This window comes from Furfurilactobacillus sp. W61-4 (assembly GCF_057545565.1).
This window is the reverse complement of the sequence record NZ_BAAJNZ010000001.1, coordinates 1-230,686: the sequence shown is the minus strand read 5'-3', so window position 1 is coordinate 230,686 and position 230,686 is coordinate 1. Positions and strand designations below refer to the sequence as shown.

The following is a 230,686-nucleotide window of genomic DNA, read 5'->3' as shown; positions in this document are numbered from 1 at the left end:
TAGCCGAGCTGCCTGGTAAAATGTCCGCTGTTCCTTTTGGTCGTTGATACTTCATAAGCTTCCTCCATTTCATCCATCACTTGTAACAAGCACCAATCACTCAAGACCACTTAACGAGCGGCTGCTAAACGGATTTAGCAACAAAAAAAGCCCTTGATTCATATCAAGGGCGCTCAAAGCGCGGTACCACCTTTGTTTTTTCTCAGGGTAACGTCGCCTGTGACGGGATTTTCATCCACCTCAAAAGTGTCTTCATCGTCGTAGCAGCATAAGTTTTCACCAAGCACTTACTCTCTAGTCTTGCCACGACCACTAATTGTCTTTATCATCGGTTTTAGTGTTGTTTTCGTGTTTAAAACTTAATTTAGTTTTAGGCTTCTGTCAAGTCGCTCAGGCGAATTTGCTATAATTAAGTGTGATTTATTCGATTTTCATGAAAATAAGGAAAATACCTAAATGAAATTTCTTAAACAACGTTGGTTTCAAATTTCACTAACCCTTGCCGTCACGATTACAATTGGGCTGTTACTATTCTGGCTTACCCGTGAACAAACGGTCCGCGTTAGCGTTGACAATTTAAATGTCCGCTCTGGTCCGAGTCTAACCAGTCGAACCGTCCACAAAGCAAAATTGAATACCCGTCTCGTTAAACTTGGTGAAAAAAATCTCTGGTACCATGTCCGCTATGATGATCGCCATACCGGTTGGGTTGCCAGTTGGTTGGTCAATCGCCGGACCGATTTAAAACAGGCAACCAACTTATCAGAAGCGACCATCGTGATTGATCCAGGTCATGGTGGCAGTGACTCCGGCGCTTTACACAGTCCCTCAGACACTTCGCCAAAAGACAAGGAAAAAACATACACGCTAAAGGTTGCCAAGGCGGTGGCCAATGAGCTACGCCAGCGGGGCGCTCACGTGATTTTAACTCGTGATAGCGATAAGTATGTCGGCCTCGCACCACGACCGGCCTTAGCCAATGAAATTAAGGCAGACGCGTTCATCAGCATTCACTTTGATTCATCGCCAGAGACCAATCAATCATCTGGTTTAACCACCTATTATTATCATAAAAATCTCTCCATGGGACTGGCTAAAGCCTTAAACAGTCAGATGACCCACTATCCGATGCCAAACAAGGGCATCGAATTTGGTAACTTTCAGGTTATTCGAGATAATGAACGTCCGGCGGTGTTGTTAGAAATGGGCTACATCAATGACGCCCACGACTTTAAGGTTATCTCGGGTCTCACTTATCCGTATCGTGTTGCCCATTCAGTTACGGACGGCTTGTCTGATTATTTCGCTAAACAAGCCACACAATAAATTTAGCCGCTTGAACAGCTTGGGAACTAACTAAAGTGTAAAACCGCGTGGCCTATTTGTATAACCAAAGGCGACAAGGTGAAACAAGCTGGGGGGCAAGCGCACTAGCTGAGACGGCGAACTTGTATAACTGGACAAAAAAGGGCCATAAGTTGGTCAACGATTACGCCAAACGCGCAACTCTAACCAACTTATGGCCCTTTTTGACTGGTCGTCATGGCTTAACCATTGGACTAACGCTCGAAGATAATGGTCACCGGTCCGTCATTAACTAACGAGACCTGCATATCCGCACCAAACTCTCCCGTTTGAACGGGAACGGCTTGTGCTAAACGTTGATTAAACGTCTCCCACAGTGGTTTAGCCAGCTCTGGCCCGGCAGCGTTTGAAAATCCAGGGCGATTACCCTTGGCCGTATCCGCGTAAAGGGTGAATTGTGAAACTGACAAGATTTGTCCGTGAACATCTTGGACGCTCAGATTCATTTTGCCAGCCTCGTCACTAAAAATGCGGGTATTCAGAATCTTTTTTGCCAAGTAGTCAACTTGTGCTGAACTGTCTTGCGGACCAATACCAACTAGTAAGAGCAAGCCCTGTTCTATCTGCCCGACAACTTGTTGATCAATCGTTACTGAGGCCGCGGTCACGCGCTGTAAAACAACTCGCATAAAATTCCTCCCCGATGTGTTAGTGGGTAGCTCGTAAAACTTCATATACATCCGGAACATTCTTAATATTATCCATAATGTGATTTAAAACATCCAAATTACGCACACCCACGGTTGCTGAAATCACCACCATTTTATTGTGATCAACTTTACCGGTCACTGAGGACAAGAATTTGGTTGTGTTGTTGATCATTCGCAGCACGTCATTTAACATACCATTTCGATTGTAGCCACGAATCTCAATGTCGGCATTATAGTTGGTGCGGTTGGACGCCGGATTCTCCCATTCAACGCTGACAATGCGCTCACCATTCGCCTCTGCGCCACGAACATTTGGACAATCAGTCCGATGTACCGACACCCCACGCCCTTTGGTGATGTAACCGACAATGGGATCACCTGGGACCGGTGAACAACAATGGCTCAACCGCACGAGCAAGTTGTCCACGCCTTCGATAATCACCCCATCTGAAGCGGAACGTTTCGCCTCTTCTTTAGCACTAACCTCGCTAGTTTCATCACTCTTCTCACCATTTTCAGCAAGAATTTCGCGCTCCGTTTCTGCTTGCCGATCCGCCTCGCGCTGAGCACGTAAATCTGAAGTCAACCGATTAGCAACTCCTCGTGGCGTCGAGTCACCAAAACCAATGGCTGACAACAAATCATCCGCTGACCGATAGTTCATCCGTTCAGCGACTTTGGCCAGATTTTCGTCAGTCATGATTGCTTTAGGATCAAAATTCAAATCATGTAGCTGGTGGACCAACATATCTCGTCCAGCTTGAATATTTTCACCGCGGTCCATTTTGCGGAAATATTGTTTAATTTTATTTCGCGCCCGTCGCGTATGAACCAAATTGACCCAGTCGCGACTAGGACCACTAGAGTTTTGTGAGGTTAAGATATCAACGATGTCACCAGTTTTGATTTCAGAGTCCAATGGGACAATTTTGCCATTCACTTTGGCCCCAGTCGTATGATTACCGACTTGAGTATGGATAATATAAGCCATATCTAAAGGACCGGCCCCTTTAGGGAGCTCTAAAACATCGCCCTTAGGCGTAAATGCGTATACAGAATCTGTGAATAAATCCCCTTTGACGCCTTCCATAAAGTCATCAGCGTTAGTGGCATTATTCTGCAACTCAATGATCTGCTTAAACCAATTTAACCGATCACCATTCGTCGACTCCTGAACCTCATCAGTCTGACCTTCCTTATAGGCCCAGTGTGCAGCAACCCCATATTCAGCGACTCGGTGCATTTCTTCCGTCCGAATCTGCACCTCTAATGGTTTGCCCTCGGGTCCGATAACCGTCGTGTGCAAGGATTGATACATGTTAGCCTTGGGCATCGCAATATAGTCTTTAAACCGACCAGGCATTGGGGTCCAATGCGTGTGAATTGCACCCAGCACCGCGTAACAGTCGCGAATAGACTGAACGATCACCCGAATGGCTAATAGATCATAAATTTGGTCAAATTGTTTATGCTTGTCGACCATCTTGCGATAAACAGAATAGATATGCTTCGGTCGCCCATAAATTTGCGTATGAATATGCAAATCTAAAATGGCGTCCTTAATTTCGCCAATTGCCTCATTAATAATTTCGATTCGCTGGTTCCGTTTGGAATCCATGAGGTGGACAATCCGATAATACTGTTCGGGGTTTAGGTAGCGTAAACTGAGATCTTCTAGCTCCCACTTAATGGTACTAATCCCTAACCGGTCGGCTAATGGTGCATAAATTTCCAATGTTTCATTGGCAATCCGCCGTTGTTTGTCCGGACGTAAATGCTGCAACGTGCGCATATTGTGTAAGCGATCAGCTAATTTAACAATGATAACTCGAATATCGTGAGACATAGCCAACAATAATTTCCGATGATTTTCGGCCAGTTGTTCTTTGTTTGAACGGTACTTAATTTTCCCGATTTTCGTGACCCCATCCACGATTTCAGCCACATCATCGCCAAACCGGTCGCGTAAGTCATCTAACGTCGCAACGGTATCCTCAACCACATCATGCAAAAAGCCGGCCTCAATCGTCTCAGGATCCATTTTCAATTCGGCGAGAATCGCGGCGACCTGAATGGGATGCATAATGTATGGTTCGCCGGACTGACGTTTTTGCTCAGAATGAACTTGTTGTGCATAGTCATAAGCGGCACGAACTTGTGCAACATGGGCTTCATTCATGTAAGTCCCGACTTGTGTCAACACCTCGTCAGCTGTCCAAATATGTTCTTTTGACATCGTCTCACCCCAAATTTAGTTATTTAACCTCTTATTTTAACCGAAACTATAAATTACACAATGCTAAAGTCTTATTCCGAACCCCGAGCAGCCAGTCATCATTCTCAAGCCATCTGCAGATGCGACTCAAACCAGGTTTTCGCAACAAAACCAGTCAAAATAGCAGATCTTGATTTCTCCAAAAAGAAAAATCAGGATCTGCTGCATCAAACAACGTTTATTTTACCGTGCCACACAACGAGCCCACGCTCAGTGGTTAGCCATTAAATCTTCTAACGCCCGGCCGTCACGTTTTTTCTTATCAGAATCAGTGACCGTCATCCCACCTTGTTGGCCATACGCAAAGTAGCTCAAGCACAGATATCCAATCGCCAAATAGTAAGCATATTCGTGTGCATTAAGCTGAAACAAAAACGTCGCAACGGCAAAGATAAATGGGAAAACCAGCAGCAACGAGACTCGTCGCTTTTTTCGACCAATTTGCCAACCACTCGCTAGCGCGTAAAGTCCGTTTAAGCCTAACAATACCCACAGTACCTTGTGAAAAACGGACAGCGAAGTTAAATTAGCGAGATAGGGCAGAAGCGCCCCAAAAATAAGCCCTAGTCCCCAGTATTCCCAACCACTACTTTGCTTAAAACGGGTCATACTGTCGCCGCCTTTCATCAAATTCTAATTATGTCGCTTATTATACCTACTTTTACCGGCAGCGTCACGCACAATGACGGTATTTTATCATTTTTTAGCGTAATATTTTAACGTCCCATCATTTCGGTAACAAACGAAGCGACGCTTAATAAGTACAATGGCGCCGTTTCAGTTCGCAAGATTCGTGGGCCTAGGCCAACCGGACGATAGTTAACCGCCTGTAACGCGGTGACTTCATCTTGTGTTAACCCACCCTCTGGTCCAAAAACAACCGTTAAAGTTTGCCCTGCCGCCATGGTCGTCAGCACTTGGGCTAAACGTGTCTGTTCGCCGGCCTTCGCCGATTCTTCCCAAGCCACCAGGCCAATATCCGTTGGCAATTCATCAATCTGTGATAACTGGTCGAGATACCGGACTTCTGGCACCATTAAGCGATGCGCTTGTTGGGCAGCGTTCAGCGCAATTGTTTGTAGTCGCTGGCGTTTTTTAGCCACCTTATTGCGCCAATCGGCAATTGACCAAGTGGTTTTGACGAACACAATCTCGCTTGCGCCTAGTTCCGTCGCTTTCTGAGTAATGAAGTCAGCTTTGTCGCCCTTCGGTAATCCACAAACCAAACGAACATGGATCGGTAATTCAACTGTTTGTTCTAATTGACGTTCGATCGTCATGATGGCTCGATGATGATCGAGATCTAATGAACTAAGCTGAGCCAAAACTAATTGTTGCGTGGGAGTGACAAATTCAGCTTCTTGTCCAACCTGGGCCCGCATAACCTGGACAAAATGGTGATAGGTAGCGTCATCCAAAGCAAACTTTTCATCTTGACTAAAGTCACCTGACACAAAATAACGTTGCATCATTCATCCTCCGCCGGTTTACGCGCAATTATGCCGTACCATTCACCTTGTCGCAAGATCTGTTCGATTTTAAAGCCCGCATCTTGCAACTGTTTTTCAATGAGTGCATGTTTATCTTCAATAATGCCGCTCACCAGAAAATGTCCGCCAACAGCTAAGCGAGGCCACGCCTGTGGAATCAAAGGAACGATAATTTCTGCCAAAATGTTGGCGACAATGACATCGGCAGTTTGCGTCACTCCGGCCAGTAAGTTATTGACTGAAACCTCGACATCACGCGCCACCGGGTTGAGGGCCAAATTACTGATCGCCGCGTCAACCGCCACTTGATCCACGTCGTAGGCCAAGACCCGGTTAGCCCCCAGCAATTTGGCCCCAATCGACAACACTCCTGATCCGGTTCCCACGTCAAGAACGGTTTCCCCGCCACGTAACGTCATTTCTAAGGCAGTTAACATCAAGGCCGTTGTCGGATGAGTACCGGTTCCAAAGGCCATACCTGGATCAAGGGTAATCAATTTTTCATCCGCTTGTTGAGGGCGATACTTCTCCCAACTAGGTACGACCGTTAAATAACGGGTCACACGCACGGGATGGTAGTATCGTTTCCAAGCGGTAGCCCAATCCGCTTCGGCCACCGGTTTGAGGGTTACCGTTCCTGGATTGGCATTTAGGCCAAAATTAGCCAACTGACCGACCTGTTGTTTTATCTTTGGTAATAACGCTTCAATCTCGATGGTTTCCGGATAATAGGCGGTGACCAAGGCGCCCTTTGCTACGTGAGAAATCTGTTGTTTATCTAACAATTCACCTGGAAACTCCGGCTGCAAAGCCATGAAATCTGCAGCGTTATCAATACTGGTTCCACTGGCGCCTGCCTCCATTAAAATATTACTCACTGCTTCCACAGCTTCATTTGTCGTACTGACAGTGATTCCTGTCCACTTCATGACATCAATTCCCTTCATCTGCATTTAGAGTTGGTTCCCCATTGAAGGGCCCGGTCACAACGATTTTCCCAACCATCCGATTGGCTTCAACTAATTGGTGAGCGGCTCGTAGATTTTGCGCGTTAATGCCAGTCGTGATCGTTTTGGTCAATGTGGTTTTTAACACGTGCTGATCCATTAGATTAGCAACCCTTGTTAACCACTGACCCTGGCTGGCCAAATCAACGCGATAGTCACCTTTGGCAAACATATACTCCCAGTCAAAGCTGGCCGCTTTATTTTTAATTAATCCCATAGCTAACGGTTGCTGATTTTCGACAATCGAAGCAATATGACCAAATGGTTTGATCAATTGAGCGGCCGGTTCAAAATACGCATCTGTATTAAACAAAATCAAAATTGCATCAAAAAATTTAATCCCGGCAGCTTGAGCCTGGGGTTCCAAAGGCTCACGATGGTTAAAGACTCGAGTAGCCCCTAATTGCTTCACCCAGTCGATCGTCTCTGGTCGCGAGGCTGTTGCTGTCACCTCCACACCAGCCCATGTTGCTAATTGAATCGCCATTGATCCAACACCGCCTGCGCCATTAATGATTAATAATTTCTGGCCTTGATTTGCATTGGCTTGGGCGACGAAACCAATTTTTTCAAACAGCACCTCTGCGGCAGTCAATGAGGTCAACGGCAGCGCAGCAGCTTGCGCATCCGTTAAAGTTGTCGGGGCTGGTGCAACTAAGCGAGCATCAACAACCTGTTGTTCTGCATTAGCCCCATCTCGACCAGTCGTTCCCGCATAATAAACCCGATCGTTCACGGCGACATTCGTTACATTCGCACCCGCCTGCAAGACAATTCCGGTTGCGTCAAAGCCCAAGATCTTAGGAGCTGTTTCATCCGTTAGGCCTTGCCGCAATTTTGTGTCAACCGGATTTACCGAAACCGCCTTAACTTGGACTAAGACATCGTCAACCCCAATTTTTCCCACTGCTTTGGTGGCATCCACCATTGCTTTAGCGTCGTTAATCGTTGATGTTGCAAAGGATTCGATGATTTTCATGTTTTTGTCCTCACTTAATCGCATTTCCCGATAGCATGACCACTTGTTATTAGGTTTATCCCCATTGTGACAAAAGTTGCACAGAAATGCCATTTCAAACTGCTTATTGATGAGAAGAACTTTTGTTGGTCCCCCTTTATCCGTATGCTAGCTTGTCAGTGCTCAGAACCAGCTTAATGTCAGTCAAAAAAAAGACCAATCCCCAGTACGTGAGATTGATCTAATCAAATTGTCCTATTCTTGCACATTTTCATGCCGGCGAGCTGCTTCCCGACGAACTTGTTCATAGCGTTCACGTCCATCATCCGTCAAAATGTGTTCTGCAAGATAAACCAGCAGATCATCTTCACTCGTGAAAATTCGCGGGTTATGTTGACCATGCAGGCGTAAATCAAATTCATCGATTTTCAGCCGACCAGTCCAGCTGTGACTGTATTTCGTGATCAATCGATTGTTTAGTTTCTTCTTGCCAAAACGGAGGACGTATACATGTTGTGGCACCATCAACGGCCGAATGTACGTCTTCTCATATCGAAATTGGTTAGCCTTTAAAAACGCTTTGGTCCTTGCTAGCACACACTCACCTCCCATTATTTAGACGGTTTACACCGCCCTATTTTGCTTTATGACTTTCTTCTTCATCGGTCTGCAAGACCGCCATGAAAGCCTCCTGTGGGACATCAACTACCCCAACTGACTTCATCCGCTTCTTGCCGGCCTTTTGTTTCTCTAGCAACTTCATCCGCCGAGTTCGGTCACCACCATAGAGGTGTGCCGTCACGTCTTTACGATAGGCCTTAATGTCAGAGCGAGCAACAACTTTAGCACCGATGGCAGCTTGGACCGGAATTTCAAAGTTTTGTCGTGGGATAATGTTTTTAAGTCGACCAACAATTAGTCGACCACGGGTCGCTGCGAATTCCCGCGCCACAATAAAGCTCAACGCGTCAACCCGATCACCATTAAGTAAGATATCAATTTTCACCAGATCGCCGGCGCGATAGCCAGCCAACTCGTAGTCCAGTGATGCATATCCTCGGGTACTACTCTTTAAGCGATCAAAGAAATCAAAGATTATTTCAGATAATGGGATGTAGTATATCACGTTCACCCGATTATCATCAAGATAAACCATTGTATCAAACTCGCCACGCTTACGTTGACAGAGTTCCATGACAGCGCCGACATAATCATTAGGCACCATGATTGTTGCTTTAACATAGGGCTCATTAATCGTTTTGATGCTGGCTGGCTCTGGCATCTCCGAAGGATTCTCCACGATCACTTGTGTCCCATCAGTCAAATCAACATGATAGGTAACCGACGGTGCGGTCGTAATTAAATCTAGATTAAATTCACGCTCCAGTCGTTCTTGCACGACATCCATATGGAGCATACCTAAGAATCCACAACGAAAACCTGATCCTAATGCTTGTGACTTTTCAGGTTCGAACACCAATGCGGCGTCGTTGAGCTGCAACTTCTCCAAAGCTTCACGAAGGTCATTATATTTGGCATTGTCTGTCGGATATAAACCGGCAAATACCATCGGGTTCATCTTACGATAACCAGGCAATGCCTCAGCCGTCGGATGATCGGCATTAGTGACTGTGTCGCCGACACGCGTGTCGGCGATATCCTTGATGGCCGCGGTAATATACCCCACATCGCCAGCCATCAAAACGTCACGTTTGATTGGTTTGGGCGAGTTTACGCCAACTTCTGTCACTTCATACGTTGTGCCTGAATTCATTAAGCGAATGTGATCGCCAGGCTTAACCGTGCCTTCCATGATGCGTAAGCTTAACACAACCCCCCGATAGTCATCGTAAATCGAATCAAAAATGAGGGCTTTTAACGGTGCGTTAACATCCCCAACCGGTGCCGGAATCTGGGTCACAATTTGTTCCAGAATAGCTTCAATACCAATTCCACTTTTAGCACTGGCTAACACCGCATTAGACGCATCAATGCCAATGTCTGTTTCAATTTCTTGGCGAACCACTTCCGGTTGTGCTGATGGTAAATCAATTTTATTGATAACTGGTAAAATTTCCAGATTATTATCAATGGCGAGATAGGTGTTGGCTAAGGTTTGCGCCTCGACTCCCTGCGCCGCATCGACCACCAGCAAGGCTCCCTCACAGGCTGCTAATGAACGGGAAACTTCATAGGAGAAATCGACATGGCCAGGCGTGTCGATAAGATGAAAAATGTAAGTTTCACCATCTTTAGCATGATAGTGCAATTCGACTGCATTTAATTTGATGGTAATCCCGCGTTCACGTTCGAGCGGCATATCATCTAAAACCTGGTTTTGCATATCGCGTTTGGAGATCGTATCTGTTAATTCAAGGATCCGGTCAGCCAATGTCGACTTACCATGATCAATATGCGCGACGATAGAAAAATTTCGAATATGCCGTTGCCGTTCTTGCATTTCGGCAGGTGTCATGGCAAAACCTCCTTGATTATTGGGTCGCCAACGTAAGGTTATGCGACAAATTTAAATGACTCACGAAGCAAATCTCCGGTTTCGTCATCGGTGATATTTTTAATCATGTCACTTCAATACGTGAAACTCTAAACATTAATTATAACAGCACTCACCGACCCCGGCAAACATAATCTCCAGATCAACTCGGCACTAGAGACAAGACAACCCTCTTCCTGAGTTAGTCAAGAAAAGGGTTGTTGATTGTTTGTTTCAGGTGAAGTCACCGTTGATTCGAGTAACTTTAATGTCGGCCAAACAGGCCACCATGACCATTAGGCATTTCTTCACCACTAGCTTTTGCAAAGGCCTTTAAAGCATCTCGCTGAGCTTTGTTCAATCCCTTTGGTGTTTGAACGTTCACCGTGACGCGTTCATCACCGTTACCATTACCACGTAGGCGTGGAACACCTTTGCCCCGCAATCTAAAGGTCGTGCCAGTTTGGGTGCCAGCAGGAATCTTTAACTTAACATTACCGTGAACGGTTTTGACCTCAATTTCATCACCCAAGGCCGCTTGTGTAAATGACAATGGCTGATCGAAATAGATATCCGTGCCATCACGTTTGAAATCTTGGCTCGGTTGGACGGTAAAGACGATAAACAAATCACCGTAAGGACCACCATTTCGCCCAGCTTCACCTTGACCTTGTAACCGCATTTGCTGACCATCATCAACACCGGCCGGAACCTTTACTTCAATCTCGTGATTTTCCGTAACGTGACCGTCACCATGACAGGTAGGGCATTTTTCTTTAATTTCCTTGCCCGTTCCACCACAAACCTCACAAACCTGTTGCGAGCGCATCTGTCCTAACGGCGTATTGCGGACTGTCTCAACGTAACCCGTTCCGCCACAGTTGTGACAGGTAACCGGTGACGTTCCTGGCTTGGCACCACTACCACCACAAGTCTGACAAGTTGCCTCCCGGTCATACTTAATCGTCGTTTCTTTGCCAAAGATGGCTTCTTCGAACTTCAACTGCATGGAGTACTGTAAATCTTGACCTGGTTGCGGAGCCGTCGGATTACGCCGCGCGCTGCCGCCGCCAAACATTTGACTAAAAATATCGTCAAAGCCAAAACCTTGTCCACCGCCAAAGCCGTCAAAGCCTTGACCGCCACCAAACTGCTGTCCTGCGTCACCGTACTGATCATATTGTTGACGCTTTTGTTCGTCACCAATTTTTTCATAGGCATCAGCAACTTCTTTGAATTTGGCCTCCGCATCTGGTGCCTTATTCAAATCCGGATGGTACTTTTTTGATAATTTTCGGTAAGCCTTCTTGATCTCATCCTGAGATGCATCCCGACCTACGCCGAGCACATCGTACGGGTCTCTTCCTTGAGACATAAACGAACCCCCATACCTATTTGTTTCATCGTGTCATGTGCGTAAGTGTACCACACCATTTTCTTAAGTGCACAAAGAGTCAAAGAGGCCGCAGCGTCTTTGACTCTCTTGTAGTCGAGTTTACTTCTTGTCGTCAGGGTCAACTTCTTTGAAGTCGCCATCAACAGTATCACCATCAGCCGAGCCAGCACCACTATTATCACCGCTTGCGGCGGAACCAGCGGCTCCGTCAGCTGAACCTGCATTTTGTTGATACAACTTCACCGTTAAGTCTTGGACAATCTTATTTAAGTCGTCCTTCTTGGCTTTCATCTCTTCGACGTTGTTGTCAGCTTGAGCTTTCTTTAACGCATCACGCGCATCAGTTGCTTGCTTAACCTCTTCATCAGAAACTTTGCCCTTCAGTTCGTCTAAAGTCTTGTCAACTTGGAACAAGAGCTGATCCACTTCGTTCTTTAAGTCCGCTTCATCTTTGCGTGCCTTATCAGCATCCGCATTTTCTTCAGCTTCCTTCTTCATCCGATCAATTTCTTCATCGGATAAACCAGTATTACTCTTGATCGTGATCTTTTGTTCCTTGTTCGTACCAAGATCTTTGGCCGAAACGTTCACAATCCCGTTCTTATCGATATCAAATGTCACTTGAATCTGTGGAACGCCACGGGGCGCAGCTGGAATGTCAGTTAACTGGAAGTTGCCAAGCGTCTTGTTATCTGCTGCCATTGGGCGTTCACCTTGTAACACGTGAATGTCAACGGCTGGTTGATTGTCTGCAGCTGTCGAGAAGGTTTGACTCTTAGAAGTTGGAATCGTCGTGTTACGATCAATTAGCTTCGTAAAGACGCCACCCATTGTTTCGATCCCTAATGACAAAGGTGTGACATCAAGTAAGACGACATCTTTTACATCACCAGTGATAACCCCACCTTGGATCGCAGCACCCAAAGCCACCGCTTCATCTGGATTGATCGAGTGGTTTGGTTCTTTACCGGCAAGTTCCTTAACCGCTTCTTGAACTGCGGGAATCCGAGTGGAACCACCATTTAAGATCACCTCGTCAATATCATTCATTGACAGGTCAGCATCACGTAAAGCATTTTGAACCGGCGTCTTCGTCCGTTCGATTAAGTCGGCCGTCATTTGGTTAAATTGGGCCCGTGATAAGGTTTCTTCCAAGTGTAAAGGACCATTATCACCGCTGGAAATAAATGGCAGGCTGATTTGTGCCTCATTAACGCCGGACAAGTCTTTTTTGGCCTTTTCAGCGGCATCCTTCAGTCGTTGCATCGCCATGGTGTCACTAGACAAATCAATGCCATTTTCCTTCTTGAAATTATCAACTAGCCAGTCAATAATCTTTTGATCAAAATCATCTCCGCCAAGGTGAGTGTCCCCATTGGTAGATAAGACGTCAAAGACCCCATCACCTAGCTCCAAAATGGAAACATCAAACGTACCACCACCTAGGTCATAAACTAGGATTTTTTCGTCTTTATCCTTCTTGTCCAAACCATAGGCTAATGCTGACGCGGTTGGTTCGTTGATGATTCGTTCAACCGTTAAGCCAGCAATTTTACCAGCGTCTTTGGTTGCTTGACGTTGAGCATCGTTAAAGTAAGCAGGTACTGTGATGACTGCTTGTTCAACTTTTTCGCCCAAATAATCTTCAGCAAAGCCTTTGATATATTGCAAGATCATTGCTGAAATCTCTTGAGGGGTGTACTTCTTACCTTCGATATCGACGGTATAGTCCGCCTCACCCATGTGTCGCTTGATCGAACGAACAGTATTCGGGTTCGTGATTGCTTGACGTTTAGCGACTTCACCAACTTGAGTTTCACCATTTTTAAATGAAACAACGGATGGTGTCGTCCGGTTACCTTCAGGGTTCGTAATAATCTTTGGCTGACTACCTTCTAGCACTGCAACAGCTGAGTTAGTGGTCCCTAAGTCAATCCCGATAATTTTTGCCATGTTTTTAAACTTCCTTATATATTAATCTTATTGTGCCACAACGACCATTGCTGGGCGTAAGACACGATCTTTTAGCATATAGCCCTTCTGAAGCACTTTAACGACAGTTTCAGGCGTTTGGCCATCTTCGGCCGGCGTAGTTTGCACCGCCTGATGTTTGGTCGGATCAAATGGCTGGTTTATGGCTTCGATCTCAGTCACGTTATTTTGTTTCAGCGCAGCCTGCAAATGATCGTAAACCATCTGCACCCCATGTTGCAACTTTTTAGCGGCCTCGTCGTCAACCTCTGTCGCCAATGCTCGCTCCAAGTTGTCCAATTCTGGCACAACATCATGAGCTAACTGCTGCCCGTCGTATTTCAATAAGGCGGCTGTTTCTTTTTGCTGTCGCTGCTGAATATTAGCAATCTCAGCCTGCGCCCGCAAAAGTTGATCATTCTTTTCTTCTAACTGGGTTTGCAAGGATTCAACGACCTGTTGCGATTTCTTTTCATCGCTCACAGATTCAGCCTCAATTGGCTTCTTAATGTCTTTCGCACGCGGATCCTTGGCTTTTGCCGCAGTTGCTTCACTTTCAGCAACAGCTTCATTTTCCTGGGCATCCGTTTGCTGTGATGTTTCAGACAAATGTGCCACCTCCAATTCACTCAAAAATTTTAGTCTTCAATTTATGAATCTTGCTCACCGATCAAGCTCCCGATAATAATCAAGGAGTTTGGCAGCAAGCTCTTGGCGGAAAGCGCCAATTAAACCGATCATTCGTGAATATGGCATCCGTGTCGGACCCAAAACCGCAATCATGCCACGACCATGGGGACCCACATCATACGTTCCCGTCACCAAACTATAATCCTTCAACAGGTCATTGGTAATCTCGTCACCAATTTTGACCTGCACCTGATTGTCTGGTGGACTTAGAACACTAGCAATGTCAGTTGAGGTATCAAAAAGTTGATACATCGATTTCAATACTTGTGGGTCTTGATCTGCCGAGAAGTTCAACAGATTCAACCGTCCCCCAACAAAGAATCGCTCCGTGGCGGCTTGATCGAGGACGTGCCCTAAAATCTCCAAAAAACCGCTTGGCGTTTGCAGATACTGCCCGACCTGCGCCGGAATTTGCACCCGCAATTTCTCCATAATCTCCGGTAATTGTAAACCAACAAGCTGATCGTTGATTAACCGAACAACGGCTTCCAGTTGATCACTGGCAATATTACGAGGAATTGTAAATGTCTGGTTAGCAACATCCCCGTTGTCAAGAACCATAATCGCCATGACCTGTCGATTTCCCAAAGGCACTAAGCGAAATCCACTCAGACGAACATCCGCTTGTTCCGGTTTCAGAGTAAACGCCGTATAGGAAGTTAACTCTGATAACAGATTGGCCGACTCTTCAATAATCTCGTCGATCTTATTAAATGAACCGCCCAACTCACTTTGAATTAGCTGAATATCGGCACGTTCAACCGCGTCGTCACTGACTAAATGATCAACATAGTAACGATAACCTAATAATGATGGGACCCGGCCAGAAGAGGTATGTTCTTTTTGAACATACCCGGCTTCTTCTAGCGCGGCCATTTCATTACGAATGGTGGCCGAACTAACGTGGATCGGTAAATGAGCACTTAGGCCTTTCGATCCGACAGCCGACCCGGTTTCGGTATACTCACGGACAATAGCTTGTAAAATTAATTTTTGTCGATCAGTTAACGTCTTAATCACCTCTTTTAGCACTTGTGCCATTTGAGTGCTAAGAACAATTACTAATATAACAACTTGGTCAAACAAAGTCAAACATAAATTCGGATTCCCGACAGCATTTTTCAGGGCTTTCTAGCCTGCCTAATTTCAGCAACCGGCTCGGTCGATTACGTTCGGCTTGCACGTAAAAAGACACCATCTCAACCTTGAGACAATGTCCGTTGAAGCTAAGCTGCTCGCACATTCGCCAACACATTCTAATCCGACCAAACTCACTTAATAGATGACGGTTAGGAGTGACATTTGATTAAATCGTTAATTTAGGACCACCGACTTGATCGATGAAGCGCTGCGTGTTAATGACATCTTGATCTAGCTGTTCAACCAATGCCTCAGCACCGTCAAACTTAACCTGATCACGAAGGTACCCTCCCCACGCGATTGTCACTTCTTCGCCATAAATTTCCTCATTGAAATCGAGTAGATAAATCTCATCCGTAACCGGTCGATGCGCACCGAATGTTTCATTACGACCGATCGAAGCCATCCCGGCATGCCAATCGGTCCCTACTTTCAGCCAAACCGCATAAATGCCAATCCCGGGTAACCGCTGAACAGCGGACCCTTCAACATTGGCCGTTGGATAACCCAAGGTGCGGCCACGTGCTTCGCCATGAATAACAATCCCAGTTGTTTGATAAGTATAGCCAAGCAACTCATTGGCGTGGGCAACTTGGCCGGCATCAATTAATTCACGAATTCGCGTTGAACTGTCCTTGGCATGATCCATTGAGACTTGTCCCACCTCGACGACCTCAAAACGATCGCGGGCATACCCCGGTAGTTGCGCCATATTGGCCACCGCTTTGCGACCATAAGTGTGATCAAACCCAGCTACCACCGCTACCGCGTGTAACCCGACCATATACTGATCAACAAATGCTTGCGGTGTCAGTGAAGCAAGTTTAGAGGTAAAGCTGACGCCGTACACAATGTCGACGCCTAATTGCTTCAACAAGCTCAACTTGCGATCGAATGTCGATAGATACCGAAATGACTCCGTTGACGTCTGATACACAATGGACGGGTGATGGGTATAAGTCAACACGGCCAATTTTGCATGACGAGCGGTGGCAATTTCACGAGCGCGCTTGATGACCGTTTGATGGCCAAGATGCACACCATCAAAAAAGCCCATGGCTAAGACAACATTACCATCGGGAATCTGTTCTGCTTGATAGGGGTGGCGTAAATAGATGACTTCCACAATCTGACACCTTCATTAACAATATTTTTGAATTTCTGTTAAAGATGATTTGAAAACATTTTGAGCGGCTTAGCGTGACGCCGATCATCGCTGAGCTGATATAAGGCCTTGATACGCTGTTGATAGCGGACAGAAACAATGGACTGGTCACCGAGAATCGTTGGGGATAAAAAGCCACCATTCTGCACGATTTGCCATTGTTCATCACTTAATTCAACCACGGGATAGTGCGAAAGCGCAACATCAATTGGGAGCAAATATTGCTCAATGCTATGATCAGCTACCGCGTTTGCAACATCGGTCAATGTCAATGTCTGACTGAGTTCAAAGCCGCCACTTTTAAGCCGTGTTAGATCACTCATGACAGCAGCGACCCCCAGTTGTTCACCCAATTGGACCGCTAGTGTGCGGACATAAGTGCCTTTACCACAACCAATTTCAAAGGGAACCACCTGAACATGTGCTTGTTTATCAAAATGACTGTCCCCAGTTTGCTTAAAATAATCCACGTGAATGTGGCGCACGGGCCGTTCGACTGTTTCCCCAGCCCGGGCATACTCGTAAAGTTTACGCCCACGAACTTTGACCGCGGAATACATCGGTGGAACCTGCTCGATGTCGCCAATCAAGGCCTCCATGCCGGTAAGAATCTGAGCATCGGTAAATGGTTGCTTCAGTAGCGTTTGCTTCACCACCGCACCATCCAAATCCTCAGTTTCTGTCGCATACCCAAATGTAACTGTTCCGCGGTAAACCTTACCAGAATCCATTAAATAAGGGACAACCTTAGTTGCTGCCCCGACACAAATTGGTAAAACACCATCCACATTAGGATCTAATGTACCGGAATGACCAATTTTTTTTGTATGCAACAGTTTGCGAAGTTTAAATACGACATCATGGCTCGTCAGTCCCCGCGGTTTATTGATGGGCAAAATGCCTTCCATGAATGTAAACCTCACTTTATCAAGTTAAAAAATCTTCTGTTTAACAACCAAATAATTATAACCTAGTGCTATGTAAAAAGCGACTGCCTTCAATAGACAGTCGCTTTTCTCGAAAAGATTAATCTCGTTCTTGCCGACGAAGCCCATTGATTAGTTCATCAATGTGACTACCGTACTGAACCGAACGATCCTGCTCAAACGTAATTTCCGGCGTTTTATAAATACTCAGTCGATGACCAAGCTCGCCACGAATCAAACCGCTGGCTTTAGCTAATCCAGCCGCAGCCTTTTCGTTGTCGCTAGCTTTGTCAGACAAGATACTATAGTACAACGTCGCTTCTTGCAAATCACCAGTGACTGTAACTCCGGTGATCGTCACCCCAGCCACTCGTGGGTCGCGCACGCGCTTAAGCAAGATATCGGTCACTTCGCGTTGAATCTCTTGTTCCAGACGACCCACACGATAATGTTTATCGGCCATGTTTTCACCGCCTCATCTTACAATCTTTTTAGGATTAATGTCGTTTATTCAACGGGAACTTCTTTCATAACATAAGCTTCAATGACGTCACCAACTTTGATGTCATTGTACCCAGCAATTGTCAAACCAAGGTCAAAGCCAGCTTTAACTTCTTTAACTGAATCCTTGAAGCGCTGCAATGAACCCAACTTACCCTCGTAAATGACGACACCGTCACGAACTAGGCGAACGCCAGCATCGCGGCTGATGTAGCCTTCCGTAACCATCCCACCGACAACGGTTCCCACTTTAGAAACCTTGTAAAGTTCACGAACTTCAACTTGACCGGTGACTTGTTCTTCGTAGACCGGTTCAAGCATCCCTTTCATGGCGGACTCGATTTCATCGATGGCGTTGTAAATCACGTTGTGCAAGCGAATGTCGACACCATCGCTATCAGCTTGGGACTTTGCTTGCGCGGTTGGCCGAACGTTAAAACCAACAATAATCGCATTAGAAGCTTCCGCCAGGGTAACGTCGCTCTCATTAATCGCCCCAACAGCTTGGTGAATGATATTCACCCGGACACCATCAACTTGAATTTTCTGGAATGAATTAGCCAACGCCTCAACGGAACCTTGAACGTCCGCCTTAATAATGACGTCAACTTCCTTCATTTCGCCTTCCTTCATGGTATCGAATAAGTTATCCAATGTCACATGGTTGGCGTGAGAACGTTCCTCAACCTGTGCACGACTAGCACGCTCTTCACCAGCAGCCCGGGCCGATTTTTCATCTGCAAAGACGACAAATTTGTCCCCAGCCTCTGGGACATCGTTCATCCCAGTAATTTCCACTGGTGTCGCAGGTGTCGCCTCTTTAACTGCGCGACCGCGATCATTGTTCATGGTTCTAATTCGACCATAGGTGTTCCCAATAACGATTGGATCACCAATCTTCAGGGTTCCTTCTTGAACCAGCACTGTCGCCACTGGACCACGCCCCTTATCAAGACGAGCTTCAATAACGGAACCTAAAGCGCGCTGATCAGGGTCAGCCTTTAGTTCCATCAAGTCAGCTTGTAACAACACCATGTCGAGCAATTCATCTAAATTCTTGTCAAACTTAGCTGAAATTTCAACAAAAATTGTGTCGCCACCCCAATCTTCAGGAATGAGGTTATACTCGGCTAACTGTTCAATAACATGGTTCGGGTTTGCCCCTGGTTTATCAATCTTGTTAACTGCTACGATGATTGGCGTCTTCGCTGCTTGGGCATGGTGAATCGCCTCAATTGTTTGCGGCATCACACCATCATCAGCAGCCACCACCAAGATGGTAATATCTGTAATATCTGCACCACGAGCTCGCATTGCTGTGAAGGCCGCGTGTCCAGGTGTGTCAATAAAGGTAATCTTACGACCCTTTAATTCAACTTGGTAAGCCCCAATTTTTTGAGTGATCCCACCGGCTTCACCAGCCGTAATATGCGAGTTACGCAGTTGATCCAACAATGTTGTCTTCCCGTGGTCAACGTGACCCATAATTGTGACAACTGGAGGGCGTGAAACCAGTTTCGTTGGATCAGTTTGTGATTGTTCCTCAAAGAATTTATCAATATCGGCGATATCTTCTTGAGGTTTCTCTTCCGCACCAATCCCGTAATCTGCCGCTAAAATCTCAATCGTATCTTTATCTAGACTTTGGTTTTGGTTAACCATGACACCCAGCATAAATAACTTTTTAATGATTTCGGCTGGTTCACGATGCAAAATTTTACCCAAATCTTGCGCATTCATACCAACATCGTACATCAGGACTTCTGGTAATGGCCGCTCTTTCCGCGTTGAAACTGGCTTTGGCTGAGAAGTCTGACGAATCCGTTGATTCTTCTTGTTACGCTTCTGGTGTTTTTGACCATATTGCTGTTGGCCACCACGACCACCACGCCGGTTGTTGCTAAATCGATTACTTGGTGCATTATTGCCAAACCGATTATTCGAATTATTGGCTGAAGTATTGGACCGGCCATTCGTGTTCGTTGACCGTGAAGCGGTCGTTGTCGGACGCGATGACGTCGTTTGATTACTTCGATTCGTCGTCGACCGATTGCTATTTGTTGGTCGATTTTGATTCGAACTGCGGTTTTGGCTAGTATTACGATTTTGGTTCGTATTACGGCTTTGGCTTGTACCGCGATTTTGATTTGTTGATCGATTCTGACCGTTACGATCATTTGGTCGATGTTGACTACTCTGAGCCGAACGATTCTGACCATTATGCGACCGATCACTAGTCGACGTTGCCGGCCGGTGTTGACGCGAATCAGTCTGACTAGTCCCATTAGTTGCATGGTGCTGAGTCGTTTGCGACTTATTTTGATCTACCGTTACTGCACGACCGGTTTGTGATTGTGGTGCTTGCGAATGCGCCATCGTCGCTTGGCTGGCGGTTGCTGATTTAACTGTGGCCGTTGTCGAAGCTGCGGCTGCGGATTTGGCGGCTGTTACAACTGGTTGCGCCTGACTGGCTGCGGTTGATGCTTGTGATTTAGCTGGTTGACTAGTTGCACTAGCTGCTGATTGTTGCCGTTTGCTTGACCGATTGTTGGCCCGTGGGTTATCTAAATTCAATATACGTCCTTCACCATGCAAATTAGCCCCGTTACGACCAAAATTAGTCCGACGCCGATCTGGTTTCTTTTTATTATTAATCAAATGATGCACAATCTTACGCTTGCCAGACTGAGTTTCAGTCTGTTTTGTCGTTGCATCGCTATTCGTGGTTGAGGCAGGTTTAACTGCCCCACGAATCGTTTTTTCTTGTTCATCTGTTACCGTTGCCATGTGATTGTTAAACGACAGACCTTTGGTAGCAGCGGTGGTTAACAGATCCTTGCTTGAAACGTTAAGTTCCTTCGCGAGTTCATAGATTCGCTTATTGGCCATCCTTTCACGCTCCTCATTTAAATTTGTGCTAGCAATTCGCGCATTTTCTTCGCAAAGCCAGCGTCATCAACCCCAATTGCAACACGTTGTCGACCGGTTGCTTGACTCAATTGGACTTCCGTAAAAGCCAAACTTGTCGGGATCTCATAGTAACTTGCTTTATCGCTTAGCTTTTTGAGTGAACTAGCCCCCATGTCACTGGACAACCAAAGTAGGTCTAGCTGCTGAGCTTTAATGGCAGCTAAAACCATAGGTTCACCACTGACAAGTTTGCCAGCTCGCTGAGCCAAGCCCAGTAAATTCATCAATTGTTGAGTTGGCGTCATTTGGCTTCATCACCAAACAACAACCGGCGGGCCTGTTGATGATCAACATAGGCAATCAATTCTTCATAGAAATCATCCGGCACTGTAATGCCAAATGCTTTGTCTAGCGCATGCCCTTGTTGTGCCTTTTTGGCAACATCTACGTCAATACTAACATAGGCTCCGCGACCATTCTGCTTACCGGTTGGATCGATCGCTAACTCATTGGCCTTGTTTTTGACGACCCGGATCAAATTCTTTTTGGGCATCATCTCACCGGTAACAATGTCTTTGCGCATCGGAATCTTTCGTTGATGCATGTCATTACCCCCTTTTAAATCAGTTTAAACAACGTTAACTCTGATTTTAGTCGGTTCAGAAACTCGTTTAACAACGAGTCAATTAATCATTGATCTGTTCAGGTTGTTCAAAGTCAGGTCGATCGACTTCTTCGTCTGTGCCCGCCTCAACATATTCTTGATCAGTTGCGTCTTCGAATAGTGTTGCCGCTTCAGTCTCAGATTTGATATCAATCTTAAAGCCTGTCAGCTTAGCAGCGAGCCGAGCATTTTGACCACGTTTACCGATTGCCAACGATAATTGATAGTCAGGAACAACAACCGTGCAAGCCCGTTCGTTTTCAGAATCAAACACGACATCAACGACTTCCGCAGGATTAAGTGAATTAGCGACGTATTGCGCGTCATCAGCCATCCATTCCACAATGTCCATGTTCTCTCCAGAAAGCTCGTTTACGATAGCTTGGACCCGTTGTCCACGTGGTCCAACACAAGTTCCCACGGGGTCCAAATTAGGATCATTTGATTTCACCGCAACCTTTGCCCGATCCCCAGCTTCGCGAGCGATCGACATGATTTCAACGGTCCCATCATAAATTTCGGGAACCTCTTCTTCAAACAAGCGTTTCAATAGTTCTGGATGGGTTCGACTAACAAAGACTTGCGGTCCCTTCGCGTTATTTTCGACGCGAGCCACGTACACTTTAATCTTGTCATGCATCTTATAGGTTTCATTGGGCATCTGATCAGAATTAGCCATCACAGCTTCAACGGTATTTGAGCCACTTCCTAATGTAATGTACAGATAACGCGTATCCTGACGTTCAACTTCACCAGTCACAACCTCATCCATATATTGACTATACTCGTCATAGACAAGACTACGTTCAGCTTCGCGCACACGTTGCATAATGACTTGCTTAGCCGTTTGTGCCGCAATTCGGCCAAAGTTCTTAGGGGTTACTTCAAACTTAATTTCATCCCCAATTTCGTAAGCCCGGTTAATCGCTAAGGCATCTTGCAAACTAACCTGTTGCTGACTATCTTCGACGTCTTCCACAACTTTTTTGACGGCATAGACTTTGATGTCTCCTTTGCGCTCATCAAAATTCACTTCCACATTGCCGGCCTGATTGTAGTTACGCTTGTAAGCTGACACTAAGGCCGCCTCCAAGGCTTCGATCACAACCGTTTTTTTAATGCCCTTTTCTTGTTCGAGGGCATCCAAAGCCCCCACTAACTCTTTACTCATTTCGTCGTACTCCTTTAGCTACGATCACTAATTTTAATTACAGTTGGCTAAAATCAATGGCTAGTCGTGCACTGGCAATTGCCTTGCGGGAAATTGTCAACGTTTTAGCCACACCCTTAACCCGATAACGCAACGTTAACTCATCAGGCGTTAAGTCAGTTAAAGTTCCCTCAAAAACTTTTACCTTATCAATAGGTTGATAAAGCGAGATATGAATATACTGATTAACCGCACTTTCAAAGTCGGCTGCTTTTTTTAATGGCCGCTCCGCTCCTGGAGAAGACACTTCAAGATAATAGGCTTGTGGAATGGGATCGGGTTGGGCGGCATCTAGCTTCGCACTCAATTCATCATTGACAAGAACACAATCATCGATTGTAATTCCGCCGGGTTTGTCAATATAAACGCGCAGATACCAACTCTTACCCTCCTTGACAAATTCCACGTCCACGAGTTGAAATTGGTGCTCGTCAACGATTGGCGTCACCAGCGTCGTAACCGCTTCTGTCACGTTACTCAAATCCGTCACCTCCTTAATTTTGCCCTGAAAAAAGAGCGAGCCGAAATCGGCTCACTCTTAGATTAAGAGTCTTAAATTACAATCAATATCATACCATGACGAACGGCCAAAAGCAACCAATACAGCAGTAGGTAGCCCGTTTCGATGCCATTAGGTGCATTTTACAGGTAATAGTTTTACACTTACCTCAAGTTCAAACTTCTAATTAATTGTAGAAAGAAGCGTGATTACCGTGTTTAAACCGCACCATATTTCACTACTAACCGGCGATGCCAACGCGAACGCACACTTTTACATTCAAGTTCTTGGTCTACGTATCGTTAAGAACTCAGTGAATCAAGAAGCAACCCACATTCGCCACCTGTATTATGGTAACAACTTGGGCGAACCGGGCAGCGTGGTCACTTTTTTTGTACTCGACCAACTTGGACACCGTCAAGACGCTAATCATGGCCTAATTGGTATTCGTTTAGGCATTCCGGAATCTCAGATTGACTTTTGGTTAAACCGCTTCATGCAATTTGACATTCCTGTTTCACAAACACAGACGGGTTTACACCTTACCGATCCAGATGGTGTTCCCTTAGATTTGATTCCTGTTAAGCAGCAACTAACGACCAGACAAGTGGTACCAAACGATATTCCCGCCGATGCACAGATTACTGGCCTTTTAGGCACAACGATTGCGTATGTAGAGCCGGTGCTCACCGCGAATTTTTATCAACAATGGTTGGGATTACCACTCAATTCTTCAAAAACAGCGATTCCTTTATCCGGTGAACAGGCTGGCCTAATGTTTCAGGCAGCGACTGATCCGGCACATCGCTCACGTATGGGACGTGGTAGTGTCGACCATGTTGCCCTGCAAGTCCCCGATTTGAACACATTATTTGATTATTACCAGCGCGCGCTTAATCTAGGCGCGAATGTTGAACTATATCGAGATCGTGGTTGGTTCCAAAGTATTTATGTCCGCGACCCTTCGGATAATCGCATCGAGTTAGCCACCATTACACCAGGCTTCGCCCTCGAAGAACCTGCTGATGTCATGGGCCAACAGTTGTCCTTACCACCCCTTTTCGCGGATCAAACCCCAGCCATCGCCCAATGGTACGCACAACGTGGCATCAAATTTGATGAAGCAGCTCGCTTTGAGCATGGCGGTCAGACCGTGTCCAACTAAACGAAAGCCAATAGTTGATTACATCAGTTGATTACGTTGGAAATCACGCTGGTGTTTAAATATTTTTGAATAACAGCAAAAACTAAATTTCATTACCAATCTAAATCCCCCCAAAATAAACACGCGGAATATGAGTCATTTAACTCACATTCCGCGTGTTTATTTTTGTTATCAGGCCAAACGATTACTCCCAAAAAACAAACGGTTAGAATAAACTTAACTGATTTTCATCTGGCAAATCATCCAAAACATGGTTTTCCGTTAGATAATCAATAATCGTTCCGGACACTTTTCCGCGTTTACTCAAGTCTTCCTTGGACAAAAACGGTTTATCTTCACGGGCAGCCACAATTTGTTTGGCAACATTATCACCCAAACCTGGAATCGCATTAAACGGCGCGATTAAAGTGTCGCCATCAATTAGCCAATTTTGGGCATCAGATCGCTCAACATCAACCATTTTAAATGTGAAACCTCGTTCCAACATTTCATTGGCAAGTTCGAGGACAGTTAACAAATTCTTTTCTTTTGTTGATGCGTCATTTCCTTTGTCCATGATCGCTTTCATCGCAGTTTTAACCGCATCTTTTCCTCGTGACATCGCCACTAAGTCAAAATCATCTGCCCGGACTGAAAAGTAAGCTGCGTAATACAAGATCGGGAAATAAACTTTAAAATAAGCGACCCGCAATGCCATCAAAATGTAGGCCGAAGCGTGGGCACGTGGGAACATATACTTAATCTTGAGACATGAGTCAATATACCACTCTGGCACCTCGGCCTCTCGCATTGCAGCTTGCCATTCATCAGGAATGCCGCGTCCCTTACGAACATGTTCCATAATCTGGAACGCCATTTCGGAATCCATCCCATAGTTGATCAAGTCGGTCATGATGTTATCACGACACCCAATCACGTTGGCGATCGTCGCCGTCCCGTTTTTAATGAGTTCTTCGGCGTTACCTAACCAGACATCAGTCCCATGCGATAATCCGGAAATTTGCAATAACTGGGAGTAGTTTTGCGGATGCGTTTCTTCTAACATTCCTCGCACAAAGCGCGTGCCAAACTCGGGAATCCCCAGCGTACCTGTTTTACTGAAAATCTGTTCCTCAGTGACACCCAAAACATCAGTCCCGGAAAATAATTGCATCACACCAGGATCATCAGTCGGAATCGTCTTCGGATCAATGCCAGATAGGTCCTGCAGTGTCCGAATCATTGTCGGGTCATCATGTCCTAGAATATCAATTTTTAAAATGTTGTCATGAATGGAATGGAAGTCAAAATGGGTTGTTTTCCAAGCCGCACTCTGGTCATCGGCTGGAAATTGGATCGGAGTAAAGTCGTAAATATCCATATAATCAGGTACAACGATAATCCCTGCTGGATGTTGTCCGGTCGTCCGTTTAACACCAGTAGCACCATTGGCTAACCGATCAATTTCAGCCTGTCGATAATTAACTTCGTGTTCTCGTTCATACGCTTTTACATAACCGAATGCCGTCTTATCCGCCACTGTACCAATGGTCCCCGCACGATAAACATTATTCTCACCAAACAAAACCTTCGTGTAATTATGGGCAATTGGTTGATAGTCACCAGAGAAGTTTAAATCAATATCGGGAACTTTATTCCCCTTAAAGCCAAGGAACGTTTCAAAAGGAATATTTTGCCCATTTTTACTTAGTGCTGTCCCGCACTTTGGACAATCTTTATCTGGTAAATCATAACCGGAACTATATTCACCATGAGTGAAAAATTCACTGTACTTACACTCCGGATTAGGACACAAGTAATGCGGTGGCAGTGGATTCACCTCAGTAATCCCTGCAAAGGTCGCAACCACAGAAGACCCAACTGAACCACGCGAACCAACTAAATAACCATCCTTGTTAGATTTCGCCACCAGGCGTTGGGCGATCAGGTAGATCACGGAAAAACCGTTGCCAATAATTGATTTCAATTCACGATCCACGCGTTTCTGAACTAAATCTGGTAATGGATCCCCATATAGTTCATGAGCCGTATCCATCGTTCGAGACCGAATTTCATCTTCGGCACCCTCCATTCGTGGCGTGTACAGTTTATCTTTCAGCGGATGCACATCTTCGACCGAGTCGGCAATCGCATTTGGCGCCTCAACAACTAAGCGATGGGCTAGCTCATCTCCGAGAAAAGCAAACTCAGTCAACATTTCATTAGTCGAACGAAAATGCACATCGGGCAGTGAATGACGATTTAATGGGTTGGCACCACCTTGAGAACTAATCAAAATTTTGCGATAAACGGCGTCGTGAGGATCCAAATAATGGGTGTCACCAGTGGCAGCGATCGGCTTGTTCAATTCATCGGCGATATCAATCAAGGTGCGAATGATTTCCTCTAGCTTGGCATTATCATGAATTAATTCTGCCTCAATCAGTGGCTTGTAAACGGTTTTGGGCTGAACCTCAAGATAGTCATAATATTGGGCCCGTTTTAAGGCTTCGTCCTTACCTTTTTGCATGGCAGCTTCAAAGACTTCGCCAGCTGAACAGGCAGAGCCGACCAACAAGCCCTCTCGCAGGCGATTCAATTCACTTCTTGGCACGCGGGGCACCCGATAAAAGTATTTAACGTTGGACAATGAAACAAGTTCGAATAAATGTTTTAAGCCAACTTGGTTTTTCGCAATCACCGTTGCATGAAATGGACGCGCATGTTTGTAGGCATCATGATCGCTCATATGCTCATTGAGTTGATCATGAAAGGTAATGCCATAATTATCTTCGGCTTCCTTGAGAAAAATCATCGCTAAATGTCCAGTTGACTCTGCATCATAAATTGCCCGATGGTGGTGTTCCAGCGCGACATTAAACCGCTTCGCTAATGTGTTTAATCGGTAACCCTTCAAGTCAGGATACAAGAAACGGGCCAATGTTAAGGTATCAATGATCGGGTTGGTGATTTCAGGCATCTTGTGCCGGACATAGCCGGCGTTCATGAAGCCAACGTCGAAGGTGACATTATGCCCAACCAAAATCGCGTCGCCGTACCAGTCGCGAAACTCGGTAAAAACCTCGGCTTCAGATTTTGATCCGGCTACCATGTCATCGGTGATACTTGTTAGATTTGTCGTGGTATTTGATAGATGAAAGCCCGGGTTGATAAACTGTTCAAACTGCTCAACGACATTGCCATCCTTCATTTTAACGGCAGATAATTCAATCACTTTATCGTAGATCGCTGATAGTCCAGTAGTTTCCACGTCGAACACCACATATTCATGACCCTTCAAAACTTCATGAGCGTCGTTTATTCCAATTGGCTCCCCATCGTCGACTAAGTTAACTTCCACCCCATACAGCATCTTCAAGCCAGCTTTTTCAGCAGCATGGAAAGCATCAGGAAAGCCTTGAACGCCACTGTGATCTGTGATGGCAATCGCTTTATGGCCCCATTTTGCGGCCCGATTAACAAAATCGGCAATGTTATTGGTTGCATCCATCGTACTCATCTGAGTATGCAAATGTAGCTCAACGCGCTTGTCATCTGGTTCATTAGTATCTTCTGGCTCACTATGGGTAACGACCTGTAAATCATTGGCAATAATTGCTAAATCACGTGAAAAGTTGTCCTCTTGCACTGAACCACGTACTTTTACCCACGCCTTTTCTGGGATCGCCGCAAAATTGGCCTCGTCATCTTCGTTACGTGAAAACTTCTTCACGAGAAATGAAGAGGTGTAGTCCGTGATTTTTAACGTTAATAGTTGCCGACCGGATCTTAGCACCCGGATCTCTTTGGCAAACACGTAACCTTCAACAGTGACACTACGTTCTTCCTCAGTGATTTCATCCATTCGAGTGATGGTCTCATCTGGCTTAATCTTTCGTCCCATAGTAACCGGACCTGAGACAGCTGCCGGTGAACCATGGCTCGCTTTATTTTTCGCAATGGCCGCCGTGGCCCGGCTAACCAAGGCCTCATCTCGTTTGGCCTTTTCAACCTGAAAATCTGCCAATTGCTGTGCCGAAGCAGCTTCATCAACGATTGTCGCAAACGTCATTTTGGGAAAACCGAGTCGTAAATAAGTCTCCGTTAACTGTGATAACGTTTCCCCATTCAGAAAGTCTGCGATAACTTGGTTCGGCGCGGTTAGCCTGATTTGATGATCAGCCAAGGCAGGCTGTGGTCCTTCACTGAGTTGGCGCGCAAATGATTCGTTAAGTCCACTGTGGCTAACAGCCCACTGCCAGTATCGATCAACTGCCTCAATATCAATTTCCGTAGAATCCGTCTGAATTTCAAATGAGACCGCGGCAATTTCGTTAAAAGCTTGATTTAATTTTTGCGTGAACGTCATAAATGTTTCAAACGGTAACACTTGCGCAAAATGAAAGGCAAAGCTCCATAAACGCCGCTGTTCATGAACCACTAATTGGGTGATTTCACCATCAGTGAGTCCAGGTAACATTGTCTGATCAGCTAGATTAAGCTGTTCCAATAATTTTTTAAATAATTCTTGTTGATTCAACGCCACGAATGTGCGGCCTCCCCACTTCATAATTCACAGTGACTCTAAGCGTGACAAAGGGCATTGCCCCAGTCACTTGACTACGCAATCCCCTTGAATAAAATGCCCAACGTTTCAGTTAATTCTTCTTTTTTAACTTCAACGGTTTCACCCGTTTTACGTAACTTAACTTCAACAATCCCATCCACGGCCTTTTTCCCCACCGTGACACGCAACGGTAAGCCAATTAAATCAGAATCAGCAAATTTGACTCCAGCTCGTTCCGCCCGATCATCAACCAGCACTTTGTAACCAGCTTCAGTCAGCTGATCTTCCAATTCATTTGCCAGTAACCGTTGATCGTCATTTTTAATGTTGACGGGAATAACGTGAATATCAAATGGCGCAATGGCTTTCGGCCAGGCTAACCCTGAGTCATCCGCAGTTTGTTCAGCTACCGCTGATAATAATCGGCTAACCCCAATCCCATAGGACCCCATGATTACATCGGTCTGTCGACCGTTCTCATCTAGCACTTGAGCACCTAAGGCTTTGGAATAACGAGTCCCCAGCTTAAAGATATGGCCGATTTCAATACCACGGTTGAACTTCAACACCCCTTCACCATCCGGCGAAACATCCCCTTCTTGAACGAGGCGAATGTCGGCAAATTCATCGACAGTGAAGTCCCGATCCAGATTGGCGTTTAAATAGTGGAAGCCATTTTCATTGGCCCCGACCGGCATGTTCACTAAGTCTGCTACATCTTGATCAGCGACAACTTTAATTGCTTGATCAATCCCTATTGGTCCCAACGAGCCGAAGTCAGCGCCCAGGTACGTTTCCGCTTGTTGAACAGTCGCCATCACTAACTCAGTTGCCGATAGGACATTCTTTAACTTAGTCTCATTAACTTCGTGATCACCACGAATCAAGGCCACGACCGGCTCATCATCGGCCATGTAGAGCATCGTCTTTAATAGTTTGCTTGGTTCTAAGTTAAAGCGTTCAGCCACTTCCTCAATGGTCTTTTCGCCGGGCGTCGCTACCTTTTCTAAATCACGCAATCCTTCATGCGATTTTTTAGGAATATACAAACTGGTGGCTGTCTCTAAGTTAGCCGCGTAATCACTACTATCAGAGTATGCAATCGTGTCCTCACCCACGGCGGCAATCGCGTTAAATTCGCGGGACTCCTTACCACCCATGGCTCCAGAGTCAGCTAAAATCTCGCGATAATCCAAACCAACACGATCGAATACATTACGATAGGCGGTTTCCATTTGAGCAAAAACGTGGTCTAAACTGGCCTTGTCCGCGTGAAACGAATAGACGTCAAGCATCAAAAATTCCCGCCCGCGCAGTAAACCATAACGAGGCCGATCCTCATCTCGGTATTTTTGCTGAATTTGATACATCACCAGTGGCAGACGCTTATACGAGTTGACAGTCGCCGCAATGAAGTCCGTAAAGGTTTCCTCATGGGTTGGTCCCAAAATCAAATCACGATCATGACGATCCTTTAAGCGATACATGGTTTGACCATAAGTATCGTAACGACCAGATTGGCGCCATAAATCAGCCGGCAGTAAGGCGGGCGCCAGCATTTCTACCGCATCAATCTTCGTCATTTCCTCACGGATTATCTGTTCCACATTACGTAACACTTGATAAGCCAATGGCAGATAAGCATAAACGCCAGCAACGACCGGGCGGATATAACCAGCCCGTAACATCATCTGATGGCTCAAGGCCTCGGCGTCACTTGGTGTTTCCTTAAGTGTTGGAATTAAAATCTTGCTTTGCTTCATGAACAAATTCTCCTTAGTGATAGAAACGCTTCCGTCAGTTGAATGTTGGAAAAGTTTCGGTAAATTTAATGAACGAAATAGCGCATGATGTCATTCCAGGTAACCAAAATCATCAGAAACATGACTAGCCCAAATCCAATGATTGTCACAACGCCCTCGGTTCGTTGCGAAATCGGCTTGCGACGAATCGCCTCGATAAAGTTAAGCAGTAACTTACCCCCATCCAAAGCTGGAATGGGCAGTAAATTTACAATACCTAAGTTTAATGATAAAAAGCCCAACCAGTACAAAATTCCGCTCCACCCAGCCTGCGTGGCTGTTGCGGTATTAGCGTATATTGCAACCGGTCCGCCTAGATCATTGAGACTGAAGTGAGTCAATAAATGACCTAACGCACCAAATAGTAACGTGGTCGTTGACCAAAAGCCACCAAATAGTTTACCAAACAAACTTGTATCTAGCCCGCGCTTGATGCCGATTGTGCGCGTTTTTGTGCCATTCACTGTTTTAACTTGCGGTTGGATGGAAAGCTGCTTGTGACGACCGGCCTGATTAACGGTCAGCTTTATGGCACCTTTCTTATCGGCGGCAATCGCCGTTGTCACGGCCGCCCATGTCTGCGTTGATTTTCCATTAACAGCAAGGACCCGATCACCATTGCGAAGACCAGCACTAGCAGCCGGAGTATGCGCAATAACCCCAGAAATCTGATTACTATTACTAGCGACACCACCCATCGCAAAGCCCATAATGGCAAAGACCAACCACGCCAAAATAAAATTATTTAACGGTCCAGCAAAGTTCGTTAAAATTCGATGCCACAATGTGGCTGATTGAAATTGAACATCCCTTGGCGCGATGAGAACCTCAGTTCCATCATGTTCAATGATCGTCGCATCATGATCGACCTGATATCGTTTAACAACCCGCTCGTCACCATTTTCATAACCTTCAATGTATAAGTCATCAACTAGGTCGGCGTTAGTCACAATCACCGGAATACCGTTAAACAGAGTCCCTTGATCACTCGTATTAATTCGCGTAACTAGATTATCCTTGCCAACCAGCAAACTGACTGGTGTGCCTGGTTGTAACTCGTCATCCTCGTCTTCAGCAGCACCTGCCATGCGAACATAACCACCCAGCGGCAGTAACCGAATCGTATACAAAGTTCCATTACGTCGTGTCCAGAATAGTTTTGGCCCCATCCCGATAGAAAATTCTCTAACCAAGATGCCAGAACGTTTAGCAAAATAAAAATGGCCAAATTCGTGCACAACGACTAAAATCCCAAAAACAATGATAAACGCAATAATTGTTTTAACCACGGGCGGTGCCCCTTTCTCACAACGCTGTCAAGATTAGAATAGACCAACGAAATGCAACACCGGTAACACAAATAAGAGACTGTCGAATCGGTCTAAAATACCACCATGGCCAGGTAAGATCTTGCCAGAATCTTTAACGCCATAAAAGCGTTTCAGCGACGATTCCACTAAGTCTCCCATTTGACCACAAATGCTGAACAAAATCGTCAACAGGATCATTACCGGTAACGAATAAGTCTGTGGGAAGAACCAAACCCAAACTGTGCCAACGATGACAGCCACGACAGTACCACCAATAGAGCCTTCCCAAGTCTTGTTAGGTGAGATTTGGGGCGCCAACTTGTGCCGACCCAATTTACGTCCAATCATGTAGGCACCAGAGTCAGTGGTCCAAATTACAAACAAGATGTAGAAAAGCGTGCTTATCCCGGCGTGCCGCGCTTGGACAAAGTAGAAGAATCCACTGCCAATATACAGCATCGCTAATGTCAAAACGCCAGCATCATCAAATGAGAAATGATTCCTAGTGAATACCGTGTGCAGTAAAAGCATCATGACAAAAATATAGAACAAGAACTGACGATTTAGAAAATTTGGTAAAAAGTTCAACCAACGATCGGGGACTAAAATAACTGCCATCCCTAAAAAGCTGATCACGGCTTCCGCCGAGACAACCAGCTTTTTTTTCATGACCAAAATTTCTCCTAGAGCCACGGTCCCTAACACAAAGGCTGCTAATTCAATCAACCAGCCACCGTAGAGAATCACTGGAATAAAAATTAGTAGTGCTACAACTGCCGTAATCACACGAGTACGCATACAAAGACTAACTCCTTCAGAAATAAATTTTTAAACTAATAACGGGTTGGCTCAGACTCAACAATCATGCTTTTATTCATCATCGTTGGTAGATTTGCGCCCACCAAAACGGCGATCTCGCTGTTGAAAATGTTTAATCGCCAATTTCAAATCTGCCTCCGTAAAGTCAGGCCAAAATCGATCTGTGAAATCCAACTCACTATAAGCAATTTGCCACAGCAAGAAGTTGGAGATTCGCTCCTCACCGCTCGTTCGAATTAGCAAATCAGGATTATTGTATGGTGCAAGTGAGGCGGTCATTAAAGCGGCATCGACCGTTGTTGTATCAATATCTGTAAGGGACAATTGATTGGACTTGACCCGGGCAGCAATGGTTTGAACCGCTGAGACAATTTCTGCCTGTCCACCATAGTTCAATGCAAAGTTGAGGACCATGCCCGTTGACTGGGCAGTGTCCGCCATCGCTTGATCCACCGCTTGCCGTGTTTTATCCGGTAATTGATCCAGATAACCCATCACGTTAACGCGAACATTTTCCTTCACCAAGTCCGGAACAAAGGTATCAAAAAAATCAACCGGCAGCTGCATTAAGTAACTCACTTCACTGTCAGAACGTTTCCAATTTTCCGTCGAAAAAGCATACAAAGTCAGGACTTTAATCCCTAAGTGACTGGCAACCTTAGTAATTGTTTTTACTGTGTTCATTCCTGCCTTATGGCCTGCTGCACGCGGCAAATGGCGCTGCTGCGCCCAGCGACCGTTACCATCCATGATAATCGCAACATGGTTGGGTATTCGATCAGCATCAAGCTTCAATTCATCAGCGGTCGAAGCTGTTTTTTTTCGTCCAAACAAAATGGCATCCACCTTTCAATTACATTCATCAAGTTTACCAAAAAAATCGTGTATTGACACCTGCCCTGTTGGACATCTTAAAGGAATTAACAGCTCCCGCTGATGTTTCTATGATAACTGACAAAAAGTAGCGACCGGTCATCCCACTGCTCAACAATAACACATCGGCCAGCAAGCAAAACAATAAAGTAAGGACATGTAACTGACCACAATCATGCCGATAAAAAATGCGTTACTAACCAAGCTTTATTGCCGGCCGTAACGCATTATTTAAATAACTGCTTGTTGTTAAACAGTCATCAATTCTTTTTCTTTATCACTGGCAATTTGATCGACGTTCTTAATGGCCGCATCGGTAATTTTCTGTGCCCGCGTTTCTAAATCATGCAGCTGGTCATCAGTGAAGTCCCCGTTTTTGTGACCCTTTTTCAGTGAGTCCATCGCATCTCGTCGCACATTACGAACGGCTACTTTGGCCTCTTCTGCCTTGCCGTGAACTTGCTTGACGAGATCCTTACGCGATTCTTCAGTCAACTGTGGAATCACCAGCCGGATCGCGGTCCCGTCGTTAGCCGGATTGATCCCCAAGTCCGAGGTCAAAATCGCGTGTTCAATTGCATTTAAACTACTTTTGTCAAAGGGCGTAACCAGGAGCACACGTGCTTCCGGAATGGTAATTGACGCCATCTGATTGATGGGGGTTGGCGCGCCATAATAGTCAGCGGTAATGTCAGCTAACAGACTAGCATTAGCTCGCCCTGCCCGAATATTGCCTAACTCACGTTGTAATGCTTCGCCAGCTTTACCCATTCTTGCTTGCGCGTCTTTTAAAATTGGTTCTGTTTCTGCCATACTAATCTCCTTTAACCGTTGTTCCGATGTTTTCACCTTTTACAACCCGCAAAACATTGCCCGGTTCATTAAAGTTAAAGACAACTAAGGGAATATTGTTTTCCATCGACAACGAGGTTGCTGTGGTGTCCATGACATGTAACCCCTTGTTGATGATATCTAAGTGGCTGAGTGTTTCAAATTTGACAGCGGAGTCGTCCTCATTAGGATCAGCTGAATAAATGCCATCGGTCCCATTCTTAGCCATTAAAATGGCATCCGCATTGATTTCAGCGGCACGTAAGGCAGCTGTGGTATCCGTTGAGAAGTAAGGGGAACCCGTTCCACCAGCGAAAATAACCACCCGATCTTTTTCAAGATGACGGACTGCCTTGCGACGAATGTAAGGTTCAGCAATTTGTCGCATTTCAATCGATGTCTGCACTCGCGTTGGTACGCCAAGCCCTTCCAAGCTATCTTGCAGCGCTAAGGCGTTCATAATCGTGGCTAACATCCCAACGTAGTCTGCTTGGGCGCGTTCCATCCCCATCTCAGAGCCTGCTTCACCGCGCCAAATATTTCCGCCACCGACGACAACCGCAATTTGGACACCTAATTCATATACTTCCCGTAATTCTTCAGCTACTGTCTTAATTTTAGGCGGGTAAATGCCAAAACCTTGTTCGCCGGCTAAAGCCTCACCACTTAGTTTGAGCATGACTCGTTTATACTTCACATCAGCCATCAGACCAATATCCTCCTCGATTTACATCACCAAATCTTGCTTTACAAAAAAGGCGCACACTAGGCACGCCCCCGTTCAATTACTTGATTTGACCCATAACTTCGTCAACAAAGTCATCGCTCTTCTTTTCCATTCCTTCACCGACCTGGTAACGAATGAATGAGACAACCTTGGCATTCTTAGATGAGACATATTGATCAACGGTTTGATCACCATCTTTAACAAATGGTTGATCGTTCAATGAGATCTCAGCCAACCACTTGTTTAATCGACCATCGACCATCCGCTGCTTAATGTTATCAGGCTTGCCGGCAAGGTCGTCTTCTTTAGACAAGACGTCCTTTTCGTGAGCCAAACGATCAGCTGGGACATCAGTACGATCAACATATTCTGGGTTGATTGCGGCCACGTGCATCGCAACATCTTTAGCAGTTTCAGCGTCGCCGCCTTCCAAAACAACTAAAGAAGCGATCGAACCACCCATGTGGAGGTATGACCCAAAGACTTGATCATCAGTCTTAGTCACGACCGCAAAGCGACGCAAGCTAATCTTTTCGCCAGTGACTTGCGTTGCAGCAATGATAGCATCATTAAGGGTTTCTGTTTCGCTAGCCTTTAACTTCAAGGCAGCCTCCACGTCAGCCGGCTGTTCCAGCGCAATCTGATCACTAACCGTCTTTAGCAGGTCTTTAAACGTGTCGTTGGAGGCAACGAAATCCGTCTCCGAGTTTAATTCAACGATTGCTGCATTGTTGCCATGAACGGCAACTTCGGCCAAACCTTCAGCCGCAATCCGATCACTCTTCTTTTCGGCCTTGGCAATACCTTTTTCCCGCAGAAAATCGAGCGCTTTGGCTTCATCACCATCAGTGGCAACTAAGGCCTTCTTTGCGTCCATAATCCCGACGCCGGTCTTTTCGCGTAATGCTTTAACTTGAGCTGCTGTAACTGCCATATTAAATGGCCTCCTCGTTTATGTTTGATAAGTTTTAGAAAAAAGCCGCCTATCAATCTCAGGCCACAACGGTCTTAACTGATAGACAGCCTAAGGTTTACGCTTAGTTGTTTGCTTGTTGATTGTCGCCTTCAACGGCTTCAACGATGTCTTCCATCGAATCGCCACCCTTGGCAGCTTGTTGGTCATCGGCACCTTGGTCTTCACCTTGACGGCCTTCGATCACAGCATCTGCCATCTTTGATGAAATCAGACGAATCGCACGAATGGCATCGTCATTTGATGGGATGATGTAGTCGATGTCATCTGGATCTGTGTTCGTGTCAACCATGGCTACGATTGGAATATTTAACTTGTGGGCTTCTTGAACCGCGATTTGTTCCTTACGTGGGTCAACGATGAACATTACGTCAGGCACACCCGGCATATCTTCAATCCCACCCAAGAATTTCTCAAGCTTTTCGCGTTGCTTCGTTAACAGCGCAACTTCCTTCTTAGGCAAACGATCAAAGGTACCGTCTTCAGCCATCTTCTTTAGGTCTTTCAAGCGCTTGATCCGCGTTTGAATCGTGTTCCAGTTAGTCAGTGTTCCACCAAGCCAACGATGGTTAACGTAGTACATACCGGCACGAGTTGCTTCTTCTTCGATGGAATCTTGCGCTTGCTTTTTAGTACCAACAAACAAAATGTTGCCACCTTTAGCAGCTTCATCCTTCACGAAGTTGTAAGCAACGTCAGCCATCTTCACCGTCTTTTGTAAGTCGATGATGTAGATACCGTTACGTTCCGTGAAGATGTACGGCTTCATCTTAGGGTTCCAGCGACGGGTCTGGTGACCGAAGTGGACACCAGCTTCAAGCAATTGTTTCATTGAAATAACAGCCATGTGTTAAATCCTCCAAAAATGTTTTGTCCTCCCCAACGCTCATTTGACAACTTCACTTATCCCTAAGCAACGAAGCCGCCATCACGTTGAGTGTGAATTGGTTTTAAACCGTCAATCAGTATAGCAAACAACCGGCATGGTGACAAGCTAAACTACCGGCATGTTTGCATTAAATCTCCAAACATTAACTGACGCTGACACCATGCTCATGCAGAAACACGATTTTTTTGGCCCGTGATTGATGCTTAAAGGCATATTCCGCCTTTAAAGCACTCGATTTGTCAGGAAAGGCCTCCGCGTACAGTAACCGCAGCGGGTGTCGAAATTGAGGGCGGGTATACTTGGCTCCACGGCCGGCCTGGTGCGTGGCAAAACGTCGGCCGACATCGTCTGTAAATCCACCATATAACGACTGATCTGCGCATAAAATAACGTAAAAATAGTAAGGTTTAGCCATGTTGCGGTCGCCGCCCCTCCGGACCATACAGCAGTTGGGCAACATGCCCCACGTAGGCTCCCGTATCATCAGCCACAATTAAAGGCGGCAAGATTTTCAAGCCACCTGACCGGCCATCTTTAATCGCATCCACTAAAAACATATTTGCTGGACGATTAGGTTTAGGGTATACAAATTGCACCTGCTTGGGCACTAACCGATGGGCGGTTAAAGTCGTCATCATTTCTAAAAAACGGTCTGGACGAAATACAAAGTAGGCATGGCCCGTCATTTTAAGCAAATTGGCGGTGGTTTCAACAACCTGGGCCAAAGTCGTGGTGATTTCGTGACGAGCAATCGCTAAATGTGGATTAGGATTTTTCTGAGACAGTGGCTGGTCAGGAAAATATGGTGGGTTGCAGGTCACAACACTAGCAGAATCTGGTTTGATGACGTCTGTCGCCTGTGCTAAATCTAGTTGGTCAACGGTAATCTGTTCGGTTAACTGATTTAAGGCAACCGAACGCTGCGCCATCTCTGCTAATTCAGGTTGAATTTCAATCAGGTGAATCGCGCCAGCCGTCTTGTGACTAAAGAATAATCCGACCGCCCCATTACCGGCGCACAAATCCACGGTCAAACCGCGGCGCGTTCGATCAGGTTGTGCAAAATCAGCCAGTAGCACGGCATCTAACGAAAACGAAAACACCGCCGAGCTTTGAATAATCGAAATGTCGGCCCCGTATAGTCGATCAATGCGTTCACCACTTTTTAACTCCACCTGTTCCATCGACGTCTGAACTCCTTTTTGTGAATTTTGCTGGACTAATTTCATCCAAATGACGTGATCATTAATCTAACTTGCATTTAAACGCGCAAATGTTCATACTTCTATCAGATTATTACGGTCTATTGTCAAAAAAGCAAGCCAGTGTTAGGCTCCAGCGACAATGATGTCGCAAATCCGGCCCATGATCGCTTAGGTTTCAGTCAGTTGACTCATATTAATGGAGGAATGCTTGTGTTTTACTCATTCATGCGCGCCATTGTCCGCCTCATCCTATGGCTCATCAATGGTCGACCACATTATTTGCATAAAGATCGCCTACCAAAAGGAACTTATATTCTGGTCGGCCCCCATCGGACATGGTTTGATCCAATTTACTATGCGGTAGCCGCTGCCCCACGAAAATTTTCCTTTATGGCTAAAAAAGAACTCTTTAAGAATCCAATTATTCGTTTTATTTTAGTTCACGCCAATGCTTATCCGGTCGACCGTGATAACCCGGGCCCATCTGCAATTAAAACGCCGGTAAAATTATTGAAGGAGGGGCAACTCTCTACGATTATTTTTCCCTCTGGGACCCGCCACTCTAGCGAGATGAAAGGCGGGGCCATCGTCATTGCTAAATTGGCTGGGGTGCCTCTAATTCCCACCGTCTACCAAGGTCCGCTAACCTTTCGCGCCTTATTTTCCCGGCAAACCACCACAGTTAGCTTTGGTGATCCAATCATGATTGATCGCAAATTCAAATTAGATGAAGCTGGTCAGCAGCAGGTTGACGCAAAACTCCAAGCGGCGTTCGATGCTTTAGATCAGGAAATCGATCCCCATTTCCACTATGTTGACCCAAATCAAAAAGAGCAAGCGGCCTACCAAGCCAAAATTGCTGCGGAAACAAAATCGAAAACAAAAACGGTGACCAAACATCGCTAGAAATTGAATTCGAACCGTAAACAGGCCGTCCTGACAAAGGGACGACCTGTTTTTGTCTGATTTTATTGTCTGACAGTGCCGTCTGGTGATTCATGCAATAATGCCGCTCGATCATCACTATCAATTGTGGTTTGTAAACGATACATGTCATAGTATCGCCCCCGTTGGGCTAACAAAGTGTCATGATTGCCGTGCTCAACAATTCGTCCATGATCCAGCACCAAAATCTGGTCAGCATCGCGAATGGTCGACAGTCGATGCGCAATCGCGATTGTCGTTCGCCCAGTCCGTAGCTTAGCTAAGCCATCCTGAATCAAAGCTTCAGTCTCCGTATCAATATCGGCAGTCGCTTCATCCAAAATCAAAATTTTAGGATCATGAGCAACCGTTCTGGCGAATGAGATCAACTGTCGTTGTCCCCCAGAATAACTCGTCCCGCGCTCAATCACACGGGCATGATACTTTCCCGGGAGCCGATTGATAAACTCATCGGCTGAAACAAATCGGGCAGCCGCTTCAACTTGTTCATCACTAATTGAATCATCAAACATGCGAATATTTGAAGCAATATCGCCATAAAACATGAATGGATCCTGTAACACCAAGCCAAATTGCTGTCGCAACTCAGCTAAATCATACTCGCGAATATCGCGATCATCGATCAGGACTTCACCAGAATTGTATTCGTAAAATCGCATTAAGACATTAATGGTGGACGATTTTCCCGAGCCAGTGTGTCCCACCAAGGCTAACGTTTGCCCCGGTTCCACGGTAAACGAAACGTCATGTAAAACATCATGTTCGCCGTCATAACTAAAATTAACGTGGCGAAATTCGATCTTACCGTGCGTAACGTGAGCACCTGCAACAGGATGCTGTGTTGGCGCATATGTCTGGTCATCCATAATTTTCAACACCCGTGACCCAGCCACGATCCCGTCTTGAAAATCAGATAACGAATCCATCATATTCGCCATTGGATTATAAAAATTATTGAGGTATTGGATAAACGCGTAAATTGTTCCAGCCAAAACAAAGTGATGTAGTGCATTAATACCAAACATCCACAAGACGGCAACTTCGCCCAAAGCGAACAAAAGATCAATGATTGGCCCTAACAAGAGGGAATTAGTGCGAATCATCGCTTGGCGAGTCGCAAAATAGCGATCATTTGTTTGATCAAATTCGGTATTCATGCGGCGTTCCTGGCGAAACTCCTGAATCACGCTAATTCCCGTAATTGATTCGGCCAATTTAGCGTTCAATTCACTCAAGCGCTCTCTCATGCTTCGATAAACTCGACTACTGAAATGCTGGTAATACCAAATCGCCAAACCAAGGATCGGCAAAAATGCCAAAACGACCAAGGCAATACGTGCATTCGTGGTATACATCGCATAAAAAGACGTGACAACAGAAAATAAGGCCACAATCGCAGCAGCGAATAACGCCCAGAACGTTTGAAAAGACATCGTATCATTGGTCAGTCGCGATAAGATTGACCCGGCTGGCACTTGATCAAAATAGCGCATGCCTAAGCGATGCAACTTTCGAAAGAGCTGAACACGCACATTTTCTAACATGCGTTCCCCACCCATGGCATATAAAAATTCTTGGCCAAATTGAAAAATTGCTTTGATCAGCGTCCCTAAAAAATAAAAACCCGCAAAGAATAAAACGACACGTAATGCTGCGTTATTGACACGCAAATATTGGTTCATGTAGGTCTGCATTAGTTTCGGTAATAAAATGTTAATCAAACTGACCGCAAAGGCAAAAATGATGGCCCAGATAAAATCCCATTTATAAGGAGCCGCATACGGTAATAGCCGTTTGATGACCGTGCGCTGTTCTTTCAAAGACATGCTTCTAGACCACGCAGACCGATGATTTTGAGCCATTAATCGTTACCTCCTCCAATTGAATCAGCCAATTGTTGTTGATCATACATTCGTTTATACCACCCGTCATCGGCCATTAATGTGGTGTGATTTCCGCGTTCAATAATTTTCCCATCATCGACGACGATAATTTCATCCGCGTTAATTACCGAACTCAAGCGGTGCGCAGCAATGATTGTCGTTTTATCAGCCCGTTTCTCACCTAGACGCATTAAGATTTGTGCCTCTGTTTTAGCATCCACCGCCGACAATGCATCGTCCAAAATTAGCAACTCCGGGTTAATCACTAACGCCCGCGCGATGGCTAATCGCTGTTTTTGCCCACCAGATAGTGAAACACCTTCTTCACCGACCTGCGTTTGATAACCATCGGGCATGCCGATAACATCTTCATCAAACGCAGCAGTGTAGGCGGCGGCCCTGACCTCGTCGTCACTAATATCCGGATTAGCAAACGCGATATTTTCCCGAATCGACGTGGAGAACAGAAAATTATCTTGTGGCACATAGCCTAAGGCATGAATGTATGCATCCAATGTATAATTGCGAATATCGTGCCCACCAAAGTCAATATGGCCGTCATAATGATCAAATTGGCGCAAGAGAAGTTTTAATATCGATGTTTTCCAGGCACCCACTCGACCAACGATTCCTAGCGTGTGACCAGCCGACAATCGAAATCCAATATTTTGCAGACGCAAAGCCTCATCATTAGGATAACTAAACGCCTTAATCTGAACCTCCAGATCACCGTGAGCTGGCTGCGAAATACCGTGAGGGTTCTCGACGATTTCTGAACGTTCATGTAACAGGAAATTAACCCGATCGTAAGAGGCGTTGCCGCGCTCCATTGTGTTAAATAGTTGTCCAATCGCAAACATTGGCCATACCAGCATGCCTACATAAGCAATAAAAGTCACTAGTTGACCAACCGTGATCACTTGCGTCGTCACATAGCGACCGCCAAGAATAATTGTTGCGACATATGACAGACCAATAATCACGGTGATTAACGGATCGAATAGTGCATCTAACAAGTTAGTTCGCCGATTGATGGCAATCGTCTTAGTAACTTGTTGCTCAAAGTCAGCTTCATCTTCATGCTCCTGACCAAGCGTCTTGATCACTTTAATGCCTTCAATACTCTCCTGCGCTTTGTTGTTCAAATTCGAGAAGGCAGCCTGTGATTCGCCAAAAGCTAGATGAATCTTTGTTCCTAAGTAACGGGCGACCAATGCAATTAGCGGTAACGGCAAAACTGCAATGATCGTTAACCGCCAGTTGACTAGCGCCATCATGGCAATCAGCGTCGTCCCTCCGGTAATGATCGAATCGGCAAATTGTAAAATCCCCCCACCGGCAACCCGTTGGATAGCGGACAAATCATTGGTTGCATGCGCCATTAGATCACCGGTTCGGTATCGCTGATAAAAAGCAGTATCCATCACCATAAAGTGAGCATATAAGCGTTCCCGCAAGGTTTTTTCTAACTTGGCGGCGCCACCCCAAATCGATATTCGCCACAAATATCTCGCTGCATATGCTGCTATTGCAATAACTGTCATTAAGAGAAGATCACGGATGAGTCGTCCACTCGTCAAATGCTGCCGATTCATTAAATCAACTAAATCCCCGATAATTCGTGGCGGGATAATCCCTAGCACAGCCGTCATCAATAGACCGAACACACCCCAAAAATAGAGGCGTCGTTCTTGCTTAAAATACCACGCTAATTTTCTAAAAATTGACAAAGTGATCCCTACTTTCTTAACGACCAAGGTGAAATCAGTCTGGGCTAGGCGCAGACAGCGGGCTTGTGTAACTAGACAAAAAAACGGACAGAAATTAATCCGCCCGTTTAATCAATTACATTAACATTAGCTCTTACGTGATTGTGCCTGCATTGTTGCTAGCATCTGCTTCAGCTTCTTTTCAGAAGGCTTTTGCCCCATTTGTAGCATCATGCTGCGTAACATGTCTTCAGTAATCGGAGGATTGTTCTTCAGGTAGTTTTGCATATAACGGCGTGCAAAGAAAAAGCCGCCAATTACACCGGCGATCGCGGCAATAATCACGATCAAAATCCATAACCCAGTCGACATCAAGATACCCCCCTTTACAATAATGATTTACATCAAACTATATTACACAAGTAAGGACCGCTTGAAAACCCTTTACCTATAAAAAGATCCTAAATTAATCATCACGCAGTCCTTTATCTCGCTGAACTTTTTTAACCTTTTCTGGGGTCACCTCATTACCGTCATCGTCAAACACCTGTAACATTTCAACCTGTGACTTAAACGCTTTTCTGAAGTTGGCAAGAAATTCTTGCCGCAATTTCTTTTGTTCGGCTTTTTCAGCTTCAGATAATCCGTCACTTTTCTCTTTGTGAGCCAATTCATTTATCCGTGCGCGCAGTTTTTCTGCATCCATTGCTGGTCTCCTTTACTGGCGGATCGGAACATCCACCATCAATATTTAAATTTTATTATACGCTTGGTTTCCGCATTTCCCAAAAGATTCATCGCTGACCGAACATTTGTTTGACCCAACGTTTTTCATGTGCTAAATTTGATGTATCAGCAAGTGTTGAGAAGGTCAAACTTCCTACCCACCTTGGGTTTAATCAGCAACATCATGCTAGAACTTAATGTTCGTAAAAAATCCAATGAGGTATCAGAAATGTCAAAGAATGCAGAAAGTAAACAGATGGCGGTCCTTCGTTTCATCTACGACCGGGTCAGCGAGAAAGGTTATCCGCCGACTGTCCGTGAGATTGGCGAGGCTGTTGACCTATCCTCAACTTCGACGGTGCATGGTCATATTGACCGCTTACAAAAAAAAGGTCTGCTCGTCAAAGACCCAACTAAACCCAGAGCCATTGAACTAACCGATGACGGTTTAAGCGCATTAGGTGTCTCAACAACGCCTAATGAAATCCCCTTACTCGGTGTGGTCGCCGCTGGTGAACCAATTTTAGCAGTTCAAGAAGCGACGGACTTCTTCCCGATCCCGCCAGAATTATCTGACTACGATGGCGACCTTTTCATGTTAACGATTCGTGGAGATAGTATGATCAACATGGGCATTTTGACTGGCGATCGCGTGATCGTTCGTCGCCAGCAAAATGCGGATAATGGTGATATTGTCATTGCCATGACGGACGAAAACGAAGCCACTTGTAAACGTTTCTTCAAGGAATCGGATCATTACCGCTTGCAACCCGAAAATGACGAAATGGCGCCAATTATTCTAAACAATGTGACCATTTTAGGTAAAGTTGTTGGTTTATACCGAGATGCCATTTACTAGTCCGCTCCATTTATAAACAGAGCTAAACAAAAAATCCTTCCATTTAGTGGAGGGATTTTTGTTTACTCATCATTAAAAACATCGCTTAGTTATTGGATATCACCGGTGTAGGTCGTGTGTGGCAGATCATTAAAATCCAGGGTCTTAATGGTCAGCGCATCGGTGACGTAAGTTGTTGCACCTTGAATCAACATCAAATTGACTAATCCCGACTTTTCATGTAACAACACAACGGGCTTCCCTTGAGCCACTGCATAGCCGATTTCAAATGCTGTCCCACTATCAACCGAATCATCAATAAAATCTGCCACCGCGACAATCGCATCTGCAGCATTTAAGTGGTCTAAATCATGTTGATACGCCGTTGTTTGCCATGCCTCACTGCCAAATGTTAAATCTGGAAATTGTGATAAGCGTGGACTAAAGACGTCCCCAACGGTTTTATTATCCGCAAGCGCTTGTTCAACCCGCTTAACCCGATCGATTTGTGCTTCATCAAAAAATGGACTAGCTAAATAAATTGAATTCAATGTGTTGCCTCCTCAAATTAGTATCGCCATTATATCAAAAGACGAACATCTGTGTAAACTAAAACTCAATTGTTTTTAGTTTACCCTCATTTAAAAATAATTTGCACTGGTTAAACTAATTATCGTTCTAATTCAAGAACATTATGATTAACAACCGCTTCTTTTAAAAAACAATGATTTGGTTACCTAACCAGACACACTAATCCTAATTGTAAAAAGTTCACTTTTTACTTAAGAGTTAACATGGTAAAATAGCTTCAGCAAAAGTTACGGAAAGAGGATTTGGCATGATCTATTTAACAGTTTTTGGCGGCATTGCCCTAATTTTGGCGATTTTTTATTTACTCAATTCTATCCAGAGTTATCACACTTGGCGATTTGCCACTCTTTTAGTGGTTATTTTTGCCCTTGCCACCGGCTATGGTGCAATTCATTTACCGGCTCAACATCGCCAGGCACAACAACAGGCCAAGAAAGCAGCCGTTTCCCAGAAAAAAAACAGTTCGCAAACAAAGGCCGCTCAGCAATCCTCATTAACTAAGGCCGCCTCAACATTTAACCCTACTGGAACCGTCATTAACGGCGAAACGGAATCACAAAAGAGTGCGGCCCGTGCTAACGCTGAACAGCAGATGACCAAGCAACTTGGCACGGCTTTCGCCAATTTTGGGAAAGTAACTTTTGCGGCTGATAGTAAAACATATACCATCACGCCAACTAATGCTGATACGGTTAAGGCGTTAGAAGCACTTGAGGCGACGCCAAGCCAAGCTGAACAAGCACAATGGCCAACATTAACAGAAAATTTCAGAAAATCGTCAGCCAACGTCAGCAAATCACTTCAGGCCGATTACACGATTAACTTAGTTAGTCCGGACCAAGATGGTAAAGTTCTTTACAGCGCCAAAAATGGACAAACGGTCACTGATTTCACAAAATAAAAACGGCTAGTGTCAACTTCATCGCGTCAAAAAAGTGAGCTAATTCCTTACCAAACAGGAATTAGCTCACTTTTCTTCTTTGCTTAGCAACCGCTTAGCAGCGGCCTAAATTAAGGAGAGTACAGGAATTGAACCTGCGCGCCCGCTCAACACGGGTTCGACGGATTTCGAGTTGTAACCTGACGGTTTGAATGTCGCTGGATTATTGATTTAACAGCATTATTGGTGCGATTGAAACGGTTGAAATTGGCTGAACTTAGATGAAATGGTACTGAATTGGCACGCAAATATACTTGGTTGGTCGTCATTGGTTGGCGGCCTTTTGGAATCATTCAAGTGCAAGAAGCCCAAACTAGTAAACTAGAATTCCGGATTCGATACTACTTTACATAACGTGTTAAATATTCGATGACCCCCAGCTTGTCCCATTGAATTTGCGAACTATTGCTTGATAAAAATAATTTTCTAATTTCCCGACTGTCAACATTTCTCTCAGTTGCAACCCAAAGCTGACTCAGTGGGAGCCACCACTTTGATTGTGAAATCTTCTGCCAGTCAGTTACTCTCGCCACAAGAGCATCTTCAATTTTCCTGTTGGCGGATTTGCTATGAGGTTTCGTTAATACGGTTAACACAATTGGGCTCGGGTCGGTGCACTCTTTTAGGTACCGAGAAACAACTTTCATAGTCTCAGCGGATACACCAGCTTTTGAAAGAACATAGAAGTACCAAGCTTCCAAATCAGAATCAGCAAAGTTTTCTTTCACGTAGTCAAACTCTGAAAAGAGTCGTGCCCAACATTGATGTCGAATTTGAGGTTTTACAGAACTCAGAATTTCAAAAATAAGCTTATACGTCTGCATGCAAATAATTGGAAGCACATATGCAACCTTTATCAGAAATTCAAGAAATGAAAGTACTATTTGATCATTACTGAAGCATATCTGCCCTTGCTTCACTTTATTCTTAAAAAATGTGAGAACTGCTTTTAATGTTGGAACATCTGAAGTATCAATCATCTGCGCCATTAAATCATGAATGCGCTGATATTGGTCAAACCTAAAAGACGACTTTCTTCTGCCTCCGAGGATTGAGTTTATAGCTGGATAATTCTCGAAATGTGCTTGTTTCTGAATCTCAAAACCTTTGAATAATTTAACTTTAGTTTCATTGAACGATAGCTCGTGCGACCGGAATAGCTTAATCAGCATATTTTTAACAAGTTCTAGATCAGTAACAGTCCTCCCGAAGAACCGATAATCGTCAACATACCGCGTAAAGTTTACATCCAGATTTTTCCTACTTAGTTCAACAGCAATTTTCTGATCCAGAGAAAGTTGAAAAATTTCTGCAGACACCTTCGAGGAGATTGGCCCCTGAATCATTCCTTTTGTATGATTGTCGTTAATTTTTTGATTGAATTCATCCAGCCAATTTAGATATTTTTGCAAAGATCTCTCAGCATTTTGACTCGAAAAATGAAAACTAGCTACATCAATCTGTGCCAGTAAGTGCGTATAGATGTTTTCAAAGTATTTACTTAAGTCAATCTGTAAAACAAATGGATAAGTTGACTCGATTCTGTATTTATGAAGTTTACTTTCCTTAAAGAAGTTATTCGTCTGTTCGTATCCAATAAATCCAGCTGCTTCTGCAACTGCCTCAGAATCCTCATCGTCATCAAAGGGGTCATACAGCATAGCTGAGAAAATCCCATCACGTCCGATTATTGGAGACTCAGAATGACTTGTCCGTCCGTCAAGGCGATCCGCTTTTGAATATATTTGATTTAATGCATCATCAGCAATCAGCAAACTATTGTATGCGAACATGACTGCATGCTTAATATTTGGAATTGCCATTGGTCGCCAAGATTCATCGATTTTCAAAGTAAAAAATTTAATTGACTCTGCCGCCCAATTCCCTCCAAATATATATTTTGGCGGTTTGATTCCGGGATCAAGTCGCGAAATATACTTTGACGTGCTGTCCATCTTGAAAAGAGTCTTTTTAGGCTTCTGAGCAAGTTCTTCAATGAGCGCAGTTACTGACTCCTTTGTAATTACGTCGGTCAACAAAGGCGGCAATTGAGTAGCAAACATTCCATTAATAAGAATTTCTGCATCTTTAGATTCAGATTCACTGAGCATAAAATTATCCAGCATAGGTTTATCTCACTTAAGAAATTTTTTGGTCACTTTGAATCTAGATAGTCCGATATTAAAGACCAAAGTTGTAATCTGACTAGTTAAATGACATCGGATTGTTGATTTATCAATATTCCTGGCGCGATTGAAACGGTTTAAATCGACTAAATTTGAATGAAGTGGTATTGAATTGGCTCGCAAATATTACTTGGCTGGTCGTCACTTGTTGACAGCCCTTTTCATTATAAAATCGTCGACTGGAAATTTTAGCAGCTAATATAATAGAGGTTTTCTCTGCGATTTGAATAATTGATACTCCAGCAAGCACGCTTCAATGAAAGTGCTCTGAAAACTCAATCGGCATGTAATAAACAAAGTTATATGCTTGGTGTTTAGCGGTCGTCTTCGTTGTTCTCCACATTATAACGAGTGACTCGCCCAAGATACTGGCGATACTCCATCAGAGTCGGGGGAGCTTTTAACAAGTGATTAATTTCGATTCAAGTTCATGAAAATTCGCCTGACCTGTCGGCTTCAAGATCCGTGTGTCGTTGATAAGATTATCGGTGTTCATTGCTTTTTTTGCAAGGTCGTAATACTACTATGTTGTTTCAACAATCTGTGATTCTATCGGAACATTTTGCATTAGATTTAGTGGTTCCATTTCATCATGTCTCCTTAGGCTAAATTAATAAGTCGCCGATTACCTTAACAGATGCCTCAAATCTGACTTTATCGAGGCCATCCACAGAATAAGACTGTCGCCTGGCGCGAATACGATCCTGCTCTTTAGCATTCAGTTCACCCGTTTCACGAATTGTCTTTGTATCGATGATAAAATAGAATCGGCCATTGCCATCCGATTCGCCCAAAATTGCCCAGTCAGGATTGTAATTACCAAATGGTGTTGGAATCTTAAACCTGTTAGGCAACTTTAAAAAATAGCGAATACGTTTTTCCTGTGCTAATGCCTTTGCGAAATTCTCTTCCTCCTTCGATTGGACAGCTATCTGCTTATACAGTGTCTTACTTAGTGAATAGCAGGTTTGGGGCACTTGCCACAGAGTGTTTCCAGCTGCTTCCTACAGCTGGAAACTATCCTTACCACAGTTTTGCACTTTGAACGTAGACCAGTAATTTGTTCAGCAATTTGCGTTGATGCACCTGAATTTTGCTGATTGCACAACGCACGAACAGCGCGGAATTCTGCTTAAGACGGATCATAAATTCAGGATCAATCTTGACTGCTTGCAGAATGATTTTAATAATTGCCACGCGGGTCCGACCCACTCGATCAGCAATCTGATGGGTAACATCCATAATCGGCATATTATCCCACGTTGGATAGGTTGTGTTCGTTTCTACGACTTCATCATCAATTCGATTCGTTGCCAGTCTTAAGCGGGCACGAGTCTGAATGGCAGTCATTGGCGTAACCTGAATCTCACAAAGTGGATTATCGCCATCAACAATGTCGTCGATCAGTTCAGGTTCACTGAAACAAACATGATAGTTGACTTCATATGCAATCTGGTTCCAGAGATCAGTGAAATATTCATTATTCTTATCAGTTAACTCGACCGTACGTCGTTCTCTTCGATTAGACGGCGTTGGAGCGTCGAAATGAACACGTGTCTGCTTAATTAAGGCGTCGGTCGTCCCCCGCGTATCTAATTCAACATGGGCTGCATTCAACACGATTTCAGCTCGTTTAGCCGGTGTTGCAGTATTTTTCAGCTGTTTAAGCCTCAGGGTGCCATCAATTTCGACTACATCTGCCCGCTTCAACACTGATAAAAACTTTTGTGATTCAATCATCGTTACTGTGGTAGTTCTCTTAGCACGCTCAGAATCATCAAGGTCTGATTCTTGACGCTCTTCAATGCCGTTCTCACCAATTTGAGTTACTCGATCAGGCACCTCATTAATGATCATCCCGGCATTCACACGTCGCCCCATTGGTCGAACAAGAAACAGAGCACACGATCATCAAGGAACGACTGGGGCACGCCAGAATCGTTATAACGATTGACACTTATGGGCATCTTTTCCCAAACAAGCAACGCGAAACCGCCGACGCTCTCGACAAATTTTTCTAAAAGAAAGGTCTGATCACATGAAATTCCGGGCGCGTTTACCGCCTAAAACGGCAGCCTGATTTTTCGAGCTGGTACTGCACTGGTACTGGAATGCCGATTTCGACCCCAAACAAGTGTTTGAAAGCAACAAAAAGCCGCAACCTCGAAAGGCTGCGGAGCGCTGACATATCAACGTTTATTAAGGAGAGTACAGGAATTGAACCTGCGCGCCCGCTCAACACGGGTTCGACGGATTTCGAGTCCGTTGCATTACCACTCTGCCAACTCTCCAAAGCATGTCGCAAGTAATAGTATAACAATCACAGATTTGACTGTAAAGACATCAGCGGTTAAAGTTAATGAACGGTTTGAAAATAAATTTACCAAGCACTTCGAAAATAAATGAGGCAAGAATAATGAAAGTTGGTATCGATAAAATAGGGTTTTACACCCCACAATATTTTTTGGATATGACCGATCTGGCCCATGCTCGTGGCGATGATCCGGATAAGTATCATATCGGCATTGGACAATCACAAATGGCAGTCGTCCCGATTACCCAAGACGTGGTCACCATGGCAGCTAATGCAGCGGCTCAAATTCTGACCGAAGAGGATCGTTCGACCATCGATTTGATCTTATTCGCAACTGAATCAGGAATTGATAACTCCAAAGCTGCGGCAATTTACCTTCAGCATTTGCTTGGACTGACCGAACATACCCGAGCGATTGAGGTTAAAGAAGCCTGTTACTCGGCGACTGCTGCTTTACAGTTAGGCAAAGATTACTTACTAGCCCACCCAAAACGTCGCGTGCTTATCATAGCTGCTGACATAGCTCGCTATGGCCTGAAGACTTCCGGTGAGATCACTCAGGGTGCCGGTGCCGTGGCAATGGTGATGAGCCAAGACCCGACAATTTTGGCGTTAAGCGATGAGAGCACGTATTTAACCCGAGATGTGATGGACTTTTGGCGCCCGATCTATGCGACGGAGGCCCGTGTGGACGGCCATTACTCCGCTAATATTTATATCGACTTCTTCCAAGATATTTGGCATCAGTTCACAAAAACTTATCATCATCAATTGTCAGATTATCAGGCACTGTTATTCCATTTGCCATTTTCAAAAATGGGATTAAAAGCATTGCGCACGGTTTTGCCTGAAACAGACCCTGAGCATGCCGAACAATTAACCAGTCATTTCGAACAAGCCAGAGTTTGGAATCGCCGAGTTGGCAATTTATACACTGGCTCGCTTTATTTGAGTCTGCTATCGCTTTTAGCAAACGGGGATCTGGCTGCAGGCGCTTCACTAGGTTTATTCAGCTATGGATCGGGCGCAGAAGGAGAATTTTTCACGGGAACCCTGCAAGCTAATTATCAATCCGGATTCGACCAAGCCGCAATTGAGCAGTTGTTAGACAAGCGGCAGCAAGTAGATGTCCCAACCTATGAACAAATGTTTTTAACGCAATTGCCAACGAATGGTTCAACCCAGTTGAATGATACCAGCGAAGATCCCAGCCGATTTGTACTGGCAGGAATCAGAGAAGAACAACGACAATACCGTGAACAAAACTAGACTAAAAAACATTCACCGTTTTTACAAAACAGTGAATGTTTTTTCGACTAATAATCCATTAAAACTAATGTATCGTAATCTTTTAACTTGGCCAATCCGTTCAATTCCTTAAGCTGAAGTAAGAAAGCACAGCCAACAACGACACCGCCCAATTGTTCGACAAGCTTGATCGTTGCTTCAATTGTGCCACCAGTGGCTAAAATATCGTCAGTGACTAACACGCGTTGCCCCGGCTGAATTGCGTCATCATGCATGTATAATGAGGCGGTTCCATACTCTAAAGCGTAATCAGCTTTAATCGTTTTACGTGGTAACTTCCCTTTTTTACGTGCTGGGGCAAAACCGATGCCTAATTCGTAAGCTACCGGACAACCAACAATGAAGCCACGTGATTCGGGTCCGACCACCATATCTACATGCTTATCACGCGCATAACTGACGATCGTATCTGTCGCTTGATGATAGGCTTCTCCGTCCCCCATCAGTGGTGAAATATCGCGAAACATAATGCCCTTTTCTGGATAGTCTGGCACCGTCGCGATGTACTTGGTTAAATCTAAGGTCACGTTTTTCACTCCTTTAAATAGCCTGGTTCATTGCTTCCACCAACCAAGCTTTTAGTTGGGGGCCTTTTGAATACAATAATTTTTCTTCGGCGTCAATCCGTTGTAACCGCTGATGATAGGCCGCCATTTCTGACAACTTAGCAGGCTTGGGATCGCTGACACCGTTCATCACACCAGCTTCTATTTTAACAAATCCCGCCTCAAAAAACAGCTGAATCATGAAAATCAGCTTGTTCAAATCAATCTTTAAAAAATCGGCGAGAACGGCCATCTGCTGGCCCACATCGACATTTTGATGGGTTTTGATAAAATTGAACAACTTGCTATATTCGGCCCGACTCGGCATCCCACTCAAAAAAGCTGAATCCCGTTCATAGAAATAGGTCGTTAGTTCATCCACCCGCGTCGCCGCTAAAACTTGCTGCAGCACCGTTAAGGACGGTGGACAGTCTACAATGACCAAATCTTTAATGCTTGCTGGCAACTCATTCACACCAACCCGAAGCACCTGAGCATCATCGGACAAATAAGGCTGCAACTGATCGGCCAATTTTCCCTGGAAGAATAAATAAGTCGCCGGTCGGGCAAACAATGGCTTCGTCAGATTATTGGTCCGGGTCAACACAATGGCAACCCCTTCCACCTGAAGGTCTTTCACCATCAGTTGATAGGTGGTTCGCCCTTGCCAAGTATTGGCAGACAGTGTCCCAACAACGGCAACATTTTCCGGGTTAGCCGTAACCTGATCTATAGCATGCCCCAAACCGAAGGCAATCGCGGGCACCGACACCTGCTGATCATCAAATAACATGAATTTCAAATGGTTTTTAGCAGTGCCCATCGTTTTGATATTGTCGACATGGGTCGGCCGAATTTCAAAGATTGGCTGGGGATTATCCATACCGAAAGGTCCCAACTGTTGAACTTCCTGATAGGTCGATTCAGTTACTTCATTGACCGCGATCGTCGTCGTTACTGGCAAAGTCGCCTTTTGAGTGACATCAATAGCTTGACTTTCCCCGGCGTCGATCAATGTCTGTGTCAGTAAATCTAACTGCGCCTGTGCCACAGTTAGACCACAAGCCATGGCGTGTCCACCAAAAGCGACTAAATGGTCACGAATCGGATTCAACGCAGCAAACAGATCAAACCCCTCAATACTGCGCCCAGACCCTTTCAGCGTACCTTGATCAGGATTGTCACTTAACACTAATGTCGGTTTATGCGTGGCTTCGACGATTTTACTAGCAACGATTCCCAAAACGCCTTCATGCCAGCCTTGACCATGAATCACTAAAGCTGTCCGCGCTTGATTTTCAGCATTCTGGGCCTGCGTTAGCGCATCTGCGCTAATTGTTTTAACCAACTCTTGACGAGCCTCATTTTGCCGATTAACTTGTTGCGCTAACTCAGTGGCACGATCTTCGTCTAAAGTCGTTAAGAGTTCCACTGCTGGATTGGCATCCCCTAAACGGCCTAAGGCATTTAAGCGCGGGGCGATCCCAAAGCCCACATGTTCCTCATTGATGGCAGTTGCGTCAATCCCTGCCGCTTTCATTAAGGCAATTAACCCGGGACGTTGCGTTTGACTGATGACTTGCAGCCCGAATTTTACTAACGCATGATTCTCGTCAGTTAAAGGCACTAAATCAGCAATTTCACCAATGGCAACTAGATCCAAAGCATCACTTAACTCATCTGCTGAAGCTTCTAGCAAACTTTGGGCAACTTTAAAGGCCACGCCAACCCCAGATAGCCCTCCGAACGGATAGTGTCCTTGCGGATGACGTGGATGAATAATCGCATAGGCGTCCGGTAATTCGGCTGGTAATTCGTGATGATCCGTGACCACCACATCAACTTGCCGTTGTTTTGCCGCATCGATGGCAGCCTGCCCGGCAACCCCATTATCAACCGTCACAAATAACTGAGTCCCAGCATCAATAAGGCGATTAAACGCCTCAACATTTGGGCCATAACCATCTGTAAAGCGATTCGGAATGTAGTAATTTACTTCAGCACCTAATTGGGCCAGCGTTTCATACATTAACGCAGTACTCGTCAAGCCATCGGCATCATAGTCCCCATAAACAGTAATTTGTTCACCATTAGACACTGCCGCTTGAATTCGGGCCACACCTTTAGCCATATCAAACATCGTATTAGGATCATGAAGTTGCTCAATCGTTGGCGTTAGCCAGGCCTGTACCTGTTCAACGGTCGTTAACTGACGACTGATTAATAAGCGGGCTAAAAACGGTGTAATCTCTGCGTTTTTAGCTAACGTCGCCACCTGAGTTTCATCCGCCGGTGTGCTTTTCTTCCAATTAAACTTGGCTTCTAACAAAATTATTGTCCCCTTCGCCTAAAATCACATTCAATCTGAATTAATTCAACGTAACGGCAAGCAGCCAGACCATAAAAGGTCTGGCTGTTTGATTAGCCCAACAGCTTAGTGGGCCAAATGGTCGTCGGTTGACGATTTGGCATCTAGTTGTTGTTGAAGCGTTTCAATCGTTTGTTCACGTTGTTTAATCAATTGATTTAATTGGTCATTTTTTTGCGTTAATGCTTGGTTTTGCTGCTGTAATTGCATGTTTTCTTGGCTCGTCTTAGCTTCATTAGGTTCCCGGTCACGGTGACCACCCGCTGAAACCAATACCGTAATCAACGCGCCAAATAACAGTGAAACAATTAAGATTAAAATCATCGGCCATCTCACCGTTGTGACGCCAAAGTGAATTGGGACTGAATTACCATTCATCACGGCAAAGATCGCGATGACCAACACCAACAACAAGCCTAACACTAGTCGCCATTGATTCTTCATTCGGCTGGCTCCTGACTTGATTCACTTAAATGAATCCGGTTAGCTGGTCGTGGTTTGAACACTTGTGACATGATAAAATCGCCAATCCCAGGCATTAGATGATAGGCTACCGCCAGTGAACGGAAATAGCGTGGAATGACTAAACTCCGCACATGGTATCCAATCGCATCAATGATGCGTTGAGCAACTAATTGGGGCGTCACCGTAAAATTAGCGACGCGGGCTAAATAATCGCCCTGTTGATCAGCCACGTTAAAGAAGTTTGTGGCCACTGGTCCAGGATTCACCGTTGTGACTTGAATTCCAAACGGTTGTAGTTCTTGACGCATCACATCGCTATAGCCAGTCACCGCTGCTTTGGTTGCCGTATACACAGCTGAATTCGGGGTTGGAATTAGGGCCGCCACGGAAGCAATGTTTACAATCGCCCCATAATGTTTATCGATCATCTGACTCGCCAATCGACGCGTGATATAAATTAGCCCCAACACATTAACTGCGAACATCTTTTGGGTTAAAGCGGCATCGGTTTCCAAACCAGGTTCCATATCGCCAAACCCAGCAGCATTAATCACGACGTCAACAGATCCGACTTCATGCCCGATTAACGTTAAGGTCTCATCGATCGCATCTGCATCGCTTAAATCCAACGGATAGGCAAACGCCGGCCGGCCAGAATAAATCATGCACTGTTGGGCCACCTGCTTTAACTTTTGCTGATTACGCGCAATCAAGACGACGATGGCACCTCGTTGCGCAGCTTCAAAAGCCGTGGCCTGTCCAATTCCTGATGACGCACCCGTAATTAACACAATTCGATTCTTCAAATTACGTAATTCTTTTAGTTTGCTCGATAAATTCATCATTCTACTCACCTCGGCGGCGCCTACCAACTAAGTAGGCCACCTTATTTTTTAAAAGGAATGTCGATGATATCAAAATCCCGCACAACCTTACTCCGTTTGAATGTTCGCTGTGCTTCACGCTCTAACTCTTTGGCTCCTCGTCCATTATAACGCGCCGAGATATGATTCAACAGTAGCCGGCCGACATGTGCATCGCGAGCCACTTGAGCCGCCTGGTCACTTGTTGAGTGATAGTAATTATGCGCCATTTTAGTTTCATCTGCAGCAAAGGTGCTTTCGTGAACCAAAACATCGGCATCCACCGCTAATTCAATGGATCGGCGATTTTTTCGCGTATCGCCGAGAATGGTCACAATTCGGCCTTTCTGGGCCGGACCGATGAAATCTTGACCGTTGAGTACTCGTCCATCTGGTAGGGCGACTTTTTTCCCAGCCTTCAACTGGCCGTAAATTGGCCCAGATGGCACCTTTTCGGCACTTAATTTGTCCACCAATAATTCGCCGCGATGATCTTTTTCAACGACTCGATAACCAAAAGTCAAAATCTTATGATCCAATCGTTTACACGAAACCGTGAACGTGGCGTCATCAAAAATGATACCGTCGCCATTTAGCTCTACGAATTTCAGCGGATAAGTCAGGCCAGACTCTGATAACCGTAGACTTGTCTGGACGTACTCCTTGATGCCACGGGGACCGTAAATCGTGAGTGGTTCATTGCCACCTTGAAATGAGCGAGAACTCAATAACCCAGGCAGACCGAACAAGTGATCACCATGTAAATGAGTGATAAAAATTTTTTCAATCTTGCGGGGCTTAATTGTGGTATTTAGAATTTGATGCTGTGTGCCTTCTCCACAATCAAATAACCACAATGCATTACGTTCATCCAATAATTTCAACGCTAAACTGGAAACATTTCGCGCTTTCGCCGGCGAACCGGCGCCGGTTCCTAAAAATTCAATTTCCATATCTGTCCCGTTTCCTAAATTTAAAAATAACCCAACCACATGTCGATAATTGGTCATTTACCCTAGTTTTAAAAAAATTAATCTGCTCTCAATTTTACTGAACTTAACCCTAAAAAACAATGGAAGCGTACGGGCGACTTGTTCGCGGCAGTACGCGTTTATCACGTGCAGCACCACTTACTTACAGCCTGATACGCATTAGTTGTGCTATGATGACCATACTTATCAGGAGGTTTTCTATGCGTCTCGTTGATTTTTCCTTTGCGACAGCCGGCTATGATCTTAACCGACCACTGTTTATTTATGAAGCGACTAAACCTCAACCCGTTACCGCTATTGAGATTGATTCAGCGACCCATCGCTTACAATTACAAGTTGGGACGAATTACCCAATCACCTTGGATCAATTTAACACACGAACTCAAAAAATTCCCGGTCACTGGCGCATTGTGCTGCTGCCAACCAACCGAGAATTATTTGGCTATCGTCTAATCGATGAAAAATTAGTTTTCATGTAAGGCCCGTTTAATGTTGGTTGACGATTGTTTGGACCACTAGTTTGGTATAGGCGAGGCTGCCTGTTGGATTAGGATGCACATGATCTTCGCCAAACCAACTAGGTTGATTATGGCTAAGGCCATACCAATCCACCAAATAAACCTGTTTAGAACGATCCGCATTAAATTTAATGAGGTCATTGACCTGATTTTGCCAGTTTTTTGTTGGGACGACGGTATTAACCCAGAACACCCGTCGTTTAGGACCAATGGCTTTCAGCACATCGTCGACTTGACCTTGAGTCAACGGCGAATTTGTCCCTAAATTAATGAGGACGTTAGGCGCCAAGAGTTGCCGCTTTTTAAGATCAGCAATAACTGCCGGAGCCTGCCAGACTTGTCGACCAACCTTTGCATCCACATAAGCATGACCAAAGACCTGCTGCAAATTATCCGCATTATCTACTAACACGGAGTCACCGATCGCTGTCACAGAGGTCTGTTGAGCTGCTAACATCATCGCTGGGGTTAAACCAAACTTAGTGGCCGTTTGCTTTTGGGCAGGATTTAGTTGTTTGTCAGCTGCCGCGTCTGTTTGCCGTGATTGCTTCCGTGAAGCATTTAACGCGGCTTTTTCTTTGGCTACTTTACGATTACGCACATCAGCGCGCTTTCCGGCCGCGTCAATCTGTTTAGCTTGCGCGTTTTTGGCGCCGTTAACACGACTGGGAGCTTGCACGAAGCCGGCCAAAGTCAACAAAGTTAACACTAACATCACACCGATAGTCCCCAACTTAGCAGGCTGGTTAAGCCATTGCATCGGTTGTCGTATTTTCCGCTGCAGTTGCCGCCAATTGATCGACCAGCTTCGACCAGCTAACGGTTGTTCGATAAATCGATAAGATAATTCGGTCACGATTAAAATAAGTATTAGCTCAACTAATGAATTAAGCACTGGATGAGCCGCCACGTTCACAACGCGTCGTTCGTAAAAAACCATCACCGGAAATTGATATAGATAAATCCCATAACTCCGCTTGCCAATCCAGGTGAACACAGGGTTGGTCAACCATCGATTCCAACTAGCTCCCGGGTGAACAATCACCGCAATCATGAAGGTCGTCAGCACCGAAAACAAGGCCATGCCACCACGATAAGTGATGGCGTCGGTTCCTGAGATTAACCAATACATAAGGACCATGACCACTAGGCTAATTCCACCGATCCAATTCAACAGCCGCCGCCCGCCGACTTTAAGGTGGGGATTAAGTTGGCGTGACGGCCAAATCGTTGCCAATGCAGCCCCCAAGAATAAAGAAAAGGCCCGCGTATCTGAACCATAATAAACCCGGTTAACACTCGCATCGCCATGATACAACACAGCCATTAAAATCATTGACAAAACGGCCAATCCAGCCAATGTACTGGCGATTCTGGCGCGCTGTTTCAACCATTTAACGAGTCCCCAAATTACAAACGGCCAGATTAAGTAAAACTGTCCCTCAATGGATAATGTCCATAGATGCGTAAATGGCGATTCACCATTAAACCGATCAAAATACGATTGTCCGTGGCTAATTTCAAACCAATTATAGACATATAGCACATTTGTAATAATCGTGGCGCGCAAACCAGCCAGCAGCGGCCGCGCAAACACCGTAATATAAGCGCTAGTACTAATTAACATGGCAAATAACGCCGGTGACAGTCGTTTTAGTCGATGCCGATAAAATTGTCCAACCGAAAATGCATTTCCTTGATGGATCTGATCCAAAAAACTATCGGTCACTAAATAACCAGTCAGACCAAAAAAGATGGGTACCCCAAGGAACCCACCCGGTAAAAACGCAGGTAACAAATGATACGCAATGACACCCAGTACCGCAATGGTTCGAAAACCATCGATACCAGTGATATAGTGCCGCTGTTTTGGCACTGTTTTTACTGCCATGTGAAAACCCTCTAATTTCCTCACAAACTCATCTTACAGGTGGCGCGATTATTCAATAAAGTCAAACGTAAAGTCTAGGATACGAACCGTGTCGCCGTCCTTAGCCCCAGCTTCTCGCAAGGCATCATCAACCCCTAAGCCTCTTAATTGACGGGCAAAACGAATCATGCTTTGTTCATGTTGCGTATTCGTCATCTTAAATAAGCGTTCAAGTTTGTCACCACTGAGGACCCATGTGCCGTCTTCGACTTGGTCGACGGTGAAGGCGGGTGCTTCATCTGGATCAAATTGATATAAGACGCTATCCGTTGGTTCAGCCACTGCTGGCTTAAAGACTGGTGTTGCCGCCAACAAATTGGCAGTCGCCTTAATCAACGGTGTCAGTCCTTCGTGCGTCACTGAGGAGATGGCCAGCACCTGTGGCTTAGTTGATAAACTATCATCCGCAGCAATCGCGGCTTTGAACGCGTCAAAACGTGCTTGAGCACCCGGCAAATCCATCTTCGTAGCGACCACAATCTGCGGTCGCTCTAATAGATCAGCGTCGTACTCGCCTAACTCCTTATTGATCGCTCGAAAGGCGTCAATTGGTGACTGGCTCGTCGTTTCATCCATAAATTCATCGCCACCCATCGCGACTAGATGAAGTAAAACCCGAGTTCTTTCCACATGCCGTAAAAATTGGAATCCAAGTCCGACCCCGTCGCTTGCGCCTTCAATTAATCCCGGCAAATCAGCCATCACGAAGTCGCGACCGTCTTCTAAACGAACCATACCAATGTTGGGATCAATCGTCGTAAAATGATAGGCGGCAATTTTTGGCTTCGCATTCGTAATGACCGACATCAACGTGGATTTACCGACAGAAGGAAAACCAACCAGTCCCACGTCAGCTAACAATTGGAGTTCTAGGCCAATCCGCCGCTCTTGTCCGGGTTCACCATTTTCAGCGATTTCAGGAGCAGGATTTTTGGGGGTCGCAAATTTCATGTTGCCACGGCCACCACGCCCACCCTTGGCAATCACTAACTGTTCGCCAGGTTCCGTGAGATCACCTAATACTTCATCTGTATCTAAATCTCGAATAATGGTTCCACCAGGAACTTTAACAATTAAATCCGCTGCTGATCGACCCGTCATTCCTTTGGTCATCCCATTGCCGCCGTGTTTAGCCTTATAATGGCGGTTATACCGAAAGTCCATTAGCGTGCGCAGACCTTCGTCAACAACCATGATGACATTACCACCATGACCACCATCACCACCAAATGGTCCACCGTTGGCAACAAATTTTTCTCGACGAAAAGAAACAATTCCGTTACCGCCATTGCCACCTTTTACTTCAATTGTTGCTTGATCTACAAATGCCATTTTATTCTCCGTCTCTTGTTGTATCAATTCACGATCCCTGACCGTGCTTCATTCGTTCAATTCCGCTCTCACTATTGTACAGTGCGATTCACTGAAGGGCAAACGGAAACCGTGGGATTGGTGTGTTAAACGAAATAAAAATATCGTTAACTGTTATAAATAAAAACAGCGGGATATCAGTCAGTAAGCGCCACGCATTAAAGTCGGACTACGAATGATAAATCAACTGCCATCATTCGAGGTTCGCAAAGCGAAGTCACTCAACTGGTCTCCCACGTTTTAGCGTTTTAGGTTCGAGACTGAATTTAGATTTTGGGGTGCCCCAAATTCGATGGTGCTTAATGCTCGTTACTTATTCTGCTGACGATCAAGGTAACTTAACGACTGTTGCGCTTCGCCAGTGACCATTGCCCCAACGGCCACGTGAACCGTCTGGGCAACTGTTTCGGACAGTCCTAGTTCACGCAAATCACCGACGGAAGCATTGGCAATCTTTTTCAATGAACCATACTTTTTAAGCAACTTAGCACGTGTTTTAGGGCCAACGCCTTGAATTTCATCCAGCCGCGAACTTAATGAATTCTTGTTGTGCAACTGGCGGTGGAAAGTAATTGCAAAACGGTGGACCTCATCTTGAATTCGCTGCAATAAGTAAAAACCTTGTGACTTCGGATCCAGATTCAAATGTTCGTCTTGTTCGCCAAACATCAGATCCGCCGTTCGGTGATGATCATTTTTGACCATTCCGGCCACCGGAATGTCTAATCCCAGTTCGTTTTCCAACACATCTTTGGCCGCGTTCATCTGAATCGCGCCGCCATCCATCAAAATCAAATCCGGTAAGTCAGCATGCTCTTTTAATAGCCGTGAGTATCGCCGGCGAATGACCTCCATCGTGCTAGCCGTTTCATCCGCATGATCCACCGTCTTTAATTTGTACTTACGATATAACTTTTTATTCGGTACACCGTCTTCAAAAACGACCATCGCTGAGACTAAGTCAGCCCCCTGTTCATGAGAGTGGTCAAAGGCCTCAATCCGTTTGATTGGCGGCAGATTCATTGCATCAGCGATCTCCTGCATCGCGCCAGTCGTTTTATGCTCGTCTAACTCTAATAATCGAAATTTTTCTTCGAGAACTAAGCGCGCATTTTTGCCAGCCATTTCCATCAAATCGCGGCGCACCCCACGTTGCGGTACATTAACAGCGACATTTAGGACTTCTTCAATCGCCCGTCGACTATCCGCGTCAATTGAACTTGGCACCAGAATTTCCTTAGGCAAGATCGCATTTTTGCGATTATAGAACTGCATGATAAAGGTCTGCATTTCTTCCGGTGCCGTCGAAACAACTGGGAATAATCGCTTCTCACGTTTCATTAAGCGGGCTTGGCGAACGAAGAAGACTTGAATGGACAACCAACCCTTATCCAAATAAAAGTTGAAAATATCCCGCGGCGTCTGATCATTACTAATGATTTTTTGTTTCTCCACCGTAACGTCAATATAGTGCAATTGATCACGTAAATCAGCGGCCCGCTCGAACTCTAACTTTTCAGCTGCTTCGGTCATTTGCGTTTGCAGGTGCTTAATCACCCGCCCCGTATTGCCGTTTAAGAATGACTTAATCCGCTTAATTTGCTCATCATAAGCACTTTCCGGTACTTCTTGAAAACAAGCGCCGAGACATTGACCCATATGATAATACAAACACGGTCGTCCTTGGTACCCTGAACAACGACGCAACGGATAAACTTTCTGCAGAAAGTGCAGTGTTTCTTCAGCAGCATAAACATTCGGATAGGGACCAAAATAATAGCCACCATCTTTTTTGACATCGTTAGCAATCACCATTTTAGGATCACGTTCATGGGTGATTTTAATATACGGGTAACCAGTCCCCCGCTTCAATTTGATGTTGTAATAAGGCTGATGTTTCTGAATAAGTGTAATTTCCAGTAAAAACGCTTCTTTATCCGTTGAGGTGATAATTGTTTCAAAATCAACAATATGCGCCACTAACTGCGCTGTCTTACCTTCATGGGCACTTTTAAAATACGAACGAACCCGGTTCTTTAAATTTTTGGCCTTCCCAACATAAATAATTTTGCCGTTGATATCTTTCATCAAATAACAACCTGGCATGTCAGGTAACAAGGCTAGCTTATGTTCAATGTGTTCGGACGCCACACTTTCGCCTCCGTCTTCTGTAAAATCGTAAGTTCAGTATACCGCAAGAACATCCGTTCGAAAAAGTAAAATGGCTTATTGATAACTCAGCGTCGTACAAGCTGAGAACCACCTAGCACTAGATTAGGCTTAAATTAAACGATGATCATATGATTTCATTGTCAATTACCCGATCATGCATCCACCTGCTTGCACAAAAAAGTTCCAACGGTTAGCTTCTTTTAAGCGCACGTTGGAACTTTTTTAAAATGGTCAACTAGATTAAGTGAGCAGTGTAAAATTTGTTTTCTCAAACTTATTTAATCAGCTGCCCAGAAAGTTTCGGCTAACTGACGGTAGAAGTCACAACCAACTAAGTAATCATCCACCTCGACAAATTCGTTGACCTGATGATCCGTTGTACCGGCAGCCGGTCCGACGATAATAATCGGTAAATTCCCCACCTTAGTATATTCTGAAGCATCAATCGCGCCAGTGCCGGCCACCAAGTGACCACCGCGATGAAAATTGGTTTGGAGTAAATCGGCGGCCATTTTCGCCAGCTTAGTATCGGCCTGGCTTGGTAGTGGTGGCTCAGGATAGCTATAACTAAGCGTTAATTGAGCCCCTTGTGCATTCAACTGATCAACAATGTGAGCTAGTTGCTTCATCACAACGTCATTTGGATAGGCAGGAATCGTACGGATATTACCTGTTAGCCAAGCTTGCGCAGGCACTGAGTTAATTTGTTCGCCCCCGTGAATTTGACTCAACACGTGGGTTAATCCGCCTAGAACTGGGTCTTTTTGATCATTATGCGCCATCGTTTCACTCACCTGCTGGGCAAAAGCAATTAACGGTTCGATCGCGTTAACCCCTTGATCTGGCCGTGACGCATGCGCGCCTTTGCCAAGCGATTCAAGGCGATAATCAATCACACCCTTGTGCGTCACTTTAATGTCAAACCCACTCGGTTCACCAATCACTAATCCCGATAAGTCATCGGCAAAACCAGCTTTGGTAAGCTGGGCAGCACCATATTCGCCTGTTTCCTCGCCGACCGAAGCCAACAAACGAATTTGTCCTGGTAGTGATCTATGAGCGGCCAATAAATCCAGCATGGCGACCACTTGAGCTGCTAAACCCGCCTTCATATCGCTAGCACCACGCCCAAAAACTTTTCCATCGGCAACGGTTCCAGAAAACGGTGGATATTGCCAAGCCGCTGGATCACCTGCAGCTACAACATCCTCGTGCCCTGAAAAGCCAAGGATTGGACCATGGTTCCCTATTGTGATCACGAGATTGTCGCGGCCTGGCGCATAAGTGACCCGCTCAATTTGAGCGGGTTGATCTTTAAATAATTCAGTCAAATAATCAGCAACTTGCGCTTCATGATCATTGACCGAAGGAATTGCGATTAAATCAGTTAAAATTTTCAATGCCGCCGTTTGTTCCATAATATTATTTTCTCCTCCACGCGCCGATGTTAGGCTTCCAAAATCTTAGCCAGAAAATCTTTAGCACGCTCGGTTTGCGGGTGATCAAAGAAATCTGTTGGTGTCGCTGATTCTTGAATGTACCCATCGGCCATAAACCACACTTTATCGGCCACTGTCCGAGCAAAGCCCATTTCATGAGTGACGACCACCATTGTCATCCCTGCCTTGGCAAGATCCTGCATGACCTTTAAAACTTCGCCCACCATTTCAGGATCGAGCGCGGAAGTGGGTTCATCAAATAACATCACTTTTGGATTCATCGCCAGCGCTCTGGCAATGGCCACCCGTTGCTGCTGACCACCAGATAGACTTGCTGGAAACGCATCCGCTTTGTCATCTAGGCCAACTTGCTGTAATAATCGATGAGCATCAGCTGTCGCTGTCGTTTCGGCCACGCCTTTGACTTTCATCGGCGCTAATTTAATATTTTCCAACACGGTCTTATGAGGGAATAGATTGAAACTCTGGAACACCATCCCCATCTGTTCACGCATTTGATCCAAGTGTTTTTCATCTAGCTTGGTGAGATCGTCGCCTTCAAAGATCACAGCCCCAGAGGTGGGCTGATCTAACATGTTAAGGCATCGTAAAAAGGTACTTTTACCAGCTCCTGATGGACCGATTAAACAAATGACCTGACCGTTTTCAACGGCTTCATCAATGTCTTTTAACACTTCATTTTTACCAAACACTTTCTTCAAGTGTTGCACCGCTAATACGGGGGTCGTTTCTTGCTTGTTATTCATGAGACATTCTCCCTTCAAAGAACTTCATTACCCGGGACAAACCAAAGGTCATGATAAAGTACAAGATCATCGTAATGACTAATGGCATAACGCCCCGATACGTATCAGCCTGCACAATCCGGGACTGATAAATCAGGTCTTTGACCCCAATAATCGAAACAATCGAACTTTCTTTAATTAAAGAAACAAATTCATTGCCTAAAGCTGGCCAGATATTCTTCATCGCCTGTGGCAAAATGATGTACCGCATCGTCATTGACTGTGATAACCCTAACGAACGTGACGCTTCTGTTTGCCCAGTGGCAATGGAATTAATACCGGACCGAATCACCTCGGCCACGTAAGCTCCAGAGTTTAGGGAAACAGCGATAATCCCAGATAACAAAGCCGGAATATTCACCACCACGCCAAGGCCAAAGTAAATAAATAAAATTTGGACCATTAACGGCGTGCCCCGCACAAATTCGATATAACTAACTGAAATTGCATTGGCGAGTTTATTCTTGCTTAACCGCATTAGGGCTAACAGTGTTCCCAACAAGAAGCCTAACACAACGGAGACGGCAGAGATCATCAACGTGTAGCCGACACCAGCGACAAAGAAATCTTTATAAGCCCACATTGAGTTGGCATTTTGAGCTTTCTTCGATTTACCGGTTGCCAAATATTTTCCGGCATCCGGCAAATATTCCTTTTGAATGAGATGTTTTTGTTTAATTTCAGCGATTGATTTATTGGCTGAGTTAACCATCGACTGAGCGCCCTTGGGGAAAGCGATGGCAGAACCTTGTTCACCGTCGTCTTTAAAATGAGCATTAATAGCCACTAAACCATCCGTGTTCTTCGCATAGGCTTCAGCCGTTGGCGAATCTAACGCAATTGCATCAATCTTGTTCGTTTGCAGTGCTAACACTAAATCGGTGTCTTTATCCATGCCTTTTAACGTTGACTTAGTGGCCTGCTTTTTGACTAAGTTGTATTGAATGGACCCCGTTTGAGCGCCAATTGCTTTGCCAGCCAGCGATTTGTAGCTCTTGATTGATTTCAAATCCGCTTTCCGAATCACTAAATCTTCCCCAGATTTATAGTAAACGTTGGAAAAATCAACGCTTTTGGCCCGCTTGGGTGTCTTGCTCATCCCAGCAATCACCATATCAACTTTACCAGTCTGTAAGGCGACTAGCAGCGAGTCAAAATCCATTCGTTTGATGACTAACTTGACTCCCATGTCTTTGGCGACTTTCTTAGCGATGTCAATATCCATCCCCACCACTTTTGATTGCCCATTGACGTTTTTGGTGAATTCATAGGGGGGAAAATCTGGACTCGTCCCCACAACTAGTTCGCCTTTGGCTTTAACACTGGTTAAATACTTATCAGTTGCCGGTGTCGAGTCGGCCTTACTTGGTGCGGTGATACCCAGGGTTAATAATAAAGCCAGCACGAGTAAGCACCAATTCATGATCTTTTTCATCTATTGTTGTCCCCCATCGATTTGATAATGAAATCGAGTATAGGCTAATATGAAAAAATATGCAATATAAAATGTAAAAATAGTCTAAATATACATTTATCGCCGTATATTCAATCAAATATTCATTTTTACGGCTGTTTCTCATTTTCGTTCATTAGGCTTCACTTTGATTAAAATCAACGTAGTTTTGTTTAGCGTTAAAATCTGCTACAATAGCCGCAGCTTGATACGAGGAGGTACCGCCCTGATGGGATTACAATTTAAACGCCGTGACGACCTTGACAAATTATTCGATCAATTTGCATTGGACCCAAAAGACGTTAAGGATCCTTCCAAAACACCATTAAAACGTGAACATTTGACCGACAAAGAAAAGCCAGCCACGACAGAAAAAAAGGCAGATCAGTCAAATAATCAGTAAGATGTCCATAAAAAATGGTCAACGATGTCATGCATCGTTGACCATTTTTATGTGAGCTCATTCCCATTTTGCGTGCTGTGGATCTGGATAGCGTTGGTTTAACTCCGCCAAGTTCTGTTGAGCAACTTCTTCAAAGTCGATATTAGCCCATTCAGCAATTTGTGACAGATACCATAGTGTATCTCCCAATTCGTGGGTCAGCTTCTCCTTGTCTAACGTTCGACCCTGAAAGGTGTAACGTTGAACCAAGTCGACCACCTGGCCAGCCTCATTGGCGACCCCTAAAGTTAGATTGGTTAGCACTTGTTCGTTACCAAATAAGGTACGCTTAGCTTCATCTTGGTAATGATTAAATTCCATGTTTTTCTCCTTTAGCCATCATTTTACAAAGCTGCTTGTTGCTCGATCCACTGCCACACAGCTTCTTTCCCCTGCTTAGTTTCGGCAGAGAATTGAATAAAAGGCGCGCCTGCTTGCATGCCTAAACCCTTGCGAATTCGACTTTCTGATTGATTCCACTTGCCCTTGGCAATTTTATCAGACTTCGTTGCTACCACTAGCAGCGGAATGTCGTAGTAAGTTAGCCAATCATACATACTAATATCATCTTCAGACGGATCGTGTCTGGCATCCACCAGTAAAATCACGCCGCGTAAGGGTTTGCGGGTACTTAAATAAGTCTCAATCATCTGACCAAAGGCTTCACGAGCCTTTTTGGAAACTTTAGCAAAACCGTATCCAGGAACATCAACGAAATAAACTTGTTGTTCGACATTATAGAAGTTTAGCGTTTGTGTTTTACCCGGCTGGCTAGAAGTCCGTGCATAAGCTTTTCGATTGATTAACGTGTTAATCAATGACGATTTGCCAACGTTGGATCGCCCAGCTAAGGCAATCTCCGGTAAACCACCGTCCGGATACTGTTTTGGCGCCACCGCACTAATTGTTAAATTAACCTCATGTACCTCCACGCGTGGTACCTCCTGATTTAGTCACCATTCATCACATTAGTTTCAGTGCTTCTATCATAGCATAGCCACGTCCAAAAATCGGTCGGTTTGCTGAACTGAATTATTATAAACATGTGACGATCGAGTTGACCACATCACAAAAAACGTTCTATACCGCTTGGGCACAGAACGTTTACTAATCACAATCTTGTACTAAGAATAACTAAGATGCCTTTTCACTTTTTAAAACCATTTCTGGTTGGGCGTGATTAACCACCGTGTCTTTGGTCAAGACGACTTTCTCAACATCATCACGACTCGGTAGCTCAAACATAATGTCGCGCATCGTCGCTTCCATGATTGAACGTAACCCTCGCGCACCGGTATCACGAGCGATGGCTAATTTGGCCATTTCACGTAAAGCTGGTCGCGTGAATTCCAACTTCACGCCGTCCAGACCGATGAGCTTGGTATACTGCTTAACTAACGCATTCTTAGGTTCCGTCAAAATCCGGATCAAGTCATCTTCATCAAGCTTCTCCAGCGCTGTCAGAATTGGCAACCGCCCGATAAATTCAGGAATTAAGCCAAATTCAAGTAAATCTTCAGGGACAACATGTTGCATGATATCCTTATCCGTCATATTGGCAACTTCGCTCTTATTAGCTGAGTCTGTGCCAAAACCGATTGTTTTTTCACCCAACCGATTCTTAACAATATTCTCAATGCCATCGAACGCCCCACCAACGATAAATAAGATATTTGTCGTGTTGATCTGAATAAATTCCTGCTGTGGATGCTTACGACCGCCCTGCGGTGGCACGTTAGCAATGGTTCCTTCTAAAATCTTTAGCAGGGCCTGTTGAACCCCTTCGCCTGACACGTCACGGGTGATTGAAACATTTTCACTCTTCTTGGCGATTTTATCGATTTCGTCGATGTAAACAATCCCGTGTTCTGCACGATCAACGTCGTAGTCGGCATTTTGCAGGAGCTTCAACAAGATATTTTCAACATCTTCACCCACATAGCCGGCTTCCGTCAATGTGGTTGCATCGGCAATCGCAAACGGAACATTTAAGATCTTAGCCAAACTTTGGGCCAAGTATGTCTTACCGGAACCAGTAGGGCCGATGATACTAATGTTACTCTTTTGAAGTTCAGTGCCATCATCCTCAGCATTTAATTCATTGATCCGCTTGTAATGGTTATACACTGCCACGGACAATGTTCGTTTGGCCTCGCTTTGACCAATGACATATTGATCCAACGTTTTTACAATCTCGGCAGGTGTTGGTACGTCTAAAATTTGGCTCGCTGCATCTTCAGCGAACTCCTCATCAATGATTTCTTTACATAAATCGATACATTCATTACAAATGTAGACGCCAGGCCCGGCCACAATCTTCTTCACTTGGTCTTGTGATTTTCCACAAAATGAACAGGTTACTGGGCCGTTGGGATCTGTATTATCAAACATTAGCAGCCTCGCTCTCATAATTTCACTACTGGTGCGTATTTTCACCAATTGACTATCAACATCATAGCAGATTCTACATCAAACGGCTAACGTCCTGCTTTACTCGCAGTCCAGACGCCAAGCTGATGATACAACTAGCACTAATATGCAACAGTCCTCATTAAAAAATGAGCAACCATAATTGGTCACTCATTTTTAACACAATCACTCTTTAAAAAGCAATGACTTAGTCTTTATCGCTCTTTGATTCTGATTTTTTGCTTTCTTGCTTTGCATTGTCAGCAATCAAGTCAACAGCTTTCTTAATGGCAATGTCATGTTTCAGCATATCAGCTGTCAAGGCAGACCGGACCGCATCTTCTTCCATACCATATTGACCGGCTAGTTCCTTAACTTCAGCATCAACATCGGCATCAGTTGCGGCAAGCTTTTCAGCGTCAACGATGGCTTCCAAGACCAAGTTCGTCTTAACTCGACGTTCAGCGTCTGGTGCGAATTGTTTGTGCAAATCTTCTTCGGTCGTCCCAGTGATCTTGTAGTAAGTTTCTGGGTTAATGCCTTGTTGTGCCATTTGGGCCAGATATTGGTCCATCTGACGATGAATATCTTCATCCATCATGGCATCAGGAATTTTACCACCGATAACCTCTGCATTATCAACAGCGGCATTAATTGCAGCATCCTCAATCGCATCGTGAGCAGACTGCTTCTTTTCTTCCTTCAAACGATCTTTAGTTTTAGCCTTTAATTCATCTAAGCTGTCCACATCTTCGTCAACATCCTTGGCAAATTCATCGTCTAACTCAGGCAGTTCCTTTGTCTTAACTTCATGAATCTTGACATCAAAAATGGCATCTTTACCAGCTAAGTTTTCAGCCTGGTAATCCTTAGGGAAAGTGACCTTGACTTGAACGTCTTCATCCGCCTTATGGCCAACCAATTGGTCTTCAAAACCAGGAATAAAGGAGTTAGAACCTAGCTCGAGGCTGTAATTTTCTGCTTTACCACCATCGAAATGGTCACCATCAACAGAACCATCAAAATCGATCACAACTGTGTCACCATTTTCAGCTGGCTTGTCTTCTTTCAAGACTAGTTCAGCCTGTTGTTCACGCATTTTGTCTAATTCTTCATTGACTTGTTTAGCAGTTACAGTAGTGCTTTGCTTAGGAACCGTGACCCCTTTGTATTCACCTAATTTAATTTCCGGAGCAACTGTGACATCAGCCTTTAAGACCCAGTCTTTACCCTTCTCCATACTTTTAACGTCTATTTGAGGTTGGTCCACCGGTGTAATGCCAGCTTCTTCGACAGCCTTAGAGTAAGCGTCTGGTAAAATGATGTTCAACGCGTCATTATATAATGATTCTTCACCATACATTTGGTTGAAGATAGCGCGAGGAACTTTGCCCTTACGGAAACCAGGAACGTTTAATTGTTGACGAGTTTTAGCGAAGGCTTGATCCAATCCCTTTTGGATTTGGTCATTAGCGATTGAGAACGTCAATTCGCCTTGGTTGCCTTCTTTTTTAGCAAATTCTGCTTTAGCGACCATGTAAAAATTCCTCCAATTGAAGTCATATATTCACGACTTCTGTTAAATTGCATACGCTTAATAGTGTAACTTACAGGCGCTTGCTTGTAAACCAATGCACCGATAAATCGGCGTATCTTTCGTTTTTTTGAAACAAAAAAAGCCCAGCAAACGCTGAGCTTTTTGTTTGTTTCAAAATTAAACGAGCTAAAATTAGTCGTCAATTTCAGAAACAACACCGGCACCAACAGTGTGTCCACCTTCACGAACAGTGAACTTAGTACCTTTTTCAATGGCAGCTGGTTCGATCAGTTCAACAGTGAACGTCACGTTATCACCAGGCATAACCATTTCAACACCATCAGGCAATTCGATAACACCAGTGATATCAGTGGTGTGGAAGTAGAATTGAGGACGGTAGTTTGAGAAGAATGGCGTGTGACGGCCACCTTCATCTTTTGTCAGGATGTAGACTTCACCCTTGAACTTCTTGTGCGTCTGGATTGAACCAGGTGCAGCAAGCACTTGTCCACGGACAACTTGTTCACGGTCGATCCCACGAAGTAAAGCACCAACGTTATCGCCGGCTTCACCTAAGTCAAGGGTCTTACGGAACATTTCAAGACCAGTAACTGTGGTCTTCAAAACATCGTCACGTAAACCAACGATTTCAACTTCATCGCCGACTTTGATTGTCCCACGGTCGATACGACCAGAAGCAACAGTCCCACGACCAGTGATCGTGAAGACATCTTCAACGGGCATCAAGAAAGGCTTGTCCATGTCACGATCTGGAGTTGGGATGTATTCATCGACAACGTCCATCAAGTGTAAGATAACCTTTTCTTGTTCTGGGTCGCCTTCCAAAGCCTTCAAAGCTGATCCACGGATAACAGGAACATCGTCACCAGGGAAATCGTATTCGGAAAGTAATTCACGAACTTCCATTTCAACCAAGTCAACCAGTTCGTCGTCGTCAACTAAATCAGTCTTGTTTAAGAAGACAACAATGTAGTTAACACCAACTTGGCGAGCCAACAAGATGTGTTCACGCGTTTGTGGCATTGGGCCGTCAGTAGCGGCAACAACCAAAATCGCACCATCCATTTGAGCGGCACCAGTGATCATGTTCTTAACGTAGTCCGCGTGTCCTGGCGCATCAATATGTGCGTAGTGACGCTTTTCCGTTTCGTATTCAACGTGCGCCGTGTTGATTGTAATCCCACGTTCACGTTCTTCAGGGGCAGCATCGATGGAAGCATAATCTTGTTCCTTAGCCAAACCCTTTTCTGCCAAAACCTTAGTAATAGCAGCAGTTAAAGTTGTCTTCCCATGGTCAACGTGGCCAATAGTACCAATGTTAACATGGGGCTTAGTTCTTTCATAATGTTCTTTAGCCAAAATGAAAACCTCCAGTGTGTGATAGAAGAATGTCAGGTCCGCCCTGACGAATCTTTATAAAATAGTATACTACATCCTCGGTTGAGAACAAAGTGAAAACACTGACTTTTCACCGTTTCAGCCCAAGAATCCTTAAACATTATATATACTGCCTCATTGTTTGTAAATACAAAGTCTTGAAAATTTTTCAAGTGATCGATCTAAACCAAAATAAGCAATTAATGTTCATCATCATTAGCCGTCAACTGATCGACTAATGTAGCTAGGCGTTTTTGCCACCGTTGCACGTCCGAATTGACCGCCAACTGATCCCCTCGAAAAGTGGCAATTAGTGCATGCACCCACGCCTCCTGATCACTGACAACTCGATCAATAAATGGATAAGTAAGCGTTAATTGTAAGCGAAGTTCTTGACTCAGCAGTGTTTCGGCAACGGGATCTTGCTCTGATAATTGTTGCCGCAACACGGCTTGTGTCTGCTGATAGACCGGTTCATCTTGCAGTGGCGTCAATTGAGCAGGAATGACTTCATACTGCTGTTCGTCTAACCAACGAAACTTCACGGCAGTGGGTTCTTTAACCCGCTGTAAGACTTCTAAAATGCTTGCCACAAAGAGTGGATGCAGATACGGATCGAGTAAGAGAAATTTTGCCCCAGTTTCAAACTCTTGCAACGGTAATTTTAAAGCCGCTTGGAATCGAGCTTGTTGCTGCGCTGGAGACAGATCACTCATATGATAAAACTGTTTGCTGATTGTTTTGATCGTTGCAGCGGTGGCTTGGCGAGCTTCCGCCTCTGCGCCTGCAATCATATCGGCACCAGTTTGCTGAAGCGTTGCATCGTTAATACCGGCCACAATTTCATGAGCCAAGACAAATTCATGAACCCGCAAGAGTAACGTTAGCAGGAACCGAATGTCTGTCGCATTGGTTAAATAACTATTTAAAAAATCATCCGCATACGCGCGGGCACGTGAATATTCCTTGTGCATGTATAACGCTTCAACCAACAAGTGATTAAGATTGCTTGTTTGAACTTCAGGGTATAAATCTTCTAGCAAAGAAGCCGCCTGCGCGTAATCTTCACCATGAAAGGCACTTTGGGCCTTGGTGAGAACTTCGCGTTGGCGACTTGTCAATGCGTCTTCCGACATAATTAATTAAACTCCTATTCAGTCGTTTGCTTATCTGAACGCTTGCCTCGTGGTCGGTGAGCATGTTGATTGACTTCCATGATCACTGGCAAGATAACTGGGTGTCGCTTTGTTTGGTCAAACAGGTAGCGTCCCAATTGCTCACGAACATCTTGCTTCAAATGTCCCCAATCAAATTCTTTGTTATCTAGGTTATTCTGAACTGCCTTGGTGACAAGCTCACTGGCTTCATGCATTAGATCCCGGCTCGCTTTCACATAGACAAAACCACGTGAGGTGATCTTAGGCTGCGCAATAATCTTCTTCTTTTTGCGATCAATCGTCACCACCGCAATAAAAATACCTTCTTCCGACAAAATCTTCCGATCTCGTAACACGATATTACCAATATCACCGACGCCAATGCCATCAATCATCGTATTGCCGACTTCAATACTTTCAGCAAGGTGCATTGGCACATCCCCATTGTAAATTAATGAGTCACCCCGCTGGGTAATAAAAATGTGATCTGCTGGAATCCCTGTTTCTTCCGCTAATTGAGCGTGCCGATTCAAGACCCGATATTCGCCTTGAATTGGAATAAAGTACTCCGGATGCATGAAGTTCAACATCAATTGCAAATCACTGGGAGCACCATGACCTGAGGACCGCAAACTATCGGCGATGGCCTCCACATGGGCACCTGTCCGAAAGATCAAATCTCGCGTCTTAGCCACATTAGTTTCCATAGCATGCGATGGCGTTGTGGTGATAAGCACTAAGTCACCTTCGCCAATCCGCACATAGCGGTCCTCACCGGTTGCCATTCTTTGCAACGCTTTAATGGGTTCACCCATCCGCCCAGTAGCCAAGATTACTGTCTCTTCTGGAGATAGTTGTTTCATTTCCTTAGGTGTCACGAGCAAATCTTCAACTGGTAATTCAAGCTTGTTCAACCGCATCGCAGTGCGCACAATTTTTTCCAGATCATGACCCATTAAAACAACTCGGCGATCTGTAGCAGCGGCGGCATCGAAAATCTGTTGAATTCGTAGAATATTGGAGGCAACACTGGCAACAATAATCCGGCCTTCATGCCCGGCAAACTGATCTTGAACAAAGTCACCAATTTGCTTCTCAGTTGCTGGTGAACCATACTGCTCAGCCCCGGCCGAATCACTCAATAATGCGACCACGCCGGCCTTACCGATCTCCCCTAAACGGGCTAAATCAGTCTGATAAAAAGGTGCTGCCGTTTGATCGAACTTAAAGTCCCCAGTGTAAACAACCTGTCCAAGGGGCGTTTTCACTGCAATCCCCAAAGATTCAGGAATGGTATGGGTCGTCTTGAAGAACGAAACCGTTTCAACGCCAAAATCAATCTCTGTATCGGCATCCACGACATGAAAATCGTTGAATTTTTTGGCCTTAGGATCGCTTTCAACATTGATCTTAGCCAATTCAATCGTCAGCTTTGAACCAAATACAGGTACATCAAATTCACTGACAAAATATGGCAATGCACCGATTGCATCCGCATGACCGTGGGTTAAGAACACCCCAACGATTTGATCAGCATGTTCCCGCAAATAGTCCCAGTCAGGAATCACGACATCAATGCCCAACAATTCGTTTTCTGGGTACTTTAGCCCACAATCTAAAATAAAGATGTCCTCATTAACCTCAAGGGCATACATGTTTTTTCCGTTTTCACGAACCCCGCCAAACGGAATTATTCGAATCTGATCACTCAAATTAGTCACCTCAAAAATAATTAAATTAATAAATAGACGAACAGGTCAGTCAATTTTCTTATCGGTCCGTCAATAGTGAGCAGCATGGCTCAGTACGCGGGCAGCTTAACGTCGCAAGCTGGTTGACGCTATTAAAGGAGCAGCAACTCCACAAAATGATCGTACTTCTTTGTTCGGGAAATTTTCTACAGCCAGCTTAGCATAAACGCGGGCAAAAACCAACGTGGGTGACTCAAAAGACCGCGTTAGCCTTAGCCACTTAGGGTTTTGAATGACCTCTGAGGGTCGATTAAACAGAGCTTCCGGTCATCTTGCTGTTTAAGCTGGGCAGCTTTTTAATTTCGGACTCAAAGCTTAGCCATAAGCGCAAAAAAACGCCATCCAGAAATTCTGGATGGCGTTTCTCACACACTTCGGTAACGAGACGATTACCGACGAAGACCCAATTTTTGGATTAACGTCCGATAACGTTCAACATCCGTGTTACGCAGGTAGCGCAGCAAGTTACGACGGTGACCAATCTTCTTCAACAAACCACGTTGTGAATGGTAGTCATGAGTATGCACTTGTAAGTGCGCGTTCAATTGGTTGATGTCTGCCGTTAAAACTGCGATTTGAACCTCAGCAGAACCCGTGTCGCCTTCGTGACGTGCGTATTCTGAAATAATTTGGTTCTTTTCTGCTTGTGTAATTGCCATGGATAAAATCCACCTTTCTTATTTGTCACCACAGACCGAGTACCCGCCAAGTGGTGGCGAAATACCAAGTAAGGGTCGTGCTAAGCACTTCAATTATTTTACTGGTCTGACCACTGAAACGCAAGCCCTCTGCTGAAAGTCATCAATAAAAAGAAAAAACCATCCCCGAATGGCGATGGCCTTAAAATTTACTTAGCTAAACGAGCGGATAAACGTGACTTGTCACGAGAAGCCTTGTTCTTTTTGATCAAACCCTTTGAGAAGGCACGGTCAATTGCTGCGCTAGCAGCACGGTACAAGTCTTCTACGTTGTCGGCACCTGCAGTAACGGCCTTTTCGAAGCGCCGAATTGCAGTCCGTTCTTCGCTCAATTGAGCAGAGCGACGTGCGTTTGCGATTTCGTTCGTCTTGACACGTGCAATGGCTGATTTAGTAACTGGCATTAAATTCACCTCCATGGCGTTTGATTCAAATCAAACAAATTTCAACAGACACCATTATACAAGACCAATACCATCAATGCAATAAGCAAATGAATCAGCCTTCAAGCCGCCTGGTTCGTAAAAGCTAACATGAAAAGGTTGAACAAGAGTTCTGGGTCTTGGCTTGTCTGTTTCAATTGTGTCTCGACATTGATCAAGCCTAGAAAAGCTCGGCTCAGATCACGTTGTGAAAAACGCCGATTACTTTGTAAAGCTAATTTAACCCGGTATGGATGAACCTTTAGGGTCGATGAAATCGCCCCCTGGCTTAAACCACGACCACTTAGAACTTTTGCTTGAAGTAATAAACGAAATTGACTAACTAAGACGGCATTTATTCGTAGTGGTTCTTCACCATTCAACAGCAACTCGTGATATTGACTCACGGCCTGACCAACTTGACGATTCAGCACGGCTGTCACCAATTCAAAAACGTTGTCTGCCAACGATTGTGGCACCAATCCCAGCACCGCATCAGTCGTGATTTCATGGTCAGCAACCCCATACAACTCTAATTTTGTCAGGTTAGCCATCATCAAAGACAAATCCGCATTCGTTCGTTGAACTAGCAGATCTAATGCTTGGGCAGCAAACGTAAACCCATCACGACGCGCTGTCTCCGTAACCAGTTGACGCCCCTGCGCTTCAGATAATGGCGCAACAGAGACATTAACCGCTTGCTTTTTTAGTTGTTTAACAAGCTTTTTACGACCATCTAATTTTTCATAAGGGGCCAATATGACAAAAACAGTCGTTGGCTCAGGATGATTAATATAATTGAGCAACGCATCCAAATCATGGTCGACTTTAGCCTTATGTGGATCACCAGTCAAAAACAGTGGTTTATTGATCATGACCAGCCGATGATCACCAAAAAAAGGTAATGACATCGCATCATCTAAGGCAACGGCAACCGGTGTTTGATCCATATCGTAACGACCAACATTCATTTGCGCCTGCTCGTCGGGAATCAATCGTAGAAAAGCACTCTGAATTTGATTTAATAAATAGGCCTCGGTACCAGTAATTAAATAAAGTGGTTCAACTTGACCAGCATTAAGTTGTTGAAGTAACTCCCGCACGTTCATGCCTATCTCCTCAATTAAAAATTAAGTCAAAAATATTATGTCGTTTGTTTAGGGGATCCTGCACTCGGCTCACGCAACGGCAACATGGTCTGCCAGTGACTTGCGCCCCAAAATTGATAGTTATAACTAATCTCCCCGACGTCAGCCGTATTTACACCAGTAATCCGCTCCTTGCGCAACGTAGCCAACGTACTCGCCTTGGGATGACCATAACGATTATTCAATCCGGCTGAAATAATCGCCAGTTTGGGACGCACGCGATGAATAAACTCGGGATCGCTGGCGGTATCGCTGCCATGATGTCCTAACTTTAACACATCTACCTGAATGTCAGGAAATTGGTGCAAAATACTCAACTCGCCGTGCCGATCCAAATCGCCCATAAATAAAAATCGTTGCTGATTTCGTGTCGCACCAAGCACAACAGAATCCTCGTTACCCCCAGGTCCAGGATTAAATGGATGATAAATTGTAAATGGAAATGCTGTAAGTTGCGACCGCGTGGTCAATTCGACCACTTGGGTCTGTTTTAAATAAGGTGCAACTTTACGTTGAAAGCCCCTCGAAGTGGTCATTCCAGCCGGAATCGTTAATCGACGAACTGGCATTAATTGAAGTAAACGGCCAACATCACCGATATGATCCGCATCTTGGTGACTACAGTTTACTTCGTCAATCTTTGAAATACCACGACTATGTAAATAATTAACAGTAACTTGTTCAACGTTAGTCAGTGTTGTCTTACGCTTGGCCCACGCTGGTTTCAAAAAACCGACTCGACCACCTGTATCGATTAATGAAACATGTCGATTAAAAGGCGAGCGCAATAAAATGCTATCTCCTTGGCCAATGTCTAAAAAAGACACCTCGCCATCAAACGGGCAATGCAGGATTAGAAATGCAGTTGCGTATAAAACAACCAATTTAATTGCTAACCGCCGGCGACGCGATTTAGTTTGCGCATCCACTAATAATAAACTAACAAGTAGACAAGCCCAAAGCCAGCCAGTTGGTAAACGGCCAAAAATAATCATCCCCGGCAACTCACCTAGGTAATTAATCAACTGGCTAAAATTGATTAACAACCAGTCACATCCCTGTCCAAACCAAGGTGCAACTGGACTTAAAATCGTTCCTAAAATCACCATTGGAAAAATCGTCCAGCCAAAAATGGGCACTAACAGTAAGTTAACCGGCGTACTTAGTAAATGAACTTGAAATAGTTGATGCAATAATAACGGTAAACACGTCAAATTAAGTAATACGGTCTGCCGAATTGGATGATTATGTTGGACATAAAGTAACGTAAACGCCATCAAATAACTAAGTTGGCCACCGAGTGTTTGAAGTACAAACGGCTGAATAACTAGACCACCAATTAATGACACTGACCAAGTATCTAAACGAGTTAAGTTTGCCTTGGGAAACCAGTGTTGAACGAATGGCAATAATAGCGTCAGCTCACCAATCAGAATTGCGCGAACCAATGTACTAGCGCCACCGGCAATAATCCCATAGACCGGCAAACCAGCGGCCAGTAAAAGTTGGCTTTTTTCACGGGTCAACCCACTCAGTGTGAAAATTAATCGAACTAATCCTAATAGGTAGACAACATGCATGCCCGAGATACTAAATAAGTGCACCAATCCTAACTGTTTAATCCCCCGTTGGTGGTCATAAAAATTAGTCGCGGTTTCGCCGATCAAGAGATCACTGGCATATTCACTTAATGTTGGTGGCAACTGTCTCAGTGCTAGTCGAAATCGCTGACGCATCTCGTGGGGCCAACTCATTACTTTTTCCCACCAAGATAGTTGAATTGTCGCGACCTGCCAACGCTGACCACGCAGTTGATTATCAATGCCCCGAGCGGCCAGTAGCGGACGTTGGTCAAATTGATTACGGTTGCGAGGACCTTGTGTGATTATATTCACCCCGTCAATTTGCCACGACATCGGCGCCCGTAATTGCTGCAAAAATCGTGCCTGAGCAGACGACTCAATCTGACAAAAAGCACGAATGGTCTGCCCATCTGTCGCCCGACCGACCACCGTTAACCCATCACCATCCACGCGAACTTGATCCGGCTGAACGATTAGCAAAATCGTTCGTGAGCGTTCACTAGACCAATGGCGTTGCTGACGTTGCTCATGAATCCAGCCGAACCACAGCCCGCTTAGCAAAAGAATAATTAAACATTGACTCAAGTACCGACCCGGTTGCCCTAAAAAGCCGCAACGAATGATCAATAGGCAGAGGCCTAATCCGCACCACCAGCTCTGCGCCAAAATCACACCGCTCATTAAGGCAATCAATAGCGCCACGAATATAAGTGGTAATGTCCTCGTCACTGCTGTTGGTCGGGGGTCGCCGCTGAATTTAAGAAATCGGACAAGTGAAACTCAGCTAGCCCGTCCGCTGGAATTTCAATCTGGGTGACGGTGACATTTTTAAGTTCAACTAGATGCATGGCATAAGGATCATTATGATAATTCCGCAAAAAATGAATCGCGGTCACACCAGCCTGTAACAACATTTTCGTGCACTGTAAGCAGGGAAAATCTGTGACGTAGATTTCGGCACCTGCTGTGGCGATGCCAAACTTGGCACACTGCAAAACAGCATTCATTTCCGCATGAATTGTCCGCAAGCAATGTCCATCCACTAAATAATCTCCGACATCAGTACAATGATCGTCACCAGAGACTGATCCATTGTATCCACCAGCAATCACCCGTTTGTCACGGACCAAGACGGCGCCAACGGACAGCCGTTGACAAGTGCTGCGACTAGCTAAAAGGACCGCCTGCATCATAAAATATTGATCCCATGGAACTCGTTTGGTTGTCATCTGATTTACCTCCACTAATTTATGCTATTTAGCCTAATCTATCCTTCGAACTACGACAAGCGTAAATGTGGTTTTAAATTCTGCAAAGTCTTATCACCAAAACCCGGAACCTGTTTTAATTCATCTAGTGTTTTAAAACCACCATGCGCCGTTCGATAATCGATGATTTTTTCGGCTTTCTTATCACCGACACCAGTGAGGCTGGTGAGTTGTTGTTTGGTCGCACTGTTCAGAGGAATGGTGTCTCCGCCCTCACCTGCTTGTTCACTACCTTCTTGACCTGACTCGATAGTACTAGCAGTAACATTATCTGTGCTAGCCTGACCATTAACGGGTAACTTCAGTTCAGCCGGGATCTGCTCACCTTGTGCCGGCACATAAATAACCATTTGATCGCGTAGTTGTAAGGCTTGATTTAATTCACGACTTTCCGCATCATGTCTTAAACCCCCAGCCCGATTAATCGCGTTAACAACGTGTAGTTTGCGCGAGAACTGATAGACGCCAGGATGATTAACTGCGCCTTTAACTTCCACCGTCATCGACTTCGAGGCATTAGTACTAGTCTTGGTATTTAATGAGCTACTGGTCGTCATTGACGACGACACGGCTGTTTCCAGTGGCGAGGACGTGGCCCCTTTCCTAGACATCGACAAACTCTCGCTTTCACGTTGCCCACTATTAGCCATCGTTCTAGTAACGACTAAAGTGCCGACAATACTAACCATCAACAACACTGCTAGACCACTCAGTAACCACTTGCGATGTTCACGCCATGCTTCGCGTAATGCTCCGCTCCAATCCATTGGTTTATTTCCCCCTTCCTAAAGCTGTTAGTTATACATACGCAAAGGACGGTCAAAAATTCCTCATTGAACCATTTTTATTGATTAACCGACAAAAAAGAAGCCGCCTCCATAAAATTGGGTAGCTTCCTGAACATTGGCTTGATTAATGATGCGTTTGTAAATACTGAACGGCCTGCTTAAAGGAACTCACCGGAACTACTTTCATCTTTGGTGCGTACTTTTTAGCCGTCTTCTTCGCTAATTGATAATTCGTCATATGGTCCGGTTCATATTTTAAAAGTTCCTTAGTTGGTTTGACATACGGTGCAAAAAAGATCTTGGCACCAGCTTTATTAGCCGCCACGATTTTCTTATCGATGCCACCGATTTCGCCAACTGAACCATCTGGACCAATCGTACCGGTTCCAGCAATCTTTTGACCATGACGTAAATTCTCATTGGTCAGCTGTTGATAAATTTGTAGGCTGAACATCAGCCCACCAGATGGACCTCCAATTTCTCCTGGATTGACCATAACTGGGATTTTGGTCGTAACTTTGACATTATCCGTCAAGGTGATGCCAATCCCTGAACGACCATCTGGCAGACGTATGAGCGCCCCCTTAGCGGTTTTTGTTTTACCATTATGTTCATAGGTCACGTTAACTCGGTCAGTGAGCTTCCGCTTGGCCAAAGCCTTCTGATAGCCAGCCGCTGAATTATAGTGAACACCATCAATTTTGGTAATTGTATCGCCGACTTTAATTTCCCCGTTAAAGTGAGAATTCTTGGTGACATTTAAAACGTAGATGCCCAAATATTTCTTCGTATATTGTGCATGAGCTGTTTGATAAGCGGTCGCAATCGCCTCGTTAATGGCACTCTGCATATAAAATTGCTGAACCTTATTATACGTTGCGCCACTCTGCCCGCCAGTTACGTCAGCAGCTGAATCAACGCTTGCATGGGGGTCAAAGTGAGACCATGCCCAACTCAAAGGTGTTGCCCGTTGTAGATAAACCGAGGTAATCATAAAATCACCTTTTTGACGATCGGGGCGTGTTGGCATCGTAACAAAATTACGTAAATTATCTGCAGTCCCGGGCGTTTCAATATAACTATTTAATGGCGCAAAGCGTAACAGGAGCAAAATGATTAGCCCAGCTAATCCGCCTAGCCACCAACCCCAACGTCTCTTCTTCATTCTTATTCCTCATCGGCAGGCGATTTATACCGCCATGGCTGTCTTTCATCAATGAATTCGTTATTGTGCCATACCAAGCTTGATCCGTAACTGTTGCCAGACCACAGGTGGAACAAAGCGAGAGACATCCCCATCAAAATGAACAATTTCCTTCAAAATGCTGGAAGAAATTTGTGCGTTTTCTGGTTTTGCTAATAGAAAGACTGATTCAATATCAGTCGCCATCATGTGATTCATATTAGCAATATCACGTTCAAAATTGAAATCCTGTTCGTTGCGTAATCCGCGAACAATAAAGTGCGCGTCATGCTGGTGTAAAAAGTCGATCGTTAATCCAGCAATTGCCATGACCGAAACATTACTCAAATCCGCTACGGCAGTGGAAATCATCGCTTCTTTTTCTGATTGTGAAAATAACGGTTTTTTACCAGTATTCGTCGCCACCGCAACGATCATGCGATCGAACATCTGACTGGCACGTTGAATAATATCTAGATGACCATTCGTTAATGGATCAAAACTTCCCGGAAAAACTGCGATTCGTTCAGTCATTATGCTTCTTCCTCCGTGGCTTTAACATATCGGTAAACCATGACGTCGGTAATGCCATAATCTTTGTGGTGAGTTTGGGTAAATCCACCAAATTGATCGGGCAAATCGGCTTGTTGGTCTGTTTCAGCAACCACGATAGCCCCGTCAGTCAATAGCTCTAGCTGCGCCATCCGGTTTAATTCGGCCACAATTTTTTGTTTCGCATAGGGCGGATCTAGCAAGACCAAATCAAAGGGATCCTGCAAAGCTGCCAACTTAGGTAAAATGGCCTCCGCATCCGCCTTAATAATTTGAAACCGATCTGGCGCTTTAGTCATCGCTACATTCGCTCTGATCGTCTTAATCGCTTGGTATTGGTGATCGACCAGCACAGCCTCACTCATTCCGCGAGACACCGCTTCAATCCCCAATCCGCCAGATCCAGCAAAAAGATCTAATCCTCGTCCACCATTAAAATATGGTCCGATCATACTGAACATTGCTTCTTTAACTTTGTCAGTTGTTGGTCGAGTCAAAGTACCTGGAACGGCATTTAGGGGCCGACCACCAAATTCTCCAGCAACTACGCGCATTGCTAAACCTCCCCGTTGTCAGTCGTGGCTAATGCGTCTGCACCACCATCGCCTTTTGTATGGGTGACAAAATTGGCATTCACACCTTGCCCCACAAATGGATCCACCGCCGGCCGTTCACTGACAACCACTCGTTTAACAAAGTTTAATTTATTTAAGGCCTGTCGCTGACTTTCGATTTGCGCCTGATCCATGTAAATCACAACGTAGTGCATCTTCTTGGAAACGTAGTCAATATCGCCAAATCGTTTCAGTTGCCGAACTTGACGTAAATTTCGAATAAAGACAAATACTGCTTGTCGTGCCACTGGTTGTAGCGGTTGGGGATCATGACCAACAAAAGCCAACGCCAAATCATCACGGATTTGACTTGCAGACTTGGCAACTGCATTACTACTGGTGTGCGCAGATGTTTCGTTTCGCGTTGTCGACAAAGTTGCCTGACTTAAAGCAACCGACTCCGAGCCTGTGGTGGTTGGCGCTGTAACCTGGCTTTTTGCGGCACCCTGCGTGGTCTTTTTGGCACCTTCAACCGGCTTTCGATGATTCGATCGCCGTCGCCGCGGTTTCTTTGCATGATCAGTTGTTGGGGCCTTCTTTACGTTTACATCTGCAGCGCCTTGTTTTGCATCAGTAGTGGCGGTCGACTGTTGACCTTGGGGCCGTCTCCGTCGCCGCCGCGGTCGTCGCTTAGGCCGTTCTTGATCGCTGCTATGATTATCTTTAGCCGATTCATGCGTCTGACGATTATTTGGTTGACGCGTATTTGTATGTGAATCTGTTTCACTCATCGCTAATCCCTCCTTCGACAATTAATTAGTGGTTGATTTAACGGTTAGCGCGGCTTGTCGCTCACGCTTTGCCCGTGCTGAAATATTCATTAAAATACCCATACAGCTGGCCAAGACTAACATCGATGAGCCACCGTAGCTAACGAATGGTAAGGTCACTCCAGTAATGGGCAATGCGCCAACAACGCCACCCACATTAAAAAGTGACTGGACGGTTAATAAGGCCGCGATCCCATAACAGACTAAGCTTTCATACATAGTTGTGGCCCGATTACCCAATCGGACCGCTCGAAAGGCGAGCATTCCTAGGAGAAACAGGATAGCAAGGACCGTCACAACACCTAATTCTTCACTGGTAACCGCCAGAATGAAATCCGTGTTTGGTTCAGGTAAGTAGCCCATTTTTTGAATGCTGTTGCCCAGCCCGACACCGAATAAGCCGCCGTTGCTAATCGCGTAATAAGAGTTAACCAATTGCCGTCCCACGGTCTTCACTGTCCCAAATGGATCAACAAAGGCCACGAATCGTTGTAGCTGGTACGAGCGAGCTAAGAACGAATGGGTGACATCGATATGTGATAAAGCAACTAACATACCGACATATAATAAGAATAAGCCCCCCACAATCGTCATTGGTAAACCGCGACGATTACCACTTGCTAGAATCATGATCAAAACGATAAATCCATCAATTACAAAACCACCAGTATCTGGTTGAATGAAAATAAACAACATCAAGACCGATAACATTAACAGCGGTTGCCACATTGTCGTCCAAAACCGTTCGGCTAACGCTCGCTGATGTGAATCCATGTAATGGGCCAAGAATAACACAATAAACAATTTCAAAAACTCTTCCGGTTGAATATTGACCGGTCCCAAGTTAATCCAGCCCTTGGCCCCATTTACTCGTGAACCAACAATTAAAACAGCGACCACGAGGAAAAAAATGCCAAAGGTCATATATTCTACAACGCGACCAGAGCGGAGCACCGATAATTTTAGATAATAGAAACCGAATGCTAGCACTAAGCCAACAATGACATAAACCGTTTGTTTAATTAAATAAGCACCCGCGGTTGTTCCGGTACTTAAGGCCACATTGGCACTAGAAGAGTAGACCATAACGATGCCAAAAAGACTGAGGATCAGATAAGGAATCAAGATATAATAATCAACGAGCTTTAACTTTTTCACGTGCCAGTCCCTCACAAAAAATTCTTTCCACATTATAGCATAACGTTAACTCGTTCCTTGGTTTCGCTTCCATGCTCACGATTTTTTACGCTTAACTTATCATTAGTAACCACAACTTGTCTCTGGTCAAACAATGTGTTGAGTGACAAAACAACCCCACTTTGACGACTGTAATTCGTCAAAAAGTGGGGTTGTTTTTGTGAAAAATTTAATGAAACAAATTAGTCGCGAGCAGCTGCCTTACGACGTTTTGCCGCTTTTTCACGCGCGTTGGTTTCCAAAATCTGTTTACGCAAACGCACGTGCTCAGGTGTGATCTCACAATATTCATCTTCGTTTAAGAATTCCAAAGATTCTTCAAGTGTCAGATGCGTTGGTGTCTTAATCGTCGCAGTCATGTCCTTGTTAGAAGAACGCACGTTAGTCATGTTCTTCCCCTTCGTAACATTGACTGAAATGTCGTTTTCACGACTATTTTGACCGACAATCATGCCTTCATAGACAGTTGTACCCGGATCAATGAACAATTGTCCCCGATCCTCAACACCCATCATCGCATACGTCGTTGCCTTACCCTGGTTAATTGAGACTAAAGTCCCATTACGACGACCCGGGTTCCAGTTCTTAATGACTGGCATGTACTTCTCAAACGTATGGTTCATAATTCCGTAGCCACGCGTCATGGATAAGAATTCCGTGGAGTAACCGATTAACCCACGAGATGGAGCCAAGAATTCCAACCGGGTTTGCCCGTTACCGGTATTTTCCATGTTCTTCATTTCACCCTTACGTTGTGACAAGGTGTCAATGATCGAACCGGCATATTCTTCTGGTGTGTCGATTTGAACGGCTTCAAATGGTTCTTCCATTGTCCCATCGATTTCGCGATAGATAACTTCTGGACGGGAAGCCTGTAATTCGTAACCTTCACGCCGTAATGTTTCAATCAAAATAGACAAGTGGAGTTCACCACGACCAGAAACCATCCATGCATCTGGTTCGTCAGTGTCTTCAACTCGCAAAGACACATCGGTATGCAATTCTTGCTTCAAACGCGTCTCTAATTGACGCGTGGTCACAAATTTACCCTCTTGACCAGCTAACGGTGAGTCGTTAGTCCGGAATAACATCTGCAAAGTTGGTTCATCAATCCGTAAAACAGGCAGTGCTTCTTGATGATCTTGCGGCGTTACGGTTTCACCAACATTGATTTCTTCCATCCCAGAGACAGCGATCAGGTCACCGGCCTTAGCTTCGTTGACTTCGACTCGTTGCAAGCCTAAGAAACCGTATAGCTTGGTTACCCGGAAATTTTGTGTCGTACCATCCAGCTTCATAACTGTAACGCTATCACCGACTTTGATCTTACCACGGAAAATCCTACCGATCCCAATCCGACCCACGAAGTCATTGTAATCAAGCAAAGCCACTTGGAATTGTAATGGTTCATCTTCATTATCAATTGGAGCTGGAATCGTCTTTAAAATGGTATCAAAGATTGGCTTCATGGTGTGGTCCTGAGTGCTTAGATCAGAATCATAAGATGAAGTTCCATTCATAGCTGAAGCGTAAACAACTGGGAATTCAAGTTGGTCTTCATCCGCTCCTAATTCAATGAACAGATCTAGCACTTCATCAACAACCTCTTCAGGGCGAGCCCCTTCACGGTCAACTTTATTAATGACTACGATTGGCGTCAAATGCTGTTCTAAGGCCTTTTTAAGCACAAAACGAGTTTGTGGCATCGTCCCTTCATAGGCGTCAACGACCAACAAAACCCCGTCAACCATTTTCATAACCCGTTCGACTTCACCACCGAAGTCCGCGTGTCCAGGGGTATCCAAAATATTAATCTGCTTGTCGCCATATTTAACAGCAGTGTTCTTCGATAGGATCGTAATCCCACGTTCCTGTTCAATTGCATTTGTATCCATCGCCCGATCAGCAATTTCAGTGTGACCATCAAGCGTGTCAGATTGCTTTAGCATTTCATTAACCAACGTCGTCTTACCATGGTCAACGTGGGCAATGATGGCGATATTACGGATATCATCTCTAGTTTTCAAAGTGTAACTTCCCTTCGTTTCAAAATCAACATTCATGTGGTAACTTTGGCGGCATTATTAGGCGTAAAAAAACTGTGACCATTCATGTCACAGTCCGACACTTATGCCTGCATGGCAACAATATCCCGTTGCGCTTGCTTCGTAGCTACTATTACAACGCCATATGATAGCACAGACGGCGTTTGACCGTCAACTGTCGTCACGACTAGTCCCAACTCTTCAGCCAAGATTTTCCCAGTTGCGAAATCCCATGGTCGTAGATAAGAAATGTAACACACCTGCTGTCCACGCAGCACTTTAGTAAAGGCAATCCCCGCACTACCAATAATACGCATACCTAAACTGGCCGCCCCAATGGCTTGCATGTGATCTACGTCATGGCGAACAAGTGGCCCAGATAGACTGGCTAGCCCCTCACTGAGTGGTAAATTTTCCGGTGGCGTCATCAATTGATCATTCAACCAAACGCCGATCCCTTTCGCCCCATGGAAAAGGCGGTCACCCATGACGTCATATAACCAGGCCGCCTGGCCAACACCATCAATGTATAATGACATCATAATGGCAAAATCGTCGCGCTGCTTAATGAAATTCATGGTGCCATCCAGCGGGTCCAAGATCCATAACCGCCCATTAGTTTTGGTAACCTGATCGCCAAGGCCTTCTTCCCCAAGAATCTGAGCTTTGGGGTCGGCTTGACGAATATGAGCGACCAAGCGTTGTTCATTTTCCTTGTCAACCTGGGTCACGAGATCTCGGCGTCCCGACTTTTCTTCTATCGATAACGGTTCATTGAAGTGAACCAAAATATTTTCCCGAGCTTCGTCAATCCATTGGGTGACTTGGGCATCCCACTGTTGAAATGTTGACTGATCCATTTTGATCCTTCCTTATAATTCCTTCGTTTAGTCAGAAAACTTGAAACGTTTTCGCTGACTCATCATGGCCGCCGACATCGTCCGATACAAACTGATCCCCGTCTGACGTTGAAGCTGCCGATCCAATTGTTTCTGTTGTCCTTTTGTCGGGACAATTTTTTGAAAGACTTGGTAGGCATCCAATAGCTGTTGTCGATCAACACCTTGCTCATTTGCCGTTAAGATTAAATTATAAAATGTCGTCACATCAATAATTTCTTGACTGGTCCAGGTGTCATCTAAAGGTAACTCAATGTTCATCATTATCATCCGTTTCCGGTTCAAAATCCCCATTTTCGATGGTCGTGATCTGCGCCAAAATCATCGCGGTGATTTCATCCAATTGGCGCTGCTCAATTTCAGTATAAGAAACATCCACAATTTTAGATGCTCCCATCGCGGTCAGCCGAATCGGAGTGCTCAATGGGACAATCCGATCAGCGCTGTTCGTCAGTAGATTGGTCACCGACCCCAGCAACGATTGTTCAAAGAATAACGCTTTCAAGATTCGGATCACCGCTTGGGCCCGCAAGCCATCATTAGCTGAAATGATCGCTTGATTCAGGCGCTGCTCAATCTCGCCTAGTTGGGTTGCATCGAATTCTATTTCATCATTAGCCATCAACGAAAGAACTGGTACTGGTCCAATCGTCGAGCGACTCCAAGCCACCACATGCTCCTGACCCACGCCCACAACATAGGCATGGATGCTATCCGTTGGGACGTTGAACGTTTGCGCTAACGTGTTGGTCAACACGCGACCATGCGCTAAGGTGCCCACTCCCAAACATTGATTGATCCCCACGCCAGAGAACTTTTGGGCAAAGTAAGTCAGCACACCATCATCAGGACTAGCAACAATGATCTTCCCCTTAAAGCCCTCTGCCATGGCCGCTTGGATGAGTTCTCGCAATCGTGGCAATGTTGCCGTTAAGCGCTCTTCGACACTCGCTGAGCGAGGTAAGTCGACCAAATCTCCGATAATCAAGGCGTCAGCAGTCACGAAATCCGTCACGACACCAAGATGTACTTGCGCGTTCGCACAACCGCTAGCAGCTGTTTGGACATCTTCATAGACTTGTTCAGGCTCTTGGGCTGAGGTCAAGACACTGACTACCATTGGCAAATCCAGCGTTAACACACTCGTTAAAAATGTCTGATTGAACTGCCCTGTTCCATATAAAACCACACTTGGTTTCATTCAAAGCCTCCCTTTTTCTAAACCGAATCCCCTCATGGTTGACAATACCGCCGTTAAGAAAAGGTTACATTAGCTGATATATGATCAATCCGTCTTGTTTTATTAGTTTCTATTTATGGTTAATTGTACCGAAGCTGAAATGAAGTGCAAGAAAAAAGAGCGCTGACAGAATGCCAGTCACTCTTTTGCAAACATATACATCTAATGCTAGATATGGGTTGGGAAACCGATCGCAATGTCTGCCGCTTCTTGAATTGGTTCACTCAACGTTGGATGTGGGTGAATCGTCAAGGCAACATCCTCAGCGTTCATGTGCGAGTTAACCGCCAAACTAAGTTCAGCAATTAAGTCACTCGCATCTGGGCCAACGACTTGTGCGCCGACAATTGTGTTGTCGTCTTTAGTCGTTACTAAGCGAACAAAACCATCTGCTTCGTCCATCGAAACAGCGCGGGCGTTACCTGCAAATGGGAACTTCGCAGTTGATACTTCCAAGCCAGCTTCTTTGGCTTCTGCTTGCGTGTAACCAACCGTAGCTAACTCTGGATCAGCAAAACATACGGCAGGAACACTGACATAGTCGTTAGCCGTGTGATGACCAGCAATCGCGCCAGCAGCAACTTTACCATTAAAGAATGCTTTATGAGCCAATGCTGGACCATTGTTGACAATATCACCAACTGCATAGATATGTGGTGATGCTGTCCGACCTTGGTCATCGACGTCAATGAAACCACGTTTATCTAACTTAATGTCAGTAAACTCTAGTCCCAAATTGTCTGTGTTTGGCTTCCGGCCAACGGTTACCATGCAGTAGTCAGCCTTCAATGTTTGTGGTTTGCCATCAACTTCATAGGTAACGGTCACTGAAGTGTCGTCTTGTTCGGACTTCTTCGCCATCGCATTGGTGACAACATCAACCTTGTGGGCTTTCAAGTTCTTCAACACAAGCGAAACCATGTCTTTTTCGAAGTTAGGCAAGATGGATGGTGTTCCTTCTAAGATAGTCACATGCGCACCCAAATTGGCATAAGCACCGGCCAATTCAGTGCCCACGTAACCACCACCGATAACGACTAGTTCTTTAGGAATTTCTGGTAAGTTCAAACCACCAGTCGAGTCAACAACCCGGCCTTCGAATTTAAAGTTAGGAATTTCTACTGGTCGCGAACCAGAGGCAATGATAAGGTCTTTAAAAGCAATTGTCCGACCAGTATCACGGCTCATGAATTGCTTTGGACCCGGTGCAATGACCCGCAATTGTGTGTCAGAGTCCATCGTTGCTTCACCGCGAATAACTTCAACCTTGTGCTTCTTCAGGAGCATGGCAACACCACTAGTCATCCGGTCGACCACCTTGGTTTGCTTCCAAGTTTGCGTCTTACTGAAGTCAATCTTGGCGTCAGCCGTCGTAATCCCGTAAGTTGAAGCATCTTTTGCTTCTTGCAAACGGTGACCGGCTTGAATCAAGGCTTTTGATGGCACACAGCCAACGTTTAAACATACCCCACCAAGGGTTTCAGACTGTTCAATGACCGTGACTTGTTGACCTAGTTCAGCGGCCCGAATTGCGGCAACGTACCCACCAGGGCCCGCACCAATGATTACTGTTTCCTTTTGTTCAACATCAGCCATTATTCAATCATCCCTCCATCAAAAGCATGTCTGGGTCGTGCAACAAGGCCTTCAATTCGTTCAAAGCCCGTTGTGCAGTTGCACCATCGATCAAACGGTGGTCGTAACTCAAGGACAGCTTCAACATGTTACCAACGACGATTTCACCATCTTCGTTGACAATTGGTTCTTTTGCGATTTTACCAACACCCAAGATAGCAACTTCTGGGTAGTTAATGACTGGTGTAAACCAGCCACCACCAATTGAACCAACATTACTGATTGTGATAGAACCACCACTCATCTCAGCGGCAGACAGCTTGTTGTCTTGCGCCTTTTGCGTATTCTCAGTAATTTCCTTGGCAATGGCAAACATACCCTTAGCGTCAGCGTTCTTAACGTTTGGTACGTACAAACCATGGTCAGTATCGGTCGCAATTCCGATATTGTAATAGTGCTTGTAGACAATTTCTTGCGTACTGTCATCAATTGACGCATTCAGCGTTGGGAAGTCTTTTAAGACTGCAACCAAAGCCTTAGCAATGTATGGCAAGAAAGTTAAGTGAATATCACGGTCGGCGGCAGCAGCCTTGTACTTCTTACGGTTAGCCATCAACGCAGTCACGTCAACATCGTCAAATGAGGTAACGTGTGGTGCAGTGTGCTTAGAAGTAACCATTGCTTTGGCAATTGCCTTACGCGTCATAGACATTGGTTCACGCGTTTCTAACTCAGGCGTCGCGGACACGTATGGCTTGATTGGTGCAGCAGCGGTATCAGCCACTGGTGCAGCTGGAGCGGCCGGTGCTGCAGCTGCAGCAGGTGCAGCACCATTCTTAGCAGCGTCAACGTCTGCTTTCGTCACTTGACCGTGCTTGCCTGAAGGTGCCACAACCGTAATATCAACACCGTTATCACGCGCGTATTGACGAACAGATGGCATTGCAAGGACAAGTTTATTAGGGTCACTTAATACAGGGTTAGCACTAGCGGTAGCCGCTGGTGCTGCCGCAGCGGCTGGTGCCGGTGCAGCTTCAGGAGCAGCTGGTGCTGGTGTTGCTTCTGCAGCTGGCGCAGCAGCCTCATCATCACCGGTGTCGGCCGAACCATCATCGATTTCAACTAACGTATCACCGATTTTGGCCGTTTCACCTGCTTGCATAAAAATCTTTTTAACGGTCCCAGATACTGGTGATGGTAATTCAGAGACAGATTTGTCGTTTTGAATTTCAACTAAGGTGTCATCTTCGGCAATCTTGTCGCCTTCTTTGACATCCCAAGCAGCAATTTCGCCTTCTGCCATTCCTTCACCAAGTTCTGGCATTTTGAATTTGTAGGACATGGAGTATCTTCCTTTCATCGAATTTCCGGAGCATTCCGGACAATCGTTGGCTAATTAGCGTAGCCGCGCGTTTAGTAAGTCAAAATTTCGCGAACCTTCGCCTCAATTTCGGCGGCATCAGGAATCCAGTCGTCTTCGGCTAAGGCAAATGGGTAAACACTGTCTGGCGCTGCTACGCGGCCAATTGGTGCATCCAATGAAAGAATGTCGTCTTCAGCGATATCGGAAACAACTGTGGCACCAACCCCAGCCATGCGTTGTGCTTCTTGAACAACGACAACATGGTGTGTTTTATCGATTGACTTGAAGATGGTAGCGGTGTCAATTGGTGACAAGGAAACCAAGTCGATCACTTCAACAGAAATATTTTCATCAGCCAACTTGTCAGCTACTTTAAGCGCTTCATTAACTTCAGCACTGTAAGCAACAACGGTGATATCCGTCCCTTCACGGACGACTTTAGCCGTGTCCAACGGAACGGTGTACTTATCGTCTGGAACATCGGCTTTCATGGAACGGTACAACTTCAGGTTTTCCATGAATAAAACAGGGTCGTTGTTCTCCACAGCTGAAATCACAAGTCCTTTAGCGTCATATGGGTTAGAAGGTGTAACCACCCGCAACCCTGGTACGCCAGTGAAGAAGTTTTCCAAGTTGTCGGCATGCATTTCAGCCGTGTGGGTCCCACCACCAAATGGCGTCCTAATGGTGATTGGCATGTTCTTTGTGTTACCAAAACGGAACCGGGTCCGTGCCATTTGTCCGGCGATGGAGTCGACTGCTTCAAAAGTGAAACCCATAAATTGGATTTCTGGTAATGGCCGCCAGCCAGTGGCTGCCAGTCCCATTGCCAAACCTAAAATACCTGATTCAGCTAATGGCGTGTCAAAGACCCGGTCTTCACCATATTTGTCTTGTAACCCTTGAGTGGTACGGAAAACACCACCGTTTTTACCGACATCTTCACCGAAGATTAACGTCTTGTCATCGTCACTTAAGACCTGATCAAGTCCGTCAGTAATCGCTTGAATATAAGTTTTCGTAGCCATGATTACTTCGACTCCTTTGCTTCAAATTCGGCAATTTGTGCCGCAATGTTCGGAGTTGGCACTTCGAACGTGTTCTTTAATAATTCAACGTTAGTTTGTTTTGGTTCACCGTCAGCAGCTTTCAAGGCTGCTTTGAAATCGGCTTTGCATTGATCCGTGTAGTCACTTTCTTGCTGGTCAGACCATAGACCTTTATCAGCCAAGACTTTTCGTAAACGAATTAATGGGTCAATGTCATGCCATGGCTTCTCTTCTTCTTTAGTCCGGTAACGTGATGGATCGTCACCCGCGGAACTGTGAGCGCCATAACGGTAAGTCAATGTTTCAATTAAGACTGGCCCATTACCAGCAGCGGCGAAGTCACGAGCAGCTTTTGAAACTGCGTAAACAGCGAGAATATCCATCCCGTCAACTTGAACAGATGGAATTCCAGCAGCAACCGCTTTTTGAGCCAAGGTCTTGGCAGCGGTCTGCTTAGCCCGTGGAACGGAAATGGCGAAGCCGTTATTTTGAACAAAGGCAACCAATGGCGCTTGGAAAGCGCCAGCAAAGTTCAAGCCTTCGTAAGTGTCCCCTTGCGAAGTCCCACCATCACCGGTATAAACGAACGCAACGTTCTTTTCACCGTTCTTCTTAATTCCTAAAGCAGCACCGGCAGCTTCAACATATTGGGCTCCAATAATGATTTGTGGCATCCATGCACGATACTTTTCATCATAAATGTTGCCTAAGACGTGGCCGCGTGACCAGAGATATCCTTTTTCAACCGAACCACCATGTTGAATTAACTGTGGTAAATCCCGGTAAGCTGGGAATAGAAAATCTTGTGGTTCAAAGGCGGAGACACTCCCCATTTCACTGGCTTCTTCACCAGCAGTTGGCGCATAGAAGCCTAACCGTCCTTGACGAGAGAAGTTCATCGTTTGTTCGTGCAATGCACGTTCCCAAACCATCTTCTTCATAAAATCAACCAATTGGTCGTCGCTAAAACTGTCGAAGACCTCTTGATTTACAACTTTGGCAGAACCGTCTAAAACTTGCACCGGTTTGTAGTCACTGCCTAAGTTATTCTTGATCGCAGCGAAGTCTACAATTGGCTTAGATGAATCGTTGTTTGCCATAATGCACACATTCCTTTCTATTTCTTGATGACAGCTGACACTCGTTCACTGTCTAATAAATCCAGCCAACAAATGTATGCGCTTTCATCTTTCACGACTTATTGTAACGCGTTACAGAATCGCAATGCAAGGGTTTTCAAAATTGTTAAATAGGTCACAAGGCTTTTATCTTGTCTTCAAAAACTTGTGAAGTTTTTGAACAGTATCATCAACAACTGTATAGCAAGTCCCCAGCAACCGACCATTTCTGAGTTCCTCTATTGATCCATTTACTTAAAATCGCTATTTTCATCAAACTTTCAATCTTCACAAGCTGCCACGCATGGCTGCTGAAAACAGCGTGACAATCATCGCGATTTCGACTTATTGTTTAAACATTCACTAAATTAGCTGTCTAAAACTCGTTCATTCGACGGCGAGAACTGACGTATTCCCCGGAGACTAAAAAGCGGCAAACCCCAACCGCCGCTAAGGCTACCCTTGGCTGACCTGGTGGCGTATGGTAAACTAAATTCAATGAGTGAAACAAGTTCACGGTCAGTCCAACCCATTTGGACTACTTTGGCGATCAACAATAAACATCCAACTTTAACCGTTTATGACACCAAAGATTTTTTGACCGAATTACAATTAGGAGGCACTTGCGCGTGATTTTAATGGAAGATATTATTCGAGATGGCAATCCGACCTTACGGAAATACGCGGAAAAGGTGACCTTCCCGCTTAGTGATGAAAATCGTCAGTTAGCTGCTGACATGATGACCTACTTAGAAGTAAGTCAAGACCCAGAGCAGGCTGAAAAATATCAGCTACGTGCAGGAGTTGGTCTGGCCGCTCCCCAAGTTGATGTGTCCCTGCAAATGGCGGCCGTCTTAGTTCCATCTGCAGTCGAGCCCGAAGATCCTGATGACCAAGCTTCAATTGCTGAGGCTGCCAAAGCTGCTCGCGATAATCCAGTATTTAAAGAAGTCATCATTAACCCGGTAATCGTCAGCCAATCCGTTCAACAAGCGGCATTGACTGAAGGTGAAGGCTGTTTATCTGTTGACGATGAACATCCTGGCTATGTTCCCCATGCTGACCGTATTACATTGCGTTACCAGGACCTCGATGGTAACGAACACAAAATCCGTTTAAAAGATTACCCGGCCATTGTGTGCCAGCACGAAATTGATCATCTTCACGGTGTATTATTTTATGATCACATCAATCAGGCTGAACCATTCGCTGCTGAAGATGGCACATTACTGATTGGCTAGTTAACCAGGTGAGCTTTGATGAAACAACGGCGATCATCGAGCGATGGGAAAAATAACTTTACCTACTATATAAAAAAGTCGCTTGGCAGACAAAAATTGTTTGCCAAGCGACTTTTACGTCAAATTAATCAATTTTGCATCACGACACATTTGGAATTTAGCCAATTCACCAATTTTGCTAACAGACAGTGCCATTTTTTCAGTCCTATTTGCTTCTGTTTGTCATTCAAGTCAGATCGGACACGCCAACTTTTACTGTGTTTTCATTCAGTTTAGGAATGGCAATTTTTTGCTCATCGCACCAAGATAACAAGAACTTTCTTATGTTATTCTGCTCGATTTGTGTTCTGTAGTGATTCCGCTTGAGAGGCATTGAGTTTACGGAGGTCCTGAACATATTCGATCGTCGCTTCATTAACTAAATAGGCAATATCAATATGCAATCGCTGTTCAAACAACCATAAATCAGTGACCACAAACGTCGGTTGATCTGTTTTGATTCGTTTGATGTGGTTTGCTAGGGCATATTCTCCAAGCGCGTTATTGACCGGCCGGCGCAGATTAGGTAATTGTGTTGCAGTCAACTCACTGACTGGCAGTTCATATTCAAAGGCCATCACGCCACGTCCCCAGACGTCGGCAACGGTTTCAGACTTTATAAATGTCTGCTGGTCGCTAGCCAACTTGTGTTCGGCAACGAGCTGCTTCAACACATTTTTCATCGCTTGATCAGTCACCTGCTGAGCGTCATTTCTGACAATCGCCGTCGCCCGACGAATAATCAATCGATGAATATAGTGATAGACCAGATACGCTAAGACTAAGCCAATAATTATCGTCACCAATAATGTCAAAATTGCCACCCACTTTCTTACTGTTATTCTATCACAAACGCTGGTCATTCCGTTGTTAGCACCGGTCCGGTTAGTGTACATCGGTTACTAGCTATGTTAATATAGAACGCAAATGTTGTGATTTCACAACCATGTTCGGGAGAAAAACCTTATATCAATATCGGGCCAGTAAGTCACGTTTGCTGGTCAGGTTCTTGATGCACCAAAAATAACTATTTATTTTATAGAGGAGATTTAACAATGATTTTTAAAGTTTATTACCAAGATTCTAAAATTCGGAACCCTAAACGTGAGGACACCCACTCATTATATTTGGATGCTGAAAATGAAGCTGCTGCAATGAGCACTGTGGAGACCCACACCGACTACAACGTGGAAGCCATCGAAGCGCTTGAAGGCAACGCCTTAGACTATGAACAGCAAGGCGCCAACTACAAGCTCACGGAGTTCTAGTCCATGGCGAAACTCAATTTAAAAAACAATGAAACTGCCGTTTACGCCATCGGTGGTTTGGGTGAAATTGGTAAAAATACGTATGGCGTTCAGTTTCAAGACGAAATTATTGTAATTGATGCTGGCATTAAGTTCCCCGAAGACGAATTGCTGGGAATTGATTACGTTATTCCGGATTATTCATACTTGAAACAAAATGAAAATAAAATTAAGGCGCTCGTCATTACACATGGTCACGAAGACCACATTGGTGGGATTCCTTTCTTATTGCAACAGATCCATGTGCCAATTTATGCCGGACCTTTGCCGATGGCCTTAATCAAGAACAAATTAGAAGAACATGGTCTCTTACAGACGACTGAATTGCACGAGATTAACGAAGACACCGTTCTGAAATTCCGCAAAACGAGTGTGTCGTTCTTCCGAACCACTCATAGTATTCCAGATACGCTGGGGGTCGCGGTTAAGACGCCTTCAGGAACCATTGTACAAACTGGTGACTTCAAGTTCGATCTCACCCCGATTAACACGCCCTCACCTAATCTACAGCGAATGGCAAAACTCGGCGAAGAAGGCGTGCTTGCCCTGTTATCTGATTCAACCAACGCTGAACGTCCTGAATTCACGAAGTCTGAACGCTGGGTGAGCCAGTCAATTCATAAATTATTTGATAAAATCGATGGGCGAATCATCTTTGCAACGTTTGCTTCAAACATTTCCCGGATTGAACAAGCCGCCGAAGCAGCGATCCAGCATCATCGAAAAATTGCTGTGTTCGGTCGTTCAATGGAAGCTGCCATTGTCAATGGTCGCGAACTGGGCTATTTGAATATTCCCGATGACGTGTTGGTTGATGCCTCGGAACTCCGAAATTTGCCAGCCGGTGAAACTTTGATTCTATGTACCGGATCCCAAGGCGAACCGATGGCCGCCCTGTCTCGGATTGCTAACGGAACTCATCGGCAAATTTCGATCCAACCTAATGACACGGTTATCTTCTCCAGTAACCCGATTCCCGGGAATACAACGAGTGTGAACCGCGTCATTAATGAATTGGAAGAGGCTGGCGCAGAGGTCATTCACGGTGCTGTTAACAACATCCATACTTCTGGACATGGTGGTCAAGTCGATCAAGAATTGATGCTGCGATTAATTAAACCCAAGTATTTCATGCCAATTCATGGTGAATATCGAATGCAGAAAATCCATACACAATTGGCTGAACTTTGTGATGTGCCAGCTGATCACTCATTTATCATGGAAAACGGTGATGTGTTGGCCCTAACGGCTGATTCCGCTCGAATTGCCGGTCACTTCAATGCTGGTGATGTCTACGTTGATGGCAATGGTGTTGGGGATATCGGCAACGTCGTCTTACACGATCGGCAGATGTTATCTGAAGAAGGTCTCGTGGTGGTCGTTGCCACGATCGATTTAAAAAATAAAGAGATTCAAGCTGGTCCAGACCTGCTTAGTCGCGGTTTCGTCTACATGAGAGAATCCGGCGACATGATTAATGAAGGCCGGCGCCGCGTGTTCAGAACTATTCGTCGCGCAATGAAGGATGGCAATGCCACGGAGGCCTCGATTCGGACTGCGATCATTGACGATTTGCAGAGTTTCCTCTATGAGAAAACCGAGCGTCATCCATTGATTCTACCCGAATTAATCATGACTAGTACCAATGGCAAAGCGGCTGCTAAAAATCCATCTCGCCCTCGTCAGACCACGAAAAAAGCATCCACACAAGCCTAATCATAAAATCATTAAGTACTGCCCTATTTGCGATTTGAAGGGGCAGTATTTTTGTCTAGTTACACAAGTTTGTTGTCTGCGCCAGCTGATTTCGCTCTAATTATTTTTTGCCGGCAATTTCACTAAAAATTAGCTTTACAATCTAGCTTTCCATTTCGTTACTATTACTGTAAGCGTGGCCACCCTTACAAAACTAAAAAAGTTCAAAGGAGACTCATTTTATGTCAGATAAATGGCTTACTAGTTCCGTTCAATTCGAATTCATTGGTGACGGTCATTTGCTTCCTGTTAAACGAACGTATCCAAACGTGGTGGAAAATGCAACGACTGAACAGCTAATGAAATTTGGGCAAGCAATTGCTAGTTTGACTACCGACGCATTAGGTGACACCACACTGATCAAGAAAGAAGCTATCACTGAATAGCCACTAACCCCTCTCATTCTCATAAAAAGGAGCGCAAACTAGATGAAAAATCTTAGTTTAAAATTCACCACTGCCGCCGGTAAAAGCGTGCATTTAACGATCCGCAATGTTAATCAAAATTTGAGCCAAGAGGTCGTTCGTGCAGCCATGCAAGACATGATTGACGCACAACTGATCACCGATAAAAATGGAATTCAACAATATACCAAAGCACTTTCGGCCCACTATGTGGAGACAACCAATACGCCAATTTTTGACGCCGAACCAGCACCAATCGCTGCAACTAACTAGTCACTAACGTAAACGCTAACCAATTCACCCCGTGAACAGGCCCGACCAATTTGCCATCGGTCGGGCCTGTTTTTGTCGAGCTACACAAACCTGATGTCTGTGCCTAGCCAAGGCCGTCTAATTGGCAGAAAACGCCAACTAGCCAGCCTCCGCTAGTGCTCAACATCACCCAGCTTGCTTCGCTTTGAGTTGTTTGTCGAGCTACACAAACCTGATGTCTCTGCCTAGCCAAAATTACCAACAATCGATTTAACTAATGTGACAGTTTTTGATGATTAATTTGATGATCAAATAGAAAGGTGGCTTTTATGCAAAAACGACTACGCCAACTGCTCGTCGTCATAACTCTATTGATAACTGGTTGGTTAGGAGGTCAACAACGACTGACTCCGCCCACATCTTCGGAACCTTGCCCATGTCAACAAATGCGGGACAAAAAATTCGACAAATCAACTAAAATTGTGCACAATAAACTCAGTCAATCACCGCTGTTGACCACCCTTTTTAAAGACTTTGACCTTTTTTGACTTTAATGGTGTTCAGCGCTTGACCCGCCTAATAAAGAATGTTATTTATTAGGAGTCAATTTTTAATGGAGGTCCCGTCTTATGGAAACTGAAGCTCATCGCAACCTGATTACTGCCAAACTTCGGCAACTGTTTAAGAGTAAGCCCGTCGTTAAGGAAGATCGTACCGTGATTGTTCCCGCTCGCGTTCAGTCAGAGAATTCTCGCTTTGAACGCTCATTAGCTACGACGCTGCTCAGCCTGCAGTTTGCCCGAATTGGCGAATAATTTAAATTGAAGTAAAAAATAGCGGCCACCCATCTGGGTGACCGTTTTCTATTTCTTCAATATAAAAACCAGCTAATTGGCGATTTGCCCTGACCAGGCAGATGTTCGACTCGTCAATAGTCGATCCATCAATTGTGGCCACGTGTTTGCCTGTAAACCAACACGCAAAATTTGCGATTGACTATCAATAATTTCTGCAAGCAGATCGGTCTTCGTGTTAAAGCCAATTTCACGGACGAACTGAAAGGCTAAATGTTGCCGCCGCAATGGTTCCAATAATTCAAAGTAGTCGACTGGCAAATTGCACAGCCGGCGATCTAATGCATTCAGATTAGCTGTCGACAGCACGACTTGTTCGATGTTGCGATTATAATGACTGACAGCCCAAACAAAAGCCTTCACCCAGTTACTACGAATCACATCAGCACCGAAATAGACGTGTGAAACCCCGGCAGTCGCTTCAACCATGAAAAATGGATCGTCGGGTTCACCCACCAACACTTCAAAACGATCTGTAAAACCTGGCTTTAGAGCATGCGGTCGATCAGTAGTCAGCCGGATATCAGCTGACGGATGTGCATCTGCAAAGGCTTCAATGACAGTCGCGGTTAATGATTGTGCGGCGCCAACAAATAAAATTTTTGCCATGGTGTCCTTCCACTTTCCAGTCCTGCATTCTTTAATCATAATTCTTTTAATGGCTTTATTATAACCATTTTTTCATGTTGTGAATATACCAAATCATAAAAAAAGTCGTTTTTTTATTTTTAAATTGTAGACAACTTTAATAGTTTCCGTGTCACGAGCCGATCTAGTAGTTCGTAAAACATTTTACAAACCATAGCAATTAACTATACCAATTTCACAAATGGACTAGCTCTTAATCAAGATAAGCATAACCCATTCATCAATCATAGATGGGTTATGCTTATTTAATGCGGTTTCAAAGCGAACCATATACCCCTTTAATAAAGCTAGTTAATCATTTCCGTGGCAGACCACTCACTAATTCAAAAATAGTCTCTGCTATAATTCAATGATTTGCCATGATCAATCCCGACAGTTACCCTAAATTACCACTAACCCCACTAATTTCCTTAGTTGTACCCGTGAACGGCACCAGCGTCTCAAATCACTAATACATATCTTCAGTGCCACTATAATTATTTTTAGACCGAAAAAAGCCACCCCGAATTGAGGTGGCATTTCAATCAATTAGTTAAAACTCTTAAAACGGATGCCGTCATCAATGTAATCCTTGTCATCAGGGATTGATTCAACAGAACCAAATGGCATTTCGCCACGTAACCGCCAGCTATCTGGAATATCGAATTCGGCTTTCACTGCCTCATCGATGAGCGGGTTGTAATGCTGTAGTGATGCGCCCAAACCATTTTCTGCCAGCGCTGTCCAGACAGCAAATTGAGCATTACCGATGTGTTGTTCGGACCAGTCATAGAAGTTCTCGGCATACAATGGGAAGCCTTCTTCTAATTCCTTAACCTTGTCCATGTCCGTGTACCACAACATCGTACCAAACCCAGCCTTAAATGCACCGTTTACTTTAGCTTCAGTGTTACCAAATGCTTCCGCTGGTGTCACCTTCTTTAATTCAGCCAGCGTCATGTCCCACACTTTTTCGTGAGCCTGACCGTAAGTAAAGACCACTCGAGTTGTTTGACTGTTAAACGCTGAAGGCGCTTCTTTAACAACGTCAGTGATTAACTGATTCAATTCAGCTTCGGAAAAGTTGACGTCCTTTCCTAGTGTGTAAATTGTCCGACGTTGCTTCATTAAGTTGAGTAAATCTTCCTTCATCTCAAATGCCTCCAAGTGATTTCAATTAAGTAGTTGAGCAAAAGCTCTGGTACTACTATATACAACTTACAAAAAGTAAGCAAGGCCTATTTAACGTTTTCTCACAAAAAGATTAACCCTGGTCCGCTTGTCCGACTGCGTAGCCTGGCAACGAATTTCGGCGCCCACTTGTGCACCTATTCACTTTACGCGACAACTGTGCGAGAATAAAAGAGGTTCATGAAGAAAAACTCAAGGAGGCTATCATTATGGCAGGACGTTTAACAGATAAAGTCGCAATTATCACGGGTGGAACTAAGGGAATCGGTTTAGCCACTGCAGCCGCTTTTCTTCACGAAGGTGCCAAGGTTGTCATCACTTCACGTAACGAAAACGATGGTGAACAGGCCATCGCGCAATTAGCTGGCGGGGACAACGCGACGTATATGCAACAAGATGCTTCTGATGAAGACCGTTTTAAACAAGTTATCGATGACACCGTTGCTAAATACGGCAAACTGGACGTCATCGTTAACAACGCGGGGATTGCGATTGCTAAAGACGTTGAACACACAACCAGTGAAGAATGGCATCAACTGCTCGGTATTAACTTAGATGGCGTGTTCTACGGAACCAAATACGCGATGATCGCCATGAAAGACCACGGTGGATCAATCATCAATATGTCTTCCATCGAAGGGTTTATCGGCGATCCACTCTTAGCCGCTTATAATGCCTCCAAGGGTGGTGTCCGTTTGTTCAGTAAATCGGCAGCCCTCTATGCAGCTAAACAAGGTTATGGCGTGCGTGTCAACACCGTGCACCCTGGTTACATCAAAACACCATTGGTCGAAGCGCAACCTGGAATGGAAGAAGCACAAACTAAGTTAACACCAGTTGGCCACATTGGTGAACCAGATGATATCGCAAATATTTGTGTCTACCTTGCCTCTGACGAATCTAAATTCGCCACCGGCTCTGAATTTGTTGTTGATGGCGGCTACACCGCTCAATAATCAAGCATTACGCATCATTAAAACTTGACGAACGTCGCTACAATTGCAAGGAATCCTTTAGGGCACCCTAGCCTTATATTATTTTGGCCTTCGGCGAGTTAATCATTGATACTCGTATAAAATGTAAACCAGCATCAATTCGCTGTTTTTTATAATAACATGATATATACAAAGACGTCGTATCCTCATCAACTTGGTTGAGGATACGACGTTTTGCCTTGATTATCGGTCAATCCGGAAGTGTTGTATAGGCCAACCGATCGATCACAGAAGTCACTTTGGGATAAACACCATTCAGTTCAGCTTTTGTGAAGAGTTTAAAATCCTGATAATCAAATCCTGGCGCAACTACACAGCTAACCAAACCAAATTCTGAGTGATCTGACACCTCTGAACCAAAAATGATGCCAGCACGAACCGTAGCTTGTAGAACTTGTCCGGCATTTAAATCAGGTCCTAACACGATTCTTTGATAGGAATGATCTGGCATTAAACAGTGAACCGTCACTGCCGCTCCATCGTGAAAGAACCATAATTCATCATGCTTAAGTTGATGAAAATGTGACGCCGAACGATGATCCAACAAAAAGTAAATACTAGTGTATTGATAGCGTTCTGCTTGGGAAACCTCGTCCAGTTGCTTAATTGAACTGTGATCCACTTCTTTAAACCAGCCACCCTCAGGATGTGGCGTTAACTTTAGCTGTTCAATAATAGTTTTCTTGTCCATTCTTTTTTCTCCTCACATGCCAAGAACCAAAGTTTTATCCAAGTAAAAAGGCAATTTTAAAATAACATCTTAAATTATGGAGAAATATTTCGAGTTTAGACAATTTCATCAAGACCGTCATTTCCCATGCCCAGCCAAAATGCCGATGGCAACGCCGATGCCGGTCAATAACCCAAAGCCGTCACCAATTTCAAGCGTGTAATGATCCGCATTATCCGCTTGCTGTCGTATTATCAGCACAGTCTTGGCGCCATTGTGTAGTACATATTGAGCCCGCCCTAACCCGGTAGTTAACTGCAAATTCTCGTGGCGCACATTAATTTGGTCAGTGCTTCGATAGCTGATCGTCCGCGTTACGACCGCCGCGACCGGTTGCTGATTGATCGATAAACGATAACGGGCGCCCATGAACCGCCGTTTTGATTCAATCAATAATGTTTGACCATCAATCGTGAGCTCATCATGGGTCGGCATTGTCACCAGCCATCCAAAGAAACCGTTCCACAGACTAGACCAAAAGTGATTTCGACTTTGGCCTAGACTTGTGCCGGTATCTGTTAATACCCGAAACCGCTGGCCATGTTCATTGAATTGAAGTTGTATCGTTAAATTCGTTGCGCTCACCACCCGTAAATTCGTTATCTTTAGGATACGTGGTTATCGCCGATTCAACAAGCGTCCGTTGTTCATCAGTTGCTAACCAGTGCCCCTGCTTTTGAACGTCATAGGTTTGCGCGTCTTCCTTAAACCCTGGCACATTTTTCCAAAGCAGAGGTTCAATCTTTTCGACCGACGGCGGCTCGGTTGGCGCTTGACCGTGAGCCATAAAGTGGCGCGTCTTGGGCATAATTCGCCGACCGTGCCCATGAATAAATGTTTTAATTTCTGCGGTCAATTCCGTTTGTGTCAGCTGCAAGGCATCCGCATATCCCATTAACATATAATCTTCAATGGCAGCCACCATTAACGTTTCAATCGCCATATCATGAAAGTCTTTGGGATCAGTGACCACCAACGCTGGATGAAAGTTAAGCACACTAGTCAACGAATTCGCCAACCGCGGTCGAGCTACTTCAAAACCAGAATCTCCCATCATTGCGCTGATGTAATCTTTTTGAATTTGGACAATCTGCATAGCATCCGTTAACCGACTGCGCATAAAGTAAAAGGTCGTTGGCAGCAACAGCTTCAAGCTGTTGTCAAATTCCATGGTGACCGCCACACCTTGATCCTCCAGCGCGACCAGATTATAGAAGCTCACCCATCCAGTCCGCCAATCGCTTGGACCACCAAGTGGCACTAAACCAAAATGTCCATGGACAAATGGTAGATAAGCTTGATTACCCGCATATAAATGTGCCAAACGCATGTACAGGGTCATCATCGTGGGATGTTCTTCAGTTGCCTGCTTCATTAAACTCACCGCACTGGTCTGGGTTAAAAATGCGCCTTTACGCCAATCAATTACTAATGTGTACCGCTGCGCGTTCAATTCAATCGGTTGCAACACAATCGTGGTCGCCAAATCAAGCTTATATCCGGTAAAAACACGATGTTGGGCCAAAAGTTCTTGGGCAAATTGATCGGTCCTCAAATTAAAAGTCTTCCCGTGCAGCATTGAGTTCATCCATAAAGTCATTGGTGGCGCTCCTCTCAGGTATGTTTGTCACTCGTTTAGTATAAATGATTGAATGAACTTTAGTAGGCTATAATTTGTTTAATGTTCGTATTTTATCGTCTAATCTCATTGGTTAGCCTGCAAGTGTTATTTGTAGAGATAATTTAAAGCAAATCCCGAAAATATGAAGTTTCTGCAAGCTAACCGGCCTCAATAAACGAACTTTGAGCCCCCAAAACACGGTTATTAATAATTAAAGATTCTCTTAAAACATTTCAAAAATAACTTGTCACGCCACTATCATAATAATCTTTTTAAAAAACAGCCCTGTCGCTTAACGCAGATCATCATAAAAAACGAACACCTCTTATTCCGTCAATGAATAAAACTCCAAAAAAATTACGTTATTTTTCAATTCCGAAGTGTCGCAATTGTGCTAGTATTACAAGGTTGACTAAATACCTGATTATTAGGTTAAGTCAAATACGCATAAATTTACAGATACTGTCATTTTAAAGAATTGGAGCTGACGAAACTTGGAGGAAGAGTTTCTCGAACAACGAAATATCAATTTAACTGGCTTAGTCTTAATGGTATTCACCGCAATCTACGGCATCGGGAATACCACGGTTGCTTATGATCAGATGGGTTATGCCGCCATCATGTGGTATATACTAGCAGCCATTTTATTTTTCTTACCTAGTGTCTTCATGTTCGCTGAATATGGCGCGACTTTTAAGGCCGCTCATGGTGGCATTTATTCGTGGCTGGCTGAGTCAATTGGGGAACGACTTGCCTTTACAGGCACCTTTATCTGGCTTTCCGGGTGGATCGTCTGGTTAGTTTCTGAGGGATCAAAGATTTGGATCCCATTTGCGACAGCAATCTCTGGTCATGACACCACCCAGCAATGGCACCTCCTCGGACTAAATTCCACCGAAACGATTGGGATATTGGCCGTTTTGTGGATGGTCGTCGTCACCTTTTTCTCCACTCATGGCATCAATCAGATTGCCAAATTTGCAGCCTTTGGTGGTGCAATCTCGTTACTAATTACGGCTTTCTTCATGCTAACCAGTTTGCTTCTATTATTGATTAATGGTGGACATCTGGCCCAACCGATTACCAGCATGAATTTAATTCACTCGCCGAACCCCCAATTCACCTCACCAATTGCCTTAATGTCATTTGTCGTTTACGCGATCTTTGCCTATGGCGGGATGGAAACGATGGGCGGCGTGATCGATAATGTTAAAAACCCTGAGAAAACGTTCCCCAAGGCAATGTTAATTTCCACTTTTCTAATGTTATTTATCTATTCAGTTGGGATTTTCATGTGGGGCATTAGTGCGAACTGGCACAGTGTTTTAGGCAACAAGTCCACCGACTTAGGTAACGTGCTCTATGTTTTGATGAATAATTTAGGGGCCAGCCTAGGGCATGCACTGCATTTATCGAGCGCAGGTGCGACCAGCTTGGGCAACTGGTTCGGTCGTTTGATCGGCATTGAAGAATTCCTATCAGATACCGGAGCCTTCTTCGTGTTGGTCTACTCGCCCTTAAAATCGTTTATTATGGGCACGCCTGAGAAATTCTGGCCCAAACGGGTTACCCGTCTTAATCGATTTCAAGTGCCTGCCTTTGCAATGTGGATGCAAGCCTTAATTGTCTGTGTGGTTATTCTGGCAGTGGCCTTTGGCGGCAATAGCGCTCAATCCTTTTATACTGTGCTAACTGATATGGAGAATATTTCGTCGGCTTTCCCTTATCTATTTTTAGTTGGTGCTTTCCCATTCTTCAAGCGTCGCCAAGATTTACAGCGCCCGTTTGTTATTTACAAAAAGCCAAGCGTCACTTGGACTGTGACAACGGTTACCTGGATCACGGTCTTGGTAGGGATCGTCTTCACCATTATTCAACCGATGTTAACTCATGACTATTACACGGCTTTTTGGACCATTATCGGACCCATTTTCTTTGCCGGCATTGCCTTGGTATTTTATCGTCATGCAAATAGGAATGCGAATTAATCTTTCAAAAGAAAGCCAATCAATAAATGCGAGTAAGACATAACGCCGAATTGAGAGTGAGCACTAGCAATAAAAGGAGCCTCTTGAAGTGAACCCATTAAGTTGGGCAATTAAATTAAACGACTGATTAAGAGGTAGATTGCCGGTATTAAACTGGTGATCTACCTTTTAATTTGATTTTGGTTCTGCGTTGATTGTAATAGTCCAACCAATTAGTCATGTCCCCAACTTGCTGATTTGTTTAATAAGCTACCTAGCCGCTAATTATTGCTGGTCTTCTAACCACTGATATAAGAGCAATTCCATAATCACAATCGCAGCGACGCGGGAACCGATCTCTAATCCTTGGGTCGTCTGCACTTCGTCAACAAACGTATATAGATTAACATCACTAAGATTTTGAACGGGATTATTATCGGCCCGCGTAATCGACAAGATTAAGGCACGATGGTCTGATTGCTCAAGCAATGTTGAAATGAGTTCGATAAACTCCGTGCGCTCCCCACTGTAATCGATGACCAAGACTAAATCTGTGGCCGAAATATGCTTAATCGCAGCTCGCCGATACAATCGATCCTCAGGAAAGTTAACGTTAAATCCCGAAAGTCGATAAAGATTGGCAATATACTGCGCAGCGCTCTTGCTCGTACCTGTCGCAAAAATAAATAACGTCTCGACATGAGCTAATTTGGCTGTTAATTGATGAAGAACTTCCGGCCGGATCACATGAACCGTTTCGGCGATATTCTTCAGATACTCTTCCCGATAATCACTTTGTTCAACCACAAATTGATCAGATTGTTCACTTTCGACGGAAGCTCCCTGGCGCGTTGTGTATTTCAAGACGGTGATAAGTTCACTGTAGCCAGAAAAACCAATTTTTCGTACGAATCGCAGAAAAGTTGCGGTTGAGACAAAACATTTCGCTGACGTCTATCGAATTGACATATTCTTAACATCGTTCATGTTCGTCACCAAGTAATCAAATAACTTGCGTTCATTACTGGTCAAATTTTGTATGTGTTCGTCAACAATTTCAAAAAAATTCATAAACGAGCCCCCAATCCATTCACATCAGGGCGAGTGTGAACAATCGTGTGAATGTTACCACCACCTAAAATCATTTCTCGAGCTTGGAAAGGAACAACCTCCTTGTCTGGAAACAATTGCTGCATTTTTGTCAGTGCAACTGAATCTTGTGGGTCATCAAATTGAGGCACGATGATCGCCTGATTAAGTGTGATAAAGTTCACATAGCTTGTCGTCAATCGTTGACCATCCGTTCTCGGTAACAAGCCGTTGATTGGATCGATCCCACTGGCTTCTTGCTGACTAATTCTTTGAATGCCAGGCATCAACAAATGATGAATTTTCAAGGAACGGCCTTTGGCATCGGTAGTATTGGCGAGAATTGCTTCGGCTTCACGCACGGTTGTATACATCGGATCTGCAGAATTATTTGTCCAGGTTAAAACAACTTCGCCTGGCTGAATAAAATTCACCATATTATCGATCGCACCATTGGTTTCATCCAGAAAATAGCCGTGTTGTAACCAAATGACTTTTTGGATGCCAAGGATCTGCTTAAATGCCCCCTCAATTTCAACGCGCGTCCGCCCCGGATTGCGCCCTTCAGACAGCAGCACATCCTCAGTACTAATCAAGGTCCCCTCACCATCAGTTAAAATACTGCAGCCTTCCACGACTAAATCATGGTCGATCGTGTAAGGAATTCGATTCAATTCAGCCATTTTTTGACCAATTAATTGGTCTTGATCCCAGGGAAAGTACAGACCGTCCAGCAGACCTCCCCAAGCATTAAAATCAAAGCTGACCGCTTGCAATCGGCCAGCAATTTCCGTATAAATCGGTCCCGTATCTTTAATAAAAACGTCGTTGCTACTTAATTCCAATACGCGAATCTGACTCACCAAACGCTTGCGTGCATTCAGGTATTGCCGCGTCGATACAAACATGGTGACTGGTTCAAAACCAACTAATAGGTTCGCTAAGTCGGCAAAGGCCGCTTGCGCAGGCTTGGCACCATCACGCCAATTGTCTGGGCGCTCTGGCCAGATCATATACAAATCTCGCTGTGGTTCAAATTCCGCCACCATTCTTGCCTTACTCAATCCTTGATTCATTAGCAACGCTCCCCACTTTCTATGCTTCTAACAATACTTTAACTGACACCAAAAAAAGTCCCTAGTTTAAGTGCACCCGCCCCTTTTTATGTAACTGATCATTTGTGTAAGACAGTCCCGAACGAGACACAAATCAAATAGCGAGCACTAAGGACGAAATGCGAACGATGAATGAGTCCTCATCGTTCGCATTTCGTCCTTAGGCGGAGTCACTTACCGACTGATGTTCCGCTTTTTGGCTATTCAGATTAGAAATGAGCTGTTGTTTTCTTTTTAAAGGCTCTTTGACTTATAGCTTCGTAATTGCTGCTAACTTTTAGCTGACTTCCCTATTACTTAACGGTTGCCTGGGAAATGACCGTACCAGCACCACTCTTTAAAAAATTAGGGACATTTTTTAATGACGTAATGACTGCTTGACCATGACTGTGATTCACAAAATCAATTGCGGCTTGAATCTTCGGTAACATTGACCCTCGGGCAAATTGATCTTGGGCGATATACCGCTCACATTCAGCGACGGTTACGTTAGTCAAGCGCCGCTGATTAGGCTGATTAAAGTTTACGTAGACGTTATCAACCGCCGTCAGCACGATTAATAAGTCTGCATGAATTAACTCAGCCAACTTTTCCGAGGCAAAATCCTTATCAATCACAGCTTCTCTGCCGACATAACCATGGGCTTTCCGCACGACGGGCACCCCACCGCCACCAACAGCAATGGGAATCACTTGATTGGCAACGAGTTGATCAATTACTGAAGCTTCCACTACATTAATCGGATGGGGTGAGGGCACGACTCGGCGAAAACCGCGACCGGCATCTTCCACAAATGATTGTTCAGGATGTTGGGCTCGCTGACTAGCGACTTCACTGGCATCGTAAAAAGGTCCGATGGGTTTAGACGGATCCGTAAACGCCGGGTCGTTCCCGTCAACTTCCACCTGGGTCACCACGGTTGCAACCACTCTGTTTAGACCTTGTTCACTCAGAGCTTCATCCATGGCGTTTTGTAACCAATAACCGAGACTTCCTTGAGTCATGGCCACCGCTGTATCAATTGGCATTGCCGGATTTTGTGGTGTAGCGCCGGCTGCCTGTTGAAGCAATAGGTTGCCAACTTGTGGACCATTTCCGTGAGAAATAACTAATTCATCCCCCTGCTCAACAAATTGCACCAGCGATTGCGCAGTTTGCCGAAGTGCCGCTTGTTGGGCTGCAGCACTAGCGTCTTTAGTTAAAATCGCATTTCCACCAAGCGCAACTACAATTCTTCGACCTGTCATTTACAATCACCTATGCTTTCGGGACCTGTTGGGTAATGCAGTGAATATTGCCACCACCTAATAGAATCTCACGAGCCGGCACCCCAACAATTTTGCGGTCTGGATACAAGTCTGCTAGGACTTTTTTGGCATTATCATCGGCAAGGTCGTCGAAGGTTGGATAAACAATGCCGCCATTAGCCGTGTAGTAATTGACATAACTAGCCGCTAACCGATCACCTGCTTGGCGTGGCAGTGTACCATCCACCGCATCCACACCTTCGCTTTCTTCCTTCGTGATGAGCACTGGCTTCGGCACATTTAATTTCACAACTTGAATTTGGCGCCCCTTTGCATCTGTGGCTTGTTCGAGAATTGCCAAATTTTCTTGGGAGATCTTGTATTGCGGATCCATCTCATCGTCTGTCCAAGCCAAGACGACCACCCCCGGACGAACAAAATTGGCAATATTATCCACGTGACCGTTGGTTTCATCATGATAGATACCATTCTTTAGCCAAATGATTTTTTCCAAATTTAAATGTTCTTTCAACACCGTTTCAATTTGTTCTTTTGATAATTGTGAATTGCGTCCTGCTGAGAGCAGACATTCTTCTGTCGTGATTAAAGTTCCTTCACCATCGACATGAATCGAACCACCTTCAAGGATGAAGTCGTCTAAGCGATAACGGTCAACCCGTTCTTGTTCCGCCATCTTCTGAGCGACTCGATCATCCTTGTCCCAAGGGAAGTACAGTCCGTCAACTAAGCCACCCCAAGCGTTAAACGTCCAGTCAACTGCGCGTAATCCACCCTGATCGTTTTTAACAAAGGTCGCGCCACAGTCGCGGATCCACGAGTCGTCGTTTGAAATCTCAACCACTTCGACCTGATCAGGCAACATCGTGCGCGCATTTTCATACTGATCATCATTAACCCCGACCGTCACATGTTCGAATTCTGAAATTGCGGTTGCGACATCCACAAACGTGTGTTGCGCCGGTTTACCTCCATTCCGCCAATTGTCAGGTCGTTGTGGCCATAAAATATACACACCCTGATGCGTTTCAAATTCAGCAGGCATCCGGTAACCATCTTGTTTAGGAGTACTTGATAAAGTCTTCATATTAATTAGCTTCCTTTCTACTTAGCTTGTTTTAAATCAGAATGTTGTTCATGATGCTCAGCGACCCGGACGACAATTTCACCAATAATCAATGCCAAAATCGTACCAATCAAGATGGGAATTTTATTGTTCATTTCTTCGCTAGATCCATTTAATGGCAAGATTGACAGTAAAATGGTGGCGATGAGTAAGACTTCCGGAATCCATGTCATCAGGTTAATTAACCCTGGCCCACCGGGAACTTTAAACGGTCGATCACGATGGGGATCGCTGTGGCGCAATTTCAAAAATGCCGGAAACATCATCGTATAAGACAGTAACAATGCAACAACATTTAAGGCGAAGAATGCCCAAAAGATGTTTTGATTAGGAATAAATGGCGACGCAATCACGAGCACAGATGCGACGACTCCGTTCAAATAACCAGTACCAACCGGCATCCCTTTAGCGTCTTCTTTACCAAACACTGCCGGGAGCGCATGGTCTTTGGCAGCATAGTCGGCCACATAGTTCACACCTAAGGCCCAGGAGACCATTTCTGAGGCTAGGATATACAGGAACATAATTCCGATAATAATGACAAACCAGTTCATCTTACCAATCATCAAGATAAAACTATCAAGTAATCCAGACGAAGCTGATAACTTATTGGTCGGAATTGCCGCACCCATTCCAAAGGCAGCCAATAGGTAGAAGAAGGCAATGAGTACCCCACCATAGATGATCGCCTGAGGAATTTGTTTCTTCGGTTGATCCATGTCGTCAGCCATCGTTGCCACGACTTCAAAGCCAAGAAAATTGAAAATAATGACTGATAAATTACTTAAACTAGCTAGATTGAGCTTCGGCAATAAATTAGTGCCAGTATAATCGTTTGCCAGGCCCCTAGTAGCAGCAAAATAAATGCCTAGAATGCCTAGCGACACGATGGTGAAAATTTTGGCAAACGCGGCCAAATTCAAGATCCATTTACTTTCACTAACTGGCTTATTGCCTAGTAAGACGACTGTCCACACAAACAGGAGTTGAATCACCATCGTCCAAGCAATATTCAGGTGAACTTTAAAAATTTGCGAAGCAACTTCGGAGAATAATACAGCTAAGCTTGCCATCCATAATGGGTAGTTGATCCAGTAAAGCCAAGCTAGACGACCACCCCATCGTCGCCCGAATGCCTGTTTTACCCAATCGTATAGACCGCCATCCCCGACATAGGTTGTCCCTAATTCTGATGAAATAAGGCCATAAGGGATGAAGAACAAGATCAATAGAAAAATCCACCAGAAGAATTGTGAAGGCCCAATCGCCGCAGCCGGCGCCGCCGATTCAACCACTAATACCACGACTACCGCCATTAGGACGGCATCAAACAGTCTAAATTTTTTCTTATTTTTCTTCATTGCGCACTTCCCCTTTGAAGAAGTTAAGCTCGATAACAAGGTGTTAGTCAGCCGCTAGCCAACTTGATGCGTTAATAAGTCATCAAGCGTTGCCTGAAATTGCTCAGCTTCCTGTGTTGTTGCATGTTTCATCAATGGATTAAGTAAGTACGTAAAAATCGCGCGCATTGCGGTCTTGCGGTTGCCAGCTTCTTCCCAGACTAGTGAATAATCAGAATCAATCACTTCATCAGTCACCTCTTCGCCGCGAGTAGCCGGTAAGCAGTGCAAGAATTTCACGTGGTCAGAGGCTTTGGCAACCAAATCAGCGTTGACTTGATACTTCGGATAAAAGATATGCATCCGTTCATCTTTTGGTAGCTCTGATTCATACAGGCCATACCACACATCGGTGTAAATGAAATCAGCATCCTTTAAGGCTTCGTCAGCATCCTCCGTCACTAACACGGAACCACCTGAAACAGCCGCATTTTGTTGACCGATTGCCAATTCTTCAGGTTTAATCTGGAAGCCTTTAGGCCCGAATTGAACAAAGTCCATTCCCATCTTGGTCGCCATGAACATCGTCGAAACACAGACCTGGGTGGCGTCGCCAACAAAGACGATCTTGCAGTCACTGAGTTGTTTACCGGCCGGCAAATGTTCGCTCATCGTAATGATGTCACCAAGCTCTTGAGTCGGATGATTGTAATCACTCATGAAATTGACAACCGGCACCTTAGCAAACTTACCAACTTCGGCCACTGTCTCATGCCGTTCCACCCGCGCACCAATAATGTCGACAATGTTGCCAAGCACATGAGAGGTATCCTCGATCGTTTCGTGTCCACCAAGTTGAATCTGCCCAGGTGCCAGATACTGAGCATGTCCGCCTAGTTCAGTCATCGCTGCTTCAGCAGAGGTCCGGGTACGGGTGGAAGATTGCTCAAAAATCATTCCTAATGATCGATTTTTTAAAAGCTGCGGATAATAACCTGCGTTAATGGATACCTTAATAGCAATTCCCAAATCGATCATGTATTGAATTTCTTCCTTGGTATAGGTATTCGTGTCAATAAAATCACGTTTTTGCATGATGTCTTGCCCCTTTTCAATAATTTTTCTTTGGATTACGTGAATAGCTTAACGAGGTCTCAAACAAACGGGAAGCGCTTGCAGCATTTCCAAAACGCTCGACAAAAAGGTGTAACGTGTTTCATTTGATGAAACACGTTACACCTTTCGTACATCCGCTAACCACGCGCTTGCCGAGTCGTTAGTGATTAACTTTTTGGCTAATTTATCTGTCAGATGTGTAACAGCGATAATTGAGTAATGACGGTGAATCGAGTGGGAAAAAGGCCTGACATTTTAACAAGTTTCCCTTTTAACGGTCAGATTCGGCATATAATTCAAAACTTAATTTCATGCTTACCATTTCATATCATACCAACTCATCTATTTTAACGGTGACTTAAAATCATTGTGTCATTGGGATAATTCCCGAGGGTAAATCTTGGGTTCGTTTGTGATAGATTGCTCGTTCCCCACCGATATATTTAGGCTTACTTCGAATAAAGCTAACATGTGCGCGACCGATATTTTTGATCGATGTTCGTACAGAAATCTGAACAAAACGCACATGCATACCAATAAAAGTGTCACCAATATCCATACCGGCATCCCCCCTCGATATGCTCAACTTCTGGATGATAGGAAATAGATGGTATGTGCTTTTTAGTAGACAGATATTTTGTGCACCATAAATAAACACATAGTGCACGATAATTAATTTGAACTCAAAACCTAATTGAAGGTACGCATACTTGAATACCGCTTATAGTAAAACTACTTATCAAACAATTACCCACCTTTCGTAATCACTGGCGCCAATAATCTCTGACCCATGACAAGCACATAAGAAAAAATATTTAATGTATGCAGTAAATGCTCTGCATTTCAAAGTGATCCTGACTTTTAGTGAATACTCATAGTCTTAACCTACTCAATTCGCTATCTAACGCAAAAAATCTAACATTATGATATTATTAAAACGAGGTTATATTTTATAGGAGTACTAATTATGAAAAATTTTTTTGGTATTTTAGGTGGTATGGGTGCCCAAGCCACTGAAAATTTCATTCATTTGATCAATGATCGAACCGCTGCTACTAAAGATTAGGACTATTTTAACTATGTATTATTTAACCACGCAACAATTTCCGTTCGTTCTAGTTATATTATTGAAGAATTAAGTGCCGATCCTTTCCCTGAATTAAGTGAAGACTGGGAACAAATGGACACTTTGCACCCAGATTTTTTTGTAATCCCATGTAATACGGCGCACTTTTGGTTTGACCAATTACAAGCACTAACAGATACCCCAATTCTAAACATGCCTGAAGAGACAGTGAAGGCTATTGTTCAGGAATTCCCGGCAGCTAAAAAAGTTGGTCTCCTTGGCACGCCAGGCACAATTGCTGATGGGATATACGATCAACAATTACTCAGATTTGGTCTGCAAGCCATCCATCCGACTGCAAGCATGATTGACCGCCTGCACAATTTGATCTTTGATCAAATTAAAGGCCAAAACTTCGTCGATGGAGAACTATTTCATGATCTAATACGAGAAATGATTCAGTTAGGTGCCGAGGTTGTCATTCTAGGTTGCACAGAACTGTCATTAGCCAACTATCGAAACCCTAGCGTGAACCTTCCAATTGTTGACTCACAGTCAATTCTAGTCGATAGAACAATTCAAATCGCTGAACAACTTCAACACGACAAATAAAGACTACTTAAAAAGCGCCAGGGACAGATTTTTCAAAGACCGTCCTACTGACGCTTTTAATAGCTATAGATACTCCAAAAACATTTTCTCTCTATAATGATCCTTCTACCTTAAAAAATACTAATTTTTGGCCAAATACGGTTGAACCCTGGGTGCAACCAGCCAAGCTACAACTCCACCGACAATCGCCTGAATCGGATTGGTGGCTAGCCCAACAAGACCTACGACTGGTCCATACAACAACGAATCCGCAATGAAATACCCGACCACCATAACTAGTCCGCCAAAGATCAGTGCAGCCAAGCGAGCTATTATGCCAGAAAAGTGACGAACTAAATAGCCAGTTAAGAAGCCTTCTATTCCATGAATGATCAGTGAAAAGAACATGTATTGAGCATAGCCTGAAAGCAGATCTAATAAAAAGCCACTTAGTGCACCAACCGAGCCACCAACCCGCGGACCGAGCGCTAAGGCAGCAATGAAGATTCCGGCATCACATAAATTAATATTACCGTGAGTCATTGGTACCGGAATAATGAATAGACGGCTAACTACAATGTTAACTGCCACTAACATTGCCGTTAACATTAATTTCCGCAATTCTCCACGATTTGATGATTGGTTTCTCATCGTAGTCCTCCACTAACGGGCATCTACCAAATTTTTGTCTGTAAATTCGTATTGTGCTCGTTGACCACCAATCAGCTTCGGCCGGGAACGTAACGCAACGACTCTTGCTTCACCGACATCACGATGCTGCAGATGAACTGGAATTTGGACAAATTTAACATGCATACCAATATCAGTGCCACCGATATCAATACCACCAGCTGCCGTAATGTGCTCAACTTCAACCGGATCTTTAAATTGTTGGAACCCAGCTACTTGAGTTCCACCACCAGCATGAATTGCTGGAACGACCGACACGACATCTAAACCATTTCGTTCAGCAACCTCACGTTCCACTAATAGCGCTCGATTAATGTGCTCACACCCTTGAATTGCTAAATGCAAATGGCGCGGCTCAAGAAACTTCTGTAGCGTCTCCACAATAACTTGGCCAATTTCTAAGCTAGAATTAGTTCCTTTCCATTCACCACGAATTTCACTGGTACTGCAACCCACGACAAAAATGGAGTCGACTGGAAATGTAACTTTCGAAAAAAATTCATCCAATAATTGACTTAAATCAATTCGAATTTCACTCATACTCTCTTTGCAAACCTCCACACAGATAACTCTCTTGAAATTTTATTAATTCACTTACAGCAGCTGAGGCATTCAAGCCTAAGTGACGCTTAGTATCAGTCTTAGCTGTCGCCAAAATTGTACTAGTCACGATAGATACTGCCTCTTTAACAGCCTCATCTACCGACAGGCCAGCCATCAAAAGACCGGTCAGCGTTGCAGCAAACAAATCTCCTGATCCATCAAAATGACCTTCAATCCGTTCTCCCTTGATTCTAAAAACCTTATTGTTTCCAATGATGCATGTATCAATGCTGTTGCTCTCTGGAACACCGGTGACAACGACTTGCGCATGCAGGTCTAACTTTTTTTGAGTGTATTGACGGATCTCAACAACTCGCCGTCAGTTGGAAATTCTTCAAACTTTTTATTACTCAGCTTGCCAAGTTCAAATAAATTCGGAGTAATTATATCTGCGGACTTGATTAAAGTTGCAACTTCTTTTAAATATCCATTTGACAACCCAGGATAAAATTCGTCATTGTCTCCCATCACCGGATCCACCAAAACAAAAGATATACTAGTTCTTTCTAAAAAAGTTCGTACCTTGCTGCATCCATCTACTGAGCCTATATAGCCAACCAATGCACCGTCAATTTTAACTTTTGCTTTTTGACTTATTAGATAGGCCGACTTTTCCCACCACTTCGTTAAGTTGACCGCCTGTGGCAGGTCAAAACCTTCCGTCTGAGAAGAAAGTACCATCGTCGGTAGTGGAAAAACTTGCTGATTTAGCGCTGCTAAGATCGGAATCGCTAAGCCCATAGAGATTGCGCCTACAGTAGATAAATCTTCCGTCACTATAAGATTCTGTCTCATCATCTTTTTCAAAATACTGTGACCTTTGCCTTGTCATTTTAGGATATCGAAAATTGTACTAAATTCAAATCCTTGAGCAGACTCGGACCGTAATTCTTTAACTTCACTTTGAGGAACCCTTTTGTGGATTGTAGTCTCTTTAGCATTAAATGCATAATATTTTCCATCCCCATTTTTCTCGATGACCTTCACAAGGTAGAAATGCTCACTCATAATCCTCTTACTTTTAAATGTGAGCTGAGAATTTCTCTGTGTTTTCATAATTATCAGGTTATCGGAAAAAGAATTGTCATTTTCTTTCGGTTGAATGTGTTTAAAAAAAGTCAAATTCTCTCTAATCGTAATTTGCCTTAGAACTGATTTCGGCGTCATTACTAATTGCTTTCTTTGAATAAGCTTGCTAAAAGCAACGATGAAGAAAAGGGAAAAAATTAGCAAAAAAACTATTAACTTTAAGCGTTTCACATCATGCTCCTATTATTCGTGAAATATTCCACATGCATTAAGATTATCAACCTGTTCAAAGATAGTCAAGCGCTTTCATTTTTTTGATCAGGGCAAATTTTTACCCTTTAAAACTTCACTGTCACTTGCGATTTATGGCAACGAACATGAAATATAGAAAGAGATCCATCTCAAAATTCAAAAGACTTTGAAATGGACCTCAATTTTGATACTTATTAAAAAAATGTTATTGTTCTCGACTGTACTCAGCAATTTCTCTCAAAATAGAGGAAAGGAATTCAGAACTATCAATTGTAGAAGACCGACTCTCTCCATACTTTCTTACAGATACAGAATCATTAGACTTTTCATCATCCCCAACAACCAAGACATACGGGATTTTATGAGTCTGTGCATCACGAATCTTGTAATTCATTTTCTCATTTCGATGGTCAACTTCAACCCGAACACCGGCCGCGTTCAATAATTTAGCTACATTTTCAGCATATTCTCCATGTGCTTCATCATTTACGGGAACAACCTCAACTTGCTTTGGTGCTAACCATGTAGGAAATGCCCCTTTATACATTTCTGTCAGGTATGCTACAAATCGCTCCATTGTGGACACAAGTCCTCGATGAATCATAACTGGGCGATGTTGCTCACCATCTGCTCCCACATAGTGTAAATCAAACTGCTTTGGCATCATAAAGTCCAGCTGAATGGTAGATAATGTTTCATCATTTCCTAGAGCAGTTTTAGTTTGCACGTCCAACTTAGGGCCGTAAAAGGCAGCCTCTCCTTCAGCTTCATAGTATTCAAGACCCATATCATCCATAGCAGATTTTAACATTGCCTGACTTTGATTCCACATCGCATCATCATCAAAATATTTTTCGGTGTTCTTCGGATCACGATAACTTAAACGGAATGAATAGTCAGTTATATTAAAATCAGCATATACCTCAACCATTAGTCTCAAAATATTTTTAAATTCATCCTCGATTTGTTCCGGAGCTACAAAAGTATGACCATCATTCAAAGTCATTTCGCGAACCCGCTGAAGCCCTGATAGCGCCCCAGACTTTTCATATCTGTGCATCATCCCAAGTTCGGCAATTCGCATCGGTAGTTCGCGATAAGAGCGAATATGGTGATTAAAAATTTGGATATGTGAAGGACAGTTCATCGGTCGTAACTCAAGTTGCTCGCCATCTCCCATGTCCATTGGTGGAAACATGTCCTGACGATAATGCTGCCAGTGACCAGAAGTCTTATAAACATCTAAATTCATCAACACAGGGGTATAAACATGCTGATAACCGTGGGCAACTTCTTTATCAATGATGTATCTTTCAATCACTCGACGGATAGTTGATCCATTTGGCATCCAATATGGCAATCCGGCGCCTACTTTAGGGTCAACAAAGAATAGATCAAGGTCGTTACCGATTACACGATGATCACGTTCGCGCGCCTCTTGTCGTCTTTCAAGATCTGCGTCTAAGTCACTCTGTTTAAAGAAAGCAGTTGCATAAATTCGTTGCAACATTGGATTACTAGATTTGCCTTCCCAATAAGCACCAGCAACTGATAACAATTTAAAGATAGATAACACCTTCAAATCACTGATAATGGCATCATCATTTGCAGGAAGCAACTGACCAGAGATTTTTAAAAACTCAACTTTGCCTTCTTGAGCTCTTCTTTTCACAATTTCGCTAGAGTAAGGGTCATCTTTCGCCTGCTCAATTGCCTCTCCTTCATTTAAGGATACAAATGAAAGACGGCGTTTATTATCCACAAGGTTGGCGATACGCTTTTGTAGTCCCTCAAGCTCGTCTTCCGAAACTTGCCGTTCGTCTTTGTCAGAATCGACAAAAAATCCATCGTCGTTGACACCGAATTCTCCAAGTCTGATTCCTGCAAATGAATCTTTTAAAACATATGCCAACGCATAAGAAGCAGTATTGCGTAAAGCAAGGAGTGCTTCGTCCGAAGCATCTGATACATCCTTTTTAGCTCCATTAGGGAAAACAATTTGAATATCAGCCATAATATCTTCTCCTTTATAATTAAAAGTATACAAAAAGTCCCTGACACATTATTTCGTGCCAGGGACGTCAATTTTTAAACAACGTGGTTCCACCCAGGTTTATGCTCTCACCTCATCTAGAATAGGTTCAAACACCTCTACTGCTTGTTAACGTGAGCAGAACGGGAAACCTTATATCGGAATCCGGTGTAATGAAGTAGTAGCATTTTATTTCAAAGTAGCAGACTTTCAGCCGATGATCTGCAATCTCTTTCCTTTGAAGTCTAAAATGTCTTGTCTCCAAAACCAACATATCTTGTTGATGCATTCACAATAACACTATTAATAACGTTGTCAATAGAATAATTGCATTTTATTTCGTTGTTTTTTCATCGTAATGCCATTTTTTCTTGAGATAGAAGTAGATAGGAATACCAATTGCAGTTACAACAATTCCAATTGCAGTCGTCACAAATTGAGTAAATAATGTATTTATCAGGATAAATAAACCACCTATTAGTGCAATCAGCGGGATCCACGGATACAATGGAACCTTGTATGGTCGATTCAGTTCTGGCTGTCTGCGACGAAGTATAATAACGGCGACAAAAGCCATACAATAGAATACCCAGATGACGAAGATTAACATATTCGTTATTGCATCGAACTGTCCAGATAACATCATTACAAATGCAATGATATATTGAATCAAGCCTGCTGCCCAAGGAACACCAGCTTTGTTTAATTTTGCGAAAACATCTCCAAATGGTAATTTATGCTCAATGCCCATTACATAAGGGATTCGCATTCCAGTCATTGTATATCCATTCAAACCACCATAAACAGAAATCAAGATACCAATTGTGACAAATTTACCACCCATACCTCCGAAGATAACCTTAGCGACATCTGAAGCAACGTTTAGATTGCCTGCCACATGACTAACTGGCTCAACGTACAGAAATACTGCATTAACTAGCAGATATACAACCATAATAAGTCCAATACCAAGTGCAATGGCCTTGGGTAAATCCTTTTTTGGATTCTTCATTTCTCCTGCAATGTTTCCGACATGAATCCAGCCATCGTAAGCAAACATTGTTGCAAGCAGCCCATTACCGAGCGCGCTCCAGAAGGCACGGTGTGGACCGGCAACAACTGGAAATAGTGAAAAATTGACTCCGCCAGAATGGAAAAATCCTAATAACACAATTAATGCCAACGGAATTAGTTTAACAACTAATGCAACAGATGTAACCCAACCACCTGCCTTAGCACTGATCCAGTTAACTAAGACTAGTGAAAGCGCTGTAATCATTGCAACTGGCACAATCCAACTCTGTTGTAAACCAAACAGATTTGCGAACTGGGTTCCAAATGCTATGGCAATTGCCGCAACGTTCGCAGGGAAGTAAATAATGGCCTGTGCCCAGCCTGCGAGAAAGCCCCAAAATCCACCGTAAGTATGTTCAATATATCGAGTTAATCCACCTGTTTCTGGAAAGGCGGCGGCTAATTCTGCACCTGTTAAACCAGCACAAATCGTAATAACACCACCGAGAAACCAAGCCAGCATTGCTAAACTAACTGTTCCTGTGGACTGAGTAACGGCGGCGGCTTTGAAGAACACACCGGTGCCGATGACAGTTCCCATAACTGTAGACAGTGCCGGGAAAAAGCCAATTGTCTTCTTTAGCCCGCCGCTAGTCTCTGAACTTCCTTTACTTTCCATCATTTTCACCTCGTTTGAGATTTTTTATATCTTTTGTACACTTCAAAAGTTCCAAACATCAATACAAACCATAATAAAGATACAATAACTGAAATCCTAGTACTTGAATCGAATAAAAGAATAACCAAAACGCATGCAAAGAATGCTAGTGTTAAATAATCTGAATATGGAAAGAATGGCATTGGGAAAGCATTTCTTACCCCCTCTTGTTTAGATCGTTTTTTGTAAGCCAAGTGGGCCAGTATTAAGACAGACCATACAAAGATAAAGTTCAAGGTCGCTACCCCAGACACAATATTAAAAACACCCTTTGGGATAAAATAATTCAAAACTACAACCACGAGTAATACGGCCGAGGAGAACTGTAGTGCGTTGTTTGGTACACGGTGCTTGTTCAATCTCGCAAATATCCTCGGAGCATTCCCTCCAACTGCCAATGATCTCAGTGTTCGACTGGTACTAAAGATTGCACTATTGCAAGCTGACATCGCTGCAGTCAGTACGACAAAGTTTATAACTGCGGCCGCAGATTGTATGCCAATGTCGGAAAACACCTGAACAAAAGGACTTTGATTCTCTACCAATTTATTCCAAGGATAAACTGACATAATAATTATCATCGATCCAACGTAGAAAAGGCCAATTCTAATTGGCAGATTATTGATCGCTTTAGGCAAATTTTTCTCCGGGTCCTGAGTCTCACCCGCTGTGAGACCAACCATCTCGATTCCCACAAAAGCAAAGAGAACCATTTGAAACGACTTTAGAAACCCGGAAATTCCTGTTGGAAAAAATCCACCATACTTCACTAAATTACTAAAGCTTGCGATCGAAGAACGCGTCTTGTAACCGATCACGACCAGGTACAATCCAACAGCTATAAGGGCCAAGATTGCAACAACTTTCACCATTGCAAACCAAGATTCCATTTCACCGAATAAGCCAACATTAACCAGATTAACTAGCATCAACAATATGATGATTATCAGTGGTGTTGCCCATTGAGGGAAATCTGGGAACCAGAATTTGACGTAAATACCTGAAGCTGTTAGATCCGCCATTGCGATCGTTATCCAGCAAAACCAGTAAGTCCAACCTGTCACAAATTCAAATCTATTACCTAGATATCTTTTAATGAAATCAATAAACGAATGCAATCTAGTATCCGAAAGTAACAATTCGCCGATTGATCTCATTAAAAAGAAGCAGAAGCACCCAGCAATTAAGTATGAAAGGATAATTGACGGACCTGCCTCACGAATTGCCGTTCCCGATCCCAAAAATAAGCCCGTTCCAATTGCCCCGCCAATAGCGATCATTTGAATGTGTCGATTCTTTAATGACCGCGATAATTGCTGGCCCTCATCATCCATATGAAATCATCCTTCTTAATTATTAAACAAAAAGAATGCCGCATCATCGAGAGGTGCAACATCCTAGATGCAAATTTTTTTCTACAACGTTTAAGTGTCTACAAATACTGTGTTTTAGCCAATCCCACCGTCTGCAGCAACTGGTGAGAAGAAGTGATCAATAATGCCAGAAACACGTGCCAAGTCCACATTACCACCGGAAACCAATGCGACAACTTTTTTGTTTTTTAACCACTTTTCATCGATACGGTGAGATTCAAGTGCAGCCGTTGGTAATGCTCCTGCACCTTCTGCCACAACCTTGGTACGTTGCAAGAGATCTTTCATAGCAGTTGCGATCTCCTCTTCACTAACCGTCACAATTTCATCAACTAGTGATTGAACAATTGGAAAAGTTAAATCGCCAGGTGTGGCAACGTCCGTGCCATCAGCAAGTGTAAAGTCATCGTGATGGGTCACAATATGACCAGCGTCAACGGAAGCTTTCATACCATGAACGTTCTCCGATTGAACACCAACAACATGGATAGACGGGTTGAACGATTTAACAGCCGTGGCAATACCAGAGATCATGCCGCCACCACCAACTGGAACAATTACTGTATCAACATCCCAAAGATCATCAAGAATTTCAAGTCCAATTGTCCCTTGGCCCGCGATAACATATTTATCATTGAATGGGTCAACGATCGTCTTACCTTCTTTTTCAGCCCGTTCATGCATCCACTGATGTGCGTCGTCAAATGTAGCGCCATGAATATCAACAGTGGCACCATAGCCAGCTGTTGCATCGCGTTTCATTTGTGGCGCCTCGTCAGGCATTACAACAGTAGTTTCGATGTCAAGCAATTTACCAGTAAGTGCAACCCCTTGAGCGTGGTTCCCAGCTGAAGCCGTGATAACTCCACGTTTCTTCTCTTCGTCAGTCAAATGATTGATCTTGTTATTTGCGCCACGGAACTTAAACGAACCAGTGAGTTGCATGTTTTCGAGCTTTAAATAAACATCCCCGCCAACAACATTACGGCTTAGGAACATAGACTGAACTAATGGCGTACGACGAGCGTATTTACTAACAATTGATTTTGCTTCTTCAATATCATGAATATTCACTAAATCATAAGTTTTCGCAACTAATTCATTTGCAGCCATGTGATCATTCCTACTTTCATTAATAAATTCAAGTTTTTTGGTAAAAATTTCACAAGATCTGGAAAAGAAAAGAAACTATTTCTTTTCTTTGTTTCTTATACAATAGCAATAATTAAACGCTCAACTGAGTATATGGTAAGTCTAGTGACTTAGCCAATCCTTCGTTTGTAACTGCGCCCTCATATAAGTTGACACCAGTTTTCAGAGCTTGATCTGACTTGATAGCTTCAACAATTCCTTTATCGGCAATTTCAAGCAGGTAGCTTAAGTTGCCGGCAGCTAGGGCCATTGTGGCAGTGCGTGGTACTGCTCCCGGTTGGTTAGGAACCGCATAATGAACTACTCCATCCTTAACGAAGATCGGATCATCAATCGTGGTTGGGTGATCAATTGTTTCAACTGTGCCACCTTGATCGATAGCAATATCTACGATAACGCTACCCTTCTTCATCGATTTAACCATATATTCTTTAACCAACTTGGGTGGCTTTGATCCAGGAATAAGAATTGTTGATACAAAGACATCCGCTGATTTGATCTCTTCAGCTAAGTTTTCCTCGGTCGACTTAACAACGCGAAGATCACGTCCTTCGTACATCTTTTCAAGTTCTTTAATTCTGGCATCGTTTAATTCGAGGATTACAACTGAGCACCCTAAGCCAAGAGCCATATCTGCTGCACCTTCGGCCGCATTTCCACCACCAAAGATTACAACATGACCCGCGTGAATCCCAGGGAAATCAATACCCGGCAGCAAGATTCCTTCACCTTGATGCTGTGCTTCTAAGTAGTAGGCACCCATAATAATGGATCTGCGTCCGGCAATTTGACTAACCGGTGCCAAAAGTTCAAGCTTTCCATCCCTGACAATCGTTTCGGCACCAATAGCTGTCGTTCCGGCTTTCATCATAGCCTCGACTGTTGGCTTTGATGAAGCAAGATGTTGGAAGCCCCAGACAATTTTACCTTTAGTAAAATATTGATACTCCTCTTGACTTGGTTCTTTAACCTTGATAATAAGCTGAGCCTTCCAGCCTTCCTCATGACTCACTATCTTACCACCGGCTTGAATATATTCGTCATCAGGATACCCGGCACCCAGACCGGCATTCTTTTCAACTAACACTTCATTGCCAGCCTCGACCATTTTCTGAACATTTTCTGGTGTGGCCGCAACGCGACCCTCACCTTCCTTTTGTTCCTTAATAACGGCGATCTGCATGAAAACACTCCCTTGTGATTAATTTCTGTTACAAGTACATGATAACGCTTTCACAAGAAACAAAAACCTTTTCCGAGGTTTTTGTTAACTTTTTTCTATTTTTTAATCGTTGTATAATTTATCGTTGTGCAATTCCTTGTTTAGCGGCGTTTTAATGATCGAAAAAAATGTATGCATAATTACAATATTATGTGAATTAAATTAAAAAATCATAATTTTAAAGTCAATCGTTTGCTTGAAAGATGGTTTCATTGAAAGTGTATAATTGAACATGATATATTTGGATTACTATTTTGCCCCAATTTGTTTTTATAATTTGTTTGAAAGAAAGGTAAACCATGGAGAAACCATTCGAATTTTCAACCCGTACCTTTGGAAATATTTTCTTTATATCATGTCAATCAGCTAAAAGTACGAAGCAAAATTATTTAGAAGAATTCAAGAGTACCCTCGACAGAATAACGAGCGAGTTAAAGAAGAACACTTTTACTTTTAATGATGTTGCACAAATTCAATTCTTTTATGTGGGCTTTCCAAACTTGTCATCCTTGTGGGACTTATTCGATACGTATTGCGATCTTCCTCGACCTGCCGTTAGCTTAATCGGAGTCCATCATTTGCCCCACGATTCGTTATTTGCAGCCCAAGTAACAGCTATCAAAAATACACCTTCTGGACAAGATCCTTTTGGTTTTTAGCTTTTGTCAAACTTGATAAATTTTAATTGACTTGTTGAAAGCGCTAACAGATAATTGATTTAGATATTTGTAGACAAGAGGGGTAGTTAAATGCCAACCATTCCGATTCACCTTAGCGACCAAGAATATAATTTTTTGACTCATTATGCTCACGCCACAAACTCTTCACTGGCAGAACTTTTGCGTGTTTCGACTTTAAAAACCATTGAGAATAAAATTGACATTACCGTATATGAAACAACGCTAGAAAAATATCATGAAAATCCGCATCTTTCTAAGACAGAAGAATTGGCTTCAATGTTGCGAAACGAAGGAAGCACACATGGAATATAACTTAGGCTATTCTGTCAACGCCCAGCAACAACTTCTGTCCCTTCCCAACCAAGATGCGCTCATAATTTTAGCATGGCTAAAAAAACAAGCTGGTTTTGACCCATTAAACCACGGTACAACTATTGAAACTATTAGCGGTCCTGCTCAAGCAATTAGATTTGTAATTGGAACTTACAAAATCATTACACAAGTCACTTATGATCAAGTTATTATTTTATCAATCACACAAGAATAAAATACGAAGCACACCTAACTGTTAGAGCCAATTATTACTTGCTAGATGTGCTTCGTATTTATTTTTCTATCAAATTTTTTAGCTTCTCAACTTATGAACAACGTTCATAAATTCACTCACGATTCTTTTATCTCTTGGTAATAGGAAACTCGTATGCGTGCATGTACCTCCCGAGACATGTTCTATATGCACCTTGGACCTATTTAAAAGCCGATTATCCCGGCAAAGATTTACCTGTATAACAGATCGCAAATTAATGTCTTGAACAATAGAAAATCGATCGTTATTTCGACCCAATGGTACAACGATACCGACAATTCTTGTTCTTAAAACAGCGATTGCCCCCCACTTTAATAAAGGGTTAGTGGGCCGGTGATCAAAAATAATAAGAACGATTCCCTCACGCGACCAATCGGGTGCATTTAAAAATGGTGTCAAAATTCTCTTTGCATCGACTGTATTAGTTCCAGAATAAACCTCAATTTTTGGAGTAACGTATTCCATGATAACCTCTTATTTTACTTATCTCACATAAGTATAGCGCTTTCAATTATGAAACAGAATATATTTGTGCTTTATTACACAATTTTGAAAATGTGTTCTGTATCTGACTTTTCTATATTTAAAGCCAGAAAAGCGAACAGAAGGGCGTCGTATCTTTTCTAAGATGCGACGCCCTTGCTCTCTTGTATTTATTGATACGGTTTAACTTTGGACTGTTGTTCTGAGATGTTCGAGCATATCCTCAGTCATTTTGTCTAAGTCAAACTTCGGACTGAATCCCCACTCCTCTTTAGCTGCAGTAGCATCGATTGAATTTGGCCAAGAGTCGGCGATCTTCTGTCGATCTGGATCAACATCATAATCCATCGTAAAATCAGGAATCACTTTTTGAATCGAACGCTTAATGTCCTCGGGTTCAAATGACATCGCAGTGATATTAAATGAATTACGATGCACGAGTTTATCAGGATCTGCATTGAGTAACTTTACAACTGCGTCGATGGCGTCTGGCATATACATCATGTCCATATAACTACCTTGCTTTATAAAGCTTGTATAGTGCCGTTTCTTCAAGGCCTCATAATAGATATCAACCGCATAATCCGTCGTGCCACCTCCAGGAAGCGTCTTGTAAGAAATAAGCCCTGGGAACCTGACACTACGAGAATCTACACCAAATTTGGTAAAGTAATAATCTTCCAACAATTCACCAGCGACTTTAGTTACACCATACATGGTAGTTGGTCTCATAAGCGTGTCCTGTGGCGTATTATCTTTTGGTGTACTTGGACCAAAAGCACCGATCGAACTCGGTGCAAAAAATTTCGAATTTGTGAGTCTAGCAATCTCAAGGGCATTAAAAAGGCCGCTCATGTTCAGATTCCATGCCAGTTGTGGCTTCTGCTCTGCTACTGCGGACAACAGAGCTGCCAAGTGTATTACCGTATCAACCTTATTGTCTCGTGCGATCTTTAACATCGCCTCGCCGTCATTTACATCTAATACTTCAAAGTGTCCATCTTCCACTGTAGGATTCCCGTCTAACTTACGAATATCAGTAGCGATAACAGCGTCTGTACCTAAATCTTTTCGAAATCTGGCAACTAATTCAGAACCGATCTGTCCCAAGGCACCTGTGACAAGTACTTTTTTCATAATTATTCATCCTTTCTTTCTGCTTAGAATTAAAAATAGCTAAATTAAATTCAATTCATGTCCAACTTTCCCATAGGCTGCCACGGCGTCATCAAGCATCTCTTTTGTATGGGTTCTCATGGGCATATTACGGACGCGTCCAGTTCCTAAAGGAACGGTCGGGAAAACAATTGGTTTTACATAAACACCGTTTTCAATCAAACGTTTTGCAAATTCCTGAGTTTTTTCTTCATCCCCCAGGATAACCGGTGTGATTGGAGTCTCAGAATGCCCTGTATTAAAGCCTAACTTGCCAAGTTCTTTTTTAAAGTATCTTGCGTTTTCCCACAGCTGTTCCACATATTCGGGATGGTCCATGATTTGATTTAAAGATTCAATCACTGCCGCAGATGAACCCGGAGCTATGGAAGTTGAAAATAAGAATGGTCGACCTCTTGCTTTGAGCCAGTCAATTAAGACTTTTTTACCCGCAATATATCCACCAACGACCCCGACGGCTTTGGATAAAGTACCCATCTGAAAATCAATTTTGTCCTGAAGACCAAATGATTTTACAGTCCCGGCTCCGTGTCCCATCACGCCTGATCCATGGGCATCGTCAACATAAGTGATAAGATCATACTTTTCCGCAATTTGGACAACTTCAGGAAGCTTCTGAACGTCACCGTCCATGGAAAAGACGCCATCTGTGATATACATAATCTTTTCATACTCGCCGCTTTCCTTAGCCGCTTTCGCCTTTTCTTCAAGATCCTGCATATCGCGATGCTTTACACGTATAATCTTTGCACCCGACAAACGGCTACCATCAATAATAGAAGCGTGATTTAATTCGTCTGAAAGAATAGCATCCTTTTTTGTCATGACCGCAGAAATCGAACCTAAATTGGCATTAAATCCCGATTGATAGGCTAATGCTGCTTCCGTTCCTTTAAACTTTGCAATTGTTCTTTCAAGTTCCTCGTGAATTTGCAATGTTCCGTTAATTGGTCTAACGGCACCAGCTCCGACTCCCCACTCTTTCGTTGCCGCAACATCGGCATCGATAAGTTCTTGCTTGTCAGCAAAACCAAGATAATTATTCGAGGCCAAATTAATCAACCACTTGTCATTTATTTCAATTTTGGGCCCATTGTGCGTTTGCAATACGTCAATCGAGTTTAATAAACCTTTTTCCTTAAGGTCATCTAAGTTATCCTGTAAATACTTCTCAAATGTTCGCGCCATTTGTGTCACCTCTTTTTATTATTTTTACCAACCGCAATATATCACGTTGTAGAAAGCGCTTACAAATTATTTGTTTTAAATTATCATATTTTTTAATCTATTCTTAATCAATTATTTTTAATATTAATTTTTACTATTAGTTTGTTTTATCACAAATTAGCATTCTTATTTCAGTGCATTCATCTGTTGGTGACATTTTAAATGTGATTTACAACACAACTTCGAAGAAATTATCTAAAATAAGTTTTTAATATTTATGACCTAATTGCCCTATCTGCCAATACATATGCTAACTTTAAGCGATATACGGACGAACATATTACTCATAATAACCATTGCTAGTCTCCGCTTTTATAGCGACACAACTTTCAAAACTATGCTTTAGAAGTACTTAACAACCGGCTTTCAACTAACATTCATACATCAGCCTAATGGGTAAGACAACATTTATCTACTTCGCTTTAGCGCCCTTGTGTCCACCATGCTCATATGGTAAGCTGCTAACCCCAAAAAAGTACTAATATGCAAATTTATGCTTCGAATTTGCATATTAGTCAAACATCATGAGTACACTTTTTCCTTTTAAATATCTCATGAAAATTCAAACACTTAATTTGTGTGGAATACTAACTAACAAGTGAACTTGTCGTGGCATTACACCCCTCAACAATCGCACTCCCCTTATTTCGGCAAAGTACCCGGGTATTGTTTTATAAATCGCCCCGATATTGGTTGTAAATGGTGTCTCTCCTATAATTTTGGGTTGTACGATATGGTATCAGCATAACTATTTGTCATGTTCAAGGTTATCGATCTTATTCGCCATATTTCAACGATTTCCTTTCGATTTTTAATATTTGGCTTCGACCCGTTCATTCTAAATCGAAATGGATATTTTTGCATACAACTTATGACCGCACACAATATCACCCCAGGCATACTAGCCCAAGTGACAAATTTCTCTAGAAGAGATTTTGTCACTTGACTATCACTGTCGCACTTTTGGTCAAATTACAGCCTGAAAATAGAGGCAATGACACAATTCCTGAACGTCATTGCTTTACAATAATAACTTCGTAATGAGGCTCAACCATTGTAATGGCTCGAAAACTAGTGCGATGAAACGAATCAACAACTGATTGCGATGCTACCAACCTGAAGGTTCGAAAACATGAATTGAAAAGTGATATTTTTAAAACACGTTCAAATTCGGGAATGCGTGACTATAGGCTACAATGATGCCGTTAATCATTACAAGATTTTTCAACAACAGGTTCATTTATGGAACTTAATGGCAATAGAATATGGGCGGGAAACATAGCGTACTCCATCAATTATTTTGGTGAGTTGTCATAAAATGTCCTAACTAGGGGCTTTCAGAAAATTAGTTAAAAAACATCCAAGGAAATTAAAATACTGATCGAAGAAAAGGTTAACTGCTTATGTTTACCGTCTTAGTTATACAGGACAAAGGAATAGCCTCACCGCGTTATGCTAACACAGTGGGGCCATTTAAAGAAAATACTTTAATTTAGATTATGTAACTCACCAGTTTTACAGTTATCCGTACAAAAAATTCAGAATAATTATTCTTCAAATCCGATAATTCTGAAAATTTTTAAATTCAATAAAATGAGCCAATGCAGATAATTATTTAGCCAAATACGGTTGAACTCTTGGGGCAACCAGCCAAGCCACAACGCCACCAACAACGGCTTGAATTGGGTTAGTGACCAGTCCGACGAGCCCCACTGTAGGTCCATATAACAACGAATCTGCTAGGAAATAGCCTACAACCATCACCAATCCGCCAATTCCTAAGGCTAGCCAGCGAGCCATCGGTCCCGACAATCGTTGTGAAAGATAGCCAACTAAGAATCCTTCCAGTCCATGAATGATCAGTGAGAAGAACATGTACTGTGCGTAACCAGACAGTAAATCAAGTAAAAAACCACTAAGCGCACCAACGGTCCCCCCTACTTTGGGTCCAAGTGCCAAAGCAGCGATGAAGATTCCAGCATCACAAAGATTGATATTCCCATGTGTCATCGGGACAGGAATGATGAAAAGCCGACTAATCACAACCGTGACCGCAACCAGCATCGCTGTAAGCATTAATTTTTGTAGTTGCCCACGGTTAGACGATTGATTTCTCATCAAGATTCCTCACTAACGAATATCTTCTAAATTTTTATCTGTAAATTCATATTGAGCCCGCCGACCACCAATCAGTTTTGGCCGTGAACATAGCGCAACAACGCGGGCTTCACCTACATCGCGATGTTGTAACCGAACCGGAATTTGGACGAACTTCACGTGCATCCCGATATCAGTTCCACCAATGTCAATGCCGCCGGCCGCGGTGATGTGTTCAACTTCAACCGGATCTTCAAATTGTTGATAGCCGGCCACTTGTGTACCACCACCAGCATGAATCGCCGGAACAACTGACACAATTTCTAAATTTTTTCGTTCGGCAACCTCGCGTTCCAATAACAAAGCACGATTAATGTGTTCACAGCCTTGGATTGCCAAATGCAAATGGCGGGGAATAAGAAAATCTTGCAAGGTTTGGACAATCACTTGCCCAATTTCTAGGCTTGAGTTGGTTCCTTTCCATTCACCGCGAATTTCACTTGTACTACAACCGACAACGAAGATGCTTTCTGGTCGTAAGGTCACATTTTCAAAATATTCGTTCAATGTTGTCGTTAAATCTTGTCGAACCTGTTCCAAATCCATTTTATTGCCTCCCGGCTGATCGCCGAATAATTTCGTCCAACGCTGTTGTGAATTTTAATCCGAATTTTCGCCATTCGCGAGGAAGTTGACTTGTCTCGTCAATTGCCATCGATGTAATATCAACTGCCTGTTTCACCGCTTCAGTAAATTCAAGCGACCGGCTTAGTTCACCACTTAATGTAGCGGCAAAAAAATCGCCTGCTCCGTAAAAATGACCGGCTATTTTGTGGTGACCTATAAATCGGTATCCATCACTTGATGACGGATCTGTAAAAAGGACACCAATCTGGTCATCTAATTCAACACCAGTTACAACCACTTTAACGTTATGTTGAAAGCGGATTTCCAGCATTTGAACAATTCGCACTAATTCCTCAAAACTACTTTGAAAAGAAAGCTCCCGGTCAACTAGTTCCTCCAACTCAGTGACATTAGGAGTGATTACATCAGCTTTCTTCAATATAGGCTCTAACAGCTGCGCATACCCTTTTTCTAACCCAGGATATTGTTTACCTTGATCAGCAAACACTGGATCAACAACGATCCGTGTTCCTTGAGCCAGATCAAGTATCTTGCTGATAAATTCAATGGCAGTCTCGGAACCTAAGTAACCAATCTGAATTATCTCAAAACTCATTAATTCCTCTCGGGACCAGTGATTAGCGACAGCACTCAACCAATCTGTCAGATCTAATTTTTCAGGTATATTGAAGCCCTCGGTTTGAGTCGAAAGTAGTGTGACCGGCAACACGGCCGTCGTTAACCCGAAGGCAGCGGCAACAGGTACCGCAGCGGCTGTAGAAATATTACCCAATAGGGAAAAATCCTGAATTATTAGTGCTGTATTTGGTAACGATTGTCGCATTTAGAAATATCTCCTTCACAACATAGACATCTAAATGATCTCAGCAAATGACTTTCCTAAATAGACATAAAATCGTAGCTAACAAAAACGCCGACAACTCCTCGTCATCGACGCTTTACTAAACTAATTTTAGTTGTCCGTCGTATTTTTTATCCAGCAAACAAAGCATAAACTCCTGCAAGAGCTACAACTATAATAACAATTGCAAAAACTCCTTCGGCACGTGTGAAACTAACTTTGTTATGTTGCTTTCTAGCAATCATATATACAGGAATTCCGAGTGCATAAACAATAAATGAAATAGCAATATAGGTGACATTAGCTGAAATACCCATAATAATTGTATACAGCAAAGCTAAAATACCGATGATCAAAGCATTTCTGCGCTTATGCTTCGTACTAGTTGGAAACTGCCCATTTTCGCTCTTAGAAATCTTAATCAGATACATTGCCGAAATCAAGTAAGGCGCAACGGTCATCGCACCAGTTACAGTCAACAACATCTGGTAAGCGTTATCGTCAAAGTGAGCAATCAAAATAATCACTGAGATAATGCAGGTAGCCACAAGGATTGAGAAGCTCGGCACGTTTTTGTCAGACACTTTTGCAAAAGCCTTTGGAAAGGATCCATCTTCTGCTGCAGCGTGTTGAGGTAACTCGGCCAACATTTGAATCCATGAAATCCAACTTGAAAATACAGCGAATAATAGCGCTACCGTGATTACATCCCGACCAATATTGTTATGCCAAAATGAAGTCAACATATATGCAGTCGATGGCGATGTCATTTTTGCTAATTGACCGTAAGAATATGCGCCAAGAGATAACATGCCAACTAAGGCATACATAATAATACAAATAACAAAACCGGTGATCGTAGCCTTGGGAACTTGTTTAACGTCACGAGCTTTTCCGGACATGACGACTGCCCCTTCGACTCCACCAAACAACCACAAAGTTACCATCATCGTGTTCATAACTTGGTGTGTAAGGCTCCCTAATGGTTTGTCACTCAAGCTATGAACAGCTTGGGTACCGGAGGCATTAGTTGTAAACGTGTGTAAGTTAAAATGCACAATACAACTTACTAAGAACACAACAACGACTGCTAACATAATTACCGTGGCAACTTGTTGAATAGAACTCGAAACCTCAACACCGCGCAAAACTAGAGCAGTAATGGCCCAAGTGATAATTAACGCCCCAATAACTGATGGCCAATTATTTCCTCCTGTGAATGTTCCGGGGAAGAAGTAATCAAGCGTACTCATGGTCAACACTGCATAGGCAGCGTTAGCAAAACATTCACACACGAAGTAGCCCCAAGCAGTAAAGAAACCAACAAAAGATCCGAAACCAACTTCACCATACTTATATAACCCAGCAGTTAAATCCGGCCGAACGTCACTTAAAATAACAAACATTTCCGCGATGAACCAGATTCCGATTCCAGTCGTCACCCATGCGATGATTTGCGCATTTAAGCCAGCAACTTGGGACATGTTTTTAGGCAAATCGAACACACCCGAGCCAACCATTGCACTCACAATCAGTGCTACTAAACCAAAGAATCCCATCTTTCCTGCCTGGGATTTTTTATTACTTTCGTCCATATCCTAATCTCCTTAGAAACACAATATACAAATATAGAATACGAACAGCATAAAAGCGTTTTCCTCTACGGTATTGTTTCACGCCAATGAATAAAAGTCAATATTATGTGAATTCGATAACTTTTTCTTCAACCCCCGGCTGCCAGAAAGATCCTCCAAACACTTCAAAAGTTGTTAGCAAATAATTGGGGCTTCTTAAATGCAATAAAGATAGCGTTTATCAACGTTTTAGATTACTCAAGCATAGGCAAAAATAAAGCGAATAAAAAGAACTTTTACACACAATTTTATACAAACGTAGAAATTAATATGGCAATGAAAGGTAAAAAGCACTGAACTTAGCCATGTTATATTGTTGAAGTGAACAGCATTAAAGCGTTTTCTCAAATACTCTTTCTCATTGTTGCTCATAAGCTAGCTTTTGCAGTCTTTAGTTAAGCTGTGTCACTTTATTGACTAACACTCTGCTGAAATAGTTTCAACAACCGACATGTCGTTCCACATATTAATTAATAATGCTTTTTCTTTGAGAACTGTCCCTTTGTTTCTACTTTCGCCCGAGACCACTATGACAATCTGATAAGCTATAATCAGAAACTTGGGGGGATATTGGGAAGTGAATGATATGAACAACTATGATAGTGACCTTTTGAATTTGATGCTCGGTGAAACTGTCTACAGATCTGCCGAATACTTTGCAAACGCGTTAGGTGTTTCTACAAAGACAATTTACAATCACAGTAAAAATATAGAGACTTTTTTACGAGATAATGGATTAACATTGGAAAAATTTCCAAGAAAAGGTTTCTTAGTGGTTGGAAGTGCAGAAAAGAAACAGCATATTTTGCTAAATTCTGGTAAACACTTAAGTAGTTCCAATGACGTACAATTCACTCCACAGTACAGAAGATTATATCTATTCTCTAAGCTTCTTTTTTCTGAAAGGAAGAGTTATAGATTTTACGCTGAAACCTTCTTTGTTTCGGTGCAATCCATAAAGAAGGATTTTGACGAAATCAACGGATTTTTAGAATCCAATAAGGTGACCTTAGATAATAAAAACTTGTCTTTTTCTGAGGAGATAAAAATTGAACAAAGTTTTAGGGAGTACTTAGACCTCTTTTTAACGCAAGTTGCTCTTTCAAAAGAACAGTTGGGTGAAGTTTTTGGGTCAACAATCACTGAAATTGCGACCGAGTTTGTTGATGATAATTCTCAACAGGACTCCCATGTTCAAGACGAATATCTTCCCGTCTCTTTAAAAGAATCCCTACTGATTTTCTTAAACCGTGTAAAAAATGGCTTAACATTAACACCGGCTAGAGAGCAGGTCATCGTTTTAGACATTTTAAAAAACACAGACTTATCAAAAGTTGTATCAGGATTTATTGAGATCTGTCGATCCACCGCCAAAATTCAAATTTCCGGCGAGAGCTTACGCTTTTTATACTTACTACTTCTCGGCCATGGAATTCGTAGCAATCCAAATGATTTTGACTCGAAGCGTGATTTCACTCTCGAATCAAAAGATCTTATTCGTAAGGTCAGCGATATGTTAGATGTGAAATTCACAACTGACCTTGAACTATTAAAAGCAACTATTTACCATTTAATTCCTATGGTCTCACGGTTAAACCTTGGCTTACGAATTACGGATCCATTAAAAGGCGAAATTTTTAGTCACCACTCGCTCATCGCGTCTGCCGTAAAGAAGTGTTCTAAAAATATCGAAAAGCACTATCACATTGAGCTCTATGATGATGAAATCTCTCTTTTAACTTTACATTTTCTCGTGGCGTTTGAAAAACATCGAAAAAATAATCAAATTCTTGTAGTTTGCCATGCTGGCGCAGAAATATCTCAATACGTTCTTCTTTCCATAGAAAACAATCTTCCTCCACATAATAAACTCACATTGATTTCACCTAGTGAGTTGTCTAAAACCAAAATTGAAAAATATGATCTAATCATTTCAACAACCAATATTAAAGTTCAAAAAGTTCCAACGCTATTTGTTTCTCTTTTACCAAGAGAAGAAGAAATTTCTCCAATTTATTGGCGCTTAGTTGAGATTGATAAAAATAAATTAAAAGTAGATTCAAAGCTATAAATCATGGAACGTTATAATCCGTAATACCTCTCTTTCCCGAGATTACTATATAAAATTGTTTATTTATTTTAAAAGTGAAAGGAAATTAACTCATGTCCAAATTGATCATCGCCATGACACCTGGAATCGAAGATTTTGTAAAAACGAATCGGGAAGTCGTGGATGCAACTACAGTGCATGACTGGACAAATGTTGGTGCCGCAGTCATTACAGATAATGATCTGAATGTAGCTGATTTAATCAAAGAAACCACATTTGGAATTCCGGTTTTCTTAGCAACACATGATACTAGTAAGTTTGATAAAAATAACAAGCATTTCGACGCCATTGATCACTTGCTAGATTTGAACAATAATTTTAACAAGCAAATTTATTCACGAGAAGTAGAAAATGCGGCAAAAGAATATGAAGATGGCCTAATGCCTCCTTTCTTTGCCGAACTAAATAAAGTTGTTGACCGGGGATCTTGGCAATTTGAATGTGCCGGTCACCAAGGAGGAGCATTTTTCTTAAAATCCCCCGTAGGTCGTAAATTCTATGACTTTTATGGTGAACGCTTCTTTAGAGCCGATGTTTCCATCTCTGAAGACGGACTTGGCGACGTTTTAACTCACGACGGCGCTGCTTTAAAAGCCGAAAAACATGCCGCCAAGGTTTTCAATGCTGACAAGGCCTACTTTATTCTAAATGGTTCGACAACCTCTAACAACGTTGCAATTACAGCAGCTGTAACAAAGGGCAATTTAGTATTATTCGACCGTAATAACCACAAATCAGCATATAATAACGCTATGGTAATGAACGGTGGTATTCCAGTCTACTTAGAAACAAGTCACAACTCTTACGGATTAATTGGTGGAATTAAAGAATCTGGCTATGACGAAACAACCTTACGTGAAGAAATTCGTAAGGTAGCTCCTGAAAAGGCGGACCTAAAACGTCCTTTCCGGTTAGCCATTATTGAACATGATACCTATGATGGCACAATGGCAAATGCACAACAGATTGTCGATAAAATTGGGCGTCTTTGTGACTATATTCTCTTCGACTCCGCTTGGGCCGGCTATGAACAATTTATTCCAATGATGAAAGAAACATCTCCCCTACTTGTAAACTTAGGCCCAGAAGACCCTGGCTTATTAGTTGTCCAGTCAATTCACAAGCAGCAAGCAGGTATTTCTCAAGCTTCGCAAATTCTGAAAAAAGACAGTCACATTAAGGGACAACGACGTTACATTAATCATAAGCAGTTCAACAACGCATTTATGAAATATTCTTCTACCTCACCATTCTACGGCATTTTCGCGTCCATCGATGTTTCTGCTAGGATGCAAGAAGGTGAAACTGGGAAGAAAATGTGGAACGACACAATGTTAACCGTTGTCCGCGCCCGTAAGCGCCTACTTCGTGAAGCAACAATGATTCGCCCATTTGTACCACCTATGGTTCATGGTAAGCCTTGGGAAGATGCAGATGACCAAGAAATTGTTGACGACAAAGCTTATTGGGCATTTGATCCAGATGAAAATTGGCATGGCTTTGACGGCTACAGTAAAGGTCAGTACTTCATCGATCCAAATAAGCTGATGTTGGTGACGGCAGGGCTCGATATCCCAAGTGACACGTATGAGGATTTCGGTGTACCCGGATCGATTGTGACTCATTTTCTTCATGAACATGGCATCATAAATGAAAAGAATGACCTTAATTCTGTTCTCTTCTTGATTACTCCAGCGGAAGATGACGCCAAAATGAACAATCTTGTTGATCAGATTCTTAAGTTGGAAAAATACATTAACGAAGATGCGCCTCTTAAAGAGGTACTCCCTCACCTTTATGCAGAAAATGAAGATCGCTATAGAAACTATACGATTCGACAACTTTGTCAAGAAATTCATGATTTCTACAAGGAAAATGACGCTAAAAAATATCAAAAAGATATTTTTACAAAAGACCACTTCCCTGAACAAGTAATGACACTAGAAGAAGCCGACACAGAATACCGCAGAAATAATGTTAAGTTAATGAAACTTGATGACATTGTTAGTGAAATCGCAGTGGAAGGTGTTATCCCTTATCCACCTGGTATTTTTGCCATTGCCCCCGGTGAACGCTGGACCGACACTATTCAAAAGTACTTTAAAGTACTTGAAGAGTCCGCAAATCGCTTCCCTGGTTTCGGCACAGAAGTTCAGGGCATGTACTATAAAGAAGAAAATGGTAAAGAAGTCGCTTACGGATACGTTTACGATCCGGAAGCCTCCAAAGAATAATTTTCCGTTCAAAAATAAAGAAGTTTTCCTAAGATATCGCTGAGCACCGATTAGTTAAGCGCAAAACTAATCGGTGTTTTTTTAAAAGAAAAAAGGAACAAAGCGTATTTTTACGCTTTGTCCCCTATAAAGAAGTTTTCCTAAGATATCAACTACGGTGCGCTTACCATAAAGTATATCCAAACAATACGGCTTTAAAAATCCGTACCTGATTCTAAGGAATTTGTTGCCCCTCACAGTTAAACCAATCGAGGGGCAACAAACTCCCTTGATCTAGATTTATGGTAACCAGTCTAACCTAATTTTCGATATTTTTACTTTAAAAATTTAGCTGGAAATTGAATAAAGTCCGTTATTGATACTTCTTGAGATTCATCGGAATCAGTTTTCTTTAAAGTGAATTTTTGCTCAGATACCTCTTTAGATCCAAATACGGCATAATATCGAGCATTTCGCTTAATAGCCTCTTTGATTTGAGTTCCAACTTTTACATCTTTATAATTTTTATCAACGAAAATTCCTTTATCTCGCAAAGAACTTATGACCTTAAATGCTAAATTATCACCTTGTTTATCCGCGGTCGCAAGATAAACGTCAAACGATTCAGAAGGCACGAAGGCAGAATTTTCTTCTTTTAATAACAATATTAACCGTTCAACTCCGAGTCCAAACCCAATTCCTCCCTCGTCAGGGCCGCCTAGTTGACTGACAAGGCCATTATATCTCCCCCCCGCGCAAACAGTTGTGAAACCTCCACCAAAGACCTTTGAATCTGACATTATTTCAAAAATTGTTTGGTTATAATAATCCAAACCTCTTACCATTCGATTATCAATTTCAAAAGGAATGTTTAAATCAGAGAGAAGCGTTTGAACCTGTTCGAAATAGTTTTTAGAATAGTCATCTAAAAAGTCTAAAATTGACGGGGCGTTCTTAACTATCTTTTGATCATTCTCATCCTTACTATCCAAGACTCTCAGAGGATTCTTGTAAAGTCGGTCCTTAGAATCTTCACTCAACACCTCGTATGATGGCTTTAAATAATCAATTAAAGCATTCCGATAATTTTCTCTAACTTCTTTATTCCCAAGGGAATTTATTACCAACTTAATGTTTGGAACTCCTAGACCTTTGAAAAGGGATAAAGCCATTGCGATTACTTCAACGTCAATTTGCGGAGATTCACTGTTAAGCGCTTCGGCACCAATCTGGTGGAACTCTCGTTGACGCCCAGATTGTGGCCGTTCATAACGGAACATTGGGCCCATGTAATAGACCTTATATGGTTTTGGATATTCAGGCCCAAAAAGCTTATTTTCAACATAGGCACGTACGACACCTGCTGTACCTTCTGGACGAAGTGCAATGTGTCTTCCGCCTTTGTCATCAAAGTCATACATTTCTTTTTGAACGATGTCAGAAGTTTCCCCAACGTTTCGTGAAAACACACTGTAATCTTCGAACATTGGTGTTCTTATACCACGATAACCGTATTGGTTGAATGTGGTTTTAGCGAAATCCTCAATTTTTTCCCACAGTGCAGATTCCCCTGGTAAAATATCAGCAGTTCCCTTAGGCTTTTGAAATTCCATAATGAAAGTCCTCCTCTAAATTATAAAAAACCCTCTGAAGCTATAATAGCTTCAGAGGGCGACTTTTAAGTCACTGTTCCACCTCAATTTGCAACATACCTCACGATATGCTACCTCAAACAGTTTGAAATATCCAAATTGCTAGTGGATAACGGCACGACCCGAATCGAGCTACTGTTCATTCACCCGATTAAAGCTCATAGACGTGTTTCACATACCTAGCCATCTTTCAGCAGATGATGGGTCTCTACGTTAACCAACTTACAGGTATGCTTTGTTCTAATCAAAGCTTAATGTCATAGTATCATTCACTTCATCTTTGTCAAGATAATAATTTGATTATTTCGTGATACTCCTACTTACCGGCTTTTGAATATCCCGGATTTGCATCATCGTATTCGTAATGGCTCATATGCCCTTCCTGCATCCATTTTCTAAGTCGATCAATCTCGTCAGCATGATCGGGATCTAACAGCTGAGGTGATTCGCCCCGAATAGTATTATCATAGCCGGCCGAGGTAATTCTTTTTGGCTTAACATCTTGTACAAAATCAAAGACTCGTCCAGCTATGATGTCATTTAAGTTCCAATATTTGCCATCAGAAAATAGAATTTTCGCACTCCCATGTGGCATACCCTTAACAAATTTAGCTTCTAAAACTTCATCTTTATTTTTTTCTTGAACACAACCATCAGTTAAAAAATAATAAAGATTTAGACGTGTCGAGACAATGACTGCAGTTTCATCTCCACATTCGTTAATAACGATTTGTGAAATTTTTTCATCTATTTTTTGTATTAAAAGGGGTAAAAATAATCGGCATAAATCGTTATCTAAGATCAACGAGTGGGCAGTTATACCATTCAATTTTCTAATATCCATACTTTCCTCGCGCATAATCTACACGCAAAGTGTTTGCGTGATTTCATCAAATATTAAGCATCAATACTTAATATGCCCATCGGCTGTTATAGATGAATACCCCATTTGTTTCAACCACTCAGTCATGGTCAGACTTTCCATAATCTCCATATCCTTATCGGGGGTTAATAACGAACCACCAGGTATTGAATCTACGGGCATTGAAAAGTACGGGCCAACCGTGATCGCATTCCCAATTTGACCAGGCTTCATCATTGCATGTGCAAAACCAATCCAGGATTGAGCAAAAGATGTATTCGCATCCTGACCACATTCTGCGATAGATTTAGCAATGGCTTTCCTGCGTCCGTGAAGATACTCAATTAGTTCATCCTCATCGGGAGTATCCCAAACACCGGCATCTTCGATAAACATACTCGAGTTCTTTACTGGATCTTTAGCGAACGAGATCGCGATAGCGGACCATACGCCATATCCCTGACCTGGTTTCATTTCGGAATCCTGCTTAGGTCGTTCCGCAGTAACTCCCTTATTAGCACAAACAATAAAAGATCCTGGAGCTGGATAGTGCCGACGCTCATCATTTGTCCCAAAATATTCCACCAACGCATCTTGTAGTGGCTTGGCATCATATATTGGCAACTCGCTTCCGTCCCATTGTTTCTCTGTAAATAATGGCTTTGCATGATCAATTTCCGGATTTTTTAAAAGATCGTAACCAATAATATGCCCTTGCGGACCTGAAAAACTAGATGCTGTTGTCATGTTAATCTGTCCGATGTAAGCGTTCTTTGTTTCGGCCCGATCGTATGATACGATTCCATCCAACACGTCATCATCAGTTTTATCGCGGACCCCTGCATCAACCTTTAGGCCGGAAACATAACCATTGCCGATATTACCTGGCTCCATATACCCTCTCGAGAACTTTTGATAAGGACTAATTGCAATTCGATCAATCCCTATTTTGTTAAGCGAAACATCAATTTTTGCCATACTAAAACCTCCCGTATTGTTTGGATATCTATGAAGGAAAGAAAGCGCTATCTTCCCTTCAACCCTGAATGTAACACTGTTGTGGAGTTCATGCACGATTTTGAAACCAATGGCGATTTTCCATTAGGATAATTGTCTAAAAATAGCTTTTTAATACTCCTCATCTTTCGCTCCCCCACAACCGCATCACGTTCTCGGCAGTTCTTGCCAGATTTTCCTCCACTTGCTCAATTGCAGTTGGCAAATCCTCAACACCAGGTAAAATGCCGAAGACGGCGTCAATCCCGAGGTCATAAAGTTGGTCGATACCTTCACCAACATTCCCGGCTAACGCAACCACCGTAATGTGCGGATTGACCTTTTTGACGGCTTGGGCCGTTCCCATCGGAGTTTTACCGTATTGCGTTTGAAAATCAATCCCACCTTCACCAGTAAAGACAATCTCCGCACCAACCACTCGCTGCTTGAGGTGCGTCATTTCAACCACAATTTCGACACCACGTTCAAGTTGAGCATTAGTAAAGGCTAACAGACCAGCCCCTAATCCACCGGCCGCGCCGGCTCCCGGGGTTTGATCTATGTCACGACCCACATCTCGCTGAATTACTTTCGCATAATGACTTAAATTCGCGTCCAACACTGAAATCATCTCCGGTGTTGCGCCCTTTTGCGGTCCAAAGACAGCTGCTGATCCTGTTTTCCCCGTCAATGGGTTAGTCACATCAGAGGCAATTCGAATGTGGGCTTTGGCTACCAATGGATCAACTTCGGATAAATCAATGTGATCTAATGTTGCAAGTCCTCCGCCACCTCTAGCAATTGGCTGGTTACTAGCATCTAAGAATTTAACGCCAAGGGCCTCGGCCATCCCGGCACCACCATCTGTCGTTGCACTACCGCCAATACCTAAAATTAGCTGCTGACTGCCATGATGCAACGCATCCAGCATTAACTGTCCGGTACCGTAGGTTGTTGTAATTAATGGGTTCTTGGTGTGCTCATCAACAAATTGAATACCACTAGCTGCTGCCATTTCGATGACAGCTGTTGTACCATCCCCTAGCAACCCATATCGGGCCTTTGTTTCTCGACCGAGCGGATCCAGCACATTAACCTCTCTAAATGTTCCAGCTGTCGCATCGACTAACGACTGCACCGTTCCCTCACCACCATCAGCCATCGGAACCTTTTCAATCTGCGCATTAGGAAAAACGCGCTTTACACCGATTTCAATCGCATCCGCCGCTTGCTGGGCGGTTGCACTCCCTTTAAATGAATCTGGTGCTATAACAATTTTCATCGTGAACTCCTCTCGCGTTTGCATAACAGAGTAACAACAATCAATACCTTAGAAAAAATGCATTACATTAAAAATCCATACATAATCGTGCCAACAATGGTCATTGTCAATCCAACAGCCGATTCATATGGAACTGATTTCATCCGGGCCTTTAAATCCATATTCATGGCATTTCCGGTTACATGGAAGTAATTTCCTTGAGGCAAGTGGTCAATTACAGTTGCCCCCGTGTGAACCATCACTGCTGCGGCTAACGGCGCTGTGCCAAACGACAAGATTGCCTTACCAAAAGAACCTGTAGCCAAAATAACCCCTGTTGACGTTGAGGCAGTAGCGGCCGCCATCAAAATCCCAGCAATCGGTGCTAAGAATGTTCCAGAGATACCTGATATTTTAATTAGACTGACAATTGTAGCTGGCAATGTTGAGGCAGTGATCAAGCCACCGATTGCCCCCGCACCGATCAAAATTAAGACAACATCCGTCATTCGGTCCATTCCTGCCTTGGTGTAAGCCAAAATATGTCGCCCTTGCCCCATCGCAAACATGCCTAATAATCCGGCTAACGGTAAAATATACATTGCATCTACTTGGAACTTTTGCAAAATCACAATATGCGCGATACTTCCAATTGGATTAATCAATAGCAAAACGACGGCGACTAACGGTGCCACAATTGCAGAACGAAATGACGGCAACTTACTCTCGTCGGGTATACTTGCGGTCCCAGAGGCTTGATTAGCTTCAACATCCGCCATCGTCGCCACCTCACCATGATTTCGCAGAACGGTTGCTAGTAAAATCGCCATTGCCAGTCCAAACAACGCTGGGACAAAATCAGCCACCATGACGTCACTAAGTTGTAAATGAAAACCGCGTGCCGCCGCAATTGTATTAGGATTGGGAGAAATAATATTTCCTGCTTTTCCCCCGCCAGACAAAGCAACTAACAAGGCCAGCTTCGAAATTTTTAGTTTACTCCCCACCTCTAAGGCAATCGGAGCGACAATCAACACTGCAACCGGAATGAACACTCCCACTGCCGTAATAATCATTGTTGACAAGGCTAATGAAACGATCGCCATGCTTTCGCCCAACTTATCAACAATTGTTCGCGCAATGGTGTTGGCGGCCCCCGACTCCATCATCACACCGGCTAAGACACCAGCAGCCAAAACCCGTACAACTGTACCCATAACACTTTGAGTTCCAGTTACAACAATGTTGACTGTTTGCACGAGATTAGCACCACCAATCACTGCCCCAACAATTGTGCCAAACAACAATGCATATACCGCATTTAATTTTCTTAAAATCAAAAAAATGGCTAATGCTAAACCAATTAATGCGCCAATCCAGCTCACTGTGACTCCTGACATTTTGTTTCCTCCTCATTCATTATCGATAAAGTCATCGATAGCTTTAAAGTAAACGCTTTCTCGAACAAACTAATTCTAGCATATCATTCGCCCATATCGCAGTTATATTACATAATATAAAAAAGAAACCAGCATCAATATGACGTCAGTTTCCATTTGAATCATGTCAATTTCCTTGAATAATCGGGAGACCTTGCTTCATCACCTTGGTTACATCCATCGGTTCAATGCCATTACGCAGAATTGTATGCCATTGTCCCCCTTCGGTCCGAACAACGTCATCCAAATAAAGTTCCATGTGCCAGCTTTCTGCCGCGAGTGAACGATAGCCAGCTCCTTGAATAAAGGTCTGTAAACGTGTATTCGCCATGCCGAGATGCGATAAAATGCCGACGTTACCAATCTGTGCCTCTAACCCTTCTGAAAAATGTAACATTCGAATATCCCAAAGATACGACTGATCAACATCAGTAATCGCAAATTCAGCTGTTTGCAGGATTTCTTTAGTAATGAATTCCGGTTGACGAATCATTAATTGATAGCGCCATTGTGCATCCCGGCCAGGCGTGACCCGCTCCCACATTGCTTGTAGCGGATAACGAACAAACGGCTGGAACCCCTCTACTTCTAAGTTATTTTGCGGTGCAGCAGCTAAGTAATCCGCCACATGATATAGCGCATCTGCTCGCGCCGTGAAATCTCGATTATTAGGATCGGCCTTACCAACCCCGGAAAGCACAATATACTGCCGAGTTGGTAAATCCACAATCGATCCATTTACGGTGTCTCTGGTATACTCGCCACTCTGATCTGTTCGCCAATCTAACTTTTCTTCATTCATTCAAATCACGCTCCTCAAATTCAGACTAGCATACTCCCAGAGGAATGAAAACGCTTTCTTTGGCTTATAGTTAGCACAGATGTTGTTTCGTTTGAAAATTTACGATCCAAGTCCCTTATTATGTTTGTCCTGTGTGGAAAGACCTGACTGTCTAGTCACTAACGACATTGAGACATCCAAACGAACATTAATGAAGATCTCACCCATTACTTAGAAAAATTAATTATGAACCGGCCATAAAGTTAACGCGGTTTCTAATCGGACTTGGTATACTGAACGAGTAATGATTTTGTGGTGAGCGCACGCTTAACACCTACTCTTTTCAAAGTGAGGTGGTGACTCATGCAAAAAACAGTGAAAGGACGGAGCTCCCAGGGTGATTTTGATTATCCTGTCGATTGCTCTCGTGATCTTGCAGATTATTAACGCAATTCTCAACTTGATCCGAGACAGCAAAAAAGACCGGAAATAATCCGGTCCAATCCAATTACTGCAATGTCATTACATCGGACGACCGGTTGCTCCCCGGTCGTCTTTTGATTGCTGATTTATTATAGCATGAATTCTACTCCATGGGATAATATTCCGGCTGGAAGGCAGTACAAAAATAGAGCAATTCATCACGTCCTTGAAAGAACGCGTTTCCTTGCCCTAATTTAAAAAGTGAGACGGTGGCTCATACAAAACACAGTGAAAGGACGGGGTCCCAAGATGAGTTTGATTATCCTGTCGATTGCGCTTGTGATCTTGCAGATTGTTAAAGCAATCCTCGACTTGATCCGAGATAACAAAAAACGAAAATAATCCCGCCTAACCATTTACTGCAATGTCATTAAATCGGACGAACGCTTACTCCCGGCCGATCTTTTCATTGCACACATATATCATGAATTCTACTTCATGAGAAAATATTGTCTTCAGGACCCGTCAATTTTGCCAGAAAGGAATCGCGTATCACTTTGAAAGATGAGTTTAGACCAACCTAGACGTAACGCACATCGGCTCAGTCTAGTTCCACAGCGTTCTAGCAGAATGCCCACGAAGTCCAGGTTGGTCGGCACTGCTCGATAATATAAGCGTCTAAACTGGCGCACAACTAAAACGACGGTCCCAAGTGGAATCGTCGTTTTAGTGCTAACAAAAATTATGATCGTGCCTATCTGTACTGATCGACGTTATCTTTAGTTACTAGGTGAATTGGTGAGGCAATGTTCTTTGCCACTTTCTTACCCTCATAGTGTTTGTAAGCAGCCTTGATGGCAAGTTCACCTTCAACTTTTGGCGACTGGGCAATGTCACCGGAAATTTTACCCTGTTTAACAGCGGTTAATCCCTGTGGCTCCCCATCGATTGACACAACAACCATCGATGGATTATTGATTGCTTTAACAGCGCCTAAAGCCATTTCATCGTTTTGAGCGAAGACACCCTGAATATCACTGTGCGCTTGCAGAACGTTCTCCATCGTCGATAGTCCTTTGGCCCGGTCAAAGTCAGCACTTTGCTTCGTGACCACCTTCAAGTAGTTCTTGGCGTGTTGATCGAATCCTTTACCACGTTGGATCGCCGCATCGGCCCCAGGCGTTCCTTCAAGAACTGCGACTGGTGCATTCTTTGGCAATTTGCTTTTCATAAAGTCAGCAGCCATCTGTCCAGCCTTAACGTTATCAGAGGCCACAGTGGTTAACAGCTTCCCACCATTGGAACCACGATCACAGGCAATCACTGGAATACCCGCATTATTGGCGTCTTTAACCGCTGGTACAATCGCATCAGAGTCCACCGGATTAATAATAATGACGTCAACTTTCTTTTGAATCAAATCTTCAATATCACTGGACTGTTTAGAACTGTCATTTTGCGCGTCGAAGACTTCTGTCGTCGTACCATTCTTCTTGGCCACATCATTGATCCCATTACGTAACGACACAAAGAATGGGTTACTCAACGTTGATAATGACACACCGACTTTTAACTTATCCTTAGCTTTCTTAGTGACCTGCTTGTTGCCAAATGATGGTGGCGTCAGCGAAACAGCTTTACATCCTGTCAAAATGACAGAGCAGAGCGCAAACAAAGCAATCAGACTGAGTACATAACGTTTATTATGCTTCATGAGTATGTCTCCCCCTAGTTTTTGGCTTGCTTTCGATCAAGTAAGACAGCGACCAAGATCACGATCCCCTTAACGATTTGTTGATAGAAGCTAGAAATTCCTAATAGGTTCATCCCGTTGTTCAATACCCCGATAATCAGCGCACCGATCAAGGTTCCAAACATCTTCCCTTTACCACCAGCTAGACTGGTACCGCCTAAGACGACGGCCGCAATCGCGTCCATTTCATAAGCGACCCCAGCATCTGGTTGCGCAGAAGCGAGTCGTGACGTTAAGATCATCCCAGCTGTCGCTGATAAGAAACCAGCCAATGTGTAAATCCAAATAATCATCTTATTGTTCTTAACCCCAGCAACGAAGGCTGCCCGCGGGTTACCACCTAACGCGTAGGTCTTACGACCAAATGTTGTCCGATGTAAAAGCACGTAAGCCAAGATGTAGAACAAAACCATGATGTAGACTGGGAATGGGATGCCGAAGAGATAACCTTGACCAAAGAATTGAAAGCCAAAGTTACTGCTCATCTTGGCCCCAGTAATTGGGTTCCCATTGGTGAAAACATAGGTTGCACCACGGAAAATTGTTTGCGTGGCTAACGTAGCAATGAACGGTGCAGCTTTACCATAAGCAATCAAAACCCCGTTCAGCGCGCCAAAGATTCCACCGGTAACCATCCCAATTAGGAAGGCGAAAAAGGCCGGCACACCCATCAATACCAATTGGGCCGTGAACGCGCCACTTAAGGCAAGAATCGATCCAACGGATAAATCAATCCCACCGGTTAAAATAACAAATTCCATCCCAAAGGCAATTAAGGCGTTAATCGAAACTTGCCGTAATAAGTTCAATAAGTTCAATGGATCAAGAAATGAAAAGTTCAGAATTGAGACCAGAATAATTAAAACGATCAGGGCAACCAACGGCCCCAGTTTGGCATAAAAATCACCGAAATTAAATTTTGGTTTGGCTTCGGTTTGCTTATCCATTAGCGTTCTCCTCCCGTTGCTAACGTCATAACACTTTCTTGACTGGCGGTGGCCGTTGGCACGATATCCATTAACTGACCTTCATAGACCACGGCGATATTGTCTGAGAATCCAAGGACTTCATCCAAATCACTGGAAACCATGATGATCGCTGTGCCCCGATCCGTCAGTTCATTCATCAGGTCGTAGATCTCTCGTTTGGCGCCCACGTCAACCCCACGAGTCGGTTCATCTAAGATCAACACTTGTGATCCTGAACCGACCCATTTGGCGAGAACCACCTTTTGTTGATTCCCACCAGACAGACTACCAGCTTCTTCATCAGCGCTCGTCGCTTTAACGGTCAGTCGTTTCATCAACAATTCAACGAATTCCCGATCCGCTTTGCGGTCAATTAAACCATGTTTCGTAAAACCATCGATACTAGGCAGATCGATATTGTCGGCAATCGAATCATCAAGGATCAACCCCTCAGATTTCCGATCTTCGGTTAAAAAACCGACATTATGAGCAATTGCTTCATTAGGATTGCTAATTTGCACCGTTTCACCGTTAATTTCAATGGTGCCCGCGTCGAGTTTATCGATCCCAAAGATTGCGCGCATGATCTCTGTTCGCCCAGCGCCCATTAGGCCGGAGAAAGCTAGGATTTCACCTGAGCGAACCGCAAAGCTGATGTCTTTAAAGACCCCATTGCTAGTCAAGCCATTCACTTTAATCATCGTATCGCCAAATTTAGGCTTTCGATCAGGATAGAAATCACCTAAATCCCGACCAACCATATCGTGAACGATCTGTTGCACATTAGTATCAGCTGTTTTATACGTATTAATGGTTAACCCATCGCGCATGACAGTGACTCGATCAGAAATGGCAAATAATTCTTCCATGCGGTGAGAAATATAGATAATGCCGACACCTTGAGCCTTTAATGATTTAATTACGGTAAATAATTTCTGGATTTCGTTTTCCGTCAAGGCCGCCGTTGGTTCATCCATAATAATCACCTTGGCATCTGTCATTAAGGACTTAGCAATTTCAATCATTTGTTGTTGTCCGACTGATAGCTCGCCAATTGGTCGATCAAGATTTACCTTCATCCCCAACCGATCTAAGGATGTTTTAGCAAGCGCTTTCATTTTATCGTTATCAATAAAACCCCAGCGACTCTTAATTTCCTTGTTCAAAAACATGTTGTCCAAAACTGGCATTTCAACAAAGTTGTTCATTTCTTGATGAATAAACGCAATCCCATGTTGTTCTGCTTCCAAGGCGTTGGCAAAATGTGTCTCTTGCCCATCGACCTTAATCACGCCGCCATTTGGCTCTAATAAACCGGTCAGAATGTTCATCATCGTCGATTTACCCGCACCGTTTTCCCCCATCAAAGCATGGACTTCGCCACCTGTGACAGAGAAATTGACGTCTTTTAGCACCACATTGGGACCAAAAGACTTTGAAATGTGTTGCATGTCAATTTCCATTTGAGCAACCTCCCATTAGAATGTCACGCCGCTCTCTAAAATAATGTTGGAATAAGGCGTCATTTCCCCGGTTCGGACAAATGCATGGGCCTGGCTCAGATCAGCCTTCATTTGGTCATGAGGAATAAAGACAATCTCAACATCTGGTAACAACGCTTTTACTGCCGTTAATTGCTGAGGATTCTGAACTTTCATCTCCTCGGCCAGATAAATCCGCTGGACGGCCAGTTCAGACAATACGTTTGTCAAAACATCAATAAAGCTTGGTAACCCCTTGGTAACCGCCAAATCAATCTTTTCCGTTCCCTTTGGAACAGGCATCCCAGCATCCCCAATTGCTAACGTGTCAAAGTGACCCATTTGGGAAATAACACGTGATAAATCGGAATTTATCACTGTTGTTTTCTTCATATTTCAATTCACCGCCTTGTTGAATTTTTTAAAGCAACTTGTAAAACGATTTACAAACTTTTACTCGCTCAGTGTACCAATTTTTGGAAGCGTTTGCAACCACAAGCTCTGCATATTGTTATCATTAATAACGTCATATTAGTGGCATCATTGTCATACTAATTGAAATAAAAAACCGACCTAACCTTTGAATGCTTTCATTAAGAACAAATTCCTTAAAGGATTAAAATCTCCGTTTGAATGGCCGATTACTTTGAGCTATTTCCCGGTAATTATGTTTATAAACAAAAAACCTCCGCGCTAAATAATCGCGAAAGTTAATAATGTAACATTCCTTATCTTACTTGTCATATTCAGCTTGAATTTCGGCAAGCTTAGGAATTGATGGCTGGGCGCCTAAGCGCTGGACGGTAATCGATGACGCATGGTTAGCGAAGACAATGGCTTCACGCATATTACTGAAGTCGGTCTTCAGTTGTGAACTCAATGCGCCTAAGAAGGTGTCACCGGCCGCGGTGGTGTCAACTGCCTTAACTTTAAATGCATCCACAAAGCCACTTTCCATTTGGTTTGCATAAAAAGCACCTCGCGAGCCAACAGTGATGATTAGTTCCTTGACCCCCATCTGAGCAAATTTAGCAGCGTTTAAAATCATGGACGTGGCATCTGTCACTTCAATCCCCGTTAACGTGGCTGACTCTGTTTCGTTAGGACACAGTAAGTCGGTCACCTTCAATAGCTCTGTTGGGATGGTTGGAATCGCCGGCGCCGGATTTAAAATCGTAGTGACCCCAACACTCTGCGCATATTCAAACGCATAGGTTGTCGTGTCAATTGGCGTTTCAAATTGAGAAATCAAGAAGTCCGCATCTTTAATCAAGTCTTTTGCGGCATCGACATCAGCTGGACGTAATGACTGATTCGAGCCACCATAGACCAAAATCGAGTTTTGCCCAGATTCCTGTAACAAGATAAACGCTTGTCCAGACCCGCGGTTTTCATCCGTCGTCACGTGTTCCGTACTGATGCCGTCGGATTTCAAGGCATCGCGCAATACTTCGGCTGCGTCATCGGCGCCGACTTTACCGATAAATGAAGTATTGGCACCAGCTCGAGCAGCGGCGACAGCTTGGTTTGCGCCCTTCCCACCCGGTGCAGAACTCTTATCATTCATTTCCATCGTTTCACCAGGCAATGGTAAGCGAGCGATGCGTAGAATGGAATCAACATTTAAGCTTCCTAATACAACAACCTTGTTTGTCATCATGGTCCCCTTTTTCAAACAATTTATTCGTCATTACATTGGTTCTAACCATCAATTTACCACATTTTTAACGTAAAAACGCGTGCCGAACATCAAATGCCTGACCAGCAGTTGTCGTGGTAATATGCATTGTAAAACGTTTTACTAAACCCGTATCAAAAAGATATCATATTTTGCAAAGGCTTACAACCCTCGAACAGAATCTCGTTCAACCAAAGAGACATCGACGACTTTTAACTGAGCTGGACCATTGGGTTCTCGCAGACGTTTCATAATCATCTGACTGGCCCACTCACCCATTTCATAAACCGGCTGGTGAACAGTCGTCAATAGTGGCGTAATGTAGGCATCTAGATCAATGTCATCATAACCGACAATTGAGATATCCTCAGGTACCCGCTTGCCGGCATCTCGCAAGCCCCGAATCAGTCCGATGGCAATTTCATCATTCGAACAAAAGACCGCCGTTGCCGAGGACTTGATCAAGGCTGCGGCTACCTGCCGACCACCGTGCTTTGATAAATCCGTTGTAAAGATTAAGGCATCCTCCACGGCATAACCGCGACGGACCATCGCGCTGCGATAACCGGCTAGTCGCATCCGCACATTTTGCGAGGGTTGATCCGGCAGTACAACCGCAATCTTACGATGCCCCGCTTCGATTAAGTGATTCGTGGCCAGTTCACCGCCCCGCTCGTCATCCACGATAATCCGATCCCCTTCATTTTGTGGGTCATTTTGATCGAATAGCAGGTACGGAATTTGATTGCGCTTCAATAAATCATTAATCTCGGCGTTACCAATTGCCGAACTAGCAATGATTACGCCATCGACACCGCGTTCGACCAATGTTCGCAGATAATACTTTTCCAAAGTTTCATTATGGTCAGCGCTGAGAAAAATCGGCACACAATTTTGATCAAACATCGCATCCTGAATTCCCCGCAAAAACATGCTAAAAAATGGATTGACCAAATTGGGCACGATAATGCCCACCGTCTGCATCGAGTGACTGATGAGATTGCGTGCGTTAAAGTTGGGCACATAGCCGAGCTCATCACGCAGATGCAAAACCTTTGTTTGTGTCGCTTCTGGGAAACGATCCCCTTTACCATTTAAAATCTGTGAAACCGTCGTAATCGATAAGGACGCTGCTTTGGCAACATCTTTAATTGTGACCCGTTTTGCCATTGCTATCACCCAACCGTTCCTAATAATTGTAAACGCTTACTACATTGTTATAGACCATTTTATCATAGCATATCCAACCATTATATTGGCATTAGATTAAGCGCGGGAGCAAGACCATTTTGGCCCTGCACAATGGACAGGCACTTTGTTCAGTCGACTTATTATCCGCCTTTATTAATTTAATGATAAATGAATCGGTTTAAAAGCGATCATTTCATTTAAATATATAAGAATTATATACTGGTTACATAAAATAAATCAGTTAAACGGTCAAGCAGAATTGGAGATGATGCTGATGCTTGAAGTTTATACAATTTCATCCAACCTCCCGTCACGCCAGGCGATTCGTTGGTTAAGTGATCATGACATTTCATTTACTGAATTTAGAGTTCACTCAGACCGCTCTCCAATAACTGTCGCCAAATTAAAACAGTTTTTGTCAGCATCGGAAGCCGGCGTTGATGACTTATTCGCCTTTCAATCAGGCGCTTATCGTGCATTCATTACCGACCACGATCCTGATGAAATGCCGTTAAGCGACCTCTTAAACCTGATGACGAGCGATTTTCGTTTGATCCACTATCCCCTACTTTTCGATGATCAACGTTACTTATTACAAACGGGCTTTTCTCAAGACGAGATTCGCGTCTTCCTGCCGCGGGATATCCGCATTCGTGAATTACAGCAGCTTTTAAACCGCTCCACGTACCCACAGGTCGTTTCGAGTAAAAAAGCAGTTTCAAGGTGAAACAAGCTGGGCTAGGCGCAGACAACAGGCTTGCGTAACTAAACAAAACAGCGGTTCTTGAGTACAGACAGATGCCTGAACTCAAGAACCGCCGTTTTAGTTAACAATGCATACAAAATTGATTTATGCTTCTTTCAACATAACGCCGTTTAATTCTTGTCATTGCACATTTTATTTTATAGTCCAGTCTGGAGATCTTTTATTATCCCAACAACATCAATGTTAGTTTATCTGTTGAAGATAACCATTTTCTGAAAACTACACTTTGTCCCCAGATCCATTTGCCCCAACATGATTAACCTTAATGATGAAATTTTAACTCGTATTAATACAATTTTTTACTATTTGATCCATTTCTTCAAAAGAAATATATCATTCCAGGCGTTGATTAATGCTAACTAGTTCGTCCTGACGTGCTTGCCATAATCCACTAAATCAGCGGCGGTTGCTTGATCAACGATTAACGTATTCGCATAATGGGCTGTTAATGCCCCGTGAATGGCTGGCACCTTTGCCGAATTTGCGGCCACTAAAATACTATGTTCCTTTGCTGGCAACTCGTCCAAGGCAATCCCAATTGTTCGTTGGTTGATGTCCGCATCAACAATTTGACCATTAACGTCGATAAACCGTGAAAAGACATCCCCGACTGCCTGTCGCTGCAAAGCGCTTTGTTCTTTGGCCGTGAAGTAACCAAGCTTAAATAGTAAGGCTGAATCTCTCACTGTCCCCACCGTAAAGACAGCAATGTTGGCTTTGCGACCAAGCTCGATAATATGCCGAATATGTGTATCTTGCTCGACCAATTCCTTAGTCTGCTGATGGTCGAAGATTACCGGTAATGGCAAATACTGAGGCTGCGTTCTAAACGCATTCGCAAACGTATTGACACTCTCAAAGGCATAATTATTGCTATGCGAATTAGCCACACTGCCTTTCATCTGCACCACGGTAACGCCACCAACGTCCTTAGGATCTAATTGGTTCGCAACCTGATGAATTGTTTTTCCCCAGCCGATCCCAATGATATCGTCATTTTTTACAATAGATTCGATGTAATTGGCCGCTCCGGCGCCGACCTGCGTCAGTAGCGTATTGCCCGCCCCCGGTGTCGTCGGGACAATGACCAAATCCTTTAATTGATAACGCGCTCTTAAAGCCGCCGTTAATGTAGTGATCGGTAGTTGCGGATCCATAATTTGAATCCGGACCACCCCAGCATCTCTTGCGTACTGCAACAATCGGGAGACGGTCGCCCGAGAAATTTGCAATTCGGTCGCAATATCACTTTGACTCCAATCATTCTGATAGTATAAACGCGCTACTTTTAGGGCGTTATTTAACTTATCTGGATCATTCTCCACGGCGTAAATCTCCTTTTTCACCCACCAAACTAAGGCAATCTTATTCAATAAACGGCGGTGAACCGAAGCTGACCTTCGATCCACCGCCGTTAACAATCTTTATTCGGCAATCGCGGTTGCCAATGAGATGTTAATCATATCATTAAATGTCTGTTCGCGCTCAGCGGCGGTCGTTTTTTCATCCCCAAAGATGAGATCGCTGACAGTTAGCACAGATAATGCACGGAAATGTAATTTGGCTGCTAATAAGTACAAGCCAGCTGATTCCATTTCAGTACCAATCACACCATAATCCGCTAATTTCTTCATATCCAATTCATCGTTGTAAAAACGATCGGCGGCGAAGATGTCACCGACTTTAGGCGTGATGCCCATCTTTTGCGCTTCATGAAAGGCTGTATCGAGTAAACCAAAATCGGCTAGTGGTGCATAGTGAACGCCAGGTCCAAACGTATTTGCGGTGACGGCTGAATCGGTACTCGATCCAGATGCTAATAACACATCACGCAAATGAACATCTGGTGCCATGCCGCCACATGAACCGACGCGAATAATCGTTTTTACCCCATAAAACTGAACGAGTTCGTTAATATAAATGGACATTGACGGAATCCCCATCCCTGAGCCCTGAACGGACACCCGATGGCCTTGGTATTCCCCAGTGTAGCCAAAGGCATTTCGAATCTCATTAACCTGTTTGACATTCGTTAGAAAATGTTCCGCAATATATTTTGCTCGTAATGGATCGCCAGGTAATAGAACCGTGTCAGCGTAATCGCCCATTTGGGCACCAATATGTGTACTCATTTTGTCACCTCGTGTGTGTTTGTGCTTAACTGCGCCAAGAAACTTGTCCCGTTAGCCGCGCCAGCCACGCCAAAATTATCTAAAATCGTCGCGCCTAAATCTGCGAATGTTGAACGAATGCCTAACGTCTGATTTGGCTTAGCCATCGCTGGTGAATAAGCTAATAATGGCACGAATTCTCGCGTATGGTCGGTACCTCTAAAGCCAGGGTCATTACCGTGGTCAGCCGTAATTAGTAGCAGATCGTCATCCTTTAAGTTTGCTAAAACACGACCTAACCGCTGGTCAAAGTCCATCAGCGCCTGACCGAAACCTTCTGGATTACGACGATGACCATACATCGCATCAAAATCAACTAAGTTCGTAAAGCAGAAACCGTGAAAATCACTTGCCATGACTTCATCGACATGGTCCATGCCATCCATATTACTTTCATTATGATAGCCCTTGGTGATTCCATGACCGGAGAAGATATCGTTGATTTTACCGATCCCAATCACGTCCAACCCAGCTTTATTCAGGCGATCCAGATCAGTTGTGCCAGTTGGTTCCAAGCTGAAGTCATGCCGATTAGCAGTCCGCGTAAAATGATCTTTATCTGGACCAACGTATGGTCGCGCAATAATCCGGCCAATCGTCCATTCTGGTCCATTAACCAGCGAACGGGCATATTCACAAATCCGATATAACTCAGCCACTGGAATCACATCTTCATGAGCCGCAATTTGTAGCACCGAGTCCCCTGAGGTATAGACGATTAAGGCGCCTGTCCGCATTTGTTCTTCACCATAATCGTGAATGACTTCTGTTCCTGAGTACGGCCGGTTAACAATCACGTCACGCCCAGAAAAAGCAGCGATCTTGTCAATCAACGCTTTAGGAAAGCCTTCAGGAAAAGTAGACAACGGTTGTTTGACCGGTAAGCCCATCATCTCCCAGTGTCCATCCATGCTATCTTTACCCGCAGAAACCTCTTGCATCTTACCAAATGCGCCCAAAGCATTAGCAGCTGGTGCGACACCGGCGATCGGTCGATCAGCCCGAATGTTGCCTAATCCTAGCTTGGCTAAATTAGGCAGTGCCAACTTGCCTTGGTAAAATTCCCCCACGTGGCCAAGTGTGTCCGCACCCACATCATTAAAGGCCGCTGCATCTGGTGCCTCACCGATCCCAACTGAATCTAAAACAATCGCAAAAACTCGTTGATAAGCCATGTCAAACCCCTTTCCGCATCGTAAACGCTTACATTTATTAGTTAAGTTTAGCGCGTTAAACTGACGGTGTAATTTCGTTCAAAATTGCCACTGAAGCTGAAACACCTAAGCGATTAGCACCAGCCGCAATCATTGCTTCTGCATCCGCTAAGGTATGAATCCCACCTGCAGCCTTAATCTTAAAGTCAGGACCGACTGCCTCACGCATCAATTTAACATCGGCAACTTTGGCGCCTGAAGCGGCAAACCCAGTAGAAGTCTTAACAAAGTCCGCCCCACCGGCAACAGTTAGCTTAGATGCCCGACGTTTTTCTTCATCCGTGAGCAGTGCATTTTCAATAATCACTTTGAGTAATTTGCCTTGTTGGTGAGTCGCTTCTGCAACTGCTTTAATATCGGCCAAAACGGCCTCGTCGTGTTGCGCCTTTAACTCACCGATATTAATCACCATGTCAATTTCATCAGTGCCATTATCAATGGCTTCTTTGGTTTCAAACACCTTAACAGCGGTCGTATTGGCACCCAGAGGGAAACCGATAACCGTGCAGGTAGCAATGTCAGTGCCGGCTAACCCTTCGTGAACGCGAGTAACCCAGTACGGGTTGATACAAACAGACGCCGTTTGATATTGGCGGGCTTCTGCAACGGTCTGGTCGATCATATCAGCAGTGGCCTCAGGTTTTAACATTGTGTGATCCATGTACTTTGCTAGTTGTGCTCGTGTAAATGTCATATTATGTAACCCCTTTCATTCGCTTGATTACAGTATAACAACCCATCTGAAATAATGTCCACTATTTTTTAGAACATATTTTCACGACTAGCAAAAAATATCCATCCGCTCGCTGCGAGCTAGTAAAAAAAACGCATTGCTACTCATGAGCAAATGCGTCGAACCGGACATTCATTTACATTAAATCGACGTTGTTGTTAACCGACTGCAACTAAGTCCGCAATTTGCGTACTGATGGTTTGCAATTGTGTCGTTGTGAGCGCGGGATTTAACCGATGCAAGAATTGCAAAGCCATCTCCATCAACCATTGCGCATCCGCACTCATTCCTAGTAACGCATGAAATGCGAGCATTTGATTGGAGGCCTCACCAGCGGTGATTGAAGCCATCACACCATCTGGTTCCGCAGCGTAGAAATTAGCCCGTACTTGATCATGTAACAGTTGTCCGTCGCTTAGAACCGCTGCATAATGCTGCATCAGCTTCTGGAGTCGTTCATGAACCTGTTGGCTGGCCTTCGAAAAAGCAATCAAGGCAGCCTCCGCATCGGTGGCTGTTTCTAATCGCTGATAACTTTGACTTAAATCGTTGACTGCTAGCTGACAAATGAAGGCATTGGCCATCAATTCATCCACCGCAATCGTCTGACCATCGATTAACCCATTCAAATGCAAGCCGGTTAAGCCATCGATCTTAGTCAGTGGTGCATCCACCCGCAAATCGCGCTCGTGGAGCCACTTCTTGTCTGTCTGGCTTAAAGGTTCAATGTAATTCATACTTCATCCTCCGGAGAATTATTGTGACCAAAATCAACGCGCCGTTCTTTAGGACCATGTTTGGGGGCTAACTGACTCTGAATTTCAGTCGCGATTGTTTCCATGTTCACATCAGGATTTAACTGCGCCATAATCTCCATGATATTGAAGAATTCCCATTTTAAATCCACTTGAAACATCATGTAATCGTAGGCAAATAGATCCTGGGCATGCCATTGTTCTCGCGGCTTTTGCAATATTTCTTTAGGGAAGCCGGTCTGAGCTTGGGCCGCCAAGCGTTGACGCTCTTGTTCAAATGGTCCAAACGCGGCCGCATGTTTTTGCACATTAGCTGACAGACGATCCCCCGTCAACTTGTGCCAAGTCTGCAACTGGCTCCACCATTCCTGGTTAATAATATCAACCAGTCGATTAAAATCCAACTGGGCGGCAACATAATCACTCAGCAGGTCCGTCAAGTCGACTGCCTGACCTTCAAATTCACCGGTCATCGTCGTCACCGCGGTCAAACTTTTAAAGGTGCTTAATGGTTCATGCACAGGAATTTCATAGTCATGAAACACTTGTTGTTCTGGCTTACTAATCGGGGTTGTCACACTCATGATTAAACCTCTTTGTCTTTAGAATTAACTCCATCATACCGCGTTTTGGCGTAAATTCGGTACGTAAAACAATTAAGATTTAACGCGGTATTCGAAATTCACCAATTAATTAACTGATAGAATCCCGTCCTAAGTCCGTTTTCATCAGGAATCTTTACAATCAAATAGCAGCAAGTCCGATAGATTAAACCCGCAGTCGCGTATTTAATTCGGAATTTAGTACAGTGATGGCGACCAAAGGCCTTTGGATCATCAACGGAATCGTTCCGTTAGAAAAGGAAGTCACCCATGTCACAGTCTTTGTCCGCGACTGCCTTTAATTTTGTCGCCGATCCCAATAATTTTCGCGTCGTTTATGGCGTCTTAAAACGCCTGCACATCAGTCCCAGACATCAAGACTACGAAGATCTGTTGTCAGAAGGCCGACTGATTTATGTCGAGGTCTTCATGGAATATGTCACGCAGATTGACGACCACGATCCAGCGGCTCTACGCCGGTATGCTTATCAACGACTCTATTGGCGTTTGTTGGACTATCTACGAAAAAAGACAGCAACGGCCCAGCACCAAACGTCACTGCCCGACCATTCAACTCAGCCGGATCCCCGCATCGACCTGGCTGGCCAACTGGAAACGACTAACTTATGGCAACTCATTCAGACTCGACTTAACCAAGACGAGCGCCAATTGTTTAACGATCTACTCACCGAACCCTTAAATTTAACGATGCTCGCAACGAAGTATCAGATTTCTCGACCAACCCTATACAAACGGCGCCGCCGATTAGCTGATAAGCTACGGCTCTCGTTACCTGACTTTTTCGCACCAGACGAGTATAATATTAAAAAATAATGAGTAGATTCATGATTGCTTAATTGCGATGAGAAAGGATTTTCGTTTATGAAACCACGTATCGCTATTCCCGCTGACACTCTGACAGAAGCGACCAACATCATTAACCAACGTAATGCTGCATATGCACCACAACCTGCAATTCAAGCAATCACTAAGGCCGGTGGCATTCCAATCATTTTGCCGAGTATTGATCCAGCCGATGCTAGTGCCTATCTCGATTTGTTTGACGGTCTATTACTAGCCGGCGGACTGGACGTCGATCCGACTCTATACGGCGAGGAACCCGACATTTTATTGGGTGAAACTTACCGAACCAGAGATTTGCTTGAAATCGAATTGGTCAGGGAGGCGGTCCATGCTGGCAAAGCTATTCTAGGCATTTGTCGCGGACAACAAGTTCTTAATGTCGCTCTAGGGGGGACTTTGTATCAGGATTTATCGGAAGATTCAGCATCATTTGTTCAACATTCCCAAAGGGCGGCGGGCAACATTCCAACGCACCATGTTAACGTCAATGCTGACGCCCATTTAGCACAGCTTGTCGGCACCCGTCCATTTGTCAACTCCCGCCACCATGAAGCCATCAAACAGGTTGCCCCTGGTTTAAAGGCGGTTGCATTCGCTGACGATGACGTAATTGAAGCTGTTCAATCTACCACCAACGACCAGATTCTCGGTGTTCAATGGCATCCGGAAAATATGGAAAAACACAATCCCGCCATGAAGCAAATTTTCACTGATTTGATCCAACGGGCTAGTCACGTAGCCGCGCAAACTCGGTTGCGTGATTAGTAACCGAGTTTGCAGATAAGCGGCTGCTCAGATATTAATTAGCCTAAATTCACCAAACAAAACGACGATCATGCGCTGTCCCAGTTAGCGCGTAATCGTCGTTTTACATTTATTCAGCTTATTTCGCAAATTTCGCCACGTCGGTGTTTCAGTGAGGTTACATCAACGCCAAGTGTCACTAACTTAATCTTTTGATTATTTGGCAAGAATTTCAAAACCCAGTGCTTGACTATCTGCTTTAAACCGCTTAACCGTGTCTAAAGAATATTCTGCTAGTGGTTTGCCGAGCAACGCTAATTTTTTCAGTGAACCAGGGGTACACGTGATAATGTCGGTATGTGTCTGAGCCGCCTGCATAATGTTATACACTTCGCGCTGGCTGGCCCAGAGTAACTTCAAGCCGGGCTTAAAGTGGACCATATCGGCATACTTAGACATCAATGGTCGCGGATCCACGCCGGTGTCGGCAATGCGCCCCGCAAAGACGGACACAATTCCACCTGTCTCCTCATCTAGCGCGTCACGGACTGCCCGAACTTGCTCTTCTGTGAAGATGGCCGTCGCATTAACTTTAATGCCGGCGTGTGACAACCGGTGAATCAATGGAATCGTGGATTCTCCCCGGGAATTCATAACCGGAATTTTAACGAAGACGTGCGTGCCAAAATGGCTAATAACTTCAGCTTCGGCGGCCATATCCTCAGGATCGTCCGCAAAAACCTCAAAGGAAATCGGCAAATCTGGAATGGCAGCAACTGCCTGATGAGCGAATTCTACGTAGTCGGTTACACCGGCTTCTTTCATTAGGGATGGATTGGTTGTAAATCCAGTTACTAAACCAGATTTATAAGCATCCACCATATCTTCAATATTAGCGCCATCGGCATATAATTCTACGCCTAAGCGATTGATTCTTGATTCATCCATTGGTATCACCCTTTTTAGCTTATTGGATAGGCCTTTTAAACATTGTTACTTAAATTGGTCTATGTATAGTACCCTAATAGATGCGTCGCTAATCAGCAACCCCCTTTTTATTAAAAAATCATGAAATCAGCAAATTGGTCTCATATAAAACAATCATTCGATCCTTCTCAGGTCGCGTAGCCATGCGGATTACTAACAATTGGTATAGTTTTCATCAAACGGTTGCACAATTCTTAGAGATTTTCGTCCAATGCTGACATTTCTTGAATCATCGACTGTCTTTATCGACAAATATCATCGCTCATTGACGTTTCAGATCACTACCGAGTGGGTTTGTCTCATCTCTTGTCGAGCTCTACAAGCCTGATGCTTGTTTCGCTTTGATTTATTTTGTGGACCAAGGCTTACCCAGACTCAACAGAAGTGCTATAAATAGACTAATGTCAATATACAAGGGGGCAGTGTGATGGAAACAGCTGAACAAATTAACTTATTGGCTGAACTTGTTAAAATTGATTCGCGTAACGGGCATGAAGAAGCAGTCGCCAATAAAATCATCGAAGTTTTAGCGGCTCACGGTCTTAGCGCTAAAAAGATTCCGTATCAACCTGGTCGAGTAAACCTGTTTGTTTCATTAAAGGGTACGCAACCTGGCAAAACCATCATGTTAACAGGACACTTGGATACTGTGGCAGCCAACGCGTCGGATGGTTGGCAGGCTGACCCACTTTCGGCCCAGATTACTGATGGAAAAATGGTTGGTCGAGGGACTGCTGATATGAAAAGTGGCCTTGCCGCCATGGTAACCACGTTGATCGCGCTGCACGATGCCGGCCTACCTAAACAAGGACAGCTTCAATTCCTTGCGACCGTTGGTGAAGAATATGGCGCTCCCGGTTCACGGATGCTAACCGAAGCTGGCTATGTGAATGATGTCGACGCCATGATTGTGGGCGAACCCACGAGTGATCAAATTATTTTTGCTCATAACGGTTCCATTGATTACGCCGTGGACGCTGTCGGCAAATCCGTGCATTCTTCGATGCCAGAAAAAGGCGTCAATGCCATTTCAGCCCTCAACGCTTTTATCAATGCGGAAGCACATGCCTTCGATGACGCACCGGTGAGCGATGTGCTCGGTCCCGTTGTTCATTCAGTAACAGTCATTAAAGGCGGCGATCAAGTGAACTCCATTCCAGGCCACGCTCACTTGGAAGGAAACATTCGACCAATTCCAGATTTCGATAATGCTCAAGTCATCGACCGATTGCAAGGTGTCGTCGATCAGCTCAATCAAGACCCCCTGATCAACTTGCGCTTAACCATCGACTTTAGTTTCTTCCCCGTCATTTCTGATCAACAGTCTTCGTTGGTTGAATTAGCCAAAAACGCGGTTACCGCAATCACAGGTCAACCGGCCAAACTAAATGTCATTCACGGTGCGACAGATGCCTCCGAATATACGAAAGCCGAACACCACTTTCCCATTATTGTGCTAGGCCCCGGACGTTGGGATGTGGCCCATCAGGTCAATGAATATGTTGACTTAAGTGACTACTTACAATTAGGCTTGATTTATCAGAAAATCGTGACTGATTTTCTTGTTTGATCATTATAAGATTATTAAATTCACCATTAAAAGGAGTTCCTCATGCCGATAAAACTCATTGCCGTAGACATGGACGGTACATTTTTAAACGATGATAACGACTACGATCGTGATCGATTCGCCAGTCAATTTGTCGCTTTACGTCAGCGGGGAATTCATTTCGCTGCTGCCAGCGGATCACAATATCAACGGTTAGTTGAACGATTCACACCATTTAAAGATGAAATGGACTTTATCTCTGACAACGGCGCGATTGTTCATGCTCGAGACAAGCTGTTGTTTGCCAGCCAAATTTCTGATCACCAAATTGCCAATACGTTGGGCGTGATTAAGCAATTATTCGGTACGCAAACCGCCTTAACGACGCTGTCAGGCGTTAACCGGGCTTATGTGGACGCCAGTATACCGCAACCAATATTTGAACTTATTAAACGTTATTATAACGACCTACAACGCATTGACCATCTTTATGAGTTAGATCCGCGCAGCCTCGACGATCAACTAGTCAAAATCGCCGTTAGCTTTGAACAGCAAACCGATCCCACGCAACAGATTGCTGACTTGATCACCCACCTTGACGACAGCTTAGCCGCCATGAACTCCGGCTTCAATACTGAGGATATCGGCATAGCGGGTATCTCTAAAGCAACCGGTTTAGCCCATTTGCAAGAACGGTACGGCATTATGAACAACGAGATTGTCACTTTTGGCGATAATGAAAATGATTTAGATATGTTGCTCATGACCGAACACGGCTATGCGATGGCCAACGCCCACGCCGACGTTTTAGCGCAAGCACCGCGCCGAACTGACTCAAACAATGATGATGGCGTTTTAAATGTTATTGACCAAATCATCGCGGGAAAATTAGATTGAAAAATTGGCGACGACAAAATGCCCACCCTTACGTGCAAGGATGGGCATTTTTGGTGCGTAACTTTTCATAAAGCGTGACTAATGTTCGGCCTGATTAATGGCGTCATTTAAACCATTAAGTTCGATATCAGCATTCATAAATGTTGCATTGTCAGTCGGCAAATGAAGCAATAAGTTTGGTAAGAGTTGCACACCGGCTTCACCGTTAATTAGTTGGAAATCGAGTAAATGACCAGCAAATTGTCGATCATCGCTAATAAAGTGCAAGTGGCAGCCAGCAACGGTAGCTCCGGCATATAAGTCTGGGGCAAAATAACCAACCACTGTGCCGCTCACCTGCTCACGCGTGAATTCCGGCTGATGCGCTGTGGCCGTCGTTAACGGCGGAAATGGCGCGGTCTGTTTCGGCGCAACCCGCACGTGAACCGTGGCAAACTGGCCATGTAGTGTAATCGCGGCAAACGCATTTTTTAAATGTTGATCATTGATTAACCAATTTGAAAACTGCGTTTGATTTAGCCCTTCAAGCGACTGTTTGGGTTGATGAAGATCAGTAAAATGAGCGGACGCAAATGGCATCGTTGTCGTATCCGTCACTGGATACACGTGACCATCCTCAGCAGCCTGATACACTTGCCCATCGATAACCACCACTTCACCGTTTAGACCGTCCAACGTACCGATACCAGTATCACCATGTTGGATTAAGTCGCCAGCTGACAAAGTGCCGGTGAATAAACCTGGAATAAGTAATGCTAGCGTCCCGTGTTGAAACAAGGTTGTGGTCTCTTTCATTTTATGTCCCCCTCGTATATCGCTAATGAATCTTTAAAATTGATCCGGTAACAGACTTTCGCCTAACGCCCGGTTGTGTGAATAATCTACCGGTACATCGACGATCACGGGTCCTTTAGTTGAAAATGCTTGGTCCAGCACGGTTTGTAAATCGGCTGGCTTGGTCACTCGTAGACCAGTTGCCCCAAAAGCTTCCGCATATTTGACATAATCAACTGGGCCAAAATCAACACCCGCATCCACCTTGTATTTCATTTCTTCTTGGAATTTAACCATGTCGTAATGACCGTCATTCCAGATAACATGCACGATGTTTAATCCCAATCGAACTGCTGTCTCCAGTTCTTGACCAGAGAACAAGAACCCACCATCACCAGAAACGGACATCGCCTGGGCATCAGGCCGCGTCAAGGCTGCCGCAATCGCCCATGGCAAGGCTACACCAAGTGTTTGCATCCCATTACTAAAGAGCAAATGGCGTGGTTGATAACTACGAAAATGGCGGGCCATCCAAATGTAGTGACTCCCAACGTCCACTGAGACGGTCATTTCATCACTGACATGATCCTGAAGTGCGGCCACCAGTGCTAACGGCTCAACTTTAGTCGCATCTGGAGCCTGCACGTAATCTCGATCACGTTGGGTCAACTCATCATGTAACTGAGCCAAGATTTTTTGACCAGCATCGTTAGGCTGGTACCCTTTGATGTTCGCCTGCAAAATGGCCAGGGTTTGGGCAATGTCGCCGACGAGTTGCGTTTCAGGTTGATAATTTTGATCTAATTGCGCTGCCGTGGCATCAATGGTGACGATCCGTGCTTGCTTCTCCGCATTCCAATTTCGCGGTTCATACTCAACGGCATCATACCCGACTGCAATAACCAAGTCTGCTTGTTTAAGCAGACGATCACCAGGTTGGTTGCGGAATAAACCAACGCGACCAAAATAATGTTTCTCTTCTAACTCACGGGAAATGACACCAGCTGCCTGAAATGTTTCAACAACGGGTAAATTAGCAGCTTTCACTAATTTACGAATCGCGTTCGTGACCTGCGCAGAAGATGCCCGCATCCCAGCCAAAATAACTGGTAATTTGGCAGCACGAATTTCTTGTGCCAATAAGTTCACATCGGCAGGACTGGCGGGCCCCAGCACGGGTGCTTGCATCGGTTCCAAGACTGGTGTCAACACCGACGCGTCATCAACATCTTGTGGTAAGGAAACGAAGCTAGCACCTTGCTTACCAGCCGTGGCTGCTTCAAATGCATTGCCAATCACTTCTGAAATATTCTCTGGGTCCTGAATTTCAGCCGAAAACTTCGTAATTGGCTTGAATAGCGCCGCATTCGCCATACTTTGATGAGTCAACCGAAGCAAATCACGTCGCGGAACCTGCCCGCCAATCGCAACAACGGGGTCTCCTTCAGCCGTGGCAGTAACCAGCCCAGTGGCCAAGTTGCTAGCCCCTGGTCCGGAAGTGGTGATGGCAACCCCCGGTTCGCCGGTTAAACGACCAATACCAGCTGCAATAAAGGCGGCATTTTGTTCATGGCGAGTCACGATCAGTTGTGGCGCCTTTGCGTTATCAGGATGCGCTAAGCGTTCAAACAATCGATCAATTTTGGCACCAGGTACGCCAAAAACGTACTTAACGTTATGATTAATCAAACTTTCGACCACTGCGTCCGCACCGAATCGTTGTGCTTTCTCTTCTGTCATGTTTTAGCCTCTCTTAACCGTGTAATGCGCTTATTTTATCACACTTTCACTTGCTGAATTAAAATTAGTGAAAAAAACATCAGCAATCTAATCATTGCTGATGCCTGGTGTTGACATATTGAGACACTTGTTTCATTTTAAAAAAAGTCAATTTCACAAGTGTTTTGAAAAGATTGTGAAATTTAGTTCACCGTGTTAACCGCGTCTAATTCATCATTCTAAAAATTCAGCTTCGTCACTTTAGGCGTCGTCTGCGCAATGATTCGCCCTTGCCGGACACTATATAAAACTTCTGCATGTTCATTTAACGTATTATAAAAATCAGCCTGATTATAAATGATGAAGTTGGCTGGCTTACCGACCTCAATCCCATAATGATCTAAGATATGAAGCGCTTTGGCCGCATGAGTAGTGACAAATTGATAACTATTGTTAATGTCGTCATAGCCCATCAAATGACCAACATGGAGCCCCATTGAAACCGGATCCAGCATATTCCCATTACCCATCGGATACTAAGGATCGCGAACGTCATCTTCCCCAAAAGCCACATTAATTCCATCAGCATCCAATTCTTTAACTCGCGTCATCCCACGACGTTTCGGATAAGTATCGAAGCGACCGCCTAAATTTGTATTCACCAATGGATTCGCAATCATATTAATATCGGCCAACTTGAGCAGTCGAAACAATTTGTATGCGTACGCATTATTGTATGAACCAAGCGCCGTTGTGTGGCTGGCTGTGACTCGATCACCTAGGCCAGTTTCATAAGCAATTGTAGCCAACGTTTCCAAATGACGGGATGCGGGATCGTCAATTTCATCACAGTGAACATCAATGAGACGATCATATTTCTCCGCTAGATCACCGATAAAATGTAATGACTCAATCCCATATTCACGTGTAAATTCAAAGTGTGGAATGCCACCAATCACATCAGCACCCAATTTAACGGCCTCTTCCATCAATGCCTTACCTTGAGGAAATGACAGAATCCCTTCTTGCGGAAACGCCACTAATTGGAGTTCAATTTCATCAGCCAATTCGGCTTTCACTTCTAGCAGGGCTTTAAGCGCGGTTAAGTTGGGATCTGTAACATCGACATGGGAGCGAACAACCTGAATGCCATTCCCAATCTGCTTACGCAGTGTGATCTTGGCGCGTTGCTTAACGTCCTCGACCGATAGTGTCTTTTTACGCTCCGACCAAATCCGAATGCCATCAAACAACGTTCCTGTCTGGTTCCATTCTGGATCGCCGGCTGTTTGTGTCGCATCTAAATGGACATGGGGATCGACTAACGGTGGCAAAAGTAACTTACCTGTCGCGTCGATCACTGTTTCATGGTCTCTTGCCGGCAAATGTGTCGCAATTTCTGTGAACACTCCGTCTTCAATCCGCAAATCCTGAGCGGTCTTCGCATTATTGATGAACGCTTGTCTAACTAACATCATCCAGCCTCCAAATTTATCTAATCTCGCTTAAGCCTATGCCGGCAAGGTCAAGAAAGCAAATTTATCCATGATTTAATGAAGAAAGTAACCAAATTCGATCACCTACGACTCGATTTTAGGGAATCGCGGTAAGCGACAAGTTTGCAGCACAGGCCTCAAGACGAAACAAGCCGGGTTGATGTCGAGCACTAGCTGAGGCTTAGCAGTTGGCATGGCCTTGGCCAATTGATAAGTCTGGGCTAGGCGCAGACAGCAGGCTTGTGTAGCCAGACAAAAAAAGCGGCCAGCCACGGTCGCCTTAGGAGTGAAACCAAATTTAGAATAGATCCCTTATTGTGGATCAAGACTAGGTGCTGGGATCGGTCGATCCAACTTTAGGTTGGTTGCAAACCACATGCGCTTTGCCTCATTTAGCTCCCGAATCCCTTCGGAAATGGTATCCGCTGCGACGCCAAGCCCAGTGAGCTCAGGAACACTCAGCGCAAAATAATGCCTACCAGAACCCTCTTCCACGGAGTTAATAACAATCTGGTAGCTCAGTCCCATGTAATATTCAAGCGATCGCTCGCCGGCGTTCTGCATCGAACCGCCTCCAAACTTCCTGTTCTCCCCCATGTGTCTATCGCTAGTCTACGCATGTGACAATCAAATGACAAGAAGATTACAGCAAAGTCCATTCACCTTAAAGAACTCTCAAGCTTTTATTCAAATTCAATTAATTGGTTATAGCAATTTAGACATTTGAATCTGGCAATATGCTACCAGATCACAGTTTTTAAGGATTAGGCCATTAAATTTGTGAAAAAATGTTTTTGAAACTGATTTTCAGGATTATTGTTGATTTTTGCAAACTTTTTACATATACTTAAGCTCGTAACGTTCATTCACATAAGGAAGAGGGATTTCATTTATGAAATTAGGGTTAATCGGTTTAGGTAAAATGGGCTTAAACCTTGCAGAAAACATGATGGACCACGACAACGAAGTGGTTGGTTTTGACTTAAACAAGGATTTTGTTGATCAAGCGGTCTCAGCCGGTGCGCAAGGCGCTGACTCATTGGCAGACATGGTTGCTAAATTACCATCACCAAAGATTGTTTGGATCATGGTACCTGCTGGCAAACCAACCGAAGCCACGATTGATGGCTTACTTGATTTGTTAGATTCCGGTGACTTTATCATTGATGGTGGAAACTCCTTCTGGAAAGACTCTGTTGCTGACGCGAAGAAGGCAGAAGCTAAAGGCATCAACTTCTTCGACTGTGGTACTTCAGGTGGCCAATCAGGCGCTCGTCACGATGGTAACTTTATGATCGGTGGTAACGACGCAGCGGCCTTTGAAACTTTACGGCCCCTATACGAAGGAATCGCGCAAAAGAACGGCTACCTTTACACCGGTAAGGCCGGTTCTGGTCATTACTTGAAGATGGTTCACAATGGTATCGAATATGGGATGATGGAAGCGATCGGTGAAGGTTTTGAAGTCCTTGAACACAGTGACTTCGACTACGATAATGAAGCCGTTGCTCGACTTTGGAACAGCGGTTCAGTCGTTCGCTCATGGCTCATGGAACTTGCTGAAGAAGCCTTTGCTAACGATGCTAAACTTGATAACATTAAGGGCACGATGCACTCTTCTGGCGAAGGTAAATGGACACTAGAAGAAGCGATGAACCAGCAAGTTGCAACTCCAGTTATTGCAATGTCCCTATTGATGCGTTATCGGTCATTAGAGAACGATACCTTCACAGGTAAGGTTGTTTCCTCGCTACGTAATGGTTTCGGTGGTCATGCCGTGGATAAAGCCTAAATCAGCGTTCTACTTGATATAACGGTATTAAAAAGGCCGAGCAAAATTGCTCGGCCTTTTGTGTGCAAATTTATAAAATTCAGTTCTAACGAACCACCAGTACAGAAACCGGTGAATATTTCGCAACATATGCGGCCTGGCTACCGAAGTATTTTGCCACACCTTGTCGCGATAAGGAACCGACAATGACTAAATCCGGGTCAACTTGCGGAATTACCTGTTTGACAATTGTCTCGCCTGGATCACCCTCTGCAATAATGGTTTTAACGGATTTAACTCCGGAATTTTTCGCCGTCTTGCGGTAAGACTCCAGTCGCTCTTGAATCCCTGAGCGTTGTTGATCCAACATCTCTTTGCTCAGTGCCGTAAAGACATTAACGTCTTGTTCCTCTAGGATACTAACAATGACCAATTCGGATTTGTCCTCTTTGGCTTGTTTAACCGCATATTGGTACGCAAGCTGCGCGTCTGGTGAGTCATCAACCCCTACCAAAATGCGCTTGTAATCGTAAACCTTGCCCTCAATTTTTTTCGGGTGTTGCTGATCATGTTCTGCCATTCCTATCACAACTCCTTCAGTGATATTGTAACCGCTATCGGGGTCATAATACTAGTCTCAACACCTATTTTTGCAATTGATCAATCGCCGTTTTAGCAGACACAAGCTGATCATGGGCCATTTTCATCGTAATCACAGGTTTAACATCACTGCTTTTGATCGTTTTCGCTTTACGATTAACTTGATAGTGTTGTGGCTGACCGTCAGTGGCAAAAACGAGCTTGTTATCGAAATCCTTCCCACTTTGGTGATAGTTAGCGGGTTTGTGCGCCGCTTGATCCGCTTTGGTTTTATAAACGATCGTAGCAGTGGTCAGTGGTGTTAATTCCAACTGATTTCCTTTCTTCAAGCTCACGGTCCCGTCGGTCACTTGCTCTTGAATTCCGGAAATTCCCAGTGAGGTCGTCACACGCTGAACGTAACGCCCATCTTTCGAAAAGGTTACACTTAACTGGTTAGTCAAAACTTTATGTTTCCCTAAAGTGCTGGTCCGTTTAAACGTGCCTCGATAATTTTTATCCTGCCAAAAAGATTTTGCTGAAGTTGCATCGGTCTTTTTGTGGTGCTTTGTCTGAGCGTTGACCGTCCCAACCATCATTAATAGACCCATTGTGGCAACCAGCATCATCGTTATGTAATGCTGCCAACCCCTTACTTGTTGTTTAAACATCATAAATTCCCTCCAGAATCTAGTTGAGTGTTTAGCACTCTGTTGTCTATTATGCCAAAGAAGTTCGCATTTTGCAGGTCACTGTCGGCATCAGAATAGTTTTTGTATGCCACAAGATGCCTGATTACATCGATTTGTCAGCAAATATTTAACTATGTTTACAAATACATGACAAACATTAACTATACGAATCGGGTGGAAAAAAAGGCTTTGGAACCTAGCTTATGAAAGTGTCGTGATTTGTTGGTTTTGTGCACCACGCCTCCATGATCAAAATAGGCGACAACCGCCTGAAAACGGTGCCTAGCAATAAAGGAGAACACCTTCCAAGTACGGAAGATGCTCCCCTTTTCGCTAAGTCAATGACGCTTCTAGAACGCGCGCATAATGTGATACGCACCATAAATCAATAGGTATAGGCTAACTAATGTCGCCAGCGTTAATGCTGAGACCACTGGTTTGAATAATAATAGAAAGCCCAAAATGACCCCAATGACATCAAGGATCACGCTGATCCAAAAGTACTGCTTGTCAAAAGTTCGTAAGAGGCTAGCCGTGACCAGTCCAGCTAGCGAATCGAAAATAAACCATACGGCAAAGAAGTATGGCAACACGCGCATACCAATACCTAAATGAAGGATTAAAAAGGCGCCAATCACAATATCAAGAATGCCACTAATTAGCAACCAGATGGGCGCGCGCCCTAGTAATCGACGAACGTCATCGTGAAACCACACTTGATAAATACCGGCCACAAGCGCAACAATCCCAAACATGACAACAATCGCCAATAAGCTTGAAGCTGGATTAAAAAAGGTCATCAAGCCAGCAATAACAAACAAGATCCCCAAAGCAAAACTGTACCAGTCGAACATTCGACGCGTTGAATTCCAGTTCATTTAAAAGACTCCTTATTGTGGTGAGCTTCAGTTACCCGCGACCACTTCGTTTTTAAATGCCTCATCCTTTTGCGGATGACTTACAGTCAGTCTACCATGCTGGTCGAGCACAACCAACTGTTTGTGCACAATTTAGCTAATTTCTGTCGTCATCATCACTCACTAAAAACCACAAATCAGCCTGTCTGTCGAGGTTCCGACAGGCGGGCTGATTTAAATTGACTAGCGCAACCTAAGTAAACTAATCGTTTCGTTCTGTAGCTGACAAAGTTTATCGATGATCTGTCCGCCGGGCAAACCAGTCACCCACGATTTGAACTAAGAAAACGATGACTAAAATAATGATCATCGCCATGACCGTGATATCATTTTCGAATCGGTCATAACCAATGCTAATCGCTGTGTTCCCTAATCCACCACCACCGATGGCCCCCGCCATCGCAGTCAGTCCGATCAGCGAAATAATCGTCACGACCGAGGTTCTGATGAGGTCCGGCAAGGCCTCACGTAAATAGACGCGAAAAATAATTTGCATGGGTGAAGCGCCCACGGCTTCAGCTGCTTCAATAATTCCTCGATCAACATCAAATAAAGCATTTTGAACCTGACGAGCATAGAATGGGGCACACCCAATCGTTAATGGAACGAGTGCTGCAGTGGTTCCAATTGAGGTCCCGACAATCAGTCGTGTAAACGGCGCAATCACAGCTAATAAAATAATGAACGGTATGGATCGAAAGATGTTGACCAATTTATCAAGAATCCAGTAAACACTAGGATTAACAAGGATGCCTCCTGGGGCGGTCACAACTAAAATAATCCCCATCAATAAGCCGAGAATTCCGGCGACCAAGCCCGAAACCAATGTCATGTAAATCGTTTCCCAAGTCGACTGAATGAAGACATCCTTATTCGCGATCACATTTGGCATCAATGAGGTCCAGAACCCGCTTGCAATTAATGTCGTCATGCGTCTACCTCCCCACGGTTTTCTGCGGCCGCCTTTTTAGCTAACTCCGCTCGATATTTGGGCACGTCAATAACACGAACATGCACGCCTTGCCCTTTAACATAAGCCAACGCATCATCAACAGCAGTGCCAGTGCCACTTAAAACTAGTCCTAACGTCCCGACCGGCGTTTCCTGTAGAATTTCAACATTCCCAAAAATGATATTGGGAGTGACTTTAAATTGCTCGTACAGCTGGGCAATCAAGGGATCATCTGTAGAAGCGCCGGCATATGAGAGAACGACCAATCGTTCATCAGCACCCAATTGCTGAATCCGTGGCTGCGCAACAACATTTTTCAGTGCTGAATCCACCTGCGTTGAAGTTTCGATGAATTCTTGAGTTAACTGTTCTTTTGGATTTGAAAAAATCGTTAATAAATCGCCACGCTCAATAATTTCACCACTTTGCATCACTGCAACTCGATTACAGATGGCTTTCACCGCTTGCATTTCATGCGTGATTAACACCACGGTTAGACCCAAAGTTTCATTTAGCCGCTTTAATAAAGCTAAAATGGAACCCGTGGTTTTCGGATCCAACGCAGACGTGGCCTCGTCAGAAATTAAAATTTCTGGGTCATTTGCCAAGGCTCGGGCAATCGCGACCCGTTGCTTTTGACCACCAGACAATTGGGCCGGATAATCGTTCTTCTTATCAGACAAGCCCACCAGCGCCAATAATTCATCAACTTTATCCAGTTGCTGTTGTTTGTTTAATGACGTTCCCAACAAGAGGGGAAAACGAACATTGTCGCCAATTGTTCGTTCATTCATTAAATTAAAGTGTTGAAAGATCATGCCAATCTTAGTCCGCGCTTGACGTAAAGCTTTACCATGTAACTGATCGAGCCGCTGACCATTAACTGTGACCGTGCCATTAGTCTGTGGTTGAAGTTGATTGATCACGCGAACCAACGTACTTTTACCAGCGCCTGAATAGCCCACAATACCGTAGATATCGCCTTTATTGACGGTTAGATCAACCTGCTTAACTGCCGAAACCGTTCGAGCGGCCTCTTTAAATGTTACGTCGATCCCGCTTAGTTCGATCATCGGGGTTGCTTCTGCCATAATTCATATCCTTTCTCTTTGAAACAAACACTATTTTAAACATTTTTTGCTTGTTCTATGTAAGCCAAGCCGAAATCACAGATCCAGCCTGGCGATTAATCAAATATTATTTGGCGATTTTCAAATTCCATGCTGGCAATTCGGTACCATGGAAGTCTTTTTGAATGAGCTTCGCATTGCGTTCGCTCTGGTAAGCTTTGACGATTTCTTTAATTGCCTGCTTATTTTTGTCCGCTTTGCGCGCAGCAATGATATTGATATAAGGCTTAACGTTCTGATCAATCTTTTCAGCGTAAACCGCATGCTTGATGTTCAATCCGGCATCAACCGCAAAGGTGTTATTGACGACAGCAGCAGTGACAGAATCTAATGAACGCGGCGTTTGATCAGCGGCAACCGCTGTGATCTTTAATGATTTCGGATTGCTAGTAATATCTTTAGTCGTTGGTAATTTCGCCTGATTTAACTTAATTAAGCCGGCATTCTTCAACAGGTTTAAGGCTCGGCCTTCGTTGGTGGCGTCATTTGGAATCACAATTGAATCGCCCTTTTTAAACTCGCTGGTCTTCTTTATCTTTTTGCTGAACAAACCTAAAGGTGCCACGACCGTCTTACCCACTGAGGTAATGTCCGTCTTATGCGCCTTGTTCCATTGATCCAAGAAATAGTAGTGCTGAAAGGCATTAATATCAATTTGTTTGTCATTTAAGGCTTGATTAGGTTGGGTGTAATCTGTGAATGTCACAATTTTTAAGTTAATCCCATCCTTCTTAACCTTGCTGGCAATCGGCTTCCAAATCTTCTCGTCGTCGGTTCCGACAATGCCGACCTTAATTGTCGTCGTTTGCTTACTAGCTGATTTACCACACCCAGCTAGGACCAAAATAAGTGCAAAAACCGCTGTCAAACTCAATAATACCTGTTTTGTTTTTTTATTCATCCCGTTGTTCCTCCTCAATTCGCACTTCATTTAAAAATAATCATGACGTTAATGACCACTTCATTAAGACAACCGATGATGACTTGCTGACTAAAAAAGCCCGCTTCTAATCAAATTGATTAGAAGCGAGCAGCCCGCGTTACCATTCTAAATTCAGACTAAATTCACATTTAGTCTCTCACCAACCGTCGCCCCCTAGGGGTCTAGAACTCCCCAGGAATTGTCGGTGTGCGCGATAATGGGCGCCAAGTCATTTTTATCTTACGCAGTGCGCTCGATAAAACCAATCGCAGGCCATGTTCGTTTTCGTGCCACTCGCCTGTTCTCAGCAACTCAGGCTTTCTGGATAGCTTTACGAAGACTACTCTCCTGTTCATATTGTTTCGGTCTCATGAAATTAACTAAGATAGTAGCGCATTGAAAATCACCTGTCAACGAGAAAGTTGAGAAAATCATGAGATTATTTCCTTGTTTCTCATTAAAATAATTATTTTTATCGATTGAGAATCGTATTGATCTGGGTTAATTCATCATCTGTAAAGCTCAATTGGTCAACTGCTTTCAAATTATTCAACAGATGGTCGATGTGGCTAGCCCCAATCACAACGCTGGCCACGACATCATCATGCAATAACCAGGCCAAGGCCATTTGTGCCAGCGTCTGCCCGCGATCAGTCGCAATTTGATTCAAATCATTGAGCTTCTTCACTAACTTATCTGCGCCTTGATCCAGGGCCCATTGATTACTCCAATGAATTGGCATGTCATCGGGGATTCCCTGTAGATATCGATCCGTGAGCAATCCTTCCGCAAGCGGGCCATAAGCCACTAAGCCCCGTTGATCACTTCGTAACACGTCTAATAATCCATCTGTTTCGACGGTGCGGTTGATCATATTGTAACTACTCTGGTTCACCACAAATGGCGTATGATGTTCTTTGAACAATTTGGTGATCGCCGCGGTTTGTTTCGCATCAAAATTAGAGATACCAACATACAATGTTTTCCCTTGTCGAACCATCAAATCCAACGTTTCAACCTGTTCTTCTAATGAAGTGTGTGGGTCGAAACGATGCATGTAAAAGACATCGACATAGTCCAGATGCATGCGCGTCAATGAAAGTTCCAGTGCGTTCATCAGTGTTTTCCGTGAAGAAAATTCACCATATGGCCCAGGCCACATGTGGAAACCAGCTTTGGTTGTAATCACCAATTCATTGCGATAAGGCTTCAAATCTTGCTCAAAAACTCGGCCGAATGTCTCTTCAGCAGATCCATTACTGGGCCCGTAGTTTGAGGCGTTATCAAAACTAAAAATACCGTGATCAAAAGCTGATAAAATTAATTCCCGACTATTGGCATATGGTTGTTGATCGCCTAAGTTACGCCAAAGTCCAAAACTCACAGCAGGCAACATAAAACCGGTGTCTGCAACCCTTCGAACAGGCATTTTATCATAACGTTGTTCATCTGCTTGATACATCTTGTTAATCCCCCTCCGCCACTGTGCTGTCAATTACTGACAAACTATTAACTAATCAATTCAGTTATTAATTCTAGCTCATTTTAAAGATGAAAACGAGTGGTTGTTTTCTGCGCCGACGGGTCACCAGGCGCGCAGTGGTTTGTTGGAATAAGTTAAGGTAAAAAAGTGTTTAAAACATTTTTTAAGAACCAAATAAAAAACGTTAAATCTTGATTGGATTTAACGCAAATTTTCTTCAATCCTTGACGTAATTGGCGGTCCTTACCGCAATTTCACATCAGGATTTTGTTTACTGATGAAGAGTTCATCAACCGGCTGATTATTATGAATCCGCATGATGGCTTCCCCCATCAGATCAGCGACTGAAATCACAACAAGTTTATCAAACGCCTTTTCCGCTGGTACCCCAATTGAATCCGTCACAATCACTCGATCTAACTGTGAATTAGCCAAGGTTGCCGCCGCATTGCCCGAAAAGATCGGATGAGTCGCCACTGCGTAAGTGTGCTTGGCACCTCCAGCCTTTAAAATATTGGCGGATAAGGCCATCCGATCCGCCGTGTCGATCATGTCATCGATAATGATCGCATTTTTGTCTTGAACATCACCAATAATGGAATCGGGCTCTGGGTCAAATTTATCTTCGGAACGATTATCAATGATGGCGATCGGAGCCTTTAACAATTCGGCGAAATTGCGAGCCCGGGACACGCCTGCATGATCAGGAGCGACAACCACCACATTATCTAATAAATCATGAGTATAGAAGTATTTTGCCAACAATGGTGCGGCTAACAAATGGTCCACCGGAATGTTAAAGAAACCTTGGACTTGGTCAGCATGTAGATCAAGGGTCAACACACGATCCACCCCATCGATTTCCAAAAAATTAGCAACTAGCTTAGCCGTAATTGGTTCGCGAGAACGAGCCTTGCGATCGGCACGCGCATAACCGTAATAAGGTAAGACCACATTAATTTGTCCCGCACTAGCCCGACGTAATGCATCGACCATGATCATCACTTGCATAAAAGAACTGTTGACTGGATCACTAACGGATTGGATGACGTACGCTTCGCAACCCCGGACACTTTCGTCAATGCTAATCGCAATTTCACCATCGGCAAATGTACTGATCGTCGCCGGGCTTAAGGGAATATCGATTGAGGCTGCAATTTTTTCAGCCAACGCGCGGTTTGTGTTTAATGCAAATAGTTTAATATCACCATTGGTGTGTTGTTCGCTCATGATTGCCTCCACTGCAATTGTTCAATATGCCTATTATCGCAAAAAAAACCAAGGGTGAACACCCCCAGAGAGCGTGAACCAGGCCGTTTTGAGTCTGAGCAACAACGTACAATCGCAGTTGGGCGGTGTTTGCCCGGGTGCGGTTGTTGGTTGTGCACAAGACTCAGGCCTGGTAAGCGCGTTTTAAAAAAGAGCCATCGCGGGTGAAGGCGAGCAACAACTGGGAATCACGGACGGGGGGCTTCACCCGGTAGTGATTACTGGTTGTGCACAGTCTTCAGTGATGGCGAACACGTTTATGTCAGCGTATGAGGCACGCCACTTTCATCCGAACTCACCAATTAACCCTCACGGTGCGGTTCGCCAATCCGCTGAAGGACATTGTTGAAATACCAGGCAACGACGATCAAGACCAGTCCACTGGCCACGAAGATCCATTTGATCGCAACTACGTCTGCTAAAGGACCAAAGAATAGCATGGCAATGGGATAAATTCCTGTCGAAACAATTTGAAAAATCGAAAAAACTCGCCCCATCATGTTAGGCGTGACCGCTTCTTGAATCAGGATATTGCTGGTAGCAGTGATAATCGGCATCGCAATCCCACTGATAAACATGAAGAACAGATACCAAGGAAATGGCCGCGCAATGCCCATTGCCGCAAAAGCCACGCCGGACACACCCAACGCAATGGCAATGGTGCGAATTTTATGTGGTAGTTGATGGTGACTGCTGATCCAAATACCACCAATCGTAGCCCCGGCCGTCCACAGTAATTCATTTAGCGTCAGCAGCATGACCTTGCTACCAAAGGTTTGCTTCACAAATAAGGTCGATAACTGTGAACTTGGCGCAATTAGCACAAAGGATAAGGCAATCAGGATCATAAACCAGCGCATGAACCCATGTGCAAACGTAAATCGTAAGCCACTGCCAATTTCAGCCAACGTAGACGTGACCACCCCGGCACTCTTTTTCTGAAAGGCCACTACACTGGGCGCGATTCGAATACCAGCTAGTAATAATAAACCAATCGAGGCGGTGACGACATCAACGACGAAAATAAAAATGATCCCCAAACGGCTTAAAATCAATCCCGACACGATGGGGGTAATGAGCAGTAAACCGGCGTTGATTAATTGGTTTAAGCCATTCATTCGCGTCAACTGAGCTCGCGGTGCTAACTGCGGTAATAGCGCGTTGCCGACTGGCATTTCAACCCCGGTCCCTAACGAACGGACCGCCGCAATCAAGAGCAATAACCATAAATCGCGCCATCCAAAATAAAACATCAACGCGATGCCCAACGTGACTACGGTGACCATGCCGGTAGCCCACATTAGCAAATTACGTCGATTACACCGATCAGCCCACACCCCCGCCCACAAGGAAACCAGAATTTGTGGTAAACTCTGAGCCAATGTCGCCAGCATCATCCACGTTCCTGATGAGGCCTTCAAGGCGATGTACCACAGGATTGCAAAGAAAACCGAAGAAGACCCAAATAGAAAAAAATTTTGTGCCGCCAAAAACAAGCCGGTGTTCAGCCGCCAATGCTCAGCGATGGCGGCATCTTGTTGCGCCGCAGTAGTTGGATTGTGCGCCATCTGTGTCACTCCCTCGATTATTAGTCAATTGATTGCGTGTCTGTCCGTGACACAGCAAATGAGGCTGGCGTCATCCCCGCCATGCCAATCATTGGGTCCACTGTACCACTCAAGATGAGCTTAGTTGTTAAAATTGTCCCCGCCGGCTCGACTGGCGCATCATGAATGATCGGTGCAGAATCAGTCGGTTGAACCTGCTTGGTCGTTTTGGCTGTCGCTTGAGCTTCAGTTGTGGTTTCCGTTTCCTGACCAAATACTTGACGTAATCGTTGCGGCAATGTCGTATGGCGGTTGGCAGATTCGTTATGGGCCGCTTCACTAAAGGCGTGCTCATCACCAACCAGGATCAGCCATTGCTGGGCGCGTGTCACCGCTGTATATAACAAATTACGTTGTAACATTCGCCGAAATTGGGGCACTAGTGGCAGGATCACCAATTTGAATTGTGACCCTTGCGCTTTATGAATCGAGACACAATAAGCTAGTGTGATCCGATCAAATTGTTGGCGCGTGTACTCAACTTCCGTCTGTTCAAAAGCTAAGGTTAGCTTATCGACTTTGTCTTCATTAGTTTTATCACTTGCTAAGTCAATACCCACGATTTCGCCCATGTCACCATTAAAGACATTATGTTCGGGGCTATTAACCAAATGAAGAACTTTATCACCGATCCGAAATTGTTCACCATGAGCCGTTAATTGCTTCGTTTTCGCCGACCGGGGTGGGTTAAGGATCGTCTGTAAAGCGGCATTGAGCGCATTAATTCCGGCAGCGCCGCGATACATCGGGGCCAATACCTGAATATCACTTTTGGCAAAGCCGCGCGCTTGCGCTCGTTCTACCACCTGACTAATCAGCGGTACCACCTGATTGGGATAAGCCGCAAAAAAACTCCGGTCGGCTTGATTAACAGTAAAGTCAGCAGGTAGATGACCAGTTTTAATGGCGTGCGCCAAAGGAATGATTGACGAAGCATCCGCTTGTCGGTAGATCGTCGTTAGTTGCGTTGCTGGCAAACAAGCGGAATTTAATAAATCAGCAAACACTTGTCCCGGCCCAACCGATGGCAGTTGATCTCGGTCCCCGACCAAAACAACTTGCATCCCATCTGGAATAGCCGCCATCAGCGTTTTAAATAAGAAGGTATCGACCATCGACATCTCATCGACAATTAACAGTCCACCACTTAGTTCGTGTCCGCTCGTCTCCGCGTCACTGGTTTCACGGCCCGTCAGTCCAAGCAACCGATGAATCGTGCTAGCTGGTAAATCCGTGACTTCACTCATACGTTTAGCCGCTCGACCAGTTGGCGCCGCCAATAAAATTGGAAAGGTACCAGCTTCATACTCATTCACGTCCAAGGAAATGTCATGTAAGTGAGCAAAAAGTGCCACTAGTCCATTGATAATGGTCGTTTTACCTGTTCCTGGCCCACCGGTCAGTAGCGAAACAGGTGCGGTGATTGCCGTCTTCAAAGCGGCCACTTGATCGGCGTCGTAATCAATATCCAATTGCTTTTGGACCCACCGAATCTCATGATCCCAATCTGTGTCATCAGCACTGAGCGCTGCTTGCTGCTGATGGAGTCGCATCAATTGCTCGGCGGCACCCCATTCACTGTCGTATAGCGACTTTAAATAAACTTGTTGCTTGGTCCCAACAATTTTTTGATCCTTGGCTAGAGCCAGTAATTGATCTGCCAGATCATTAGGTGCAACCTGTACTGGGCGCGCCTGCTCCAATAACGAAGTGGCGCCGTTTAACACCGGCGTTAACGCCGCATAAGTATCCCCAGTAGAAAAGCATAGATTCGTAATCGTTTCTAATAGCGCTGCTCGTAGCCGGCCCGGAGCATCTGCATCAAACCCCAGTTGTTCGGCAATCTGATCCGCTCGTTTGAAGCTGACACCGTTGATGTCTTCGGCTAATCGATACGGATTTTCTTGAATAACGCGCATCGTATCCTGTCGATAGGCTTCAAAAATCGTCGCGGCCAATTGGCTGCCAAAGCCTAGGCCATTCAATCCGATAATGATCTGATCCGTGCCATGATTTTCCGTCAGCACCGTTACCAAATGGTCGCGCACCTCGGTCTTTAAACCCAGGGATGTTAAGACTGCTGGGTCTGCAATAATCTTGTCAATTAAGTCGGTTCCTAACGTATCTACTAACCGTTCCGCGGTCTTCTTGCCTAGTCCTGGAAATTGATCCGAGGATAGATATTTAACAAGACCAGTTTTCGTCGTCGGCGTTTCATTTTCATAATTGCTGGCAGCAAATTGTTTACCATATTTAGGATGTTCAATCATTTTACCGATAAATCGGTATGTCGTCTCTTCCGTGACCTCTCCAAACGAACCGGTCACGACAACCTCATCATCCGCCCAGTCCAAACTGCTATGATCCACCTTCACTAACAGCACCTTATAAAAAGAGTCGGGACTGCTAAAAAAAATGGCGGCAACTTTGCCAACCACATAATCTGGTTCAAAGGTTGAATCTTCCTCAAAAAGCGTTCCTTGTGTAGCCATATTGATCACCTACTCTTCTTGATCAGGATCTGAAGATTCGTGCTTATGGATGAGCGTCGCAATATCGTTAACGCGTTGAGCGGATTGGGCCACATAGGCTGGATCCAACTTTTTAGCCACCACCATAAATGGTTGCTCATCTTGCCCTAACGCCATCGCGACCAATCCACGGTTAAAGTTCAGTCGTCCATCAGCGGCCTGTTTTGCCAGTGCTTGATCGTAAAAATCGGCTGCCTGCTGGAAATTGCCCATTGCTAAAAGAATGTCACCCAGTAATGCGTTAACCACCGGATCGGTTGCTCGTTGATCATGCACAGTCAAGGCAAAGGCAAAGGCCTTTTGATAATCCTTTTGCTGTATATAGGTTTCAGCTAACATTAAATAAGCATCTAATTTACGTTTGTCTGTCCGTACTTTTGCAAACGTCTGCGCCGCCTGGTCATAAGCCGCAGCTTGATAGTACACATTACCTAACCCATACGTGAGTAAATCAGTAGCGGCTAGGTCACTGTGAAATTGCCCTAACATCTTCATTAGTAGCTCTTCGGCCTGTTCGTAATCTTGCATTTCAGTTAATACCGTTGCCAGCTGGTAGACCAATTGAGCATCCTTAGGATTGGCGTCGATGGCTTTGACCAACTTCTTGACTGTCGCACTGGCGGCAGCTTGTGCCTGTTGCCCGTCTTTCTCGCTCATTTCACCCATCCCTTCATAAGTGTCTTCATTGCTTAGACTAAATCGTATTTGTCGCATCTGGTTGCTCGGCTAAATAAGCCGTCAGATTACGTGCTAATTGGGTGAAAGTTCGACCACCATCAGTTGATTCTAGAATCGTCGTACTCGTGTTTGCCAAACCACCTGCCGCACGCATCTGTGACATTGGAATATTCAATAAACCATTGATTCCGGCGTTCAAAGCGGCCCCGTGAGAAACCACTAATAAGTTGGCATCATCCTGAGGATGCGCGGCAACGGCCCGACGAATCACTTGATCCATCCGCGCAATCACCTGCGCAAATGTTTCACCACCGATAATCGTCGGATCATAACGATCGGCATGATATCGAAAGCCGGCGTACTGCTGAGGATATTGTTCCTTCACATCCTCAAAATACATGCCTTCTAGTTTACCGAGCTCGAACTCGCGTAACCCAGAATCCAAAGTGGGCGACAACGGTTGAGCAAGCCCTTTGATTAAGTGAATGGCAGTGAGGCGAGCTCGTTTAATCGGACTGGCATACACGTGGGCAAACTTTACATCCGCTAAATAATCAGCTAGTAACGCAATTTCTTCGTAACTGCGACGTAATAGTGGTGAATCACCATTGGCGCCTTGATAGCGCCCTTCTAAATTCCACTGCGTTTTACCGTGACGAATGAAAAAAATGCGTGTCATGTCAAGCCCGTCCTTTCGCGTTTGAATGCTCTTATTATGCCATTTTTAACGAGGAAATTAAACCCGTGATGCGGGAGGGTCGGGGCGATAGCGGTCAATGTTTCAACGGATTGTTGAGCCATTTATATTCTCAACATTTTAGCCACTGACCGATTGCGTTAACACTGCCTGACGCTAACCTAGACCGTCAATCCAAAAAACAACCACCGGCTTTCGACTGTCCGAAAGCTGGTGGCTGTTGGCATAACAAACCTTATACGTATTGGAGCTGCTTAACTTCATTGTAGGCTGAATCAATAATGCCACTGCCTAAGCACTCATCGCCATTATAAAACACAACGGCTTGTCCCGGCGTGATCGCCCGAACTGGTTGATCAAACGTCACGGTAACGGTCGTTTGGTCCTCATTTAGATGAACCGTGACACCAGTATCTTTTTGCCGATAGCGAAATTTCGCAGTGACGTGAAAATCGTTGTCAGTCACCTCATTGACCCAATTCAGGTCAGAGGCGCTTAAGCTCGTGGCCAAGAGATGGGGATTATCGAAACCTTGCCCGACATACAGAATGTTTTGGCTCAAGTCTTTACCAATCACAAACCAAGGCTCATCGCCCTCTTTTTGACCACCGATTCCAAGGCCTTTGCGCTGACCAATGGTGTAGTTCATCAGGCCGTAGTGGGTCCCCTTTACTTCTCCAGCTAAGGTCATCATTTGACCTTCTTGGGCCGGCAAATATTGGTTCAAAAAGCCCTTCCAGTTCTTCTCACCAATAAAGCAAATGCCGACGGAATCCTTCTTTTCAGCAGTCGCTAAACCTGCTTCTTCGGCAATTTGACGTACCTGTGGCTTTTCATATTCACCTAATGGAAATAGGACGCGATCCAACTGCTCAGAAGATAGCTGACTCAAAAAGTACGTTTGGTCCTTGTTGCTGTCTAAGCCACGCAATAAATGACTGTGGCCATCCGCATCATGCGTCACACGCGCATAATGTCCTGTCGCGATGTAATCCGCACCCAATTTCAAGGCGTAATCTAAGAACGCTTTGAACTTGATTTCCTTGTTACAGACAACGTCCGGATTCGGCGTGCGACCCTTTTTATATTCATCTAAGAAATACGTAAAGACGCGATCCCAGTATTCCTTTTCAAAATTAACCGAGTAATAGGGAATGCCAATTTCATTAGCAACCCGTGCCACATCCTTATAATCCTCGGTCGCCGTACAAACGCCATTATCATCAGTGTCATCCCAATTTTTCATGAAGACACCGACAACATCGTAGCCCTGCTGCTTTAACAGTAGCGCTGTTACTGACGAATCCACCCCACCACTCATGCCGACGACAACACGAGTATGCGAATGATCAATAGTCTGATCAACCATGGTCTCACCATCATTTCAAATAGATTCTGAGAATCAACGATTTGAAGGTCGCAATTATCAGTCCCACCAGTATACCCCGGTGTACTTACTATTTTCAAGTCAGAGCGTGAACCAGGCCGTTTTGAGTCTGAGCAACAACGGACAATCGCAATTGGACGGTGTTTGCCCGGTTGCGGTTGTTGGTTGTGCACAAGACTCAGGCCTGGTGAGCGCGTTTACGCAAGAGCGTGAACCATGATATCGTCAACTTTTAGTGGGTTAGTCACGTAGCCTAGTGATAGGTTAAACTTTTACAGCGCCGTTTACGGTCAACCAACTTGAACCAAAAAAACGTGCCAACCCACATCGGGTTACCACGTTTTAAAACACCCGTTCAAGCATCGGCCGCAACTTTTCGCAACACTTTTCGCTCAATCAGATCATTAATTTGAAATTGATATTGTTCCGTCAACACGGCGGCGTTGGCATTCGTAAAGATGTTCACGCTACCTGTCCCGCTTGGATTTACCGTACTGAGTTTAAACCCAGAAAGATCCTTATTAACTAACATTCTAAGTTTGATTGCGCGCGCTAAAGGCACGCTTGCGTCCAGTGGTCGTTCGAGTAAAAATCCACCAGCATTGGTTTCGCGAAAGCCCAAATCCCGTAATGTATACCGCTTTAATTCAGCACTTAACGCATAAACTTGAGGATCACCAGCTACTTGTACTTCTTGTTGGAAAGCCATCGAAGTCTCATCTCCTAAAATTAATCATGCAGCGCGACATTGCTCGCCTGCAATCGCTTGGTCATGGTTGCCAGAGCGTCAACAAAGGCTTGCAAATCCTCCTTGGTTGTATAGCGGCCAAAGCTCAAGCGAATAGATTGCATGACCCGCGGTTGATCTTCCCCATACATCGCAACTAAGACATGACTGGGGTCGATGGATCCTGCCGTACAAGCAGACCCTGCCGAGACGGCAATTCCGGCCAGATCAAGGTTAGTTAACGTCACGTCATTTTCGACACCTTTAATCCATAGATTTAAAACGTGTTGTAAATTCTCCGGTTTCAAACTACCGTTAACCTCAAAATCAACGCCAGCATTGGTTAAACCGTCGATAACCATCTGTTTAAAACCAGCATACTTAGTCTGACGCGCTGCCTTCTCGTTCGTGGTAATTGCCTTGACAGCTGTGGCAAATCCGGCAATCGCTGGAATATTCTCCGTACCAGCCCGACGCTTATCTTCTTGGTCGCCGCCCTTCATAAAGCTAGGGAAATTAAGGCCTTCACGACGATACAAAAAGCCCATTTGCTTGGGACCATTGATTTTATGTGCTGAAGTAGACAGCAAATCAATATGATCGCGCTGCACGTCGATATCCAATAAGCCAAAGGTTTGAACTGCATCTGTGTGGAACCAAGCCTGATGATCTTTCAATAATTCGCCAATTTCATGAATTGGCATGGTTGAACCAACTTCGTTATTCCCCATCATAATCGACACAAGGATCGTATCTTCATTTAAAGCAGCCTGCAAATCAGCTAGATTAATTTCACCGGCTTCGTTAACGGGCAGGTAGACAATATCGAATCCCTGAGTCGCTAGCCAAGCAGTGGTTTTCATCACTGACTCATGCTCAATGGCCGTCGTAATGATGCGTTTACCTAATTTCTGACGAGCCAGCGCCGTTTGAGTGATGGCAGTGTTGTTGCTTTCCGTACCACCGGCCGTAAACACAATTTCATCATCAGCCGCATTAATACTTTGGGCCATGACATGGCGAGCATCATCTAACACGGCCCGCGCTGCTCGACCAAAAGAATGCACTGAACTAGCATTGCCAAAATCATGTTGCATTTGCTCGATCATCGTAGCAATCACTTCATCACTCATCGGGGTTGTCGCCGCATTATCTAAATAAATTTGCTTCACAACTAATCCTCCATTTCTTGCATAATGTTACGCCTGATTAGCCGAAACGTGCTCAAAAAAGTTTAACAGCATCGCGGCGGATTTTTGACCAGCTTCAATAATAAACTCATCAAATGAGACTCCTGCGTTGCCATCCGCTGTGTCACTCATGGCACGAATCACCAAGTATGCCACTTTGAATTGGTGGGCCACCTGACCAACCGCAGCCCCCTCCATCTCACAACTCAACGCTTCTGGAAAATGCTGTTTGATTTGACTAATCGTTTGTTCACTGGCCACAAAGGAGTCCCCAGTCACGATCAAGCCACGTTTGGTAGCCAAACCAGTCGCTTTGGCAGCCGCTTCAATCGCGGCACCCCACTTAGTTGACGCATCAAAACGAGCTGGTTGCTGGGGTAACTGTCCATAGACATAGTCAAAGGCGGTTGCGTCGACGTCCCAATAGGCCGTCTGATCAGCAATGACGACATCGCCAACGGCTAAACCACTCCCGATGCCGCCTGCTGAACCGCTATTAATCACGATATCAACACCAAAATTAGTAATTAACAACGCGGTTGTCAAACCAGCGGCCACCTTGCCAATACCAGAACGAACCAACACCACCTCATGACCACTGATGGTTCCCGTATAAAAGTCAACTTGACCAATAGTGGTGGTCTGTTGATCCGTTAGATGGGCAAGCAGACTCTTAATTTCTTCATCCATGGCACATAAAATTCCAAATTTCATGAATCAATTGCTCCCTCTTAATGCTTATGTTGTCTATCAATTTCCGATAGTTAACCGACAAATCGTAAAATGATGTAAACCAGCAAAATCAAGCCGACTAATATCATAATCGTGACATTCAAGCGATGGGCGAGTCGCTGACGCTTCTGTTCGCCGGTTAATGGCTGACTGGCGGTCCGTTGTGCCTCAGGCTCCCCTTCACTAGCGACGTTCGGGACAGCTTTTTTTTGCCCAAACGGCCACCAACGGCGTTTTGCTCGCGTGACCCGTTGTGTCCGCCGAGACTCGCCACTCGGTGAACTAGTTGCTGACATGGGCTGCTGCGTATCTTGCTGTCGATATTGCTCGCGAGTCAACGGCGTCTGTGAGTCTTGGGGTTGTTCACTCATCGATCTACCTCTTATATCTCTTCGCTTATTTTTTGAACCACTCACTTGCTGTGTAACCGGCCTTGAGTCAGTCAAATCACTAGATTAACGACGGCCCCGGTGTAACTAACCCAGCATCCAATAATTGCCAATAGTAAATCGCGGTGACGGTTTTTTGATCCACGATCTTGCCATCCGCCAAAAGTTGTTTAGCTTCACTCAACGTATATTCATGCAAGGTAATATTTTCATCCGCATCTTGTGGGAGCGCAGTCGTTACCGGCGTTAAGTTAGTGGCGAGGTACAGTGTCATAAATTCGTCACTAAACCCAACCGATGTGTAAAATTGACTAACTTGAACAATCGCGCCAGCCGCATAACGGGTCTCTTCATTAAGCTCACGAATGGCCGCTGCTTCAGGATTATCCCGATCGCGATCATCAAGCTTCCCGGCCGGAATTTCAATGGTGGCTTGTTCAATTGGCGCGCGCCATTGTTCTTCAAACAATGCCTTACCGGTTTCAGTTAGTGCTAGCATCGCTACCGCCGCGGCATGATGGACGACATCGCGATGAGCCGTTTCACCGTTTGGTAATTGTACTGTTTGATTTTCGACGTCAATGATCGCCCCATGATACTTAGGCGAAATACCAATGACCGTTTCTTCAAAATCCATTGAAATCCTCCTCAACTTTTATGACGTGCCTGAGCACCCCTACTGATTGGTCTGGTCGGTTTTTGTCACCTTAGCAGCTTGTGGTCCACGGGTTCCTTCCACAACGACAAATTCAACGGTTTCCCCCGGCGTTAAAGACTTAAAACCTGGCGTTTCAATCGCTGAAAAATGGACAAATACATCTGGATTACCCGCCACTGCGATGAAGCCAAAGCCTTTCTCTTGATCAAATGTTTTGACGATGCCGTGTTCACGGCCATCTGTTAACTTTGCCATGTTCTTCTTCTTTCCACATGTGACTTGAGTTTTAGTATAGGCAAAACCCCAACTTTTTTCCAGTCGTAACCGGTTAACGATCACTCGTTCCGGCTTCAATTTAAAGATCTTTTGAAAAAATTTAAAAATAACGGATTTTTTTAAAAAACAACCGGTTGTATCTGGGCTGGACCACGCCTATTAGTTTTGTCCGGCCCAATAATAAGCCGGCCAACATTTTATGCACCAAAATGAATAACAACATGGTACTACTAGTATTCCAGGTGCATGTCAAACTCGTGAAACTTATCTCAATAAAACCTTTTACTACACGCCCGTTTGCGTTTTTAAACGGACTCGGTATAATGCATATGTCGCTGGAAACATTACTCAGATAATCAACGAATTTTTGGAGGTGGCTGACTTGCTAAGCGACATGCTTCGAGAACAACGGCTTAAACAGCACCTGACATTACGCCAGTTAGCCGCGGCGTTAAACGACCGGTATCAGTTAAACTTGTCGGCCGGTATGTTGTCGCGTTATGAAAATGGCACGAACGTTTCCATGGGTAACCTCTTCTTCATTGCCGATTTTTTTGACATTGACTTGACCGCCTACACTAAAACGTTTGTCGAACAACATCGCTCAGCCATGCGCGTTAGTGAATCATAATCGTGGCTGTACTCAAAAATCCCTCATTTGCTGCCCAAATCGGCAAATGAGGGATTTTTTTAACTATGCTTTAGTGTAGCGTAAGATTATTTTTCTAGCCCGTCAGTAACACTTTCTGGAAATTCAGTTCGCACAATGTGAGCACAACGCGCACACAACATTGGATAAGCGCTGTCGCTGCCAACATCTTTTTTAATCATGCGGCACCGCTGGCAGACTTCACCATCAGCATGTTCCACAACCACAGCAACATCTTCGTACTGATCTGCTTGGCGTGGTGCTTCTTCCAATGGCTTAATTGCCAATTGCGACACAATCAACAACTGTGCCACATTACTATGCAAGTTGGCCAGCATCTTTTCATTATGCTCACTGACATATAACGTCAAGGCAGCTTCCATTGGTCGGCCAATCAACTTTTGATCCCGCGCTGTCTCTAAAGATTTCAAGACATCGTTACGTAAGGCCATGAAGTCTGCCCATCGGCCGATCAGCGCCTCATCTTGCCATTCAGGTTCGACTGCTGGCATCTCAGCTAGCTGCACAAAATGCTCTGGCTCATGCAAGAAACCCCAGATTTCTTCACTAGTATGCGGCAAGATTGGCGTCATTAATTTGGTCAAACGCACTAATACTTGATACAACACTGTTTGCATGCTGCGTCTTGTCTGAGAATCAGCCGCATCAATATAAAGAATATCTTTCGCAAAGTCTAGATAAAAGGCCGACAAATCATTGGTCACAAAGGCTAATAATCCCTTGTAAACAGCGATGAAATCGTAGCGGTCATAGTCTGCTTTGATTGTTTCCACAAGTTCGTTTAAACGGCTAAGCAGATAGCGATCGGCGCCAGCTAATTTGGCATATGGCACCGCGTTATGATCTGGCTCAAAGTCTGTCACGTTTGCCAGCATAAAACGCATAGTGTTGCGTAGTTTGCGGTAGCTTTCTGAGATTTGACTAAAACTGTCCATTGAAACGCGGACATCAGCAGACGAATCGACAGAGGCCACCCACAGACGTAAAATCTCCGCCCCCATCTTGTCGACAATGTCCGCTGGGGCAATGGTATTGCCGATGGACTTACTCATCTTTTTACCGTCTTTGTCCAACGTAAATCCTTGACTGACCACACCCCGATATGGCGCTTGTCCGGAAACCGCCACCGAAGTGATCAGACTGGAGTTAAACCAACCACGAAACTGATCAGAACCCTCTAAATAAAGGTCAGCGGGGTACGTTAATTCTGGTCTAGCGGCCAAAACAGCTTGATTACTAGAACCAGAATCAAACCAGACATCCATAATGTCAGTTTCTTTCGTGAATTCGCCATTTGGTGAATGTGGGGATGTGAATCCTGCCGGCAACAACTCCTTTGCCTCATGCTCAAACCAATAATTAGAACCGTGTTCACCAAACAAATCAGCAACGTGATTAATCGTTGCTTCGGTCATAATTGGCGTCCCATCTTCAGCATAAAAGATGGGCAAAGGTACTCCCCAGGCCCGTTGACGTGAGATGACCCAGTCGCCACGATCCTTAATCATGTTGTACAACCGCCGTTTGCCCCAGTCTGGTTGGAATTTAACGCCGTCTAACGCATCGAGAATTTGATCTCTAAACGAAGAAACACTTGCAAACCACTGTGGCGTAGCTCGGAAAATAATTGGCTTCTTTGTCCGCCAGTCAAATGGATAACTATGAACGTATGGAATATGTTTCAGCAAGAGGTTTTTAGCCGCTAACTTATCCATGCTCAGCTGATTAGCATCCTCATAAAAGACCCCTTCAAAACCAGGTGCTTCATCGGTCATCTTGCCTTGCGCATCAACAGGGGCAAAAACTGGTAAGCCGTACTTAGTGCCAATATTGAAATCATCTTCCCCAAAACCAGGTGCCGTGTGGACCAGTCCAGAACCAGCATCTAGGGTAACAAAACCGCCGTTCATGACCATCAATTCACGATCATAATACGGATGGTTCGCCGTCATCTGATCTAATTGACTTCCCTTAAGGGTCTGTAAAGTTTTCACATCTTCCCAGCCAAGCGTCTCTGCCACACTGTTGACCAACTGAGTGGCCACCACAAATTTACGTGTTTCACCAGCTGGTTGAATGACTGAGTAGTCAAATGAAGCGGACACAGTAATCCCCTCAGATGCGGGAATGGTCCATGGGGTGGTCGTCCAGACCACAAAATAGGTGTCATCATCCAACAATCCATGACCATCTTTAACCTGTTCGGCAAAGAAGATCGATGGTGATTCCACGTCATGATACTCGACTTCGGCTTCCGCTAATGCGGATTCTGAGGACCATGACCAGTAGACAGGCTTTTGACCACGGAAAATGTAGCCTTTTTTGACAAATTCACCGAAGACGCGCACTTGTGCGGCCTCGTATTCAGGCTGCAGAGTGATGTAAGGGTGATCCCAGTCACCGGCGACGCCCAGCCGCTTAAAACCAGTCCGCTGCTTATCAATTTCCTTTAAAACAAACTGCCGACATAACTCACGAAATTGGGCCGTCGTCATCGATTTTCGGTCCACACCTTGGTTGGTCAAAGCTTGTTCCGTTGGTAATCCATGCGTGTCCCAACCAGGAACGTAAGGTGCACGAAAACCATTCATTGACTTGAATCGAACAATAATGTCTTTACTGATTTTGTTCAGCGCGTGACCAATATGAATATCACCATTTGCATATGGCGGGCCATCATGTAGCACAAACGAAGGTTTCCCTTCATTTAATTTTTGGCGTTGTTCATAAACTTTATTCTCTGCCCATACGTTTTGCCGTTCTTGCTCGGTAACGGGAAGATTTCCCCGCATCGGAAAACCGGTCTTATTCAAATTGAGCGTTTCCTTAATCCGCATGCACAAACTTCCTTTCTGCATGACATCATGCTTGAAAATTCATCACAACAACAAAAAAATCGCCCCTGTTCAGGACGAGTTAACGTGGTACCACCTAAATTTAAGCTTCGCTAATGCCTTGACAGTCAGCCAAAGCCGGCCGTTCAATGCAGCGAAACTCCTTAATCGTCCGGATAACGGTCGGAGCCGGGTTCACTTACTTTCCTCACCTACTGAGGGTTCAGTCAACACTAACACTAAGAGGATCAATCACACGGGTGGTGCCGGCTAACCTCTCACCAGATGGTTGCTCGCTGTACGGGCACCCGTTAATCGCTGTTCTTAGTGGTTAAAATGACATTATGCTTGGGGCGCGTCTGAATCCGTCGTCGAATCATTGGCAGCCGAGTTGTTGCTATCTTGATCACTGTCAGGGAAGATCACCACTGTCTGTGATTGGGCAGCCGGCGTCTCTGGCTCACTTGGTGTACTTGGCGCCAAATGAGTCGGTTGACTGTGATTAATCGCCGCTTGTAATTCAGGATAACTTTGCAGACCAGTTGGTTCAAGTAATTGATTCCAGTCATCAGAATTAACCAAATCTAATTGGGCTTGAACCATTGCCGCCAGCCGTTGCTGGAAGGTCTTAGTTTCAGCCCGAAGTGCATTGCTCTCATTGTTCAACCGGGTCGCGTTATTAGCTGCTTCAGCGGTAATCTGACCCGCTTTCGCTTGAGCTTCGGCGACAACCGCTTGCGCCTGTTGTTGAGCTTCACGAGACACATTAGTAGCTTGGTTATTAGCTTCCTGCTTAACCTTATCCGCAGCTTCTTGTGCGACCAAAATCGATTGGTTTAACGAGTTCTTCATCTCGTCATACTGACTCAAATTATGGTTCGCTTTATCCAGTTGATCCTGCAGATCTTTATTTTGATTCAAGACTTGTTGATAGCTGGCAATCACTTCGTCCAAAAAGTCATCAACTTCCTGAGCGGCATAGCCGTTGCGGCCCTTGCGTGTGAATTCCTTATTATGAATATCCATTGGGCTTAATGCCATAATGATTTCCTCCATCCGAAACGAAATCCGTAATTAACTTACGTTTTCATACACCTCTAAGCATAAGTTAACGACGCACGACTGACAAGTCGATTTTTAGTTTATCTTTACGAGTTTTACCATTTAACGCATCTAACCGAACCCGGCCAAAGTGACGGACTGAAACCATATCACCAGCCTCGAGGGCCGTATCAGCATGCATGTTGGTCATCCAATTTAACCGTATATCCCCTGCTTCAACTAAGCCTTTAGCCCGGTTACGTGATAGATTAAAGGCTGCAGCGATGACTGTATCTAACCGCAACGACGTCACCAATTCCGGTAGTCGTTCCCAATCCACTTGTGGCAATAAAGCATCGGCCAATGAACGTTCACTCAAATGAACCTTAATTTTACCGATCCGCTCCACTTGAGTTTTAAAAAAAGCAGTCATTGAAGCCGCCACCACGACCTGCCAAATACTACCATCCGTGATAATATCACCGAAAATACTCGTGTCAATCCCGAGATTCGCTAGCGTACCCAAGATGTCCGAATGGTGCAATTCAGCAAATTTGGTTGGATAAATAATTTCCAATAACTGTAACTCAAAATCATCAATTTGGGGCGTGTAATAATCCGGAAAAATGAGGGCTCGTTGCTGCTCTGCATTCGGATAGCCACCGTTAGCATGAGCTTTTAATCCATCCTCGGCATTGACTAGCGTTTGCAAAATATACAATTGACGTGGATTTAAGAAACCGGTGAGATACGGTCGGTACTCACTGCCGGCTGTCGCAATCCACGTTTGGGCCTCACTGATAAAGCTGGCCTCTTCTGGACGAAAATGTTGAATGACTTGTGTGTCTGCTGCCATGGTCTATGCCACCTAACCTCAACTATAAAACGGATAAAACTGATTGTAATAACCCAAATAGTCCATATTGGACTAAGATCAAGACTAAAATTGCAACTGTGGGTGCAAAGCTAATCCCGCCCAACGGTGGAATGAAATCAAACAGTTGCAAGTAGGGTTCGCAAATGCGGCCTAGAAAACGACCAAAGCCGGTTCCATATGCGCCTGGGAACCAAGACATTAAGACATACACAATTAACGCAAATGTGTACAGCTCAAAGGCCCAATTAAGGACGGTAAATAATAATGCAATCACGAATTCGACTCCATTTCAGTTAATTGTCCAAAAGTGTTTTCAAAAATTATGTCCATTTTGATCAAATTGGGCGGTTAAATCACCGGAAACCTCAAAACTGTTCGGCGTACATAGAAAAATCGTGTCGCCGACGCGCTTGATTTCTCCACTGATCGCAAACACTGCCCCGGTCAAAAAGTCGACCATCCGCCGACTGGATTGATCATCCAGTTTATCGAAATTAACGATCACAGCCTGGCTTTCCAATAGTTGTTGCGCAATTTCCTTAACGTCCGAATAAATTCGCGGTTCAAATAAGCTGATGTGGTTGGCAGATGCTGACCGTCCGGCCATGTCGACTACTTTAGCTGGCCGACGCGGACCACCATTAGACGTTGGTCGTGGGGACTGTGAGGCCGCCGAATTATTGGCGGTCGCATCTGGCTCTTCCATCCCAAAAAAGTTGCTAAAACTAAATGCCATATGGGCTCCTTTCCAGCTCGGATGATCGGTCTGACTTATCTCTTAGCTGTTGGTAACAACAAAGTCACTCAGATTGCTGAGTGACCGCGTTCATCCTAACATAAATTTCCGTGACCGCTTACTGATCGTTATTGCGTCGGCGACGCCGTAGAAATGGTGGTAAATCAATTCCACCAGCCTCTGATTCAGCCGATTCGTTACTGGCAGCGGCATCTGATGAATTGGCATTGAAGACATCGAAATCAGTCTTTTCAACACCAGCAAATTCCCCGCTGTCACTCTCACTGGCCGGACGATTATTTGTCGTTGGCTGGCGCGTGATATCCCAATTGCCAAATGGATCGGTACTGCCAGCTGATTGCGCCGGCGCTGCTGAAGTTGCCGAGGTTGGTTGAGCGCCTTGTGGATCAAATACGTTGCGCCCATTTGATTGAGCCGCCTGATGGGCAGCCTTTTTATGATCAATCCCAGTGGCAATCACGGTGACCCGAACTTCATCACCTAAGTTTTCATCAATCGAGGTCCCAAAGATAATGTTCACATCAGTTGTGGCCGCTTGTGCCACAATGTCGGAGGCGGTTTGCGCTTCAAACAAGGACAGGTCAGGTCCGCCGGTGATGTTCAACAACACTTGTTCAGCCCCATCAATTGAGACTTCAAGTAATGGCGAAGAAATAGCTGCCTTGGTCGCGTCGGCCGTCCGATTTTCGCCTGAAGCAGCGCCGATGCCCATGAGCGCTGTTCCCTGATCCTGCATCACCGTCTTAACGTCGGCAAAATCAAGGTTCACGAATCCGGGAGAAGTGATTAGGTCTGAGATCCCTTGGACACCTTGACGTAACACATTATCGGCTTCCTTAAAGGCATCCATCATCGGTGTCTTTTTATCAACCATTTCCAATAGTCGGTTATTGGCAATGATGATTAACGTGTCAACATTTTCTTTTAAGTTTGCAATTCCTTCAGCGGCATAACGACCCCGCCGTGGGCCTTCAAACGTAAATGGTCGAGTGACCACCCCAACCGTGAGGGCCCCTTGCTCCTTAGCAATTCGAGCGACCACTGGCGCAGCTCCGTTCCCAGTACCACCACCCATACCAGCGGTTACAAAGATCATATCGGCACCGGATAACGCTTCTGCTAAAGCATCTTCGCTTTCTTCTGCGGCTTTTTGCCCGACTTCCGGATTAGAACCAGCACCCAAACCACGCGTTAACTTCGGTCCTAATTGGATTTTAGTCGTCGCATTACTGCCGTTTAAAGCTTGCACATCCGTGTTAGCCACGATAAAGTCCACTCCAGAAACTTTGTCGTCGATCATGCGGTTAACGGCGTTGCTACCACCGCCACCAACTCCGATTACCTTAATTTTTGCGCCAACTGGTTGGCCTTGTTCTACTGCATTTTCCATTTATGGTTCCTCCACTTGCTTAATCAAAGAAATTGCGAAAGAAGTCCCGTAGGCCACTCACACGATTTTTCTTGTCTTTCGATGATTCGTTTGTTTGAGTTGTTTGATCATTTGCAGGTGCTGACTGAGCCACTTGCCGACGAGCTGTTTGCTCGTCAATAACTGGCGTCACATCAGCTTGTGGGACAAATTCACCCATCAACGCATCTTTCACTAAGCGCTGAGTTTCATTTTGTACACCACTATACTTAATCAAAGCCAACGCAGTCGCGTTCTGCGGATGCCGCAGTCCCATTTGCTCAGGGACGTAGATGCGGGCCCGCACGCCGAAGATATCCTCGGCCAACTCCACGATGCCTGGCAACGCGGCCACCCCACCGGTTAACACAATGCCACCCGGTAATGAGAGGGCTCCGACTTGATCCAATGAAGCTCGTAACGTGTCAAAAATCTGTTGAACCCGCGCTTCGATGATTTCAGCCAAGTAATGTTCACTGACCGACACCGGTTCAGGCTGACCAACGACAGTTACCGGAAATTGGTTCTCTTCACTAGCTTGATCCGCATTGGCAAAGCCAAAGTCACGTTTAAGCCGTTCTGCATCACTCATCGAGGTATTCAACACCACCGAGATATCCTTAGTGATGAAATCGCCACCCTCTTGATCAACAGTCGCATATTTCAACTGATGATCGTGAATGACCGCAGCCGTTGTTTGACCACCACCTAAATCGATAATCACCGTACCGAAGTCTTGTTCACCATCATTTAAGACGGTTCGCCCCAGTGCAAGTGGCGTAACTGTCACATCGGCGACGTGTAATCCAGCCTGCATCACCGCTTTTTTAGCGTTATGCACGATCGTTTTCGGCCCAGAATAAAGCGTGCCATGCATTTCTAAACGAACCCCGACCATACCACGTGGATCCTGAATCTCATCAAAGCCATCGACAACAAATTCGTCCGCCGCGATCGAAATGATTTCTCGCTCTGGCGGTAAGCTCTGTAGTAAAGCCGCATTGGTGACATTTTGAACATCACGATCCGTGATCTCGCGTGCCTGATTACCATCGGCAACGGCAACCATCCCAGATGTCGGCTCAATTTTCAGTTGATTAGCTGGAATTCCTAAAATAACAGAATCTATATGGACATTGGCCTTTTGCTCAGCTTGATTCACTGCTGCGCGAATCGCACTGGCAGCCTGATCAATATCGACAATTACACCACGACTGAGGCCCCGCGATGGCTGTGTCCCCGCCCCAATAACATTCATTTCACCGTTACTTTTTTCGGCAACGATCACTTTGATTGAGGTGGTTCCAATATCTAAGCCGACAAAAATTTCCGCGTTATCCATCAAACCGGAACCTCCCATAGTAGCTGATTTTACCTAATCAGTTCAAATTTTGATTTCTTTCTTTTTAGTTGATATGACAAGACTAACACCCATCATCCAATTATCAAAAGTTTACCATACTTGACGCGGCTTTCGCACCTCGAAATAAAAAAACACCGCGTTGTGACGGTGTTTTAACAAATTTGGCAAAATTTTTACCTTATCGCCTCGTTTGTGCGCGATCATTAGTCGTTCCATGCTTGGCTTTCGCCTTTGATTTATGCTGTGGGAATGGATACGAATACGCACCGACCTCCAGGTTGATGATTCCTTTACCATTCATCTGAGCGGCAATTTCTGGATAATACTTCATTTTCGCTCTAAACGAATCAGGCGAAGCATACACCTCATTGCCATCATTCATGAATAAGTGTAGGCGCTGTGGATTGGCCTTCGTTGGTGACAAATCGATTTCGGAAATGCCACGCTTAATATCTTTCGACAATCCGGCATACTGCTGAATGACCATGGCAAAGGTGGCATCGTGTTTAAACCCACTATAGACTGGATAACCAGCCGTGGGATGCGCCAATGGTGTTTTTAAAATTCGGCCATTTTCAATCACCTGATAGTATTTTCCATCCCGAACCAAATTCCCGGCCTGCCGATATTCCTTAGCCTCTAAGCGAACATCCCACCAATGTGTGGTCACGGTAATCTGTCTAATCAGATCGTTATTCGCATTAGCAACTTTCGACAACTGCTGATCGTGACGCCAAATTATCCACAATGGCTGACCGACTTGTAGCCCACTGGCTTTGACAATCTGACCACGGCTTAAATTCTGCGTTGATTTGGCCTGAAGACTATGAATCGCGAACAACGGCGAGCTAAGGATCCCTAGCAAGATGATTAAACTTGCTAAAATACCGCCAACCAAGTGCCGACGGTGTCGATTAACTGCATCTGGTCGCGGCGTTTTCGGCGGTTGGGCCCGAATTGGCTTGATGGTTGCTTTTTTTTCCGCATTGGTCGGCTGATGACGTCGAGAAAAAAAGCGTCGGTGTTTATTTGAATCGTTAGGGTTAATGACACGATTGGCGATAACCGACGCCTCCTTTCACAGCTAAATAAACTCGTGTCGCCGAATTTAGTTATTTCTGCTCCGCTTGTTTACGGTTGGCGGGAACGGGCCAAATCTGTCACGACGGCCAACAACTGATCGGCAGCGTCAGGCACACCCATTTTCTTTGCAGCCGCAGCCATTTGGTTTTGCCGTTTTGGATCATTCATCAACTGATCAACAACCTCGACTAAACGTGGCGCCGTTAACTGAGCTTCACTGATCATCTCCGCAGCCCCTTGGTTAACCAGGCTTTGCGCATTTTTAGTCTGATGATCGTTGGTCACATATGGACTTGGAATCAGAATTGACGGCCGACCCAAGGCGGTGATTTCCGCTAGACTAGTCGCCCCAGCGCGCCCGACAATCGCCGAAACTTTGGGTAATACCTCAGGCATGTTGCTGATGTAGGGCCGAATGACGATATTTTTGCCTGGCACAATATGGCCGTTGGCAAGTTGCTGCTTAACGTCTTCATAACGCTTTTGACCAGTAACGAAAACAACCTGATAACCCCGTTGGTTAAATGTTGGAATCGCCGCCACACTGACCGCATTGATTTTTAGAGCGCCTTGGCTCCCCCCAAAAATCAATAAAGTTGGTTTTTGATCAACTAAGCCATACTCAGACCAGCTGAAGTGACTCTTGATTTCCGCGACTTGTTGGGCCCGGGGATTACCCGTAAAGATCACTTTTTGCTCTGGAAATTGAGACCGAGCATCCTCAAAGGCAATCGCAATCTGATCGACAAAACGGGACAGAAATTTATTGGTGACCCCCACGACAGAATTCTGTTCATGAATTAACGTGGGAATGTGCATCCGACTGGCAGCGTATAAAACCGCCGAACTGACATAGCCGCCTGTACCAACCACAACATCCGGTTGAAAATCTTTGATCAACCGCCGCGCATCACGGACCCCTGCTAAAAACAATTGCACTGTTTTAACATTTGTTTTCAATCCTGTCCAGTTAAGAGAACGAGAAAAACCTTGTAATTTGATCGTCTCAAATTGGAGACCACGAGCTGGGACAATTTTACTTTCCAAACCGCGCTGAGTGCCCACATAGCAGACCGTCGCCTCAGGATCATGTTGCTTTAAGTCATCAATTAAGGCTAGCGCCGGGTAAATATGTCCACCCGTGCCACCGCCGGATACCATCAGTCTCATACATGTTGCTCCTTTTGGTTGGTATAGGCTTCCACCGCGTCGATGAACTGGTCGCCCCGGACCTCAAAGCTAGGGAATTGATCCCACGACGCATTAGCCGGTGACAAGAGAATCACATCGCCAGGCTCGCTCAAGGCAAAAGCCACTGGCACCGCAGCAGGCGCGTCCTTGGCATAGCGAATCGTTTGAATGCCAGCCTGCTTGGCTGCATCGGCAAGTAGCGTTTGCGTCTGTCCAAATAAAACGACTGCTTTCACATGGTCCCTAAACTCTGGAACTAGTCGCTCAAATGTAAAGCCCCGGTCCAGACCGCCAGCTAACAAAATAACTGGCTGTTGAAAACCGCGCAGCGCCACTTGAGTTGCCTCAATATCGGTCGCTTTCGAATCATTGTAAACTTGTCGCTGTTGGTAGGTCATCACATATTGAAGCCGATGCCGGACACCGGTAAAAGCACGTAAAGCATCCGCAATCGCGGCATTGCTGGTGCCAGCCATTTTAACAGCGGCCAACGCTGCCAGCGCATTAGCAACATTTTGCTCGCCAGGCACGGCTAGTTGATCAATCGGCATGATGATCTCACCGCGCCACATCAACTGGTCATTGGCCACATAAGCGTCCGTCTCCGGTGCGCCTTTTTGTGAAAAAGTAATAATCGTTGCTTGGCTTTGCTTAGCTAATTGACGCTGCTCCGGTAAATCCCAATTCATAATTAAGAAATCATCCGGCGTCTGATTCTTGGTAATGTTCATTTTAGCGGCAACATACGCCTCACGACTACCATGCCAATCTGTATGGGCTGTGTACATATTCGTAATCACAGCGATATGTGGATGTAAGGTCTTAATTCCAGCTAACATAAAACTCGATAGTTCCGTAACCATCACATCATCTTTACCGAGGGTTTGCACAACCTCAGTTGCTGGCACGCCGATATTTCCCGCAAACTTTGCTTGACCAACTGTGCGATGTTGATTCAGCATCTGCGTGATCATCGTTGTCACCGTCGTCTTGCCATTGGTCCCCGTAACGCCGATTAACAACGCTTCATTGACCTGAGCGGCTAGTTCGACCTCCGTAATAATTGGAATGTTGCGTGCTTGAGCAGCTTTAATCAAAGCATTATCGTAAGGAATACCAGGGTTCTTAACAATCAACGCGAAATCTTCATCAAGCAACGACAATGGATTGCTGCCGGCAATAACGCGAATACCTGCGTCAACCAACGATTTGGCCGCCGGATTATCGTCAAACGGTTTAGCGTCATTGGCTGTAACCAATGCGCCTAGCTTTTTAAGGAGTCGAGCGGCTTGTTCACCGCTTTTAGCCAACCCCAACACCAACACCTTTTGATTCTGATACGTCGTGATTTGTTTCACTGAAATCGCTCTTTTCTATGTTTGAAATTATCGAATCATGTGTGATTAACAATGGTTTTATCAAAAATCATGGGTTTACCACATCGCCCAGACCCCGGTTGCAGCTAAAAACGCCCCGACAGCCCAAAAGGTTAAATCAATGCGCCATTCTCCCCAACCATCTAATTCAAATTGGTGATGAATCGGCGTCATTTTAAAGAGTCGTTTGCCATGGGTTAACCGAAAGTAGCTTACTTGAATGATAACAGTGGCCGTTTCAATCACAAACACGCCTCCGACCCAAAGTAAGGATAATTCGTGATGTAACAAAATGGCCACGGCTGCCAGCGATCCGCCAAGTGCTAGTGAACCCATATCGCCCATAAAGATTTTTGCCGGCTTGTGGTTCCAAAGCAAAAATGCGACTAACGCCCCTACGACTGCTAAGCAAAAGACCTGCACACCACTTTGATGTTGATGCTGTGCGATTAACGCATAGGCAAGAAAAGCAATAATGGACAAGCCAGTTGCCAAGCCGTCTAACCCATCGGTCAAGTTGACGGCGTTGGAAAAACCAATCAGCCAAATGATGGCAAAGATAATATACCCGACCCCTAACGATAAGTTGCCCAGTAACGGAACGTGAAGACTGGTTGAAAAACCTTCATGACCTAGGACTAACATAAAAATGATGGCCCCGACAATTTGACCTAACATTTTTTGCCACGCCTTTAGGCCGTCATTTTGACGTTCAAAAACTTTAATTGAATCGTCCCACATCCCTAATAAGCCGTAAAACACTAGGGTGAACAGTAAGATCCCAGCACTACTATTTAACACATGTTGCCAAAGACCAATGCCAATCACGGTAATGACAATCGCCACAATAAACATCAGACCGCCCATCGTTGGCGTCCCGTTCTTCTTTTCGTGCCAGCTCAGACCTTTTTCCCAAATTGTTTGGCCTTCCCCATGCGCACGAAAATACCGAATCAATCCTGGCAAACATAGAGCGGTAATGGCAAACGCCACACCCAATGAGCCAATCCACAAACCTAGTTGCATACTTAATTACCCTACTTTCAACCCTTTTTCTTTATTTGAACTTGACGGTGACAGGTTCATTTGCTTGCAGTGTTTTTCCTGCCGGTAAGCTTTGAGCACTGGCAAAACCACTCCCTGAGGTGCGAATTGAAATTCCAGTTAACTTACCAAACTCTAAAACATCACCCATCGACCAACCGGTCATATCCACCATCGTCATATTATCACCGGCCCGTAAGAAGACACGCTGGTTGGTTAATGACCGGTTACCAGCAGTTGGCAATTGTGCCGTAATCTTTGCGCCGTCGCCGACTACAATCGGAGTCAATGATTCATCAGTGAGTGCTTGTTTAGCATCATCAACGGATTTACCAGTCAGCTTGGGAATCGTGGCGGTGGTCGCTTTGCTCGGCAGAGCTGTGTGTTTGTTCATTGCCAAAGCAGCCGTCATCACTGGACTAAAGACATCATTTTCCCATTGCGTAATGGTCTTTTCAGGCACCTGTTTGGGCTGATTGACCGTAATATACATCAGATAACGTGGATGGCTAGCTGGGACCATGCCAATTACAGAGTTCAATGTCGAATCCATGCCGTCCATATACTGTCCGTTACTGCCAACCACTTGAGCCGTCCCTGTTTTGGCGGCGACTTTATAGCCAGAGATTTTGAAGTCCTTCCCCATCCCATATGACTTATAAACGTAGTCTGTCATATGTGAGCGAACTTGTTTGGCAGTATCGGCACTGATCGGATGTCCAACAACGGTACGTTTGCCTTGCTGGACAACTTTACCAGTATTGGGATTCACAATTTTGCGAATATAATACGGCTTAATCATCGTACCATTACCGGTAATCGCGGTGTAGGCTTGCATCAACTGCATTGGCGTTACCGTAATTCCTTGGCCAAACGCAGTGTTAGCTTGTTCGATTGGTTGAGCAAATTGCATGCTACCAGCAGCTTCACCAGGCAGACCACTATTGGTGGATTTTAAAAATTTGAAATTCTTAATATATTTTCGCCAAGTCGTGGCACCCATTTGTTGTTCCAAATGGGCCATCGCGACATTACTAGAAAGATCAAATCCTTTCGAGTAAGTGATCACGCCCCAACCAGCCGGGTTCCAGTCCGGAACAACTGAATTGCCAATTTGGTAACGTCCTGATTGATAAGTCGCATTACCGTTAAAATGACCTGAATCAATCGATGCCGCTAACGAAATTCCCTTCATCGTTGAGCCCGGTTCATACGGATCAGAAACTAGTAAATCATTCCATTCGTCACTTAACCCTTGCATGGTTGACGCATTAAAAGTTGGTCGCTGCGTTCCCGCTAAGATGGCCCCCGTTTTAGTATCCATTAAGATGGCAACCATATTCTTTGGCTGCAACTTACTGTACAAAATTTGCATCTGATTTTCCAACAAATTCTGCAAATCAGGGTTCAGGGTCGTATAAACATTATCACCATTTTTAACTTTGCGCGGGTTTCGTTGCGAGTTAGGTAATGTATTTCCCTGAGAGTCGTGCTTCATCTGCTTAACCCCGTTGGTTCCAGTCAACTGGCGGTTAAGCTGCTGCTCAATACCCATTTTTCCAACCAATGAGCTGGTCCCATTGGCAAGCGTGGTGGGTTGTGCATAGCCAATTAGGTGACTGGCAAAGGTTCCGTTTGGATAAAGCCGCGCACTTTGGGTCGTGAAATCAATTCCGCTTAAGTGAGCTTTTTCAATCGTTTGCTTGGTCGCAATCGATAGATTTTTTCCGGCGGCACCAAATTCTACCTGAAAAGCACCCTTATTTTGTGGATTTAACGCCTTCATAATTTGCTGTTCATCCACATGCAACGCTTTACTCAAAACTTGGGCTACCTTGGTCTTATCTGTGACGTAAAGTGGTTTGCCTGACATTGAAACCTGGTGCTTATTCAAGACGGCATACACTGTGTACGTGTTGGTATCCATTGCGATCGGATTGCCATCGGCGTCAAAAATCGTCCCCCGCTTCGCATGGACCGTCTGCTGTTCCGTATATAACGCCTGCGTTTGTTTGGATAAACTGACATGCTGCACTTGTTTTGCCACAGCAATGTAAATAAAACGAATGCCCAATAACAGAAACACCGCCATGGTGGCAATCAACAATGCATTACCAAAATGTTGCCGATTACGACGGGTGCTATCTGAACTGGACATTCGCTTAGGATCTTTATTCATTATTTGCTAACATTCCTTATGTTTTGGCTGTTTAAAGTCAGCCCATGCTTGGCCGCAACGGCATCAAGACGTGAGCGGCTGGAGAGTTCGCTGATTTCTTGAGTAGCCGACGCATTGGCATTATTGACTTGCTTGAGTTGCGTTTGCGTCGTTTGTAAGTTGCGCTGCGCATTTGTAATCGCAATGCGCGAATGAATGATGTTCACCGCAAAACATACAATTACAATACCACAAATTGCGGCTAATACGATTTCAAATCCCGAAATGGGCAGACTGCGCGTTTTGGCCTTGCTGGCGGGTTGTGCTGCTGGCCGTGTTTGCGGGCGGGCCGTCACAACATCTGGATTTAATCGTGGTTGAGTTTGTGCAAGATTTTGAGCCATATTTACAGACATCCTTAGCTATGTATTGACAGTGATCATAAATATTAAATCAATCGTCGACCGGTCAACCGTTTAGTTGCGCTCAATAATGCGCAGCTTGGCGCTGTGTGCTCGGTGATTGGTCGCCAATTCTTCCGCAGTCGCTTCGATTGGCTTTTTGGTTACAAGATGAAATTGCGGTTTAACCGCCTCTGGAACCACTGGTAATCCCGCAGGCAACTCTGGTAAAGACGTTTGCTCACGAAACATCGTCTTGACGAGTCGGTCTTCCAGCGACTGAAACGTAATACAGCTAATTCGGCCACCCGGCTCAAGTAACGCCAACGCTTGTTCCAACGAGGCTTCTAGCGCCCCTAATTCATCATTGACCGCAATCCGAATCGCTTGAAAAGTTTTTTTAGCAGGATGACCACCGTGGCGCCGAGCCGCGGCTGGAATTGCCGCTTTGACAAGTTCTGCTAATTGCAAAGTCGTTGTAATCGGTGCTTGGGCGCGTTGTTGCTCAATATGTCTAGCAATTGACTTAGCAAACTTTTCTTCACCATATCGATACAGAATGCGAACTAGCTCTTGATAGGGCCACTCGTTGACCACGGTCATTGCGCTCAACGATTGTTCCTGATCCATGCGCATATCTAATGGTGCATCAAGACGATAACTGAAACCTCGTTTAGCATCGTCAAATTGTGGCGAGCTAACCCCAAGATCGTATAAGACGCCGTCAACTTGCTGCACATCACGCTCCGCTAAGACGGCCGTTAAATCACGAAAATTTGCTTTAATTAATGTGATCCGATGTTGATCGATGGCAGTGGCTAAATGTTGGCGATTATAAGCTAACGCGGTTTCATCCTGATCTAGCGCGAAGAGATGACCGGTAGTTAATTGCGTCAAAATTTTGGCTGAGTGTCCGCCGCCACCCAAAGTACAGTCGACATACACGCCGGCTGGCCTGATGGCTAATCCAGCAACTGCTTCGTTCAACAGTACTGTTACATGTTCAAATTCGGCCATGTGATTAACCACCTCCCTAACGATCAACATCGTTTTAAATTAGTTGTCTAAAAATCGAAATCACCCATTGCTTCGGAAATTTCATCAATATTGGCATCCGTTTGTTCATTATATTGAGCCCACTGTGTCGCTGACCAAATTTCAAACCGTTCTGAAACACCAACAATGACACAAGCTTTATCTAATTTGGCGTGTTCGCGTAGTGGCCCAGGAATATTAATGCGACCCTGCTTGTCAAATTCACATTCAGTGGCACCTGCAAACAAAAAGCGAGCAAAGGCCCGAGCATCTCGTTTGGTTAAGGATAACGCTTGCGTCTTATCAACTAAGGCCTGCCACTGTGCCATGGGATAACCAAACAGACACCCATCCAAACCACGGGTCACCATAAATTGATCACCAAGTTGGTTGCGAAATTTGGCTGGAATGATGAGCCGCCCTTTATCGTCCACGTTATGTTGAAATTCTCCCATGAACATCGGTAGCTCACCTCCCTTGTGGCTATTCATGTAAACCCGCGAAAAATCTAGGGTTATCCCCTGTCACTCTCGCTATAAAAAATATTACCACAATCCCCCACTTCCTACCACTTCATTCCAAAAATATCGACATTTTGTTACCGTTTCTAAATTTTTGTACAAAAAAAGTCCGTGACAACGGGATTTGTTGTCGCGAACTAACTAGTGGTGAATGGTGGGGCATTTGCTGACTCCGTTTAATTCAAATTAATAGCCAAGCCGTACTCAAACCATAAATCACAACCCAAAAAAGATCGCTGACCCGCCAGTAAAGTAAGGCAAATTGTCCGTAAGAGACCGGTTGGCGCCCTTGAAATGTTCGCCAGCTAAGAAGTAGGCCAACGACTAGCCACAACAGGACAATCCATAACAAAACCGGCATCACCGTTTTTCGGTTGATCTGTAAGGCACTTAAGATGATTAACGCAGGCAACAGGCCATCCAGTGGATGAATAAATGATGGCCAGAAGCGATACGTGATCCGTCGAAGGACCAATAACGCCACATAAATCATCACTAACAGTAATAGCGGGATGAGGATTTGATTAAGCAAGGGAGCACCTTCTTTTTCAATTAACTGCCCCTTAGTATACTTGAACCATATTTGAAATGCATGGTTAAAACGCTTAAAATGACGTGAACAATGGGGGCTTATCCCGTCTTAATTGATGGCCTAGTGGCCTACCCTAAAAGAGGACTCAATTATGATTGATTATTATGAAAACGACACGGCCGGTCGCCTTGTGTCCGTTAATGAACCCACCGCTGATTGCTGGATTAATGTCGTCCAACCGACTCACGCAGAAATTAAATTTCTTGCCGACCGCTATGACTTTCCAGAAACTGATATCTCCGCGATTTTAGATAATCGTGAAAGCTCGCGGGTCGACGGCATCGATCCGGCTCGCCCACAACGTCCCCTTCATTTACTGTTACAATTCCCGAAATACGAAACAAGTCCACTCGGTTATTTAAGCTTTGCGACGTGGCCATTTTCGTTCATCGTCACTGACTCAGCCGTCATCACCATTGCCAATCAACCGGCCAGTTTTATTCATGACTTCATCATGAATACGGCATCGAATAATCTCGACCTCACAGATCGACAAGATTTCGTGCTGCGTTTTGGTTGGTACATTGCGCACGCATTCGTTCACGCCCTGGCTTTAAGCGAACAAGAAACCAAGCGCCTTGAACGCAGTCTCACAACAGCAACTGATAATGATCAAATTTATCAGATCATGGCAATGCAAAAGACCCTGGTGTTGTTCAAAAGTGCCCTATCCGATAATCGACCAGTTTTAAAAGCCATCGCCGCGGCACCGGATTATTTTAACGGTCCTCATTTCCAAGAACTACTCGCACAAATTTTAAATGAAACGGATCAGGCCCAAAAAATGACCACCATTCAAAGTAGCATTTTAGCCCAATATAGCGAGATGGTTTCAGCCGTGGTTTCCAATAACCTGAACGAAGTGATGAAACTGCTCACCTCCGTAACATTAATCATGACCATTCCTACCATTGTCGGCGGTATTTATGGGATGAATGTTGGCTTACCCTTTGCACACGCGGCGCACGCCTTTGCTTTGGTAATGAGCATCATCATTGTGGCTTCTGTAATCACGGCCGTTATATTACGACGACGAAACTGGTTTTAATCTGGGAATCTAGTAAACGGGCTTGTACTTTAAGCGTGGACACGGTACCATAAAAGATAAATTTTTTAAGGAGTGCTTGATTGTTATGCGGGGAAAAAAGAAACGTAGTGGATTTGAAAAATTAACCATGGTTGTGGTTTGGGTAATGATCGTCTTGACCCTCGGTGGTGTCGTTCTTGCAGCCCTGCAACCACTCAATCTTTTTTAACAACCACGATTAATCACGGATTGAACCGATAACCTAATCAGCTTCAGGTCCAAATGTAAAGGAAGCTGACTGATATGAACCGCGAATTGTTGTAACACCATCAAGCACACAGAGCTGTAACGTAACCCTGTGTTGCCAATCAGAACCAACGTAAATAGCACTGTTTCCAATAGGAAACAGTGCTATTTACGTTGACCGAAATCGTCATGAATTTGGCACGCGTTATCGAGGCAAAGTTTCTCTCGAAAATACTGACGTCACTTTCAACTTGCGGTTAAAGCGACGTTTCAACCGGTCACGGCCTATAACCTCAGGCTTGATCACTTGGCGGCTGTTGATAGACCTGCCGTGGTCTAGAACCATCCGCCGGACCGACAACACCTCGGGCCTGCATATCATCAATCATGCGCGCTGCTCGGTTATAGCCGATGCGAAAACGCCGTTGCAGCAGTGAAGTCGAGGCCTTTTGCTGTTCTTGGACAAACACGACCGCCTGATCATACAATTCATCAAGGTCGTCGCCTTGGTCCCCGTCATCCGAGTCATTGATCTCGGCGTCACTAACCACCATTTTGTCATCATACTCAGCGGTTTGCTGATCTTTAATAAAACCAACCACGGCCGCAACGTCTTTGTCCGAGATAAACTCACCTTGAACACGAGTCGGTTTATTTTGATCAATTGGTTGATACAGCATGTCACCACGGCCCAATAATTTTTCAGCCCCATTGCTATCTAAAATAGTGCGAGAATCAATACCACTAGACACTGCAAAGGCAATGCGTGATGGCACATTTGCCTTAATTAAGCCCGTAATAACGTCAACGGACGGTCGCTGAGTCGCTAAAATCATATGAATACCGGCGGCCCGTCCCATTTGGGCAATTCGGATAATCGCATCTTCCACTTCGGAAGAAACGGTCATCATCAAGTCCGCTAATTCATCCACGATAGCGACCACATAAGGCAACTTTGGTTGAGCAACATCGCTCGTAGCATTATTTTGTTCAGCGAGTTTGTTATATCCATCAATATTGCGAACACCAAAATTGGCAAACAACTCGTAGCGTCGCGTCATTTCGTCGACTACCTTATGCAAGGCTTTGGCTGCTCGCTTGGGTTCAGAAACGACGGGGGTCAGTAAATGCGGAATGTCATTATAAACGGACAATTCGACTCGTTTTGGATCAATCAGCATGAACTTAACCTGATCAGGTTTAGCCTGCATCAACAAACTTGTAATAATACCGTTAATCGCCACAGACTTACCGGATCCCGTGGACCCAGCGATCAGTAAATGCGGCATTTTCGTAAGATCACACATCACGATATTGCCCGTTACGTCACGCCCCAAAGGCACGGTTAGCACGTGATTGGGATGGGCTGGCTCATGTTCGACCACGTCACGAAAACTAACCGTTGAGATTTCGCGATTAGGGACCTCTATTCCAATGAGTGATTTGCCTGGGATTGGCGCCTCAATCCGAATGTCTTTCGCCGCTAATGCTAAGGCGAGATCATCAGCTAAATTGACGATCTTCGAGACTTTAACCCCGATCGCTGGATGTAATTCATATTTCGTCACAGAAGGTCCTAAATTAACATTTTTGACCTCTGCATCGACCCCAAAACTGGCTAATGTTTGCTGCAAAGTTTGGGAATTTTGCTCAATCGCATTCAGCTCGTTCGTCTGATCGGTGGGCGGGATTTTCGTCAGTAGTGCCGCAGTTGGCAACTGATAATCACTTAAATCAGCCGTCGGATCACCTAAGTCTAATGTTTCTTGAGCAACTGTTGGCTCAGAAGCCGCTTGATCAGCCGCCACCGTAATTTTAGGTGGTTGCGGACTTGGTGCCGCGGTCGCTTTTGGTAACGCATCAACCGGACTAGCCAGCTTTTCGACGGGCCTAGTGGTGGTTGGATCACCTGTTACCGGCAATTTGTGCTCGGAGGATTGCGCTGATGACTTAGCAACCGGTTGATCAGGCGTGGCCGTGGTGGATACGGCCTGACGAATAAAGCGACTCAACCGCCCTTGGCCCCACTTTAGCCCACGAATTAGCCAATGCCAGCCATTCTGCAAACCGTTACCAACAGTCGCAAAGGAAATGTTAAACAAGAGTAACCCACCAACAAAGATCAGCAGTGCCGATAAAATTGCGGTGCCTAAATTAGCGGTTAGACGCTCAGTTATCTCATATAGGTAGGCCCCAATCATCCCACCACCGACATCTGTTGTGAGCGTACCAGCTTTGAAGTTATCGCCAATCATCCCCCAAGTGAGTGCGGCAAAATGGGCATGATAATTTAAAGCGAGAAATAAGCGTAAATGATCAAATAGTAATAGTCCTAAGTAGACTAAGCTGCCACCACCCCACTGCCTTTTCGGTAGGCGCGGCAACTGACCAGTTACCATCAAGATCACCCCGCCGATCAAAACTAGGATCGCTGCAAATTGATTGGTGTTCCCGACTAGGACCGCCAATGCATTGGCAAAAAAGACCCCTGCCGCTCCTAAGCGAAGGGCAGCTAACAAAGCCAAAAATGCGATGACAAAACCGAATATATGCCATTTATAAACTGAGATCGCCTTTCGACTGGTCGACTTTCTGGATGATGGTCGTTTCTTGGGTGATGAACGAGGGGTTCGCCGAGCTGTTTTTTTTCGTGCCGCCAAAAGAGGCCTCCTTTCATTGACATTAGTTTGCCTTATTTCAACTTATCATTTGGATACCAGTGCGTTTGTTCCAAGTGATTAAACTGTTGCTGACGCATGACTTCGTAGATAACAATAGCAGCCGAATTTGAAAGATTTAAAGCGCGAATGTGTTGATCGTCTTGAGGAATGCGAATCGCTTGGTCCGGATGCTGACGCATAAACGGTTCTGGTAGACCAGTGGTTTCTTTACCAAATAAAAACCAGTAGTCATGATTCGCGTTCGTATAATCCGGATCAACATAAGTTTTTTGAGCAAATTTAGAAACGAGAAACAGGTCGTCCTCAGCTGGAATTGCTGCCATAAAGGCTGGCAAGTTTTCATGATAGGTGATGTCAACTTTATCCCAATAGTCTAACCCAGCGCGTTTTAAATGAGCGTCATCTGTTGAAAAACCCAGTGGTTCAATTAAATGTAAGGCGGTATCCGTACCCGCGCAGGTTCGGGCAATGTTACCCGTGTTGGCCGGCATTAAGGGTTCAAATAAAGCAATATGATTCGTCACAAGCAGTCTCCTTACTCTGTTAACTAATTTGAAAATAAAAACGCAGTCATCTCGGTATTAGCATACAGCGAGACGCTACGTTAATGAAGTCCGAATCTGACCGCCACTAACGCCAACCCAGACGATATTGACGATCAAATGATTCCATAAGCATCCTATCACTTCGCCACCATTCAAGCAATACGAAAATCCCGACTTACCGCACGCGATCCGCTTTGGCCTCGGCCAATCATCGACAACCGATCGCGTCACACCTGGGCAGTTAAAACACTCACATCCACGGTAACAGCTGCCACTGGTTGAGCTAATAAAGCCTGCCGGTGCACATCATCACTGCCCCAACTTAGGGGGGTCATCGCCATCATATCCGCGATTTTATCCGGTCCAATCGTAAATTGATAACGAATCGGGGTCGCGATCATCGACGGGTAATGTTCCTTAAATAAAGCCACTACCCGCTGATTATCATATTGAAATTGCGGAGCGGTCGGTTCATAAAGCGCGTGCCGGAGTTCCACTAAGTAATCGTGATTAGGCACAATCTTAATGATCCGCCCGCCTGGTTTTAAAATTCGTTCAAACTCACCGTAAGCCGACGGTGAAAAAAGTTCGATCACAGCGTCAAACTGCTGATTCGTAAAGGGTAATTTGGCCAAATCAGCGACACAAAAAAACGCCGCTGTCGTTAATTGAGTTGCTAAGCTTATGCCATCTTTTGACAGATCAAAACCAATCAACGTGTCGCCAGCTTGCTGTCGAAGTTCATCCAGTTGGGCTAACGGCGTCCCCTCGCCAGTACCTACGTCGAGCACCGTTTGAGGACCAGTTGGCAATTGATCATTAATCGCTTGCACCAATGGGAGGAACAGGCCTGCTGTCAACATTTTGCGTCGCGCAGCCAACATGGTTGCATCATACTCAGTGGTGACCGCATGGGGCAGGAAGTATAAGCTCCCACGTCGATTAAAATCTAGTGAATGGCCGTTTGCACAGCTAACCGTATGCTTTTCGACACGTTGATAAGGCTGGTGACACACTGGACAGGCAAATAGTGACAGATGTTGTGTCACAAATTGAGCGCCCCAATCGATTTTCTTCATGATAATAACTAATCCAATCTTCGTTTAAGTGGTTATTTAAGTTTCGTTGCGTTATCCGTAGTCTGGTTTGGTGCCGGTGTGAACGTCTCCTGATCATCTTTAAACCATTGCGCATGGGCACGCCAATATTGATACAGGTGCGTGACAATGACCTTTAATACGGCATACCCTGGGACACCGAAGATGACGCCTAGAACGCCGAATATTTTACCCGAAGCCAATAAGACGATGATAATTGTAACCGGGTGAATTTTAAGACTTTGTCCCAAAACAAGGGGTGAAATCAAACGTCCTTCAATTGTCTGCTCAATCGCGAATACAATCAAGACCTGAACGAGCATCCATGGTGATACAAATGCACCCACCACAACCGAGGGAATCATCGCCAAAAATGAGCCCAAATAGGGAATAAGGTTTAAAATTCCAGCCACGATCCCTAAGGTTAACGCGAATTTTAACCCAATGATTAAATAACCCACGTAAAACATCAAGGCGACGAAAAATGCGACGGTTAATTGCCCACGAATATAATTTGCCACTTGGTCGTTGATTTCTTTCAACACCGCTAGAAAGGACGTTTGTAACCGATTGGGCAGGAGCTTAGCAATCGATTTAGGTAATTGATGACCATCCAATAACATATACCATAAAATAAACGGAAAAGTCACGAGGGCAATTAAGATCGTGCTAACGCGACTAAACACACCGCCTAGCCCCCCAACAGTCGAAGTTGCAGTACTTTTAATCAAACCACTAAAACTCTTTTGTAGTTGATCATCGTATTGATTCAAAATGCCCCGCAGCCACTTAAAACTCGGGTCTTGCCACCAAGATGTGGTGGAGTTCACGACATTCTGCCAGTACCGAGGCCAATTAATCAAAAGATCGTTAAGTTGTCGTTGAATAATCGGAATCAGCGACAAAGCCCCCCACACGATCAGCGCTAATAATAAGATAAATAAGCCAATCGTGGTCCAAGCGCGGTGAACGTGGTATCGACTGGATTCTAGCCGATCGACCAACGGATTCATTAAATAGTAAAACACCCCTGCTAAGACAAGGGGCCCACCGACAATACTTAAAAATTGTCTGATTGGTGTAAAGAGCCAATTCACTTGACTCAACAACCACAAAATCAGCAGGCTCAATAAAATAATGGTTAAATTCAAAATGAGCCGTTTGGCCCCTGTTTCGCTAAACAAACGGGGACGCAGCGGTGGCTTCTGATTTGTCATCACATTCACCTCAATAAGACGCTGCCATAAAGGCAAAATAAGTTATTGAATGAAGTATAGCATACCCATCGCCGACGTGTGGAACGGCCGTTTTCACCTGCTCGAATTAAGCCGGACTATGCTATACTAGTGCCGGTTGTTCATATCAACACAATCATCCGATTCAAAAAAAGAGGAGCAAACTAATCATGCAAGAACATTTTTTTGTCGGTACATATACTAAGAAAAGTAGCCAAGGCGTTTACCGGATGAGTCTCGATGTCGACACCGGTCGCCTATCAGCGCCAACCTTGGTTGCTCACGCAGATAGTCCGACTTATTTGGCCCGTTCGGTGGCTAATCGGTTGTACACCGTTGATAAAGATGCCGCCACCCACACTGGTGGCACCTCGGCCTTTGATTTATCCACAACCCCAGCGACTCTGCTCAACCATGTCTTCAGTGATGGTTCCAGTGCAGCTTACGAGGCAGTCGATGAGCAACGCCAACTCGTTTACGAGGGAAACTATCACATGGGGACCGTTAAAAGCTTGGCCATTCAAGCAGATGGCTCCCTCAAGGTCGCCGATGTCATCACCCACCACGGCACCGTTGGCCCGAAACCAGAACAGGCAGACGGCCCACATGTTCATTTCACTAATTTAACCCCTGATCACCGCTTAGTCGTCTGTGACCTCGGCTTGGATCAAGTTATGATTTACGATGTTAGTGACACTGGCAAACTAACGTTAGTTTCCACCTTTGATACAGCTGCTGGTTTCGGTCCACGACACATTGTCTTTCATCCAACAAAACCATTAGCTTACTTAGTTGGTGAACTAAGTAGTGAAATCTCTGTGCTTAACTATGATGCTGTAACTGGTAAGTTTACTCACTTACAGACTTTATCAACCATTCCTAATGACTGGACTGCCCATAATGGCGCCGCTGCCATTCGGATTTCCGCAGACGGTCAATTTGTCTATGTCAGTAATCGCGGTTTTAATACCATTGCCGTTTTTGCTGTTGGTGAGGATGGCTTGTTATCTTTACGCCAGCAAATCAGTACGGAGGGCGACTTCCCGCGAGACTTCGATTTAGATCCCTCACAACACTTTGTCGTGGTCGTTAATCAAAATACGGACAATGCGACATTGTACCAACGTAACGCAACCACGGGACAGCTCAGTTTATTACAAAAGGACGTTGCTGTTCCAGAAGGCGTCTGCGTCCTATTTGACCCCATTGCCTAAACTCGGAGGAAAATCAGTGTGACTCAACCACTTTTTAAGGAAATTGCGATCGAAAATTTCACCGATTTACCGGCAGCAATCAAGGCTGGTGCCAACCGGATTGAACTAAATGACAATCTAGCAGTTGGCGGCACGACGGTTAGCCGTGGCGTAATGAGTGAGGCTGCACGATATACAGCTGAACACCACCTGCCGTTGGTCGCCATGATCCGGCCACGTGGCGGTAACTTTGTGTACAATGATACCGAAATTAAAATTATGGAAGCTGATCTATTTTCCGCACAAGAATTAGGCGTCGATGGGGTTGCTTTTGGGGCACTGACTGCCGACGACCGCCTCGATACCGAGGCCTTGGAACAATTACTGGCGGCGGCTGGCGGGATGAGTGTGACCTTTCACATGGCCTTCGATCAGTTAGCCGCCAGCAGTCAATTATCAGCACTCGATTGGCTCATTGACCACGATGTTGAACGCATTTTAACCCACGGTGGTCCCCTAGATACTCCCATCGAAGCGCATATTGATCATCTCAAAGAATTGGTTAAATACGCCGCTGGCCGGATTGAAATTTTACCTGGTGGCGGCCTCACGACCAGCAATGCCGACCAACTAGCAAGGACTATTGGTGTTAGCGCAGTTCATGGCACGCAGGTGCTTGACTTCTAGTTTTTGCATTCAGGCTCGTATCAGTCTCGATTCAGAAATAAAACAACTATTGGATAAAAACGAGTGGCTGTCAAAATTGGCAGCCACTCGCTTTATATTATAATCAATCATTTCATCAGATATTTGTTTATTGCAATAGGTGTTTAATTTGATCATCAGGGTCTTGATGGACCTGCCAGATTCGCCCGGAAAACGGATCGTGGAACTGTAAATCCGTACAGGCCAATGCTTGATGATTCAGATTAGGCACAGCCAAGCCCCCATATAGTTCGTCCCCCACTAACGCATGACCTATGCTAGCAAAATGAACCCGAATTTGATGAGTTCGCCCCGTATGCAAACGAACCTTAACGATCGTCCAATTTGGACCTTCACTAAGCGTCCAATACTCCGTGTAGGCATCCTGCCCATCCGGCGCCGTCGTTCGTTTGATAAACGAATCAGGCGCTCGCTTGATGGGTGATCGAATCTCGCCATGAGCCGGTAGCCCGCTACCAGAAACGACCGCCAGATAAGTCTTTTGTAACGTATGAGTCTTTAACTGCTGGTCTAGAATGGAATGAGCCATGTGATGTTTCCCGAATAGCACTAAACCACTAGTCCCTTTATCCAGTCGCGTGACGATGTGTGGCACTTGCAAAGGCATCCCGTGCGTAATGAAGTAACCCTTAGCACGATTCACCAAGGTATCGTTACCATAGTGATGGGCGGGTACTGAAGCCACCCCAGCCGGCTTGTTGACAATTAAAAAGTTAGCGTCCTCTTTAACAACATTTAAAGGTTGATCCGAAATAGTCACTGCCGCATTAGCCGGTTCCGGTGGTAATACAATTGTCACCACATCACCGATGGCAACTTCATCAACACTCCAAGCTGGTTGGCCATTAATCGCCATTTGACCGCCGTGAAATTTAATTTGTGTTAAAACAGCATGACTAACACCATGCTGTTGCAAAAAGTTACGCAATTTTGTCGGCGCTGTATCATTCTTCCAATCAAATCGTAGTGGATAAGCCATTATTCTACGTCTCCAATAAATGACTCGCGCACTCGTTGCCAAAAGGCCGTGTGTCGGTATTGGGCAAAGTAAATTCGCTGATCAGAAACCTTAAACCGAATTTGTTTAACAAGCCGTTCAGGTGTTAAAAATTGGTCGCAAGTGATCGCAAAATTATCTGCATCCTCCGACTTTAATGTGACCCACTCATCTTTGCCAATGATAAACGGGGCCCCTAGCGTTCGAAACACCCGATTATTGATTGAGGCAATCTCGGCCATTTGCACGGCCTCGATGCCAGGATGCAAGACGGCCCCACCTAAGGACTTGTTATACCCTGTCGAACCAGTAGGCGTTGAAAAGCATAAGCCATCACCGCGAAAACGTTCAAACAATTGATCCTTGATATAAACATCGCAGACCAGTGTCTTAACGGCCTTTTTTACGGTGGCTTCATTTAATGCTAGGAAATGGTGTGGCACTTGTTCGCCTTTATATGTGATATCGATATCTAGTAATGGGTAACTCACGCTTTCGCCATTGTCCCGCTGCAAACTGGCAACTAGCTGATCAATTTCAAAATCCCGCCAATCAGTGTAAAAGCCTAAATGTCCGGTATGTAAACCAACAAACCGAATTGTAGCCAATTGGGCGCGGTAATGATGAAAGGCAGACAGTAGCGTACCATCACCACCGACTGATAATACGATTTCCGGATGATCCTCATCAATTTCAATCCCGACCCGCGCCAAAGTCGTTCGTAGCTTTTCAATAACCGCTTTGGTTGTCGCCTGCGGATAGTAACTATAAATTGCAACTTTCATGTCAACTTGCTCGATTCTCCTGATTGTCTGTCTGTGTCCGGCGCAGTCGTCTCGCCAGCCGCCTTTGACTCTGGCTGAACTTCGGAGAGATCAGCCCGAATCGCGGACATTTCTTGATCCAATCGGAATGCCGCCTCCCCTGCACGTTCCAGCCGCCCCTGTAATGCCTGCGGGAATTCTCCTTGATATTTATAATTCAATGAATGCTCAATCGTGGCCCAAAAATTCATGGCCAGTGTGCGCACCTGAATTTCGGCTAAAATTTTTTTCTCGCCATCTTTCATCTGTACTGGATAGCTCACGACGATATGATAAGAACGATAACCACTTGGCTTAACATTAGAAATATAGTCGCGTTCTTCTAAGATCGTCAAATCCGTTCGTTTACGCAGCAAATCAACCACCTGGTAGATGTCATCAACGAACTGACACATAATTCGTAAACCAGCGATATCTTGCATATCTGCTTCGAGACGGTCCTCAGCCACATGACGGCGAACCATTTTCTCTTGAATGCTGGCAACTGGCTTGACTCGTCCAGTCACAAATTCGATTGGTGATTGTTGCCCCGCATCTTTATATTGGCGACGAATACCACGCAATTTAATTTTTAGTTCATCCACTGCTTGCTCATAAGGGAGCAAAAAGTGATCCCAATCTTCAATCATTTCAAAACCTCCCGGAGGAAACGTGGTCAATCGGCGCTCAAATCGCACCCGACTGGGATTAGTTTACCATACTTCACAGCTCGATTCTGTTTGAAGCTCTTAGACTTAATTGAAAATCAAGCCACTTTTGTTACGGTGATTAACCCGCTTATCTGTTGACGCATGTCACACAAACCCAATAATATCAAACAATAAAAGACTTTTCTCTTTACATTTATTTTTGAATCAGGCATGATAGTCCCAGTTGCAATTCAGTTGTTGGTCGCAGACATGTGCAAACGTTTGTCTGCGACCTGCGTGTGTCATTTTAATCACTAATTCACTAATTGTTGAGTGTTGCAGGATCGCATAATTTTGATGGAGGTTTCGCTGTGCTAGAAGTTTATCTGTTTGTTAATCCTTTGGGTGATCAATGTTATACCTGCGAGCGTCAGATTAACCAGATCTCGGCACAAACGCACCGTAAGTTACAAATCCAATTTGTGCCGATGGTTAACTTGCAAACGATCAGTGAAACGTTTCACCGACTGAGCCCACAGCATCCAGAGCTCACGCGAAATGCGTTGGCTGAGCAACTTTATCATATTATTTTAGACTATAAAGCGGCCTCTTTTCAGGGTAAACGGCTCGGTCGCCAATTTTTCTTGCGCCTGCAAGACCATATCTTGGCCCAAGGGGAAACCTACACGCCGGCGTTAGGCCTACAAGTCGCACACGAATTAGCTTTAGATATGGAAATGTTTACTGAAGACCGCCGCAGCAAACTAGCCGAGGATGCCTTCAGTGCCGATCAGCGGTTAGTCTCTGAAATGGGCATTGAGCATCCCAGCGAAACCGTTATTTTCGATGTTGATGACTTTGACTGTGGCTTGTTGATGGAAAATTTTGACTTTGACACCTTATTAGAAATCAGCAATCACTCTGCTAACAGTCCATTAGCTAATTTTCCCAGCAATAAAGCAACCCAACAAAAAGCAAATTTGCGTATTCTCTAAGCAAAATTAACGTATAGACACAAAAGGTACCCACAACTAGTCAATAAAACTGGTTGTGGGTACCTTTTATTTGTCCAGCTACACTAGCTTGTTACCTGTGCCTGGCCCGATCAATTGGCCAAGAACACGAATCACGGCTTCCCAAGTCGTCGTGATTCGGATCAACCTAGAATTGCTTCGAGTTCATTTAATCGTTGTTCGAACACATCGAAAGCAGCCACTAAATAATCTGGTTTTGTCATATCGACCCCTGCAGTCTTCATGACAGCCAACGGATATTGGGAATTACCGGCCTTCAAAAAACTTAAATAACGATCCAAAGCTCCCGGTTGTTGACTGGTAATCCCCTGTGACAGAGTAGAAGCTGCAGCAAAGCCAGTCGCATACTGAAATACATAATAGTTGTAGTAAAAGTGCGGAATCCGGGCCCATTCGTAGGCAATTTCTGGATCCGGCGTTAAATCTGGGCCATAGTAACGCTGATTTAGCTCCCCATAATATTCGGTCAATCGTTGCGCGGTCAACGGACGCCCAGCTGCATCTTCTTGATGAAGCCAGTGTTCAAATTCCGCAAATTGTGTTTGACGAAAGACCGTTCCCTTAAAACCGTCCAAATAATGATTTAGCACGAAGGCGCGAGTAGCGGGATCCTGATGATGATCAAGCAAATATTGCGTCAATGTATTTTCATTAGTTGTCGAAGCAATTTCTGCCACAAAGATGGCATAGTCACCGTACTGATACGGTTGATTGTGACGCGTATAGTAACTATGGATACTGTGACCCATCTCATGAACTAAAGTGAAAAGTTCTTCTAAGTTATCTTGCCAATTAAGTAAGATGTAGGGATTAGTATCGTAAGTCCCCGACGAAAAAGCCCCACTGCGCTTCCCCTTTGTCTCAACAACATCAATCCAACGCTGATCAAAAGCGGTCTGAACGTGACTCACGTAATCTGGCCCCATCACTGATAAGGCGGCGAGCGCTTCTTTTTGCGCAGTGGCGTAAGTATACGTTAATGGCGCCGCTCCCGTGATTGGCGTGTAAAGGTCGTAGGCATGCAAGTGATCAACGCCTAAGATCCGTTTTCGCAAACTGACGTACCGATGAAGCAAGTTCAAATGAGCATTAACTTGATTCACCAAGGTTTCATAAACCGTCTCAGGAATATTATTTTTAGCCAACGCCGCCGACCGTGCACTGTCATAATGGTGCACCTTGGCGGTGAAGTTATGTGCCTTAACAGTGCTAGACAAGGTTGAAGCAAACGTATTTTGAAATTGCTGATAAATGCGAAACAGCTGCTTAAAAGCTGCCGCACGAACTGATCGATCTGTGGACTGCAATAAGACACCATAGACGCCTTGGCTAAGCTGAACCTCATGGCCCTCCTCATCTCTGACGACTGGAAAGGCCAAGTCGGCATTATCGAGCACCCCAAAAGTCTTAGCCGAAGCATTGAAAATATCACTCGCGCCAGATAATAATGATTCTTGATCGGCTGGCAATGTATGTTCACGAGCCCGATTAATGTCCGCAAAAAAATGTTGGTAGGCAGCTAAGTTGGGCGTGGCCAGCCAACGCTCTAATTGAGTTTCATCAATCGCCAAGACTTCAGGTTCAAACCAAGCTAATGCGCTACCAGCTCTGGCAACTAAATCATTAGCCCGCGCCGCCAAACCTTGGGCTGTCTGATTACTCGTATCCTGTTCCTGTAACAAAGACGCGTAAACATCAATTTTTTCCAAATGTCGCCACACCGATAATAAAGCTTGGGTGGCAGTCAACAATTGTTCTGGTCCATCGTTCAAGTGATGATGGTATTGATCAAATTGCGTTAATTCTGTTTTAACTTGTTCATACGCCTGTTCCCAAGCAGCTTCCTCGGGAAAAATTGCCGTCAAATCCCAGGTTAAACTAACTGGAACTTCTTCACGAGTGGGTAATTGCTTAACATCTGCCATGTCGTTACCTCCATTATTTTCGCACTTTTCTAATCATTTTCTTACATTAGCACACTTTCACCGCCGTTAGCGAACTTTATAGTTGCTTTTGATGATCTGAACTAAAAAAATGTTTAAATCGCAATTCGATTAATCGTTTTCGTTGCTGATTTTCAGCCAATTGACGATTAGGCAGCCACGAAAGCTGGGCGGATACAATTCTGGTCCACGCGAACTGGCATTGTCGGTCACTAGCTGTTGGATGGACCCGCCACCAAAGGTACAGCGGAATCCGCCAACTAAGCTCATTTTGAATGAAAGCTGGTGTTTCAATCACATCACCTAGTACCCAGTCTGGCAGTCGTTGTAACAATGTTTTGGCTTGATAACATTGTGCCTGCCAGCGCAATGTTTGTGCATCATAATGAATCAGCCCCCATTGTAAACGCTGGCGCTGATAGCGATGCGTTTGTGCTGAAACCTTACCTTGGTTAATGCCTGCTGAATCCGTTGTCATCTGCCAAAAGTGCCGCCAATCGTGCCAGCTTTTAAATTGTTTACGTTGCGAGACTACCGGACATAACGGAATCGTACCGATATTGAAGCGCACTTTCAAACACTGATGAGCGACGGACCAAAACAGTACGCAGGCTCCGTAGCGCGGATGAAACACAATAAATTTAGCAATTTTGGTGAGGTGCAACTGGGACTGCTTCTGATAAGGTGATCCTAAAAGCCATAATTGTTGATAGTGACCCCCCTTATAGCCGAGTTGACGTTCATTTAACCGCTGACTACTAATTGGGCTACATTGAAATTCAACCGCTAAGCGACGATTAATGAGTAAATCAGGTCGCTGACGTAATTGAAGCAATGGCGTTTCAATCGATACCGTGGCGCCTTGTTGGCTAAACCACTGAGCAAGTTGAACTTTACCCTTTAGATGTTCGGTGGTCTCCCCTTCGGCTAAACTATCGCAGCTTTGATGTCGTAAGTGTGCAAAATAAGGTTGGCGAATTACGCCCGCTCGCCGAACGACCGGTCGAAGACATCCTGGGCAAACGACTTTTTCATTTGCGCTTTGATTGGCTGAGATGAGTTTACCTTTGGCGCCTAGTCGTGCCATTAACATGCCTGTCTCCTCCGCTAATAGAGAATTTATCTAATACATATATACGACAGACAGCCAAAATTATACGAAAAAAGCCGATCGAATTGGTCAAGTAATTGACCGCCTCAATCGGCTGCTAACACAGCTGTTTATTTAAAATAATGACGTGCAAGTTCCAACGCGGACGTATCCATCACTTTCTCACCATGTTCAGCGAGAACATCCCCAGTGATTGTCGTCTTGTTGGCATACTCTAGTGCCACGGCAACATCATCTTTAATTGATTCTGGTGAAGTTTGATCCGTAAAGAAAACTAGTTCCAAATAAAATTGGTTGCGATACTTATAAAGATTCGACAAGCCGCCTTCTAAACGAAGCACTTTAGCGATCGCAACTAAATCCTCAAAATCGCCTAATCGTAGAACTACTTCTCGAGTTGGAACGTCGGGATTATCAACCATGCCCTTTAGATCATCAGGGTCATCTGCTTGATCGTGGCTGTTTTCACTAAGCTCAGTACGGCGCGAATCATCAATATCATCGCGGCCTTGTAACTGCTGTCGCAGAAAATCGGATACCTGATCTGTACTAGCACTGTCAAAATCAACAGAACCATTTAACTCTGGCCCTTGATCATCAAAATCCTCATCGTCAGCGTCGTCGCCGACATTCTTGCTGATGAATAACTCTAAGCCATTGCGGTTTGGTAAAACCTGAAACGTAACCGCGTCATTATCTTGAAATTGATGATCTTCATCCACTTCTTCAAGAATACTGTAAAAGAACTTTTCAATTTGTTGATGATTGCCCAATAAATCTAGCACGGTGATGCCACGGGCTGACAAATCATCATTACCAATTAGAACGCGAATTGTGTTTTCGTTAATCCGTTCCATTTCCATGCGAAACACCCCTTTCGCGACAGGAATTCCACCCGAATGTTTAATCAACATTTTAGTCTTCTGTGTCGTAAAGTAAAGTTTAAGCAACCATAATTAAGACATTCGTTGCTCCGACGTCAAGATAATAAAAAGACCCGATCTATAGATATTATCCCATAGATCTGGTCGCTTGCAAATCAATCATCAAACTTAGCTTAAAGATCAGCCAACCGCTGTGCCTCTGCTAATTCAAGCGCGCGAACATCGCGTGGCAAGAAACGCCGAATTTCGTCCTCATTATAGCCAACTTGGAGCCGCTTATCGTCCATAATAATCGGTCGACGTAACAGCGCAGGGTTCTCATGAACCAAATCAATCAGTTGATTCATTGGAAGATCATCGAGGTCAATATGCAGATCTTGAAAAATCTTGGAACGTTTCGAAATAATCTCCTCGGTGCCATCTTCTGTCATACGGAGAACCGTCTTAATTTCATCAGTTGAGAGTGGTTCGGCAAAAATATTCCGTTCGGTGAAAGGAATATTATTCTCAGTCAACCATGCACGAGCTTTACGGCAAGACGTGCAGCTCGGTGAGGTATAGAGCGTAACTAAGTTACTCATATTTGTCGTCCCCCTTAAATCATCTGTCGAATGACGCATTTCACTCGATGTACATATTGTACAGCGAATGCCTTCAAAAGAAAAGCCTTTTTCAAACAAACGTTCGCATCGATTTGCAGAATAATAAAAGCCTTAAATCAAATAAGTGTTCTTTTATATGAGGATAAAATACATATTGTTAAAAATAGTATTTAATTGGTTCGGCATTTGTATTAAAAAAATCGTATAATCTTAATAAAATAAAAATAATGAAAAAAATCTCAAATCCCTTGATATCACTGAAGTTCGCTTTCTTTTTGTAAGTAAAATGACGCCGTTTTGATTAAATTTCCAAATTTTTTTCATCCGCCGCGACTAATACCTTAATGGCGGACCCAGCCGCAGTTGATGCTTGTTGTTTTAACTCTTCAAATGAGGTGATCTGCGGTAAATGCGTTAAAATTAATGTTCCCACCTGCGCCTGCTGGGCTAGCTGTCCTGCCTGTGGTGCAGTCATATGCCACAATTGTCCACTTCGGTTAGCAAAAAAATTCGTATCCACCATTAAGACATCTGCCCTGGCGGCAAAATCACTTAATGCTGGCATCGTGGCACTATCAGCCGTATAGACCAGAACGGCCCCCGTTTCCCTTTCAACAACTCTGATTGCGAACGTTGGCACCGGATGGATGGTTCGTAAAAATGTGATGACAAAAGGCCCCAATTCTAGGGTGCCATTCGGATCATATCTTTTACCAACCGTGGCATCGGGCCAAGTTAAAGCAGCAAAGTTCAACGGGTCTTCCATGTGACCATATATCGGTAACACATCCTGTTTGCGAGGACCAGTTTGTAATTGCCATTCATATTGTAAGACACCTACATCGGCAATATGATCTTGATGATAATGGCTCAGTAACACCGCGTCCAATTGTAAAGGGTCTAAAATCTTCTGTAAGGCGATTAAAGTGCCACTGCCGGCGTCAAGCATTAGATTGAAGCCTTGGGATTGAATTAAATAACCAGAGGTGCCACCGCCATTAAATGGATAACCGCCGTAGTAGCCTAATATTGTTAATTTCACAGGTCTTCCCCCTCACTTTCTTCATTCATTGTAAGCGTCTTATTTTGCAGAACAACCAGCAACTTCCTATAATTGAGGTATCCAAAGATGGAGGTAGTCCCATGACAAATGAAGTTACATTAGCATTTGGTACCAAACCAATTTTACAAAAGATTCAGGATTCCAATCCACAAAATCATCTAATCTCACTTTCGGAGACAAGTGGCGTGGCTCACCTTATGTTATTAGACTTGAGTGGGCAGCCAAATGTTTTTTCAAACCCGATTCGCTTTGAGCTGCTAGCCGAGAAACAACCAGAAACTAGTGATGCGAACGCCTTTTATTCATTCCTAAATTTACAATTGGACGAAGATCACGCCAAAATTTTACGTGCCAGTGTTGATCATTTCTTCGACCAACCCACCCCTCCTGGCTTACAACGCTTCCTACTCTTACAGAATCGGCGAGCCACTAGCGAATATGTCCTGCTATCAATTTGGGATCACGTCAATGCCTATCATGAGTGGGTTGCCAGTGACTCATTTAGTTCTTTCAAACCCTTCTACAAGCAGTCTCAGTATAATTTCCGCGAAACAGCCTACAATACAATTAATTTAAATAAGTGACAAAAAAGCAATTCAGGCAATCACCTTGAATTGCTTTTTTCGATGGAAGTTGCCAGTCAGGTAAAACTCAAAAATAGTCCACTGCCTTCACACCAAGTTTGAATGATTGAGTGTCACAATTTTCGGATCCAACCCAACAATCTCGACCTGATGCTGCTGGCTAACGAAAATTGCACCTAAGCAATCTGGATGCTGTTGCAACCAATCTTGTGGTGCTTTGCCAGCAAAAAATAACCGGGTAGACTCAATTTCACCAATAACAGAATGCCGGCTAAAGACTGTCACCCCTGCCAAATCAGTTTCGAATGGATAACCTGTCCGAGAATCTAAAATGTGGTGGTAATCATGTTGGCCAACTACCAAATGACGTTCGTAAATGCCAGAGGTTACTGCCGAACAGGCCGGTAGGTTGACTGTAGCCAGTGGCTCTCCGCGACTCGCCCATGGGTTTTGAACACCGATACGCCAGGTTTGATCAATTGTGTGGGGGGATTTTCCCACAAACAATAAGTTTCCACCTAAGTTAATTAAGCCGGCCGAAATACCTGCAGCCATCCACAAATCTTTAATGCGATCTGCAATATATCCCTTAGCGATTGCCCCTAAATCAAGCTTCATGCCTGTTTGCTCTAAATAAACAGTGCGGTTGGTCGCATTTAAATGAACGCTCTGTGGATCAATTAACGCCAGTGCAGCATCAATCTCAGTCGATGAAGGTTGGTGGGCATCAACGAAACCAATTTGCCACGATTTGACCAATGGGCCAATCGCGATATTAAAACCACTCTTCTCCAAGCTCGCTTTTACACCCAGCTCAATCAAACGATAAGTGCTGTCTGACACCTGAATGGGGTATTTACCGGCTGCTTGGTTGATTGTCATAACCTCTGAAGTTGCACGGTTCACAGTCAATCGATCCTCATAGTTAGTGACGAGTTCGTGAGCCATCGTCAACCATTGACGTTGGTTGGCACCAAAAATGCTCAGTTGAATATTTGTTCCCAGCGCGTGAAACTGCGCATCTTGCCGATAGTCTGCTACTCCCTTGATGGCTTGATCTGAACCCCAAGTCGACTGAACTCGTTTATCCATTAATGTCCGCCTCTTTCATAAGCTGTTATTAGCAGTTAAAAGCACTAAAAAATCAGAGCACAGTAAATCGATCATAGCGAGCGTTGGTGGCGACTCAATCATTGGCAATCTTGAACCGACCACCAGTCTGGACCAGGCGCTGGTCTCCCAAGCTGATAGAGCGTAACAAGGATAATCAGAACGGAACCCCAGCCGGGTGATCCTGGCCATTAACTAGTCAGCAATAATTAGCTTTTTCTACGAAGTATTGCTAGCAGGTTAAGCGCAAGGACCAGGCCGGTGGAGCTCAACAAAAAAGCCTACCACCTTGGTAGACTTCTAGAATTGCGGGGGCTGGATTTGAACCAACGACCTTCGGGTTATGGGCCCGACGAGCTACCAGACTGCTCCACCCCGCGATAATATAAACTTAAAATGACCCCTACGGGATTCGAACCCATGTTACCGCCGTGAAAGGGCGGTGTCTTAAACCACTTGACCAAGGGGTCAACATTAATAAACGCTCTAGATTAACTACCTACTACCAACGGAGAAGGAGAGATTCGAACTCTCGCGCCGCTTTCGCGACCTATACCCTTAGCAGGGGCACCTCTTCAGCCACTTGAGTACTTCCCCAAAACCAAGTGGGCACAAGTGGACTCGAACCACCGACCTCACGCTTATCAGGCGTGCGCTCTAACCAGCTGAGCTATGCGCCCATGGAGCGGGTGACGAGAATCGGACTCGCGACAGCAGCTTGGAAGGCTGCGGTTTTACCACTAAACTACACCCGCATAACATGGTTATAATGGCGCGGGACAGAATCGAACTGCCGACACATGGAGCTTCAATCCATTGCTCTACCGACTGAGCTACCGAGCCATAACGGTCCCAACGAGACTCGAACTCGTGATCTCCTGCGTGACAGGCAGGCGTCCTAACCAACTGGACCATGGGACCAAAATTGCGGGGGCTGGATTTGAACCAACGACCTTCGGGTTATGGGCCCGACGAGCTACCAGACTGCTCCACCCCGCGATAATAGTAAATGATGAAAGGAGGATAAGAGATTCGAACTCTTGCGTGGGCTTACACCCACCTGACGGTTTTCAAGACCGTTCCCTTCAGCCAGACTTGGGTAATCCTCCATATAATGATCGTACGGCCACTTAATAGTGGACCTTGTAGGACTCGAACCTACGACCGGACGGTTATGAGCCGTCTGCTCTAACCAACTGAGCTAAAGGTCCAAGTTCACCATAAGTACCAATCGCGGCGGGGGGGATCGAACCCTCGACCTCCCGGGTATGAACCGGACGCTCTAGCCAGCTGAGCTACACCGCGATCATAAATAACTGACAAGCTATTTATAAATCGGGAAAACAGGATTCGAACCTGCGACCCCCTGGTCCCAAACCAGGTGCTCTACCAAGCTGAGCTATTTCCCGAAATACTACGCAGATTGCTCTGCAATGCACCCAGTAGGAGTCGAACCTACAACCTTCTGATTCGTAGTCAGACACTCTATCCAGTTGCGCTATGGGTGCAAAAAGTGCCGAGGACCGGGATCGAACCGGTACGGTCATCACTGACCGCAGGATTTTAAGTCCTGTGCGTCTGCCAATTCCGCCACCCCGGCATTATAGAAATTGGCAAAGCGGAAGACGGGATTCGAACCCGCGACCCCCACCATGGCAAGGTGATGTTCTACCACTGAACTACTTCCGCATAATATATAAATGGTACAATGCCGACTAGAGGATTCGAACCTCCGACCCCCTGTTTACAAGACAGATGCTCTGCCAACTGAGCTAAGTCGGCGTTAACCGAAAATTTCACTACCCTCTAAGGGCAATGAGCCGTGACAGTCTCGAACTGTCGACCCTCTGATTAAAAGTCAGATGCTCTACCAACTGAGCTAACGGCTCATCAAAAATGGAAGATACAGGGCTCGAACCTGTGACCCTCTGCTTGTAAGGCAGACGCTCTCCCAACTGAGCTAATCTTCCA

Annotated in this window: 210 protein-coding genes, 19 tRNA genes and 3 pseudogenes (1 of these 232 cut by a window edge); 35 read left to right on the top strand and 197 right to left on the bottom strand. The window is 44.5% G+C overall.

The window, feature by feature from the left end; translation table 11 throughout:
• Positions 1 to 55, bottom strand: the start of a protein-coding gene (gene hisS, locus AC27FN_RS01160; protein WP_487166199.1) for a histidine--tRNA ligase. The gene continues 1,241 nt to the left of window position 1, outside the view; 55 of the gene's 1,296 nt are visible here — the first part of the coding sequence; its start codon is at positions 53 to 55; its stop codon lies beyond the left edge, outside the window.
• Between the two features lie 401 nt (positions 56 to 456).
• On the opposite strand from hisS (AC27FN_RS01160), the gene AC27FN_RS01155 reads away from it, so the two are divergent.
• A complete protein-coding gene (locus AC27FN_RS01155) occupies positions 457 to 1,326 on the top strand; it encodes an N-acetylmuramoyl-L-alanine amidase family protein (RefSeq protein ID WP_487166198.1) in 870 nt (289 codons plus the stop codon).
• A 233-nt stretch (positions 1,327 to 1,559) separates the two neighbouring features.
• On the opposite strand, the gene dtd is transcribed toward AC27FN_RS01155, so the two are convergent.
• From dtd to rimP, 20 genes are all read right to left on the bottom strand, one after another.
• On the bottom strand, positions 1,560 to 1,994 hold the full coding sequence (gene dtd, locus AC27FN_RS01150) for a D-aminoacyl-tRNA deacylase (RefSeq protein WP_487166197.1): 435 nt from the start codon (positions 1,992 to 1,994) through the stop codon (positions 1,560 to 1,562).
• Between the two features lie 19 nt (positions 1,995 to 2,013).
• Positions 2,014 to 4,251 carry a RelA/SpoT family protein gene (locus AC27FN_RS01145; RefSeq protein WP_487166196.1) on the bottom strand — a complete coding sequence of 746 codons (2,238 nt, stop codon included), beginning with the start codon at positions 4,249 to 4,251 and terminating at the stop codon, positions 2,014 to 2,016.
• Positions 4,252 to 4,500: 249 nt separating this feature from the next.
• The gene (locus AC27FN_RS01140; protein ID WP_487166195.1) at positions 4,501 to 4,899 is read right to left on the bottom strand and encodes a hypothetical protein; all 399 of its coding nucleotides are present in this window, start codon (positions 4,897 to 4,899) and stop codon (positions 4,501 to 4,503) included.
• A gap of 107 nt (positions 4,900 to 5,006) precedes the next feature.
• On the bottom strand, positions 5,007 to 5,762 hold the full coding sequence (locus AC27FN_RS01135) for an RsmE family RNA methyltransferase (protein WP_487166194.1): 756 nt from the start codon (positions 5,760 to 5,762) through the stop codon (positions 5,007 to 5,009).
• A complete protein-coding gene (prmA, locus tag AC27FN_RS01130) occupies positions 5,759 to 6,709 on the bottom strand; it encodes a 50S ribosomal protein L11 methyltransferase (RefSeq protein ID WP_487166579.1) in 951 nt (316 codons plus the stop codon). Before prmA ends, AC27FN_RS01135 begins: the two co-directional genes overlap by 4 nt.
• 4 nt (positions 6,710 to 6,713) lie before the next feature.
• Positions 6,714 to 7,766, bottom strand: coding sequence for a zinc-binding alcohol dehydrogenase family protein (locus AC27FN_RS01125; RefSeq protein ID WP_487166193.1), 1,053 nt, complete (start codon positions 7,764 to 7,766; stop codon positions 6,714 to 6,716).
• A 234-nt stretch (positions 7,767 to 8,000) separates the two neighbouring features.
• A complete protein-coding gene (locus AC27FN_RS01120; RefSeq protein ID WP_487166192.1) occupies positions 8,001 to 8,357 on the bottom strand; it encodes a hypothetical protein in 357 nt (118 codons plus the stop codon).
• A gap of 22 nt (positions 8,358 to 8,379) precedes the next feature.
• Positions 8,380 to 10,221, bottom strand: coding sequence for a translation elongation factor 4 (gene lepA, locus AC27FN_RS01115; protein WP_487166191.1), 1,842 nt, complete (start codon positions 10,219 to 10,221; stop codon positions 8,380 to 8,382).
• Positions 10,222 to 10,504: 283 nt separating this feature from the next.
• Complete coding sequence (gene dnaJ, locus AC27FN_RS01110) at positions 10,505 to 11,614, bottom strand: molecular chaperone DnaJ (protein ID WP_487166190.1); 1,110 nt, start codon at positions 11,612 to 11,614, stop codon at positions 10,505 to 10,507.
• 120 nt (positions 11,615 to 11,734) lie between these two features.
• The gene (gene dnaK / locus AC27FN_RS01105) at positions 11,735 to 13,588 is read right to left on the bottom strand and encodes a molecular chaperone DnaK (RefSeq protein WP_487166189.1); all 1,854 of its coding nucleotides are present in this window, start codon (positions 13,586 to 13,588) and stop codon (positions 11,735 to 11,737) included.
• A gap of 27 nt (positions 13,589 to 13,615) precedes the next feature.
• A complete protein-coding gene (gene grpE, locus AC27FN_RS01100) occupies positions 13,616 to 14,224 on the bottom strand; it encodes a nucleotide exchange factor GrpE (RefSeq protein WP_487166578.1) in 609 nt (202 codons plus the stop codon).
• Between the two features lie 45 nt (positions 14,225 to 14,269).
• Entirely contained in the window at positions 14,270 to 15,337 is a 1,068-nt protein-coding gene (hrcA, locus tag AC27FN_RS01095; RefSeq protein ID WP_487166188.1) for a heat-inducible transcriptional repressor HrcA, read from the bottom strand.
• Positions 15,338 to 15,602: 265 nt separating this feature from the next.
• A complete protein-coding gene (gene ribF / locus AC27FN_RS01090) occupies positions 15,603 to 16,562 on the bottom strand; it encodes a riboflavin biosynthesis protein RibF (protein WP_487166187.1) in 960 nt (319 codons plus the stop codon).
• A 38-nt stretch (positions 16,563 to 16,600) separates the two neighbouring features.
• Complete coding sequence (gene truB, locus AC27FN_RS01085) at positions 16,601 to 17,509, bottom strand: tRNA pseudouridine(55) synthase TruB (protein ID WP_487166186.1); 909 nt, start codon at positions 17,507 to 17,509, stop codon at positions 16,601 to 16,603.
• Positions 17,510 to 17,627: 118 nt separating this feature from the next.
• Positions 17,628 to 17,990, bottom strand: coding sequence for a 30S ribosome-binding factor RbfA (gene rbfA / locus AC27FN_RS01080; protein ID WP_487166185.1), 363 nt, complete (start codon positions 17,988 to 17,990; stop codon positions 17,628 to 17,630).
• 44 nt (positions 17,991 to 18,034) lie between these two features.
• Positions 18,035 to 20,917 carry a translation initiation factor IF-2 gene (gene infB, locus AC27FN_RS01075; protein WP_487166184.1) on the bottom strand — a complete coding sequence of 961 codons (2,883 nt, stop codon included), beginning with the start codon at positions 20,915 to 20,917 and terminating at the stop codon, positions 18,035 to 18,037.
• 17 nt (positions 20,918 to 20,934) lie between these two features.
• Positions 20,935 to 21,243 (bottom strand): ribosomal L7Ae/L30e/S12e/Gadd45 family protein, encoded by a 309-nt coding sequence (locus tag AC27FN_RS01070; protein WP_487166183.1) that lies wholly within the window; start codon positions 21,241 to 21,243, stop codon positions 20,935 to 20,937.
• Positions 21,240 to 21,542, bottom strand: a complete 303-nt coding sequence (gene rnpM, locus AC27FN_RS01065) for an RNase P modulator RnpM (RefSeq protein ID WP_407882391.1) — start codon at positions 21,540 to 21,542, stop codon at positions 21,240 to 21,242. Before rnpM ends, AC27FN_RS01070 begins: the two co-directional genes overlap by 4 nt.
• Before the next feature lie 82 nt (positions 21,543 to 21,624).
• Positions 21,625 to 22,773 (bottom strand): transcription termination factor NusA, encoded by a 1,149-nt coding sequence (nusA, locus tag AC27FN_RS01060; protein WP_487166182.1) that lies wholly within the window; start codon positions 22,771 to 22,773, stop codon positions 21,625 to 21,627.
• 37 nt (positions 22,774 to 22,810) lie between these two features.
• A complete protein-coding gene (rimP, locus tag AC27FN_RS01055; RefSeq protein WP_487166181.1) occupies positions 22,811 to 23,293 on the bottom strand; it encodes a ribosome maturation factor RimP in 483 nt (160 codons plus the stop codon).
• Between the two features lie 223 nt (positions 23,294 to 23,516).
• On the opposite strand from rimP, the gene AC27FN_RS01050 reads away from it, so the two are divergent.
• Positions 23,517 to 24,476 carry a VOC family protein gene (locus tag AC27FN_RS01050; protein ID WP_487166180.1) on the top strand — a complete coding sequence of 320 codons (960 nt, stop codon included), beginning with the start codon at positions 23,517 to 23,519 and terminating at the stop codon, positions 24,474 to 24,476.
• 205 nt (positions 24,477 to 24,681) lie between these two features.
• Here the strand turns inward: AC27FN_RS01050 and AC27FN_RS01045 are convergent, their stop codons facing one another.
• The 11 genes from AC27FN_RS01045 to AC27FN_RS00995 form a co-directional block, all read right to left on the bottom strand.
• Positions 24,682 to 29,001 carry a PolC-type DNA polymerase III gene (locus AC27FN_RS01045; protein WP_487166179.1) on the bottom strand — a complete coding sequence of 1,440 codons (4,320 nt, stop codon included), beginning with the start codon at positions 28,999 to 29,001 and terminating at the stop codon, positions 24,682 to 24,684.
• 74 nt (positions 29,002 to 29,075) lie between these two features.
• Positions 29,076 to 30,785, bottom strand: a complete 1,710-nt coding sequence (locus AC27FN_RS01040; RefSeq protein WP_487166178.1) for a proline--tRNA ligase — start codon at positions 30,783 to 30,785, stop codon at positions 29,076 to 29,078.
• A gap of 65 nt (positions 30,786 to 30,850) precedes the next feature.
• A complete protein-coding gene (gene rseP / locus AC27FN_RS01035; protein WP_487166177.1) occupies positions 30,851 to 32,113 on the bottom strand; it encodes an RIP metalloprotease RseP in 1,263 nt (420 codons plus the stop codon).
• 33 nt (positions 32,114 to 32,146) lie between these two features.
• Positions 32,147 to 32,932 (bottom strand): phosphatidate cytidylyltransferase, encoded by a 786-nt coding sequence (locus AC27FN_RS01030; protein WP_487166176.1) that lies wholly within the window; start codon positions 32,930 to 32,932, stop codon positions 32,147 to 32,149.
• Between the two features lie 72 nt (positions 32,933 to 33,004).
• Positions 33,005 to 33,787 (bottom strand): undecaprenyl pyrophosphate synthase, encoded by a 783-nt coding sequence (uppS, locus tag AC27FN_RS01025; protein ID WP_487166175.1) that lies wholly within the window; start codon positions 33,785 to 33,787, stop codon positions 33,005 to 33,007.
• A 288-nt stretch (positions 33,788 to 34,075) separates the two neighbouring features.
• Complete coding sequence (gene frr, locus AC27FN_RS01020; RefSeq protein ID WP_487166174.1) at positions 34,076 to 34,639, bottom strand: ribosome recycling factor; 564 nt, start codon at positions 34,637 to 34,639, stop codon at positions 34,076 to 34,078.
• A 1-nt stretch (position 34,640) separates the two neighbouring features.
• Positions 34,641 to 35,363 (bottom strand): UMP kinase, encoded by a 723-nt coding sequence (gene pyrH, locus AC27FN_RS01015; RefSeq protein WP_487166173.1) that lies wholly within the window; start codon positions 35,361 to 35,363, stop codon positions 34,641 to 34,643.
• 79 nt (positions 35,364 to 35,442) lie between these two features.
• The gene (gene tsf / locus AC27FN_RS01010) at positions 35,443 to 36,318 is read right to left on the bottom strand and encodes a translation elongation factor Ts (protein WP_487166172.1); all 876 of its coding nucleotides are present in this window, start codon (positions 36,316 to 36,318) and stop codon (positions 35,443 to 35,445) included.
• 103 nt (positions 36,319 to 36,421) lie between these two features.
• The gene (rpsB, locus tag AC27FN_RS01005; protein ID WP_487166171.1) at positions 36,422 to 37,204 is read right to left on the bottom strand and encodes a 30S ribosomal protein S2; all 783 of its coding nucleotides are present in this window, start codon (positions 37,202 to 37,204) and stop codon (positions 36,422 to 36,424) included.
• A 184-nt stretch (positions 37,205 to 37,388) separates the two neighbouring features.
• Positions 37,389 to 37,661, bottom strand: coding sequence for a GIY-YIG nuclease family protein (locus AC27FN_RS01000; RefSeq protein ID WP_487166170.1), 273 nt, complete (start codon positions 37,659 to 37,661; stop codon positions 37,389 to 37,391).
• Positions 37,654 to 38,430, bottom strand: coding sequence for a tRNA1(Val) (adenine(37)-N6)-methyltransferase (locus AC27FN_RS00995; RefSeq protein ID WP_487166169.1), 777 nt, complete (start codon positions 38,428 to 38,430; stop codon positions 37,654 to 37,656). Before AC27FN_RS00995 ends, AC27FN_RS01000 begins: the two co-directional genes overlap by 8 nt.
• A gap of 231 nt (positions 38,431 to 38,661) precedes the next feature.
• Between AC27FN_RS00995 and AC27FN_RS00990 the strand changes: the two genes are divergently transcribed.
• Complete coding sequence (locus tag AC27FN_RS00990) at positions 38,662 to 39,357, top strand: lysophospholipid acyltransferase family protein (RefSeq protein WP_487166168.1); 696 nt, start codon at positions 38,662 to 38,664, stop codon at positions 39,355 to 39,357.
• 62 nt (positions 39,358 to 39,419) lie between these two features.
• Here the strand turns inward: AC27FN_RS00990 and AC27FN_RS00985 are convergent, their stop codons facing one another.
• The 4 genes from AC27FN_RS00985 to AC27FN_RS00970 form a co-directional block, all read right to left on the bottom strand.
• Entirely contained in the window at positions 39,420 to 41,258 is a 1,839-nt protein-coding gene (locus AC27FN_RS00985; protein ID WP_487166167.1) for an ABC transporter ATP-binding protein, read from the bottom strand.
• A complete protein-coding gene (locus AC27FN_RS00980) occupies positions 41,258 to 43,009 on the bottom strand; it encodes an ABC transporter ATP-binding protein (RefSeq protein ID WP_487166166.1) in 1,752 nt (583 codons plus the stop codon). Before AC27FN_RS00980 ends, AC27FN_RS00985 begins: the two co-directional genes overlap by 1 nt.
• 126 nt (positions 43,010 to 43,135) lie before the next feature.
• The gene (locus tag AC27FN_RS00975; protein ID WP_407882408.1) at positions 43,136 to 43,360 is read right to left on the bottom strand and encodes a YneF family protein; all 225 of its coding nucleotides are present in this window, start codon (positions 43,358 to 43,360) and stop codon (positions 43,136 to 43,138) included.
• Between the two features lie 94 nt (positions 43,361 to 43,454).
• Positions 43,455 to 43,694: a DUF896 domain-containing protein gene (locus tag AC27FN_RS00970; RefSeq protein WP_487166165.1), complete on the bottom strand. Its 240-nt coding sequence runs from the start codon at positions 43,692 to 43,694 to the stop codon at positions 43,455 to 43,457.
• A 249-nt stretch (positions 43,695 to 43,943) separates the two neighbouring features.
• Here AC27FN_RS00970 and lexA point away from each other — a divergent pair, with 249 nt between their 5' ends.
• Positions 43,944 to 44,573 (top strand): transcriptional repressor LexA, encoded by a 630-nt coding sequence (lexA, locus tag AC27FN_RS00965; protein ID WP_487166164.1) that lies wholly within the window; start codon positions 43,944 to 43,946, stop codon positions 44,571 to 44,573.
• 89 nt (positions 44,574 to 44,662) lie between these two features.
• On the opposite strand, the gene AC27FN_RS00960 is transcribed toward lexA, so the two are convergent.
• On the bottom strand, positions 44,663 to 45,103 hold the full coding sequence (locus AC27FN_RS00960; RefSeq protein ID WP_487166163.1) for a nucleoside 2-deoxyribosyltransferase: 441 nt from the start codon (positions 45,101 to 45,103) through the stop codon (positions 44,663 to 44,665).
• Positions 45,104 to 45,390: 287 nt separating this feature from the next.
• Here AC27FN_RS00960 and AC27FN_RS00955 point away from each other — a divergent pair, with 287 nt between their 5' ends.
• Entirely contained in the window at positions 45,391 to 46,044 is a 654-nt protein-coding gene (locus AC27FN_RS00955; protein WP_487166162.1) for a hypothetical protein, read from the top strand.
• Positions 46,045 to 46,424: 380 nt separating this feature from the next.
• On the opposite strand, the gene AC27FN_RS00950 is transcribed toward AC27FN_RS00955, so the two are convergent.
• From AC27FN_RS00950 to AC27FN_RS00935, 4 genes are all read right to left on the bottom strand, one after another.
• Entirely contained in the window at positions 46,425 to 48,209 is a 1,785-nt protein-coding gene (locus AC27FN_RS00950) for an RNA-directed DNA polymerase (RefSeq protein WP_487166161.1), read from the bottom strand.
• Between the two features lie 665 nt (positions 48,210 to 48,874).
• Positions 48,875 to 49,246 (bottom strand): restriction endonuclease, encoded by a 372-nt coding sequence (locus tag AC27FN_RS00945; protein ID WP_487166160.1) that lies wholly within the window; start codon positions 49,244 to 49,246, stop codon positions 48,875 to 48,877.
• Positions 49,247 to 49,292: 46 nt separating this feature from the next.
• On the bottom strand, positions 49,293 to 50,126 hold the full coding sequence (locus AC27FN_RS00940; RefSeq protein ID WP_487166159.1) for a hypothetical protein: 834 nt from the start codon (positions 50,124 to 50,126) through the stop codon (positions 49,293 to 49,295).
• A gap of 345 nt (positions 50,127 to 50,471) precedes the next feature.
• Positions 50,472 to 50,560: transfer RNA gene (locus AC27FN_RS00935), tRNA-Ser, on the bottom strand.
• Positions 50,561 to 50,685: 125 nt separating this feature from the next.
• Here AC27FN_RS00935 and AC27FN_RS00930 point away from each other — a divergent pair.
• Positions 50,686 to 51,852 (top strand): hydroxymethylglutaryl-CoA synthase, encoded by a 1,167-nt coding sequence (locus tag AC27FN_RS00930; RefSeq protein WP_487166158.1) that lies wholly within the window; start codon positions 50,686 to 50,688, stop codon positions 51,850 to 51,852.
• 47 nt (positions 51,853 to 51,899) lie between these two features.
• Here AC27FN_RS00930 and AC27FN_RS00925 read toward each other — a convergent pair whose 3' ends face one another.
• The 5 genes from AC27FN_RS00925 to rnz all read right to left on the bottom strand — a co-directional run bounded on the left by AC27FN_RS00925 (position 51,900) and on the right by rnz (position 57,085).
• A complete protein-coding gene (locus AC27FN_RS00925) occupies positions 51,900 to 52,418 on the bottom strand; it encodes an adenine phosphoribosyltransferase (protein ID WP_487166157.1) in 519 nt (172 codons plus the stop codon).
• A 13-nt stretch (positions 52,419 to 52,431) separates the two neighbouring features.
• Positions 52,432 to 54,765 (bottom strand): single-stranded-DNA-specific exonuclease RecJ, encoded by a 2,334-nt coding sequence (gene recJ / locus AC27FN_RS00920; RefSeq protein ID WP_487166156.1) that lies wholly within the window; start codon positions 54,763 to 54,765, stop codon positions 52,432 to 52,434.
• A gap of 105 nt (positions 54,766 to 54,870) precedes the next feature.
• Positions 54,871 to 55,248 carry a LapA family protein gene (locus AC27FN_RS00915; protein WP_487166155.1) on the bottom strand — a complete coding sequence of 126 codons (378 nt, stop codon included), beginning with the start codon at positions 55,246 to 55,248 and terminating at the stop codon, positions 54,871 to 54,873.
• On the bottom strand, positions 55,245 to 56,114 hold the full coding sequence (locus AC27FN_RS00910) for an SDR family NAD(P)-dependent oxidoreductase (protein ID WP_487166154.1): 870 nt from the start codon (positions 56,112 to 56,114) through the stop codon (positions 55,245 to 55,247). Before AC27FN_RS00910 ends, AC27FN_RS00915 begins: the two co-directional genes overlap by 4 nt.
• A gap of 41 nt (positions 56,115 to 56,155) precedes the next feature.
• The gene (rnz, locus tag AC27FN_RS00905) at positions 56,156 to 57,085 is read right to left on the bottom strand and encodes a ribonuclease Z (protein WP_487166153.1); all 930 of its coding nucleotides are present in this window, start codon (positions 57,083 to 57,085) and stop codon (positions 56,156 to 56,158) included.
• Positions 57,086 to 57,324: 239 nt separating this feature from the next.
• Between rnz and AC27FN_RS00900 the strand changes: the two genes are divergently transcribed.
• A complete protein-coding gene (locus tag AC27FN_RS00900) occupies positions 57,325 to 57,603 on the top strand; it encodes a hypothetical protein (RefSeq protein ID WP_487166152.1) in 279 nt (92 codons plus the stop codon).
• Between the two features lie 7 nt (positions 57,604 to 57,610).
• On the opposite strand, the gene AC27FN_RS00895 is transcribed toward AC27FN_RS00900, so the two are convergent.
• From AC27FN_RS00895 to AC27FN_RS00870, 6 genes are all read right to left on the bottom strand, one after another.
• Positions 57,611 to 59,533 carry an acyltransferase family protein gene (locus tag AC27FN_RS00895; RefSeq protein WP_487166151.1) on the bottom strand — a complete coding sequence of 641 codons (1,923 nt, stop codon included), beginning with the start codon at positions 59,531 to 59,533 and terminating at the stop codon, positions 57,611 to 57,613.
• A 48-nt stretch (positions 59,534 to 59,581) separates the two neighbouring features.
• Positions 59,582 to 60,904 (bottom strand): GTPase ObgE, encoded by a 1,323-nt coding sequence (obgE, locus tag AC27FN_RS00890; RefSeq protein WP_487166150.1) that lies wholly within the window; start codon positions 60,902 to 60,904, stop codon positions 59,582 to 59,584.
• A gap of 348 nt (positions 60,905 to 61,252) precedes the next feature.
• The gene (gene uvrC / locus AC27FN_RS00885; RefSeq protein WP_487166149.1) at positions 61,253 to 63,094 is read right to left on the bottom strand and encodes an excinuclease ABC subunit UvrC; all 1,842 of its coding nucleotides are present in this window, start codon (positions 63,092 to 63,094) and stop codon (positions 61,253 to 61,255) included.
• Positions 63,095 to 63,393: 299 nt separating this feature from the next.
• Positions 63,394 to 64,533 (bottom strand): ArgE/DapE family deacylase, encoded by a 1,140-nt coding sequence (locus AC27FN_RS00880; protein ID WP_487166148.1) that lies wholly within the window; start codon positions 64,531 to 64,533, stop codon positions 63,394 to 63,396.
• Positions 64,534 to 64,562: 29 nt separating this feature from the next.
• The gene (locus AC27FN_RS00875; RefSeq protein ID WP_487166147.1) at positions 64,563 to 65,321 is read right to left on the bottom strand and encodes an amino acid ABC transporter ATP-binding protein; all 759 of its coding nucleotides are present in this window, start codon (positions 65,319 to 65,321) and stop codon (positions 64,563 to 64,565) included.
• A complete protein-coding gene (locus AC27FN_RS00870; RefSeq protein ID WP_487166146.1) occupies positions 65,314 to 66,795 on the bottom strand; it encodes an ABC transporter substrate-binding protein/permease in 1,482 nt (493 codons plus the stop codon). The genes AC27FN_RS00875 and AC27FN_RS00870 overlap by 8 nt, the downstream gene beginning before the upstream one ends.
• Before the next feature lie 247 nt (positions 66,796 to 67,042).
• Between AC27FN_RS00870 and AC27FN_RS00865 the strand changes: the two genes are divergently transcribed.
• On the top strand, positions 67,043 to 67,216 hold the full coding sequence (locus AC27FN_RS00865) for an SPJ_0845 family protein (RefSeq protein WP_487166145.1): 174 nt from the start codon (positions 67,043 to 67,045) through the stop codon (positions 67,214 to 67,216).
• 57 nt (positions 67,217 to 67,273) lie between these two features.
• Here the strand turns inward: AC27FN_RS00865 and AC27FN_RS00860 are convergent, their stop codons facing one another.
• The 26 genes from AC27FN_RS00860 to pdhA all read right to left on the bottom strand — a co-directional run bounded on the left by AC27FN_RS00860 (position 67,274) and on the right by pdhA (position 95,001).
• Positions 67,274 to 67,576, bottom strand: a complete 303-nt coding sequence (locus tag AC27FN_RS00860) for a nucleoside triphosphate pyrophosphohydrolase family protein (RefSeq protein ID WP_407882427.1) — start codon at positions 67,574 to 67,576, stop codon at positions 67,274 to 67,276.
• A 23-nt stretch (positions 67,577 to 67,599) separates the two neighbouring features.
• The gene (yihA, locus tag AC27FN_RS00855) at positions 67,600 to 68,187 is read right to left on the bottom strand and encodes a ribosome biogenesis GTP-binding protein YihA/YsxC (RefSeq protein WP_487166144.1); all 588 of its coding nucleotides are present in this window, start codon (positions 68,185 to 68,187) and stop codon (positions 67,600 to 67,602) included.
• Between the two features lie 202 nt (positions 68,188 to 68,389).
• A complete protein-coding gene (gene clpX / locus AC27FN_RS00850; RefSeq protein WP_487166143.1) occupies positions 68,390 to 69,646 on the bottom strand; it encodes an ATP-dependent Clp protease ATP-binding subunit ClpX in 1,257 nt (418 codons plus the stop codon).
• Between the two features lie 226 nt (positions 69,647 to 69,872).
• Positions 69,873 to 71,201, bottom strand: a complete 1,329-nt coding sequence (gene tig / locus AC27FN_RS00845) for a trigger factor (RefSeq protein WP_487166142.1) — start codon at positions 71,199 to 71,201, stop codon at positions 69,873 to 69,875.
• Positions 71,202 to 71,393: 192 nt separating this feature from the next.
• On the bottom strand, positions 71,394 to 72,584 hold the full coding sequence (gene tuf / locus AC27FN_RS00840; protein WP_407882578.1) for an elongation factor Tu: 1,191 nt from the start codon (positions 72,582 to 72,584) through the stop codon (positions 71,394 to 71,396).
• A 215-nt stretch (positions 72,585 to 72,799) separates the two neighbouring features.
• A complete protein-coding gene (locus AC27FN_RS00835; protein ID WP_487166141.1) occupies positions 72,800 to 73,735 on the bottom strand; it encodes a hypothetical protein in 936 nt (311 codons plus the stop codon).
• A 14-nt stretch (positions 73,736 to 73,749) separates the two neighbouring features.
• Entirely contained in the window at positions 73,750 to 75,468 is a 1,719-nt protein-coding gene (locus AC27FN_RS00830) for a ribonuclease J (protein WP_487166140.1), read from the bottom strand.
• A gap of 428 nt (positions 75,469 to 75,896) precedes the next feature.
• Positions 75,897 to 76,166 carry a 30S ribosomal protein S15 gene (rpsO, locus tag AC27FN_RS00825; RefSeq protein WP_487166139.1) on the bottom strand — a complete coding sequence of 90 codons (270 nt, stop codon included), beginning with the start codon at positions 76,164 to 76,166 and terminating at the stop codon, positions 75,897 to 75,899.
• 188 nt (positions 76,167 to 76,354) lie between these two features.
• Positions 76,355 to 76,609, bottom strand: coding sequence for a 30S ribosomal protein S20 (rpsT, locus tag AC27FN_RS00820; protein WP_487166138.1), 255 nt, complete (start codon positions 76,607 to 76,609; stop codon positions 76,355 to 76,357).
• Positions 76,610 to 76,710: 101 nt separating this feature from the next.
• Entirely contained in the window at positions 76,711 to 77,736 is a 1,026-nt protein-coding gene (gene holA, locus AC27FN_RS00815) for a DNA polymerase III subunit delta (protein ID WP_487166137.1), read from the bottom strand.
• A gap of 35 nt (positions 77,737 to 77,771) precedes the next feature.
• Positions 77,772 to 80,039, bottom strand: coding sequence for a DNA internalization-related competence protein ComEC/Rec2 (locus tag AC27FN_RS00810; protein ID WP_487166136.1), 2,268 nt, complete (start codon positions 80,037 to 80,039; stop codon positions 77,772 to 77,774).
• 44 nt (positions 80,040 to 80,083) lie between these two features.
• On the bottom strand, positions 80,084 to 80,587 hold the full coding sequence (locus AC27FN_RS00805) for a ComE operon protein 2 (RefSeq protein WP_487166135.1): 504 nt from the start codon (positions 80,585 to 80,587) through the stop codon (positions 80,084 to 80,086).
• Positions 80,588 to 80,637: 50 nt separating this feature from the next.
• On the bottom strand, positions 80,638 to 81,393 hold the full coding sequence (locus AC27FN_RS00800; RefSeq protein WP_487166134.1) for a ComEA family DNA-binding protein: 756 nt from the start codon (positions 81,391 to 81,393) through the stop codon (positions 80,638 to 80,640).
• Positions 81,394 to 81,538: 145 nt separating this feature from the next.
• Positions 81,539 to 82,579 carry a SepM family pheromone-processing serine protease gene (locus AC27FN_RS00795; RefSeq protein ID WP_487166133.1) on the bottom strand — a complete coding sequence of 347 codons (1,041 nt, stop codon included), beginning with the start codon at positions 82,577 to 82,579 and terminating at the stop codon, positions 81,539 to 81,541.
• A 60-nt stretch (positions 82,580 to 82,639) separates the two neighbouring features.
• Positions 82,640 to 83,131 (bottom strand): pantetheine-phosphate adenylyltransferase, encoded by a 492-nt coding sequence (gene coaD / locus AC27FN_RS00790; RefSeq protein WP_487166132.1) that lies wholly within the window; start codon positions 83,129 to 83,131, stop codon positions 82,640 to 82,642.
• Positions 83,131 to 83,703 carry a 16S rRNA (guanine(966)-N(2))-methyltransferase RsmD gene (gene rsmD / locus AC27FN_RS00785; RefSeq protein WP_487166131.1) on the bottom strand — a complete coding sequence of 191 codons (573 nt, stop codon included), beginning with the start codon at positions 83,701 to 83,703 and terminating at the stop codon, positions 83,131 to 83,133. Before rsmD ends, coaD begins: the two co-directional genes overlap by 1 nt.
• Positions 83,704 to 83,705: 2 nt before the next feature.
• Entirely contained in the window at positions 83,706 to 84,494 is a 789-nt protein-coding gene (locus tag AC27FN_RS00780; RefSeq protein ID WP_487166130.1) for a YlbG family protein, read from the bottom strand.
• 21 nt (positions 84,495 to 84,515) lie between these two features.
• Positions 84,516 to 85,691 (bottom strand): FtsW/RodA/SpoVE family cell cycle protein, encoded by a 1,176-nt coding sequence (locus tag AC27FN_RS00775; protein WP_487166129.1) that lies wholly within the window; start codon positions 85,689 to 85,691, stop codon positions 84,516 to 84,518.
• A gap of 221 nt (positions 85,692 to 85,912) precedes the next feature.
• The gene (gene typA, locus AC27FN_RS00770) at positions 85,913 to 87,757 is read right to left on the bottom strand and encodes a translational GTPase TypA (RefSeq protein ID WP_487166128.1); all 1,845 of its coding nucleotides are present in this window, start codon (positions 87,755 to 87,757) and stop codon (positions 85,913 to 85,915) included.
• A gap of 101 nt (positions 87,758 to 87,858) precedes the next feature.
• Positions 87,859 to 88,635 carry an inositol monophosphatase family protein gene (locus AC27FN_RS00765; protein WP_487166127.1) on the bottom strand — a complete coding sequence of 259 codons (777 nt, stop codon included), beginning with the start codon at positions 88,633 to 88,635 and terminating at the stop codon, positions 87,859 to 87,861.
• A gap of 27 nt (positions 88,636 to 88,662) precedes the next feature.
• Complete coding sequence (locus tag AC27FN_RS00760; RefSeq protein ID WP_487166126.1) at positions 88,663 to 88,938, bottom strand: UPF0223 family protein; 276 nt, start codon at positions 88,936 to 88,938, stop codon at positions 88,663 to 88,665.
• Entirely contained in the window at positions 88,925 to 89,875 is a 951-nt protein-coding gene (locus AC27FN_RS00755; protein ID WP_487166125.1) for a Rossmann-fold NAD(P)-binding domain-containing protein, read from the bottom strand. The genes AC27FN_RS00760 and AC27FN_RS00755 overlap by 14 nt, the downstream gene beginning before the upstream one ends.
• 207 nt (positions 89,876 to 90,082) lie before the next feature.
• Complete coding sequence (gene lpdA, locus AC27FN_RS00750; RefSeq protein ID WP_487166124.1) at positions 90,083 to 91,510, bottom strand: dihydrolipoyl dehydrogenase; 1,428 nt, start codon at positions 91,508 to 91,510, stop codon at positions 90,083 to 90,085.
• 7 nt (positions 91,511 to 91,517) lie between these two features.
• The gene (locus tag AC27FN_RS00745; protein ID WP_487166123.1) at positions 91,518 to 92,831 is read right to left on the bottom strand and encodes a dihydrolipoamide acetyltransferase family protein; all 1,314 of its coding nucleotides are present in this window, start codon (positions 92,829 to 92,831) and stop codon (positions 91,518 to 91,520) included.
• Between the two features lie 71 nt (positions 92,832 to 92,902).
• Positions 92,903 to 93,880 (bottom strand): alpha-ketoacid dehydrogenase subunit beta, encoded by a 978-nt coding sequence (locus AC27FN_RS00740; RefSeq protein ID WP_487166122.1) that lies wholly within the window; start codon positions 93,878 to 93,880, stop codon positions 92,903 to 92,905.
• Positions 93,881 to 93,882: 2 nt separating this feature from the next.
• Positions 93,883 to 95,001 (bottom strand): pyruvate dehydrogenase (acetyl-transferring) E1 component subunit alpha, encoded by a 1,119-nt coding sequence (pdhA, locus tag AC27FN_RS00735; protein WP_487166121.1) that lies wholly within the window; start codon positions 94,999 to 95,001, stop codon positions 93,883 to 93,885.
• Between the two features lie 647 nt (positions 95,002 to 95,648).
• Between pdhA and AC27FN_RS00730 the strand changes: the two genes are divergently transcribed.
• Complete coding sequence (locus AC27FN_RS00730; protein ID WP_487166120.1) at positions 95,649 to 96,260, top strand: peptide deformylase; 612 nt, start codon at positions 95,649 to 95,651, stop codon at positions 96,258 to 96,260.
• Positions 96,261 to 96,586: 326 nt separating this feature from the next.
• Here the strand turns inward: AC27FN_RS00730 and AC27FN_RS00725 are convergent, their stop codons facing one another.
• Positions 96,587 to 97,123 (bottom strand): hypothetical protein, encoded by a 537-nt coding sequence (locus tag AC27FN_RS00725; protein WP_487166119.1) that lies wholly within the window; start codon positions 97,121 to 97,123, stop codon positions 96,587 to 96,589.
• A 231-nt stretch (positions 97,124 to 97,354) separates the two neighbouring features.
• On the opposite strand from AC27FN_RS00725, the gene AC27FN_RS00720 reads away from it, so the two are divergent.
• From AC27FN_RS00720 to AC27FN_RS00700, 5 genes are all read left to right on the top strand, one after another.
• Positions 97,355 to 97,567, top strand: a complete 213-nt coding sequence (locus tag AC27FN_RS00720; RefSeq protein ID WP_487166118.1) for a DNA-directed RNA polymerase subunit epsilon — start codon at positions 97,355 to 97,357, stop codon at positions 97,565 to 97,567.
• Between the two features lie 3 nt (positions 97,568 to 97,570).
• Positions 97,571 to 99,322 (top strand): ribonuclease J1, encoded by a 1,752-nt coding sequence (gene rnjA, locus AC27FN_RS00715; protein WP_487166117.1) that lies wholly within the window; start codon positions 97,571 to 97,573, stop codon positions 99,320 to 99,322.
• 221 nt (positions 99,323 to 99,543) lie between these two features.
• Complete coding sequence (locus tag AC27FN_RS00710) at positions 99,544 to 99,747, top strand: DUF1659 domain-containing protein (RefSeq protein WP_487166116.1); 204 nt, start codon at positions 99,544 to 99,546, stop codon at positions 99,745 to 99,747.
• A 42-nt stretch (positions 99,748 to 99,789) separates the two neighbouring features.
• The gene (locus AC27FN_RS00705; RefSeq protein ID WP_487166115.1) at positions 99,790 to 100,038 is read left to right on the top strand and encodes a DUF2922 domain-containing protein; all 249 of its coding nucleotides are present in this window, start codon (positions 99,790 to 99,792) and stop codon (positions 100,036 to 100,038) included.
• Between the two features lie 608 nt (positions 100,039 to 100,646).
• The gene (locus AC27FN_RS00700; RefSeq protein WP_407882458.1) at positions 100,647 to 100,832 is read left to right on the top strand and encodes a hypothetical protein; all 186 of its coding nucleotides are present in this window, start codon (positions 100,647 to 100,649) and stop codon (positions 100,830 to 100,832) included.
• A gap of 72 nt (positions 100,833 to 100,904) precedes the next feature.
• Here AC27FN_RS00700 and AC27FN_RS00695 read toward each other — a convergent pair whose 3' ends face one another.
• Both AC27FN_RS00695 and AC27FN_RS00690 read right to left on the bottom strand, forming a co-directional pair.
• Positions 100,905 to 101,480 (bottom strand): hypothetical protein, encoded by a 576-nt coding sequence (locus AC27FN_RS00695; protein WP_487166114.1) that lies wholly within the window; start codon positions 101,478 to 101,480, stop codon positions 100,905 to 100,907.
• Between the two features lie 567 nt (positions 101,481 to 102,047).
• On the bottom strand, positions 102,048 to 102,650 hold the full coding sequence (locus AC27FN_RS00690; protein ID WP_487166113.1) for a nitroreductase family protein: 603 nt from the start codon (positions 102,648 to 102,650) through the stop codon (positions 102,048 to 102,050).
• 248 nt (positions 102,651 to 102,898) lie between these two features.
• Here AC27FN_RS00690 and AC27FN_RS00685 point away from each other — a divergent pair, with 248 nt between their 5' ends.
• Positions 102,899 to 103,645 carry an NADP-dependent (R)-specific alcohol dehydrogenase gene (locus tag AC27FN_RS00685; RefSeq protein WP_487166112.1) on the top strand — a complete coding sequence of 249 codons (747 nt, stop codon included), beginning with the start codon at positions 102,899 to 102,901 and terminating at the stop codon, positions 103,643 to 103,645.
• A 229-nt stretch (positions 103,646 to 103,874) separates the two neighbouring features.
• On the opposite strand, the gene AC27FN_RS00680 is transcribed toward AC27FN_RS00685, so the two are convergent.
• The 3 genes from AC27FN_RS00680 to AC27FN_RS00670 form a co-directional block, all read right to left on the bottom strand.
• Positions 103,875 to 104,375, bottom strand: coding sequence for a cupin domain-containing protein (locus tag AC27FN_RS00680; protein ID WP_487166111.1), 501 nt, complete (start codon positions 104,373 to 104,375; stop codon positions 103,875 to 103,877).
• Positions 104,376 to 104,492: 117 nt separating this feature from the next.
• Complete coding sequence (locus AC27FN_RS00675) at positions 104,493 to 104,999, bottom strand: hypothetical protein (RefSeq protein WP_487166110.1); 507 nt, start codon at positions 104,997 to 104,999, stop codon at positions 104,493 to 104,495.
• Positions 104,959 to 106,014 carry a hypothetical protein gene (locus tag AC27FN_RS00670; RefSeq protein WP_487166109.1) on the bottom strand — a complete coding sequence of 352 codons (1,056 nt, stop codon included), beginning with the start codon at positions 106,012 to 106,014 and terminating at the stop codon, positions 104,959 to 104,961. The genes AC27FN_RS00675 and AC27FN_RS00670 overlap by 41 nt, the downstream gene beginning before the upstream one ends.
• Before the next feature lie 515 nt (positions 106,015 to 106,529).
• Between AC27FN_RS00670 and yjeM the strand changes: the two genes are divergently transcribed.
• Positions 106,530 to 108,023, top strand: a complete 1,494-nt coding sequence (yjeM, locus tag AC27FN_RS00665) for a glutamate/gamma-aminobutyrate family transporter YjeM (protein ID WP_487166108.1) — start codon at positions 106,530 to 106,532, stop codon at positions 108,021 to 108,023.
• A gap of 264 nt (positions 108,024 to 108,287) precedes the next feature.
• Here yjeM and AC27FN_RS00660 read toward each other — a convergent pair whose 3' ends face one another.
• The 7 genes and pseudogenes from AC27FN_RS00660 to AC27FN_RS00630 all read right to left on the bottom strand — a co-directional run.
• On the bottom strand, positions 108,288 to 108,866 hold the full coding sequence (locus AC27FN_RS00660; protein WP_487166107.1) for a MurR/RpiR family transcriptional regulator: 579 nt from the start codon (positions 108,864 to 108,866) through the stop codon (positions 108,288 to 108,290).
• 203 nt (positions 108,867 to 109,069) lie between these two features.
• The gene (gene aguA, locus AC27FN_RS00655; RefSeq protein ID WP_487166106.1) at positions 109,070 to 110,167 is read right to left on the bottom strand and encodes an agmatine deiminase; all 1,098 of its coding nucleotides are present in this window, start codon (positions 110,165 to 110,167) and stop codon (positions 109,070 to 109,072) included.
• Positions 110,168 to 110,499: 332 nt separating this feature from the next.
• The gene (gene arcC / locus AC27FN_RS00650; RefSeq protein ID WP_487166105.1) at positions 110,500 to 111,453 is read right to left on the bottom strand and encodes a carbamate kinase; all 954 of its coding nucleotides are present in this window, start codon (positions 111,451 to 111,453) and stop codon (positions 110,500 to 110,502) included.
• A gap of 10 nt (positions 111,454 to 111,463) precedes the next feature.
• Positions 111,464 to 112,558, bottom strand: coding sequence for an agmatine deiminase (gene aguA, locus AC27FN_RS00645; protein ID WP_487166104.1), 1,095 nt, complete (start codon positions 112,556 to 112,558; stop codon positions 111,464 to 111,466).
• 17 nt (positions 112,559 to 112,575) lie between these two features.
• Positions 112,576 to 113,958: an APC family permease gene (locus AC27FN_RS00640; protein ID WP_487166103.1), complete on the bottom strand. Its 1,383-nt coding sequence runs from the start codon at positions 113,956 to 113,958 to the stop codon at positions 112,576 to 112,578.
• Positions 113,959 to 114,012: 54 nt separating this feature from the next.
• Positions 114,013 to 115,032 (bottom strand): putrescine carbamoyltransferase, encoded by a 1,020-nt coding sequence (gene ptcA, locus AC27FN_RS00635; RefSeq protein WP_487166102.1) that lies wholly within the window; start codon positions 115,030 to 115,032, stop codon positions 114,013 to 114,015.
• Positions 115,033 to 115,417: 385 nt separating this feature from the next.
• A pseudogene (locus tag AC27FN_RS00630) lies at positions 115,418 to 115,643 on the bottom strand (DUF436 family protein); the annotation flags it as partial.
• Positions 115,644 to 116,134: 491 nt separating this feature from the next.
• On the opposite strand from AC27FN_RS00630, the pseudogene AC27FN_RS00625 reads away from it, so the two are divergent.
• Positions 116,135 to 116,731, top strand: a pseudogene (locus AC27FN_RS00625) (aspartate/glutamate racemase family protein); the annotation flags it as partial.
• 120 nt (positions 116,732 to 116,851) lie between these two features.
• Here AC27FN_RS00625 and AC27FN_RS00620 read toward each other — a convergent pair.
• The 10 genes from AC27FN_RS00620 to AC27FN_RS00575 all read right to left on the bottom strand — a co-directional run bounded on the left by AC27FN_RS00620 (position 116,852) and on the right by AC27FN_RS00575 (position 126,756).
• Positions 116,852 to 117,361 (bottom strand): ECF transporter S component, encoded by a 510-nt coding sequence (locus AC27FN_RS00620; RefSeq protein ID WP_487166101.1) that lies wholly within the window; start codon positions 117,359 to 117,361, stop codon positions 116,852 to 116,854.
• Positions 117,362 to 117,373: 12 nt separating this feature from the next.
• On the bottom strand, positions 117,374 to 117,940 hold the full coding sequence (locus AC27FN_RS00615) for a TIGR01440 family protein (RefSeq protein ID WP_487166100.1): 567 nt from the start codon (positions 117,938 to 117,940) through the stop codon (positions 117,374 to 117,376).
• The gene (locus tag AC27FN_RS00610) at positions 117,933 to 118,277 is read right to left on the bottom strand and encodes a bifunctional hydroxymethylpyrimidine kinase/phosphomethylpyrimidine kinase (RefSeq protein WP_487166577.1); all 345 of its coding nucleotides are present in this window, start codon (positions 118,275 to 118,277) and stop codon (positions 117,933 to 117,935) included. The genes AC27FN_RS00615 and AC27FN_RS00610 overlap by 8 nt, the downstream gene beginning before the upstream one ends.
• Before the next feature lie 2 nt (positions 118,278 to 118,279).
• Positions 118,280 to 118,780, bottom strand: coding sequence for a bifunctional hydroxymethylpyrimidine kinase/phosphomethylpyrimidine kinase (locus AC27FN_RS00605; protein WP_487166099.1), 501 nt, complete (start codon positions 118,778 to 118,780; stop codon positions 118,280 to 118,282).
• 51 nt (positions 118,781 to 118,831) lie between these two features.
• A complete protein-coding gene (locus tag AC27FN_RS00600; protein ID WP_487166098.1) occupies positions 118,832 to 119,263 on the bottom strand; it encodes a hypothetical protein in 432 nt (143 codons plus the stop codon).
• A 226-nt stretch (positions 119,264 to 119,489) separates the two neighbouring features.
• On the bottom strand, positions 119,490 to 121,298 hold the full coding sequence (gene thrS / locus AC27FN_RS00595) for a threonine--tRNA ligase (protein ID WP_487166097.1): 1,809 nt from the start codon (positions 121,296 to 121,298) through the stop codon (positions 119,490 to 119,492).
• A gap of 352 nt (positions 121,299 to 121,650) precedes the next feature.
• The gene (locus AC27FN_RS00590; RefSeq protein ID WP_487166096.1) at positions 121,651 to 123,009 is read right to left on the bottom strand and encodes an APC family permease; all 1,359 of its coding nucleotides are present in this window, start codon (positions 123,007 to 123,009) and stop codon (positions 121,651 to 121,653) included.
• A gap of 5 nt (positions 123,010 to 123,014) precedes the next feature.
• The gene (locus AC27FN_RS00585; protein WP_487166095.1) at positions 123,015 to 124,382 is read right to left on the bottom strand and encodes an amino acid permease; all 1,368 of its coding nucleotides are present in this window, start codon (positions 124,380 to 124,382) and stop codon (positions 123,015 to 123,017) included.
• 114 nt (positions 124,383 to 124,496) lie between these two features.
• A complete protein-coding gene (tdcB, locus tag AC27FN_RS00580; RefSeq protein ID WP_487166094.1) occupies positions 124,497 to 125,534 on the bottom strand; it encodes a bifunctional threonine ammonia-lyase/L-serine ammonia-lyase TdcB in 1,038 nt (345 codons plus the stop codon).
• 112 nt (positions 125,535 to 125,646) lie between these two features.
• Positions 125,647 to 126,756: an alanine dehydrogenase gene (locus AC27FN_RS00575; RefSeq protein ID WP_487166093.1), complete on the bottom strand. Its 1,110-nt coding sequence runs from the start codon at positions 126,754 to 126,756 to the stop codon at positions 125,647 to 125,649.
• Positions 126,757 to 127,094: 338 nt separating this feature from the next.
• On the opposite strand from AC27FN_RS00575, the gene AC27FN_RS00570 reads away from it, so the two are divergent.
• The 3 genes from AC27FN_RS00570 (at position 127,095) to AC27FN_RS00560 (ending at position 128,022) form a co-directional block, all read left to right on the top strand.
• The gene (locus tag AC27FN_RS00570) at positions 127,095 to 127,454 is read left to right on the top strand and encodes a Rid family hydrolase (RefSeq protein WP_487166092.1); all 360 of its coding nucleotides are present in this window, start codon (positions 127,095 to 127,097) and stop codon (positions 127,452 to 127,454) included.
• A gap of 90 nt (positions 127,455 to 127,544) precedes the next feature.
• Positions 127,545 to 127,787 carry a type II toxin-antitoxin system RelB family antitoxin gene (gene relB / locus AC27FN_RS00565; protein WP_487166091.1) on the top strand — a complete coding sequence of 81 codons (243 nt, stop codon included), beginning with the start codon at positions 127,545 to 127,547 and terminating at the stop codon, positions 127,785 to 127,787.
• Positions 127,777 to 128,022, top strand: a complete 246-nt coding sequence (locus tag AC27FN_RS00560) for a hypothetical protein (protein ID WP_487166090.1) — start codon at positions 127,777 to 127,779, stop codon at positions 128,020 to 128,022. Before relB ends, AC27FN_RS00560 begins: the two co-directional genes overlap by 11 nt.
• A gap of 78 nt (positions 128,023 to 128,100) precedes the next feature.
• Here the strand turns inward: AC27FN_RS00560 and AC27FN_RS00555 are convergent, their stop codons facing one another.
• The 7 genes from AC27FN_RS00555 to hdcC form a co-directional block, all read right to left on the bottom strand.
• The gene (locus tag AC27FN_RS00555; RefSeq protein WP_487166089.1) at positions 128,101 to 128,526 is read right to left on the bottom strand and encodes a hypothetical protein; all 426 of its coding nucleotides are present in this window, start codon (positions 128,524 to 128,526) and stop codon (positions 128,101 to 128,103) included.
• Between the two features lie 201 nt (positions 128,527 to 128,727).
• A complete protein-coding gene (locus AC27FN_RS00550; RefSeq protein ID WP_487166088.1) occupies positions 128,728 to 129,681 on the bottom strand; it encodes an L-threonine 3-dehydrogenase in 954 nt (317 codons plus the stop codon).
• A 39-nt stretch (positions 129,682 to 129,720) separates the two neighbouring features.
• The gene (locus AC27FN_RS00545; RefSeq protein ID WP_487166087.1) at positions 129,721 to 130,908 is read right to left on the bottom strand and encodes a glycine C-acetyltransferase; all 1,188 of its coding nucleotides are present in this window, start codon (positions 130,906 to 130,908) and stop codon (positions 129,721 to 129,723) included.
• Positions 130,909 to 132,558: 1,650 nt separating this feature from the next.
• On the bottom strand, positions 132,559 to 133,065 hold the full coding sequence (locus AC27FN_RS00540; RefSeq protein ID WP_487166086.1) for an ECF transporter S component: 507 nt from the start codon (positions 133,063 to 133,065) through the stop codon (positions 132,559 to 132,561).
• 12 nt (positions 133,066 to 133,077) lie between these two features.
• Positions 133,078 to 133,650 (bottom strand): TIGR01440 family protein, encoded by a 573-nt coding sequence (locus AC27FN_RS00535; protein WP_487166085.1) that lies wholly within the window; start codon positions 133,648 to 133,650, stop codon positions 133,078 to 133,080.
• Between the two features lies 1 nt (position 133,651).
• Positions 133,652 to 134,515, bottom strand: a complete 864-nt coding sequence (locus tag AC27FN_RS00530) for a PfkB family carbohydrate kinase (protein WP_487166084.1) — start codon at positions 134,513 to 134,515, stop codon at positions 133,652 to 133,654.
• Between the two features lie 149 nt (positions 134,516 to 134,664).
• Positions 134,665 to 136,128 (bottom strand): histidine-histamine antiporter, encoded by a 1,464-nt coding sequence (gene hdcC, locus AC27FN_RS00525; RefSeq protein WP_487166083.1) that lies wholly within the window; start codon positions 136,126 to 136,128, stop codon positions 134,665 to 134,667.
• Positions 136,129 to 136,753: 625 nt separating this feature from the next.
• Between hdcC and AC27FN_RS00520 the strand changes: the two genes are divergently transcribed.
• Together AC27FN_RS00520 and speC are read left to right on the top strand one after the other, a co-directional pair.
• Positions 136,754 to 138,238, top strand: coding sequence for a BglG family transcription antiterminator (locus AC27FN_RS00520; protein ID WP_487166082.1), 1,485 nt, complete (start codon positions 136,754 to 136,756; stop codon positions 138,236 to 138,238).
• 92 nt (positions 138,239 to 138,330) lie between these two features.
• Positions 138,331 to 140,511, top strand: coding sequence for an ornithine decarboxylase (speC, locus tag AC27FN_RS00515; RefSeq protein WP_487166081.1), 2,181 nt, complete (start codon positions 138,331 to 138,333; stop codon positions 140,509 to 140,511).
• Positions 140,512 to 140,825: 314 nt separating this feature from the next.
• Here speC and hisS (AC27FN_RS00510) read toward each other — a convergent pair whose 3' ends face one another.
• The 12 genes from hisS (AC27FN_RS00510) to rbsR all read right to left on the bottom strand — a co-directional run bounded on the left by hisS (AC27FN_RS00510) (position 140,826) and on the right by rbsR (position 154,954).
• Complete coding sequence (gene hisS / locus AC27FN_RS00510) at positions 140,826 to 142,103, bottom strand: histidine--tRNA ligase (RefSeq protein ID WP_487166080.1); 1,278 nt, start codon at positions 142,101 to 142,103, stop codon at positions 140,826 to 140,828.
• 355 nt (positions 142,104 to 142,458) lie between these two features.
• Positions 142,459 to 142,986, bottom strand: coding sequence for a histidine decarboxylase maturation protein HdcB (gene hdcB / locus AC27FN_RS00505; RefSeq protein WP_487166079.1), 528 nt, complete (start codon positions 142,984 to 142,986; stop codon positions 142,459 to 142,461).
• A gap of 60 nt (positions 142,987 to 143,046) precedes the next feature.
• Positions 143,047 to 143,982: a histidine decarboxylase, pyruvoyl type gene (hdcA, locus tag AC27FN_RS00500; RefSeq protein WP_487166078.1), complete on the bottom strand. Its 936-nt coding sequence runs from the start codon at positions 143,980 to 143,982 to the stop codon at positions 143,047 to 143,049.
• Positions 143,983 to 144,142: 160 nt separating this feature from the next.
• Entirely contained in the window at positions 144,143 to 145,282 is a 1,140-nt protein-coding gene (locus AC27FN_RS00495) for a glycerate kinase family protein (RefSeq protein WP_487166077.1), read from the bottom strand.
• 62 nt (positions 145,283 to 145,344) lie between these two features.
• Entirely contained in the window at positions 145,345 to 146,661 is a 1,317-nt protein-coding gene (locus tag AC27FN_RS00490; protein ID WP_487166076.1) for a GntP family permease, read from the bottom strand.
• Between the two features lie 166 nt (positions 146,662 to 146,827).
• On the bottom strand, positions 146,828 to 147,502 hold the full coding sequence (locus tag AC27FN_RS00485; protein WP_487166075.1) for a hypothetical protein: 675 nt from the start codon (positions 147,500 to 147,502) through the stop codon (positions 146,828 to 146,830).
• Between the two features lie 1,156 nt (positions 147,503 to 148,658).
• Positions 148,659 to 149,618, bottom strand: coding sequence for a substrate-binding domain-containing protein (locus AC27FN_RS00480; RefSeq protein WP_487166074.1), 960 nt, complete (start codon positions 149,616 to 149,618; stop codon positions 148,659 to 148,661).
• A 14-nt stretch (positions 149,619 to 149,632) separates the two neighbouring features.
• A complete protein-coding gene (locus tag AC27FN_RS00475; RefSeq protein WP_487166073.1) occupies positions 149,633 to 150,604 on the bottom strand; it encodes an ABC transporter permease subunit in 972 nt (323 codons plus the stop codon).
• The gene (locus AC27FN_RS00470; RefSeq protein ID WP_487166072.1) at positions 150,604 to 152,088 is read right to left on the bottom strand and encodes a sugar ABC transporter ATP-binding protein; all 1,485 of its coding nucleotides are present in this window, start codon (positions 152,086 to 152,088) and stop codon (positions 150,604 to 150,606) included. The genes AC27FN_RS00475 and AC27FN_RS00470 overlap by 1 nt, the downstream gene beginning before the upstream one ends.
• Positions 152,089 to 152,103: 15 nt before the next feature.
• A complete protein-coding gene (rbsD, locus tag AC27FN_RS00465; protein ID WP_487166071.1) occupies positions 152,104 to 152,499 on the bottom strand; it encodes a D-ribose pyranase in 396 nt (131 codons plus the stop codon).
• A gap of 340 nt (positions 152,500 to 152,839) precedes the next feature.
• The gene (gene rbsK, locus AC27FN_RS00460; RefSeq protein WP_487166070.1) at positions 152,840 to 153,763 is read right to left on the bottom strand and encodes a ribokinase; all 924 of its coding nucleotides are present in this window, start codon (positions 153,761 to 153,763) and stop codon (positions 152,840 to 152,842) included.
• A 183-nt stretch (positions 153,764 to 153,946) separates the two neighbouring features.
• A complete protein-coding gene (gene rbsR / locus AC27FN_RS00455; RefSeq protein ID WP_487166069.1) occupies positions 153,947 to 154,954 on the bottom strand; it encodes a ribose utilization transcriptional repressor RbsR in 1,008 nt (335 codons plus the stop codon).
• A gap of 295 nt (positions 154,955 to 155,249) precedes the next feature.
• Here rbsR and AC27FN_RS00450 point away from each other — a divergent pair, with 295 nt between their 5' ends.
• Complete coding sequence (locus AC27FN_RS00450; RefSeq protein ID WP_487166068.1) at positions 155,250 to 155,702, top strand: ArsC/Spx/MgsR family protein; 453 nt, start codon at positions 155,250 to 155,252, stop codon at positions 155,700 to 155,702.
• A gap of 398 nt (positions 155,703 to 156,100) precedes the next feature.
• On the opposite strand, the gene deoR is transcribed toward AC27FN_RS00450, so the two are convergent.
• The 6 genes from deoR to AC27FN_RS00420 form a co-directional block, all read right to left on the bottom strand.
• Entirely contained in the window at positions 156,101 to 157,066 is a 966-nt protein-coding gene (gene deoR / locus AC27FN_RS00445) for a DNA-binding transcriptional repressor DeoR (protein ID WP_487166067.1), read from the bottom strand.
• Positions 157,067 to 157,165: 99 nt separating this feature from the next.
• Positions 157,166 to 157,873 carry a purine-nucleoside phosphorylase gene (gene deoD / locus AC27FN_RS00440; RefSeq protein ID WP_487166066.1) on the bottom strand — a complete coding sequence of 236 codons (708 nt, stop codon included), beginning with the start codon at positions 157,871 to 157,873 and terminating at the stop codon, positions 157,166 to 157,168.
• Positions 157,870 to 159,087, bottom strand: a complete 1,218-nt coding sequence (locus AC27FN_RS00435; protein WP_487166065.1) for a phosphopentomutase — start codon at positions 159,085 to 159,087, stop codon at positions 157,870 to 157,872. The genes deoD and AC27FN_RS00435 overlap by 4 nt, the downstream gene beginning before the upstream one ends.
• 55 nt (positions 159,088 to 159,142) lie before the next feature.
• Positions 159,143 to 159,820 carry a deoxyribose-phosphate aldolase gene (deoC, locus tag AC27FN_RS00430; protein ID WP_487166064.1) on the bottom strand — a complete coding sequence of 226 codons (678 nt, stop codon included), beginning with the start codon at positions 159,818 to 159,820 and terminating at the stop codon, positions 159,143 to 159,145.
• A gap of 197 nt (positions 159,821 to 160,017) precedes the next feature.
• Positions 160,018 to 160,596, bottom strand: coding sequence for a hypothetical protein (locus AC27FN_RS00425; protein WP_487166063.1), 579 nt, complete (start codon positions 160,594 to 160,596; stop codon positions 160,018 to 160,020).
• A complete protein-coding gene (locus tag AC27FN_RS00420) occupies positions 160,593 to 161,198 on the bottom strand; it encodes a hypothetical protein (protein WP_487166062.1) in 606 nt (201 codons plus the stop codon). Before AC27FN_RS00420 ends, AC27FN_RS00425 begins: the two co-directional genes overlap by 4 nt.
• Positions 161,199 to 161,486: 288 nt before the next feature.
• On the opposite strand from AC27FN_RS00420, the gene AC27FN_RS00415 reads away from it, so the two are divergent.
• Both AC27FN_RS00415 and AC27FN_RS00410 read left to right on the top strand, forming a co-directional pair.
• Complete coding sequence (locus AC27FN_RS00415) at positions 161,487 to 162,050, top strand: sigma-70 family RNA polymerase sigma factor (RefSeq protein WP_487166061.1); 564 nt, start codon at positions 161,487 to 161,489, stop codon at positions 162,048 to 162,050.
• Between the two features lie 48 nt (positions 162,051 to 162,098).
• Positions 162,099 to 162,845 carry a gamma-glutamyl-gamma-aminobutyrate hydrolase family protein gene (locus AC27FN_RS00410; protein ID WP_487166060.1) on the top strand — a complete coding sequence of 249 codons (747 nt, stop codon included), beginning with the start codon at positions 162,099 to 162,101 and terminating at the stop codon, positions 162,843 to 162,845.
• 195 nt (positions 162,846 to 163,040) lie between these two features.
• On the opposite strand, the gene AC27FN_RS00405 is transcribed toward AC27FN_RS00410, so the two are convergent.
• Positions 163,041 to 163,772 (bottom strand): transaldolase, encoded by a 732-nt coding sequence (locus tag AC27FN_RS00405; protein WP_487166059.1) that lies wholly within the window; start codon positions 163,770 to 163,772, stop codon positions 163,041 to 163,043.
• A 466-nt stretch (positions 163,773 to 164,238) separates the two neighbouring features.
• On the opposite strand from AC27FN_RS00405, the gene AC27FN_RS00400 reads away from it, so the two are divergent.
• Both AC27FN_RS00400 and AC27FN_RS00395 read left to right on the top strand, forming a co-directional pair.
• Complete coding sequence (locus tag AC27FN_RS00400) at positions 164,239 to 165,381, top strand: ArgE/DapE family deacylase (RefSeq protein WP_487166058.1); 1,143 nt, start codon at positions 164,239 to 164,241, stop codon at positions 165,379 to 165,381.
• A 42-nt stretch (positions 165,382 to 165,423) separates the two neighbouring features.
• The gene (locus AC27FN_RS00395; RefSeq protein WP_487166057.1) at positions 165,424 to 166,257 is read left to right on the top strand and encodes a Cof-type HAD-IIB family hydrolase; all 834 of its coding nucleotides are present in this window, start codon (positions 165,424 to 165,426) and stop codon (positions 166,255 to 166,257) included.
• 78 nt (positions 166,258 to 166,335) lie between these two features.
• Here the strand turns inward: AC27FN_RS00395 and budA are convergent, their stop codons facing one another.
• The 4 genes and pseudogenes from budA to AC27FN_RS00375 all read right to left on the bottom strand — a co-directional run bounded on the left by budA (position 166,336) and on the right by AC27FN_RS00375 (position 170,810).
• Positions 166,336 to 167,052 carry an acetolactate decarboxylase gene (gene budA, locus AC27FN_RS00390; protein ID WP_487166056.1) on the bottom strand — a complete coding sequence of 239 codons (717 nt, stop codon included), beginning with the start codon at positions 167,050 to 167,052 and terminating at the stop codon, positions 166,336 to 166,338.
• Between the two features lie 33 nt (positions 167,053 to 167,085).
• A complete protein-coding gene (gene alsS, locus AC27FN_RS00385) occupies positions 167,086 to 168,771 on the bottom strand; it encodes an acetolactate synthase AlsS (RefSeq protein WP_487166055.1) in 1,686 nt (561 codons plus the stop codon).
• 218 nt (positions 168,772 to 168,989) lie between these two features.
• Positions 168,990 to 170,225 (bottom strand): annotated as a pseudogene (gene codA, locus AC27FN_RS00380) (cytosine deaminase).
• 333 nt (positions 170,226 to 170,558) lie between these two features.
• Positions 170,559 to 170,810: a type II toxin-antitoxin system HicB family antitoxin gene (locus tag AC27FN_RS00375; RefSeq protein WP_487166054.1), complete on the bottom strand. Its 252-nt coding sequence runs from the start codon at positions 170,808 to 170,810 to the stop codon at positions 170,559 to 170,561.
• A 328-nt stretch (positions 170,811 to 171,138) separates the two neighbouring features.
• Between AC27FN_RS00375 and gnd the strand changes: the two genes are divergently transcribed.
• Positions 171,139 to 172,038, top strand: coding sequence for a phosphogluconate dehydrogenase (NAD(+)-dependent, decarboxylating) (gene gnd / locus AC27FN_RS00370; protein WP_487166053.1), 900 nt, complete (start codon positions 171,139 to 171,141; stop codon positions 172,036 to 172,038).
• Between the two features lie 85 nt (positions 172,039 to 172,123).
• Here the strand turns inward: gnd and AC27FN_RS00365 are convergent, their stop codons facing one another.
• The 19 genes from AC27FN_RS00365 to AC27FN_RS00275 all read right to left on the bottom strand — a co-directional run bounded on the left by AC27FN_RS00365 (position 172,124) and on the right by AC27FN_RS00275 (position 190,812).
• Positions 172,124 to 172,597: a universal stress protein gene (locus AC27FN_RS00365; RefSeq protein WP_407882510.1), complete on the bottom strand. Its 474-nt coding sequence runs from the start codon at positions 172,595 to 172,597 to the stop codon at positions 172,124 to 172,126.
• A gap of 64 nt (positions 172,598 to 172,661) precedes the next feature.
• A complete protein-coding gene (locus AC27FN_RS00360) occupies positions 172,662 to 173,270 on the bottom strand; it encodes a hypothetical protein (RefSeq protein WP_487166052.1) in 609 nt (202 codons plus the stop codon).
• Between the two features lie 368 nt (positions 173,271 to 173,638).
• Entirely contained in the window at positions 173,639 to 174,166 is a 528-nt protein-coding gene (locus AC27FN_RS00355) for an HdeD family acid-resistance protein (RefSeq protein ID WP_487166051.1), read from the bottom strand.
• Between the two features lie 271 nt (positions 174,167 to 174,437).
• Complete coding sequence (locus AC27FN_RS00350) at positions 174,438 to 175,136, bottom strand: methionine ABC transporter permease (RefSeq protein WP_487166050.1); 699 nt, start codon at positions 175,134 to 175,136, stop codon at positions 174,438 to 174,440.
• Positions 175,133 to 176,248, bottom strand: a complete 1,116-nt coding sequence (locus AC27FN_RS00345) for a methionine ABC transporter ATP-binding protein (protein ID WP_487166049.1) — start codon at positions 176,246 to 176,248, stop codon at positions 175,133 to 175,135. The genes AC27FN_RS00350 and AC27FN_RS00345 overlap by 4 nt, the downstream gene beginning before the upstream one ends.
• A gap of 106 nt (positions 176,249 to 176,354) precedes the next feature.
• On the bottom strand, positions 176,355 to 177,188 hold the full coding sequence (locus AC27FN_RS00340) for a MetQ/NlpA family ABC transporter substrate-binding protein (RefSeq protein WP_487166048.1): 834 nt from the start codon (positions 177,186 to 177,188) through the stop codon (positions 176,355 to 176,357).
• A 493-nt stretch (positions 177,189 to 177,681) separates the two neighbouring features.
• The gene (locus tag AC27FN_RS00335) at positions 177,682 to 178,671 is read right to left on the bottom strand and encodes an aldo/keto reductase (RefSeq protein ID WP_487166047.1); all 990 of its coding nucleotides are present in this window, start codon (positions 178,669 to 178,671) and stop codon (positions 177,682 to 177,684) included.
• 264 nt (positions 178,672 to 178,935) lie between these two features.
• A complete protein-coding gene (locus tag AC27FN_RS00330) occupies positions 178,936 to 179,922 on the bottom strand; it encodes a ribose-phosphate diphosphokinase (protein ID WP_487166046.1) in 987 nt (328 codons plus the stop codon).
• A gap of 341 nt (positions 179,923 to 180,263) precedes the next feature.
• A complete protein-coding gene (locus AC27FN_RS00325; RefSeq protein ID WP_487166045.1) occupies positions 180,264 to 181,529 on the bottom strand; it encodes an MFS transporter in 1,266 nt (421 codons plus the stop codon).
• Between the two features lie 20 nt (positions 181,530 to 181,549).
• On the bottom strand, positions 181,550 to 184,060 hold the full coding sequence (gene recD2, locus AC27FN_RS00320; RefSeq protein WP_487166044.1) for an SF1B family DNA helicase RecD2: 2,511 nt from the start codon (positions 184,058 to 184,060) through the stop codon (positions 181,550 to 181,552).
• A 9-nt stretch (positions 184,061 to 184,069) separates the two neighbouring features.
• Positions 184,070 to 184,813, bottom strand: a complete 744-nt coding sequence (locus AC27FN_RS00315; RefSeq protein ID WP_487166043.1) for a tetratricopeptide repeat protein — start codon at positions 184,811 to 184,813, stop codon at positions 184,070 to 184,072.
• Positions 184,794 to 185,456 (bottom strand): histidine phosphatase family protein, encoded by a 663-nt coding sequence (locus tag AC27FN_RS00310; protein ID WP_487166042.1) that lies wholly within the window; start codon positions 185,454 to 185,456, stop codon positions 184,794 to 184,796. The genes AC27FN_RS00315 and AC27FN_RS00310 overlap by 20 nt, the downstream gene beginning before the upstream one ends.
• 253 nt (positions 185,457 to 185,709) lie before the next feature.
• Complete coding sequence (mnmA, locus tag AC27FN_RS00305; protein WP_487166041.1) at positions 185,710 to 186,843, bottom strand: tRNA 2-thiouridine(34) synthase MnmA; 1,134 nt, start codon at positions 186,841 to 186,843, stop codon at positions 185,710 to 185,712.
• Positions 186,844 to 187,216: 373 nt separating this feature from the next.
• A complete protein-coding gene (locus AC27FN_RS00300) occupies positions 187,217 to 187,570 on the bottom strand; it encodes a DUF1831 domain-containing protein (protein WP_487166040.1) in 354 nt (117 codons plus the stop codon).
• A 20-nt stretch (positions 187,571 to 187,590) separates the two neighbouring features.
• Positions 187,591 to 188,760: a cysteine desulfurase family protein gene (locus AC27FN_RS00295; protein WP_487166039.1), complete on the bottom strand. Its 1,170-nt coding sequence runs from the start codon at positions 188,758 to 188,760 to the stop codon at positions 187,591 to 187,593.
• Positions 188,761 to 188,787: 27 nt separating this feature from the next.
• Entirely contained in the window at positions 188,788 to 189,492 is a 705-nt protein-coding gene (locus AC27FN_RS00290; protein WP_487166038.1) for a 5'-methylthioadenosine/adenosylhomocysteine nucleosidase, read from the bottom strand.
• A 50-nt stretch (positions 189,493 to 189,542) separates the two neighbouring features.
• A complete protein-coding gene (locus AC27FN_RS00285) occupies positions 189,543 to 189,881 on the bottom strand; it encodes a hypothetical protein (protein WP_487166037.1) in 339 nt (112 codons plus the stop codon).
• Positions 189,882 to 189,960: 79 nt separating this feature from the next.
• Positions 189,961 to 190,536, bottom strand: coding sequence for an NUDIX hydrolase (locus AC27FN_RS00280; protein WP_487166036.1), 576 nt, complete (start codon positions 190,534 to 190,536; stop codon positions 189,961 to 189,963).
• A 39-nt stretch (positions 190,537 to 190,575) separates the two neighbouring features.
• Positions 190,576 to 190,812 carry a cold shock domain-containing protein gene (locus AC27FN_RS00275; protein ID WP_487166035.1) on the bottom strand — a complete coding sequence of 79 codons (237 nt, stop codon included), beginning with the start codon at positions 190,810 to 190,812 and terminating at the stop codon, positions 190,576 to 190,578.
• A gap of 403 nt (positions 190,813 to 191,215) precedes the next feature.
• Between AC27FN_RS00275 and AC27FN_RS00270 the strand changes: the two genes are divergently transcribed.
• Positions 191,216 to 191,464: a helix-turn-helix domain-containing protein gene (locus AC27FN_RS00270; protein WP_487166034.1), complete on the top strand. Its 249-nt coding sequence runs from the start codon at positions 191,216 to 191,218 to the stop codon at positions 191,462 to 191,464.
• Positions 191,465 to 191,550: 86 nt separating this feature from the next.
• Here the strand turns inward: AC27FN_RS00270 and ileS are convergent, their stop codons facing one another.
• The 16 genes from ileS to AC27FN_RS00190 form a co-directional block, all read right to left on the bottom strand.
• Positions 191,551 to 194,340, bottom strand: coding sequence for an isoleucine--tRNA ligase (gene ileS, locus AC27FN_RS00265; protein ID WP_487166033.1), 2,790 nt, complete (start codon positions 194,338 to 194,340; stop codon positions 191,551 to 191,553).
• Positions 194,341 to 194,679: 339 nt separating this feature from the next.
• Entirely contained in the window at positions 194,680 to 195,378 is a 699-nt protein-coding gene (locus AC27FN_RS00260; RefSeq protein ID WP_487166032.1) for a DivIVA domain-containing protein, read from the bottom strand.
• Positions 195,379 to 195,445: 67 nt separating this feature from the next.
• A complete protein-coding gene (locus AC27FN_RS00255) occupies positions 195,446 to 196,234 on the bottom strand; it encodes a YlmH family RNA-binding protein (RefSeq protein ID WP_487166031.1) in 789 nt (262 codons plus the stop codon).
• 22 nt (positions 196,235 to 196,256) lie between these two features.
• Positions 196,257 to 196,529, bottom strand: coding sequence for a YggT family protein (locus AC27FN_RS00250; RefSeq protein WP_487166030.1), 273 nt, complete (start codon positions 196,527 to 196,529; stop codon positions 196,257 to 196,259).
• A gap of 39 nt (positions 196,530 to 196,568) precedes the next feature.
• Entirely contained in the window at positions 196,569 to 196,991 is a 423-nt protein-coding gene (locus tag AC27FN_RS00245) for a cell division protein SepF (RefSeq protein ID WP_487166029.1), read from the bottom strand.
• Between the two features lie 118 nt (positions 196,992 to 197,109).
• The gene (ftsZ, locus tag AC27FN_RS00240) at positions 197,110 to 198,402 is read right to left on the bottom strand and encodes a cell division protein FtsZ (protein WP_487166028.1); all 1,293 of its coding nucleotides are present in this window, start codon (positions 198,400 to 198,402) and stop codon (positions 197,110 to 197,112) included.
• Positions 198,403 to 198,421: 19 nt separating this feature from the next.
• The gene (gene ftsA / locus AC27FN_RS00235) at positions 198,422 to 199,762 is read right to left on the bottom strand and encodes a cell division protein FtsA (RefSeq protein ID WP_487166027.1); all 1,341 of its coding nucleotides are present in this window, start codon (positions 199,760 to 199,762) and stop codon (positions 198,422 to 198,424) included.
• A gap of 199 nt (positions 199,763 to 199,961) precedes the next feature.
• Positions 199,962 to 200,648, bottom strand: a complete 687-nt coding sequence (locus AC27FN_RS00230; protein ID WP_487166026.1) for a cell division protein FtsQ/DivIB — start codon at positions 200,646 to 200,648, stop codon at positions 199,962 to 199,964.
• Between the two features lie 266 nt (positions 200,649 to 200,914).
• The gene (murG, locus tag AC27FN_RS00225; RefSeq protein WP_487166025.1) at positions 200,915 to 202,036 is read right to left on the bottom strand and encodes an undecaprenyldiphospho-muramoylpentapeptide beta-N-acetylglucosaminyltransferase; all 1,122 of its coding nucleotides are present in this window, start codon (positions 202,034 to 202,036) and stop codon (positions 200,915 to 200,917) included.
• A complete protein-coding gene (murD, locus tag AC27FN_RS00220; protein WP_487166024.1) occupies positions 202,033 to 203,415 on the bottom strand; it encodes a UDP-N-acetylmuramoyl-L-alanine--D-glutamate ligase in 1,383 nt (460 codons plus the stop codon). The genes murG and murD overlap by 4 nt, the downstream gene beginning before the upstream one ends.
• Positions 203,416 to 203,490: 75 nt before the next feature.
• Positions 203,491 to 204,459, bottom strand: a complete 969-nt coding sequence (gene mraY, locus AC27FN_RS00215; RefSeq protein ID WP_487166023.1) for a phospho-N-acetylmuramoyl-pentapeptide-transferase — start codon at positions 204,457 to 204,459, stop codon at positions 203,491 to 203,493.
• A 31-nt stretch (positions 204,460 to 204,490) separates the two neighbouring features.
• A complete protein-coding gene (locus AC27FN_RS00210; protein WP_487166022.1) occupies positions 204,491 to 206,656 on the bottom strand; it encodes a penicillin-binding transpeptidase domain-containing protein in 2,166 nt (721 codons plus the stop codon).
• Positions 206,656 to 207,039, bottom strand: a complete 384-nt coding sequence (gene ftsL / locus AC27FN_RS00205) for a cell division protein FtsL (RefSeq protein WP_487166021.1) — start codon at positions 207,037 to 207,039, stop codon at positions 206,656 to 206,658. Before ftsL ends, AC27FN_RS00210 begins: the two co-directional genes overlap by 1 nt.
• A gap of 72 nt (positions 207,040 to 207,111) precedes the next feature.
• Positions 207,112 to 208,053, bottom strand: a complete 942-nt coding sequence (gene rsmH / locus AC27FN_RS00200) for a 16S rRNA (cytosine(1402)-N(4))-methyltransferase RsmH (RefSeq protein WP_487166020.1) — start codon at positions 208,051 to 208,053, stop codon at positions 207,112 to 207,114.
• Positions 208,054 to 208,100: 47 nt separating this feature from the next.
• Positions 208,101 to 208,532, bottom strand: coding sequence for a division/cell wall cluster transcriptional repressor MraZ (mraZ, locus tag AC27FN_RS00195; protein ID WP_487166019.1), 432 nt, complete (start codon positions 208,530 to 208,532; stop codon positions 208,101 to 208,103).
• Between the two features lie 241 nt (positions 208,533 to 208,773).
• Positions 208,774 to 209,124 carry a DUF3397 family protein gene (locus tag AC27FN_RS00190; RefSeq protein ID WP_487166018.1) on the bottom strand — a complete coding sequence of 117 codons (351 nt, stop codon included), beginning with the start codon at positions 209,122 to 209,124 and terminating at the stop codon, positions 208,774 to 208,776.
• Positions 209,125 to 209,275: 151 nt separating this feature from the next.
• Here AC27FN_RS00190 and AC27FN_RS00185 point away from each other — a divergent pair, with 151 nt between their 5' ends.
• Both AC27FN_RS00185 and AC27FN_RS00180 read left to right on the top strand, forming a co-directional pair.
• A complete protein-coding gene (locus AC27FN_RS00185) occupies positions 209,276 to 210,232 on the top strand; it encodes a magnesium transporter CorA family protein (RefSeq protein WP_487166017.1) in 957 nt (318 codons plus the stop codon).
• Between the two features lie 85 nt (positions 210,233 to 210,317).
• Positions 210,318 to 210,440: a DUF4044 domain-containing protein gene (locus tag AC27FN_RS00180; RefSeq protein WP_487166016.1), complete on the top strand. Its 123-nt coding sequence runs from the start codon at positions 210,318 to 210,320 to the stop codon at positions 210,438 to 210,440.
• A gap of 310 nt (positions 210,441 to 210,750) precedes the next feature.
• On the opposite strand, the gene AC27FN_RS00175 is transcribed toward AC27FN_RS00180, so the two are convergent.
• The 4 genes from AC27FN_RS00175 to AC27FN_RS00160 form a co-directional block, all read right to left on the bottom strand.
• Positions 210,751 to 213,117, bottom strand: a complete 2,367-nt coding sequence (locus tag AC27FN_RS00175) for an FtsK/SpoIIIE family DNA translocase (RefSeq protein ID WP_487166015.1) — start codon at positions 213,115 to 213,117, stop codon at positions 210,751 to 210,753.
• 32 nt (positions 213,118 to 213,149) lie between these two features.
• Positions 213,150 to 213,662 (bottom strand): tRNA (cytidine(34)-2'-O)-methyltransferase, encoded by a 513-nt coding sequence (locus AC27FN_RS00170; RefSeq protein ID WP_487166014.1) that lies wholly within the window; start codon positions 213,660 to 213,662, stop codon positions 213,150 to 213,152.
• Positions 213,663 to 213,910: 248 nt separating this feature from the next.
• Positions 213,911 to 214,762 carry a methyltransferase domain-containing protein gene (locus AC27FN_RS00165; RefSeq protein WP_487166013.1) on the bottom strand — a complete coding sequence of 284 codons (852 nt, stop codon included), beginning with the start codon at positions 214,760 to 214,762 and terminating at the stop codon, positions 213,911 to 213,913.
• Positions 214,763 to 214,794: 32 nt separating this feature from the next.
• Complete coding sequence (locus AC27FN_RS00160) at positions 214,795 to 215,997, bottom strand: AI-2E family transporter (protein WP_487166012.1); 1,203 nt, start codon at positions 215,995 to 215,997, stop codon at positions 214,795 to 214,797.
• Between the two features lie 188 nt (positions 215,998 to 216,185).
• On the opposite strand from AC27FN_RS00160, the gene AC27FN_RS00155 reads away from it, so the two are divergent.
• Positions 216,186 to 217,229 (top strand): lactonase family protein, encoded by a 1,044-nt coding sequence (locus AC27FN_RS00155; RefSeq protein ID WP_487166011.1) that lies wholly within the window; start codon positions 216,186 to 216,188, stop codon positions 217,227 to 217,229.
• 18 nt (positions 217,230 to 217,247) lie between these two features.
• Positions 217,248 to 217,895: a copper homeostasis protein CutC gene (locus AC27FN_RS00150; protein WP_487166010.1), complete on the top strand. Its 648-nt coding sequence runs from the start codon at positions 217,248 to 217,250 to the stop codon at positions 217,893 to 217,895.
• Positions 217,896 to 218,022: 127 nt separating this feature from the next.
• Here the strand turns inward: AC27FN_RS00150 and AC27FN_RS00145 are convergent, their stop codons facing one another.
• From AC27FN_RS00145 to yjbM, 3 genes are read right to left on the bottom strand one after another with little or no spacing between them, the layout of a single operon-like run.
• Entirely contained in the window at positions 218,023 to 218,913 is an 891-nt protein-coding gene (locus AC27FN_RS00145; protein WP_487166009.1) for an RluA family pseudouridine synthase, read from the bottom strand.
• Complete coding sequence (locus AC27FN_RS00140) at positions 218,913 to 219,716, bottom strand: NAD kinase (protein ID WP_487166008.1); 804 nt, start codon at positions 219,714 to 219,716, stop codon at positions 218,913 to 218,915. The genes AC27FN_RS00145 and AC27FN_RS00140 overlap by 1 nt, the downstream gene beginning before the upstream one ends.
• The gene (gene yjbM / locus AC27FN_RS00135; RefSeq protein ID WP_487166007.1) at positions 219,713 to 220,384 is read right to left on the bottom strand and encodes a GTP diphosphokinase; all 672 of its coding nucleotides are present in this window, start codon (positions 220,382 to 220,384) and stop codon (positions 219,713 to 219,715) included. Before yjbM ends, AC27FN_RS00140 begins: the two co-directional genes overlap by 4 nt.
• 371 nt (positions 220,385 to 220,755) lie before the next feature.
• Between yjbM and AC27FN_RS00130 the strand changes: the two genes are divergently transcribed.
• Positions 220,756 to 221,379, top strand: a complete 624-nt coding sequence (locus AC27FN_RS00130; protein ID WP_487166006.1) for a DsbA family protein — start codon at positions 220,756 to 220,758, stop codon at positions 221,377 to 221,379.
• A 161-nt stretch (positions 221,380 to 221,540) separates the two neighbouring features.
• Here the strand turns inward: AC27FN_RS00130 and pepF are convergent, their stop codons facing one another.
• The 5 genes from pepF to AC27FN_RS00105 all read right to left on the bottom strand — a co-directional run bounded on the left by pepF (position 221,541) and on the right by AC27FN_RS00105 (position 227,000).
• Positions 221,541 to 223,343, bottom strand: coding sequence for an oligoendopeptidase F (pepF, locus tag AC27FN_RS00125; RefSeq protein ID WP_487166005.1), 1,803 nt, complete (start codon positions 223,341 to 223,343; stop codon positions 221,541 to 221,543).
• A 76-nt stretch (positions 223,344 to 223,419) separates the two neighbouring features.
• A complete protein-coding gene (locus AC27FN_RS00120; RefSeq protein ID WP_487166004.1) occupies positions 223,420 to 224,454 on the bottom strand; it encodes a competence protein CoiA in 1,035 nt (344 codons plus the stop codon).
• Between the two features lie 128 nt (positions 224,455 to 224,582).
• Positions 224,583 to 225,335, bottom strand: a complete 753-nt coding sequence (locus AC27FN_RS00115; protein WP_487166003.1) for an adaptor protein MecA — start codon at positions 225,333 to 225,335, stop codon at positions 224,583 to 224,585.
• A gap of 194 nt (positions 225,336 to 225,529) precedes the next feature.
• Positions 225,530 to 225,937 (bottom strand): transcriptional regulator SpxA, encoded by a 408-nt coding sequence (spxA, locus tag AC27FN_RS00110; protein ID WP_407882560.1) that lies wholly within the window; start codon positions 225,935 to 225,937, stop codon positions 225,530 to 225,532.
• Between the two features lie 322 nt (positions 225,938 to 226,259).
• The gene (locus tag AC27FN_RS00105; protein WP_487166002.1) at positions 226,260 to 227,000 is read right to left on the bottom strand and encodes an MBL fold metallo-hydrolase; all 741 of its coding nucleotides are present in this window, start codon (positions 226,998 to 227,000) and stop codon (positions 226,260 to 226,262) included.
• 101 nt (positions 227,001 to 227,101) lie between these two features.
• Here AC27FN_RS00105 and AC27FN_RS00100 point away from each other — a divergent pair, with 101 nt between their 5' ends.
• Entirely contained in the window at positions 227,102 to 227,605 is a 504-nt protein-coding gene (locus AC27FN_RS00100) for an antibiotic biosynthesis monooxygenase (RefSeq protein ID WP_487166001.1), read from the top strand.
• An 87-nt stretch (positions 227,606 to 227,692) separates the two neighbouring features.
• Here AC27FN_RS00100 and AC27FN_RS00095 read toward each other — a convergent pair whose 3' ends face one another.
• From AC27FN_RS00095 to AC27FN_RS00005, 19 genes are all read right to left on the bottom strand, one after another.
• Complete coding sequence (locus AC27FN_RS00095) at positions 227,693 to 228,697, bottom strand: FAD:protein FMN transferase (RefSeq protein WP_487166000.1); 1,005 nt, start codon at positions 228,695 to 228,697, stop codon at positions 227,693 to 227,695.
• A gap of 324 nt (positions 228,698 to 229,021) precedes the next feature.
• Positions 229,022 to 229,095, bottom strand: a tRNA-Met gene (locus AC27FN_RS00090).
• Positions 229,096 to 229,112: 17 nt separating this feature from the next.
• Positions 229,113 to 229,185, bottom strand: a tRNA-Glu gene (locus tag AC27FN_RS00085).
• Between the two features lie 39 nt (positions 229,186 to 229,224).
• A tRNA-Ser gene (locus AC27FN_RS00080) sits at positions 229,225 to 229,312 on the bottom strand.
• Between the two features lie 9 nt (positions 229,313 to 229,321).
• Positions 229,322 to 229,395: transfer RNA gene (locus AC27FN_RS00075), tRNA-Ile, on the bottom strand.
• Position 229,396: 1 nt separating this feature from the next.
• Positions 229,397 to 229,470: transfer RNA gene (locus AC27FN_RS00070), tRNA-Gly, on the bottom strand.
• A gap of 15 nt (positions 229,471 to 229,485) precedes the next feature.
• Positions 229,486 to 229,558, bottom strand: a tRNA-Phe gene (locus AC27FN_RS00065).
• Between the two features lie 4 nt (positions 229,559 to 229,562).
• Positions 229,563 to 229,636 (bottom strand) — tRNA-Asp (locus AC27FN_RS00060).
• Positions 229,637 to 229,640: 4 nt separating this feature from the next.
• Positions 229,641 to 229,714 (bottom strand) — tRNA-Met (locus AC27FN_RS00055).
• A gap of 18 nt (positions 229,715 to 229,732) precedes the next feature.
• Positions 229,733 to 229,824 (bottom strand) — tRNA-Ser (locus AC27FN_RS00050).
• A gap of 28 nt (positions 229,825 to 229,852) precedes the next feature.
• Positions 229,853 to 229,926: transfer RNA gene (locus AC27FN_RS00045), tRNA-Ile, on the bottom strand.
• Between the two features lie 20 nt (positions 229,927 to 229,946).
• Positions 229,947 to 230,020, bottom strand: a tRNA-Met gene (locus tag AC27FN_RS00040).
• A 30-nt stretch (positions 230,021 to 230,050) separates the two neighbouring features.
• A tRNA-Pro gene (locus AC27FN_RS00035) sits at positions 230,051 to 230,124 on the bottom strand.
• A gap of 25 nt (positions 230,125 to 230,149) precedes the next feature.
• A tRNA-Arg gene (locus tag AC27FN_RS00030) sits at positions 230,150 to 230,223 on the bottom strand.
• Positions 230,224 to 230,229: 6 nt separating this feature from the next.
• Positions 230,230 to 230,315 (bottom strand) — tRNA-Leu (locus AC27FN_RS00025).
• 17 nt (positions 230,316 to 230,332) lie between these two features.
• Positions 230,333 to 230,404 (bottom strand) — tRNA-Gly (locus tag AC27FN_RS00020).
• 20 nt (positions 230,405 to 230,424) lie between these two features.
• Positions 230,425 to 230,497 (bottom strand) — tRNA-Thr (locus AC27FN_RS00015).
• A gap of 34 nt (positions 230,498 to 230,531) precedes the next feature.
• A tRNA-Lys gene (locus AC27FN_RS00010) sits at positions 230,532 to 230,604 on the bottom strand.
• Between the two features lie 8 nt (positions 230,605 to 230,612).
• Positions 230,613 to 230,685 (bottom strand) — tRNA-Val (locus tag AC27FN_RS00005).
• Position 230,686 lies beyond the last annotated feature (1 nt).

Excerpts from the sequence above, each read along its gene's own strand:
- AC27FN_RS01155 (WP_487166198.1), top strand. The coding sequence starts at position 457 with ATGAAATTTCTTAAACAACGTTGGTTTCAAATTTCACTAACCCTTGCC.
- dtd (WP_487166197.1), bottom strand. The coding sequence starts at position 1,994 with ATGCGAGTTGTTTTACAGCGCGTGACCGCGGCCTCAGTAACGATTGAT.
- AC27FN_RS01145 (WP_487166196.1), bottom strand. The coding sequence starts at position 4,251 with ATGTCAAAAGAACATATTTGGACAGCTGACGAGGTGTTGACACAAGTC.
- AC27FN_RS01140 (WP_487166195.1), bottom strand. The coding sequence starts at position 4,899 with ATGACCCGTTTTAAGCAAAGTAGTGGTTGGGAATACTGGGGACTAGGG.
- AC27FN_RS01135 (WP_487166194.1), bottom strand. The coding sequence starts at position 5,762 with ATGATGCAACGTTATTTTGTGTCAGGTGACTTTAGTCAAGATGAAAAG.
- prmA (WP_487166579.1), bottom strand. The coding sequence starts at position 6,709 with ATGAAGTGGACAGGAATCACTGTCAGTACGACAAATGAAGCTGTGGAA.
- AC27FN_RS01125 (WP_487166193.1), bottom strand. The coding sequence starts at position 7,766 with ATGAAAATCATCGAATCCTTTGCAACATCAACGATTAACGACGCTAAA.
- AC27FN_RS01120 (WP_487166192.1), bottom strand. The coding sequence starts at position 8,357 with ATGGGAGGTGAGTGTGTGCTAGCAAGGACCAAAGCGTTTTTAAAGGCT.
- lepA (WP_487166191.1), bottom strand. The coding sequence starts at position 10,221 with ATGACACCTGCCGAAATGCAAGAACGGCAACGGCATATTCGAAATTTT.
- dnaJ (WP_487166190.1), bottom strand. The coding sequence starts at position 11,614 with ATGTCTCAAGGAAGAGACCCGTACGATGTGCTCGGCGTAGGTCGGGAT.
- dnaK (WP_487166189.1), bottom strand. The coding sequence starts at position 13,588 with ATGGCAAAAATTATCGGGATTGACTTAGGGACCACTAACTCAGCTGTT.
- hrcA (WP_487166188.1), bottom strand. The coding sequence starts at position 15,337 with ATGGCACAAGTGCTAAAAGAGGTGATTAAGACGTTAACTGATCGACAA.
- truB (WP_487166186.1), bottom strand. The coding sequence starts at position 17,509 with ATGGAAGGCATTTTGCCCATCAATAAACCGCGGGGACTGACGAGCCAT.
- rbfA (WP_487166185.1), bottom strand. The coding sequence starts at position 17,990 with ATGGCCGATAAACATTATCGTGTGGGTCGTCTGGAACAAGAGATTCAA.
- infB (WP_487166184.1), bottom strand. The coding sequence starts at position 20,917 with ATGGCCAATAAGCGAATCTATGAACTCGCGAAGGAACTTAACGTTTCA.
- AC27FN_RS01070 (WP_487166183.1), bottom strand. The coding sequence starts at position 21,243 with ATGACGCCAACTCAACAATTGATGAATTTACTGGGCTTGGCTCAGCGA.
- rnpM (WP_407882391.1), bottom strand. The coding sequence starts at position 21,542 with ATGCATCAACGAAAGATTCCGATGCGCAAAGACATTGTTACCGGTGAG.
- nusA (WP_487166182.1), bottom strand. The coding sequence starts at position 22,773 with ATGAGTAAAGAGTTAGTGGGGGCTTTGGATGCCCTCGAACAAGAAAAG.
- AC27FN_RS01040 (WP_487166178.1), bottom strand. The coding sequence starts at position 30,785 with ATGAAGCAAAGCAAGATTTTAATTCCAACACTTAAGGAAACACCAAGT.
- AC27FN_RS01030 (WP_487166176.1), bottom strand. The coding sequence starts at position 32,932 with ATGCGTACTCGTGTGATTACGGCAGTTGTAGCACTACTAATTTTTATT.
- frr (WP_487166174.1), bottom strand. The coding sequence starts at position 34,639 with ATGGCAGAAACAGAACCAATTTTAAAAGACGCGCAAGCAAGAATGGGT.
- pyrH (WP_487166173.1), bottom strand. The coding sequence starts at position 35,363 with ATGGCTGATGTGAAGTATAAACGAGTCATGCTCAAACTAAGTGGTGAG.
- tsf (WP_487166172.1), bottom strand. The coding sequence starts at position 36,318 with ATGGCAGTTACAGCAGCTCAAGTTAAAGCATTACGCGAAAAGACCGGC.
- rpsB (WP_487166171.1), bottom strand. The coding sequence starts at position 37,204 with ATGGCTGTTATTTCAATGAAACAATTGCTTGAAGCTGGTGTCCACTTC.
- AC27FN_RS01000 (WP_487166170.1), bottom strand. The coding sequence starts at position 37,661 with ATGGCTAAACCTTACTATTTTTACGTTATTTTATGCGCAGATCAGTCG.
- AC27FN_RS00995 (WP_487166169.1), bottom strand. The coding sequence starts at position 38,430 with ATGGAACAGGTGGAGTTAAAAAGTGGTGAACGCATTGATCGACTATAC.
- AC27FN_RS00985 (WP_487166167.1), bottom strand. The coding sequence starts at position 41,258 with ATGGCTCAAAATCATCGGTCTGCGTGGTCTAGAAGCATGTCTTTGAAA.
- AC27FN_RS00975 (WP_407882408.1), bottom strand. The coding sequence starts at position 43,360 with ATGTCGACTGGGTTATGGATTTTGATCGTGATTATTGCCGCGATCGCC.
- AC27FN_RS00970 (WP_487166165.1), bottom strand. The coding sequence starts at position 43,694 with ATGGATGCAGAAAAACTGCGCGCACGGATAAATGAATTGGCTCACAAA.
- lexA (WP_487166164.1), top strand. The coding sequence starts at position 43,944 with ATGTCAAAGAATGCAGAAAGTAAACAGATGGCGGTCCTTCGTTTCATC.
- AC27FN_RS00955 (WP_487166162.1), top strand. The coding sequence starts at position 45,391 with ATGATCTATTTAACAGTTTTTGGCGGCATTGCCCTAATTTTGGCGATT.
- AC27FN_RS00950 (WP_487166161.1), bottom strand. The coding sequence starts at position 48,209 with ATGCTGGATAATTTTATGCTCAGTGAATCTGAATCTAAAGATGCAGAA.
- AC27FN_RS00940 (WP_487166159.1), bottom strand. The coding sequence starts at position 50,126 with ATGATCATTAATGAGGTGCCTGATCGAGTAACTCAAATTGGTGAGAAC.
- AC27FN_RS00930 (WP_487166158.1), top strand. The coding sequence starts at position 50,686 with ATGAAAGTTGGTATCGATAAAATAGGGTTTTACACCCCACAATATTTT.
- AC27FN_RS00915 (WP_487166155.1), bottom strand. The coding sequence starts at position 55,248 with ATGAAGAATCAATGGCGACTAGTGTTAGGCTTGTTGTTGGTGTTGGTC.
- AC27FN_RS00910 (WP_487166154.1), bottom strand. The coding sequence starts at position 56,114 with ATGATGAATTTATCGAGCAAACTAAAAGAATTACGTAATTTGAAGAAT.
- rnz (WP_487166153.1), bottom strand. The coding sequence starts at position 57,085 with ATGGAAATTGAATTTTTAGGAACCGGCGCCGGTTCGCCGGCGAAAGCG.
- AC27FN_RS00900 (WP_487166152.1), top strand. The coding sequence starts at position 57,325 with ATGCGTCTCGTTGATTTTTCCTTTGCGACAGCCGGCTATGATCTTAAC.
- AC27FN_RS00895 (WP_487166151.1), bottom strand. The coding sequence starts at position 59,533 with ATGGCAGTAAAAACAGTGCCAAAACAGCGGCACTATATCACTGGTATC.
- obgE (WP_487166150.1), bottom strand. The coding sequence starts at position 60,904 with ATGGCATTTGTAGATCAAGCAACAATTGAAGTAAAAGGTGGCAATGGC.
- AC27FN_RS00880 (WP_487166148.1), bottom strand. The coding sequence starts at position 64,533 with ATGGAACAAACGGCGGCATTGAAAATTTTAACTGATTTAATCGCAATT.
- AC27FN_RS00875 (WP_487166147.1), bottom strand. The coding sequence starts at position 65,321 with ATGAATAACAAGCAAGAAACGACCCCCGTATTAGCGGTGCAACACTTG.
- AC27FN_RS00870 (WP_487166146.1), bottom strand. The coding sequence starts at position 66,795 with ATGAAAAAGATCATGAATTGGTGCTTACTCGTGCTGGCTTTATTATTA.
- AC27FN_RS00865 (WP_487166145.1), top strand. The coding sequence starts at position 67,043 with ATGGGATTACAATTTAAACGCCGTGACGACCTTGACAAATTATTCGAT.
- AC27FN_RS00860 (WP_407882427.1), bottom strand. The coding sequence starts at position 67,576 with ATGGAATTTAATCATTACCAAGATGAAGCTAAGCGTACCTTATTTGGT.
- clpX (WP_487166143.1), bottom strand. The coding sequence starts at position 69,646 with ATGTTTGATAATACAGATCCCAACGGCCCAGTAACCTGTTCATTTTGT.
- tig (WP_487166142.1), bottom strand. The coding sequence starts at position 71,201 with ATGGTCGCTAAAGCAGAATTTGCTAAAAAAGAAGGCAACCAAGGCGAA.
- AC27FN_RS00835 (WP_487166141.1), bottom strand. The coding sequence starts at position 73,735 with ATGTCGGAAGACGCATTGACAAGTCGCCAACGCGAAGTTCTCACCAAG.
- rpsO (WP_487166139.1), bottom strand. The coding sequence starts at position 76,166 with ATGGCAATTACACAAGCAGAAAAGAACCAAATTATTTCAGAATACGCA.
- rpsT (WP_487166138.1), bottom strand. The coding sequence starts at position 76,609 with ATGCCAGTTACTAAATCAGCCATTGCACGTGTCAAGACGAACGAAATC.
- holA (WP_487166137.1), bottom strand. The coding sequence starts at position 77,736 with ATGAACGTGCGGGAGTTACTTCAACAACTTAATGCTGGTCAAGTTGAA.
- AC27FN_RS00810 (WP_487166136.1), bottom strand. The coding sequence starts at position 80,039 with ATGAGCGGTGTGATTTTGGCGCAGAGCTGGTGGTGCGGATTAGGCCTC.
- AC27FN_RS00805 (WP_487166135.1), bottom strand. The coding sequence starts at position 80,587 with ATGACAACCAAACGAGTTCCATGGGATCAATATTTTATGATGCAGGCG.
- AC27FN_RS00800 (WP_487166134.1), bottom strand. The coding sequence starts at position 81,393 with ATGGATTGGAGCGGAGCATTACGCGAAGCATGGCGTGAACATCGCAAG.
- AC27FN_RS00795 (WP_487166133.1), bottom strand. The coding sequence starts at position 82,579 with ATGAAGAAGAGACGTTGGGGTTGGTGGCTAGGCGGATTAGCTGGGCTA.
- coaD (WP_487166132.1), bottom strand. The coding sequence starts at position 83,131 with ATGACTGAACGAATCGCAGTTTTTCCGGGAAGTTTTGATCCATTAACG.
- rsmD (WP_487166131.1), bottom strand. The coding sequence starts at position 83,703 with ATGCGCGTAGTTGCTGGAGAATTTGGTGGTCGGCCCCTAAATGCCGTT.
- AC27FN_RS00780 (WP_487166130.1), bottom strand. The coding sequence starts at position 84,494 with ATGAGTGAAACAGATTCACATACAAATACGCGTCAACCAAATAATCGT.
- AC27FN_RS00765 (WP_487166127.1), bottom strand. The coding sequence starts at position 88,635 with ATGGATCAGTCAACATTTCAACAGTGGGATGCCCAAGTCACCCAATGG.
- AC27FN_RS00760 (WP_487166126.1), bottom strand. The coding sequence starts at position 88,938 with ATGATGAACATTGAGTTACCTTTAGATGACACCTGGACCAGTCAAGAA.
- AC27FN_RS00755 (WP_487166125.1), bottom strand. The coding sequence starts at position 89,875 with ATGAAACCAAGTGTGGTTTTATATGGAACAGGGCAGTTCAATCAGACA.
- lpdA (WP_487166124.1), bottom strand. The coding sequence starts at position 91,510 with ATGGCTGATGTTGAACAAAAGGAAACAGTAATCATTGGTGCGGGCCCT.
- AC27FN_RS00745 (WP_487166123.1), bottom strand. The coding sequence starts at position 92,831 with ATGTCCTACAAATTCAAAATGCCAGAACTTGGTGAAGGAATGGCAGAA.
- AC27FN_RS00740 (WP_487166122.1), bottom strand. The coding sequence starts at position 93,880 with ATGGCTACGAAAACTTATATTCAAGCGATTACTGACGGACTTGATCAG.
- pdhA (WP_487166121.1), bottom strand. The coding sequence starts at position 95,001 with ATGGCAAACAACGATTCATCTAAGCCAATTGTAGACTTCGCTGCGATC.
- AC27FN_RS00720 (WP_487166118.1), top strand. The coding sequence starts at position 97,355 with ATGATTTTTAAAGTTTATTACCAAGATTCTAAAATTCGGAACCCTAAA.
- rnjA (WP_487166117.1), top strand. The coding sequence starts at position 97,571 with ATGGCGAAACTCAATTTAAAAAACAATGAAACTGCCGTTTACGCCATC.
- AC27FN_RS00710 (WP_487166116.1), top strand. The coding sequence starts at position 99,544 with ATGTCAGATAAATGGCTTACTAGTTCCGTTCAATTCGAATTCATTGGT.
- AC27FN_RS00705 (WP_487166115.1), top strand. The coding sequence starts at position 99,790 with ATGAAAAATCTTAGTTTAAAATTCACCACTGCCGCCGGTAAAAGCGTG.
- AC27FN_RS00700 (WP_407882458.1), top strand. The coding sequence starts at position 100,647 with ATGGAAACTGAAGCTCATCGCAACCTGATTACTGCCAAACTTCGGCAA.
- AC27FN_RS00695 (WP_487166114.1), bottom strand. The coding sequence starts at position 101,480 with ATGGCAAAAATTTTATTTGTTGGCGCCGCACAATCATTAACCGCGACT.
- AC27FN_RS00690 (WP_487166113.1), bottom strand. The coding sequence starts at position 102,650 with ATGAAGGAAGATTTACTCAACTTAATGAAGCAACGTCGGACAATTTAC.
- AC27FN_RS00685 (WP_487166112.1), top strand. The coding sequence starts at position 102,899 with ATGGCAGGACGTTTAACAGATAAAGTCGCAATTATCACGGGTGGAACT.
- AC27FN_RS00680 (WP_487166111.1), bottom strand. The coding sequence starts at position 104,375 with ATGGACAAGAAAACTATTATTGAACAGCTAAAGTTAACGCCACATCCT.
- AC27FN_RS00670 (WP_487166109.1), bottom strand. The coding sequence starts at position 106,014 with ATGACTTTATGGATGAACTCAATGCTGCACGGGAAGACTTTTAATTTG.
- aguA (WP_487166106.1), bottom strand. The coding sequence starts at position 110,167 with ATGAATCAAGGATTGAGTAAGGCAAGAATGGTGGCGGAATTTGAACCA.
- arcC (WP_487166105.1), bottom strand. The coding sequence starts at position 111,453 with ATGACAGGTCGAAGAATTGTAGTTGCGCTTGGTGGAAATGCGATTTTA.
- aguA (WP_487166104.1), bottom strand. The coding sequence starts at position 112,558 with ATGAAGACTTTATCAAGTACTCCTAAACAAGATGGTTACCGGATGCCT.
- AC27FN_RS00640 (WP_487166103.1), bottom strand. The coding sequence starts at position 113,958 with ATGAAGAAAAATAAGAAAAAATTTAGACTGTTTGATGCCGTCCTAATG.
- ptcA (WP_487166102.1), bottom strand. The coding sequence starts at position 115,032 with ATGCAAAAACGTGATTTTATTGACACGAATACCTATACCAAGGAAGAA.
- AC27FN_RS00620 (WP_487166101.1), bottom strand. The coding sequence starts at position 117,361 with ATGAGAAACCAATCATCAAATCGTGGAGAATTGCGGAAATTAATGTTA.
- AC27FN_RS00615 (WP_487166100.1), bottom strand. The coding sequence starts at position 117,940 with ATGAGTGAAATTCGAATTGATTTAAGTCAATTATTGGATGAATTTTTT.
- thrS (WP_487166097.1), bottom strand. The coding sequence starts at position 121,298 with ATGGCTGATATTCAAATTGTTTTCCCTAATGGAGCTAAAAAGGATGTA.
- AC27FN_RS00590 (WP_487166096.1), bottom strand. The coding sequence starts at position 123,009 with ATGGAAAGTAAAGGAAGTTCAGAGACTAGCGGCGGGCTAAAGAAGACA.
- AC27FN_RS00585 (WP_487166095.1), bottom strand. The coding sequence starts at position 124,382 with ATGGATGATGAGGGCCAGCAATTATCGCGGTCATTAAAGAATCGACAC.
- tdcB (WP_487166094.1), bottom strand. The coding sequence starts at position 125,534 with ATGGCTGCAAATGAATTAGTTGCGAAAACTTATGATTTAGTGAATATT.
- AC27FN_RS00575 (WP_487166093.1), bottom strand. The coding sequence starts at position 126,756 with ATGCAGATCGCCGTTATTAAGGAACAAAAGGAAGGTGAGGGTCGCGTT.
- AC27FN_RS00570 (WP_487166092.1), top strand. The coding sequence starts at position 127,095 with ATGGAGAAACCATTCGAATTTTCAACCCGTACCTTTGGAAATATTTTC.
- relB (WP_487166091.1), top strand. The coding sequence starts at position 127,545 with ATGCCAACCATTCCGATTCACCTTAGCGACCAAGAATATAATTTTTTG.
- AC27FN_RS00560 (WP_487166090.1), top strand. The coding sequence starts at position 127,777 with ATGGAATATAACTTAGGCTATTCTGTCAACGCCCAGCAACAACTTCTG.
- AC27FN_RS00555 (WP_487166089.1), bottom strand. The coding sequence starts at position 128,526 with ATGGAATACGTTACTCCAAAAATTGAGGTTTATTCTGGAACTAATACA.
- AC27FN_RS00550 (WP_487166088.1), bottom strand. The coding sequence starts at position 129,681 with ATGAAAAAAGTACTTGTCACAGGTGCCTTGGGACAGATCGGTTCTGAA.
- AC27FN_RS00545 (WP_487166087.1), bottom strand. The coding sequence starts at position 130,908 with ATGGCGCGAACATTTGAGAAGTATTTACAGGATAACTTAGATGACCTT.
- AC27FN_RS00540 (WP_487166086.1), bottom strand. The coding sequence starts at position 133,065 with ATGAGAAATCAATCGTCTAACCGTGGGCAACTACAAAAATTAATGCTT.
- AC27FN_RS00535 (WP_487166085.1), bottom strand. The coding sequence starts at position 133,650 with ATGGATTTGGAACAGGTTCGACAAGATTTAACGACAACATTGAACGAA.
- AC27FN_RS00530 (WP_487166084.1), bottom strand. The coding sequence starts at position 134,515 with ATGCGACAATCGTTACCAAATACAGCACTAATAATTCAGGATTTTTCC.
- hdcC (WP_487166083.1), bottom strand. The coding sequence starts at position 136,128 with ATGGACGAAAGTAATAAAAAATCCCAGGCAGGAAAGATGGGATTCTTT.
- AC27FN_RS00520 (WP_487166082.1), top strand. The coding sequence starts at position 136,754 with ATGAACAACTATGATAGTGACCTTTTGAATTTGATGCTCGGTGAAACT.
- speC (WP_487166081.1), top strand. The coding sequence starts at position 138,331 with ATGTCCAAATTGATCATCGCCATGACACCTGGAATCGAAGATTTTGTA.
- hisS (WP_487166080.1), bottom strand. The coding sequence starts at position 142,103 with ATGGAATTTCAAAAGCCTAAGGGAACTGCTGATATTTTACCAGGGGAA.
- hdcB (WP_487166079.1), bottom strand. The coding sequence starts at position 142,986 with ATGGATATTAGAAAATTGAATGGTATAACTGCCCACTCGTTGATCTTA.
- hdcA (WP_487166078.1), bottom strand. The coding sequence starts at position 143,982 with ATGGCAAAAATTGATGTTTCGCTTAACAAAATAGGGATTGATCGAATT.
- AC27FN_RS00495 (WP_487166077.1), bottom strand. The coding sequence starts at position 145,282 with ATGAAAATTGTTATAGCACCAGATTCATTTAAAGGGAGTGCAACCGCC.
- AC27FN_RS00490 (WP_487166076.1), bottom strand. The coding sequence starts at position 146,661 with ATGTCAGGAGTCACAGTGAGCTGGATTGGCGCATTAATTGGTTTAGCA.
- AC27FN_RS00485 (WP_487166075.1), bottom strand. The coding sequence starts at position 147,502 with ATGAATGAAGAAAAGTTAGATTGGCGAACAGATCAGAGTGGCGAGTAT.
- AC27FN_RS00480 (WP_487166074.1), bottom strand. The coding sequence starts at position 149,618 with ATGAAGCATAATAAACGTTATGTACTCAGTCTGATTGCTTTGTTTGCG.
- AC27FN_RS00475 (WP_487166073.1), bottom strand. The coding sequence starts at position 150,604 with ATGGATAAGCAAACCGAAGCCAAACCAAAATTTAATTTCGGTGATTTT.
- AC27FN_RS00470 (WP_487166072.1), bottom strand. The coding sequence starts at position 152,088 with ATGGAAATTGACATGCAACACATTTCAAAGTCTTTTGGTCCCAATGTG.
- rbsD (WP_487166071.1), bottom strand. The coding sequence starts at position 152,499 with ATGAAGAAAACAACAGTGATAAATTCCGATTTATCACGTGTTATTTCC.
- rbsK (WP_487166070.1), bottom strand. The coding sequence starts at position 153,763 with ATGACAAACAAGGTTGTTGTATTAGGAAGCTTAAATGTTGATTCCATT.
- rbsR (WP_487166069.1), bottom strand. The coding sequence starts at position 154,954 with ATGGCAAAACGGGTCACAATTAAAGATGTTGCCAAAGCAGCGTCCTTA.
- AC27FN_RS00450 (WP_487166068.1), top strand. The coding sequence starts at position 155,250 with ATGCTTGAAGTTTATACAATTTCATCCAACCTCCCGTCACGCCAGGCG.
- deoD (WP_487166066.1), bottom strand. The coding sequence starts at position 157,873 with ATGAGTACACATATTGGTGCCCAAATGGGCGATTACGCTGACACGGTT.
- AC27FN_RS00435 (WP_487166065.1), bottom strand. The coding sequence starts at position 159,087 with ATGGCTTATCAACGAGTTTTTGCGATTGTTTTAGATTCAGTTGGGATC.
- deoC (WP_487166064.1), bottom strand. The coding sequence starts at position 159,820 with ATGACATTTACACGAGCACAACTAGCAAAGTACATGGATCACACAATG.
- AC27FN_RS00425 (WP_487166063.1), bottom strand. The coding sequence starts at position 160,596 with ATGAATTACATTGAACCTTTAAGCCAGACAGACAAGAAGTGGCTCCAC.
- AC27FN_RS00420 (WP_487166062.1), bottom strand. The coding sequence starts at position 161,198 with ATGAGTGTGACAACCCCGATTAGTAAGCCAGAACAACAAGTGTTTCAT.
- AC27FN_RS00415 (WP_487166061.1), top strand. The coding sequence starts at position 161,487 with ATGTCACAGTCTTTGTCCGCGACTGCCTTTAATTTTGTCGCCGATCCC.
- AC27FN_RS00410 (WP_487166060.1), top strand. The coding sequence starts at position 162,099 with ATGAAACCACGTATCGCTATTCCCGCTGACACTCTGACAGAAGCGACC.
- AC27FN_RS00405 (WP_487166059.1), bottom strand. The coding sequence starts at position 163,772 with ATGGATGAATCAAGAATCAATCGCTTAGGCGTAGAATTATATGCCGAT.
- AC27FN_RS00400 (WP_487166058.1), top strand. The coding sequence starts at position 164,239 with ATGGAAACAGCTGAACAAATTAACTTATTGGCTGAACTTGTTAAAATT.
- AC27FN_RS00395 (WP_487166057.1), top strand. The coding sequence starts at position 165,424 with ATGCCGATAAAACTCATTGCCGTAGACATGGACGGTACATTTTTAAAC.
- budA (WP_487166056.1), bottom strand. The coding sequence starts at position 167,052 with ATGAAAGAGACCACAACCTTGTTTCAACACGGGACGCTAGCATTACTT.
- alsS (WP_487166055.1), bottom strand. The coding sequence starts at position 168,771 with ATGACAGAAGAGAAAGCACAACGATTCGGTGCGGACGCAGTGGTCGAA.
- AC27FN_RS00375 (WP_487166054.1), bottom strand. The coding sequence starts at position 170,810 with ATGCAGAACGCCGGCGAGCGATCGCTTGAATATTACATGGGACTGAGC.
- gnd (WP_487166053.1), top strand. The coding sequence starts at position 171,139 with ATGAAATTAGGGTTAATCGGTTTAGGTAAAATGGGCTTAAACCTTGCA.
- AC27FN_RS00365 (WP_407882510.1), bottom strand. The coding sequence starts at position 172,597 with ATGGCAGAACATGATCAGCAACACCCGAAAAAAATTGAGGGCAAGGTT.
- AC27FN_RS00360 (WP_487166052.1), bottom strand. The coding sequence starts at position 173,270 with ATGATGTTTAAACAACAAGTAAGGGGTTGGCAGCATTACATAACGATG.
- AC27FN_RS00355 (WP_487166051.1), bottom strand. The coding sequence starts at position 174,166 with ATGAACTGGAATTCAACGCGTCGAATGTTCGACTGGTACAGTTTTGCT.
- AC27FN_RS00350 (WP_487166050.1), bottom strand. The coding sequence starts at position 175,136 with ATGACGACATTAATTGCAAGCGGGTTCTGGACCTCATTGATGCCAAAT.
- AC27FN_RS00345 (WP_487166049.1), bottom strand. The coding sequence starts at position 176,248 with ATGGCAGAAGCAACCCCGATGATCGAACTAAGCGGGATCGACGTAACA.
- AC27FN_RS00340 (WP_487166048.1), bottom strand. The coding sequence starts at position 177,188 with ATGAATAAAAAAACAAAACAGGTATTATTGAGTTTGACAGCGGTTTTT.
- AC27FN_RS00335 (WP_487166047.1), bottom strand. The coding sequence starts at position 178,671 with ATGTATCAAGCAGATGAACAACGTTATGATAAAATGCCTGTTCGAAGG.
- AC27FN_RS00330 (WP_487166046.1), bottom strand. The coding sequence starts at position 179,922 with ATGAGCGAACAACACACCAATGGTGATATTAAACTATTTGCATTAAAC.
- AC27FN_RS00325 (WP_487166045.1), bottom strand. The coding sequence starts at position 181,529 with ATGGCGCACAATCCAACTACTGCGGCGCAACAAGATGCCGCCATCGCT.
- recD2 (WP_487166044.1), bottom strand. The coding sequence starts at position 184,060 with ATGGCTACACAAGGAACGCTTTTTGAGGAAGATTCAACCTTTGAACCA.
- AC27FN_RS00315 (WP_487166043.1), bottom strand. The coding sequence starts at position 184,813 with ATGCGACAAATACGATTTAGTCTAAGCAATGAAGACACTTATGAAGGG.
- AC27FN_RS00310 (WP_487166042.1), bottom strand. The coding sequence starts at position 185,456 with ATGACACGCATTTTTTTCATTCGTCACGGTAAAACGCAGTGGAATTTA.
- mnmA (WP_487166041.1), bottom strand. The coding sequence starts at position 186,843 with ATGGTTGATCAGACTATTGATCATTCGCATACTCGTGTTGTCGTCGGC.
- AC27FN_RS00300 (WP_487166040.1), bottom strand. The coding sequence starts at position 187,570 with ATGGCTTTCCAACAAGAAGTACAAGTAGCTGGTGATCCTCAAGTTTAT.
- AC27FN_RS00290 (WP_487166038.1), bottom strand. The coding sequence starts at position 189,492 with ATGAAATTTGGAATTTTATGTGCCATGGATGAAGAAATTAAGAGTCTG.
- AC27FN_RS00285 (WP_487166037.1), bottom strand. The coding sequence starts at position 189,881 with ATGAGTGAACAACCCCAAGACTCACAGACGCCGTTGACTCGCGAGCAA.
- AC27FN_RS00280 (WP_487166036.1), bottom strand. The coding sequence starts at position 190,536 with ATGGATTTTGAAGAAACGGTCATTGGTATTTCGCCTAAGTATCATGGG.
- AC27FN_RS00275 (WP_487166035.1), bottom strand. The coding sequence starts at position 190,812 with ATGGCAAAGTTAACAGATGGCCGTGAACACGGCATCGTCAAAACATTT.
- ileS (WP_487166033.1), bottom strand. The coding sequence starts at position 194,340 with ATGCGGATTAAGGAAACGCTCAATTTGAATAAGACCGGTTTTCCGATG.
- AC27FN_RS00260 (WP_487166032.1), bottom strand. The coding sequence starts at position 195,378 with ATGGCATTAAGCCCAATGGATATTCATAATAAGGAATTCACACGCAAG.
- AC27FN_RS00255 (WP_487166031.1), bottom strand. The coding sequence starts at position 196,234 with ATGGCAGCAGACACACAAGTCATTCAACATTTTCGTCCAGAAGAGGCC.
- AC27FN_RS00245 (WP_487166029.1), bottom strand. The coding sequence starts at position 196,991 with ATGGCATTTAGTTTTAGCAACTTTTTTGGGATGGAAGAGCCAGATGCG.
- ftsZ (WP_487166028.1), bottom strand. The coding sequence starts at position 198,402 with ATGGAAAATGCAGTAGAACAAGGCCAACCAGTTGGCGCAAAAATTAAG.
- ftsA (WP_487166027.1), bottom strand. The coding sequence starts at position 199,762 with ATGGATAACGCGGAAATTTTTGTCGGCTTAGATATTGGAACCACCTCA.
- murG (WP_487166025.1), bottom strand. The coding sequence starts at position 202,036 with ATGAGACTGATGGTATCCGGCGGTGGCACGGGTGGACATATTTACCCG.
- mraY (WP_487166023.1), bottom strand. The coding sequence starts at position 204,459 with ATGCAACTAGGTTTGTGGATTGGCTCATTGGGTGTGGCGTTTGCCATT.
- AC27FN_RS00210 (WP_487166022.1), bottom strand. The coding sequence starts at position 206,656 with ATGAATAAAGATCCTAAGCGAATGTCCAGTTCAGATAGCACCCGTCGT.
- ftsL (WP_487166021.1), bottom strand. The coding sequence starts at position 207,039 with ATGGCTCAAAATCTTGCACAAACTCAACCACGATTAAATCCAGATGTT.
- rsmH (WP_487166020.1), bottom strand. The coding sequence starts at position 208,053 with ATGGCCGAATTTGAACATGTAACAGTACTGTTGAACGAAGCAGTTGCT.
- mraZ (WP_487166019.1), bottom strand. The coding sequence starts at position 208,532 with ATGTTCATGGGAGAATTTCAACATAACGTGGACGATAAAGGGCGGCTC.
- AC27FN_RS00185 (WP_487166017.1), top strand. The coding sequence starts at position 209,276 with ATGATTGATTATTATGAAAACGACACGGCCGGTCGCCTTGTGTCCGTT.
- AC27FN_RS00180 (WP_487166016.1), top strand. The coding sequence starts at position 210,318 with ATGCGGGGAAAAAAGAAACGTAGTGGATTTGAAAAATTAACCATGGTT.
- AC27FN_RS00165 (WP_487166013.1), bottom strand. The coding sequence starts at position 214,762 with ATGAAGAAAATCGATTGGGGCGCTCAATTTGTGACACAACATCTGTCA.
- AC27FN_RS00160 (WP_487166012.1), bottom strand. The coding sequence starts at position 215,997 with ATGACAAATCAGAAGCCACCGCTGCGTCCCCGTTTGTTTAGCGAAACA.
- AC27FN_RS00155 (WP_487166011.1), top strand. The coding sequence starts at position 216,186 with ATGCAAGAACATTTTTTTGTCGGTACATATACTAAGAAAAGTAGCCAA.
- AC27FN_RS00145 (WP_487166009.1), bottom strand. The coding sequence starts at position 218,913 with ATGGCTTATCCACTACGATTTGATTGGAAGAATGATACAGCGCCGACA.
- AC27FN_RS00140 (WP_487166008.1), bottom strand. The coding sequence starts at position 219,716 with ATGAAAGTTGCAATTTATAGTTACTATCCGCAGGCGACAACCAAAGCG.
- yjbM (WP_487166007.1), bottom strand. The coding sequence starts at position 220,384 with ATGATTGAAGATTGGGATCACTTTTTGCTCCCTTATGAGCAAGCAGTG.
- pepF (WP_487166005.1), bottom strand. The coding sequence starts at position 223,343 with ATGGCAGATGTTAAGCAATTACCCACTCGTGAAGAAGTTCCAGTTAGT.
- AC27FN_RS00120 (WP_487166004.1), bottom strand. The coding sequence starts at position 224,454 with ATGTTAATGGCACGACTAGGCGCCAAAGGTAAACTCATCTCAGCCAAT.
- AC27FN_RS00115 (WP_487166003.1), bottom strand. The coding sequence starts at position 225,335 with ATGGAAATGGAACGGATTAACGAAAACACAATTCGCGTTCTAATTGGT.
- spxA (WP_407882560.1), bottom strand. The coding sequence starts at position 225,937 with ATGAGTAACTTAGTTACGCTCTATACCTCACCGAGCTGCACGTCTTGC.
- AC27FN_RS00100 (WP_487166001.1), top strand. The coding sequence starts at position 227,102 with ATGACAAATGAAGTTACATTAGCATTTGGTACCAAACCAATTTTACAA.
- AC27FN_RS00095 (WP_487166000.1), bottom strand. The coding sequence starts at position 228,697 with ATGGATAAACGAGTTCAGTCGACTTGGGGTTCAGATCAAGCCATCAAG.